Annotated in this window: 199 protein-coding genes, 1 tRNA gene and 4 pseudogenes (2 of these 204 running past the window's edge); 101 read left to right on the forward strand and 103 right to left on the reverse strand. The window is 68.9% G+C overall.

All coding sequences use genetic code 11. The annotated features are described in order from the left end of the window. Positions 1-335, reverse strand: the start of a protein-coding gene (locus tag ACPCHZ_RS02570; protein ID WP_423483302.1) for a SpoIIE family protein phosphatase. 2,218 nt of this gene lie to the left of the window's left edge; 335 of the gene's 2,553 nt are visible here — the first part of the coding sequence; the start codon lies at positions 333-335; its stop codon lies beyond the left edge, outside the window. Between the two features lie 268 nt (positions 336-603). Between ACPCHZ_RS02570 and ACPCHZ_RS02575 the strand changes: the two genes are divergently transcribed. Beyond that, positions 604-1,566: a ferritin-like domain-containing protein gene (locus tag ACPCHZ_RS02575; RefSeq protein WP_423483303.1), complete on the forward strand. Its 963-nt coding sequence runs from the start codon at positions 604-606 to the stop codon at positions 1,564-1,566. Positions 1,567-1,737: 171 nt separating this feature from the next. After that, complete coding sequence (locus ACPCHZ_RS02580; RefSeq protein WP_423483304.1) at positions 1,738-2,871, forward strand: diguanylate cyclase domain-containing protein; 1,134 nt, start codon at positions 1,738-1,740, stop codon at positions 2,869-2,871. 16 nt (positions 2,872-2,887) lie between these two features. Here the strand turns inward: ACPCHZ_RS02580 and ACPCHZ_RS02585 are convergent, their stop codons facing one another. The 4 genes from ACPCHZ_RS02585 to ACPCHZ_RS02600 form a co-directional block, all read right to left on the reverse strand. Then, the gene (locus ACPCHZ_RS02585; protein ID WP_423483305.1) at positions 2,888-3,574 is read right to left on the reverse strand and encodes a GAF and ANTAR domain-containing protein; all 687 of its coding nucleotides are present in this window, start codon (positions 3,572-3,574) and stop codon (positions 2,888-2,890) included. Positions 3,575-3,730: 156 nt separating this feature from the next. Beyond that, a complete protein-coding gene (locus tag ACPCHZ_RS02590) occupies positions 3,731-4,483 on the reverse strand; it encodes a GAF and ANTAR domain-containing protein (protein WP_423483306.1) in 753 nt (250 codons plus the stop codon). Positions 4,484-4,648: 165 nt separating this feature from the next. Next, the gene (locus tag ACPCHZ_RS02595) at positions 4,649-5,650 is read right to left on the reverse strand and encodes a helix-turn-helix domain-containing protein (RefSeq protein WP_423483307.1); all 1,002 of its coding nucleotides are present in this window, start codon (positions 5,648-5,650) and stop codon (positions 4,649-4,651) included. Then, positions 5,647-6,582 carry an SDR family NAD(P)-dependent oxidoreductase gene (locus ACPCHZ_RS02600; protein WP_423483308.1) on the reverse strand — a complete coding sequence of 312 codons (936 nt, stop codon included), beginning with the start codon at positions 6,580-6,582 and terminating at the stop codon, positions 5,647-5,649. Before ACPCHZ_RS02600 ends, ACPCHZ_RS02595 begins: the two co-directional genes overlap by 4 nt. 128 nt (positions 6,583-6,710) lie before the next feature. Here ACPCHZ_RS02600 and ACPCHZ_RS02605 point away from each other — a divergent pair, with 128 nt between their 5' ends. The 3 genes from ACPCHZ_RS02605 to ACPCHZ_RS02615 all read left to right on the forward strand — a co-directional run bounded on the left by ACPCHZ_RS02605 (position 6,711) and on the right by ACPCHZ_RS02615 (position 8,128). Further along, entirely contained in the window at positions 6,711-7,160 is a 450-nt protein-coding gene (locus ACPCHZ_RS02605) for a nuclear transport factor 2 family protein (RefSeq protein WP_423483309.1), read from the forward strand. A 48-nt stretch (positions 7,161-7,208) separates the two neighbouring features. After that, positions 7,209-7,703 (forward strand): ester cyclase, encoded by a 495-nt coding sequence (locus ACPCHZ_RS02610; protein WP_423483310.1) that lies wholly within the window; start codon positions 7,209-7,211, stop codon positions 7,701-7,703. 149 nt (positions 7,704-7,852) lie between these two features. Beyond that, the gene (locus ACPCHZ_RS02615) at positions 7,853-8,128 is read left to right on the forward strand and encodes a hypothetical protein (protein WP_423483311.1); all 276 of its coding nucleotides are present in this window, start codon (positions 7,853-7,855) and stop codon (positions 8,126-8,128) included. A gap of 27 nt (positions 8,129-8,155) precedes the next feature. Here ACPCHZ_RS02615 and ACPCHZ_RS02620 read toward each other — a convergent pair whose 3' ends face one another. Beyond that, the gene (locus ACPCHZ_RS02620; RefSeq protein ID WP_423483312.1) at positions 8,156-8,827 is read right to left on the reverse strand and encodes a TetR/AcrR family transcriptional regulator; all 672 of its coding nucleotides are present in this window, start codon (positions 8,825-8,827) and stop codon (positions 8,156-8,158) included. Between the two features lie 93 nt (positions 8,828-8,920). Here ACPCHZ_RS02620 and ACPCHZ_RS02625 point away from each other — a divergent pair, with 93 nt between their 5' ends. The 3 genes from ACPCHZ_RS02625 (at position 8,921) to lysE (ending at position 10,561) form a co-directional block, all read left to right on the forward strand. Next, positions 8,921-9,391 (forward strand): DUF3237 domain-containing protein, encoded by a 471-nt coding sequence (locus ACPCHZ_RS02625; protein WP_423483313.1) that lies wholly within the window; start codon positions 8,921-8,923, stop codon positions 9,389-9,391. Positions 9,392-9,482: 91 nt separating this feature from the next. Continuing rightward, a complete protein-coding gene (locus ACPCHZ_RS02630) occupies positions 9,483-9,836 on the forward strand; it encodes a VOC family protein (protein ID WP_423483314.1) in 354 nt (117 codons plus the stop codon). 125 nt (positions 9,837-9,961) lie between these two features. Then, positions 9,962-10,561, forward strand: coding sequence for an L-lysine exporter (gene lysE, locus ACPCHZ_RS02635; protein ID WP_423483315.1), 600 nt, complete (start codon positions 9,962-9,964; stop codon positions 10,559-10,561). Between the two features lie 7 nt (positions 10,562-10,568). On the opposite strand, the gene ACPCHZ_RS02640 is transcribed toward lysE, so the two are convergent. The 5 genes from ACPCHZ_RS02640 to ACPCHZ_RS02660 are packed head-to-tail and all read right to left on the reverse strand — an operon-like array spanning position 10,569 to position 16,869. Further along, positions 10,569-11,777 carry an acyl-CoA dehydrogenase gene (locus tag ACPCHZ_RS02640; RefSeq protein WP_423483316.1) on the reverse strand — a complete coding sequence of 403 codons (1,209 nt, stop codon included), beginning with the start codon at positions 11,775-11,777 and terminating at the stop codon, positions 10,569-10,571. Between the two features lie 5 nt (positions 11,778-11,782). Next, entirely contained in the window at positions 11,783-13,408 is a 1,626-nt protein-coding gene (locus tag ACPCHZ_RS02645) for an ABC transporter substrate-binding protein (RefSeq protein WP_423483317.1), read from the reverse strand. Between the two features lie 2 nt (positions 13,409-13,410). After that, complete coding sequence (locus ACPCHZ_RS02650) at positions 13,411-15,036, reverse strand: dipeptide ABC transporter ATP-binding protein (RefSeq protein WP_423483318.1); 1,626 nt, start codon at positions 15,034-15,036, stop codon at positions 13,411-13,413. Position 15,037: 1 nt separating this feature from the next. Continuing rightward, positions 15,038-15,886 (reverse strand): ABC transporter permease, encoded by an 849-nt coding sequence (locus tag ACPCHZ_RS02655; RefSeq protein WP_423483319.1) that lies wholly within the window; start codon positions 15,884-15,886, stop codon positions 15,038-15,040. Beyond that, on the reverse strand, positions 15,883-16,869 hold the full coding sequence (locus ACPCHZ_RS02660) for an ABC transporter permease (protein ID WP_423483320.1): 987 nt from the start codon (positions 16,867-16,869) through the stop codon (positions 15,883-15,885). Before ACPCHZ_RS02660 ends, ACPCHZ_RS02655 begins: the two co-directional genes overlap by 4 nt. A gap of 162 nt (positions 16,870-17,031) precedes the next feature. Here ACPCHZ_RS02660 and ACPCHZ_RS02665 point away from each other — a divergent pair, with 162 nt between their 5' ends. Next, positions 17,032-17,973: a luciferase gene (locus tag ACPCHZ_RS02665; protein ID WP_423483321.1), complete on the forward strand. Its 942-nt coding sequence runs from the start codon at positions 17,032-17,034 to the stop codon at positions 17,971-17,973. Continuing rightward, positions 17,970-19,289: an NtaA/DmoA family FMN-dependent monooxygenase gene (locus ACPCHZ_RS02670; RefSeq protein ID WP_423483322.1), complete on the forward strand. Its 1,320-nt coding sequence runs from the start codon at positions 17,970-17,972 to the stop codon at positions 19,287-19,289. The genes ACPCHZ_RS02665 and ACPCHZ_RS02670 overlap by 4 nt, the downstream gene beginning before the upstream one ends. 95 nt (positions 19,290-19,384) lie before the next feature. On the opposite strand, the gene ACPCHZ_RS02675 is transcribed toward ACPCHZ_RS02670, so the two are convergent. Together ACPCHZ_RS02675 and ACPCHZ_RS02680 are read right to left on the reverse strand one after the other, a co-directional pair. Continuing rightward, positions 19,385-20,404, reverse strand: a complete 1,020-nt coding sequence (locus tag ACPCHZ_RS02675; RefSeq protein WP_423483323.1) for an aldo/keto reductase — start codon at positions 20,402-20,404, stop codon at positions 19,385-19,387. A gap of 25 nt (positions 20,405-20,429) precedes the next feature. Continuing rightward, positions 20,430-21,359 (reverse strand): TauD/TfdA dioxygenase family protein, encoded by a 930-nt coding sequence (locus tag ACPCHZ_RS02680; protein WP_423483324.1) that lies wholly within the window; start codon positions 21,357-21,359, stop codon positions 20,430-20,432. 334 nt (positions 21,360-21,693) lie between these two features. Here ACPCHZ_RS02680 and ACPCHZ_RS02685 point away from each other — a divergent pair, with 334 nt between their 5' ends. Continuing rightward, positions 21,694-22,626: a LysR family transcriptional regulator gene (locus tag ACPCHZ_RS02685; RefSeq protein ID WP_423483325.1), complete on the forward strand. Its 933-nt coding sequence runs from the start codon at positions 21,694-21,696 to the stop codon at positions 22,624-22,626. Positions 22,627-22,814: 188 nt separating this feature from the next. Here ACPCHZ_RS02685 and ACPCHZ_RS02690 read toward each other — a convergent pair whose 3' ends face one another. Further along, positions 22,815-23,246 carry an STAS domain-containing protein gene (locus ACPCHZ_RS02690; RefSeq protein WP_423483786.1) on the reverse strand — a complete coding sequence of 144 codons (432 nt, stop codon included), beginning with the start codon at positions 23,244-23,246 and terminating at the stop codon, positions 22,815-22,817. Positions 23,247-23,715: 469 nt separating this feature from the next. On the opposite strand from ACPCHZ_RS02690, the gene ACPCHZ_RS02695 reads away from it, so the two are divergent. From ACPCHZ_RS02695 to ACPCHZ_RS02735, 9 genes are all read left to right on the forward strand, one after another. Then, a complete protein-coding gene (locus tag ACPCHZ_RS02695; protein WP_423483326.1) occupies positions 23,716-24,840 on the forward strand; it encodes a YeiH family protein in 1,125 nt (374 codons plus the stop codon). A 16-nt stretch (positions 24,841-24,856) separates the two neighbouring features. Continuing rightward, positions 24,857-25,807: an ABC transporter substrate-binding protein gene (locus tag ACPCHZ_RS02700; RefSeq protein WP_423483327.1), complete on the forward strand. Its 951-nt coding sequence runs from the start codon at positions 24,857-24,859 to the stop codon at positions 25,805-25,807. Between the two features lie 12 nt (positions 25,808-25,819). After that, a complete protein-coding gene (locus ACPCHZ_RS02705) occupies positions 25,820-26,500 on the forward strand; it encodes a queuosine precursor transporter (RefSeq protein WP_364977413.1) in 681 nt (226 codons plus the stop codon). Positions 26,501-26,574: 74 nt separating this feature from the next. Next, positions 26,575-27,246 carry a 5-oxoprolinase subunit B family protein gene (locus ACPCHZ_RS02710; protein WP_364977415.1) on the forward strand — a complete coding sequence of 224 codons (672 nt, stop codon included), beginning with the start codon at positions 26,575-26,577 and terminating at the stop codon, positions 27,244-27,246. 11 nt (positions 27,247-27,257) lie between these two features. After that, the gene (locus tag ACPCHZ_RS02715) at positions 27,258-28,145 is read left to right on the forward strand and encodes a 5-oxoprolinase/urea amidolyase family protein (protein WP_423483328.1); all 888 of its coding nucleotides are present in this window, start codon (positions 27,258-27,260) and stop codon (positions 28,143-28,145) included. A 50-nt stretch (positions 28,146-28,195) separates the two neighbouring features. Then, the gene (locus ACPCHZ_RS02720) at positions 28,196-28,741 is read left to right on the forward strand and encodes a GNAT family N-acetyltransferase (protein ID WP_423483329.1); all 546 of its coding nucleotides are present in this window, start codon (positions 28,196-28,198) and stop codon (positions 28,739-28,741) included. Positions 28,742-28,845: 104 nt separating this feature from the next. Then, positions 28,846-30,246, forward strand: a complete 1,401-nt coding sequence (locus ACPCHZ_RS02725) for a nitrate/nitrite transporter (protein WP_423483330.1) — start codon at positions 28,846-28,848, stop codon at positions 30,244-30,246. Positions 30,247-30,280: 34 nt separating this feature from the next. Continuing rightward, the gene (locus ACPCHZ_RS02730; protein ID WP_423483331.1) at positions 30,281-31,429 is read left to right on the forward strand and encodes a uroporphyrinogen-III synthase; all 1,149 of its coding nucleotides are present in this window, start codon (positions 30,281-30,283) and stop codon (positions 31,427-31,429) included. After that, positions 31,426-32,121 carry a sirohydrochlorin chelatase gene (locus ACPCHZ_RS02735; protein WP_423483332.1) on the forward strand — a complete coding sequence of 232 codons (696 nt, stop codon included), beginning with the start codon at positions 31,426-31,428 and terminating at the stop codon, positions 32,119-32,121. Before ACPCHZ_RS02730 ends, ACPCHZ_RS02735 begins: the two co-directional genes overlap by 4 nt. A 21-nt stretch (positions 32,122-32,142) precedes the next feature. Here ACPCHZ_RS02735 and ACPCHZ_RS02740 read toward each other — a convergent pair whose 3' ends face one another. The 4 genes from ACPCHZ_RS02740 to ACPCHZ_RS02755 all read right to left on the reverse strand — a co-directional run bounded on the left by ACPCHZ_RS02740 (position 32,143) and on the right by ACPCHZ_RS02755 (position 36,738). Further along, complete coding sequence (locus ACPCHZ_RS02740) at positions 32,143-32,871, reverse strand: ANTAR domain-containing protein (RefSeq protein ID WP_423483333.1); 729 nt, start codon at positions 32,869-32,871, stop codon at positions 32,143-32,145. Positions 32,872-32,928: 57 nt separating this feature from the next. Beyond that, a complete protein-coding gene (gene nirD / locus ACPCHZ_RS02745) occupies positions 32,929-33,303 on the reverse strand; it encodes a nitrite reductase small subunit NirD (protein WP_423483334.1) in 375 nt (124 codons plus the stop codon). Further along, a complete protein-coding gene (gene nirB / locus ACPCHZ_RS02750; protein ID WP_423483335.1) occupies positions 33,300-35,873 on the reverse strand; it encodes a nitrite reductase large subunit NirB in 2,574 nt (857 codons plus the stop codon). The genes nirD and nirB overlap by 4 nt, the downstream gene beginning before the upstream one ends. 106 nt (positions 35,874-35,979) lie before the next feature. Beyond that, complete coding sequence (locus ACPCHZ_RS02755; RefSeq protein ID WP_423483336.1) at positions 35,980-36,738, reverse strand: isocitrate lyase/PEP mutase family protein; 759 nt, start codon at positions 36,736-36,738, stop codon at positions 35,980-35,982. Between the two features lie 108 nt (positions 36,739-36,846). Between ACPCHZ_RS02755 and ACPCHZ_RS02760 the strand changes: the two genes are divergently transcribed. The 5 genes from ACPCHZ_RS02760 to ACPCHZ_RS02780 all read left to right on the forward strand — a co-directional run bounded on the left by ACPCHZ_RS02760 (position 36,847) and on the right by ACPCHZ_RS02780 (position 41,173). Further along, positions 36,847-37,143: a hypothetical protein gene (locus ACPCHZ_RS02760; RefSeq protein WP_264011464.1), complete on the forward strand. Its 297-nt coding sequence runs from the start codon at positions 36,847-36,849 to the stop codon at positions 37,141-37,143. A 97-nt stretch (positions 37,144-37,240) separates the two neighbouring features. Then, the gene (locus tag ACPCHZ_RS02765) at positions 37,241-38,062 is read left to right on the forward strand and encodes a hypothetical protein (RefSeq protein ID WP_423483337.1); all 822 of its coding nucleotides are present in this window, start codon (positions 37,241-37,243) and stop codon (positions 38,060-38,062) included. Between the two features lie 59 nt (positions 38,063-38,121). Then, complete coding sequence (locus ACPCHZ_RS02770; protein WP_423483338.1) at positions 38,122-40,107, forward strand: fumarate reductase/succinate dehydrogenase flavoprotein subunit; 1,986 nt, start codon at positions 38,122-38,124, stop codon at positions 40,105-40,107. 2 nt (positions 40,108-40,109) lie between these two features. Continuing rightward, positions 40,110-40,862: a succinate dehydrogenase/fumarate reductase iron-sulfur subunit gene (locus ACPCHZ_RS02775; protein ID WP_423483339.1), complete on the forward strand. Its 753-nt coding sequence runs from the start codon at positions 40,110-40,112 to the stop codon at positions 40,860-40,862. Between the two features lie 155 nt (positions 40,863-41,017). After that, positions 41,018-41,173 carry a hypothetical protein gene (locus ACPCHZ_RS02780; protein ID WP_364977438.1) on the forward strand — a complete coding sequence of 52 codons (156 nt, stop codon included), beginning with the start codon at positions 41,018-41,020 and terminating at the stop codon, positions 41,171-41,173. A gap of 21 nt (positions 41,174-41,194) precedes the next feature. Here ACPCHZ_RS02780 and ACPCHZ_RS02785 read toward each other — a convergent pair whose 3' ends face one another. After that, entirely contained in the window at positions 41,195-41,680 is a 486-nt protein-coding gene (locus ACPCHZ_RS02785; RefSeq protein WP_423483340.1) for a flavin reductase family protein, read from the reverse strand. A gap of 176 nt (positions 41,681-41,856) precedes the next feature. Here ACPCHZ_RS02785 and ACPCHZ_RS02790 point away from each other — a divergent pair, with 176 nt between their 5' ends. Beyond that, entirely contained in the window at positions 41,857-42,522 is a 666-nt protein-coding gene (locus tag ACPCHZ_RS02790; protein ID WP_423483341.1) for a GAP family protein, read from the forward strand. A gap of 4 nt (positions 42,523-42,526) precedes the next feature. Here ACPCHZ_RS02790 and pe read toward each other — a convergent pair whose 3' ends face one another. The 4 genes from pe to ACPCHZ_RS02810 all read right to left on the reverse strand — a co-directional run bounded on the left by pe (position 42,527) and on the right by ACPCHZ_RS02810 (position 50,080). Then, on the reverse strand, positions 42,527-43,696 hold the full coding sequence (gene pe / locus ACPCHZ_RS02795) for an acyltransferase PE (RefSeq protein WP_423483342.1): 1,170 nt from the start codon (positions 43,694-43,696) through the stop codon (positions 42,527-42,529). 52 nt (positions 43,697-43,748) lie between these two features. After that, positions 43,749-45,524 (reverse strand): AMP-binding protein, encoded by a 1,776-nt coding sequence (locus ACPCHZ_RS02800; RefSeq protein ID WP_423483343.1) that lies wholly within the window; start codon positions 45,522-45,524, stop codon positions 43,749-43,751. 71 nt (positions 45,525-45,595) lie between these two features. Next, entirely contained in the window at positions 45,596-48,592 is a 2,997-nt protein-coding gene (locus tag ACPCHZ_RS02805; protein WP_423483344.1) for an RND family transporter, read from the reverse strand. A gap of 66 nt (positions 48,593-48,658) precedes the next feature. Further along, positions 48,659-50,080, reverse strand: coding sequence for a condensation domain-containing protein (locus ACPCHZ_RS02810; RefSeq protein WP_423483345.1), 1,422 nt, complete (start codon positions 50,078-50,080; stop codon positions 48,659-48,661). Between the two features lie 262 nt (positions 50,081-50,342). Between ACPCHZ_RS02810 and ACPCHZ_RS02815 the strand changes: the two genes are divergently transcribed. Beyond that, on the forward strand, positions 50,343-61,403 hold the full coding sequence (locus ACPCHZ_RS02815; RefSeq protein WP_423483346.1) for an SDR family NAD(P)-dependent oxidoreductase: 11,061 nt from the start codon (positions 50,343-50,345) through the stop codon (positions 61,401-61,403). Positions 61,404-61,415: 12 nt separating this feature from the next. On the opposite strand, the gene ACPCHZ_RS02820 is transcribed toward ACPCHZ_RS02815, so the two are convergent. Further along, positions 61,416-62,495, reverse strand: a complete 1,080-nt coding sequence (locus ACPCHZ_RS02820; protein ID WP_423483347.1) for a dihydrodipicolinate reductase — start codon at positions 62,493-62,495, stop codon at positions 61,416-61,418. A 238-nt stretch (positions 62,496-62,733) separates the two neighbouring features. Between ACPCHZ_RS02820 and ACPCHZ_RS02825 the strand changes: the two genes are divergently transcribed. Beyond that, the gene (locus ACPCHZ_RS02825) at positions 62,734-64,569 is read left to right on the forward strand and encodes an acyl-CoA dehydrogenase (RefSeq protein ID WP_364978454.1); all 1,836 of its coding nucleotides are present in this window, start codon (positions 62,734-62,736) and stop codon (positions 64,567-64,569) included. A 411-nt stretch (positions 64,570-64,980) separates the two neighbouring features. Here ACPCHZ_RS02825 and ACPCHZ_RS02830 read toward each other — a convergent pair whose 3' ends face one another. Continuing rightward, the gene (locus ACPCHZ_RS02830) at positions 64,981-66,282 is read right to left on the reverse strand and encodes an acetyl-CoA C-acetyltransferase (protein WP_423483348.1); all 1,302 of its coding nucleotides are present in this window, start codon (positions 66,280-66,282) and stop codon (positions 64,981-64,983) included. 87 nt (positions 66,283-66,369) lie between these two features. On the opposite strand from ACPCHZ_RS02830, the gene ACPCHZ_RS02835 reads away from it, so the two are divergent. After that, positions 66,370-67,722 (forward strand): 3-oxoacyl-ACP reductase, encoded by a 1,353-nt coding sequence (locus tag ACPCHZ_RS02835; RefSeq protein ID WP_423483349.1) that lies wholly within the window; start codon positions 66,370-66,372, stop codon positions 67,720-67,722. Between the two features lie 3 nt (positions 67,723-67,725). Continuing rightward, complete coding sequence (locus ACPCHZ_RS02840; RefSeq protein ID WP_423483350.1) at positions 67,726-68,574, forward strand: MaoC/PaaZ C-terminal domain-containing protein; 849 nt, start codon at positions 67,726-67,728, stop codon at positions 68,572-68,574. A 72-nt stretch (positions 68,575-68,646) separates the two neighbouring features. Here ACPCHZ_RS02840 and ACPCHZ_RS02845 read toward each other — a convergent pair whose 3' ends face one another. Further along, a complete protein-coding gene (locus tag ACPCHZ_RS02845; protein ID WP_423483351.1) occupies positions 68,647-69,276 on the reverse strand; it encodes a TetR/AcrR family transcriptional regulator in 630 nt (209 codons plus the stop codon). A 67-nt stretch (positions 69,277-69,343) separates the two neighbouring features. On the opposite strand from ACPCHZ_RS02845, the gene ACPCHZ_RS02850 reads away from it, so the two are divergent. Beyond that, complete coding sequence (locus tag ACPCHZ_RS02850; protein ID WP_423483352.1) at positions 69,344-70,510, forward strand: amidohydrolase family protein; 1,167 nt, start codon at positions 69,344-69,346, stop codon at positions 70,508-70,510. A 1-nt stretch (position 70,511) separates the two neighbouring features. On the opposite strand, the gene ACPCHZ_RS02855 is transcribed toward ACPCHZ_RS02850, so the two are convergent. Next, positions 70,512-71,693, reverse strand: coding sequence for a glycoside hydrolase family 3 N-terminal domain-containing protein (locus tag ACPCHZ_RS02855; protein ID WP_423483353.1), 1,182 nt, complete (start codon positions 71,691-71,693; stop codon positions 70,512-70,514). A 131-nt stretch (positions 71,694-71,824) separates the two neighbouring features. Here ACPCHZ_RS02855 and ACPCHZ_RS02860 point away from each other — a divergent pair, with 131 nt between their 5' ends. Genes ACPCHZ_RS02860 through bla form a run of 5 tightly spaced genes read left to right on the forward strand, consistent with a single transcriptional unit; the run spans position 71,825 to position 79,657 of the window. Next, positions 71,825-71,998 carry a DUF2613 domain-containing protein gene (locus ACPCHZ_RS02860; RefSeq protein WP_264011484.1) on the forward strand — a complete coding sequence of 58 codons (174 nt, stop codon included), beginning with the start codon at positions 71,825-71,827 and terminating at the stop codon, positions 71,996-71,998. 7 nt (positions 71,999-72,005) lie between these two features. Further along, positions 72,006-76,265 (forward strand): DUF3367 domain-containing protein, encoded by a 4,260-nt coding sequence (locus ACPCHZ_RS02865; RefSeq protein WP_423483354.1) that lies wholly within the window; start codon positions 72,006-72,008, stop codon positions 76,263-76,265. Positions 76,266-76,276: 11 nt separating this feature from the next. Further along, positions 76,277-77,254 carry a phosphotriesterase-related protein gene (locus ACPCHZ_RS02870; RefSeq protein WP_423483355.1) on the forward strand — a complete coding sequence of 326 codons (978 nt, stop codon included), beginning with the start codon at positions 76,277-76,279 and terminating at the stop codon, positions 77,252-77,254. Then, a complete protein-coding gene (locus tag ACPCHZ_RS02875; protein WP_423483356.1) occupies positions 77,254-78,717 on the forward strand; it encodes an AMP-binding protein in 1,464 nt (487 codons plus the stop codon). The genes ACPCHZ_RS02870 and ACPCHZ_RS02875 overlap by 1 nt, the downstream gene beginning before the upstream one ends. 43 nt (positions 78,718-78,760) lie before the next feature. Next, positions 78,761-79,657: a class A beta-lactamase gene (bla, locus tag ACPCHZ_RS02880; RefSeq protein ID WP_423483357.1), complete on the forward strand. Its 897-nt coding sequence runs from the start codon at positions 78,761-78,763 to the stop codon at positions 79,655-79,657. 4 nt (positions 79,658-79,661) lie between these two features. On the opposite strand, the gene ACPCHZ_RS02885 is transcribed toward bla, so the two are convergent. Next, positions 79,662-80,774: an acyltransferase family protein gene (locus ACPCHZ_RS02885; RefSeq protein ID WP_423483787.1), complete on the reverse strand. Its 1,113-nt coding sequence runs from the start codon at positions 80,772-80,774 to the stop codon at positions 79,662-79,664. A 227-nt stretch (positions 80,775-81,001) separates the two neighbouring features. Between ACPCHZ_RS02885 and ACPCHZ_RS02890 the strand changes: the two genes are divergently transcribed. Then, on the forward strand, positions 81,002-82,198 hold the full coding sequence (locus ACPCHZ_RS02890) for a DUF3068 domain-containing protein (RefSeq protein WP_423483358.1): 1,197 nt from the start codon (positions 81,002-81,004) through the stop codon (positions 82,196-82,198). An 11-nt stretch (positions 82,199-82,209) separates the two neighbouring features. Then, positions 82,210-83,853 (forward strand): hypothetical protein, encoded by a 1,644-nt coding sequence (locus ACPCHZ_RS02895; protein WP_423483359.1) that lies wholly within the window; start codon positions 82,210-82,212, stop codon positions 83,851-83,853. Here the strand turns inward: ACPCHZ_RS02895 and ACPCHZ_RS02900 are convergent. Then, the gene (locus tag ACPCHZ_RS02900) at positions 83,850-84,269 is read right to left on the reverse strand and encodes a hypothetical protein (protein WP_423483360.1); all 420 of its coding nucleotides are present in this window, start codon (positions 84,267-84,269) and stop codon (positions 83,850-83,852) included. The genes ACPCHZ_RS02895 and ACPCHZ_RS02900 overlap by 4 nt on opposite strands. 93 nt (positions 84,270-84,362) lie before the next feature. Between ACPCHZ_RS02900 and ACPCHZ_RS02905 the strand changes: the two genes are divergently transcribed. Then, the gene (locus ACPCHZ_RS02905; RefSeq protein WP_423483361.1) at positions 84,363-85,301 is read left to right on the forward strand and encodes a D-2-hydroxyacid dehydrogenase family protein; all 939 of its coding nucleotides are present in this window, start codon (positions 84,363-84,365) and stop codon (positions 85,299-85,301) included. On the opposite strand, the gene ACPCHZ_RS02910 is transcribed toward ACPCHZ_RS02905, so the two are convergent. After that, entirely contained in the window at positions 85,298-86,455 is a 1,158-nt protein-coding gene (locus tag ACPCHZ_RS02910) for a glycosyltransferase family 4 protein (protein WP_423483362.1), read from the reverse strand. The two genes, ACPCHZ_RS02905 and ACPCHZ_RS02910, sit on opposite strands and share 4 nt — an antisense overlap. Before the next feature lie 11 nt (positions 86,456-86,466). Then, positions 86,467-87,276 (reverse strand): hypothetical protein, encoded by an 810-nt coding sequence (locus tag ACPCHZ_RS02915; protein ID WP_423483363.1) that lies wholly within the window; start codon positions 87,274-87,276, stop codon positions 86,467-86,469. A 128-nt stretch (positions 87,277-87,404) separates the two neighbouring features. Between ACPCHZ_RS02915 and ACPCHZ_RS02920 the strand changes: the two genes are divergently transcribed. Together ACPCHZ_RS02920 and ACPCHZ_RS02925 are read left to right on the forward strand one after the other, a co-directional pair. Further along, positions 87,405-88,166 (forward strand): class I SAM-dependent methyltransferase, encoded by a 762-nt coding sequence (locus tag ACPCHZ_RS02920; RefSeq protein ID WP_423483364.1) that lies wholly within the window; start codon positions 87,405-87,407, stop codon positions 88,164-88,166. 46 nt (positions 88,167-88,212) lie between these two features. Beyond that, positions 88,213-89,694: an aldehyde dehydrogenase gene (locus tag ACPCHZ_RS02925; protein WP_423483365.1), complete on the forward strand. Its 1,482-nt coding sequence runs from the start codon at positions 88,213-88,215 to the stop codon at positions 89,692-89,694. 81 nt (positions 89,695-89,775) lie between these two features. Here ACPCHZ_RS02925 and ACPCHZ_RS02930 read toward each other — a convergent pair whose 3' ends face one another. Together ACPCHZ_RS02930 and ACPCHZ_RS02935 are read right to left on the reverse strand one after the other, a co-directional pair. After that, on the reverse strand, positions 89,776-90,297 hold the full coding sequence (locus ACPCHZ_RS02930; RefSeq protein WP_423483788.1) for a dihydrofolate reductase family protein: 522 nt from the start codon (positions 90,295-90,297) through the stop codon (positions 89,776-89,778). Continuing rightward, positions 90,297-91,226 carry a helix-turn-helix domain-containing protein gene (locus tag ACPCHZ_RS02935; RefSeq protein WP_423483366.1) on the reverse strand — a complete coding sequence of 310 codons (930 nt, stop codon included), beginning with the start codon at positions 91,224-91,226 and terminating at the stop codon, positions 90,297-90,299. Before ACPCHZ_RS02935 ends, ACPCHZ_RS02930 begins: the two co-directional genes overlap by 1 nt. A 69-nt stretch (positions 91,227-91,295) precedes the next feature. On the opposite strand from ACPCHZ_RS02935, the gene ACPCHZ_RS02940 reads away from it, so the two are divergent. Both ACPCHZ_RS02940 and ACPCHZ_RS02945 read left to right on the forward strand, forming a co-directional pair. Next, positions 91,296-92,462: an acyl-CoA dehydrogenase family protein gene (locus tag ACPCHZ_RS02940; protein WP_423483367.1), complete on the forward strand. Its 1,167-nt coding sequence runs from the start codon at positions 91,296-91,298 to the stop codon at positions 92,460-92,462. After that, positions 92,459-93,466 carry an acyl-CoA dehydrogenase family protein gene (locus ACPCHZ_RS02945; RefSeq protein ID WP_423483368.1) on the forward strand — a complete coding sequence of 336 codons (1,008 nt, stop codon included), beginning with the start codon at positions 92,459-92,461 and terminating at the stop codon, positions 93,464-93,466. Before ACPCHZ_RS02940 ends, ACPCHZ_RS02945 begins: the two co-directional genes overlap by 4 nt. On the opposite strand, the gene ACPCHZ_RS02950 is transcribed toward ACPCHZ_RS02945, so the two are convergent. The 5 genes from ACPCHZ_RS02950 to ACPCHZ_RS02970 form a co-directional block, all read right to left on the reverse strand. After that, positions 93,467-94,333 (reverse strand): arylamine N-acetyltransferase family protein, encoded by an 867-nt coding sequence (locus ACPCHZ_RS02950; protein WP_423483369.1) that lies wholly within the window; start codon positions 94,331-94,333, stop codon positions 93,467-93,469. Positions 94,334-94,394: 61 nt separating this feature from the next. Beyond that, complete coding sequence (locus ACPCHZ_RS02955) at positions 94,395-94,727, reverse strand: hypothetical protein (protein ID WP_423483370.1); 333 nt, start codon at positions 94,725-94,727, stop codon at positions 94,395-94,397. Continuing rightward, the gene (locus tag ACPCHZ_RS02960) at positions 94,727-94,975 is read right to left on the reverse strand and encodes a hypothetical protein (protein ID WP_423483371.1); all 249 of its coding nucleotides are present in this window, start codon (positions 94,973-94,975) and stop codon (positions 94,727-94,729) included. Before ACPCHZ_RS02960 ends, ACPCHZ_RS02955 begins: the two co-directional genes overlap by 1 nt. Before the next feature lie 40 nt (positions 94,976-95,015). After that, a complete protein-coding gene (locus ACPCHZ_RS02965; protein WP_423483372.1) occupies positions 95,016-95,630 on the reverse strand; it encodes a hypothetical protein in 615 nt (204 codons plus the stop codon). Continuing rightward, positions 95,615-96,397, reverse strand: coding sequence for a crotonase/enoyl-CoA hydratase family protein (locus ACPCHZ_RS02970; protein WP_423483373.1), 783 nt, complete (start codon positions 96,395-96,397; stop codon positions 95,615-95,617). Before ACPCHZ_RS02970 ends, ACPCHZ_RS02965 begins: the two co-directional genes overlap by 16 nt. Positions 96,398-96,481: 84 nt before the next feature. Between ACPCHZ_RS02970 and ACPCHZ_RS02975 the strand changes: the two genes are divergently transcribed. Further along, on the forward strand, positions 96,482-97,291 hold the full coding sequence (locus ACPCHZ_RS02975; protein ID WP_423483374.1) for a 1-acyl-sn-glycerol-3-phosphate acyltransferase: 810 nt from the start codon (positions 96,482-96,484) through the stop codon (positions 97,289-97,291). A 79-nt stretch (positions 97,292-97,370) separates the two neighbouring features. Beyond that, positions 97,371-98,651: an alpha/beta hydrolase gene (locus ACPCHZ_RS02980; RefSeq protein ID WP_423483789.1), complete on the forward strand. Its 1,281-nt coding sequence runs from the start codon at positions 97,371-97,373 to the stop codon at positions 98,649-98,651. 14 nt (positions 98,652-98,665) lie between these two features. On the opposite strand, the gene ACPCHZ_RS02985 is transcribed toward ACPCHZ_RS02980, so the two are convergent. Together ACPCHZ_RS02985 and ACPCHZ_RS02990 are read right to left on the reverse strand one after the other, a co-directional pair. Then, positions 98,666-100,084, reverse strand: a complete 1,419-nt coding sequence (locus ACPCHZ_RS02985) for a WS/DGAT/MGAT family O-acyltransferase (protein ID WP_364977504.1) — start codon at positions 100,082-100,084, stop codon at positions 98,666-98,668. Positions 100,085-100,109: 25 nt separating this feature from the next. Further along, positions 100,110-101,333, reverse strand: coding sequence for an alpha/beta hydrolase (locus tag ACPCHZ_RS02990; protein ID WP_264013663.1), 1,224 nt, complete (start codon positions 101,331-101,333; stop codon positions 100,110-100,112). A gap of 182 nt (positions 101,334-101,515) precedes the next feature. Here ACPCHZ_RS02990 and ACPCHZ_RS02995 point away from each other — a divergent pair, with 182 nt between their 5' ends. Genes ACPCHZ_RS02995 through ACPCHZ_RS03005 form a run of 3 tightly spaced genes read left to right on the forward strand, consistent with a single transcriptional unit; the run spans position 101,516 to position 105,704 of the window. Continuing rightward, positions 101,516-103,684, forward strand: a complete 2,169-nt coding sequence (locus ACPCHZ_RS02995; RefSeq protein ID WP_423483375.1) for an acyl-CoA dehydrogenase — start codon at positions 101,516-101,518, stop codon at positions 103,682-103,684. A gap of 50 nt (positions 103,685-103,734) precedes the next feature. Beyond that, positions 103,735-104,652: an alpha/beta hydrolase gene (locus ACPCHZ_RS03000; protein ID WP_423483376.1), complete on the forward strand. Its 918-nt coding sequence runs from the start codon at positions 103,735-103,737 to the stop codon at positions 104,650-104,652. A gap of 50 nt (positions 104,653-104,702) precedes the next feature. Further along, positions 104,703-105,704 (forward strand): phosphotransferase enzyme family protein, encoded by a 1,002-nt coding sequence (locus tag ACPCHZ_RS03005; protein WP_423483377.1) that lies wholly within the window; start codon positions 104,703-104,705, stop codon positions 105,702-105,704. Here ACPCHZ_RS03005 and ACPCHZ_RS03010 read toward each other — a convergent pair. Genes ACPCHZ_RS03010 through ACPCHZ_RS03020 form a run of 3 tightly spaced genes read right to left on the reverse strand, consistent with a single transcriptional unit; the run spans position 105,671 to position 109,130 of the window. Then, the gene (locus ACPCHZ_RS03010) at positions 105,671-106,996 is read right to left on the reverse strand and encodes an amidohydrolase family protein (RefSeq protein WP_423483378.1); all 1,326 of its coding nucleotides are present in this window, start codon (positions 106,994-106,996) and stop codon (positions 105,671-105,673) included. The two genes, ACPCHZ_RS03005 and ACPCHZ_RS03010, sit on opposite strands and share 34 nt — an antisense overlap. Next, positions 106,990-108,105: a CoA transferase gene (locus tag ACPCHZ_RS03015; protein WP_423483379.1), complete on the reverse strand. Its 1,116-nt coding sequence runs from the start codon at positions 108,103-108,105 to the stop codon at positions 106,990-106,992. Before ACPCHZ_RS03015 ends, ACPCHZ_RS03010 begins: the two co-directional genes overlap by 7 nt. A 20-nt stretch (positions 108,106-108,125) precedes the next feature. After that, a complete protein-coding gene (locus ACPCHZ_RS03020) occupies positions 108,126-109,130 on the reverse strand; it encodes a MaoC family dehydratase (RefSeq protein WP_423483380.1) in 1,005 nt (334 codons plus the stop codon). Between the two features lie 51 nt (positions 109,131-109,181). Here ACPCHZ_RS03020 and ACPCHZ_RS03025 point away from each other — a divergent pair, with 51 nt between their 5' ends. Both ACPCHZ_RS03025 and ACPCHZ_RS03030 read left to right on the forward strand, forming a co-directional pair. Next, positions 109,182-110,327: an acyl-CoA dehydrogenase family protein gene (locus ACPCHZ_RS03025; protein WP_423483381.1), complete on the forward strand. Its 1,146-nt coding sequence runs from the start codon at positions 109,182-109,184 to the stop codon at positions 110,325-110,327. A gap of 4 nt (positions 110,328-110,331) precedes the next feature. Beyond that, entirely contained in the window at positions 110,332-111,060 is a 729-nt protein-coding gene (locus ACPCHZ_RS03030) for a GntR family transcriptional regulator (RefSeq protein WP_423483382.1), read from the forward strand. A gap of 2 nt (positions 111,061-111,062) precedes the next feature. On the opposite strand, the gene ACPCHZ_RS03035 is transcribed toward ACPCHZ_RS03030, so the two are convergent. Further along, positions 111,063-111,881, reverse strand: a complete 819-nt coding sequence (locus tag ACPCHZ_RS03035; RefSeq protein ID WP_423483383.1) for a helix-turn-helix domain-containing protein — start codon at positions 111,879-111,881, stop codon at positions 111,063-111,065. Positions 111,882-111,965: 84 nt separating this feature from the next. Here ACPCHZ_RS03035 and ACPCHZ_RS03040 point away from each other — a divergent pair, with 84 nt between their 5' ends. Both ACPCHZ_RS03040 and ACPCHZ_RS03045 read left to right on the forward strand, forming a co-directional pair. Then, positions 111,966-112,694 carry an SDR family oxidoreductase gene (locus ACPCHZ_RS03040; RefSeq protein WP_423483384.1) on the forward strand — a complete coding sequence of 243 codons (729 nt, stop codon included), beginning with the start codon at positions 111,966-111,968 and terminating at the stop codon, positions 112,692-112,694. 90 nt (positions 112,695-112,784) lie between these two features. Beyond that, the gene (locus ACPCHZ_RS03045) at positions 112,785-113,675 is read left to right on the forward strand and encodes a hypothetical protein (RefSeq protein WP_423483385.1); all 891 of its coding nucleotides are present in this window, start codon (positions 112,785-112,787) and stop codon (positions 113,673-113,675) included. A gap of 23 nt (positions 113,676-113,698) precedes the next feature. On the opposite strand, the gene ACPCHZ_RS03050 is transcribed toward ACPCHZ_RS03045, so the two are convergent. Genes ACPCHZ_RS03050 through ACPCHZ_RS03060 form a run of 3 tightly spaced genes read right to left on the reverse strand, consistent with a single transcriptional unit; the run spans position 113,699 to position 118,822 of the window. Next, positions 113,699-114,649 carry an enoyl-CoA hydratase/isomerase family protein gene (locus tag ACPCHZ_RS03050; protein ID WP_423483790.1) on the reverse strand — a complete coding sequence of 317 codons (951 nt, stop codon included), beginning with the start codon at positions 114,647-114,649 and terminating at the stop codon, positions 113,699-113,701. Further along, entirely contained in the window at positions 114,646-116,163 is a 1,518-nt protein-coding gene (gene fadD4 / locus ACPCHZ_RS03055) for a fatty-acid--CoA ligase FadD4 (RefSeq protein ID WP_423483386.1), read from the reverse strand. Before fadD4 ends, ACPCHZ_RS03050 begins: the two co-directional genes overlap by 4 nt. A gap of 34 nt (positions 116,164-116,197) precedes the next feature. Beyond that, entirely contained in the window at positions 116,198-118,822 is a 2,625-nt protein-coding gene (locus ACPCHZ_RS03060) for a LuxR C-terminal-related transcriptional regulator (RefSeq protein ID WP_423483387.1), read from the reverse strand. A 155-nt stretch (positions 118,823-118,977) separates the two neighbouring features. Between ACPCHZ_RS03060 and ACPCHZ_RS03065 the strand changes: the two genes are divergently transcribed. The 11 genes from ACPCHZ_RS03065 (at position 118,978) to ACPCHZ_RS03115 (ending at position 135,028) form a co-directional block, all read left to right on the forward strand. Beyond that, positions 118,978-120,297 carry a hypothetical protein gene (locus ACPCHZ_RS03065; RefSeq protein WP_423483388.1) on the forward strand — a complete coding sequence of 440 codons (1,320 nt, stop codon included), beginning with the start codon at positions 118,978-118,980 and terminating at the stop codon, positions 120,295-120,297. Next, complete coding sequence (locus tag ACPCHZ_RS03070; protein ID WP_423483389.1) at positions 120,294-121,262, forward strand: glutamate ABC transporter substrate-binding protein; 969 nt, start codon at positions 120,294-120,296, stop codon at positions 121,260-121,262. Before ACPCHZ_RS03065 ends, ACPCHZ_RS03070 begins: the two co-directional genes overlap by 4 nt. Further along, positions 121,259-122,272 carry a hypothetical protein gene (locus ACPCHZ_RS03075; RefSeq protein WP_423483390.1) on the forward strand — a complete coding sequence of 338 codons (1,014 nt, stop codon included), beginning with the start codon at positions 121,259-121,261 and terminating at the stop codon, positions 122,270-122,272. Before ACPCHZ_RS03070 ends, ACPCHZ_RS03075 begins: the two co-directional genes overlap by 4 nt. Then, a complete protein-coding gene (locus ACPCHZ_RS03080) occupies positions 122,269-124,473 on the forward strand; it encodes a tetratricopeptide repeat protein (protein WP_423483391.1) in 2,205 nt (734 codons plus the stop codon). Before ACPCHZ_RS03075 ends, ACPCHZ_RS03080 begins: the two co-directional genes overlap by 4 nt. A 98-nt stretch (positions 124,474-124,571) precedes the next feature. After that, the gene (locus tag ACPCHZ_RS03085) at positions 124,572-125,495 is read left to right on the forward strand and encodes a PP2C family protein-serine/threonine phosphatase (RefSeq protein WP_423483392.1); all 924 of its coding nucleotides are present in this window, start codon (positions 124,572-124,574) and stop codon (positions 125,493-125,495) included. Then, positions 125,482-126,771 carry a VWA domain-containing protein gene (locus ACPCHZ_RS03090; protein ID WP_423483393.1) on the forward strand — a complete coding sequence of 430 codons (1,290 nt, stop codon included), beginning with the start codon at positions 125,482-125,484 and terminating at the stop codon, positions 126,769-126,771. The genes ACPCHZ_RS03085 and ACPCHZ_RS03090 overlap by 14 nt, the downstream gene beginning before the upstream one ends. A gap of 233 nt (positions 126,772-127,004) precedes the next feature. Then, positions 127,005-127,421 (forward strand): FHA domain-containing protein, encoded by a 417-nt coding sequence (locus tag ACPCHZ_RS03095; protein ID WP_423483394.1) that lies wholly within the window; start codon positions 127,005-127,007, stop codon positions 127,419-127,421. Further along, positions 127,418-129,676 (forward strand): ATP-binding protein, encoded by a 2,259-nt coding sequence (locus ACPCHZ_RS03100; RefSeq protein WP_423483395.1) that lies wholly within the window; start codon positions 127,418-127,420, stop codon positions 129,674-129,676. The genes ACPCHZ_RS03095 and ACPCHZ_RS03100 overlap by 4 nt, the downstream gene beginning before the upstream one ends. Next, complete coding sequence (locus ACPCHZ_RS03105) at positions 129,673-130,791, forward strand: adenylate/guanylate cyclase domain-containing protein (protein WP_423483396.1); 1,119 nt, start codon at positions 129,673-129,675, stop codon at positions 130,789-130,791. Before ACPCHZ_RS03100 ends, ACPCHZ_RS03105 begins: the two co-directional genes overlap by 4 nt. Then, positions 130,788-132,380, forward strand: a complete 1,593-nt coding sequence (locus ACPCHZ_RS03110) for a peptide ligase PGM1-related protein (RefSeq protein WP_423483397.1) — start codon at positions 130,788-130,790, stop codon at positions 132,378-132,380. The genes ACPCHZ_RS03105 and ACPCHZ_RS03110 overlap by 4 nt, the downstream gene beginning before the upstream one ends. An 8-nt stretch (positions 132,381-132,388) precedes the next feature. Beyond that, positions 132,389-135,028 carry an ATP-binding protein gene (locus tag ACPCHZ_RS03115; RefSeq protein ID WP_423483398.1) on the forward strand — a complete coding sequence of 880 codons (2,640 nt, stop codon included), beginning with the start codon at positions 132,389-132,391 and terminating at the stop codon, positions 135,026-135,028. 14 nt (positions 135,029-135,042) lie between these two features. On the opposite strand, the gene ACPCHZ_RS03120 is transcribed toward ACPCHZ_RS03115, so the two are convergent. The 3 genes from ACPCHZ_RS03120 to ACPCHZ_RS03130 form a co-directional block, all read right to left on the reverse strand. Next, on the reverse strand, positions 135,043-136,872 hold the full coding sequence (locus tag ACPCHZ_RS03120; protein WP_423483399.1) for a phosphoenolpyruvate carboxykinase (GTP): 1,830 nt from the start codon (positions 136,870-136,872) through the stop codon (positions 135,043-135,045). A gap of 208 nt (positions 136,873-137,080) precedes the next feature. Then, complete coding sequence (locus tag ACPCHZ_RS03125) at positions 137,081-138,592, reverse strand: hypothetical protein (protein ID WP_423483400.1); 1,512 nt, start codon at positions 138,590-138,592, stop codon at positions 137,081-137,083. Beyond that, on the reverse strand, positions 138,589-139,605 hold the full coding sequence (locus ACPCHZ_RS03130; RefSeq protein ID WP_423483791.1) for a hypothetical protein: 1,017 nt from the start codon (positions 139,603-139,605) through the stop codon (positions 138,589-138,591). The genes ACPCHZ_RS03125 and ACPCHZ_RS03130 overlap by 4 nt, the downstream gene beginning before the upstream one ends. A gap of 134 nt (positions 139,606-139,739) precedes the next feature. Between ACPCHZ_RS03130 and trmB the strand changes: the two genes are divergently transcribed. The 5 genes and pseudogenes from trmB (at position 139,740) to ACPCHZ_RS03155 (ending at position 147,612) form a co-directional block, all read left to right on the forward strand. Then, positions 139,740-140,531 carry a tRNA (guanosine(46)-N7)-methyltransferase TrmB gene (gene trmB / locus ACPCHZ_RS03135; RefSeq protein WP_423483401.1) on the forward strand — a complete coding sequence of 264 codons (792 nt, stop codon included), beginning with the start codon at positions 139,740-139,742 and terminating at the stop codon, positions 140,529-140,531. Beyond that, complete coding sequence (locus tag ACPCHZ_RS03140; RefSeq protein WP_364977542.1) at positions 140,528-141,223, forward strand: NYN domain-containing protein; 696 nt, start codon at positions 140,528-140,530, stop codon at positions 141,221-141,223. Before trmB ends, ACPCHZ_RS03140 begins: the two co-directional genes overlap by 4 nt. Before the next feature lie 52 nt (positions 141,224-141,275). Further along, positions 141,276-143,948 (forward strand): MMPL family transporter, encoded by a 2,673-nt coding sequence (locus ACPCHZ_RS03145; RefSeq protein ID WP_423483402.1) that lies wholly within the window; start codon positions 141,276-141,278, stop codon positions 143,946-143,948. Positions 143,949-144,044: 96 nt separating this feature from the next. Further along, a pseudogene (locus ACPCHZ_RS03150) lies at positions 144,045-144,227 on the forward strand (NYN domain-containing protein); the annotation flags it as partial. Positions 144,228-144,285: 58 nt separating this feature from the next. Then, a complete protein-coding gene (locus ACPCHZ_RS03155; RefSeq protein ID WP_423483403.1) occupies positions 144,286-147,612 on the forward strand; it encodes an MMPL family transporter in 3,327 nt (1,108 codons plus the stop codon). A 55-nt stretch (positions 147,613-147,667) separates the two neighbouring features. On the opposite strand, the gene ACPCHZ_RS03160 is transcribed toward ACPCHZ_RS03155, so the two are convergent. Beyond that, on the reverse strand, positions 147,668-148,834 hold the full coding sequence (locus ACPCHZ_RS03160; RefSeq protein WP_423483404.1) for an AI-2E family transporter: 1,167 nt from the start codon (positions 148,832-148,834) through the stop codon (positions 147,668-147,670). Between the two features lie 114 nt (positions 148,835-148,948). Here ACPCHZ_RS03160 and ACPCHZ_RS03165 point away from each other — a divergent pair, with 114 nt between their 5' ends. From ACPCHZ_RS03165 to ACPCHZ_RS03175, 3 genes are read left to right on the forward strand one after another with little or no spacing between them, the layout of a single operon-like run. Beyond that, positions 148,949-150,040 carry a lysylphosphatidylglycerol synthase transmembrane domain-containing protein gene (locus ACPCHZ_RS03165; RefSeq protein WP_423483405.1) on the forward strand — a complete coding sequence of 364 codons (1,092 nt, stop codon included), beginning with the start codon at positions 148,949-148,951 and terminating at the stop codon, positions 150,038-150,040. Then, positions 150,037-151,314: a peptidoglycan DD-metalloendopeptidase family protein gene (locus ACPCHZ_RS03170; protein WP_423483406.1), complete on the forward strand. Its 1,278-nt coding sequence runs from the start codon at positions 150,037-150,039 to the stop codon at positions 151,312-151,314. Before ACPCHZ_RS03165 ends, ACPCHZ_RS03170 begins: the two co-directional genes overlap by 4 nt. After that, entirely contained in the window at positions 151,301-151,666 is a 366-nt protein-coding gene (locus ACPCHZ_RS03175) for a DUF3054 domain-containing protein (protein ID WP_423483407.1), read from the forward strand. The genes ACPCHZ_RS03170 and ACPCHZ_RS03175 overlap by 14 nt, the downstream gene beginning before the upstream one ends. Here ACPCHZ_RS03175 and ACPCHZ_RS03180 read toward each other — a convergent pair. From ACPCHZ_RS03180 to ACPCHZ_RS03195, 4 genes are all read right to left on the reverse strand, one after another. Beyond that, positions 151,663-153,009, reverse strand: a complete 1,347-nt coding sequence (locus ACPCHZ_RS03180; RefSeq protein ID WP_423483408.1) for a sensor histidine kinase — start codon at positions 153,007-153,009, stop codon at positions 151,663-151,665. The two genes, ACPCHZ_RS03175 and ACPCHZ_RS03180, sit on opposite strands and share 4 nt — an antisense overlap. Before the next feature lie 4 nt (positions 153,010-153,013). Further along, positions 153,014-153,682 carry a response regulator transcription factor gene (locus ACPCHZ_RS03185; protein ID WP_264015171.1) on the reverse strand — a complete coding sequence of 223 codons (669 nt, stop codon included), beginning with the start codon at positions 153,680-153,682 and terminating at the stop codon, positions 153,014-153,016. Positions 153,683-153,745: 63 nt separating this feature from the next. Beyond that, entirely contained in the window at positions 153,746-154,132 is a 387-nt protein-coding gene (locus ACPCHZ_RS03190) for a heme-binding protein (RefSeq protein WP_364977556.1), read from the reverse strand. A 164-nt stretch (positions 154,133-154,296) separates the two neighbouring features. Beyond that, the gene (locus tag ACPCHZ_RS03195; protein ID WP_423483409.1) at positions 154,297-154,815 is read right to left on the reverse strand and encodes a hemophore; all 519 of its coding nucleotides are present in this window, start codon (positions 154,813-154,815) and stop codon (positions 154,297-154,299) included. A gap of 323 nt (positions 154,816-155,138) precedes the next feature. Between ACPCHZ_RS03195 and ACPCHZ_RS03200 the strand changes: the two genes are divergently transcribed. Genes ACPCHZ_RS03200 through ACPCHZ_RS03215 form a run of 4 tightly spaced genes read left to right on the forward strand, consistent with a single transcriptional unit; the run spans position 155,139 to position 159,737 of the window. Continuing rightward, on the forward strand, positions 155,139-158,081 hold the full coding sequence (locus ACPCHZ_RS03200) for an MMPL family transporter (RefSeq protein WP_423483410.1): 2,943 nt from the start codon (positions 155,139-155,141) through the stop codon (positions 158,079-158,081). After that, entirely contained in the window at positions 158,078-158,599 is a 522-nt protein-coding gene (locus tag ACPCHZ_RS03205) for a helix-turn-helix domain-containing protein (RefSeq protein ID WP_423483411.1), read from the forward strand. The genes ACPCHZ_RS03200 and ACPCHZ_RS03205 overlap by 4 nt, the downstream gene beginning before the upstream one ends. Before the next feature lie 32 nt (positions 158,600-158,631). Continuing rightward, positions 158,632-159,306, forward strand: a complete 675-nt coding sequence (locus ACPCHZ_RS03210) for an alpha/beta fold hydrolase (RefSeq protein WP_423483412.1) — start codon at positions 158,632-158,634, stop codon at positions 159,304-159,306. Then, positions 159,303-159,737: a CoA-binding protein gene (locus ACPCHZ_RS03215; protein ID WP_423483413.1), complete on the forward strand. Its 435-nt coding sequence runs from the start codon at positions 159,303-159,305 to the stop codon at positions 159,735-159,737. Before ACPCHZ_RS03210 ends, ACPCHZ_RS03215 begins: the two co-directional genes overlap by 4 nt. On the opposite strand, the gene ACPCHZ_RS03220 is transcribed toward ACPCHZ_RS03215, so the two are convergent. Continuing rightward, positions 159,734-160,642, reverse strand: a complete 909-nt coding sequence (locus ACPCHZ_RS03220; protein WP_423483414.1) for an SDR family oxidoreductase — start codon at positions 160,640-160,642, stop codon at positions 159,734-159,736. The two genes, ACPCHZ_RS03215 and ACPCHZ_RS03220, sit on opposite strands and share 4 nt — an antisense overlap. An 87-nt stretch (positions 160,643-160,729) precedes the next feature. Between ACPCHZ_RS03220 and ACPCHZ_RS03225 the strand changes: the two genes are divergently transcribed. Further along, a complete protein-coding gene (locus ACPCHZ_RS03225) occupies positions 160,730-161,305 on the forward strand; it encodes a TetR/AcrR family transcriptional regulator (protein ID WP_423483415.1) in 576 nt (191 codons plus the stop codon). On the opposite strand, the gene ACPCHZ_RS03230 is transcribed toward ACPCHZ_RS03225, so the two are convergent. Together ACPCHZ_RS03230 and ACPCHZ_RS03235 are read right to left on the reverse strand one after the other, a co-directional pair. Continuing rightward, a complete protein-coding gene (locus ACPCHZ_RS03230) occupies positions 161,302-161,991 on the reverse strand; it encodes a hypothetical protein (protein ID WP_423483416.1) in 690 nt (229 codons plus the stop codon). The genes ACPCHZ_RS03225 and ACPCHZ_RS03230 overlap by 4 nt on opposite strands. Then, positions 161,988-162,608: a hypothetical protein gene (locus ACPCHZ_RS03235; protein ID WP_423483417.1), complete on the reverse strand. Its 621-nt coding sequence runs from the start codon at positions 162,606-162,608 to the stop codon at positions 161,988-161,990. The genes ACPCHZ_RS03230 and ACPCHZ_RS03235 overlap by 4 nt, the downstream gene beginning before the upstream one ends. Between ACPCHZ_RS03235 and ACPCHZ_RS03240 the strand changes: the two genes are divergently transcribed. Then, positions 162,607-164,640: a M13 family metallopeptidase gene (locus tag ACPCHZ_RS03240; RefSeq protein WP_423483418.1), complete on the forward strand. Its 2,034-nt coding sequence runs from the start codon at positions 162,607-162,609 to the stop codon at positions 164,638-164,640. The genes ACPCHZ_RS03235 and ACPCHZ_RS03240 overlap by 2 nt on opposite strands. A 16-nt stretch (positions 164,641-164,656) precedes the next feature. Beyond that, entirely contained in the window at positions 164,657-165,166 is a 510-nt protein-coding gene (locus ACPCHZ_RS03245; RefSeq protein WP_423483419.1) for a GNAT family N-acetyltransferase, read from the forward strand. Here ACPCHZ_RS03245 and ACPCHZ_RS03250 read toward each other — a convergent pair. The 7 genes from ACPCHZ_RS03250 to ACPCHZ_RS03280 form a co-directional block, all read right to left on the reverse strand. Continuing rightward, entirely contained in the window at positions 165,163-165,606 is a 444-nt protein-coding gene (locus ACPCHZ_RS03250; protein WP_423483420.1) for a hypothetical protein, read from the reverse strand. The two genes, ACPCHZ_RS03245 and ACPCHZ_RS03250, sit on opposite strands and share 4 nt — an antisense overlap. After that, a complete protein-coding gene (locus ACPCHZ_RS03255) occupies positions 165,603-166,850 on the reverse strand; it encodes a DUF58 domain-containing protein (protein ID WP_423483421.1) in 1,248 nt (415 codons plus the stop codon). Before ACPCHZ_RS03255 ends, ACPCHZ_RS03250 begins: the two co-directional genes overlap by 4 nt. Next, on the reverse strand, positions 166,847-167,806 hold the full coding sequence (locus ACPCHZ_RS03260; RefSeq protein WP_423483792.1) for an AAA family ATPase: 960 nt from the start codon (positions 167,804-167,806) through the stop codon (positions 166,847-166,849). The genes ACPCHZ_RS03255 and ACPCHZ_RS03260 overlap by 4 nt, the downstream gene beginning before the upstream one ends. 8 nt (positions 167,807-167,814) lie before the next feature. Next, positions 167,815-168,300: a hypothetical protein gene (locus ACPCHZ_RS03265; RefSeq protein WP_423483422.1), complete on the reverse strand. Its 486-nt coding sequence runs from the start codon at positions 168,298-168,300 to the stop codon at positions 167,815-167,817. Next, the gene (locus tag ACPCHZ_RS03270) at positions 168,297-169,256 is read right to left on the reverse strand and encodes a DUF4129 domain-containing protein (RefSeq protein WP_423483423.1); all 960 of its coding nucleotides are present in this window, start codon (positions 169,254-169,256) and stop codon (positions 168,297-168,299) included. Before ACPCHZ_RS03270 ends, ACPCHZ_RS03265 begins: the two co-directional genes overlap by 4 nt. A 115-nt stretch (positions 169,257-169,371) precedes the next feature. Next, the gene (locus tag ACPCHZ_RS03275; RefSeq protein ID WP_423483424.1) at positions 169,372-170,406 is read right to left on the reverse strand and encodes a L,D-transpeptidase; all 1,035 of its coding nucleotides are present in this window, start codon (positions 170,404-170,406) and stop codon (positions 169,372-169,374) included. A gap of 3 nt (positions 170,407-170,409) precedes the next feature. Further along, on the reverse strand, positions 170,410-171,768 hold the full coding sequence (locus ACPCHZ_RS03280) for an MFS transporter (RefSeq protein WP_423483425.1): 1,359 nt from the start codon (positions 171,766-171,768) through the stop codon (positions 170,410-170,412). Positions 171,769-171,861: 93 nt separating this feature from the next. Here ACPCHZ_RS03280 and ACPCHZ_RS03285 point away from each other — a divergent pair, with 93 nt between their 5' ends. Further along, on the forward strand, positions 171,862-172,275 hold the full coding sequence (locus ACPCHZ_RS03285) for a PPOX class F420-dependent oxidoreductase (protein WP_423483426.1): 414 nt from the start codon (positions 171,862-171,864) through the stop codon (positions 172,273-172,275). On the opposite strand, the gene ACPCHZ_RS03290 is transcribed toward ACPCHZ_RS03285, so the two are convergent. Next, positions 172,262-172,777 (reverse strand): GNAT family N-acetyltransferase, encoded by a 516-nt coding sequence (locus ACPCHZ_RS03290; RefSeq protein WP_423483427.1) that lies wholly within the window; start codon positions 172,775-172,777, stop codon positions 172,262-172,264. The genes ACPCHZ_RS03285 and ACPCHZ_RS03290 overlap by 14 nt on opposite strands. A 25-nt stretch (positions 172,778-172,802) precedes the next feature. Here ACPCHZ_RS03290 and ACPCHZ_RS03295 point away from each other — a divergent pair, with 25 nt between their 5' ends. Next, positions 172,803-173,102 (forward strand): thiamine-binding protein, encoded by a 300-nt coding sequence (locus tag ACPCHZ_RS03295; RefSeq protein WP_423483428.1) that lies wholly within the window; start codon positions 172,803-172,805, stop codon positions 173,100-173,102. Between the two features lie 7 nt (positions 173,103-173,109). Here the strand turns inward: ACPCHZ_RS03295 and ACPCHZ_RS03300 are convergent, their stop codons facing one another. Further along, entirely contained in the window at positions 173,110-173,439 is a 330-nt protein-coding gene (locus ACPCHZ_RS03300; RefSeq protein WP_423483429.1) for a metal-sensitive transcriptional regulator, read from the reverse strand. A gap of 5 nt (positions 173,440-173,444) precedes the next feature. Further along, a complete protein-coding gene (locus ACPCHZ_RS03305; protein WP_423483430.1) occupies positions 173,445-174,059 on the reverse strand; it encodes a DUF305 domain-containing protein in 615 nt (204 codons plus the stop codon). A gap of 161 nt (positions 174,060-174,220) precedes the next feature. Here ACPCHZ_RS03305 and ilvD point away from each other — a divergent pair. Further along, positions 174,221-175,777, forward strand: a pseudogene (ilvD, locus tag ACPCHZ_RS03310) (dihydroxy-acid dehydratase); the annotation flags it as partial. Here the strand turns inward: ilvD and ACPCHZ_RS03315 are convergent. The 3 genes from ACPCHZ_RS03315 to ACPCHZ_RS03325 all read right to left on the reverse strand — a co-directional run bounded on the left by ACPCHZ_RS03315 (position 175,740) and on the right by ACPCHZ_RS03325 (position 176,545). Beyond that, positions 175,740-175,801 (reverse strand) — tRNA-Thr (locus ACPCHZ_RS03315). The pseudogene ilvD and the gene ACPCHZ_RS03315 sit on opposite strands and share 38 nt — an antisense overlap. A gap of 60 nt (positions 175,802-175,861) precedes the next feature. Then, positions 175,862-176,377, reverse strand: coding sequence for a nitroreductase family protein (locus ACPCHZ_RS03320; RefSeq protein ID WP_423483431.1), 516 nt, complete (start codon positions 176,375-176,377; stop codon positions 175,862-175,864). A 9-nt stretch (positions 176,378-176,386) separates the two neighbouring features. Continuing rightward, positions 176,387-176,545 (reverse strand): nitroreductase family protein, encoded by a 159-nt coding sequence (locus tag ACPCHZ_RS03325; protein WP_423483432.1) that lies wholly within the window; start codon positions 176,543-176,545, stop codon positions 176,387-176,389. A 90-nt stretch (positions 176,546-176,635) separates the two neighbouring features. Here ACPCHZ_RS03325 and ACPCHZ_RS03330 point away from each other — a divergent pair, with 90 nt between their 5' ends. Continuing rightward, entirely contained in the window at positions 176,636-177,199 is a 564-nt protein-coding gene (locus ACPCHZ_RS03330; protein WP_423483433.1) for a TetR/AcrR family transcriptional regulator, read from the forward strand. A 52-nt stretch (positions 177,200-177,251) separates the two neighbouring features. On the opposite strand, the gene ACPCHZ_RS03335 is transcribed toward ACPCHZ_RS03330, so the two are convergent. The 10 genes from ACPCHZ_RS03335 to ACPCHZ_RS03380 all read right to left on the reverse strand — a co-directional run bounded on the left by ACPCHZ_RS03335 (position 177,252) and on the right by ACPCHZ_RS03380 (position 185,673). Then, positions 177,252-178,544 carry an HNH endonuclease signature motif containing protein gene (locus tag ACPCHZ_RS03335; protein ID WP_423483434.1) on the reverse strand — a complete coding sequence of 431 codons (1,293 nt, stop codon included), beginning with the start codon at positions 178,542-178,544 and terminating at the stop codon, positions 177,252-177,254. Positions 178,545-178,591: 47 nt separating this feature from the next. Beyond that, on the reverse strand, positions 178,592-179,107 hold the full coding sequence (locus ACPCHZ_RS03340) for a hypothetical protein (RefSeq protein WP_423483435.1): 516 nt from the start codon (positions 179,105-179,107) through the stop codon (positions 178,592-178,594). Between the two features lie 74 nt (positions 179,108-179,181). Further along, entirely contained in the window at positions 179,182-180,756 is a 1,575-nt protein-coding gene (locus tag ACPCHZ_RS03345; protein WP_423483436.1) for a S8 family peptidase, read from the reverse strand. Positions 180,757-180,845: 89 nt separating this feature from the next. Next, positions 180,846-181,244, reverse strand: coding sequence for an SRPBCC family protein (locus tag ACPCHZ_RS03350; RefSeq protein WP_423483437.1), 399 nt, complete (start codon positions 181,242-181,244; stop codon positions 180,846-180,848). Positions 181,245-181,355: 111 nt separating this feature from the next. Further along, positions 181,356-181,721 carry a hypothetical protein gene (locus ACPCHZ_RS03355; RefSeq protein ID WP_364977612.1) on the reverse strand — a complete coding sequence of 122 codons (366 nt, stop codon included), beginning with the start codon at positions 181,719-181,721 and terminating at the stop codon, positions 181,356-181,358. A 103-nt stretch (positions 181,722-181,824) separates the two neighbouring features. Continuing rightward, positions 181,825-182,454 carry an O-methyltransferase gene (locus tag ACPCHZ_RS03360; protein ID WP_423483793.1) on the reverse strand — a complete coding sequence of 210 codons (630 nt, stop codon included), beginning with the start codon at positions 182,452-182,454 and terminating at the stop codon, positions 181,825-181,827. 43 nt (positions 182,455-182,497) lie between these two features. Beyond that, positions 182,498-182,998, reverse strand: coding sequence for a TIGR04338 family metallohydrolase (locus tag ACPCHZ_RS03365; protein ID WP_423483438.1), 501 nt, complete (start codon positions 182,996-182,998; stop codon positions 182,498-182,500). Further along, positions 182,995-183,744 carry a DUF2786 domain-containing protein gene (locus tag ACPCHZ_RS03370; protein ID WP_423483439.1) on the reverse strand — a complete coding sequence of 250 codons (750 nt, stop codon included), beginning with the start codon at positions 183,742-183,744 and terminating at the stop codon, positions 182,995-182,997. The genes ACPCHZ_RS03365 and ACPCHZ_RS03370 overlap by 4 nt, the downstream gene beginning before the upstream one ends. A 94-nt stretch (positions 183,745-183,838) precedes the next feature. Beyond that, the gene (locus ACPCHZ_RS03375) at positions 183,839-184,837 is read right to left on the reverse strand and encodes a hypothetical protein (RefSeq protein WP_423483440.1); all 999 of its coding nucleotides are present in this window, start codon (positions 184,835-184,837) and stop codon (positions 183,839-183,841) included. After that, entirely contained in the window at positions 184,834-185,673 is an 840-nt protein-coding gene (locus ACPCHZ_RS03380) for a lysophospholipase (protein ID WP_423483441.1), read from the reverse strand. Before ACPCHZ_RS03380 ends, ACPCHZ_RS03375 begins: the two co-directional genes overlap by 4 nt. A gap of 19 nt (positions 185,674-185,692) precedes the next feature. Here ACPCHZ_RS03380 and ACPCHZ_RS03385 point away from each other — a divergent pair, with 19 nt between their 5' ends. The 4 genes from ACPCHZ_RS03385 (at position 185,693) to ACPCHZ_RS03400 (ending at position 189,202) form a co-directional block, all read left to right on the forward strand. Continuing rightward, positions 185,693-186,730: a sigma-70 family RNA polymerase sigma factor gene (locus ACPCHZ_RS03385; RefSeq protein WP_423483442.1), complete on the forward strand. Its 1,038-nt coding sequence runs from the start codon at positions 185,693-185,695 to the stop codon at positions 186,728-186,730. 144 nt (positions 186,731-186,874) lie between these two features. Next, positions 186,875-187,999 carry an NDMA-dependent alcohol dehydrogenase gene (locus ACPCHZ_RS03390; protein ID WP_423483443.1) on the forward strand — a complete coding sequence of 375 codons (1,125 nt, stop codon included), beginning with the start codon at positions 186,875-186,877 and terminating at the stop codon, positions 187,997-187,999. A 103-nt stretch (positions 188,000-188,102) separates the two neighbouring features. Continuing rightward, a complete protein-coding gene (locus tag ACPCHZ_RS03395; protein WP_423483444.1) occupies positions 188,103-188,411 on the forward strand; it encodes an STAS domain-containing protein in 309 nt (102 codons plus the stop codon). Next, entirely contained in the window at positions 188,408-189,202 is a 795-nt protein-coding gene (locus ACPCHZ_RS03400; RefSeq protein WP_423483445.1) for an ANTAR domain-containing protein, read from the forward strand. Before ACPCHZ_RS03395 ends, ACPCHZ_RS03400 begins: the two co-directional genes overlap by 4 nt. Here the strand turns inward: ACPCHZ_RS03400 and ACPCHZ_RS03405 are convergent. Beyond that, positions 189,199-189,642: a MarR family winged helix-turn-helix transcriptional regulator gene (locus ACPCHZ_RS03405; RefSeq protein ID WP_364977630.1), complete on the reverse strand. Its 444-nt coding sequence runs from the start codon at positions 189,640-189,642 to the stop codon at positions 189,199-189,201. The two genes, ACPCHZ_RS03400 and ACPCHZ_RS03405, sit on opposite strands and share 4 nt — an antisense overlap. A gap of 68 nt (positions 189,643-189,710) precedes the next feature. Here ACPCHZ_RS03405 and ACPCHZ_RS03410 point away from each other — a divergent pair, with 68 nt between their 5' ends. Both ACPCHZ_RS03410 and ACPCHZ_RS03415 read left to right on the forward strand, forming a co-directional pair. Further along, on the forward strand, positions 189,711-190,469 hold the full coding sequence (locus ACPCHZ_RS03410) for a pirin family protein (protein WP_423483446.1): 759 nt from the start codon (positions 189,711-189,713) through the stop codon (positions 190,467-190,469). Beyond that, positions 190,447-191,769 carry a PQQ-dependent sugar dehydrogenase gene (locus ACPCHZ_RS03415; RefSeq protein ID WP_423483447.1) on the forward strand — a complete coding sequence of 441 codons (1,323 nt, stop codon included), beginning with the start codon at positions 190,447-190,449 and terminating at the stop codon, positions 191,767-191,769. Before ACPCHZ_RS03410 ends, ACPCHZ_RS03415 begins: the two co-directional genes overlap by 23 nt. Here the strand turns inward: ACPCHZ_RS03415 and ACPCHZ_RS03420 are convergent, their stop codons facing one another. Further along, entirely contained in the window at positions 191,770-192,057 is a 288-nt protein-coding gene (locus ACPCHZ_RS03420) for a GlsB/YeaQ/YmgE family stress response membrane protein (protein ID WP_423483448.1), read from the reverse strand. A 224-nt stretch (positions 192,058-192,281) separates the two neighbouring features. On the opposite strand from ACPCHZ_RS03420, the gene ACPCHZ_RS03425 reads away from it, so the two are divergent. From ACPCHZ_RS03425 to ACPCHZ_RS03435, 3 genes are all read left to right on the forward strand, one after another. Beyond that, on the forward strand, positions 192,282-193,361 hold the full coding sequence (locus ACPCHZ_RS03425; protein ID WP_423483449.1) for a phosphodiester glycosidase family protein: 1,080 nt from the start codon (positions 192,282-192,284) through the stop codon (positions 193,359-193,361). Positions 193,362-193,368: 7 nt separating this feature from the next. Continuing rightward, the gene (locus ACPCHZ_RS03430) at positions 193,369-194,202 is read left to right on the forward strand and encodes an alpha/beta hydrolase-fold protein (protein WP_423483450.1); all 834 of its coding nucleotides are present in this window, start codon (positions 193,369-193,371) and stop codon (positions 194,200-194,202) included. Between the two features lie 83 nt (positions 194,203-194,285). Then, positions 194,286-196,421, forward strand: coding sequence for an acyltransferase family protein (locus ACPCHZ_RS03435; protein ID WP_423483451.1), 2,136 nt, complete (start codon positions 194,286-194,288; stop codon positions 196,419-196,421). 79 nt (positions 196,422-196,500) lie between these two features. On the opposite strand, the gene ACPCHZ_RS03440 is transcribed toward ACPCHZ_RS03435, so the two are convergent. Both ACPCHZ_RS03440 and ACPCHZ_RS03445 read right to left on the reverse strand, forming a co-directional pair. Further along, entirely contained in the window at positions 196,501-197,433 is a 933-nt protein-coding gene (locus ACPCHZ_RS03440) for a hypothetical protein (RefSeq protein ID WP_423483452.1), read from the reverse strand. A gap of 488 nt (positions 197,434-197,921) precedes the next feature. Next, positions 197,922-198,614, reverse strand: coding sequence for a TetR/AcrR family transcriptional regulator (locus tag ACPCHZ_RS03445; protein WP_423483453.1), 693 nt, complete (start codon positions 198,612-198,614; stop codon positions 197,922-197,924). Positions 198,615-198,714: 100 nt separating this feature from the next. On the opposite strand from ACPCHZ_RS03445, the gene ACPCHZ_RS03450 reads away from it, so the two are divergent. The 3 genes and pseudogenes from ACPCHZ_RS03450 to ACPCHZ_RS03460 all read left to right on the forward strand — a co-directional run bounded on the left by ACPCHZ_RS03450 (position 198,715) and on the right by ACPCHZ_RS03460 (position 200,415). Continuing rightward, complete coding sequence (locus tag ACPCHZ_RS03450) at positions 198,715-199,227, forward strand: PaaI family thioesterase (protein ID WP_423483794.1); 513 nt, start codon at positions 198,715-198,717, stop codon at positions 199,225-199,227. Continuing rightward, complete coding sequence (locus ACPCHZ_RS03455; RefSeq protein ID WP_423483795.1) at positions 199,227-199,898, forward strand: TetR family transcriptional regulator; 672 nt, start codon at positions 199,227-199,229, stop codon at positions 199,896-199,898. The genes ACPCHZ_RS03450 and ACPCHZ_RS03455 overlap by 1 nt, the downstream gene beginning before the upstream one ends. 77 nt (positions 199,899-199,975) lie before the next feature. Next, positions 199,976-200,415 (forward strand): annotated as a pseudogene (locus tag ACPCHZ_RS03460) (DUF6188 family protein). A gap of 75 nt (positions 200,416-200,490) precedes the next feature. On the opposite strand, the gene ACPCHZ_RS03465 reads toward ACPCHZ_RS03460, so the two are convergent. The 11 genes from ACPCHZ_RS03465 to ACPCHZ_RS03515 form a co-directional block, all read right to left on the reverse strand. Further along, positions 200,491-201,540 (reverse strand): LLM class flavin-dependent oxidoreductase, encoded by a 1,050-nt coding sequence (locus ACPCHZ_RS03465; RefSeq protein ID WP_423483454.1) that lies wholly within the window; start codon positions 201,538-201,540, stop codon positions 200,491-200,493. After that, a complete protein-coding gene (locus tag ACPCHZ_RS03470; RefSeq protein WP_423483796.1) occupies positions 201,537-202,133 on the reverse strand; it encodes a TetR/AcrR family transcriptional regulator in 597 nt (198 codons plus the stop codon). The genes ACPCHZ_RS03465 and ACPCHZ_RS03470 overlap by 4 nt, the downstream gene beginning before the upstream one ends. 238 nt (positions 202,134-202,371) lie before the next feature. Further along, positions 202,372-202,911 (reverse strand): PaaI family thioesterase, encoded by a 540-nt coding sequence (locus tag ACPCHZ_RS03475; protein ID WP_423483455.1) that lies wholly within the window; start codon positions 202,909-202,911, stop codon positions 202,372-202,374. Between the two features lie 181 nt (positions 202,912-203,092). Beyond that, entirely contained in the window at positions 203,093-203,755 is a 663-nt protein-coding gene (locus tag ACPCHZ_RS03480) for a transglutaminase-like domain-containing protein (protein ID WP_423483456.1), read from the reverse strand. Between the two features lie 10 nt (positions 203,756-203,765). After that, positions 203,766-204,851 carry a BtrH N-terminal domain-containing protein gene (locus ACPCHZ_RS03485; RefSeq protein ID WP_423483457.1) on the reverse strand — a complete coding sequence of 362 codons (1,086 nt, stop codon included), beginning with the start codon at positions 204,849-204,851 and terminating at the stop codon, positions 203,766-203,768. Between the two features lie 390 nt (positions 204,852-205,241). Further along, on the reverse strand, positions 205,242-206,348 hold the full coding sequence (locus tag ACPCHZ_RS03490) for an NDMA-dependent alcohol dehydrogenase (RefSeq protein WP_423483458.1): 1,107 nt from the start codon (positions 206,346-206,348) through the stop codon (positions 205,242-205,244). A 43-nt stretch (positions 206,349-206,391) separates the two neighbouring features. Next, positions 206,392-208,020 carry a fatty acid--CoA ligase gene (locus ACPCHZ_RS03495; protein WP_423483459.1) on the reverse strand — a complete coding sequence of 543 codons (1,629 nt, stop codon included), beginning with the start codon at positions 208,018-208,020 and terminating at the stop codon, positions 206,392-206,394. Positions 208,021-208,056: 36 nt separating this feature from the next. Continuing rightward, complete coding sequence (locus ACPCHZ_RS03500) at positions 208,057-208,467, reverse strand: SCP2 sterol-binding domain-containing protein (protein ID WP_423483460.1); 411 nt, start codon at positions 208,465-208,467, stop codon at positions 208,057-208,059. A gap of 263 nt (positions 208,468-208,730) precedes the next feature. Then, positions 208,731-209,933 (reverse strand): NAD(P)/FAD-dependent oxidoreductase, encoded by a 1,203-nt coding sequence (locus tag ACPCHZ_RS03505; RefSeq protein ID WP_423483461.1) that lies wholly within the window; start codon positions 209,931-209,933, stop codon positions 208,731-208,733. After that, positions 209,930-211,321 (reverse strand): cytochrome P450, encoded by a 1,392-nt coding sequence (locus ACPCHZ_RS03510; RefSeq protein ID WP_423483462.1) that lies wholly within the window; start codon positions 211,319-211,321, stop codon positions 209,930-209,932. Before ACPCHZ_RS03510 ends, ACPCHZ_RS03505 begins: the two co-directional genes overlap by 4 nt. Positions 211,322-211,341: 20 nt before the next feature. After that, positions 211,342-211,662, reverse strand: a complete 321-nt coding sequence (locus ACPCHZ_RS03515; RefSeq protein ID WP_423483463.1) for a 2Fe-2S iron-sulfur cluster-binding protein — start codon at positions 211,660-211,662, stop codon at positions 211,342-211,344. A 125-nt stretch (positions 211,663-211,787) separates the two neighbouring features. Here ACPCHZ_RS03515 and ACPCHZ_RS03520 point away from each other — a divergent pair, with 125 nt between their 5' ends. The 6 genes and pseudogenes from ACPCHZ_RS03520 (at position 211,788) to ACPCHZ_RS03545 (ending at position 219,150) form a co-directional block, all read left to right on the forward strand. Then, entirely contained in the window at positions 211,788-212,795 is a 1,008-nt protein-coding gene (locus ACPCHZ_RS03520; RefSeq protein ID WP_423483464.1) for a helix-turn-helix domain-containing protein, read from the forward strand. Between the two features lie 217 nt (positions 212,796-213,012). Next, a complete protein-coding gene (locus ACPCHZ_RS03525) occupies positions 213,013-214,521 on the forward strand; it encodes a carboxylesterase/lipase family protein (RefSeq protein WP_423483465.1) in 1,509 nt (502 codons plus the stop codon). 237 nt (positions 214,522-214,758) lie between these two features. Further along, positions 214,759-215,526, forward strand: coding sequence for an enoyl-CoA hydratase/isomerase family protein (locus ACPCHZ_RS03530; RefSeq protein ID WP_423483466.1), 768 nt, complete (start codon positions 214,759-214,761; stop codon positions 215,524-215,526). Positions 215,527-215,528: 2 nt separating this feature from the next. Then, a complete protein-coding gene (locus ACPCHZ_RS03535) occupies positions 215,529-216,341 on the forward strand; it encodes a TIGR03084 family metal-binding protein (RefSeq protein ID WP_423483467.1) in 813 nt (270 codons plus the stop codon). A gap of 65 nt (positions 216,342-216,406) precedes the next feature. Then, a pseudogene (locus tag ACPCHZ_RS03540) lies at positions 216,407-218,074 on the forward strand (acyclic terpene utilization AtuA family protein). A gap of 413 nt (positions 218,075-218,487) precedes the next feature. Beyond that, positions 218,488-219,150, forward strand: coding sequence for a TetR/AcrR family transcriptional regulator (locus ACPCHZ_RS03545; protein WP_423483468.1), 663 nt, complete (start codon positions 218,488-218,490; stop codon positions 219,148-219,150). A 147-nt stretch (positions 219,151-219,297) separates the two neighbouring features. Here ACPCHZ_RS03545 and ACPCHZ_RS03550 read toward each other — a convergent pair whose 3' ends face one another. Continuing rightward, the gene (locus ACPCHZ_RS03550; protein ID WP_423483469.1) at positions 219,298-220,443 is read right to left on the reverse strand and encodes an acyl-CoA dehydrogenase family protein; all 1,146 of its coding nucleotides are present in this window, start codon (positions 220,441-220,443) and stop codon (positions 219,298-219,300) included. A gap of 147 nt (positions 220,444-220,590) precedes the next feature. Between ACPCHZ_RS03550 and ACPCHZ_RS03555 the strand changes: the two genes are divergently transcribed. Continuing rightward, positions 220,591-221,298 carry a TetR/AcrR family transcriptional regulator gene (locus ACPCHZ_RS03555; protein WP_423483470.1) on the forward strand — a complete coding sequence of 236 codons (708 nt, stop codon included), beginning with the start codon at positions 220,591-220,593 and terminating at the stop codon, positions 221,296-221,298. 20 nt (positions 221,299-221,318) lie between these two features. On the opposite strand, the gene ACPCHZ_RS03560 is transcribed toward ACPCHZ_RS03555, so the two are convergent. The 6 genes from ACPCHZ_RS03560 to ACPCHZ_RS03585 all read right to left on the reverse strand — a co-directional run. Next, positions 221,319-222,125 (reverse strand): SDR family NAD(P)-dependent oxidoreductase, encoded by an 807-nt coding sequence (locus ACPCHZ_RS03560; protein ID WP_423483471.1) that lies wholly within the window; start codon positions 222,123-222,125, stop codon positions 221,319-221,321. A gap of 157 nt (positions 222,126-222,282) precedes the next feature. Next, on the reverse strand, positions 222,283-223,740 hold the full coding sequence (locus ACPCHZ_RS03565; protein ID WP_423483472.1) for a cytochrome P450: 1,458 nt from the start codon (positions 223,738-223,740) through the stop codon (positions 222,283-222,285). Positions 223,741-223,851: 111 nt separating this feature from the next. Then, positions 223,852-225,441 (reverse strand): flavin-containing monooxygenase, encoded by a 1,590-nt coding sequence (locus tag ACPCHZ_RS03570; protein WP_423483473.1) that lies wholly within the window; start codon positions 225,439-225,441, stop codon positions 223,852-223,854. A 62-nt stretch (positions 225,442-225,503) separates the two neighbouring features. Next, positions 225,504-226,466 (reverse strand): alpha/beta hydrolase, encoded by a 963-nt coding sequence (locus ACPCHZ_RS03575; RefSeq protein ID WP_423483474.1) that lies wholly within the window; start codon positions 226,464-226,466, stop codon positions 225,504-225,506. Continuing rightward, positions 226,463-227,977 (reverse strand): flavin-containing monooxygenase, encoded by a 1,515-nt coding sequence (locus ACPCHZ_RS03580; RefSeq protein WP_423483797.1) that lies wholly within the window; start codon positions 227,975-227,977, stop codon positions 226,463-226,465. Before ACPCHZ_RS03580 ends, ACPCHZ_RS03575 begins: the two co-directional genes overlap by 4 nt. Before the next feature lie 71 nt (positions 227,978-228,048). Then, on the reverse strand, positions 228,049-229,245 hold the 3' portion of the coding sequence (locus ACPCHZ_RS03585; protein WP_423483475.1) for a flavin-containing monooxygenase. It continues 474 nt past the right edge of the window; the window shows 1,197 of its 1,671 coding nt (coding positions 475-1,671); its start codon lies off the right edge, out of view; it ends in the stop codon at positions 228,049-228,051.

Genomic DNA, 229,245 nt, shown 5'->3' on the forward strand with positions numbered 1-229,245 from the left:
TCGTCGACGCGTAGGCCGTAGCCCACCGGAATGTCGCCGAGTCGGCGCGTCGCGGCATCGGGCATCCCGGCGTCGACGAAGGACATCCGCGAGCCGTCGACGGCGCGGATACCCAGAGCTGCGTACCTGGCGCCGGTCAGCGTCAGCGCCCCGTGGACGATCCGATCCAATGTCACCTTGAGGTCGAGGTCGGAGCTGATCTCCACGATGACCCGCACCAGTAATTCCATCTCATCGCGGACGGCGACCAATTCGTCGAGTTGCTCATGCATCCGCGTGACGAGCTCGCGGCGGCCCGGCCAGGTGAACGCCGATTCCCCCTCGCCACTGGTCATGGAACGAAGCTACCCGCTACGTCAGCAACCTCCTACCGCGTCGCCAAAGCGGATCGCGGATGAAAGCGCGGCGGCTGTGCGGTTCCGTTACGGGTCAGTCAGCCTCAGTTGCCACGCAACGCACAGAGCGCCACGGGGGCCACGCTGATCTTGGGTGATTCGTCACATTCCACATTTCCGCGATTAGCCCGTGACGTTGGCGGCAATTCCATGGACACGTGCGCGTCAGCGCCAGGACCATGTCATCCGACCCAGAGGGGCTCCAATCTTGTCCACCATCGACACCGCAAAATTGCTCACCCAGCTCAGAGCGATTCTCGACCTGACCAATACCGAGATCCAGATCGCCGAGACCCGCATCGCCCAAGCGCGCACCGAAGCCGTCCGCACCGAGTTGCAACAGAACGCCTCCAACGGCCGCTCCCGCGCCGAGGCCATCGAAACCGCCATTCGCGACCTCGGCGGCTACCCCGACGTCATCGGCCCGTTCATCGGCCGCGCCGCCGCCGCAGTCAAGGCGATGACCGAGCAGGCATCGCCGTTCGACGAAGCACTGCTGGGCGACCTGGCGCTCGAGGACCAGCTCCTGCAACGGTCGCGCTATCTCAAGGCGCTCGCCGTGGCGGCCAAGAACAGCGACGTGCAGTCTCTTGCCGACCGGCTGATCATCGCGCACACGGCGACAGTCGAATGGCTGGTCACCGTTCTCGCAGAGGATGCCCTGGGAGGACCGGCCGCGTTGCGCCGTACGCCGCTGCAGGCCGCCACCGGCGCCGCAGTGCGCGCCGTGAACCTGCCCATCACCTGGACCACCCGCGGCGTCGACCGCACTGTCGAAGCCTTGCGCAGTACCGGCCCGGCGTTCACCGAACTCGTCAACCGCGGCCAGCGTGTGACCGAAGTGGCCGGCAAGACGCTGAGCGCATCGCGCGACGCCGCGCTGGCTGCCGCCGAGCAGGTCACCCGCGAAGAAGGCGTCGACAAAGCCGCGGACGCGCTGCATTCCGCGCGCAGCGCCACCGGCGTGCTGGACCCGTCCGAGCTGCCGATTTCGAATTATGACGAGCTGACTGTCGCCGATGCAGTCGCCGCGGTGAAGGATCTCAGCGATCCCTCGGACATCCGCGTCATCGTGGCGTGGGAGGAAGCGCACAAGAACCGTGCGCGCGTCGTGTCCGCGGCGCAGACCCGCCTTGCTGCGATCGCACAGGAAGTGGTCGGCATCAGCTGACCGAGTACCTCCGATGCAACGCCCCCGCGACCATGGCGCGGGGGCGCTGCCAAACTCAGCGATGGCTGTTTGCTGGTGCTGTTAGCCTGCTCGAATGAACGTGACGGAAGCGAAGCGCGCTGGTAGCGAGGTGCCGGCGCAAATATCGTTTCCTCAGTTGGAGATTCGTTGATGACGATGCCCGAGAACCTGTGGCGACGTCTCGACCACTATTATTTTCTGACGGCGTTCCTGGCTTCGCGGGACGTCCAGGCTTTGTGTTGTCGTGTCGTCGCGGCGATGATCATCGGCCTCGGTGTCATCTCGGTGGCACTGATCGCGAGCCCCCTGGGACCGCACGGCCCCACGAATCGAGCGGTCGCCGTCGGGATCGCCGTCTGCTGCCTGGTGATGAGCGCGGTGTGGCTGCGCCGCCGCTGGCCGTCGGCGACGGAGTCCCGGATGACCGTGGTGATCGGGACGGCGTGCATCGCGGTGTCATGCCTGATCCAGTCCGAGCCGGTCGCCGGCCTGTTCGGGGCGGCCACCTTCGGATTGGTGTCCGCCTACACGGCCCTCTTCCACACCCCGCGACTGCTGGCACTGTGCTGGACCGCGGCTGCCGTCACGTTGGGCGTGCTGACCGTTCGGTGGGCGGGCCACGACGTCGCATTCGTGGTGTCCTCGGCACTTCTCGTCGCCCTGGTGGTCGTTTTCGTGACCTTCGCCGGACGAATGACCATCTGGCTGCTCGACGCCGACATCTTCCACCCGAACCTCGACGCCCTCACCGGTCTGCTCAACCACGACGGGTTCCACGAGAAGGCCGCCACCCTGTTGACCTCGAGCAGCCGCACCGACGACCGCTTCTTCGTCGTCGCAGTGGTCAACCTCGACAGTTACTCACTGCTGCGCAGCCTGGCCGGCACGATCGGAGTCGACCGGGCCCGGATCGAGGTCGCGCGCCGATTGCGTGAGACCGCCCGCAGCAACGCGGTGCTCGCCCATCCCAGTGACTCGGAATTCGTGATCGCCGACCTCTTCACCGAACCCGACACCTCACCATTGATCGAGCGGGTGCAAGGCACCATCAACGCGGCGTCAGCCCGACTCACTGCCAGCGTCGGGGTGGTCTGCACGCCGCTCGCGCCGGTGGCGAAGCTGCCCGCTCCCGACGTGATCGACGAGCTGTTGGCCGTCGCCACCAACGCCATGTACGACGCCCGCCGGGCGGGGGGAAACCGCGTGACCTACGTGCACGACCCGGCACTGACGGTGCTCGACGCGCCACCGGCCGATGAGTGGCCCGACGACGACACCCGTTGAGGCTCGGGGTGCACGGTCACTCGCGGGAGTCGATGACCTGCTGCGCGATGTCGACGAGCCGCACATTGCTCTCCTGGGAGAGCCTGCGCATCATCTCGAAGGCCGCCACGTCGTCGACCTTGTAGCGCTCCATGATGACGCCCTTCGCCTGACCGATCCGGTCCCGGCTCGACAACGCGGACTGCAGCTGTTCGCTCTGCCTGCTGGCGAGAACCGCGGCGGCCGCGTGGGCAGCAAGAACGATTCCGACGGTCTCCGCCTCGACGCTCCAGGCGTGCGGACGGAAGCTGAACAAGTTCAGCGCACCCGCGGTGCGGTCGGCGGTGTACAGCTTGAACGACAGACCGCTGTAGATGCCGATTTCCACGCATGCCGGCGCGTACTGCGGCCACCGCGTCTCGTCCCGGAAGTCGTCGGTACGCACGATCACGTCGTCGAGTGCGGCCTGCACGCAGGGACCCTCATCGAATGCCATCTGCAGCTCGTGGAGTTTGTGCGCGAGATCGCTGTCTCCCGGCAGCGTCTCGAAGGACCGCTCCTTGCCGATCAACAGGATCGCCGCGACGTCCGCACCGGGGATCAGCTCCAATGCGGCGGTGGCGACCCCCGAGAGCACGTCGTCGATCCTGCTCGGGCTGGCCAACGCGCGGGCCAGTTCGGCCATCCGTGCGGCCAGGTCCTGTTGCTCGGCGTGCATCGTCATCACAGTCAGTCTCTCTCAGGGCGCGGGATCTCGGGCCGCATTGGTTTTGCGGGGCCGTGTGTGGGGCAACTGTGTGCCAGGCGAATGTGGAGGTCGACTTCTACATGCGCTCAGGCCACGCCGGTTCAGACCACGAGCCGGCGAGGCCGCCCCGATCTATGACGGCGCCGTCTTGCGTGACAGGTCCTCGATCACCTGGTGAGCGACGTCCCGGAGTTTGACGTTGTCGCGTTGAGATCGCCGCACCAGCAGGTCGAACGCCTCCTCGGCGGTGCACGCCGTCGCTACGCGCAGCGCTCCCTTGGCCTGATCGATCTCGGAGCGGGAGCGCAATGCCTGTTCGAGTTGAGTGACGGTCTCCTGCGTACGCCGCCAGCGATGGGCGTCGGTGACCGCCCGGCTCGCCGCGTCGGTGTACAGGCACAGCAGCTTCTCGTCGAAGAGGTCGAACGCCGAGACCGTTCGGCTGTAGACGTTCACCGATCCGACAAGCTCGCTGTCGTCACCGGCGACAGCGCCGACGATGAGCGGGATGGACAAGGTGGCGCGGACGCCCTCAGCCTGCGCTGCAGCCAGAAAACGCGGCCATCGCCGCTCGGCGGAGTCGATCACCACACGCACCGGCTGCCGCGTCTGCGCGGCCACCAGGCATGGCCCGTCCCCCTCCGCGTACTGCGCCGCATCCAGCTCCAGGACCGAGTCGTCTGTGTGCGCGGCGGTGCGGGGCGTGCTGCCGATGACGGTGATCGAGACAGTGTCGGCTTCGGGAACAGCCGAGACCGCATTGCTCGCTATCCGCGACAGCGCCGCGTCCAGTGACTCTTCATCGGCGATGATGGCGTTGAGGTCTGCCAGGGCGGCCATCGTCGAATCCAACCGATTCAGCACATCGGGTCGATCGGCGTTCATGGACCCCTCCTCCTGATTCTTAGGATATTTCATTCAAGCGTTCGAAACCTGCGATGGTTTGGATCGCATGAATGAGGAAGATCACTTGTGAGGGTCGACGCGGGAAACCACGAACACACGGACCGAGCAGTAGGAAGCGCCGGACACACATGGTTCGCGGCGCCGTCATCCGGTCGCGGTGACTCTGACTCCGAGCGGGGTGCGCCCGGTCCTGCGGCTGAAGGCGCGGTGGAAGGAGTTCGGGTCGTCATAGCCGAGGAGGAACGCGATCTCGGTCAATGACAGCGCGGACTGGGTGAGGTAGTGGCGGGCCAGGTCTTCGCGGACGTCAGCAAGGATTTCCTGGAACGTGGCGCCTTCCTCGCCGAGGCGGCGCTGCAGCGTGCGGGTGCTGATGCCGAGGTGGCGGGCGACGCCGTGCGTGGTTCCGGCGCCGGCGGGCAGTAGTTCAACCAGAATGGCGCGGACCTTGGTGCCGAGCGTGGCGTCGGTCGCGAGACCGTCGAGGCGGCGGCGCAGCTCGGGTTCGAAGAACTCCCACATGCCGGCGTTGGCGGTCAGGAACGGCCGGCTCGCATCGAGGCGGGAGAACCGGATGAGGGTGGTGTCGCCCCGCTCCACCCGCGCGCGCAGCCAGTCCTCGACTGCCGCGAGGTTGCGTGGCGGCTGCGGCAGCACGACGCGCGCGGGTACGACGCGGGTGCGGGTGCCGATCCGGGCCAGGGCGGCCCAGAAGGCGACTTCGACGGCGGGCAACACCGCGGGTGGCGAAAACCCTGGCGGCCAGATGATTTCGATGCCCACTCCGTCGGCATCGGCATCGACACGAAGGCGAAGTGGGCCGAGTAGGCGCTTGTGCACGGCGATGCGTTCGGCCGCGACCTGCAGATTGGGACTGCACATGGCCGCAAAGATCGGCGGGTCGAAGACCTCGGGGCTCAGCGTGCCGGCGATCGTCGTCGCCAGCTCCCGATCACCGACGAGGTGGTCCAGAGCACTGAACAGGGCGTAGTACTGCGGCGGGGTCAGCGCCGCATCCTCGCGACCCAGCAGGTCCCCAGGTAACCCCGCCGCGTCGAGCAGATCCGCCGCCCGCACACCGAGATCGGCGAGGAGTACCCGCACGAACGGCAGCGACAGGCGGAACGGCGCGACCGGAGTGCTCATGCTCCGACGACGGCGCCCACGTCGATTCGGAGGCCGGTCTCACTCTCGGCCGCGCGCCACAGCGCCTCGATGGCGGCGTCGCTGCCGGGCCGTACCAGCGGCTTGCGAACCGGCGGGCCGTTCGTGCCCCAGAGTGGTCCGTAGAACCCGCCACCGGGGGCGCCCGGATCGACGGCTGCTCGCAGTTGGCTGAGCGCGCCGCGGTCGGTCGACATGCCGATCACCTTGACCAGTCTCTCGGAGACGGTGCCGAGTAGGCCCGCGCTGCCGTGGGCCTGCGTGGTTGTCTGCAGATCGGAGTTGGTCAGGCCCGGCTGGGCGGACAGCGCCTTCGCGTCGATACCCGCGTCGTCGAACTGCCTCTGGAGGCCGACCGCCAGGTGGCGCATCGCCAGCTTGGTCTGGCCGTACATGCGCCACTCGTCGAAGTTCTCGCGCATGTGCGGGTCGGCGGGATCGACGGCGCGACCGGTGTGTTGCGCAGTGCTCGACAGGGTCACCACTCGTGTGCCGGGCGTTGTGACGAGGACGGGCAGCAGGTGGGAGATCAAAGCCCAGTGGCCGAGGACGTTGATGCCCATCTGGGTGTCGAAGCCGTCCTCCGTCGTCCCCTGAGGCAGCGCCATGACGCCTGCGTTGCACATCAGGATGTCGATGCGGTCGTGCGCGGCGGTGATCGTCTTCGCCGCGGCCGCCACGGAGGCGAGCGACCCGAGATCCAGGTCGACGATCTCGAGTGACGCGTCCGGGTGCTCAGCGAGGATTTCTGCGTGTGCGTCGGCTGCCTTGGCCTTGTTGCGGACCGCCATCACCACGTGCGCGCCGGCACCGGCGAGAGCCTTGGCGGAGGCGAGTCCGAGCCCGCCGTTGGCTCCGGTGACGACGGCGACCTTGCCGTGCAGATCAGGGATGTTCTTCGTTGACCAGCTCATGGGCGTTCCTTGTGTCGTCGAGGCTCAGTGATTCCAAAGCTACGACAACGGAGTCGGCGCCATGCTCGCAAAGTGCGCCAACGCACTCGCACTTCGCGCCGGCAGGCAGGACTTGGCAGCAGATTGCAGTGACACCGAACCGGGTCACCCAGCAGCCTCGACAGCATGGACACCTGCCCGCCAGGACATGCCTTCGTCGCGAGGTTCGCCGACTTCTGGACCGCGCCGTCCCCAGCGCGACTGCCCGAACTGCTGCACCGGGATGTCGTATTGCGCCAACCACTGGCACAACCGACGGTCGGAATCACACAGGCCCAGCAGCAGTTGAGCGGTTCTGCCGCTGCCTGCCCGGTCTGCGCGCGAGCATCGATCACTGGGTCACGGACGGTGATCACGTGTTCATCGAATTCACCCTGCACGCCAACGTCGGCAGGAACACCCTCACCTGGCCGACGGTCAACCGCCTCGTCCTTCGGGATGGCAAAGCGATCGAGCGCGTGACCTACTTCGACCCGCTCGCCGTGCTGCCGACGCTGCTGCGACACCCCTCGGTGTGGTGGCAGTGGATCACCCGCTGAAGGCACCCCTCGCTCAGTGCCGCGTATTGCAACCGAACGGAGAAGTCCATGGACGAAGATCTTGTGTCAGCAGAGTCGGTTCACGACTTGGTGGGCCGCTACGCCGAAGCGAAAAGTCGCCAAGACACCCAGGCCGCATTGCGGCTGTGCACCGACGACTTTCTCCTCCACACCGAAGCGGTGCACAACACCACGGTGGGTAAACGAAACGTCCGCCGCCTCCTCGACGCCTTCTTCGGCATCTTCCCCGACTACCACGTCACCCTCGACGACAGCGTTCTCAATGGCTACGGCTACACATGCTGGGGAACGTTGCGCATGACCATGCGCGGGCGCCTCGGCCCCTGGCCCGCAACTCACCGCACCGCGACCCTTCCGTTCGTCTGCGTGTTCACGATCAGAGAAGGGTTGATCGCCAGCGAGCACTTCTTCTTCGACCGCTACGAGATGTGCGATGCACTCGGCCTGCCCTCCGCAAGGTTCGAGCGGCTGTCCAGGATCGTGGCCCGCATACCGCCGCGACTGCTGCGGTCCGCCCTCTGAGCGGAGAACGTGCGGGCACGACGCAGAGCATCAGGGGGGTTGGCAAGAGCAGCTCAACACCAGCCGCCTCGTCATCACCGATCAAATAGACAAGTACGACAATACATTCGGGGTCGAACGCTGCCAGCGGACGCGATAGTGTGAGTCGCATGGCAGGGCTCACGAGGGACGACATCGCCGTGCTCGAGTCGATGGCGCGCAACGTGGGAGACAAGCTGGGCTGGGAGCTTCACTTCCAAGCGGCTACCGATCCAGAGTTCGCCGGCTTGACCGCCGGAGCGCGACACGTTTTCATCACCGAGCCGGCGAGAATTGCCGACAGTAGTCGTCATTCGATTACGAAGGTCCTTGACGCCCTACGCCTGGGCCGATGCCGGATCACACTCAACGCGAACGGGACTCCCGGTATCCAATCGGGCTGCTGAGGGCTACAGCTAGCACGTCGTCGCCTTTCAGTTCGGCGATTGGCCGCGATCGCCGCTTTGCTCTGAGCGACTTGCCTTCACGCGTGTGGGCGTCTCGTCGATATCAAGGACGGTTGCCAGGGTGCGCGCCCACCATCGCCGTTGCGGCCCGTGCCGGCTTGCCTCCGGTTCGACAATGCCCGCGCTGCGGCGAAACGCCGCCCCATAGGCGGCTTCGGTGGCAAGCGCCTGGTGCAGCGCGGCGACGGTAAGACGGGTATCACCGCGCGGAGGACGGCGACCACGGGATGGTTTCCGGGCTGCATGCAGGGCGTCGACGACCGGGTCGAGAAGACCGAGGCCGTCGTCGCGCCAGCCGGCGGCATGAAGCGCGATCGCCAGCTCCCCGTAGCCGTCTGCGTATACATCGGCGATGCACTCCACGAGCTCGGACACCCGAGCTCCGCGAGTGACCCAGTCCTGGGTGGCGTGCTCGACGGCGGCGCGGATCCGGCCACCGCCATGACGCAGCAAGGCCACGAGCAGACCGTCGCGGCTCTTGAAGTGATGGGCGACACCAGCGTCGGTCATGCCGACGCGGTCGGCAACAGCGCGTACCTCGACCGCCTGCGGGCCGCCGTCGACCAGTAGTTCCTCAGCGGCTTTGAGGATCAATGACTGCGCCTCAGCGGGACGTCGGCGGGTTCGCGGCAGTGTCATGGACCCGAAGTTTACCTTGACGGTTCAATGTATGGCCACTACCTTGACACGGCAAGGTAATAACCGCCGATGGGAGACCCAGTGAAGCTTCGCGTGAAGGAAGAACTGCCAGGTATCGACAACGCCATCTCGTTGGTCCCGCTCTTCACGGGCGCGTGGCGGCTGGCTCCGTACGTGATCTTGCCCAACACGCCGGCCGGTACACGGGCTGTCGTCGAAATGCCGGACGGCAGGCTGGAGGGGCGCGGTATCCGCGCGCAAACGAAGGGCGGCGCGAACGCCGACTGGTTCGTCATCGGTCCGGATGGAACGGGCACGGTAGACGCCCGCGGCACTGTGGAAACCGAGGATGGGGCGGCGATCTATCTCTATAGTCACGGTCGTTGTGACATCTCGGCGGGTTTCGGAGGCGGAACGGTCCTGCGAGGATGTGCGCACTTCGAGACCGGCAGCGACGAGTACCGCTGGCTGAATACGGTGCACGCGGTGTTCCGCGGTGTCGTCGTGGGTGACGGCGCGGCGGGCGACGGCATCTACTACGACGAATACTTCGAAGTTCGCTGACCGTCGGTCCGGCGCCGGGTCCGCACCGATGAGCGCTCTCGGCTCAGCACATCTATTGGCACGCGGTGCAGAAGCGCGGTCCAATCTTCGGATGAGAACTCAGTGGAGCGGCCTGACGATTGATTGCGCCGCCCCGGAAACGTTGGCCGCGTTTTGGGGAGCGCTGCTCGGTCGAGATCACGAGCCTGGGCTCCCGGGATGGGTGCAACTGAAACCTCGACACGACCACGAGCCACGGATCAACTTTCAACCGGTTCCTGAAGCGAAACAGGGAAAGGTCCGCATACACCTTGATGTCACCGTCGACAGCCTGGCCCCGGTCATTCAACGTGTACTTGCTCTAGGCGGTGGGGAGACCGGTCAGCGCCACGAGTACCCGGAGGGCATTGTCGTCGTCCTCAAGGACCCGGAGGGCAACGAGTTCTGCCTCGTCGAGTACACCTGACCCTTCGGGTGCGCTTCGACGTATCCCCGCCGGCAGGGACCCGTCGACGCTTGCATTAGCGCTCCTAATGCAGGGTCAGAATCTTTAGCTGTACTGCGCAATCCCGAATCTCTACCGTCGACCGCATGGCCACCCCCGTCGTCGTCGGATTCCTCGCGTCGTTCACGCTGATCGCCGCCATCGGCGCGCAGAACGCGTTCGTGCTGCGCCAGGGCATCCGTCGCGAGCACGTCGCGGCCGTGGTGACGCTGTGCACGGTGTCCGACATCGTGCTGATCGCCGCGGGCATCGCCGGCTTCGGCGCACTGATCAACGCCCACCCCGCCGCGGTCAACGTCGCCCGCTACGGCGGCGCCCTGTTCCTCATCGGCTACGGAATGCTCGCCGCCTGGCGCGCCTGGCGCCCGTCAGGACTCACGCCCGCCGAGAAGGGACCCGCGCGACTCGTCGACGTGCTGATCACCTGCGCCGCCATGACATGGCTCAACCCGCACGTCTACCTCGACACGGTGGTCCTGCTGGGCGCCCTGGCCAACGAACACAGCGACGACCGCTGGCTGTTCGGCGTCGGGGCTGTCACCGCGAGCGCCGTGTGGTTCGTCGGCCTCGGCCTCGGAGCCCGCCGGCTGGCCGGACTTTTCGCCTCGGCCGCGACGTGGCGCATCCTCGACGGACTGATCGCCGTCATCATGATCGCGCTCGGCGTCACCGTCGCCATCGGCTGACCTGCCCTCAGAAGAAGCCCGAGTCCGGCAGCGCCGCGGCGTTGACCGCGACATCACCCAGCACCCGCGCCTTATACACAGTCGGGTTGTGGGAGAACAGCGTCCGCAGGTTCCGCCAGTGCCGGTCCAGGTGCGCCGAAGCTCGGATCGCCGACGCACCACCCGCGTCGAACACCCGCGACGCCGCCCGCAACGCCGGTTGTTCGATCGCCACCTTCACCCTTGCGGCGGCGATCGCGGCCCTGTTCTCCAGTTCGGGGTCGACACCGTTAGCCCGCGCGGCGTCCAGAGCCGGCGCCAGATCCGCCGCGGCGCTGCGCACCAGCGCCTGCGCCGCATACGCGATCGCGTCGATCTCCCCCACCGCCTCCAGCACCTGCGGATCGGCGGTCGGATCGCCCGACGCGAAGGTGTAGGTGCGCTTGCGGTTCCGCACCAGCGTGGCAGCCTCGTCGGCCAGCGTGCGGAGGATTCCAGCGGCGATCGCGTGCAGGTACAACTGCACGAACGCGCCGCGTGACCGGTCGACGCCGATCCTGGTGCCCAACCTGAGCACCTCGTCGCCGAACACCTCGACATCATGGAATATCGTTGTGCCGCTGCCTGTCTGGCGCTGCCCGATACCGTCCCAGTCATCGGCGTGTACGACGCCCTTGCGATCGGCCGGGATGACCACCGCGACCGGCCGGCCGTCGTCGTCCTGCGCCGTCACCCGCAGATAGTCGGAAAACTGCGCGCCGGTGCTGTAGAACTTCTGCCCGCTCAGCCGCAGTCCCGCGTCGCCCCGGATCAGCCGGGTGTCGTAGCTCTGCCCGCCGACCGCACGGGTGCTCTGCTCCGAACTGGCGCCGCCGATCAGTCCGCCCTCGGCGACCACCCGCACCCACCGCTCGTTCTCCGGCCGGTGCGGGGTGCGCTGCAGCTCCTCGACCACCGAATAATGCACCCGCAGAATGTGTGCCAGGTCGGGATCGGCGGCGGCCAGCGTGATCAGGTGGTCGAAGAACTCCGGCACGGTGTCACCCCGGCCGCCGCGCTCGACAGTCAGACGCACCGCTTGCAGCCGATGCTCGCGCACGAGTCGCAGACCCCGCAGCGGAGCCTCGACATCGCCGTCCGCGAGTCGGCGGCGGTAGTCGGCGGCAATCTCGTCGAACACCTCGGCGTCGGGCGCCTGCGGTGCGCCCCGCTCGGACAGCAGCGGTTCCAGGGTCATGGCGGTCAATCCCTTTCTGACTGTTCGTCGGTGATCCAGGCGTCGTAGAACCACGGCACCGAGTTCGCGGCGTTGGCGAAGCCGCGCACCCGCGGCGCGACGGCGAAGATCTGGGTGTCCTCCAACAGCGGGATCGCGTACGCGTTGTCGATCACGTAGTCGTTGTACTCCCGCAGCACCTCCACCCGCCGCTGCGGATCCGTCGCGGTGACCTGTTCATGCAGTAATCGGTCGATGGTGGGATCCGACCCGTCGAGGGCGTACAGGTCACCGAACTCGCTGCCGTAGTTCTGCCACAGCCGGACCGGATCCGCTGTGGGCCAGCCGTTCCGCCGCAGCCCGACCGAGTCCTCGATGCTGGCTGTCGGATAGTTGGCGAAGTCGGTCTGCCGGATCACCAGGCGGATGCCGATGCGGCCGAGCTGGCGCTGGATCAGCTCGTACATCGGCTTGGCCGTGTGGTCGTAGACATCGACGTAGATCTTGACCGCCAGTTCCTGACCGTCCTTCTCGCGGAAGCCCGCGTCGTTGACGTGGGTCCACCCTGCATCCTCCAGCCGGCGGACCGCCTCGGCCGGGTCGTACCGGACGGCGTCACTGCGGTCGGTGTAGCCGGGGAAGTTCCTGGTGACGATGTTCTGCGCCGGCTTCCAGTTGTCGGTGTAGAGCGTGCGCAGGATCTCTTGGCGGTCGATGCCGAACCCGATGGCCCTGCGGACGTTGACATCGCGCATGAACGGCGCGCTCTGGCGGATGTCGAGGGTGTTGGCCAGGCCCGGCGTGCGCAATCCCCGCACATCGAAACCCTCACGCGCCAAAAGTCGTTCGTCCGGCGGCTGGCTGTACCGGATGGCGTCGGCCTGACCGGCACGCAGGGCACCCACCCGGACGCTGTCCTCGGTGACCGGGATGACCGTCACGGTGTCGAGGAATGCCTCGCCCTGGTGCGGCGCCGTCGCCGGCGCCCAGTCGTATCCACGCCGCTTGGCCAACACGATCTTCTTGTCTGGGATCTCCGACTCTGCGACGAAGGGTCCCGAGCCGATCAGGTTGGTCACCACCGACTGCTCCTCCTTGGTCGCCTCGATGGTGGCGTCAGCGACCAGGCCCGAGGTGTTCAACGTCAGCACGGGGATGAACGGGGCGAACGGCTCGGGCAGCGTCACGCGGACCGTCCGGGTTTGGTTGTCCGCGGTGATGTCGGTGATCTCCGGGAAGTAGGTGTTGCGGACGATGCCCTTCGGCTTGTCCCCCTTGGCCTGCCACCACAGGTTGCGCCGTACCGCCTCGGCGTCGAGTGGCTGACCGTTGCTGAACGTCACACCGTCGCGAATCGTAAACGTGTACTGCGTCTTCGACGGATCGACCGTCCACTTCTCGGCGATCCACGGCACGAATTCGAAGGTCTTGGGATCCTGGTAAACCAGCCGATCGAGCATCTGATCCTTCAGCAGGCTGTTCTGCCAGTAGCTCACCTGGATCTGCAGCGAGGCGGGCGCCTCGGCGTCGAGGTACACCAGATGTCCGCCCCGTCCTGCTGCCGACGGGTTCGGATCCGCCGCCTTGGCGCTGCACGCGCCGGCGAGCAATGCCGTGGTGACGGCCACGGCGAAGACGGCCCTGTTCCGCATCGTCAGGCCGCCCGCGCCGGGGCGCCGGGCACCGCGTTGAGCAGGCGACGCGTGTAATCCGCGGCGGGGGCGGCGAACACCTCTGCCACCGGGCCTGACTCGACCAGGCGGCCGTGCTCGAGCACACTGACGTCGTCGGCGATCTGGCGGACCAGGCTGAGGTCGTGGGAGATGAACAGATACGTCAGTGCCAGTTCGCGCTGTAGGTCGACTAGCAGGTCCACCACCTGCGCCTGCACGGTGACGTCGAGCGCTGACGTCGGCTCGTCGAGAACGAGGATGGGCGGCTGCAACACCAGGGCCCTGGCGAGCACGACGCGCTGGCGCTGACCGCCGGAGATCTCCCGTGGTCTGCGGTCGACCAGGGCATCGGACAGCCCCACCCGGTCGAGCGCCTCGGCCACCCGGCGCCGCCGTTCCGCGCGCGTGCCCACACCGTTGATCCGCAGCGGCTCGGCGACGGAGTCACCGATGGTGAATCGCGGGTCGAGTGCGGCCGTCGGGTTCTGCTGCACCATCTGCAGCACCCGGGCCTGTGCGCGCTGCCGGAGGGCGCTGAAGTGCGTCCCGGGTGTCCGGACCAGCCCATCGACGCGCACCTCGCCCTCGTCGAACGCGCTCAGCCCGGCGAGGATTCGCGCGACGGTCGTCTTGCCCGAGCCCGACTCACCCACCAGGGCGTGGATCGATCCCTGTGCGACGTCCAGGGTCACCCCGTCGAGCGCGGCGATGCCGCCGTACCGCTTGATCAGTCCGTCGACGCGCAGCAGGGCTTCGCCGTCCGGCGCCGCGGTGCTGCGACGGCGGTACTTGTCGGGGGTCAGCGCCGGAGCGTCGGCGATGAGTTGGCGGGTGTAGTCGTCCTGCGGGTTGCCCAGCACGCCCGCGGTGGCACCGGTCTCCCGCACCTGGCCGTCGCGCAGGACGACCACGTGGTCGCTGTGGTGCTCGGCGAGGGCGAGGTCGTGGGTGATGAAGACGACGCCGAGACCACGCTCGCGGCGCAGTTCGTCGAGCAGGTCGAGGATGCGCTGCTGCACCGTCACATCGAGGGCCGATGTCGGCTCGTCGGCGATGAGCAGTCTTGGATCCCCCGCGATGGCGATCGCGATCAGGACCCGCTGGAGTTGGCCGCCGGATAGCTGATGCGGGTAATCGCCGGCTCGGCGCCGCGGGTCGGCGATGCCGACACGGTCCAGCAGGCCGACCGCCCTGGTGTGCGCTTCCCGGCGGTCCGCGACACCGTGCACGATGAGCACCTCCGCCACCTGGTGCCCGACCTTCTTCAGCGGGTCGAGCGATCCGAGCGGATCCTGGGGGACGAAACCCACGGTGGCGCCGCGAAGCTCGCGCCACTGCCGCTGGGTGAGGTCGGTGACGTCGCGGCCGGCGAGCGTGATGCGGCCGCCGGTGACCTTCCCGTTCTCCGGCAGCAGACCCTGCACAGCGCGGGCGATGGTCGACTTCCCCGAGCCCGACTGACCGACGACGGCGAGCACGGCGCCGGCCTCGACGTCGAAGGAGACATCACGCACCACCGGGCCCTCCTGGTTGAGCCGGTCCCGGCGCGACCGCGGGGTGTACGCGATCGTGAGACCGGCGACGGACAACAACGGAGTCGGACTCATGTCAACCGACCTTCTTTCGGACGATGTGGGCGAGGCGGGACAGGCTCATCACGGTCAGGACGATGGCCAGGGACGGGAACAGCACCAGATGCGGCGCGCTGTTGATGTAGTTGCGGCCCTCGGAGATCAGCAGGCCCCACTCGGGTTCTGGGGGTTGCGCCCCGTAGCCGAGGAAGCTCAGCGACGCAATGGCCAGGATCGCGGTGCCGAACTGCAGGGCGGCCAGCGACAGCACCGCCGAGTACGAGTTCGGCAGCACGTGGCGGAACAGCAGCGCGGTGTGTCCGGCGCCGAGGTGCTCGCTGGCTTCGACGAACGGCAGGTTGCGGGTGGCCAGCACCTCGGAGCGGGCCAGCCTCGCGAAGACCGCGATCGACGAGACACCCACGGCGATGGCGGCGTTGACGGTCCCGAAACCCAGCGCGACGATGATCGTGATCGACAGCAGCAGCGTCGGAATCGACAGCAGGACGTCGACGATGCGGCTGATGACGCTGTCGGTGGTGCGGCCGAAATACGCGGCGAACAGGCCGAGGGCCGTGCCGACCACCAGGCCGATGACCACCGCGATGAACGAGCCGGCGATGGTGGCCGCCGTGCCTTCGACCACGCGGCTGAGCAGGTCGCGGCCGATGTAGTCGGTGCCGAAGGGATGAGCGAGGCTGGGCGCCGCCAACGGGTCGCCGGGGTTCTCCCGCAGCGGGTCGTACGGGGTGATCAATCCTGGCGCGACGATCATCGCGGCGACGAGCAGCAGGAACAGTAGCGGCGGGACGTCGACGACGTCGACCGGCAGACGTCGACGGACGCGTGGCAGCGTCACGCGGGGCAGCGCCTCGACGACGGTCATGCGGGCACCTCCGCGCGCCGCAGTAGGCGGCTCCGGTGCACCGTCGCAGGCCCGGCGATCCGGCCGATGCGCGGGTCGATCAACGGGTAGAGCAGGTCCACCGCGAGGTTGATGACGACGAACGTGACCGACACGGTGATGACCACGGCCTGGATGATCGGCGTGTCTTGGTTGCGCACCGCGGATTCGGTGAGGTAGCCGATGCCGGTGCGGTTGAAGATGGTCTCGGTGATCACCGATCCGGCCAGCAGCTCCCCGACGGTGATGGCGACGATCGTGACCGTGGGGATGGATCCGTTCTTCACCAGGTGCCCGAAGACGAGTCGCTCGTTGCTGAGTCCCTTGGCCCGCAGCACCTCGACGTAGGGCTGCCCGGCTGCGTTGCTCAACCCCTGGATGAGCACCTGGGCAATCGGCGCCGCGACGGGCAGCGCCAGCGGCAGCGCCGCCATCACCGTGGATTTCAGCCCCTCGTCGTCGACGGCGGACACCCAGCCCAGGCTGAACGAGAACACCTGCAGCGCTACGAGCCCCGTGACGAACACCGGTACCGACAAGAAGGCGGGCGGCAACGAGCGGGCGGCCTCTCGCACACCCGCCCACGGGGCGAACACCGCGGCCAGCGCTATCACGAACCCGAGCGCGGCGGCGAGCACGAAGGCGACGCCGGCCAGCGCGAGGGTCGACGGCAGCGCATGGGCGAGCAGGCGCGACACCTCCTGGCCGCTGTTGAGCGAGTATCCGAGGTCACCGGCGAACAGTCGCTGGACCGACACCCCGAACTGCACGATGGCCGGGTCGCTGAGCCGGTAGTAGTCGCGCAGCGCTTGCGCGTCGTCGTCCGAGATCGGGTTCTCCGGATTGGAGATCTGCGTCTCGATCGGATCACCCGGCAACACGTTTAACACGAAAAACACTGCGGTGTACGCCAGTACGATCACAATGATCGACTGTCCGATGCGCCGCAGCACGAAGGTGGTCACCCGATGAAACGTAGGGCGGCCGCGGTGACGCGGACAGGGTTCTGTGCGTAAGAATTGTTAATCCGACCGTGAACCTGGGCTTAACCGTTGCTGTCGTGGCGCTTTCGGCTACGCGTGAGCGCAACCGTTGTACCGGTGGCCGATCACCGTAGCATCGACCGCATGCCTGTGCTTGCTTCCGGCGGTTTGTCGGTCGGTGTCGAGATCACCGGTGACGGTCACGACTCGGTAGCCGAAATATTCTCCCTGGCAACACGGCTCGAGAATGCCGGTGTGCACTACTGGGTGATCGGCGCGGACCGCGGCGAACCCAGCGGGGCCTCGCGCGCGAGTTCAGACCCGTCGATCGTCGCCACCGTGGCCGCGCGGCACAGCACCAGCCTGGGCCTGGTGGTCGCCGCTGCGGCGCACCGCGACCACCCGTACAACCTGGCACGCCGGCTGCTGTCGGTGGACCACGCCGCCCGCGGAAGGGTCGGGTGGCTGGCGCTGGACGCCGATCACCGGATCGGTCTGGACGCCGGGTACGACACCTGGACGAGCGCCGTCCTCGACCCGGCTCACACAGCCGAGGCAGTCGCGGCGGTGAGAACGCTGTGGCGCACCTGGCCGCGCGAATCCGTGCACGGGAACCGCGACACCGGCGTCTTCGCCGACACCTCGCAGATCCGGCGCGCCGATGTCGACGGCGTGTATTCGATTGCCGGACCGCTGAACCTGCCCGGATCGATCCAGGGCGACCTGCCGGTGTGGCAGCACGACGGCCCCACGGTGAGGGACGCCGACGTGGTGATCGTCGAGGAGGCCGAGCCCGTTCCCGGCCGGCCCACGGTGGTGCGCCTGCGAAGTCTCCATGAGCTCGGCGCGACGCTCCAGAGGCTGTCCCGCACGGCCGGTGCCGCAGGAGTGCTGCTGCGCGTCACCGCCGATGCACTCGAGCCTGCGCTCGACGAGGTGTCGGCTGCCCGCCAGCGCGGACTGCTCACCGCTCCGGACGGCGCGACCCTGCGGGAACGGCTGCACCTGCCGCCGCCCGAACTGCCCGACCTGATCACCCACCTACCGGCATTCGCCGGTGCACCGCAACCAGGAGGCCGGCTGTGACCCAGCGCGACCGGGGCGTCATCCTCAACGTCAACGTTCTCAATCTCGGCATCCACACTGCGTCCTGGCGGCGGTCTTCCGAGCCGCCCACGGCGTTCGCCGATCCCGGCTACTACGCGCGGATGGCGCGGATCGCCGAGCGCGGCACCCTCGACGCCCTCTTCCTGGCAGACGGGCCTGCGCTGCGCGATCACCCGGCGGTGCGGCCGTCGCAGGCTCTCGAGCCGAGCGTCATCCTGGCCGCCGTCGCCGCGGAGACCGAACACCTGGGCATCATCGGCACACTCTCGTCGACGTTCAACGATCCGGTCGAGCTCGCCCATCGGCTGCTCAGCCTCGACCAGCTGTCGGGTGGCCGCGTCGCATGGAACGTCGTCACCACCTACTCCCCCTCCGCGGGGGGCAATTTCGGCCTCGCCGACTACCCCGACCGGCCCACGCGGTACCGCCGTGCCGCGGAGTTCGTCGACTTGGTGCAGGCGCTGTGGCGCGACGCGGCGGCCTCAGGCGAGCCGCGGCGGGGCGTCGACCACCGCGGCGAGTTCTTCACCGTGCGCGGGTCGCTGCCGCAGGGTCCGTCGCCGCAGGGCTATCCACTGCTGGTGCAGGCCGGCGGATCGCCGCAGGGACGCGCATTGGCCGGCCGCGCCGCCGACGCCGTGTTCAGCGCCGAACTCGACCTCGGCGCAGCCATCGAGCACTACCGGCACGTGCAGGACGTCGCCGCCGCACACGGTCGTCCCCGCGGCGCGGTGCGGATCCTGCCCGGCCTGATCACCACGATCGGCAGCAGCCGTGCCGAGGCGGAGCGCCGTTACCAGGAGCAGAACGCGCTGCTGCCCGTCGGCCACGACCTCGATCGGCTGTCGCAGACGCTCGGCGAGGACCTGTCGGTACTCGACCCCGACGCCCCGGTGCCAGGACGGATCCTGGCGCCCGTGAGTGACCCCGCGAAATTCGGCGGCTCGCTGGGCTTCCGGGAGTCGGTGGTGCGGCTCATCGCATCCCAGAGGCTGACGTTGCGGCAGGCGATCCGCGAGTTCAGCGGCGCGGGACACCGGGTGATCGTGGGAACCCCGGTCGACGTCGCCGACACCATCGAGCGATGGTTCCTCGCCGGGGCCGCCGACGGGTTCAACCTGATGCCGGACGTCTTCCCGGACGGCCTCGAGGTGTTCGTCGACGAAGTGGTGCCGCTGCTGCGGGACCGCGGGCTGTTCCGCTCCGCGTACACCGAGTCGACACTGCGCGAACGGTTCACCGGAACGCCGGTGCCGGCTCCACTTGCCACCACGCCCGAGCGGGCGGTCGGCTGAGCCGCACCTTCGCCGGGGCGCGAGTGTGCACAAAATGCCGCCGCGGGCGGCGTGTCGGTGTGCAGACACGCACGCTCGGGGGAGACGGCGACGGCCTACTGCTGCCCGACAGCCTCCGCGACAGGCGCCTCCGTGCCGAGGTTCTCCGGCCGGATGGACCGGTGCCCCGCGACGCGCGACGCGATGGTGTCGAGCCGGCTCAGCTGCTCCTCGGCGAGCTCGACGCCGACCGCGCCGACGTTCTCGCGCAGGTACTCGACGTGACGGGTGCCGGGGATCGGCACCACGTCCTCACCGCGGGCGAGCAGCCACGCCAGCGCGACCTGCCCGGGCTGCACACCGATCTCCGCGGCGACCGCGGTGACGGTCCCGGCAAGCGTCAGGTTGTCGTCGAAGGCGTCCGCCACGAACCGGGGGTGCCGCAGCTGGACACCGCTGACGTCGTCGCGGCTGCGAACCCGGCCGGTCAGCCAGCCACGGCCCAGCGGAGAGTAGGGCACGACGCCGATGCCGAGTTCCCTTGCCAGTCCGACGATGCCGTCCTCGATGTCCCTGGTGAAGATCGACCACTCGTTCTGCAGCGCCGCGATCGGATGGACGGCGTGCGCCCGGCGCAACGTCTCGGGACCCGGTTCGGACAGCCCGATGTGGCGGACCTTGCCCGCCACCACCAGTTCCTTCAGCGCGCCGACGGTGTCCTCGATGGGCACGCCCGGGTCCACCCGGTGCAGGTAGTACAGGTCGACGTGGTCCACGCCCAGCCGTCGCAGCGAGGCGTCGATCGCGCTGCGCACATACTCGGGCCTGCCATCGATCGGGCGCGCGTTCGGATTGGTGTCCCGATCCAGGGCGTTGCCGAACTTCGTCGCGATGGTCAGCGCATCGCGCCTGCCGCGGATGGCGCGGCCGAGCAGGATCTCACTGAATTCCGGGCCGTACACGTCGGCGGTGTCGAACAGGGTGACGCCGAGGTCTATCGCGGCGTCGACCAGATCCCTGGCCTGCTTCTCGTCCTCGGGGCCTTCCGAGGTGCGAAAGCTCATGAAGCCGAGACCGATCGCCGAGACGTGTGGTCCGTCGGCGCCGAGGCGGCGGGTGGGGAGTGTCGCGGTCATATAATCATCCGTCCGTTAGGGGTGGTCAGGATCCGTAGAAGGGCGCGCCCGAAACCAGTTCGGATTCGCGGCCGTTGACGCCTCGCGGCACGTCACCCTCGAGCGTGACGCGGTAGAGCACCCGGTCGTAGTCGAGGTGTCCGGCATCGGCGATGGCCAGGTGCGCGGTCGCCCGGTTGTCCCAGAAGGCGATACTGCCAGGAGCCCAGCGGAATCGGACGGTGTACTCGGTGCGGGTCGCCTCCTGCCACAGCAGCGCGAGGATCGCCTCGCTCTGCGACGGGGAGAATCCGCGGATCTCCCGGGCGCCGCGCGTGAAGCCCGGGCTGACGAACAACGCACGCTCACCGGTGAGCGGATGCACCCGGACGGCGGGGTGGTAGGCGACGAGATTGGCCTCGCGGACCTTGCGGTCCCGCTGGCTGCCCGCCACGGCCCGCGGGCTGAACTGGTGCTTGATGTCGAGCCGGTCGACGAAGTCACGCAGGTCTGCGGGCAGGTTCTCATATGCTGCAACGAGATTGGTCCACGCGGTGTCACCGCCGTAGGGTGGCAGGATGTGCGCCCGCAGGATCGAGGCGGCAGGCGGGTTCACCAGTGCCGTGACATCGGTGTGCCAGCTGTTGTCATATGACGTGCGCTTGCGGCCGAGGTGCCGTTCGTAGCGGCGGCTGTCGATCGGCAGGATCTCGGGGAAGCCCTCGGGCGGCTCCTCCTCGTGCGGGTGCGCCGGCGTCACCTTGCCGAACAGCCGGGCGAACGCGATCTGCTCGCCGTGACCGATCTCCTGGTCGCGGAAGAAGATCACCTTGTAGCTGTGCAGGGCGCCCCGGATCTCGTCGACGACGGCCGGGTCGAGTTTGTCCCGCAGGTCGACGCCGCTGATCTCAGCGCCGATGTATCCGGCGACGGGGACGATGTCGAGGCCGATTCCGGTCTCCTTGAGTTCGGTCATCATCCGAGCGTGCGCACCTGCCCGTGCCGGAACAAGGCGGAACGGCTACGGATTACCTGCAGCACTTCTTAATCCGGCGGTCGCCGGTGCGGCCCCGCCGGGCGTGATCACACGGAAGTTTCGACCACACTGATTCTTGCGCCATTGCGCCGAAGTGCCAGCCCAGGGCGTCGGTCGGCACCCGCGGCGCGGAGCGCACCGGTAACCCGAGCGGTCGTCTGCCACCATGACATGCGTGACCTCGGTGAACGACCGCCGCAACGCGCCCGCCGCGGCGCAGTGTTGTCGTTGACCCCGCCCCGCCCAGCCGTCCCTTCGCCGCTACGAGGTCCCCATGCTCGACCTACGCCGGATGATGCTGTTGAACGACCTTGCCGATCTCGGCACGGTGGCCGCCGTCGCCGAACGTCGTCGCATCACCAGTTCCGCTGTGTCACAACAACTCCGCGTACTCGAAGAAGAGGCCGGCGCCACCCTGTTCCGGCGCGACGGCCGCACGCTGGGCCTGACCCGCAGCGGTCAGGTGCTGGCCGAACACGTCCGGCGGGTGGTGGCCGCGGTGGACGAGGCGATGAGCGCCGTCGCCGCGAGCCGTGACCGCGTGTCCGGCCACGTCGCTGTCGCCGCGTTCAACATGGGCGTCCCGACCCTGGCCGCACCGATGATGCAGCGGATCAGTGCGGAGGAACCCGAGTTGGCCGTTCAGGTGCAGCAGCAGGACAGTGACGCCGCGCTGCGCCTGCTGCGCCAGGGCGAGATCGACGTCGCCATCACCTGCCACTACGACTTCGTCGGACAGCAGATTCCCGGCGGGCTCGTCACCGAGGCACTGCTGTTCGAGCCACTGGTGCTGCTGGCACCGACCGAGGATCATGCCAGGATCCGCACCAGCGGGCTCGCGGCCCTCGCGGACGGCCCGTGGGTGAGCGGGCCGCGCGACTCCGGACTCGACGTCGCGTTGCGGCGCGCATGCGAGTCGGCCGGCTTCGCCCCACACGTCGAACACCGCCTCGTCGGCGCGCAGAACATCTGCGACCTGGCCGCGACCGAGACGACGTCGGCGCTGGTGCCCGCGCTGTCGGTACCCGTGTCGTTGCGGCCGCTCGTCGTCGCCGACCTGGATCTGGGCGGGCGCACCATCAGCGCGGTGGTGCGCAACGGAAGGCAATACGACCCGAACGTCTCGGCCGTCCTGCGCGCTCTGCGGTCGATCGCCGCCGCCGCCCTGCCCACCCCCGCCGCTGCCGGGCTGAGCGCCGCGTCGTGACCACCCGCCGGATGCGAAAACCCCTCGCTGACCCCAGGTCGGCGGCGTAGCCTCGGAGGTGACCTGGAGCCCTTCCGACCGGTACTCCCTAGCGCCGAGAAGACGGGCTCCAGGCCCTTGTCTGCCGCCGAGACCCAGGTGACCCGGCTGGTGAACAAGCGGCTGGCCGGCTCCTGAGGCGACGTGGGTCAGCAGCGAGTGCGGTCGCGTGCAACGACGGGCTGCCGGCGTGGTGGCGCCAGTCGTGAGTGCGCCGATTCAGCGGAGTCAACGATCGGCACTGACCGGCTCTGCGCACCCAGGTTCGTGTAGGGCCGCAGCGCCGGACCATCGACCATCAGGCACTGCAGCCCGGTCTCGCAGTACTCGTCAGCGACCGCGAACAGCGCCCGAAATGCCGAGACCCCCAGGAACTCGAGCCTGGTCAGATCGATTATCAGCGGCGTGCGCATGGAGGTGAACCGCCGCAGAGTCGCGATCACCTGATCAAGATTCGACGCGTCGACCCAGCCGGCCAGCCTCACGACGACCGCAGAACTCGACGCCTGAGTCTCGAGCCGCGCACCTCCGCAGTAGAGCACGTGTGCCCGCCGGTGCCGAAGTATCGGACCCGTTCTCATCACACTGTCGACACTCACCCTGACCTCCTGATCCACTCGTCGATGTCTCACACGGCACGACAGCGGGTCGCGAGGTGGGAACCAACCCTTGCAGACCGAGGGTTGCGTCTTCCCTAGCGTCAATTTAATTCATCAGGGCTGCGCCGGCAGACTGAGCCCTTGGATGCCGCTCCTCGCCCGATCCGCGAGTCGCTCTGCGAGGCAGAGGCATTGGGTACGCCGGGCTGCCCACTGCACCGGTCCGATCGTTCGCTCCATGACCTGCCCGACGACGATCCGCTTCGCGATCTGGCTATCACCGGGCGCCGTCGACCCCGCGGTGTTGGATTCGCACTGATCGCAACCGGTGTCGGCGGCCCGGCTCACCGGTAGGTTGCCAACCCATGAATGAGGACTGGCTCGCCGTCATCGTCGGCCTGGCACTGCTCGCGCTCGTGCTCGTCGGGGCGATCCCGGGCAGCGTGATCCCGTGACCGAGCAGGCCACCGAGGAGGGGCAGGCGGGCGAGGAACGCCGCGACAACCGGGGCATCGGCTACGCCGTCGCCGGTGTGCTCGTGGTGCTGGTGCTGGGCGCCCTGACCCGCTTCTTCGAGACACAGGTACCCCAGTGGGCGGACGGCACGCCGTTCGAGCGGGTCGCCAAGGCGATCGAATTCCCGGTCTACGCCATCGCATTCGGCCTGCTGGGCAACGCGGTGCTGAGCAGGCTGGCACTGCGCGACGCACTGTCCGCCGGTTTCCGCACCGAGTTCTTCATCAAGACCGGGCTGGTGCTGCTCGGCGCGTCGATCAACCTCAAGCTGCTCGTCACCGCCGCAGGCCCGGCGATCATTCAGGCACTGCTTCTGATCTCGATCGTCTTCGGCTTCACCTGGTGGCTCGGCGGCCGGCTCGGACTCGAGGACAAGCTGCGGGCGCTGCTCGCGTCGGCCGTCTCCATCTGTGGAGTCAGCGCGGCGATCGCGGCCGCGGGCGCGGTGCAGGCCAAGCGCGAGCAGCTCGCCTACGCCGCCTCGCTCGTCATCGCCTTCGCGCTGCCCTCGATCTTCCTGCTGCCCTGGCTGGCCGGCGAGTTCGGGCTGTCCGACGCCGTCGCAGGGGCGTGGATCGGCGGGAACATCGACACCACGGCCGCCGTGGCGGCCGCAGGCGCGATCGCCGGTGAGGACGCGCTGCAGATCGCCACCATCGTCAAGACCACGCAGAACGCGCTCATCGGCGTCGTCGCGATCGCACTGACGGCCTACTTCGCGCTCAAGGTCGAGCGGCGCAGCGCGGAGGACGCCCGGCCCACCCTCGGCCAGTTCTGGGAGCGGTTTCCCAAGTTCGTGCTCGGCTTCATCGCCGCGTCGGTAGTCGGGACGCTGTACCTGCAGTGGGGCGGCGACAAGGCCGCCATCACCACCGTCAACGACCTGCGCACCTGGTTCCTCATCTTCGCGTTCGTCGCGATCGGCCTGGAGTTCTCGCTGAAGGGCCTGCGGGAAGCCGGATGGCGGCCGGTCGTGCTGTTCGCCTCGGCGACCGTGGTGAACATCGTCGTGGCACTTGGTCTGGCGCTGGTCTTGTTCGGCAACTTCACGGTCGGTTAGCGGTTACGCTCGGCCGGTGCGCACGGCCTGGTCGAGGCGCGGCTTCCTGGCCTCAGCCGGGGTCGCGACACTGGTGGCCGCGTGCGGATCCGACAAACCAGGCACCGTCGCCAAGGACGGGTCCGTCACCGTCACCCACGCCTTCGGCGAAACGCGCATCCCGGCCCCGCCCACCCGCGTCGTCAGCGCGGGCCTCACGGAACAGGACGACCTGCTCGCGCTCGGAGTGGTGCCCGTCGCGGTGACCGAGTGGTTCGGCGCGGAACCCTTCGCCGTCTGGCCGTGGGCCCGGCCCCGGCTCGGCGCCACCCAGCCCGTGGTGCTCAGCCTCGCCGACGGCCTGCAGATCGAGGCGATCGCGGCACTGAAGCCCGACCTGATCGTGGCCACCAACGCCGGGCTCGACGCCGACACCTACACCCGGCTGTCGGAGATCGCGCCGACCGTCGCGCAATCCGGGCCTGCCTTCTTCGAGCCGTGGAAGCAGCAGGCGACCGTCATCGGTCAGGCGGTGTTCAAGGCCGACGACATGGCCGGCCAGATCGGTGCCGTCGACGAGAAGTTCACGGCCGCAGGGCAGAACAATCCCGAGTTCGGCGGCAAGAAGGCCGTCCTGCTGCGCGGCACGCTGTACCGCGACAGCGCGCAGGCCACCGTGCCCGGCTGGCGCACCGAATTCCTCACCGCGCTCGGATTCACCGTTCCGGAGGTGCCCGCGCTGATCGCCCGTGATCAGATGGCCGCCGTTCTCGACGCCGCGGACGTGCTGATCTGGACGACCGAGAGCGACGAGGAGCAGGCCGCGTTGCTGGCCGACCCCACGATTGCGCAATTGACGGCAACCACCCGAAACCGGCACGTCTTCACCGGCCGGGAACTCGCAGGCGCCATCGCCTTCGCCTCGCCGCTGTCCTACCCGCTGGTCGCCGACCAGCTCCCACCGCGGCTGGCGGCCGCACTGTCCTGAGACACTGTCCGGGTGACCAGCACCGACCTCGACCACCGCGGATCCGCCAGCATCGGCTCGGCCTACTACCCGACACTGCTGGCGGTCTTCACCGGACTGGTGCTGATCTCGAACGTCGCCGCCACCAAGGGTGTGGCGTTCGGGCCCCTGCTCACCGACGGGGGCTTCCTCGTCTTCCCGCTCACCTACGTGATCGGCGACGTCCTCAGTGAGGTGTACGGCTTCCGCGCGGCACGTCGCGCCGTGTTCGTCGGCTTCGCGATGCAGGCCCTCGCGGTGTTGGTGCTGTGGCTCACCGTGCGGCTGCCCGGCGCGCCCGACTACGCCAACCAGGAGGCGCTGGCCAGCACCGTCGCGTCCATCACGGGGCTGGCGATCGCGGGTCTCGGCGGCTTCCTGGCCGGGCAGATGGTCAACGCCTACCTCGTCGTCTGGATCAAGCAGCGCACCAAGGAGAGCCACCTGTGGGCCCGGCTGCTCGGCTCGACCGTCGTCGGCCAGTTCTGCGACACCCTGGTGTTCTGCGCGATCGCGGCGCCCATCATCGGGTTCGGGAACATGAGTTCGTTCGCCGTGTACGCGGCGCTGGGCTGGCTGTACAAGACCGCGGTGGAGGCGGCGCTGCTGCCCGTCACCTACCGTGTCATCGCCGCCATCAAGCACCGCGAGCCGACCTACCAGCCAGCCGTCTGAGCGAGCGTTAAGGCTCTTCTGGCAACTTCTACAAAGTTCGCCCACGTGACGCTACTCGGCGGTAGCTTGTGCAGATGACAGTGGCAGCAGAGTCACCTCAGCAGATGACCCTCGGCACCGTGCACGACTACGGGGATCAGGCGATTTTACTTGACTTCGACGATATCGCCGAGGTTTTGGCGTGGGCCGCGGCAATTCGCCAGGCCGATCTACCCGGCGTCCTCGACGTGGTTCCCGGCGCGCGCACCGTGCTGGTCACGCTTGCTGGGCCGCGGTACCAGGCACCCACCCGGCAACGCCTCTCGACCATCCGGCCGGACCAGTCGGACGCCGCGGATTCCAGTGCGGACCGGCAGGCCGACGTCGTCATCGAGGTCGTCTACGACGGCGCCGATCTCGAGGAGGTCGCGCGCCTGACCGGGCTGGACCCGGCGCAGGTGGTGGCGGCTCACACCGGCACGCTGTGGCGCGTCGGGTTCAGCGGCTTCGCGCCCGGCTTCGCCTACCTCGTCGGCGGGGACGACCGGCTCCATGTGCCGCGCCGCGACGAGCCGCGGACCAAGGTGCCCGCCGGATCCGTGGGCCTGGCCGGCGAGTTCAGTGGCGTCTACCCGCGCCAGTCCCCCGGCGGCTGGCAGTTGATCGGCCGCACCGCCGACGGTCAGGCGGCGCTCTGGGACATCACCCGCGACGAACCCGCCCTGCTGACACCAGGCAAGTGGGTCCAGTTCCGGTCCGTCGACTAGGGGAGGAACCCATGACCACATCGCTGGAGATCCTGCGGACCGGGCCGCTGGCGCTCGTCGAGGATCTGGGCCGGCCCGGCGTGTCGCATCTCGGCGTGTCCCGCTCCGGCGCGGCCGACCGCCGCTCCCACACGCTGGCCAACCGCCTGGTGGCCAACCCGAACGACCGGGCCACCGTCGAGGTCACCCTCGGCGGTCTCACCGCCCGGGTGCGCGGCGGCGACGTCGCCATCGCGGTGACGGGCGCCGACGCCGACCCGTCGGTGAATGGAAAGCCGTTCGGCACCAACAGTATCCGCTACGCACACGACGGCGACGTGATCTCACTGGGAGTTCCCCACTCCGGCCTGCGGAGTTATCTCGCCGTCCGCGGCGGCATCGACGTGGCGCCTGTGCTCGGGTCACGCAGCTACGACGTGATGTCGGCGATCGGGCCGACACCGCTGCAACCCGGCGACGTGCTGCCGGTCGGCGAGCACACCGCGGACTTCCCCGAACTCGACCAGGCGCCGGTGGCCGCGATCGACGACGACGTGGTCGAACTGATGGTGGTCCCCGGGCCGCGTGACGATTGGTTCACCAACCCCGACGTGCTGGTGCGCACCAACTGGAAGGTCACCAACCACAGCGACCGGGTGGGCATCCGGCTCGTCGGCATGCCGCTCGACTACCGCAACACCGACCGCCAGCTGCCCAGCGAGGGCGCCACCCGCGGGTCGATCCAGGTGCCGCCGAACGGATTCCCGGTCATCCTCGGGCCCGACCACCCCGTGACCGGCGGCTATCCCGTCATCGGTGTGGTGTGCGGCGACGACATCGACAGGCTGGCGCAGATCCGGCCGGGTCAGACCGTGCGTCTGCACTGGACGCGGCCACGCCTGCCGTTCGGCGCCGGCTGACGACAACCGGCCCGGGTGTGCGCCGGCGCACATCCTGGTAGAACGTCTGTGTGCACACCGTGGTCCACACCGCACGCCTGGTCCACACCGCCGACCTCGACGCCGACACGCGCGAGCGCGCGCGCCGCATGGTGGTCGACGCCTTCGACGGTGACTTCGACGACGACGACTGGGAGCACGCGCTGGGCGGCATGCACGCCCTCATCTGGCACCACGGCGCAATCGTGGCGCACGGCGCAGTGGTGCAGCGCCGGCTGATCCACCGGGACACCGCGCTGCGCTGCGGCTACGTCGAAGGGGTCGCGGTACACGAGGACTGGCGGGGTCGCGGGCTGGGCAGTGCCGTGATGGACGCCGTCGAGCAGGTGATCAGGGGCGCCTACCAGGTCGGGGCGCTCGGCGCCTCGGAGATGGCCCGCGATATGTACGTCGCGCGCGGCTGGCTGCCGTGGCAGGGCCAGACGTCCGCGCTCACACCGACCGGCACCGTCCGCACACCCGACGACGACGACGGCGTGTTCGTACTCCCGGTGTCCGTCGAACTGGACCGCTCCGCCGACCTGGTCTGCGACTGGCGCGCCGGCGACGTCTGGTGAGTGGGCGGTCCTCACAGGACCAGGTTGCGGCGGGTGAGTGGAATTTCACGCACGAGTCATCGCGGAGCGCTTTGGGGTAACGCAGCATTCCTAGCGTGTGCGTCATGTCGCATCGCATCACCGACTGGGATCCCGAGGACGTCGTCGCCTGGGAAGCCGGCAACAAGCACATCGCCCGCCGCAACCTGATCTGGTCCGTTGCCGCCGAGCACATCGGCTTCTCCATCTGGTCGATCTGGTCGGTGATGGTGCTGTTCATGCCGGAGAGCGTGTACGGCTTCTCGGCGGGCGACAAGTTCCTGCTCGGCGCGACCGCCACACTGGTCGGGGCCTGCCTGCGCATCCCCTACACGCTGGCCACCTCGACGTTCGGCGGCCGCAACTGGACGGTGTTCTCCGCCTTCGTGTTGCTCATTCCCACGGTCGGCACGATGCTGCTGCTGGCCAATCCAGGCCTCCCGCTGTGGCCCTACCTGCTGTGCGCGGCGCTGGCAGGCTTCGGTGGCGGCAACTTCGCCTCCTCGATGACCAACATCAACGCGTTCTACCCCCAGCGGCTCAAGGGCTGGGCGCTCGGCCTGAACGCCGGCGGCGGCAACATCGGCGTGCCGGTGATCCAGCTGGTGGGTCTGCTCGTCATCGCCGCCGCGGGAAACCGCCAGCCGTACTGGGTGTGCGCGGTGTACCTGGTGGCGCTGGCCGTCGCCGGTATCGGCGCCGCGAAGTACATGGACAACCTCGAGCAACACAAGATCGACTTCACTGCGATGAAAGACATTCTGCGCGAACGGGATACGTGGGTGATCTCGCTGCTCTACATCGGCACCTTCGGCTCGTTCATCGGATTCGCCTTCGCGTTCGGCCAGGTGCTCCAGATCAACTTCACCGCGGGCGGGCAGTCGCCTGCCGAGGCCTCGCTGCACGCCGCACAGATCGCGTTCGTCGGGCCGCTGCTCGGCTCGCTGTCGCGGGTGTACGGCGGCAAGCTCGCCGACCGCATCGGCGGCGGACGGGTCACCCTCGCGGTGTTCGCCGGCATGATCCTGGCCGCCGGCCTGCTGGTCGCGATCAGCACGTTCGACGACCACAGCGTCGGCGCCGCCACCGCGACCACCATGGCGGGCTACGTCGTCGGCTTCATCGCACTGTTCCTGCTGTCCGGCTTCGGCAACGGGTCGGTCTACAAGATGATCCCGTCGATCTTCGACGCCAGGAGCAGGTCGCTCGATCTGAGCGAGGCCGAACGGGTGAACTGGTCACGGGCGATGTCGGGCGCACTGATCGGCTTTGCCGGCGCGGTCGGCGCACTGGGCGGGGTGGGCATCAACCTCGCGCTGCGGCAGTCCTACCTCAGCAGCGGGTCTGCGACCTCGGCGTTCTGGATCTTCGCGGTGTTCTACGTGGTGGCCTCCGTCGTCACCTGGGCGCGCTACGTGCGGCGTCCCGGCATGGCTGAGATCACCCCGGACCGCGACGAGCGACATACCTCGGCAATGGCCGGGTAACCGTCCCGAAACACGAGCTGAATAGACAGAGAGCATGAGTGAGCCTGACTGGGCGCCGCTCACCGGCTTCCGGGTAGCGGTGACGTCCGCCCGCCGAGCCGACGAACTGGCCACGCTGCTGCGGCGCCGAGGCGCCACGGTGACCAGCGCCGCCGCCATCACCATGGTGCCGCTGCCCGACGACGACGAGCTGCGCTCGCACACCGAGGCGCTGATCGACCTGCCGCCCGACATCGTCATCGCCACCACGGGCATCGGCTTCCGGGGCTGGGTCGCCGCCGCCGATGGCTGGGGGCTGGCCGGCGAACTCATCACCGCGCTCGGTAAGGCACGCATCGTGTCCCGCGGGCCCAAGGCCACCGGGGCCCTGCGCGCCGCCGGGCTGCCCGAGGAATGGTCGCCCGAGTCGGAGTCCTCCCGCGAACTGGTGCACTACCTGGTCGAGGGTGGCATCGCCGGTATGCGCATCGCCGTGCAGCTGCACGGCGCCACGAACGACTGGGACCCGTTCCCCGAATTCCTCGACGAACTGCGTGCCGCAGGCGCCGAGGTGGTGCCGATCATGGTGTACCGCTGGCACCCTGCCCCACGCGACGGTGAGTTCGACCAGCTGGTGACGGGCATCGCCGACCTGAAGTTCGACGCGGTCAGCTTCACCTCGGCGCCCGCGGTGGCGTCGGTGCTGATGCGGGCCACGGAACTGGGCATCGCCGACCGGGTGCTGTCGGCGCTGCGCACCGACGTGCACGCGATGTGCGTCGGGCCCGTCACCGCGCGGCCCCTGGTGCGCCTCGGCGTGCCCACTTCCGCGCCGGAACGGATGCGCCTCGGTGCGCTGGCCCGCCACATCACCGACGAGTTGCCGCTGCTGCAGTCGCGCACCGTGAAGGTCGCCGGGCATGTCCTGGAGATCCGAGGTACCTGCGTGATGGTCGACGGGGTGGTCAAGTCGCTCTCGCCAGCCGCCATGGCGACCATCCGCGCGCTGGCACACCGGCCGGGAGATGTGGTGTCGCGCACCGATCTGCTCGATGCCCTGCCCGGCGGCGGCACCGACACCCATGCCGTGGAGACCGCCGTGCTGCGGCTGCGAACAGCGTTGGGCGACAAGCACATCGTCTCGACCGTGGTCAAGCGTGGGTACCGGCTGGCGGTCGACGACGGACTGGCGGCGGCCCGGTGAACCCCGCAGCCAACCTGGTGCTCGTGGCGCACGGCACCCGCAAGCAGCGCGGTGTCGCACTGGTCGGTGACATCGCGGCACAGACGGCCGCGACGCTGGGGCGTCAGGTGCACGTCGCGTTCGTCGACGTGCTCGGGCCCACGCCGGCCGAGGTCCTCCGGGGGTTGCCCGATGCGCCTGCCCTGGTGGTGCCCGCCTTCCTGTCGCGGGGATACCACGTGGGCGTCGACATCCCCGCACACGTCGACGCCAGCGGTCACCCTGACGTGACGGTCACCGAAGCGCTGGGACCCGATCCGCAACTGATCCGGGTGCTGGCCGACCGGCTCGTCGAATCAGGCTGGCAGCAGGGCGATTCGGTAGTGCTGGCCGCGGCGGGCACCTCGGACCCGGTGGCGCAACGCGATCTGCACACCACCGCGACGTGGCTCTCGGCGCTGACCGGATCACGCGTCGAGCTGGCCTTCGCCGCCACGGGCGAGCCGCGGGTGGCCGACGCGGTCGCCGATCTGCGTCGGCGTGGCCGACGGCGGGTGGTGGTGGCCTCCTACCTGCTGTCCGAGGGACTCTTCCAGGATCGACTGCGCGACAGCGGCGCCGACGTCGTGACCGCACCGCTGGGCACGCATCCGGGGCTGGTGCGCCTGATCGCCAGCCGATTCCGGCGGGCGCGGGTGACGGTGCCGGCGTAGCACTGAGCGGGGAACGGGTCGTCAGTTGACGTTGTCGGCGTCCTGCGGGCCACCTGCGACGAGAAGCCGGGCCACCGACTCGATCGAGTCGTGCTGCTCCTTGGCCATCGCGACGAGCAGCGAGTACGCCTGCGCGACGTCGGCGCCGAACTTCTCCATCAACAGCAGCTTCGCCTGGTTGATGACGTCCCTGCGGGCCGACCCGCGACGCGACTGCCCTGTCATCAGCAGCCCGATGTGCCGCGCGAGCAGTTCGGCGGTTCCCTCGACGCCGTCCTCGAGTGCGCCTGCGTTGTCCGCGTAGAGGTTCAGCGCCGCCCGGACCTCAGCTCCGAGGCACACCGGAACCGCCACCACCGCGCGTACCGGCGTGCTCACCAGCGCCTGCCGGGCGAACGCCGGCCACCGGCGGTCGTCGGTCAGGTCGGCGGCGCGGTACGGCCGGCCGTCGTAGGCCGCACTGAGACTCGGCCCCTCGCAGACGCGGCGGGTGATGTTGTCCAGTACGAGCGGATGGCCGTCGGTGGCGGCCATCGACCGAATGAGAACGCCTTCGCCGACACAGGTGATGCCCGCGTGGTCGACACCCGGCAGCAGCCGCACCGCCAGCATGGTGATGTCACCCAGTCGCTCGGTGCTGGGGCGGCGTTGACCGGTGTTCGCCATGAGCGCGATCGCGTCATCGATACGCCTACCGATGTCGCGGCGCTCCAGCGAAGGTTCGTCGACGCATTCACCACCCGGCGACATGCGGCGGGCGTACCCGCGCAGCGGTCAGGCAAACATGTGTTTTCGGATTTGGGGCCGTCAGGCCGGCGCGACCTCCACGAATCCGTCCGCGGTGACCCTGGCGCGGTACACCGGCACCGAGACCGCCGGGTCGTCCAGGCAGCTGCCGTCGTCGAACGCGAATGCCTGCTTCTTGATCGGCGACTGCACGATGGCGCGGCCGGCCCGGTCCCCGACGATGCCGCGCGACATCACCGCGGCGCCGGAGAACGGGTCGATGTTGCCGACGGCGGCCAGCGAACCGTCGTCCAGCCGGAAGAGGGCGACCTGGGAGCCGTCGGCGAGCAACACGCCCACGCCGCGGTTCGGGATCAGGTAGTCGTACCGGCAGGCGGGCGTCCAGCCCGAATCCTGCTGCGGATCACGTTCTCTGCGATCGTCGACGAGCGTCATGTGGTCTCCTGCATGGGCTTGATCGTGGGCATTCCGATCGACACCGGCACCTTGCGACCGCCGTTCTCGGTGAACTCGACAGTCGGGTCGGGCACGTCCGGCGCGTTGACGAACGACACGAACCGCGACAGCTTGTCCGGGTCCTCGAGGACGCCCTTCCATTCGCAGGCATAGCCGTCGACGTGACGCGTGACGGCGTCCTCGAACTCGGCAGCCAGGCCGAGCGAGTCCTCGCAGACCACCTCACGCAGGTGGTCCATCCCGCCGTCGAGCGCGTCGACCCAGGGTGCGGTGCGCTGCAGCCGGTCGGCCGTGCGGATGTAGAACATCAGGAACCGGTCGATGTAGCGAACCAGGGTCTCGTCGTCGAGGTCGCCGGCCAGCAGCTGCGCGTGCTTGGGCGTCATCCCGCCGTTGCCGCCGACATACAGGTTCCACCCTGTCTCGGTGGCGATGACGCCGACGTCCTTACCGCGCGCCTCCGCGCACTCCCGGGCACAGCCCGACACGCCCATCTTGATCTTGTGCGGGGACCGCAAACCGCGGTAGCGGAGTTCGAGGTTGATGGCCATCTGCACCGAGTCCTGCTGGCCGTAGCGGCACCAGTCGCTGCCCACGCAGCTCTTCACCGTGCGCAACGACTTGCCGTAGGCCTGGCCGGACTCCATCCCACCCTCGACGAGCCGGCGCCAGATCTCCGGCAGCTGATCGACCCTGGCGCCGAACATGTCGATGCGCTGACCGCCGGTGATCTTCGTGTACAGGCCGAAGTCGCGGGCGATCTCACCGATCAGGATCAGGTGCTCGGGCGTGATGTCGCCGCCCGGCACCCGCGGCACCACCGAGTAGCTGCCGTTCTTCTGGATGTTGGCCAGGAAGTGGTCGTTGGAGTCCTGCAGCGACGCCTGCTCGCCGTCGAGGATGTGGTCCGAACTCGTCGACGCGAGAATGGAGGCAACCGTGGGTTTGCAGATGTCGCAACCCCTTCCGGTGCCGAAGCGTTCGATCAACCCGGTGAAGGTGCGGATCGAGGTCGCGGAGACGATCTCGAACAGCTCGCTGCGCGACTGGCTGAAGTGCTCGCACAGCGCCTTGGACTGCTCGACGCCCTCGGCCTCCAGCAGTTGCTTGAGCAGCGGCACACACGACCCGCACGACGTGCCCGCCTTGGTGCACGCCTTCAGGCCGGCGACGTCGCAGCAGCCGCCGCTGATCGCGTCGGTGAGATCGCCCTTCGCGACGTTGTTGCACGAGCAGATCTGGGCGGCAGGAGGCAGTGCGCCGACGCCGAGTTGCCCTGCGCCGCCCTCGGTTCCGGCGGGCGCGATCAGCGCCATCGGGTCACCCGGCAGTTCTTCGCCGACCATCGGCCGCAGCACCCCGTAGGCCGACGCGTCGCCGACCAGGATGCCGCCGAGCAGCGTCTTGGCGTCGTCGGAGAGCACCAGCTTCGCGTAGGTCTGGTTCACCGCGTCGTTGACGACCACCTCGAGGGACTTCGGGGTGCGCCCCATCGCGTCGCCGAAGCTCGCCACATCGACGCCGAGCAGCTTGAGCTTGGTGGACAGGTCGGCCTCGGGGAACTCGGCCGCACCGCCGAGCAGCCGGTCGGCGACCACCTCGGCGCTGGTGTAGCCGGGGCCGACGAGCCCGTAGCAGCGGCCCTCGATCGCGGCCACCTCGCCGATCGCGAAGATCGCGGGATCGCGTGTGGCGCAGGACAGGTCGGTCAGCACGCCACCACGCTCGGCGAGTTCCAGCCCGGCGTCGCGGGCCAGTTCGTCGCGCGGGCGGACACCCGCGGCGAAGATGACCACTGCGGCGTCGATGAACGACCCGTCGCTCAACGCCACCCGCATCGAGTCGTCCTCCGCGGACCGCTTCAGCGGCCGGTTGCGTTGCGCCGGCCTGATCGACTCGGTGCCGACATCGGTGTGCACCGTGATCCCGAGCTCGCTGATCATCCTGCCCAGCAGTGCGCCGCCCGCCTCGTCGAGCTGCTGCGCCATCAGCCGCGGGGACCGCTCGACGACATGGGCGTCCAGTCCGAAGCCGCGCAGCGCGTTGGCGGCCTCCAGGCCCAGCAGGCCGCCGCCGATCACCACACCCACCGGGGTGCGGCCGGTCTCGCGGGCCCGCACGGCGTCGGCGCGGATGGCGTCGAGATCGTCGAGGGTGCGGTAGACGTGGCAGGCAGGCAGGTCGCGGCCGGGCACCGGCGGCACGAATGCGTAGGAACCCGTCGCGAGCACCAGCGCGTCGTAGCCGATCGTGGTGCCGTCGGCGGTGGTGACCGTCCGGGTGTCCCGGTCGATGGCGGTGACCGGGCTGCCCAGCTTCAGCGTGACGCGGTCGTCGCCGGCGTAGTCGTTGCCGGGCAACGCCAGCAGCGCGCGGTCCCAGTGTTCGGTGTAGGCGGTCAGCCCGACCCGGTCGTAGGCGGCGTCGGCCTCCTCTGCCACCACGGTGACCTGCCAGGTGCCTGCCTCGTCGCGCGACCTCAGGGCCTCGACGAACCGGTGTCCGACCATGCCGTGGCCGACGACCACGACGTTCTTCGTTGACGGCATGGCCCGAGGCTAAGGAGCCGATATTGCCGCAATGTCGCCCTGTGTGACGCTGCCATCACGGTGTGCTCACGGGCGGCGGAGCGGGGATGTGAGCCGGCTCGACCGGCTACTTCCAGCGGTCGAGCAACTCCGTGGCCCGCTTGGCCAGCGCGAACTGCAGGAACGGGCCGAAGCTGATCCGGGCGACGCCCAGCGGACCGAACGACGCCGGGTCGTCCTCGTCGGGCAGCCCGATCGCGTTGATCGGCAGCGGCAGTTCTGCGGTCAGCCGGCGCAGCGTGTCCGCGTCGTGGCGACCCACCGGGTAGAGCACGTCGGCGCCCGCCTGCGCGGCCTCGGTCAACCGGGCGACGGCCCGATCGACGCGGTCGGCGTCGTCGCCGTCCTTGCGCAGGAAGAGGTCGGTCCGGGCGTTGACCACCACGTGCACCCCCGCGTCGTCGGCGGCCCGGCGCAGCGCGCCGACGAGTTCGGCGTGATCGGCCGACGACCGCAGGCGGCCACCCTCGGCGTGCACGGTGTCCTCGATGTTGAGTCCGACCGCGCCCACCCCGAGCAGGCCCTCGATCAGCCGCGTCGGCGCCTCGCCGTAACCGGACTCGATGTCCACCGACACCGGCACGTCGACGGCGTCGGTGATCTGCGCGACGCGGGTCAGCAGTTCGTCGAACGTCATGCCCTCGTTGTCGGCCCTGCCGATCGAGTCGGCCACCGGATGGCTGCCCACGGTCAGCGCCGCGAACCCGGCGTCGACCGCCAACTTGGCTGACCACGCGTCCCAGACCGTCGGCAAGACGACCGGGTCACCGGGGCGGTGCAGCGCCAGCAACTCGTCCGCCCGGGTCTTCAGAATTTGCTTGTCCATTACGAAATCACTCCATCTGACGTGATCTGTCTCACGCCGCAGTCGGTGATGTGGCTAGCATCAATTGCGTAATGTGATTCACGACACCCTTCAGCCCAAGGAGGTCACTTGTCCAGCACAACCGAGTTCAGCGAGCTGCACGAACTCATCGGCGGCCTGCGCCGATGCGTCGCTTCGCTGGCGTCGAAATACGGCGACTCGCCCGCGATGCGTCGCATCGTCAATGATGCCGAACGCATCCTCAACGACGTCGACCGCCTCGACATCGACGCCGAGGAGCTCGAGCTCGGTCGCGGGATGAGCCGCCACCACCACATCGGAGAGAAGATCGCCATCCCCGACACCCAGTACGACACCGAATTCTGGCGCGGCGTCGACGACGAGGGCCTCGGCGGCACCCGATGAGTCAGCGCTGGTGACGTCTGCCCGCGCACCGCTTGAAACCCACCGCCGCGGGTAACCGCCCGGTTGGTCGACCTCGACAGATCTGCGAAAGGCAACAGTGAGCGCACCCACCGCCGACCGTGACGGCACCGGCGTCTTCTCATCGACACGCGCCGAGATCAAACAGCGCACGCTGCGCACCGATCGCTGGTGGCAGTCACCGCTCGTCGTCGACCTGGGTTTCGCCGCATTCGTGATCTACGCGACGGTGCGGGCATTCCTGCAGCGGGACTACTTCGTCCCCGAGTACCACTACCTGACGCCGTTCTACTCACCGTGCATCAGCACCGGCTGCCTGCCCGAGGCGAGCGGTTTCTGGCCGCAGTTCGTGCCGGACTGGCCGATCTTCCCGTACGCGCTGCTGTCGCTGCCGTTCCTGCTGCTGTTCCGGCTGACCTGCTACTACTACCGCGGCGCCTACTACCGGTCGGTGTGGCAGGCGCCCACCGCCTGCGCCGTCGCCGAACCGCACGCCAAGTACACCGGCGAGACCCGCTTCCCGCTGATCATCCAGAACACCCACCGCTACTTCTTCTACATCGCGGCCCTGATCTCGGTGATCAACACCTACGACGCGATCATCGCCTTCCACTCGCCCAGCGGCTTCGGATTCGGCCTGGGCAACATCATTCTCGTGGTCAACGTGGTGATGCTCTGGGTCTACACGATCTCCTGCCACTCCTGCCGCCACATCGTGGGCGGACGTCTCAAGCACTTCTCGAAACACCCTGTGCGCTACTGGCTCTGGACGAAGGTCAGCGTGCTCAACACCCGGCACAAGCTGTACGCCTGGATCACCCTCGGCACGCTGATGCTCACCGACTTCTACGTCATGCTGGTGGCCAGCGGCACGATCTCGGACCTGAGGTTCATCGGCTGAGATCACCCGACCGACAGCGCAATTCGAGACAACAGGACATGGAAGACGAGTGAGGACACATGGCTGAGGCCGAGCTGGAACGGCACGAGTACGACGTCGTCGTGATCGGTGCCGGTGGCGCAGGACTGCGAGCGGTGATCGAGGCCCGCGAACGGGGTCTGCGCGTCGCCGTGGTGACCAAGTCGCTGTTCGGCAAGGCACACACCGTGATGGCCGAAGGCGGCTGCGCGGCGGCGATGAAGAACGCCAACCCGAAGGACACCTGGCAGATCCACTTCGCCGACACCATGCGGGGCGGCAAGTTCCTGAACAACTGGCGGATGGCAGAGCTGCACGCCCAGGAGGCGCCCGACCGGGTGTGGGAGCTGGAGACCTACGGCGCGCTGTTCGACCGCACCAAGGACGGCCGGATCAGCCAGCGCAACTTCGGCGGCCACACCTACCCGCGGCTCGCGCACGTCGGCGACCGCACCGGCCTGGAGATCATCCGGACCCTGCAGCAGAAGATCGTGTCGCTGCAGCAGGAGGACAAGCGCGAACTCGGTGACTACGAGGCCCGCATCCGGGTCTTCCACGAGTGCTCCATCACCGACCTCGTCCTGGACAAGGGGCCGAGCGACAACCCCAGCGCCGAACACGAGGCGACCGGGGCGCAGGGCGACAACCAGGGCAGGATCGCCGGCGCCTTCGGCTACTACCGCGAGACCGGCAACTTCGTGCTGTTCGAGGCGCCCGCCGTGGTCCTGGCGACCGGTGGCATCGGCAAGTCGTTCAAGGTGTCGTCGAACTCCTGGGAGTACACCGGCGACGGCCACGCGCTGGCACTGCGGGCGGGTTCGAGCCTGATCAACATGGAGTTCATCCAGTTCCATCCCACCGGCATGGTCTGGCCGCTGTCCGTCAAGGGCATCCTGGTCACCGAGGGTGTGCGCGGCGACGGCGGAGTGCTGAAGAACTCCGAGGGCAAGCGCTTCATGTTCGACTACATCCCGGACGTGTTCAAGGGCCAGTACGCCGAGTCCGAGGAAGAGGCCGACCAGTGGCTCAAGGACAACGACTCGGCCCGCCGCACCCCCGACCTGCTGCCCCGTGACGAGGTGGCACGCGCCATCAACTCCGAGGTGAAGGCGGGTCGCGGGACGCCGCACGGCGGCGTCTACCTCGACATCGCCTCGCGCATGCCGACGGAGGAGATCAAGCGGCGCCTGCCGTCGATGTACCACCAGTTCATCGAGCTGGCCGAGGTCGACATCACCAAGGACGAGATGGAGGTCGGGCCGACCTGCCACTACGTGATGGGCGGCATCGAGGTCGACCCCGACACCGGCGGCGCCGCCACCGCGGGGCTGTTCGCCGCGGGCGAGTGCTCCGGCGGCATGCACGGCTCCAACCGCCTGGGCGGCAACTCGCTGTCGGACCTGCTGGTGTTCGGCCGCCGTGCCGGACTCGGCGCCGCGGACTACGTGCGGGCACTGTCCGACGACCGGCCGAAGGTGTCGCAGGAGGCGGTCGACGAGGCCGTCAAGATGGCACTGGCCCCGTACGACACGCACGAGAATCCGGAGAACCCCTACACCCTGCACGCCGAACTGCAGGAGTCGATGAACGACCTCGTCGGCATCATCCGCAAGGAGGACGAGATCCAGTCCGCCCTCGACAAGCTGGACGAGCTGCGGGCCCGCGTGCAGAACGTCACGGTCGAAGGCGGCCGGGCGTTCAACCCCGGGTGGCACCTGGCCATCGACATGCGCAACATGCTGCTGGTCAGCGAATGCGTGGCCAAGGCCGCGCTGCAGCGCACGGAGAGCCGCGGCGGGCACACCCGTGACGACTACCCGGAGATGGACTCCAAGTGGCGCAACACGCTGCTGGTGTGTCGCACCGACGACGTCGCGACCGTGGACAAGATGGTGCCGGGCGTGACGGTGGAGTCCGAGGAGCAGGTGCCGATGCGGGAGGACCTGCTGGGCTGCTTCGAACTGTCCGAGCTGGAGAAGTACTACACCGACGGTGAACTCACCGCGCATCCCGAACGGAAGGGCTGAAGATGGCTGCCTACACCGCGAACCTGCGTGTCTGGCGCGGCGACGTCAGCGGCGGTGAGCTGCGCGACTTCCAGGTCGAGGTGAACGAGGGCGAGGTGGTGCTCGACATCATCCACCGCCTGCAGGCCACCCAGACCCCCGACCTCGCCGTGCGGTGGAACTGCAAGGCGGGCAAGTGCGGGTCGTGCTCGGCGGAGATCAACGGCAGGCCGCGGCTGTTGTGCATGACCCGGATGTCCACGTTCGGGGAGGACGAGACCGTCACGGTGACGCCGCTTCGGACGTTCCCGGTGATGCGCGACCTCGTCACCGACGTGAACTTCAACTACGAGAAGGCCCGCGAGATCCCGGCGTTCACGCCGCCGAAGGACCTGCAGCCCGGTGAGTACCGGATGCAGCAGGAGGACGTGAACCGCAGCCAGGAGTTCCGCAAGTGCATCGAGTGCTTCCTGTGCCAGAACGTGTGTCACGTGGTGCGCGACCACGAGGAGAACAAGGAGGCGTTCGCCGGGCCGCGATTCCTGATGCGCATCGCCGAGCTCGACATGCATCCCCTCGACGTCGCCGACCGCCAGAACATGGCGCAGGAGGAGCACGGCCTCGGCTTCTGCAACATCACCAAGTGCTGCACCGAGGTGTGCCCCGAGCACATCAAGATCACCGACAACGCGCTGATCCCGATGAAGGAGCGCGTCGCGGACCGCAAGTACGACCCGGTGGTGTGGCTGGGCAACAAGCTGTTCCGGCGGAGTTGATGCCAAGCGCCTAGCGCCAACGTCGTCGCCAGTGTGAAACGTGGGCGGAGATCCTCAGGGTCTCCGCCCCGTTTCACTTTCGTGGCCCTCCGTCGGGGGCTCATCGGCGTACCCTCGGCAACAGCGGCCAATCAACGACGAAAGGCAGCCCGTCCATGTCTCAGATCGTCAGCGTCAACGACATCCGCACCGCCATCCGCGAGCTTTCCACCCGCGCCGCACTTGCACGTAAAGAGGGTAGGCCCGGCGACGCGGACGAGATCGAGCAGCGGATCCAGCACTACCGCGAGGAGCTCGCCGCCCGTCCCTGACGGGGACACGTCGACCCGGTGTCAGTCACCCAGCCGCCGGAAGGCGCTGCGGTGGAAGACGATCGGTGCCACGTCGTCGTGCACCCGGATGTCGTTGACGCGGAGCACCACGATCGTGTGATCGCCGGCGGCCACCAACTGGTCGATGGCGCTCTCCAGCCACACGCTGGTGCCCTCGATGAAGACCGCCCCGGAATCCGTCGAGACGGTGTGCAGCCCCGCGAAGCGGTCACCGGTCTTGGCCGCCAGGCTGCGCGCGGCGGCGTCGTGGGCCTCCCCCAGCACACTGATGCCCAGCGACGGCAGATCCTTCAGCTTCGGCCAGGTGGTCGAGCTGTTCTGAACGCAGAAGGACACCAGCGGCGGATCCAGCGACACCGGCACGAACGTGCTCGCCGCCAGTCCGATCCGGATGCCGTCCACCTCGGCGGCGATCGCGATCACACCGGTGGGAAAGTGCCCGAACGCTTCGCGCAGCGTGGCCGGACTCAGGTCTGTGGCGCTCATGTCCTTCCCATCTTCACACAGCAGGTCACCTGTCCATGATGGCCGTCATCGGCGCCGCCGGCCACGGTCGCGATCGTCGTGAACGCAAGCCAGGCGCCGTACCGCCGACTGAGCGGCGCGAGGCGATCGGAGGACCCGGGAGAAGTTCTCGCGCGGCCGGTAACGTGACGCCGACCATGTGGATACCGCTACTGATGATGGCCGTAGCGGTCAGCCTCGAACCGTTCCGGATCGGCATGACGGTCCTGATGGTCAACCGGCCCCGACCGGCTCTTCAACTGGTCACCTTCCTCATCGGCGGTTTCGCGATGGGCACCGCGGTGGGCGTGATCGTGCTGTTCGTGCTGCGGCCGGCGATGGGGTCCGCGCATGTCACGCTGCCCCGGGTGCAGATCGTGGTCGGCGCCCTGCTGCTGGCCAACGCGGCGCTGGTGGCGGCGGGACTGTGGGGCGGCAGGCGCGGCGACGGAGCACCGGGCCGACTCCAGGGGCCGCTGGCCACCCGGGCGCGCCAACTGCTCACCGGCGGGTCACTGTGGACGGCGGGCGTCGCGGGCCTCGGCATCGCGCTGCCGTCGGTCGACTACGTCGCGGCGCTGGCGCTCATCGTCGCCTCCGGCGCCACCGCCTCCGTCCAGGTCAGCGCCCTGGTGCTGTTCAATGTCGTGGCGTTCGCACTGGTGGAGATCCCGCTGCTGGCCTACGTCGTGGCTCCGGACCGGACCCGCGCCATGCTGGCTGCGCTGTACGAATGGCTGCGCTCTCACGGCCGCCTCGGCGTCGCCGCACTGCTGACGCTGGTCGGCTGCGTGCTGGTGGGCGCCGGGCTCTCGGGACTGTAGGCCACTACGGCTTCGGCGGATTGTTCAGCACGAACTGCGCACCGGACAGCAACTGCGAGATCGGGTCGGTGCCGCCGCCGCCGAACGATGCGTCGGTGGACGGCGCGGTGACCTCCGCCGGGTCGTAGCCGTGGACCGGATCGACCGTGATCGGCGCGGTCGCCGGATCGTTGTTGCGCGAGTAGCCGGCGTCGACCATGGGCAGCAGGACACCGTCCAGCCTGTTCAGCGTCGGCTCGTCGACGCCGAGGTACTTGAACGCCATCACCAGCGGGAGATGCTGCTCGGGCACCATGTACGACGTGGTCTTCGCACCCTTGGAGTTCACCGTGGTCCGGATGTTGCGCTCCGGCACATTGATGTTGCTCGGATCGGTGAACGCCACCGCGGTGTGACCGGTCGCAAGGCCCGCGATCGCGTTGACCACACTCATCCAGTTGTTGTCCGGCTGATCCGGCCAGTCGGCGATGCTGTCGTAGGGCGAGATGAACTGGTATGTGTCGTACTGGCTTTCGACCGGAGCGGGGATGCGGTAGTCCAGCGACGGAACCACGGCACCGACCGGGAACATCTGCGTCAGGAAGCCTTCACCGAAGGCGTGCCTGCCCACCGGGTCGCCGAACATCGCGAAGCTGAGCTGATCCCGTGGCGGTGCGTTCGGGTCGTTCGCGAGCTGTGCCTGCACCTCGTTGAGCACCATCGCACCCTCGGACAGGCCCATCACGGTGCCCGGGCCGCCGGCCTTGATCGCCTGAATGGTCTGCGGCGCCCCCACGGTGACCGACTCCCCGACGCTGGGGCCGTCGAGACCAAGACCCGGCAGGATGTCCTCGCCGGCTGCGCCGATTCCCGGGAAGAACCGCTCGAGCGTGTGTCCCTGCACCTGCCCCGCCGGGTAGCGGACGATCTGCTTCTGGTCCTGGTTGGCGGGGAACCACTTCTTGCCGGTGTCCATGATGTATTGGTCGTACGGGATGCCCAGCACGTGCGCACCGCCGAGCGCGTAGCCCTTGCCGGGCGTCCCGATCCCCGGCTGAGGTGAGGTGTCGGGTGCGCCGCGATCTGCCGTCCAGCCGGGCTGCGGTTCCTCGGCCGCCGCGGTACCGGCGCCGCCGAAAATCCCAGTGGCACTGACGGTCATCACCGCTGTGACCGAGACGAGAAGCCTCCGCATTACCACTCCCGCCTGTGCACTGAACCGAATCTACCGTGTCTCACCATCAGCTTCAGGCGTCCAACCGGACGAACTCGTCCTGCCGGTACTGCTCGACACACGCCGCGCGCCGGATCTTGCCGCTCGTCGTCGTGGGGATCGAACCCGGAGGCACCAGGACGAGATCGCCGACGTTCAGGCCGTGGGCGTTGGAGATCGCCGAGGTGACATCGCTCTTGACCCCGCTGAGCCAGTGCCCCGCCTCGACCGTCGACTCGCCGCGCTTTTTCACCTCGATGACGGTGACGAGCTTCTCGGTGCTGTTCACCGGGACCGCGATCGCCGCGACCCTGCCGCCGGTGATCTGCTGCACCGTCGCCTCGATGTCCTCGGGATAGTGGTTGCGCCCCCGGATGATCAGCAGGTCCTTGATGCGGCCGACGATGAACAGCTCACCCTCGGAGACGAATCCGAGGTCGCCGGTGCGCAGCCATGGCCCTTCGGCCGTACCTGGCGACGGGTCGACGATCGTCGCCCCGAAGCAGCGCTGCTCCTCGGGCGGCCTGCTCCAGTAGCCCGCCGCGACGTTGTCGCCGTGCACCCAGATCTCGCCGACCACATCCTGGGGGCATTCCCGGCAGGTGTCGACGTCGACGATCCGCACCACGGGTGATTGCGGCAGAACATATTTCGCCAGCGCGGAGCCGGCCTTCGGCGCACACCGCTTCGCGCGGCCCGCTGACAGTTCGTCGACGTCGAAATGGGCGGGCTCGGCCGATTCGCTCCAGGTCCCGGTGGCCACGAAGACCGTCGCCTCGGCCAGCCCGTAGGACGGGCGCAGCATGTGATCACGGAAGTCGAAGTGCGCGAACCGGTCCGCGAAGCGTTCCAGAGTGGCCGGCTCGACACGTTCGGCGCCGTTGATGATGCCCACCACGCCGCCGAAGTCCAGGCCGTCGAGGTCGCTGTCCTTGGTCTTGCGGGCGGCCAGGTCGAAGGCGAAGTTGGGCGCCGCGGAGAACGCGCGTGGGTTCTCCGCCAGCGCCCGCAGCCATCGGGACGGCTTCTCCAGGAAGGCGACCGGGCTCATCAGCACACCGGGATAGCCGCTGAGGATCGGAGCGCAGACGCCGAGCACCAGACCCATGTCGTGGTAGAAGGGCAACCACGACACGAACGTGCCACCGGTCGCGGACGCCCGCGCATCGGCGAAGAAAGTGCGCATCAACTGCTCGAAGTTCACCTGCAGGTTGCGGTGGGAGATGATCACCCCGGTCGGCAGCCGGGTCGAACCCGAGCTGTACTGCAGGTACGCCGTGCTGGGATATCCAGCCGCCTCGAGGCCCGGTCCGTCGGCGGCGACGTCGAGGTTCAGCGCGTCGACCGCGACGATCTTCGGTGCGGTGTCCATCTGGGACTGATCGACGTAGTCGCCGACGTCCTCGGCGGCCGCGAACGTCGTGAGCACGACCGCAGGCCTGGTGTCGAGGAAGACCGAACTCACGCGCTCGTGGCTCGAGCCGCGATGCGGCAGCGGAAGCGGCACCGCGACGAGACCGGCCTGCATGGAGCCCAGGAAGGCCAGGATGTACTCCATGCCCTGCGGGGCGAGGATCACCGCCCGGTCACCCACCGCGGCGTGCAGCCGAATCTCGCGTGCCACGTTCATGGTTCGGCGCGAGAGCTGCGACCAGGTGACGGTCTCGGTGATCCCGGACGGGTCCTGGGCGTACTCGGTGAAGGTGAATGCGACGTCGTCGGGCCGCATGCTGGCGCGCCCGTGCAGCATCGACAGGATCGTCGACGCGGGAACATCCGTACCGCTGAAATCCGTGGGGAGCTTCGTCATCCGTACTCCTGATCGCTCCGCTTCGTTCCGAAGCCTTGCATACATCGTGTGTGTGCGCTCGCCGCCCATGGCTAGGCACTCGGTTCCGGTGTCCGCGACACCGTCGGTTGCGCCGCCACCCGCGACGGCCAGAAGTTCGCCCGGCCGAGCAGTGCGGCGATGGCGGGCACCGTGATGGTGCGCACCACGAATGTGTCCAGCAGGATCCCCACCCCGATCACGAAACCGCCCTGGATCACGATGCCGATGCTGGAGAACAACAGGCCTGCCATCGAGGCCGCGAAGATCAGACCCGCGGCGGTGATCACACCGCCTGTCGAACCGAGGGTCCGGATGATGCCGTACCGCATGCTGTGTGGTGACTCGTCACGCATTCGCGAGACGAGCAGCATGTTGTAGTCGGCGCCCACCGCGACCAGCACCACGAACGCCAAAGGTGGCACGCTCCAGTGCAGTTGCTGGTCGAGGAAGAACTGGAAGGTCAGGACGCCGACGCCGATCGCCGCGAAGTACGACAGCACCACCGACCCGACCAGGTAGAGCGGCGCGACGACGGCGCGCAGCAGCACCATCAGCGTCAGCAGCACCACGATGATGGTTGCGGCGATGATGAACCGGATGTCCTGCTGGTAGTAATCGCGCGTGTCCCGCAGGGCGACGGGATATCCGCCCATCGAGATCGTGGCGTCGGCCAGCGTGGTGTTCGGCTGGGCGTCCCTGGCGATGTCGGCGATCTGGTTGACCTGATCCATTGCCTCCGCGCTGAACGGGTTGAGCTCGGTCTGGACGAGATACCTCACCGAGCGGCCGTCGGGCGAGATGTAGGCCTTGGCGGCCTTCTGGAAGTCCGCCAGACCCAGCACCTCGGCAGGGATGTTGAAGCCCGCCTGTGCGGGATCCGCGGCGTTGTTCCGCATCGTCAGCAGGAATGTCGACGCCTCGTTCAGTCCTGAGGCGATCACCTTGACCTGCTTGACCAATTCGTCCACGCCGCCTGCCACCTCGCGGCTTCCGCCGGCCAGCTGATTGGCGCCCCGTTGCAGTTCCTTCAGACCCGCCTGGGGACCGCCGGGCCCGTTGAGCCCCATCGCGTTGACCGCCTTGGTGACGTTGGCGAGCGCCTTGTTGAGCTTGCTCACCGTCGCGTTGAGGGTCTGCTTGTTGTCGACGTCCTGCAGCTCGTGCGCGAGCTCGTTGATCTGGTCGAGGCTGCCGTCGTTGTCCGCGTCGACGAGTTTCTGGAACTGGATCCGGGTGGCGCTGCAGGAGGGGTTGGCATCGCAGATCTGGTTGCCCTGCAACGCCGTGAGCACCGGCCCGATCCAGGCGAACATGTCCTTGACCGCGCGGAAGTTGACGCCCATCGAGTTCGCGAGCGCGTTGACGCTCTGCACGAGTTTGGCCGCCACCTCCACGTCGCGCACCAGCTTGTCGCCGCCGTACTCGGTGCGCACCGAGGAGAACGTGTCGACCAGGCTCTGGATGCTGGGCGCGATCTGGTTGATCTGGCCGCGCACGTCGGCGAGGCTGTCGGCCAGCGTGTCCGCCCCGGCCGTCAGTCGGCTGAGATCACCTGTGCGCTGGCCGATCTGGGCCGATCCGTCGGCAAGCCGGTCACCGACCAGGCCCGCCTGGTACGTGGCCCTGAACTCCGGCGGCACGTCGCCGAGGGGCCGGGTGACACCGCTGATAAGCCCGATGTCCGGCAGCTGCGCGACGCGCGACGCCAGCTGCTCCAGATCCGCGAGGGCCCGCGGGTTGCGCAGGTCGTGCGGTGACTGGATGAGGATGTACTCGGGGATCGACTGGCTGATGGGGAAGTGCCGTTCCAGCGCGGTGTAGCCGATCGAGCTGGCGGCCGAGGCGGGCACCACCTTGCGATCGTCGTAGTTGTAGCGCGCGAAGACGGCGATGCCTGCCAGCAGGCCCAGCACGAGCACGCTCACCACGAGGTGCGGCACGGGCCTGCGCACGATGCGGATCCCGGAGCGCCGCCAGAAGCCGGCGGTCAGTTCGCGCCGTGGTTTGACCCAGCCGCGCGGTCCGGCGAGCACGAGGATCGCCGGCAGCAGGGTCACGCCGGCGAGGAACGCGACGGCGATGCCGATCGCCGCCGACACCCCGACCGTCCGGAACACCCCCATCTGCGTGAAGCTCAACAGCAGGAAGGTCAGGCCGACCGTGGTGGCGGACGCGGTGATCACCTTGCCGATCGAGATCATCGCCGCCTTGACCGCCTGGTCGTAGTCCTTACCCGCCCGCAGGTAGTCGTGGTATCGGCTGATCAGGAACACCGCGTAGTCGGTTCCGGCGCCGGCCATGATCGCGCTGAGGAAGACGATGGACTGGTTGGAGACACCCCAGCCGGTCAGCTCGGAGAACGCCGCCACCACTGACTGCGCGATCAGCAGGGACGATCCGATGGTCACCAGCGGCAACAGCATGGTGACCGCGCTGCGGTAGACCAGCAGCAGCACGCCGAGCACCAGGACGGCGATGGCGATCTCGATGGGCAGCCGATCGTTCTCCCCCGCGACGGTCAGGTCGGCGACCGTGGCGGCGGGGCCGGTGAGGTGCACGTCGACCGTGCTGCCCGCGACGGCGGTCTTGATGACGTCGGCCACCCGGTTGAACGACTCGAACGCCCGCGGCGTGCCCAGCTCGCCCGCGAGGCCCACCGGCAGGACCCAGGTCGTCTTGTCCTCGCTGGTGAGGAACTGCCGCAGTTGGGGAGTGCCGACGAAGTCCTGCACCGACACGACGTCGGTCACGTCGTCACGCAGGGCGTCCACCAGCTTGCGGTAGGTCGCCTCGTCGGCGGGTTCCAGGCCGTTCTCGTTGATCAACGCCACCAGCAGGAGGTTGTCGTTGCCCGGTTCCTGGAAGGCCTCGGTCATCTTCGCGGCCGTGATGCTCGACGGCGCGTCGCTGGGCAGGATCGCCAGCGGATGCTTCTGGGCCATATCCCCGAGGGACGGCGACGACAGCGGCAGTGCGATGAGCAGGGCGATCCACACCCCGATCACCGCCCAGGGCCAGCGCACCACGAGGTCGGCTAGCCGTCGCATTTCGCACTCACATTCACGCCGAAGTCGCGCATCGCGGAGATCCCATGGCCATTCCTTTGCCCGCCGCTAAGCGACGCGCCCCCAGTGCCCGGTGTCAGCAACCCGGCTCGTCACCGAACTCATCGCCTCCATGTACCGGGTGACCGACTTCTCGGCGACGCCGTTGTCCGGATGCATGATCGCCATGACCGTGCCCTCGCCGTACCGGAAGATGTAGATCGTCAGCTGGTAGGAGAACCGGTTGTCGGGATACATCCCGATGTTGTTCGCCAAGCCCATCTCGCCCGCCGCCAGAATGGCATTCAACGGTGCCGCGCCGCCGTGCAGGAAGTTCGTCACCGGAAAGTTCGCCTGGGGCCAGTTCAGCCACGGCGCCAACTCCAGGACGCGGTAGTACGGCACCCGCGCCATGTCCAGGCCGGAATCGAACGCCGTCTGTGCTGCGCCCGCGGCATCGCTGAACGACGTCGCCGCGATCGGCACGGTGATCGGTATCAGGCCGGTGAACCAGCCCTGCGTCATGAAGTTGTCGCCACCGGTGCGGGAGTCCCTCGGAGTGAGCCCGTAGTACGTCAGGGCACCGGTGAACTCGTGCTCCACCAGACCCAGGCAGGCGAACAGGCCGCCGACGAAGCGGGCGCCCGCGGCGCTGCAGGCAGATTCGAACCGGTCCGTCTGCGCCGTGTCCATCAGGACCTGAGACGACCAGGCGCTGCTCATGGCGTCGTTCGGGTTGCCCAGCGGCAGCGGGAATTCCGGGAAACCGTCACTGTTGTTCTCGGCGAATTCGATCCACGCGCGCACGCCCGGCGAGTCCAGGGTCAGCGTCGAGGTGTGCTCACGCTCGCGGACACAGAACTCGTCGAAGCTCCCGGCGTCGGGAAGCGCTAGTGCCTGACCGGTGCCGCTCATGGCCGAATACATGCCGTTGGCTTCCATCATCGTCGTGCCGATCAAGGTCGCATCTCCGTGCACGTGATCCATGGCGGCGAAGAACGTGAAGTGGTCTTCGTGCTGGACGATCCCGAAGGTGAAGCAGGCCCACTCCAGCGGACTCGGGATAGCCACGACGTGGTCTCGGATCTCGTCGACCGTCATCTGCCCCTGGTCGACGGGGACGAATTCGATGGCGTCCGGATTTTCGATAGCGTGCCTCACGAATTTGCCAGGATCGATCTGCTCGAACCAGCTGCGGAAGGTGTCGTGGCGGCGGATGTAGGAGTTGACGGCGTGGTCCATCGCGGCTATGTCACAGACACCGGCCACCTCGCAGCTGGCGATGATCTGTCGCGAGAAGTTGAGGCCCGCGGCCTCGCGTTCGGAGAAGTTGCGAAGGTGCTGGCTCTGCATGTAGCTAACCGGGACAGAACTCACCGGAGCGCGGCTCGCTGTTTCCTGAGCGGCGGCCGTCGGATGCCAGGAAGTGACCGATCCCGGACTCAGTGACCATTCACCAAGTGCGCCAACAGTTATCTTCCCGATGCGCAAAACCCGGTCCCTTCGCTCACTTCTCGTCGGCCCGATTTCCGGACCCGGCAAATCGTGCCGCGGCATCAACGTACCCGAGGTTCGGCCGCACCCGCCGTGCACGACCGGAGCCGGGACACAGAAGCGCGCATACGTCGGGTAGGCGTGCCATAGTGTGCGTCGGACTTCACTCGATCTTGGTTCACGCGGACGTTACTACTGTCGAGTAGGTTAGCCTGACTGCTGCGTAAATTACCGCATGGCCCCGCTAGGAGACAACCGTATGGGATCTGCTCAACACCCGACCGAGCCGGCCCAGCGGTTTGCCATCGTTGGCTATGCGGCGCGTTTTCCCGGCGCGGCGGATGCCGACGGCTTCTGGGACGTGTTGCGTGACGGCCGTGACGCGGTGTCAGAGATCCCCGCCGATCGCTGGGACGTCGAGGCGTTCTTCGATCCCGAGCCCGGGGCCGCAGGCAAGGTGGTGACCCGTCGTGCGGGTTTCGTCGACGACGTGACGGGCTTCGACGCGCCGTTCTTCGGCATGTCGACACGCGAGGTCAGGATGATGGATCCGCAGCATCGGATCCTGCTGGAGACGGCGTGGCGCGCGGTGGAGCACTCGGGCACCGCACCCACCGCGCTCGCCGAGTCCAACACCGGTGTGTTCGTGGGTCTGGCCACCCACGACTACCTGGGAATGGCATCCGACCAACTGACCTATCCCGAGATCGAGGCCTACCTGGCCATCGGCACGTCGAACGCCGCGGCGGCAGGCCGGATCAGCTACCGGCTGGGGCTGCAGGGTCCCGCGGTGGCCGTCGACACCGCGTGCAGTTCGTCGCTCGTCGCGATCCACCAGGCGTGCCAGGCGCTGCGCCTGGGAGAGTGCGACCTCGCACTGGCGGGCGGCGCGAACGTGCTGCTCACTCCGGCAACGATGATCACGTTCTCCAATGCCCAGATGCTCGCGCCCGACGGCAAGTGCAAGACCTTCGATGCCGCCGCCGACGGCTATGTGCGTGGCGAGGGCTGCGGCGTCATCGTCATCAAGCGCCTCGAGGACGCCGTCCGTGACGGTGACCGCATCCGTGCGGTGATCCGCGGCAGCGCGATCAACCAGGACGGTGCATCGGGCGGGTTGACGGTTCCGAACGGCGTTGCGCAGCAACGGGTCATCGCCGATGCGCTGAAGCGCGCCGACCTCGAACCCAGCGACGTCGGATACCTGGAGGCGCACGGCACCGGGACGTCGCTGGGCGACCCGATCGAAGCGCAGGCCGCAGGCGCGGTGCTCGGCGCCGGACGTGATCCCGGCCGGCCGCTGCTGATCGGTTCGGCGAAGACGAACATCGGCCACCTGGAGGCCGCCGCCGGCATCGCCGGTGTCATCAAGGTGATCCTGTCGCTCGAGAACGAAACCCTGCCGAAGCACCTGCATTTCGAGAATCCGTCACCGCACATCCCCTGGGACCGGCTCCCGGTCCAGGTGGTCACGGAAACCATGCCCTGGAAGAGCAACGGCAGGTCGCGCATCGCGGGCGTCAGCTCATTCGGGTTCGCCGGCACGAACGCCCACGTGATCCTCGAGGAGGCGCCCGCCGAGGCCGCAGAGATCGCCGCGAGTGCGGCCCCGGTGCTCGACGGCGCCGCCGAGGCGGCCCGATTCAGCATCCTGCCGCTCTCAGCGCACACCCCCGCCGCATTGGCCGCGCTCGCCGACCGGTACCGCGTCTGGATGAGCGGGCACCCCGAGGCCACCCTGGCCGACGTGTGCTTCACCGCAGGGGCCGGGCGGGCACACCTGAAGCACCGCGCCGCGCTGGTGGTCGACTCGAGGGAATCCGCGGTCGAACTGCTCCGCGCGGTGGCCGACGACCGCCCGGCGCCCGGTCTGGTGCGCGGGGACACCCAGGACGTCCCCAAGTCGGCATGGTTGTTCACCGGGCAGGGCAGCCAGTACCCCGGCATGGCCCGGGAGTTGTACGACACCGAGCCGGTTTTCGCCGAGACGCTGAACCGGTGCGCGGCCGCAGTCGGCGACGCGCTCGACAGGCCGCTGCTCGACGTGATCTTCGACCTCGACGGCCCGGAGACGACACTCCGGCAGACCTCCTACGCGCAGCCCGCTCTGTTCGCGGTCGAGATGGGTCTGGCCCGGCTGTGGCAGTCGTGGGGCTTCGACCCGGACGTGGTGCTCGGGCACAGCGTCGGCCAGTACTCCGCGGCGTGCGTGGCCGGGGTGTTCGGCCTCGAGGACGGCGCGCTGCTGATGGCCGAACGCGGCCGGCTGTTCGGCAGCCTGCCCGCGGGCGGCCGGATGGTCGCGGTGTTCGCCGCCGCCGAGCGCGTCGAGGGGCTCACCGACGAACACCCGACACTGTCCGTCGCCGCCTACAACGGCGCCAACACGGTGCTCTCCGGACCCGCACAGGATCTGGAGAAGGCGGTCGCCGGGCTCGCGGCCGACAATGTGCGATGCGACTGGCTGGACACCAGTCACGCGTTCCACTCGGCGCTGCTCGACCCGATCCTCGACGAATTCGAGTCGTACGCGGAGCGATTCACATTCGCAGCACCGCAACGGATCCTGATCGACAACCGGACCGGCGCCGCGCTCGGCAGGAGCGTCAAGCTCGACGGCGCATACTGGCGCCGCCACGCACGCCAGCCGGTCGAGTTCGCGAAGAGCGTGCGCACGCTGGCCGACCTGAACTGCAAGCTGCTGGTGGAGATCGGCCCACGGCCGGTGCTCACCGCCGCAGCACTGAGCACCTGGCCCGACCCGGCCACCGCGCCGCGGGTGATCACCTCGCTGCGCCGCAACACCGCCGACCACCGGCAGATCACCGAGGCCGTCGCCGACTCCTACGTGCTGGGCCACCTGCCCGACTTCGCCGCCATGAGGCAGCCGCACGCACGAAAGCTCGACCTGCCCACGTACCCATTCGAGCGCCGCCAGTACTGGTTCTCCGACGATCGTCCCGACAACAGCGCCGACGACCGGGACGGCGCAGGCACGCACCTGCCACCCGCCGCACGCACGCAGGCCGTCCGGCTTCTCGAGGACGGCCGGATCGGTGAACTGGCAGCCCTGCTCGACGGCCCGGACGGCGACGAGCAGACCCTGCAGGTCCTCACCAGACTTGCCGCACAACACAATCAGCAACGGTCGACGCAGTCCGTCACCGACAGCCGCTACGAGTTCCGCTGGGCAGAATCGCCCGGTTCGGTCTCCGTCGCCGGCGGCGACCACACCTGGATCCTCGTCGGCGACTCGGCCGATGCCGTCGCGCCGCTGGCGGCCGTGCTCGACGCCCGCGGCCAGCGACACCGGCTCGTCGGGCTGCCGGTCTCCGACGCCGACTCCGAACAGCTCGTCGAGACGTTACGCACAGCGGCAGAGGATGATTCGACGCTGCGCATCCTGAACGTCGCGGCGCTGGACGCGGACCCCGACGCCAACTCCGGGCCGTCGATGCGGTCACTGCTGCGGATGCAGCATCGCATCCTGGTGGGGACGCGGCGCCTCTTCCGCGCCGCGGCCGCCGCCGAACTGCGCAGCCCCGTCTGGTTGGTGACCCGTGGTGCGCAGCGCATCACCGACACCGACACCGTGTCGCCCGACCAGACGTGCCTGTGGGGCTTCGGCCGTGCCGCGGCGCTGGAACTCCCGCACCTCTGGGGTGGACTCGCTGACCTGTCGGACGGCAGCGGGGACAAGACCGAGGAATGGTCCCGGTTGATCGACCGGATCACCTCGACGCACGACGCGGCGGTCCGGGAAGACCAACTGGCGCTGCGCGATCGAACGCTGCACGTCCCGCGCCTGGTCCGCCGGACCGAGCCCGCCGGCGGCGCACCCCTGCCGCTGCGCGGTGACGCCAGCTATCTGGTGACCGGTGGACTGGGGTCGATCGGCCTCGAGATCGCCGCACACCTCGCCGCCAACGGCGCCCGGCACCTGGTGCTGACGAGTCGACGGACGCCCAGCGACGCCGCGCGGCAACGGATCGACGCGCTGGGCGCCCAACACGGCTGCGAGGTGCGGGTCGTCAGCGCCGACGTCGCCGACGCACACGACGTCGCCCGCCTGCTGGCGGGCGTGCAGGCCGGGTTGCCGCCGCTGGCCGGCATCGTCCATGCCGCCGGCGAGATCGGCACCACTCCGCTGAGCGACCTGGACGACGCCGAGGTGGATCGCGTCTTCGCCGGGAAAGTCTGGGGCGCATGGCATCTGAGTGAAGCCGCCGCCGACCTCAAGCTCGACTTCTTCATCAGCACCTCGTCGATCGCCTCGGTGTGGGGTGGCTTCGGCCAGACCGCCTACGGCGCAGCCAACGCCTTCCTCGACGCAATGGCCTGGCGGATGCGCGAGCAGGGCGTCGCGGGAGCGAGCGTCAACTTCGGTCCGTGGACGGCGGGGATGGCCGACGCCGAGTCACGTGCGCGGCTCGAGCAGCGCGGCGTCGCGACGTTGTCACCCGCCGATGCGCTGGCGGGTCTGGCCGACGTCGTGGCGGCCTCGTCGGCCGGCGGGTCCGCCCACGGAGTGGTGGCCCGCATCGACTGGGCCCGATTCCTGCCCCTCTACCAGCAGGCGGGGCGGCGGGCGTTCCTCGCGGAACTGGAGCGTGAGGTACCCGCACAGCCGGCCGCCGCGGCGTCGGCCGTGACCTCATCGGGGAAGACCGCACTGGTCGAGCGGCTCACCGCCGCACCCCTGCAGCAGCGCAAGAGGCTGATGACCGACTACCTGCGCGACGCAGTGGCAGAGGTGACCCGCGTCGACGCCGCCGAGATCCGTGAGGACGCCGGCTTCTTCGACCTCGGCATGGACTCGCTGATGGCCGTCGAGCTCCGGCGCCGCATCGAACAGGGCGTGGGCAAGGACATCCCCGTCACCCTGGTGATGGATCATCCCCGGCTCTCCGACGCGGCCGACTGGCTGCTCGGCGACGTGCTCGGCCTCAGCGAGCAGCCGGCGGCCCCGGCGGAACGTCGGCCCGTGACCACGGCGCCCGCCGACGATCCGATCGCGATCGTCGCCGTTTCGTGCCGCTTCCCCGGCGCGCCGAACCCGGAAGCCTTCTGGGAGGTGCTGTCCGGCGGTGTCGACGCGATCCGCGAGGTCCCCGAAGACCGGTTCGACATCGACGAGTTCTACGACCCGGACCCGGACGCTCCGGGCAAGACCTACACGCGCTTCGGCGGATTCCTGGACGGCATCGACGGATTCGACCCCGAGTTCTTCGGCATCTCCCCGCGCGAGGCCGTGTGGATCGAGCCTCAGCAGCGGCTGATGCTCGAAACCGTCTGGGAGGGCCTGGAACGCGCCGGGTACTCACCGGCTGCGCTTCGCGGTAGCAAGACCGGTGTCTTCGTCGGCGTTGCCGCCAACGAGTACGCGCATCTGCTGTCGTCGGAGTCCATCGACAAGATCGAACCCCACTTCATCACCGGCAATGCGCTCAACGCGATCTCCGGACGGGTCGCGTTCGCAATGGGACTCGAGGGACCCGCGGTGGCGGTCGACACCGCGTGCAGCTCGTCGCTGGTGGCCGTCCACCAGGCCGTCCAGGCGTTGCACTCCGGCGACTGCGACCTGGCGCTGGCCGGCGGGGTGAACGTCCTCATCAGTCCGGTGACGGTGGTCGCCGCGTCGCGCGCCAGGATGCTGTCGCCCGTCGGGCGGTGCAAGACCTTCGACGCCTCCGCGGACGGCTATGTGCGCAGTGAGGGCTGCGGCGTTCTCGTGCTCAAGCGGCTGAGCGACGCCGTGCGCGACGGCGATCGGGTCTGCGCCGTCATCCCCGCGACCGCGGTGAACCAGGACGGCGCCTCCAGCGGTCTGACGGTGCCCAACGGTGGCGCACAGCAGCGGCTCATCGGCACGGCGCTCTCCCGCGCCGGACTGACCGGCGGCGACGTCGACTACCTCGAGGCGCACGGCACCGGCACCCCGCTCGGCGACCCCATCGAGGTCCAGGCCGCCGCCGCGGCCTACGGCGGCTCGCGGGACGCCGACCGGCCACTGCTGATGGGATCGGTCAAGACCAACATCGGTCACCTCGAATCTGCCTCTGGCGCAGCGGGTCTGATCAAGGTCGTGTTGTCGCTGCAACACGAAGTGCTGCCACAGAGCCTGCACTTCGACAATCCGTCGCCGCACATCCCGTGGGCCTCACTGCCGGTGCGGGTGGTGGACAAGGCGATCCCGTGGCACGCCAACGGCAGGCCGCGACGCGCCGGGGTGAGCTCCTTCGGGTTCACCGGCACCAACGCCCACGTGCTGATCGAGGAGGCGCCGCCGCAGGTCGCCGGCACCGACGAGAAACCGGCCCCGCACGAGACACCCGTCGACGTGCTGACGCTGTCCGCACGGTCACCGGAAGCGCTTGCCGCGCTGGCGCAGCGGTTCGAGGACTGGTTGAGCGTCCACCCTGAGGCCGACCTCACCGACATCTGCGTCACCGCGGGCACCGGGCGCTCACATTTCGAACACCGTGCCGCCCTGGTGGTCGACTCGGTCGCCGGTGCGCGCGACGGCCTCGCCGAACTGGTGCAGAACCGCCTGCGACCCGGCGTCATCCGCGGTGAGCACACGCACAACCCGACGACGGCGTGGTTGTTCACCGGGCAGGGCAGCCAGTATCCCGGGATGGCGCGGGAGTTGTTCGACACCGAGCCCGTCTTCGCCGAGACCGTGACGCGCTGCGCGGACGCGGTCGCCGACCTGCTGCCCCACCCCTTGCTCGATGTGCTGTTCGCCACCGATCGGGAGGTCTCGGAGAGGTTGCGGCACACGTCCTTTGCGCAGCCGGCACTGTTCGCCGTCGAGATGGGCCTGGCCAGGCTGTGGCAGTCGTGGGGGATCAAGCCCGACGTGGTGCTCGGACACAGCGTCGGCCAGTATGCCGCGGCGTGTGTGGCCGGTGTCTTCAGCCTCGAGGACGGCGCACGGCTGATGGCCCAGCGCGGCCGGATGTTCGGCAGCCTGCCCGAAGGCGGCCGGATGGTGGCGGTGTTCGCCGACGCCAAGCGCGTCGAGCATGTCGCCGCGGAGTACCCGCGCGTCTCGGTGGGCGCGTACAACGGACCGAACACCGTTCTCTCCGGACCGGGCGAGGACCTCGAGAAGATCGTCGCCACCTTCACCGACGACGCCATCCGCTGCACCTGGCTGCAGACCAGCCACGCGTTCCACTCGGAGCTGCTGGACCCGGTGCTGGACGAATTCGAGTCGTATGCCTCGCAATTGGAGTTCGCCGCGCCGACCCTGCCGCTGGTCTGCAACCGCACTGGCGCGGTGCTGACAGCTCAGACCCCGCTCGACGCGCAGTACTGGCGGCGGCATTCCCGCCAGCCGGTCCAGTTCGCCGAGAGTGTGCGCACCGTGGCCGCCCTCGGCTGCTCGGTGCTGATGGAGATCGGCCCCCAACCGGTGCTGACCGGAGCCGCGGTGCAGGTCTGGCCGGAGCACCTACCCGCCCCGCGGGCGATCGTCTCGCTCCGCAAGGGCGTCGGCGACCGGCGCCAGATCGCCGACGCGGTGGCCGCCGCCTACGTCGGCGGGCACCAGCCCGATTTCGCCGCATTCCGCCCCGGCCCACGCCGCCGACTGGAACTGCCGACGTATCCGTTCCAGCACCGCCGCTTCTGGCCCAAGACGTCCGCGATCACCGGCTCCGACAGCAACGGCGCAGGCGTCTCCGGGATCCTCGGCGGCGCGAAGGACCTCGCCTCCGGTGACGTCGTGTACACCAGCAGGTTGTCGGTCAGATCGCAGCCGTGGCTGTCCGACCACGTCATCTACGGCACGGTCGTCGTCCCGGGGGCGACGTACGCGGCGATGGCGCTGGCCGCCGTCGGCCCGCCGGCGCGGGTCAAAGAGGTGTTCTTCTACGAGCCGATCATCCTGCCGGAGAAGGCTTCCCGTGAAGTGCAGCTGACACTGCACCCCGCCGGTGACGGCGGCGAGTCGAAGTTCCAGGTGCACAGCCGCCCCTACGGTGAGCGCGACGTCGAGTGGTCGCTGAACGCCGAAGGCCTCGTGGTCACCGGTGTCTCCGGCGCAGGAGACGACCCCGATCCCGAGCAGGATCCGGTCGACGAGGCCATCGAGCGGTGCACCCGCATGCGTCCGCAGGAGCTGTTCGAGACCTTCGCCGACCTGGAACTGGCCTGGGGCCCGACCTGGTCGGGATCCCTGAAGTCGCTGTGGCTGGGCGACGGCGAGGCGATCGGCGACATCCTCGTCGGACAGGAACTCGCCGAGCACCTCGGGACCGAGCCGATGCACCCGGTGCTGATGGACCTGTGCACCGGCGTCGCCTTCCCGGCGTTCCCGGCGCTGCTGGCGGCCGAGCAGGGCGTCAACGACCTCTTCCTGCCGCTGCGGTACGGGCAGGTGACGCTGAAGGAGAAGATGCCGCGGCGGTTCTACTGCCGGGCGAGGTGGCACAACAGCGGCCTCGACAGCGAGACGCAGGTCTTCGATCTCGACTTCCTCGACCGGGACGGCAGCCCGCTCGGCGGGATCCGCGAGTTCACGGTCAAACGCGCACCGCGTGAGGCGCTGTTGCGCGGCCTCGGCGGCGACGCCACCCGACTGCTCTACACCCTCGGCTGGCACGAGGTGCCGACACCGCCTGCCGGCGACGACGCCGTCACGCCCAGTGGCACCTGGCTGGTCGCCGGGTTCGACGAACTCGCTGCGAAGGTGCCGGGCTGCATCCCGTTCGACCGGAACACCGATCCGGAGCCGCTGGGACAACTGCTGGCGGCGGCCGCCGAGCGCGGCCTGCCGTTCTCCGGCGTCGTCTGGCGCAGCGCAGCACCGGGCGTGCGGGAGTCGGGCGCAGCCGCGACCGCGCGGCTCGAGGACGAGATCGGCCACCTGCTCAGCGCCGTGCACACGGTGCAGAACGCCGGCGTGAAACTGCCCGGCGGACTGTGGATCGTCACCGAGCGGGCCGTGGCCACCGAGTCCGGCGAACCGGTCGACCCGGTTCAGGCCGCGCTGTGGGGCTTCGGTCGCACCACGATCAACGAGGAACCCGCGCTGCGCGCCAGGCTCGTCGACTGCGACGGATCACCGGAGGCGGTGCAGGTGCTCGCCGGCCTGCTGGCCACGCCGGTCGAGGAGCCGGAAATCGCACTGCGCCAAGGCAAGCTGCTGGCGTCCCGATTGGTGCCGTGGGCGCGCAGCGGCAATCTCACCGTGCCGCGCGGGACCGACTACGTGCTGGCGCCGACCGAGCGCGGTGCGATCGACAACCTGCGGATCACCGAGAAAGAGGTGCCGCCGCCGGACGAGGGCTACGTCCAGGTCAGGGTGGAGGCCGCGGGCCTCAACTTCCGCGACGTGCTCAACGTCCTCGGCCTCTACCCGGGTGATCCCGGACCGATCGGCGGCGACTTCGCCGGCGTCGTCACCCAGTTGGGCGAGGGTGTCAGTGGCGTCGAGGTGGGACAGCGCGTCTACGGCTCCATGCAGGGTGCGTTCTCCAGCCGGTTCAACGTGCCGTCGCAGTTCCTGGCGCCGATCCCGGACGGGGTGAGCGCGGTGGAGGCCGCGACGATTCCCGCTGCGGCGCTGACGGTTCGACTGTCCTTCGACTGGGCGCAGCTCAAACCGGGTGACAAGGTGCTGATCCACGCGGCCAGCGGCGGCGTGGGTCTGGCGGCGGTCCAGATGGCGCAGCGGTGCGGTGCCACGGTCTTCGCCACGGCCAGCACCTTCAAGCGCGCCACGCTGCGCAAGCTCGGTGTGGAGTACGTGTACGACTCGCGCACAACCGATTTCGCCGATCAGATCCTGGCGGACACCGACGGCGCCGGCGTCGACGTGGTGCTCAACAGCCTGACCAGCGAAGGGTTCATCGAGGCGACGCTGAAGGCCACCGCCCGTAACGGGCGCTTCGCCGAGATCGCCAAGCGCGACATCTGGCCGCATGAGCAGATGGCCGAGGCCCGCCCCGACATCGCCTACGAGATCGTCGCACTGGACACCGTGATGCTCACCGAACCCGATCGCATCCGCGACCTGCTCACCGAGGTGTCGGATGGACTCGCCGGTGGGGAGTGGACGCCCCTGCCCGCCGAGATCTACCCGCTGAACGAGTCGAGGGCGGCGTTCCGGCGCATGCAGCAGGCGCGCCACATCGGCAAGATCGTCGTGCAGATCCCCGATCCACTCACACCACGGCCCGATCGGAGCTACCTGATCACCGGTGGCCTCGGTGCGATCGGTCTGCACACCGCCTCGCATCTGGCCCAGCTCGGCGCCGGTGACATCGTGCTGACCAGCCGGCGCGCGCCGGATCCGGCCGCGCAGAAGGCGATCGAGGAGATCACCGAGCGCTACAAGTCCCGCGTCCACGTCTTCACCGCCGATGTCGGTGAGGAGTCCGAGGTCGCGACGCTGCTCGACCGGATCCGCGCGGAGTTGCCGCCGCTGGCCGGCGTGGCGCATCTGGCGGGTGTCCTGGACGATGCGCTGCTGTCGCAGCAGAGCCTCGACCGGTTCCGAACCACGCTCGCGCCCAAGGCATACGGCGCGTGGCACCTGGACCGTCTGACAGCGGACGACGACCTGGACTTCTTCATCGTGTCCTCGTCGGTGTCGAGCCTGTTCGGCTCGCCCGGGCAGTCGAACTACGCCACCGCCAACGCGTGGCTGGACGGCCTGGTCGCCCAGCGGCGGTCCCGAGGACTGCCCGCCACGGGCATCAACTTCGGCCCGTGGGCCCAGGGCGGCATGGCGTCCTCGGAGGCCGCGACCGCCAACATCAGTGCCCAGGGCCTCGTGCCGCTCGATCCGGCGGCCGCGCTGAGCGCGCTCGGCGAGGTCGTCGCGAACGGGACCGGCCAGGCGACCGTCATCAGGGCGAACTGGCAGCGGGCGGCCAAGGTGCTGGGCAGTTCGCGGCCACCGATCCTCGACCTGGTGCTGCCGAGCGCCGCGGGCGAGGCGACCGGTGACAGTGAGCTGCTCAAGCAGCTGCAGGAGATCCCGGTGCCGCAGCGTGCGGGCTTCGTGACCGAGTTCCTGCAGAAGGAGGTGCAGAACTTCCTGCGGCTGGCGTCGCCGCCCGCCGCGACCAGCCGGTTCCTGGACCTCGGCACGGACTCACTGATGGCGATCGAATTGCGCAACAGGCTGCACAGTCAGTTCGGCGGCGCGTTCACCATCAATGCGACGGCGGTGTTCGACTACCCGACCATCGGGGGGCTCGCCGAGTACCTGGTGGCTCAGCTGCCCGACGCGGAGGCGCCGCCGGAGCCGGCGGCGGAGGAGGCACCGGTCCCTGCAACCGTCGCGGCGTCCGCTCCGGAGTGACCCGCCGGGCGACTAGGCCCAGCGGACGGCTTCGGCGTCGGCAGGCAGCGCCGAGCGCAGCGGCACCTGCAGACCGTCGTAGATGCCGGGCTTCTGCTCGACCAGCCAGTTGAGGGCACCGAGCAGCCGGTTCGCGGCGGTGGTGTTGCCGCCGTCGGCGCGGGTGCCACCCGGCACGTCCGCGCGGGTGACGATCGTCAGCTGCGGGTCGCCGTCGATGATCACGCGGTGATCGCCGACGCCCTGATCGGGCTGCGGCCAGTGTGGCGCGCAGGACGGGTGGATGCGGGTGATGTGCTCGATGACGATCCGCCGCCTACCCCCGGACCACCCGACGACCTTGAGGAAGAACGCGCCCTGCGTGCCCTCCTCGAAGCGACCCATCACGGTGTCCACCGACTGTTCGAGCGGTAGCCGCTCGACCTCCTCGGTGATCTCGTCGATCTCGATGCCGAGTCCGCGGCCGATGAGCCGGACGTTGCCGCCCCACACCATCGTCGGGATGGTGGGCAGCAGCATCATCGGGGTCTCGTCCATCGACCCGCCGAATCCGCAGGACACCTTCACCGCGAACGGCTGGTTGTAGGTGGAGTAGTCGAAGATCTCCTGGCAGGTGATCGTGTCGATGCGGGTGCACAGGCTCGCGGCCGTCACCGCGAGGGCATCGTTGCCCCAGCCCGGGTCGACGCCGCTGACGAGCAGGGTCGATCCGCCCTCCTCGGCGGCGGCGGTCAGGCGCTGCACCCACTCAGGCGGGGCGGACGCCGGGTCGTAGAGCGAGTACAGCGACGGCGTCACCACGTGCAGGCCGGCGCGCAGGCACCGTTCGATGTCGGCGATCGCCTCGTCGGGGCGGATGTCGCCGGAGGCCATGTACGCGACGGCGTCGCACTCCGTCAGGGCACCGTCGACGTCGTCGGTGGCCGCAACCCCGGTTGGCGCATCGAGCCCGGCGAAGTCGGCGGCGTCGCGGCCCACCTTCTCGGCGGTCGAGGTGATGACGGCGGCGAGCCGGAGGCCGGGAAAAGCCGTGGCCGACCGGATCGCGGTCGAGCCCATGTTGCCGGTTCCCCACACTGCGACGCGAAGCATTGAATCACCCTAGCGGGCTGAACGTGACCATCGTCACACCGGGTCATCTGCGCAGGTCAACGGTGCGAAATCGAGGATTGGCAGCGTTCGGCCAACCGCCTGGTTGATTAGCCGGTGGAAATTGCTCGCGCGCGCTTTGCGTTGAAGTTACCGGGCGGTATAGTGACCATTAGTTACTGGTGGGTAACTTAACCGAAGTACCCAACCGCAGGTGGCAATTCTCGTCGAGGAGGACATAGTGAGCCACTACAAGAGCAACGTCCGGGACCAGGTATTCAACCTGTTCGAGGTGCTCGAAGTCGACAAGGCCCTCGGTGAGGGGGTGTACAGCGACCTCGACGCCGACACGGTCAAGGAGATGCTGGGCGAGATCGCCCGCCTGGCCGAAGGTCCGATCGCCGCATCGTTCGAGGACGGCGACCGCAATCCGCCGGTCTTCGACCCCAAGACGCACACCGTGACGTTGCCGGAGTCCTTCAAGAAGTCGGCGCGTGCCGTCATCGACAACGACTGGGACAAGGTCGGTGTCGAAGAGGAACTCGGCGGCATGCCGATGCCCCGCGCGCTGGTGTGGGCGTTGCACGAGCACCTGCTCGGCGCGAACCCGGCGGTGTGGATGTACGGCGGCGGCGCCGGCTTCGCCAGCATCTTCTACAAGCAGGCCACCGACGAGCAGAAGAAGTGGGCGCAGCTCGCCGCAGAGCGCGGCTGGGGCGCCACCATGGTGCTGACCGAGCCCGACGCCGGTTCCGACGTGGGCGCAGGCCGCACCAAGGCCGTCAAGCAGGACGATGGTTCGTGGCACATCGACGGCGTGAAGCGGTTCATCACCTCCGCCGACTCCGACGACCTGTTCGAGAACATCTTCCACCTGGTGCTCGCCCGCCCCGAGGGCGCGGGCCCGGGCACCAAGGGTCTGTCGCTGTTCTTCGTGCCCAAGTTCCTCTTCGATTTCGAGACCGGCGAGCTGGGCGAGCGCAACGGCGCCTTCGTCACCAACGTCGAGCACAAGATGGGCCTGAAGGTCTCGGCCACCTGTGAGCTGACCTTCGGCCAGCACGGCGTGCCCGCCAAGGGCTGGCTGGTCGGCGAGGTGCACAACGGCATCGCGCAGATGTTCGACGTCATCGAGCAGGCCCGCATGATGGTCGGCACCAAGGCCATCGCGACCCTGTCGACCGGCTACCTGAACGCGCTCGAGTACGCCAAGGAGCGGATCCAGGGCGCCGACATGACGCAGATGACCGACAAGACTGCACCGCGCGTCTCGATCACCCATCACCCGGACGTGCGCCGTTCGCTGATGACCCAGAAGGCCTACGCCGAGGGTCTGCGGGCGCTGTACCTGTACACCGCCACCTACCAGGACGCGGCGGTGGCCCAGGCCGTGCACGGCGTCGACGGCGAGCTGGCGCTGAGGGTCAACGACCTGATGCTGCCGATCGTCAAGGGTGTCGGATCCGAGCAGGCCTACGCCAAGCTGACCGAGTCGCTGCAGACGTTCGGTGGGTCGGGCTTCCTGCAGGACTACCCGATCGAGCAGTACATCCGCGACGCCAAGATCGACTCGCTCTACGAGGGCACCACCGCCATCCAGGCGCAGGACTTCTTCTTCCGGAAGATCGTCCGCGACAAGGGTGTGGCGCTGGCGCACGTGGCCGGGCAGATGGAGGAGTTCGTCAAGAACGAGTCGGGTAACGGCCGGCTGAAGGCCGAGCGCGCATTGCTGGCCACCGCTCTGACGGACGTCCAGGCGATGGCGGCCTCACTGACCGGCTACCTGATGTCGGCGCAGGAGGATCCCAAGGAGCTGTACAAGGTCGGTCTGGGTTCGGTGCGCTTCCTGATGAGCGTCGGCGACCTGGTGATCGGCTGGCTGCTGCAGAAGCAGGCGGCGGTGGCCATCGAGGCGCTCGACGCCGGCGCGACCGGCGACGACAAGGCGTTCTACGAGGGCAAGATCGCGGTGGCGTCGTTCTTCGCGAAGAACTTCCTGCCGCTGCTGACGAGCACGCGTCAGGTGGTCGAGAACCTCGACAACGACATCATGGAGCTCGACGAGGCTGCGTTCTGATCTGATTCGACCAAGAGGCCCCCGGATTCGTCCGGGGGCCTTTTGCGTGGGGCGAGCGCGAATACGAGGGGCTACCGAGATATGAGTGCGCCGCAACGATTCAGGCGGCAGAAGACATGAGGGCGGGTTCGGGAGGACACATGGGGGCGTCTCTCACGAGATACACGCCGCCGGCTGTTCACCCCTCGCCGGCTGTTCGGATCAGTCGCTCCCGAACCCGTCGTACGGCCGACTGTACGCCTCTGACACCCCTCGTACCAGAGGAAATACGTCGCACCGAAGTAAGTGGCCCCGTGTTGCCGTCGGGTCGGGGGGTCAGACGGCAACACGGAGCTATCCCCTGTATCGAACGGTTCGCCGGGGGCGTTACAGCCGTGCCGAAGAAATTTTCACGAGTCGATATTTCGGGGCTCAGGCCTCGAGAATCGCCGCGACGCCCTGCCCGCCGGCGGCGCAGATGGAGATCAGCCCGCGCACCGGCTGGCCGGTCTGCTTCTTCTTCTCCGCCAGCTGCTTGGCCAGCTGGGCGATGATCCGCCCGCCGGTGGCCGCGAAGGGATGCCCGGCGGCCAGTGACGACCCGTTGACGTTGAGCTTGGAGCGGTCGATCGAGCCCAGCGCACTGTCCAGGCCGAGGCGCTCCTTGCAGTACTCCTCGGACTCCCACGCCTGCAGGTGCGCCAGCACCACCGACGCGAACGCCTCGTGGATCTCGTAGAAGTCGAAGTCCTGCAAGCTCAGGCCATTGCGCGCCAGCAGCCGCGGCACCGCGTAGGTGGGCGCCATCAGGAGACCGTCGGTGCCGTTGACGTAGTCCACCGCCGCGGTCTCCCCGTCGACGTAGTACGCCAGCGGCTCGATCGAGTGCTGCTGCGCCCACTCCTCGCTGGCCAGCAGCGCCACCGAGGCGCCGTCGGTCAGCGGCGTGGAGTTGCCCGCCGTCATCGTCGCGTCGCCGAACTTGACGCCGAACACCGGCTTGAGCTTGGCCAGCTTCTCCGCCGACGAGTCCGCCCGCACGTTGTTGTCGCGGTACAGGCCGAGGAACGGGCTGACCAGATCGTCGAAGAAGCCGCGGTCGTAGGCGGCGGCCATGTTCTGGTGGCTGGCGGCGGCCAATTCGTCCTGGTCGACGCGCTTGATGCCCATCTCCTTGGCGGTGATGGCGGCGTGCTCGCCCATGGACATCCCGGTGCGGGGCTCGCTGTTGACCGGGATCTCGATGCCCACCGACGCGGGCAGCTTGCCGACCAGCTTGAGCCGGTCGACGTTGGACTTCGCGCGGCGCAGGCCGAGCAGGTTCTTGCGCAGGTTGTCGCCGAACGCGATCGGGGCGTCGGAGGTGGTGTCCACCCCACCCGCTGCGGCGGCCTCGTAGCGGCCCAGCGCGATGCCGTCCGCTGCGGCCAGCGCCGCCTGCAGCCCGGTGCCGCAGGCCTGCTGGATGTCGAAGGCCGGGGTGTACGACGACAGCGCGCTGCCGAGCACGCACTCGCGCATCAGGTTGAAGTCGCGGCTGTGCTTGAGCACCGCGCCGCCGATGACGGCGCCGAGCCGCTCGCCGTCGAGGTCGAAGCGCTCGATCAGCCCACCCAGGGCGGCGGTGAACATGTCCTGGTTCGAGGCGTTGGCGTACGCGCCGTCCGAGCGTGCGAACGGGATGCGGTTTCCGCCGAGGACGGCGACCCGCCGGCGGGAATTGGTGTCAGCCACGTTTGTCTGCCTCCGTTGTCGGTTATCCAGGGCTATCGATGAGGGTCATAGTACCCACGCTTCTTACTCTGGAGTAAGTTCGTACCCATGCCTTCGGATCTGTATTCCCAAATCGTCCACTCGGCACCCGGCTCGTTCCTCGCCAAGCAGCTCGGCATCCCGCAGCCCGAGACACTGCGCCGGTACAAGGCCGGCGAACCGCCGCTGCCCGGCGCCCTGCTGATCGGCGGCGAGGGCCGAGTCGTCGAGCCGCTGCGCACCGCACTGGCCGACGACTACGACGTGGTGTCCAACAACATCGGCGGCCGCTGGGCCGACAAGTTCGGCGGCCTGGTGTACGACGCCACCGGCATCACCGAACCCGAAGGCCTCAAGGGGCTCTACGAGTTCTTCACGCCGGTGCTGCGCAACCTGACGCCGAGCGCCCGCCTCGTCGTCGTCGGCACCGACCCCGACGCGACCTCGAGCCCGCACGAGCAGATCGTGCAGCGCGCGCTCGAGGGCTTCACCCGCTCGCTGGGCAAGGAGCTGCGCGGCGGCGCGACGGCGTCGCTGGTGTACCTCTCCCCCGACGCCAAGCCCGCGGCCACCGGCCTCGAGTCGACGATGCGGTTCATCCTCTCCGGCAAGTCCGCCTACGTCGACGGCCAGGTCTACCGGGTCGGCGCCGAGGATGCCGTGCCGCCGTCGGACTGGGACAAGCCGCTCGCAGGCAAGGTCGCGCTCGTCACCGGTGCGGCGAGAGGCATCGGCGCGACCATCGCCGAGGTGTTCGCCCGTGACGGCGCCACGGTCGTGGTCGTCGACATCGAGGGCGCCGCCGAGGACCTGGCGAAGGTCCGGGACAAGGTCGACGGCACCGCCCTGACGCTGGACGTGACGGCGGCCGACGCCGTGGACAAGATCGCCGAGCACCTCCGCGAGAACCACGGCGGCACCCTCGACATCCTCGTCAACAACGCGGGCATCACCCGCGACAAGCTGCTGGCCAACATGGACGAAGGCCGCTGGGACTCGGTGGTGGCCGTCAATCTGCTTGCGCCGCTCCACCTCACCGAAGGACTCGCCGAGAACGGCGTACTCGCCGAGGGCGGCCGGGTGATCGGCCTGTCCTCGATGGCAGGCATCGCGGGCAACCGCGGGCAGACCAACTACGCGACCACCAAGGCCGGCATGATCGGTCTGACCGACGCGCTGGCGGAGAAGCTGGCGGACAAGGGCATCACGATCAACGCGGTGGCGCCCGGCTTCATCGAGACGAAGATGACCGAGGCGATTCCCGTGGCCACCCGTGAGGTGGGTCGCCGGCTCAACTCGCTCTACCAGGGCGGCCAGCCCGTCGACGTGGCCGAGACGATCGCGTACTTCGCCAGTCCCGCGTCGAATGCCGTGACGGGCAACACGATCCGGGTCTGCGGCCAGGCGATGCTGGGGGCCTGAGACGTGACACAACCCTCCGGGCTGCGCAATCTGGCGCGTGCCGCCGCGGGCGCCCTGCCGTTCGTGCCGCGTGGCGACACCCTGCCCGACCGCACGCTGACCGTCGACGAGCTGAGCATCGACGCCGCCAACGTCGCCGCCTACGCGGCGGTCACCGGGCTGCGGTTCGGCGACCGGGTGCCGCTGACCTACCCGTTCGCGCTGACCTTCCCCACCGTGATGGAACTCGTCACCGGTTTCGACTTCCCCTTCGCCGCAATGGGTTCGGTGCACATCGAGAATCGCATCACCCAGCACCGGCCGATCCTGGTGAGCGATACCGTCGGGGTGTCGGTGCATGCGGAGAACCTGCGGGAGCACCGGCGCGGACTGCTGGCGGACATCCTCACCGACGTCAAGGTGGGCAACGACCTCGCCTGGCACCAGGTCACCACGTTCCTGCACCAGCAGCGCACCAGCCTGTCCGACGAGCCCAAACCCCCACCGCAGAAGAAGCCCAAGCTGGGCCCGCCGAACGCCGTCCTGCGCATCACCCCCGCGCAGATCCGCAAATACGCCTCGGTCGGCGGCGACCACAACCCGATCCACACCAACGCGGTGGCCGCCAAGCTGTTCGGCTTCCCGAGCGTCATCGCGCACGGGATGTTCACCGCCGCGGCCGTGCTGGCCAACATCGAGGGACAGCTGCCCGACGCAGTCGAGTACACGGTGCGGTTCGCCAAGCCCGTGGTCCTGCCCGCCAGCGCGGGCCTCTACGTCAGCCGCGGGAACGACGGCGGCTGGCAGTTGGCGTTGCATCACCTGAGCAAGGGCGACCCGCATCTGACGGCGACGGCCACAGCGCTGAAGTAGGCTCGCCGCGCGTTGACTTTGCGCTCAGATCGCGATTTCGCGCCTGGACGCGATCTGAGTGCAATCTCAACGTCAGGTATGCGCGTCGGCGACCGACGGGGCGTCCTCGTGGGCCGGTGTGCCCTTCAGGCCGCGCCAGAACAGGTTGATCATCAGCTCGGCGGCCTCGTCCACGTCGGCGTCGCCGGTGCTGACCCGGGTCGCCACCGCCTCACCGGCGCCCACCAGCGCGACGGCCATCATGTCGAAGTCGGTGTCCGGTTCGGGGTGCCGGGTGCCCGACCGCAGCAGCCTGCCGACCAGGTCGACGATCCGGTCGCGGCCCTCGCGCACGGTGTGGGCGAACGCCTGTGAGCTGGTGGCCTGCGTGTAGAGCACCATCCACGACGCCCGGTTGGTGTCGATGTAGGTCAGGAACGACAGCACCGCGTTGCGCAGCAGGTCCTTCGGGCTCTGCGAGAAGTCGATCTTGCTGCGCACCTCGTCGACGAACCGGGTGAGCTCGCGGGCCAGGCAGGCACCGAAGAGCTCCTCCTTCGAGCCGTAGTACAGGTAGAGCATCGGCTTGGAGATCTGCGCCTCGGCCGCGATCGCGTCCATGGACGTCTCGTGATAGCCGTTCACCGAGAACATCTGCACGGCGGCGTCGAGCATCTGCTGCTCCCGGACCGCCCGGGGCAACCGCTTGGTTCCGCCTGCCATGACCTCAGGGTAAGCAATGGGTGACCGGACGGCGTCCGCGGCGCGGTGGTTGAGCGAGAATCACACCATGCCGCTGCCCGACGTGTTCCGCGGCGTCGAGGCCGACGTGCCCCAGGCGCTGGCCGACCGGCTGCGCGAGATCGAACTCGTCGACCACCACGTGCACGGCACCTACGCCGTGCCGGTCGACCGGCCGGAGTTCGAGGCGTCGCTGAACGAGGGCTCCCCCGACCCGGTGCCAGAGTTCATGACGCAGTTCGACTCGCCGCCGGGCCTCGCGGTGCGGCGATGGTGCGCGCCGCTGCTCGGCCTGGCGCCGCTGGCGGGTGCCGACGAGTACTGGCAGCGCAGAAGCGCGTTCACCGCCGAGGAACTGGCCACGACGATGCTGCCCGCCGCGAGGGTGGCGCGGTGGATCGTCGACCCCGGCTTCAAGGGCGACCGGATCACCACGCCGGACGGACTCGCCGCGCTCAGCGGCAGCCCGGCGTCGCAGGTGGTGCGGTTGGAGACGCTCGCCGAGGACCTGCTGAGCGGCGGCGTCGCGCCCGAGCAGTTCCCCGAGGCGCTGCGGGCTGCGCTGGCGACGGCCGCCGGGACCGACGGCGTCGTCGGCGCCAAGACGATCGCGGCCTACCGCACCGGATTCGACATCGACTGGACCCGGCCGACGGACGCCGACGTCGCCGCCGCCGCCCGTGGGCTGGCCGCCCGTCCGGCACCGCTGCGGCTCGACAGCCCGGTGATGACGGCGTTCGGCGCGCACGAGGCGGCCGCACACGGTCTGCCGCTGCAGGTGCACGTGGGTTTCGGTGACCGGGATCTGGACCTGCACCGCACCGACCCGCTGCTGATGCTGCCGCTGCTGCGCACGATGGCGCCGGTCCCGGTGCTGCTGTTGCACTGCTACCCGTTTCACCGCCAGGCCGGCTACCTCGCCCAGGCCTTCGACCACGTGCACTTCGATGTCGGGCTGGGCATCAACTTCCTCGGCGTGCGGTCGACGGCGCTGGTGGCCGAGTCGCTGGAGACGGCGCCATTCGCCAAGCAGCTGTACAGCTCGGACGCGTTCGGCCCGCCCGAACTGCACGTGCTGGGCTCGGTGCTGTGGCGCCGCGCGATGGGGCGGGTGCTCGGCGAATGGGTGCGCTCGGGCGACTGCGGCGTGGACGACGCGGTGCGGATCGTCGACATGATCGGCGTCGACAACGCCACCCGCGTCTACGGGTTGTAGCTCAGCAGCGCGGGTTGGGGCCCTTGGCCGCGGCCATCCGCAGCACCGACGCGTCGACCGCGGCCGGGGTCAGCTCGCCGGCGGCCAGCGCCTTCTCCAGCCGGTCGAGCACCGCGGGAACCTCGCCGGTGCTCACCCACAGTGCGGTGTCGGCACCGGCCTGCAGGCTGCGCAGCACCGCCTCGGCGACACCGAACCGGTCGGTGATCGCCTGCATCGACGACAGGTCGTCGGTGAACACCGGGCCACCGAACGGCGGGCCGCCGTACTGGCCCGAACGCAGCAGCGCGTAGGCCGCCGGGCTGAGGCTGGCGGGGTCGCTCCCGGTCAGCCCGGGCACCTGCATGTGGCCGACCATCACGGCCACCGGCGCCTGGGTGGTCAGCGTCCGGTACGGCACCAGGTCGTTTGCCTGCAGATCGGCCAGCGACGGCGTGGTCACGCTGCCGGTGTGCGAGTCGCCTGAAGCGTGCCCGTGGCCCGGGAAGTGCTTGAGCACCGGGAGCACGCCGGCGTCGCGCAGCCCGCGGGCGTAGGCGCCGGCGTAGTCGGTGACCGTGACCGGGTCCGCCCCGAACGAGCGGTCGCCGATCACGGTGTCGTCGGCGTCCTCGGTGACGTCGACGACCGGTGCGAAGTCGATGGTGATGCCCAGGGCGCGCATCTTGCGGCCGCGGTCGAGCGCGATGCCGTACACCTGCTCGGGCGACTGGCCGGCCGCCAGCTCGCGCGGCGACGGCTGGCTGCCGATCAGCCCGGCCAGCCGCGACACCCGTCCGCCCTCCTCGTCGACGCTGACCGCCAGCGGCAGCGGACCCGCCGCGCCGGAGATGTCGCGTAGCTGGTCGCCCATGATCGACAGGTCGGTCCAGCTGCCGATCATGATCCCGCCGACGTGGTGGGTGTCGACGACCGCGCGGGCGTCGGCGGCACCGGTCACCCCGACCATGAGCAGCTGAGCCAGCTTGTCGCGGGCCGACATGCCCGCCAGCACGTCGCCACAGGCCGGTGCCGGGGGTGCCGCGGGCAGCGGGCCCTTCAGCGGCACATTGGGCGCCGCCTGCGGCACGACGCTGTTGACGGGGCTCGGCTGCGGTGTCGAGGTGGACTGCTCACCGGCCGGCGCACAGGCCACCAGCAGCCCGGCCATCGCTGCCAGCGCGCTCACGCGGGAAAAGACCATAGGGCCCGACACTAGCGGCACGTGAACGCGGAATCGATCCCGTGGTCGTCGCGGCACGTGCTGCGGCACGGTCACCGGCCGGTGCTCGTCGTGCCGCCGGGGCGCTGACCTGCCCGTGCTACGTTGACGGCATGGACAGGTTCATCGTGCCTTCCGCGGCCAGTATCGTCGTCGGCCTGCTGTTGGGTGCGGCGGCCGTGTTCGGCGTGACACTGATGGTGCAGCAGGACAACAGGCCTCCGCTGCAGGCGGGCGATCCGGCGTCATCGGTGCTCAACCGGGTCGAGTACGGCGACAGAAGCTAGCCCCCGGGTGGCCCGGGAGGATGGGCCGCCCACACCCCCCGAGCGGTTCGAGCCGTTGTCGCGGCGCTGGTTGTGGGTGGCCGCCGCGGCGGCGCTGATCCTGACGTTCGCCCAGTCGCCCGGCCAGGTCTCGCCCGACACCAAACTCGACCTCACCGCGAACCCGCTGCGCTTCCTGGCCCGCGCGGCCAACCTGTGGAACAGCGAGCTGCCGTTCGGCCAGGCGCAGAACCAGGCCTACGGCTACCTCTTCCCGCACGGCGCGTTCTTCCTCGCCGGCGACCTCGTCGGCCTGCCCGGCTGGGTGACCCAGCGGCTGTGGTGGGCGCTACTGCTCGTCGTCGGGTTCTGGGGTGTGTTGCGCGTCGCCGAGGCGCTGGGCATCGGCACGCCGACATCGCGCGTCGTCGGCGCCGTCGCGTTCGTGCTGTCGCCGCGCGCGCTGACCACGCTCGGCGCGCTGTCGTCGGAGACGCTGCCGATGATGCTCGCCCCGTGGGTGCTGCTGCCCGTGATCCTGGCGCTGCGGGGCGCCGGACCGGTGCGGCTGCTCGCCGCCCGCTCGGCGGTGGCGGTCGCGCTGATGGGCGCGGTCAATGCGGTCGCGACGCTGACCGGGTGTCTGGTCGCGGTGATCTGGTGGGCGTGTCACCGGCCGAACCGGCGCTGGTGGCGGTTCACCGCGTGGTGGTTCGGCTGTGCGGCGCTCGCGGTCGCCTGGTGGGTGGTGCCGTTGCTGCTGCTGGGCCGCATCAGCCCGCCGTTTCTGGACTTCATCGAGTCGTCGGGCGTCACCACCCAGTGGATGTCGCTGACCGAGATGCTGCGCGGCACCGGCAGCTGGACGCCGTTCGTCGCGCCCGGCGCCACCGCGGGCAGCTCGCTGGTGACCGGTTCGGTCGCGGTGCTCGCGACGACGCTGGTGGCCGCCGCGGGTCTGGCCGGCCTGGCGATGCGGTCGATGCCCGCGCGCGGCCGGCTGATCACCGTGCTGCTCACCGGGGTGGTGCTGCTGGCCGCGGGCTACTCCGGGGGGCTGGGTTCCCCCGTCGCACACGCGGTGCAGGCGTTTCTCGACGCCGACGGCACACCGCTGCGCAACCTGCAGAAGCTCGACCCGCTGCTGCGGGTGCCGTTGGCGCTCGGGCTGATCCACCTCCTGGGCCGCATCCCGCTGCCGGGCAGCGCGCCACGGCCGGTGGTGCGCGAGGCGTTCAGCCATCCCGAACGCGACAAGCGGGTCGCGGTGGGCATCGTCGTGCTGGTGGCGCTGGCGGCGGGGACGTCGCTGGCGTGGACGGGCCGCCTCGCACCGCCGGGCGCGTTCGACGAGATCCCGCCGTACTGGCAGCAGACCGCCGACTGGCTCGACGAGCACAACACCGGCACCCCCACCGCCGGGCGGGTGCTGGTGGCCCCCGGCGCGCCGTTCGCCACCCAGGTGTGGGGCAGCAGCCATGACGAGCCGTTGCAGGTGCTCGGGCGCAGCCCGTGGGGCGTGCGGGACTCGATACCGCTGACGCCGCCGGAGACGATCCGCGCGCTGGACTCCGTGCAACGCCTCTTCGCTGCCGGACGGCCGTCCGCCGGACTGGCCGACACCCTTGCCCGACAAGGGATCTCTCACGTCGTGGTGCGCAACGACCTGGACCCGGAATCGTCGCGGTCGGCCCGGCCGGTGCTGGTGCACCGCGCCGTCGATGGCTCCCCCGGGCTGACGAAGGTGGCGGAATTCGGTGATCCCGTCGGGCCGGGCACGCTCGACGGCTTCGTCACCGACAGCGGGCTTCGCCCGCCCTACCCGGCGGTCGAGATCTACCGGGTGGACGCAGGCACAGGCGCGACGAATCCGGCGGCGCCCTACCTCGTCGACACCGACACGATGGCCCGGGTGGACGGTGCGCCCGAAGCCCTGTTGCGGCTCGACGAACGGCGCCGCCTGACCGGCCGGCCGCCGCTGGGGCCGATGCTGCTGACCGCCGACGCCGAGCGGGCGGGTCTCCCGGCTCCCCTGGTGACGGTCACCGACACGCCGCTCGCACGCGAGATCGACTACGGCCGGGTCGACGACCACGCCTCGGCGATCCGGACGCCCGACGACACCCGGCACACGTTCAACCGCGTCCCGGACTACCCCGTCGACGGCGCCGATCCGGTGTACGGCCGGTGGACCGGCGGGCGGGTGAGCGTGTCGAGCTCGGCGTCGGACTCGACCGCGCTGCCCAACGTCGCACCCGCCGCTGGGCCCGCGTCGGCCGTCGACTCCGACACCTCGACCAGCTGGGTGTCCAACGCGTTGCAGGCCGCCGTCGGGCAGTGGCTGCAGATCGACTTCGACCGCCCGGTCACCAACGCCACGCTGACCATCACCCCGAGCGCCACCGCCGTCGGCGCCCAGGTACGCCGGCTGGAGGTGTCGACGGTCAACGGGACCAGCTCGGTGCGGTTCGAGGAGGCCGGCGAGCCGCTGACGGTCGCGCTGCCCTACGGGGAGACGCCGTGGGTCCGGATCACCGCCGCGGCCACCGACGACGGGTCGGGGGGTGTGCAGTTCGGCATCACCGACCTCTCGGTCACCCAGTACGACGCAGGGGGCTTCGCGACTCCGGTCACGGTGCGCCACACCGTCGAGGTGCCCGGCCCGCCGGCCGGATCGACGGTCGGACAGTGGGATCTGGGCTCCGAACTGCTGGGCAGGCCGGGTTGCGTCGACTCCCCCGACGGGGTCCGGTGTGCGGCGACGATGGCGTTGGCGCCCGAGGAACCGGTGAACCTCAGCCGCACGCTGACCGTTCCGCAGGCCGTCGCGGTGACGCCGACCGTGTGGTTGCGCGCCCGGCAGGGCCCGAAGCTGGCGGACCTGATCGGTCAGCCGGGCACCACGAGGGCCACCGGGGACGCCGACCTGATCGACGTGCAGGGATCGGCGTTCGCCGTGACCGACGGAGATCCTCGGACGACATGGATCGCGCCGCAACGGGTGGTGCAGCAACGCACCCCACCCACCCTCAGCGTTCGCCTGCCGGCTGCGACCGACGTTGCGGCGCTGCGCATCACGCCGAGTGCGGTGGAACCGCCCGCCCGGCCCACGATGGTCGCGGTCAATCTGGGTGACGGCCCGCAGGTGCGCCGGCTGTCCGGGAAGGACGAGTCGCAGACCATCGATCTGCACCCGCACCGCACCGACACGGTGACCGTGTCACTGCTGGACTGGAACGACGTGATCGACCGCACCGCACTGGGATTCGATCAGCTCAAACCGCCCGGCCTCGCCGGGATCGAGGTGCTCGACGGAAAGGGCAGGCCGATCGCGGCCGCCGACGCCGCAGGCAACCGGTCGCGTCCGGTGGTCCTGCCCTGTGGGCGCGGCCCCGTCATCGGTGTGGCCGGGCAGTTCGTGCCGACGTCCGTCCGCACCACCGTGGGAGCGTTGCTCGACGGCGAGCCGATCGCCGCGCAGACGTGCCGCCCCGATCCCATCCCGCTGCCCGCGGGCCAGCAGGAACTCGTGATCAGCCCCGGGCCGACGTTCGTGGTGGACGGCGCGCAGTTGGCCGGCCCGCAGGCCAGCGAGATACAGCCTGCGACAACGACTCCCGTCGACACCGGGCAGTGGGGCGCCGACCGGCGGGAAATCGAGGTCCCCGGGGCGCAGGCATCCCGGGTGCTGGTGGTGCCGGAGAGCGTGAACCCGGGCTGGCACGCCCGTACCGAAGCCGGCGACGAGCTCACTCCGGTGGTCGTCAACGGCTGGCAGCAGGGCTGGGTGGTGCCTGCCGGCACGTCGGGCACGATCACGCTGGGCTTCGCATCCAGCGCGCTGTACCGCGCCGGCCTGGTCGGCGGGCTGTGCCTGCTACCGCTGCTGGCGCTGCTGGCCTGGTTGCCTGCGCGACGCCGCCCACGCCCCGACCACCCGGCCCGGCCGTGGCGGCCCGGTCCGTGGCCGGCGGGCGCAGCCGCGGTGGGAGTCGGCGCCGTCGTCGCCGGTGCGGTCGGGGCGCTGGTCGTCGGCGCCGCACTGGGCGTGCGGTACGTGCTGCGCAGCCGGGTACGACTGCGCGACAGGATCACGGTCGGCGCCGTAGCCATCGGCCTGATCGCGGCGGGCGCCGTGCTGAGCCAGACGCCCTGGCGCTCGGTCGACGGGTACGCCGGGCACTCGGTGGGGGTGCAGTTGCTGGCATTGATCTCGGTGGCGGCGCTGGCCGCGTCGGCGGTGCCGGATCACCGCGAACCGAACCCGCCGCAACCCGCACAGCCCTAGCATCGACGGTGATGCCGCAGCTCAACACCGCCCGCGGAGCGATCGATACCGCCGACCTGGGTGTCACGCTGATGCACGAGCACGTGTTCATCATGACCACCGAGATCGCGGTGAACTACCCGGAGGCCTGGGGCGACGAGCGCACCCGCATCGCCCGCGCGATCGACCGCCTCGACGAGCTCAAGTCGCGCGGGGTGGACACCATCGTCGACCTCACTGTGGTCGGCCTCGGCCGCTACGTGCCCCGCATCGCCACCATCGCCGCGGCCACCGAGCTCAACATCGTGGTGGCCACCGGCCTGTACACCTACAACGACGTGCCGTTCCGGTTCCACTTCCAGGGCCCGGGCACCGCGCTGGGTGGGCCCGAGGTGATGACGGAGATGTTCGTCCGCGACATCACCCGGGGCATCGCCGACACCGGCATCAAGGCCGCGATCCTCAAGTGCGCGACCGACGAACCCGGGCTCACCCCCGGCGTGGAGCGGGTGCTGCGCGCCGTCGCGCAGGCACACCGGCAGACCGGTGTGCCCATCTCCACCCACACCCACGCCGCCACCCGCCGCGGACTCGACCAGCAGCGCGTCTTCGCCGAAGAGGGGGTGGACCTGTCGCGGGTCGTGATCGGCCACTGCGGCGACACCACCGACCTGGCCTACCTCGAGGAACTCATGGCGGCGGGGTCGTATCTCGGGATGGACCGCTTCGGCGTCGACGCCTACCTGTCGTTCGAGGACCGCGTCGCCACCGTCGCCACGCTGTGCGCGCACGGCCACGCCGGGCAACTGGTGCTGTCGCACGACGCCTCGTGCTATTTCGACGCGCTGCCCGAGGCGACGCTGCCGATAGCGATGCCCAACTGGCACTATCTCCACATCCACAACGACGTGCTGCCCGCGCTGCGCCGGCAGGGTGTGACCGAGGAGCAGATCACCACGATGCTGGTCGACAATCCGCGCCGGATCTTCGAGCGCCGGGGCGGGTACTGATGCCACCGGTCGACCCGATCGGCACGCAGGTGTCGCAGCTGGCGGCGCAGGATCCCGGCGCACCCGCGCTCACCTGCGCCGGGCGTACCCTCACCCGCGCGGAGCTCGACGCGTCGACCAACCGGCTCGCCCGCGCCTACGCCGAACTCGGTGTGCGACAGGGTGATTACGTGACGATCGTGCTGCCCAACTCGATCGGTTGGGTGCAGGCCGTGCTGGCCGCATGGAAGCTCGGCGCGGTGCCGCAGCCGCTGTCGGCGCGGCTGCCCGATGCCGAACTGGCCGCGCTGCTCGCGCTGCGAACGCCTGCGCTTCTGGTCGGCAGGGCCGATCCCAACGGGGTGGCGCGCAGCGTCGCGGCCGACTTCGAGCCCGACTCGACGGTGTCGGCGGACGCACTGCCGGAAGCGGTTTCACCGGTGTGGAAGTCGATGGCCTCGGGCGGCAGCACCGGCAGGCCCAAGCTCATCGAAGCAGGCAACGACAGCCGGGTGCCCGCGCTCATCGGAGTGCCGCTTGGCGCCGAACACGGCGACGTCAACCTGATCTCGGTGCCGATGAGCCACAACACCGGGTTCACCACATTCGCGATCGGCCTGCTGATGGGCCACCACATGGTGGTGATGCCGCGGTTCGACCCGCACGAGTTCCTGCGCCTGGTCACCGAGCACCGGGTCACGTTCCTGACCACGGTGCCGACCATCATGCAGCGGCTGCTGCCGGTGTACCGGGCCGACCCGGCCGCATACGACCTGTCGTCGATCCGGCGGTTCTGGCATCTCGCCTCGCCGTGCCCACCGACCGTCAAGCGGGCGTGGATCGACCTGCTTGGCCCCGAGGTGGTGTGGGAGTTGTACGGCGGCACCGAATTACAGGCGTTGACCTTCATCTCCGGCGAGCAGTGGCTCAGCCATCCAGGATCGGTGGGCACCGTCGTCGCCGGCGAGATGACGGTGCTCGACGACGACGGGAACACCTGCGCGCCGGGCGTCGTCGGCGAGATCTACATGCGGCGTTCGCCGGGCAGCGCCCCCACCTACCGCTACATCGGCAGCACCGCGAAGAGCCGCGACGGCTGGGAATCACTGGGCGACCTCGGCTATTTCGACTCCGACGGATTCCTCTACCTCAACGACCGGCGAGTCGACATGTTCACCGTCGGCGGCCGCAACGTCTATCCCGCCGAGATCGAGTCGGCGCTGTCGGCGCATCCGGATGTGTTGTCCTGCCTCGTGGTCGGCATCCCCGACGACGACCTGGGTCAGGTGCCCCACGCGCTGGTGCAGCCCGCACCGGAGTCGACGCTGGACGAGGCGGGGGTGCGGGATTTCGTCGCGCAGCACCTCGCCGGATACAAGGTGCCGCGCGCCGTCGAGTTCACCGATGAGCCGCTGCGCGACGATGCGGGCAAGGCCCGGCGGTCGGCGGTGCGCGACGCCGTCATCGCGAGGTCGGCGCGCTGACCCGGTGACCCGCCCGCCGCGCCGGCATGGTTCGGTACACACCATGAGCCCAGAACTGAGCCGGCGCCACGCCATCGGCCTGGCCCTCGCACTCGCGGCCGGAGCCGCCGCCTGTCCGGGCGTCGCCGCGGCCGCGCCCCCGGTCGCCGACGCCGACATCGCGGGACTCGAGGACCGCTTCAACGCCGAGATCGGCCTGTACGCGGTGGATCTGGCGTCGTCGGCCACCCTGATGCACCGGCCGGATCAGCGCTTCGCGATGTGCTCGACGTTCAAAACCTATGCCGCAGGCCGGTTGCTGCAGCAAGCCGACCAGGGCGCGATGCGGCTCGAGATCACCCCGGTGCCGGTCACCGCGGGCGACATCGTCGCGAACTCACCGGTCACCGAGAAGCGCGTCGGCAGCACGATGACGCTGGCCGAACTGTGCGCCGCCGCGCTGATGAACAGCGACAACACCGCCGGCAACCTGCTGCTGCGCGCGATCGGCGGTCCGCCTGCGATCACGGCCTTCGCCCGCTCGATCGGTGACGACCAGACCCGGCTCGACCGCTGGGAGGTCGACCTCAACGACGCCGAGCCCGGCGACCCCCGTGACACCACCACCCCCCGCGCTCTGAACGGCGGCTACCGCGAACTGCTCACCGGCGGTGTGCTGCTGCCGCCGTCGCGGCAGCAGCTGCTGGACTGGATGCTGGCCAACGTCACCTCCGGCACCCGATTCCGGGCCGCCCTGCCCGCGGGGTGGACCAGTGCCGACAAGACCGGCGCCGGCGACTACGGCAGCACCAACGACTCCGGGCTGCTCATCGGCCCGGCCGGCCAGCGCCTGATGGTGACGGTGCTGACCCGCTCACGCGACGGCCGCGAGAAGGTGCCGCCGCTGAACGACGCCGTCGCCGAGACCGTGCGCGTCACACTGCGCAGGCTCGGGCACTAGGGCGTCAGTGCGAGATGGGTTCCGCCGCCCCGGTGACGGCACTGTCGAGCGGCGGCACCGGCCGTTGCCTGCGGTACTCCCAGCGCCGCAGCGCCATTCGGCACGGTGACTCGACCAGTGCGTAGCTGACGGCCGCGATCGCGAACCCGAAGAGCAGTGTCAGCGCGAGCACCACCGGCATGTGCCCGGTGAAGGCGAATTCGCCGATCACCGGGAACACCATCGCCAGTGCGGCGAGGTGCCACACGAACAGCCCGTAGGACCACCGGCCCAGCGTCACCATCGCCGCGTTGCCGAGGAGGCGGTGCGGGGTGTCCGGGCGGTCGAGCACCAGCGGGGCCAGCAGCGCCGCGGCCAGCACCGCGCCCATCGCCGTCTTCACCATGAACTGGTCGGTGGTGCCGGGCGTCAGCCCTTCGGGACCCGCCACGGGCGACGCCGCGACGAGGTAGGCCGCCACGGCGAGGACGGCCATCACGATCCGCCTGCGTGCCAGGCGGTGTGGCCAGGACACCGGGGACACCGTCAGCTCGGCGAGCAGCATTCCGGCGGCGAACCACGAGAAGAACGCCGGCGGCCAGTTCAGGGCGTTGACGCCGACGGGGGTGCTGATCGGGATCAGCGCCCAGCCGAGGCTGGCGAGCGCCGCCATCACGATCGCCGGGATGCGCGCCCGCACCGGCACCCGCCGCGCCAGCAGCGCGAGCAGCGGCAGCACCAGGTAGAAGCTCACCTCCACCGACAGGCTCCACATCTGGGTCAGCCCGGCGGTCAGCGTCAGCGGGACGTAGATCTGGGTCAGCGTCAGGTTGGCCAGCCACACCGTGAGGTCGGCCCTGGCGTCGGGCAGCAGGGTGAGGATGACGACGACCGCGACCAGGTAGCCCGGCATGATGCGGACGATCCGCGACCGCAGGTAGTGCCCGGTCGGCGGGACGGGCCGCAGACCTCTGGCGGCCGCGGCGTGACCGCGCCACAGCAGGAATCCCGACAGCGCGAAGAACACGGCCACCGCGAGGTCGAAGCGGCCGAGCAGGCGGCCGTCGACACCGCCCGTGTGCCCGGTCTGGAACGCCACGTGGGTGACGACGACGCCGACCGCCGCGCAGGCGCGCATGCCTTCGACGGCGGGCAGGAAGTCGCGCTGCCCTCCAGATGGGGTCGCATCGGTCACGGCGACCAGTGTGCCGGGCGGTCGAACGGGTAGTACCTCCACACCCCTCGAGCGGCCCCGGGCCGCGACCTCGTAGTAAGTACCCGCCTTATTGTCTGCTGTTAGGGTCAGACGGGTTTTGCCGCGACCTCAGGCCATCCGGCCGGAGTCCAAGCCGAAGGAGGCACGGTTTGAACCGCGCAGTCGCGCTGCGTATTGCGGCATGCGGACTCATGGGGCTCGGAGCTGCCCTTCTGATCGCCGCGCTGTTGCTGTCGACCTACACCAAGAGCAAGGTGGCCAAGGTCCCGCTCGACATCGACGCCACTCTGGTCAGCGAGGGGTCGGGCACGGCCTTCGATCCGGCATCGCTGCTCGGTGAGCGGTTCGTCGTCGACCGCGACGTGCCGCTGAGCATGCAGCAGGAGGTGAGCGTCGAGGCCCCGTCGAACGCCGACGTGGTGACGCTGCAGGTCGGCTCGACGCTTCGGCGCACCGACAAGCAGCAGGACAACGGACTGATGCTGGCCATGGTGGACACCGTGACGCTCGACCGGTCCACGGCGATGGCGGTCTCCAGCGAGAGCAATCCGGGCGGCGCGGTGCAGAAGCCCCGCGGCATCGACGACGACCAGCCGCCGACCAGCATCGCGCTGCCGCACGAGGGGCTGACCTACCGCTTCCCGTTCGACACCGAGAAGAAGACCTACCCGCTGTTCGACCCGATCGCGCAGAAGGCCTACGACGCCAACTACGACGGCGAAGAGGACGTCAACGGGCTCACCACCTACAAGTTCACCCAGAACGTCGGCTACGACGAAGAGGGCAAGCTCGTCGAGCCGGTGAAGTACTCGTCGCTCTACGAGGACGACGCCGACAGCCAGGTCACCGCGCGGGCCGCTCTGTGGGGTGTTCCCGGCGACCCCGAGGAACCGATCACGATGAGCCGCTACTACGCGGCGCAGCGCACGCTGTGGGTGGATCCGGTGTCGGGCTCCATCGTCAAGAACGAGGAGCACAGCTACCACTACTATGCGCGCCAGGCCCTCGAGCCCGAGGTCACCTTCGTCGACTACAAGGTGACGTCCACCGAGGAGACCGTCGAGACGCAGGTCGCCGCGGCGCGCAGTGAGCGCGACCGGGTGTCGCTGTGGGGCCGCATCCTGCCGATCACGTTCACCGCGGTGGGACTCCTCGCCCTGGTCGGCGGCGCGCTGCTCGGCTCGTTCAGCATCCGCGCCGAGTCGGCGCTGATCGACCCCGGACTCGACGAGGCCGACCACGGCTTCTTCGACACGATGGGCATCCAGGTGCCGGGCGCCGAGGCCAAGACCGAGAAACTCCCGGCGCAACGGCCGACCGACCTGCCGCCCGACAGACCGGTCTGATCGGGCCGCTCGTGCTGCCGGCGTACGCGCTGGCACTGGCGCTGGTGGTGACCGGGCCGCTGCTGGCGCCGGGTCACCTACTGCTGCGCGACGCGGTCTCCACCCCGCGCTCGCACCTCACCGACGCCGCGCTCGGACTGTCCGACGCCGCACCGCGGGCGCTGCCCCAGGACTTCGCGGTGGCGCTCGGCTCTCATGTCGTCGACGGCGGCGTCGTGGTCAAGGCGCTGCTGGTGGCCGGGCTGTGGCTGGCGGGCTGGGGTGCGGCGCGGCTGACGGCGGTGGTGCTGCCCGACGCCGGCCGCGCCGGGCAGGCCGTCGCGACCACGCTGGCGATCTGGAATCCATACGTCGCCGAACGCCTCCTGCAGGGGCACTGGAGCCTGCTGGTCGGTTACGGCTGCCTGCCGTGGGTCGCGGCGGCGGTGCTGCGCAGCCGGGAAGGGGCCTGCTGGTGGTGGCCGCTGGCGTTCTGGTTGGCGCTGGCCGGCCTGACACCGACCGGTCTGATGCTGGCGGCGACGGTCGCGCTGGCGGCGGCGTGCGCGCCTGGCGTGCGGTCCTGGCGGGTGCCCGCCGTGACGCTCGGCCTGGCGCTGCTGGTCGCCTCGCCGTGGCTGGTGGCCTCGGCGGTGGCGGACTCGCTGCCGGGGTCGCAGGCCGCAGGGGTGCCCGCGTTCGCCGCGCGTGCCGAACCCGGGCTCGCCACGCTGGGCAGCCTCGCCGGTCTCGGCGGCATCTGGAACGCCGACGCGGTACCCGGCACGCGGACAACGGTGTTCGCGCTCGTCGCCACGCTGGTGCTGCTGACCGTGGTGGCCGTCGGCCTGCCGGTGGTGGTGCGCCGCCCAGCGGCCGTCCCGCTGCTCGCGCTGGCGGCCGTCGCCGTCGTGGTGCCCGCCGCGATGGCAACCGGGCCCGGGCTTGCCGCGGTGGAGGCGGTGGTGCAGGCGCTGCCCGGTCTCGGTGTGGTGCGCGACGGCCAGAAATGGGTGGCGCTGGCGGTTCCCGGCTACGCGCTGGCCGGCGCCGGTGCGGTGATCCTGCTGCGGCGCTGGCTGCCGGGTGCGGCGGTCGCGGCGGTGTGCTGCGCGGCCCTGATCGCGACGCTGCCGGACCTCGCGTGGGGCGTCGGCGGCCGGATGACCGCGGTGACCTACCCGGACGGCTGGCGCTCGGCGGCCGCACTGATCGACGCCGATCCCGGCCCGGTGGCGGTGCTGCCGCCCGACAGCATGCGCCGCTTCGGGTGGGCAGGGCCTGCGCCGGTGCTCGATCCGCTGCCGCGATGGGTGCGCGCGGAAGTGCTGAGCACGGGAGACCTCGTCATCGGCGGCCGGACGGTGCCCGGCGAGGGCGCCAGAGCTCGCGAGGTGCAGGACATGGTGCTGCGCGGCGCGACCCGCGAGGAGCTCGCCGCCGCGGGGGTGGGTTGGGTGGTCGTCGAGTCGGGCTCCGGCGACCTCGGGCTGCCCTTGGCGTTCCGGGACGCCGATCTCACGGTCTACCGGGTGGGCGGCTCCGCCTCCGCGTCGCCGCACCGCGCGCTGATGATCGGTGTGCACCTGGCGTGGCTCGCGGTGCTGCTGGGCGGAGCGACCGGGACCGCGGTCACCGCGCTGCGGCGGCGACGTGTTGCGGGTGCAGGTTCCTAGCGCGGCTTCTTCGGTGCGCCACGGCCGCGTGACGGCGGTGGGGTCTTGGGTGTGGCGGCCGCGCCGCCGCGTCCGGTGAACCGCCCGAGGGTCGACACCCCGGGCATCGTGGAGACGGCGTTGAAGACGTCGTTGCCGGTGTTCACCAGCGATTCGAGCTGGGGCAGCACCGCGTCCATCGTCCTGATCATCGGGTCGGCCAGCGCGAGATAGCGTTCGGCGCGGTCGATCGCCTGGTTCAGTCGCTCCGTCGCCGCGGCGAGGTTCTCGATCAGGTCCGGCAGCTGACCGACGAGCTCCAGCGACGCGCGTGAGCCGCGGAACGCGTCGTTCATCGCTCCCTGCGCCGTCTCGGCCGCGAACTGCGCAGCGGCCTTCACGTCTTTGGGGCCCGGGACCTTCGGCGGCGGAGTCATGTGTCAACTGTGCGCGACGACGCCGTCGATCAAGGTGCTTTTCGTGGCATTCGGGACGGTCGACGCGCTCCGAGTGTGGCTACTGTGTGAGCCGTGAAGGTCGCGATCCTCGACGACTACCAGGGCGTCGCGCTGGAGCTGGCCGACTGGTCGCCCGTCGCGACGCGGGCCGAGATCACGGTGTTCACCGATCACGTCGGTGACCCCGACGACGTGGTGGCGCGGCTGGCGCCGTTCGATGTGGTGTGCGTGATGCGAGAACGAACACCGTTGCCGCGCAGCGTCCTCGAACGCCTGCCCCGGCTGAGGATGATCGCGTCGACCGGGTCGCGGAACGCGTCGATCGACACCGCCGCCGCGCAGGAGCGCGGAATACATGTCAGCGGGACCGGTGGCTCCGCGGCCGCGACAGTGGAGCTCACCTGGGCGTTGATCCTGGCGAGCGTCCGCGACGTCGTCGGCCAGGCCACCTCGGTTCGTGGCGGCGGCTGGCAGACCTCGATCGGCCGCGAGCTGAGCGGCCGGACACTCGGCGTCCTCGGTCTCGGCCGCATCGGCACCGCGGTGGCACGCATCGGCACCGCGTTCGACATGCGCGTCATCGCCTGGAGCCCGAACCTCACGCCCGAACGCGCGGCGGCCGCAGGCGCCTCGTGGGTGAGCAGGGACGAGCTGTTCGGCCTCGCGGACGTGCTGACCATCCATCTCGTGCTCGGCGACCGGACGCGTGGCCTCGTCGGCGCCGACGACTTCGCGGCGATGAAACCGACTGCCCGCCTGGTCAACACGTCGCGCGGACCGATCGTCGAGGAGGCGGCCCTCGTCGAGGCGCTGCGGAATGACACGATCGCCGGCGCGGCGCTCGACGTGTTCGACACCGAACCACTGCCCGCCGACCATCCGCTGCGGGTGCTGCCGAACGTGCTCGCCACACCGCACGTCGGTTACGTCGCCGAGAACCAGTACCGCACGTTCTACGGGGACGCGGCAGCGGCGATCGCACAGTGGCTGGACGGCGCGGCCTTGCCTTAGACCAGGCCGCTGACCATCCGGCCGTCGCGGACCGCGTGCAGCACCTCGTGCATGGCCTCGGCGCTCTGCCGCCAGGAGAACTCACCGCTGCGGGTCTGCGCCTTGGTGCCGAGCTGGTCGCGCAGCACCGGGTCGGTCAGCAGCCGGTCGAGCCCGTCGACGAGCCCGGTGAGGTCGTCGACCAGCAGACCGGTGACGCCGTCGACCACCGAGTCGATCAGCCCGCCGGAGTCGCGGTAGCCGATGGTGGGCACGCCGTGCTGCGCGGCCTCGATCACGGCGAGTCCCCAGCCCTCTTTGCGCGACGGCAGCACGTGCACCCAGGCGCGTTGCAGCGCGGCATGTTTCGTGTCGTCGTCGACGTGGCCGTGGAACGTCACCGCGTCGGCGATGCCCAGCTGTGCGGCGTGCTCGACGAGGCGCCGCCGCCACCAGCCGTCGCCGAGGATGTCCAGGTGCAGGTGCGGGATCCGCGGCCGCAGTGCGGCGACGGCGTCGAGTGCGTCCTCGATCTGTTTGTGCGGCACCAGCCGGGACAGCACCACGACGCGCGGCCGCTCGGCGCGCGGGGCGCTCAGGGTGTGCGCCGGTGCGGCGTCGACGCCGTTGCGCACCACGGCGACCCGGGCCGGGTCGACGCCGAGGTCGGTGAGGTCGCGGGCCGAGGGCAGCGAGACCGTGACGTACTGGTTGCGGCGGTGTGCCCGCGGCGACACCGTCGACTCGACGAACCAGCCGAGACGCGACATCAGCGGGCCTGCCACCGGCCACTGTTCGCGGTGGCAGTGGTGCACGAGCACGGCGACCCGCCTGCCGTAGGCCAGCCGGGCCAGGAACGGCACTCCGTTCTGGGTGTCGACGACGACGTCGGGCCGGACGTGCCGCAGCGGGCCGAGGCCGATCCGGGCGAGCACCATCGCCAGTCCCGCCCACACGTACACCGAGTAGCGGCCACCGGCGCGGCTGAGGTGCACGCCGTCGACGGTCTCGCGCCGGGGCGCGCCACGGTAGCGGGCGGTCCGCAGGGTCACCTCCACCCCGTCGGCGGCCAGGAGGGCGCCGATCCGCTGCAGGTAGGTCTCGCTGCCGCCGCCCTGCGGGTGCCCGGTGTCGCGCCAGCACAGCAGCAGGACGGAGCGGACCGGGGCAGACATCGGGCGCCAGCTTATCCGGCGGCGAACTCGGCGAGTTCGGCGTCCACGGCGGCGGGGTCGGGCGAACCGTAGATCCTCGGATCGTCGCTCTCGACGGTCGCCATGAAGGGGCAGTCGGTGGCGGGTCCGTTGACCGTGCCGAGGTTCTCGACGGCCCTGCCGGACTTGGCCTCGTGCACCGTGATCTCGTACTCGACCGCATAGTGGTCGGCCACCTCGCCGTCGTCGAACTCGCAGGTTCCGGACTTCACCTCGCTGCCGGCGACCCGGGACACACAGGCCACCGCGTTGATCTCCGACCACTTGGCGTCGTCCGCGGCGTACGAGCCCTCCAGCGTGACACCGGTCCAGATCACGTCTCTTCCGATCAAGCCCGTCGTCTGGCGGAACGCGGCGATCGTGTACGGCTTCCGGTAGGCGGCGGCGTTGCTCACCGAGCCGTCCTCGCACACGACGTTGAAGTCCGACGCGTCCGTCGCGGTGGTGGCGTTCGCCAACCGCTGCTCGTCGCTGACTTCGTCACTCCCGGAGCGCACGACCAGCAGACCCAGCACGACGACCACCACGACCACCACCGCCGCGGCCACCAGCCCGACGATCAGTCCGGTGTTCTTCGACGGCGGACGCGGTGCGGTCGGGGGAGCCCACGGCTGTCCCTGCGGAGGAGGCCAGTGCGGCGGCGACGCCCCCCACTGCGGTTGTCCCTGCGCCGGCCCCCATGGCGGCGGGCCTCCGGGCGGCGGGCCCTGCGGCGGCCCCCACTGCGGCGGCCCCTGCGGGGGCGGCCATCCCGGCGGCGGTCCTTGGGGCGGCACACTCACAGCGAGTCCTCCTCGGGGATCCGGCGGGGATACGCCGTCGATGGCAAAGTCGTGCGAACTCGCATCCTATTTGCCGTCGGACCCGCCGTGGCGCACGAGATTTCCGCCCGGCTGCATAGGGTGGCCCGATGGCCGTCACCGACCTGTTCGCGAAGCGGGCGACGCTGGGCCGGTCGGTGCGGCTGCTCTCGGAGTTCCGCTTCGAGCAGTCCGACCCGGCGCGCTTCTACGGGGCACTGGCCGACGACACCGCCGCGATGGTCGCCGACCTGTGGCGGGCCGGCATCGGCGGCTCACCGGCCGGCCGGACGGTGCTGGACGTCGGCGGCGGGCCCGGATACTTCGCGGCGGCGTTCGCCGGGGCGGAGATGGACTACCTCGGTGTCGAGCCCGACCCCCGCGAGATGCATGCCGGCCCGGCGACCGGCGCGGCGAGCGGGCGCTACGTGCGGGCATCCGGGATGGCGTTGCCGTTCGCCGACGGCGCCGTCGACGTCTGCCTGTCGTCCAACGTCGCCGAACACGTGCCGCGGCCGTGGCAGCTGGGCAACGAGATGCTGCGGGTCACCCGTCCCGGCGGGCTGGTCGTGCTGTCCTACACGGTGTGGCTGGGGCCGTTCGGCGGACACGAGATGGGGCTGACGCACTACCTCGGTGGGGCGCGGGCGGCCGACCGGTACACCCGCAGACACGGACATCGACCGAAGAACGACTACGGGTCGTCACTGTTCGCGGTGTCGGCGGCCGACGGCCTGCAGTGGGCCCGCAGCACCGGCGCGCTGATCGGCGCTTTCCCCCGCTACCACCCACGATGGGCATGGTCGTGCACCGAGGTGCCACTGCTGCGGGAGTTCCTGGTGAGCAACCTAGTGCTCGTCCTGAGGCCGTGACTGGAACAGGTTCTCGTTTGGCACGTCCTTCGGTAGTGTGACGCTCATGACACAGACGGCGCAGGCGGCTGCCTTCAAGACCGAGTACGACAAGCTGTTCATCGGCGGCGCCTGGGTGACGCCGTCGACCTCCGACGTCATCGAGGTGCACTCCCCCGCGACCGGCGAGAAGGTCGGCCAGGTGCCGCTGGCCGCCGCGGCCGACGTCGACGCGGCCTGCGCCGCGGCGCGCAAGGCGTTCGACGAGGGCCCGTGGCCGACGATGACCCCGCAGCAGCGGGCGGAGATCCTCGGCGCCGCGGTCAACCTGATGAGCGAACGGGCCGACGAGCTGAAATTCCTGCTCACCGCCGAGACTGGGCAGCCCGCCACGATCGTCGACATGATGCAGTACGGCGCGGCGATGTCGGCCTTCGGCTACTTCGCCGGCGCCGCCGACAAGTTCGAGTGGTCCGAGATCCGCGACGGCATCTACGGGCAGACGCTGGTCACCCGCGAGCCGATCGGCGTGGTCGGGGCGATCACGGCGTGGAACGTGCCGTTCTTCCTGGCCGCCAACAAGCTCGGCCCTGCGCTGCTGGCCGGCTGCACGGTGGTGCTCAAGCCGGCCGCCGAGACGCCGCTGTCGGTGTTCGCGATGGCCCAGATGTTCGCCGAGGCCGGCCTGCCCGAGGGCGTGCTGTCGGTGGTGCCGGGCGGCGCCGAGACCGGCCGCGCGCTGACCGCGAATCCCGAGCTGGACAAGTTCACCTTCACCGGCAGTTCGGCGGTGGGCAAGGAGATCGGCAAGCTGGCCGCCGAGCGGCTCAAGCCCTGCACGCTGGAGCTCGGCGGCAAGTCGGCGGCCATCGTGCTCGAGGACGCCGACCTCGAATCGTCGCTGCCGATGCTGGCGTTCTCCGGGGTGATGAATTCCGGGCAGGCGTGCGTCGCCCAGACCCGGATCCTGGCGCCCCGCTCGCGGTACGACGAGGTGGTCGAGAAGCTCGCCAACTTCGTCGCGGCGATGCCGGTCGGCCTGCCGGACGACCCGAACGCCGCGATCGGCCCGCTGATCAGTGAGCGGCAGCGCGAGCGCGTCGAGGAATACATCAAGAAGGGCGTCGACGAGGGCGCCCGGGTGGTCACCGGCGGCGGCAGGCCCGAAGGCCTCGACAGCGGCTGGTTCGTGCAGCCGACGGTGTTCGCCGACGTCGACAACTCGATGACGATCGCCCAGGAGGAGATCTTCGGCCCGGTGCTGGCGGTCATTCCCTACGACACCGAGGCCGACGCGGTGCGCATCGCCAACGACTCGGTGTACGGACTCGCAGGCAGCGTGTGGACCACCGACAACCGCAAGGCGCTGGAGATCGCCGCCAAGATCCGCACCGGCACCTACGCGGTGAACATGTACGCGTTCGACCCGGGCGCGCCGTTCGGCGGCTACAAGAACTCCGGCATCGGACGTGAGAACGGGCCCGAGGGCATCGAGCAGTACTGCCAGGCCAAGAGCACCCTGCTGCCGTTCGGGTACACCCCGGAGTGACGAGGGGTCACGCTCGTGACGTGGTGGCGGCTCCGGAGCCGGATCACCGCCGCCACGTCACGAGCGCGCGCCGACTGGCTGTCAGGCCTTTCGCCAGCGCGCGCACACGAAGTCGGCGTTGACCGCCGACTCGACCAGCGCCCACTCCGAGCGGACCGGTAGCACGCGGGAACCGGCGCCGAGCGAACACGGCGCGTACGACACGATCATCTCGTCGATCAGTCCGGCCTCGACGAACTGCGCCGCGACCAGTCCGCCGCCCACCACCCAGACGTCCCTGCCCGCGGCCGCCGCCACCAGTTCGGGATGCAGTTCGGTGACCGCGCCGGAGAAGACCCGCACCGGATGGTCGCCCGCCACGATGTCCGGCCGGCTGGTCAGCACCCACGACGGCTGGGAGTACATCCATTCGCCGGGATGGTTCTTCGCGATCCACTCGTAGGTCGCCGACCCCATCACCACCGCACCGATCGTGGCGATGAAGGCGTCGTAGTGGAACGGTCCGTCGGCGTCGATCGCCCGCGAGGTGAGCCAGTCCAGGCTGTCGGCCTCGTCGACGATGTAGCCGTCGAGACTCGACGCGGTGTAGTAGACCGTCGCCATCAGTGTCCTCTCATCCATTCCAGCGGGTCACCGCGATGGGTGGCGACGCCGAGGCGGGTCAGCATCGCGCGGGCCAGGCCGCGGCGCAGCGCGGCGTACTCCAGCACGTGGGCGACGATGCCGTACAGCTGGAACGACTCGGGCGGTTCGCAGAGCGCGTCGATCACGGTGTCACCCATCCGGCCCTCGGCGCTGTACTCTGAAACCATTGCTGCCCAACGGATTCCGATGTCGGCGTGATGGGCCGCCAGGCCGGCCGGCGGCACCGACGCCGGATCGGTGGCGTCGCGCCTGGGGATGTCACGGCCCTCGATGGTGGCCAGCCACACCTCCTTGGCCCACACGATCGCGCCGAGCACCGCGCCGACGCTGGGCTCGGGACCGTCCCAGTCGAGCACCACCTGCCCCGGTGTCAACGCGGCGGTCCACTGCTCGGCCGACAGCCCGGCCGCCCGGTCGATGAGGTAGGCGGTGTCGGCGATGTCGTGCGCCACCATCAGCTGGGACATGTCGGGCTCCTTCGTCGCCCCGTCGCCGTCGAGCCACAGCGACTGCGGCGGATGGAAATGCAGACCGTTGGGCGCAGGTACCCGGAAGGCGACGTCGGCGGCGCGCGACGGCGGCACCCCGAACGCCCTCCGGAACGCCCGGGAGAACACCTCGGCCGACGACCATCCCTCGTCCGCGGCGACGGCGGCCACCCCTTCACCGCCGCGCAGCCGCCAGGCCGCCCGTTCCAGCATGATGCGGCGCCGCAGCGCGGCGGGCGACTCACCGGTCAGCCGCCGCACCTCACGCGAGAAGTGGAACTCCGAGGCGTGGCTGCTGCGGGCCATCTCGCCCACCCCGGTGTTGTCCGCGTCCACCACCGCGTCGAGCAGTTCGCGCAGACGGTCCCTGCCTGCGGGCGTCGGAGGTTGCTCGCTCACCCGACCGAGTATGGACGCCACCCGCCGCCGGGGACATGACGATTCCTGCTCACTAGACTCACCTGCTCAGTGGGTGAATTCGAGGCGCTGTGCGCCAACGACGGGGACCTGGCCCCGCTGCGCGCCGAGGTGCGCGGCTTCCTGGCCGACGACCGCGCCGAGCACGGCTGGACGCCGGCGGTGGACTGCTGGCTGACGGGGTGGGATCCGGACTTCAGTGCGCGACTGGCCGCGGCCGGCTTCGTCGGCCTGACGATCCCGGCCGAATACGGCGGCCACGCACCGCCCACCGAATCCGGCCACCTGCACCGCTACGTCGTCACCGAGGAACTGCTGGCGCACGGCGCGCCGGTGGCCGCGCACTGGATCGCCGACCGGCAGGTGGCGCCCGCACTGCTGGCCTACGGCACCGACGAGCAGCGGCGGCGTCTGCTGCCCCGGATCGCGGCCGGGCGGCTGTACTCGGCGATTGGGATGAGCGAGCACGCCGCCGGGTCCGACCTGGCCGCGGCGCAGATGCGTGCCACCCGCACCGACGCCGGCTGGACGCTGTCGGGCACCAAGGTGTGGACCAGCGGCGCGCACGTCGCCCACCAGATCGTGGTGCTGGCCCGTACCAGCCCGGTCGACCCGGACCGCAGGCACACCGGCTTCAGCCAGTTCATCGTGCCCACCGACGCCCCCGGCATCACCGTCAGTCCGATCGTGCTGATGAACGGCGAGCACCACTTCAACGAGGTGCTCTTCGACGACGTCACCGTCCCCGACACCGCAGTGCTCGGCAAGGTCGGCGACGGATGGCATCAGGTGACCGCCGAGCTGGGCTTCGAACGCAGTGGGCCCGAACGGTTCCTGTCCACCGCGACGCTGATCTTCGCGGCGGTCCGCGCGCTGGGCCCCGGCGCCGACGACAGCGCAGCCGCCGCCGTCGGCGAGCTGATCGCCCGTGTCGCGGCGCTGCGTCAGCTGTCCATCTCGGTCGCCCGCGCGCTCACCGCAGGCGAGGACGCCAACTCCCGCGCCGCGCTGGTCAAGGACCTCGGCACCCGGTTCGAGCAGGAGTCCGTCGACCTGGTGGCCGACCTGCTGACCCGCCTCGATCCCGAGGGTGCTGACGCCGCCCGGCTGCGCGCCATGCTGGCCACGGCGCGACTGCAGGCCCCGCTGTTCACGCTGCGCGGCGGGACGAACGAGGTGATGCGCGGCGTCGTCGCCAAAGGCCTGGGAGTGCGATGAGCGACGAACTGCGCCGGCTGGTCGACGAACTCGGACAGCGGTCACACGACGCGCGCGCAGGCAGGCGTCGCCGCCCCGACGGGTTCGATGACACGCTGTGGCGCCACCTCGAGGAGACCGGGCTGAGCCGGCTGACCAGCGCGGAGGACGCCGGACCCGCCGATGCGGCGATCGTGCTCGACGGGCTGGCCCGGCATGCGGCCGCCGTCCCCGTCGCCGAGACCGACCTGCTGGCCGCCTGGCTGGCCGCCAGGGCCGGTGTGCCGGTGCCCGCGTCGGGCCCGATGACCGTGGCGCTCGCCGACGTGCGGGTGTCCGGCGGGCGTATCACCGGCGTCGCGCGTGACGTGCCCTGGCCCGATGACGCGGCGATGGTGCTGGCCGGCCGCACCGCGGACGCGCTGTACGTGACTCACCTGACGGACACATCGGTGACCGCCGGCCAGAACCTCGCAGGCGAACCCCGCGGCGCGGTCGCTGTGGACGTCGCGGTAGCCGATTGCCTGCGGATGCCGTCCGAGGTCGGCGAGGAGTTGGTACGGCGCGGCGCATGGGCGCGGTGCGTGCAGATCGTCGGGGCCCTCGACGCCGCCGCTGCCCTGACCGTCGAGCACACCCGCGGTCGCGTCCAGTTCGGCAGGCCGCTGAGCGCGTTCCAGGCGGTGCAGCACGCGCTGGCCGGGATGGCCGGTGAGATCGAGCGGGCGCGCGCCACCGTGACATTGGCCGTCACCGCTGCACAGGAGCATGGCTTCGACAGTGCCGCAACGAAATACGCGGTGGCAGTGGCCAAGGTCGCCATCGGCCGCGCGGTCGGGCCGGTGACCACCGCCGCGCACCAGCTGCACGGGGCGATCGGGGTGACGATCGAGCACCCGCTGTGGTCGGTCACGATGCGGGCACGCAGCTGGGCCGACGAATTCGGCGACACCGCCTCGTACGCAAGGCAACTGGGCCGCGCCGCGCTCACCGGCGACCCGTGGGACGTCGTCGTCGGTCCCTGATCAGCGGTCGAGGACCTTGTGCACACGGGCCTCGACGTCGACGCGGTTGCCGAGATCGGCGAGGTCGATGCCGAAGCGGTCGGTCAGCGCCTCGAGCACCTGCGCCGCCGTGTCGAACCGGATCCGCTCGGTGCCGTCGGCCCGGTGCACGGCGAGGTTGCGGCCACGCATGTTCCAGCGCGCGTCGTCGGCGATCAGGGCGGCGGTCAGCCCCACCACGAAGCCTGACCTCGGATGCGTCGACACGAACCAGCTCCCGACCTCGAGATCGATGAGTGGCCGCGGCCGCAGCGAGAAGATGTACAGCGGGCGCCACGTCTCTCGGATCAGCGCCTCGAGCAGGAGGCCGTCGCCGTGCTCACGCAGCCGGTAGGGCTCGTGGCGGGTCTGCTGCACCGGCCCGGCCACCAACCGGATCGGTGCGGTCAGTGTCTGCCCGCCGAACCCGACGTCGACCAGGAAGCGGCCGTCCTCACCGGGCACGGTCACCGCCAGCAGCTGGTGGGTCTGTGCGGGCAGTGCGGCGGCGAAGCCGTCGTCGCCGGGATCCCAGTCGTCGTTCATCCACACCACCCGGCCGGCCAGCCGGTCCACCCCGAACCCGATCGCCTCCAGTACGTAGCCCATCAGGCCGTTGTGCTCGTAGCAGTAGCCGCCGCGGCGCCGTTGCACGAGCTTGTCGGTGAGCGCCGCCGCCCCGAGGTCGGCGACGGGGATGCCCAGCACGGGGTCGAGGTTCTCGAACGGGATCGTCCGGTTGTGCGCGGCCACGACGGCGTGCAGCGTCGGCAGGTCCGGCCGCACCGCTGCGAGATGACCGATGCGGTCGAGGTATCCGGTGACGTCGACTGTGGTGGCGATGGTCATCGCCTCATCCTGCGACCTCAATGGTGGTTGAGGTCAACACCAAATGTGTTCGGTAGCGTCCTCAGGGCTTGCCGCGGGCGGGGGTCTGCGCCGCCACCCCGTGCCGCAGCGGGGTGTTCGCCTCCGCGGCGGTGGCCGTACTGACCGGGGACTCTCCCGCGGTGCCCGACACCCGCGGTGCGTTGGCCGGGTCGCCGCCCGACGGCTCTGCGCCGCCGTGCAGCTCCTTGAGGCGGGCGTGCAGCAGTTCGAGCACCGGGATGCGGTTGCCGTGCGCCGTCTCGTGGTCGAACAGCACGCGCAGTGCCGGCTCCTCGAGCGAGCGGATGCGGTGCCGCAGTTCGGTCAGCGGCAGCTGGTCGTAGTCGGGCAGCGGCAGTTCGTCGTGTGCCATCAGACGTCTCCTCGGGATCCTGTGTGCGTCAGCTGGCCGTTGGTCGCGGGGTTGACGGTGTCGCGCGACGCAGCGCTCGCCTGGGGCGTCTCGGTGCGGCGGTGCGTCAGCCACCACGCGCCGCCGACGACGGCGGACAGGCCGGTGAGGACCAGCGTCACCCACAGCGAGGCCTGCAACAGCCATACCCGCCGCTGGGCCTTGAGGATTCGGCGCTGCACGTCGCGCAGCCGGGACAGCGTGTTCATCTCCGACGTGTGCCCCCGAGCGCCGGGACCGAAACGCGGGCTACGCGGTCTCGATGATCGTCGTGGTCACCGAGACGATCTGCGGTTCGGCCGGGGCGGAGGCGAACCCGAAGCGCACCGGCGGTCGCAGCGGGGCCAGTGCGCCGAGGTCCTCACCCTCGAGCCGGCCGGACACCCCGACGATGCGGCGGGACCGCCGGACGCCGTAGTACTCGCGCCTGCCGTTGCCCGCGGTGCCCGCGGTGTGCACGCCGGACACCATGCGCGACGCCACCGGGTCGATCGCCCGTAGCCACCACGGCGCGACGGCCAGCCGCGCAGGCACCAGCCGCAGCAGCCGGTCCAGCGGCGCCGCGGCACCGATGTCGATCCGCAGGTCGAGGTTCGGGGCCGCCACCGTGAGCCGGTCCCCGGTGAGCTCGGCGCGCACCGGCCCGACGAGCACCCGGTCGAACGCATACGTGGTCGACACGAAGTCGGCCACCTCGCGGGTGGGCGCCAGCAGCACCCGCTCGTCGTCGGCTCGCTGCACCATCACATCGGTGAACTCGCCGAACGGCGACGTCTGCCAGCTTCCGACGACGAGGCGGTGACCGGACTCGGATCCGACCCCCGCGATGTGGCCGGAGAAGACGCGCTTCAGCTGCCGGTCCACTGGGGTGGGCGCTTCTCGGCGAACGCGATCGCACCCTCCTGGGCGTCCTTGCTGCCGAACACCGGCATGATGATCGCGTTCTGCTTCGACCAGAACTCCTCGGGCGACCAGCCGCGGGACTCGACGATGACCCGCTTCGTGGCGGCCACGGCGAGCGGGCCGTTGGCGGTGATCCGCTCGGCCAGCGCGATCGCCTCGTCGAGGGCGTGACCCGGTTCGGCCAGCGCGTTGACCAGTCCCAGCGCGTGGGCACGTTCGGCGGGCAGCGCCTCGCCGGTCAGGGCGAGCTCCATGGCGATGGCCGACGGGATCCGCTGCGGCAGCCGGAGCAGCCCACCGCCGCCGGCGACCAGGCCGCGCTTGACCTCGGGGATGCCGAACGCCGAATCGCGCGCGGCCACGATGAGGTCGGTGGCGAGCGCGAGCTCGGTGCCGCCTGCCAGCGCGTAGCCCTCGACGGCGGCGATCAGCGGCTTGGCGGGCGGCCGCTCGGTGAAGCCCATCCCGCGGCCCTCCACCATCGGCAGCTCACCGCTGGCGAAGGCCTTGAGGTCCATGCCCGCACAGAATGTCCCGCCGGCGCCGGTGAGCACGCCGACGGACAGCCCGGGATCGTCGTCGAGGCGGTCCACGGCGGCCGCGAGGCCCTCCGCGACGGCCTTGTTGACGGCGTTCTTGGCCTTGGGCCGGTTGATGGTGATGACCAGGATGCGGTCACGCTGTTCGACGAGTACGGGGTCCTGGGCGCTGTCGGCGTCGTTGCTCACGACGTGATGCTAGCGAGCGGCGCCGCAATGCCGGTACCATCGGAAAACTAGAACACGTTTCAATTCTACCGGAGGGACCACCTCATGAGCTCGACCGACAGCATCCCGTCGGAGATCTCCAAGTGGGATCCCGGGTTCACCGCGCAGGTCATGGCGGTGCTGAGACCGATCCTCAAGGCCTATCACCGGGTCGAGGTGCGCGGGCTGGACGACTTCCCGCCCGGCGGCGCGCTGGTGGTGTCGAACCACAGCGGCGGCCTGTTCGCGATGGACGTCCCGGTCTTCGCCAGCGGCTTCTACGAGAAGTTCGGCTACGACCGGCCGGTGTACACGCTCAGCCACGACATGCTGATGACCGGCCCGACCGCGGAGTTCTTCATCAAGATCGGCTTCATCCGGGCCAACCACGACAACGCCGACGACGCGCTGCGCTCGGGCGGGGTGGTGGTGGTGTTCCCCGGTGGTGACTACGACGTGTACCGCCCGACGCTGACCCAGAACAAGATCGACTTCGCGGGCCGCACCGGCTACATCAAGGCCGCACTCAACGCCGGTGTCCCGATCGTGCCGACGGTCTCGATCGGCGGCCAGGAGGCCCAGCTGTTCCTCACCCGCGGGACCTGGCTGGCCAAGCGGCTCGGCCCGATCGCGCGGCTGGCCCGCACCAAGATCGTGCCCGTGTCGTTCGGCTTCCCGTTCGGCCTGTCCGCGGTGGTGCCGCTGAACATGCCGCTGCCCACCAAGATCGTCACGCAGGTGCTCACGCAGATCGACATCGTCGCCGAGTTCGGCGAGAACCCCGACATCGACGAGGTCGACGCCCACGTCCGCCGCGTCATGCAGCGGGCGCTCGACGAGTTGGCCGCCGACCGTCGGCTGCCCGTGCTGGGCTGACCGGGTTTCAGTGCGGGCCGCACAGGCTATCCGTCGGCCAATCACCAACGCTCCGGGGGAGATGTCTGTGCTCAGGAAGATCGTCAAGCCGCGCCCTGTGCTGCGCGCGGTGGGTGAACTGGCCAACGCCGCCAACGGTGTGCAACCACTGGCACGCAAGGGTTATGTCACCATCCCGGTCTTCTTCCTCGGCTGGCCCACCAGCGAGCTGGCGCCGCTGTTCCTGACGGCGTCGGTGCTCGACACCGCGCGGCGGTACTGGCGCGGTCACTTCACCGGCAAGCGGGGTGCTGTCGCGCTGGCGCTCAACGCCGTCACGTGGGCGGTGCTGGTGTTCCTCCAGCGTCGCAACGTGCGATCCGAGCCGGTCTTCGAGGCCGGCCTGCGCGAAACCCTCGGTGCCGACTACGAATCCGTGACCGCCAAGTCCCCGACGCCCCGTCGCCGGTCAGGGGTGTTCCGCACCGGATGGTCCCGGCGGCGCTACACCGAGAAGGCGGTGCGGTACGGCCCCCACCGCTCCAACACCGCTGACATCTGGCGCCGCGCAGACCTCCCCCGTGACGGCAAGGCGCCCGTGGTGCTGCAGGTCCCCGGTGGCGCGTGGGCGATCGGAATGCGCCGCCCGCAGGCCTATCCGCTGCTCAGCCATCTCGCCGAACGCGGCTGGGTGTGCGTGTCGATCGGCTACCGGGTCAGCCCGCGGCACACCTGGCCGGCCCACATCGTCGACGTCAAGCGCGCGCTGGCGTGGATCCAGGAACACATCGCGGAGTACGGCGGCGATCCCGACTTCGTGACCATCACCGGCGGTTCGGCGGGCGGACACCTCACCGCGCTCGCCGCGCTCACCCCGAACGATCCGCAGTTCCAGCCGGGTTTCGAGGACGCGGACACCTCGGTGAAGGCGGCCGTGCCGGTGTACGGCCGCTACGACTGGTTCGGCAAGGAGGGCACCGGCCGGCCGGAGTTCATCGCCTTCCTGCAGCGGTACGTCGTCAAGAAGAGCTTCGCCCGCAACCGGCAGCTGTACGTCGACGCGTCACCCGTCGCACGGTTGCGTCCCGACGCCCCACCGTTCTTCGTCCTGCACGGCCAGGACGACTCCATCATCCCGGTGCCCGAGGGCCGCGAATTCGTCGACGCGCTGCGCAAGGTGTCGACGTCGCCGGTGGCCTACGTCGAGGTGCCGCACGCCCAGCACGCGTTCGACTTCTTCGGCTCACCCCGCGGGCACTACACCGGCCAGGCGATCGAGCGGTTCCTGTCCTGGGTCTACGCCACCCGCACGTCCTCGTCGACGGCCGCCGACACGACGGATGTCGACACCTCACCGGCCGATATCGCGCAACAACCGTAGTCTCGGCGCAGCCCTCAGGGTGCCATCGCGGTCTCGACGACCGTCAGCTCCTCGGGAAGCCCTGCGGCCTTGCGGATCTCGACGAACGCCGCGAGCATCGCATCGGTCACCTCGTGCGGGTCGTCGAGTGTGGAGCCGTCCGACAGCACGGTGATGTTGAGCTGATCGACGTAACTCCACACGGTGATGTTGAGCCCGCTGCCCGCGGTGAGCGGACCGACCGAGTAGAGCTCGGTCACCAGCGCGCCACCGACCCGCCCGCGTTCGCGCGGGCCGGGCACGTTCGAGATCGTCAGGTTCTGGATCTTGTTCTGGCCGTCCTTCTTCGACAACCACCGGAACAGCGACTCCGCCGGCGCCGGCGGCATGTACGCCGACCAGCGACTGACCAGTTCGGGCCCGATCAGTTCGTGGCTCTCCTTCGCCGAGATGGCCGCCTCCCTCGCCTTGCGCACCCGGTCCAGCGGATCCTCACAGTCGGTGGGCAGCGCGACCAGGATGCCGGTGAAGAAATTGCCGGAGATCCGGTCCGGTGAGAAGTCGAAGCTGATCGGCACCGATGCCAGCAGCGGGTGGTCGGCGTGACCGTCATAGCGCAGCAACAGCTTTCGCAGCGCCCCGGCGGAGATCGCCAGAACCAGGTCGTTGATCGTCACGCCGAGGTGCTTGCTGGTCTGCTTGACGTCGGCGAGCGCCAGCGTCGCGGTGGCGACGGTGCGGGTCGCGTCGATCATGTGGTTCATGAAGGTCGGCGGGGGCGTGAACGGCCGGGTCAGCTCGGGCGAGAGCTTGCGCGAGCTACGCCGCACCCGGCCGAGCCCCTGGCCGGTGTAGCGCATCACGCCCGGGATGCGGCCCAGCTGGCGGATGTGGTCGCCGAAAGCGGTGCGCACCAACTCCGCTCGGCTCGGCGCCGGGTCGGTGGCATAGGAGTCCCGATCGGCCTGCGGCCCCGTCTGCAGATCCATCCCGCGGGCCAGCAGATTCGCCGAGGCGACGCCGTCGGCCAGTGCGTGGTGGATCTTGCCGAGCACCGCGATGCGGCCGCCCGCCAGCCCCTCGATCAAGTACATCTCCCACAGCGGGCGGCTGCGGTCCAGTGGCGTGCTGGCGATCCGGCCGACCGCCTCGTCGAGCTGACGCCGGCCGCCCGGGCTGTCCACCCGATAGGACCGCACGTGGTAGTCGAGGTCGACCTCGCAGTTCTCCCGCCACATGGGGTGGTGGAACTTCCACGGGATGTCCACCAGCTGGTAGCGGAACGGGTCGAGCTTGTAGAGCCGCCCGTGCAGGACCTTGCGGAAATCCTCGACGCCGAAGGTGCGCCCGCCGAGGTCGTCGAGCTCGATGACCGCCAGCTTGAGGGTGTGCATGTGCACGTTCGGCGTCTCGCTGTACAGCAGCACAGCGTCCCACCCGCGAAGCCGTTTCACCCGGATACCTCCCTGTCGGAGGCGTCTATATAACCTCTTTGGCCGCGGCGCTCATCCGGTTTCGATGGATCTGGTTGAGGAACAGGCGGACCGCGGTGGCCATCGATCCGGTGCGGGCCCCGTCGATCATGTCGAAGCCGTGCCCGGCACCCGGTAGTTCCACGTAACTGACCACCGACCGCGACACCGCGCGGAGCCTGTCGACGAAGCTGCGCGCCTGCGCGACCGGGATCACGCTGTCGCCGCTGCCGTGGATGACCAGGAACGGCGGCGCCTCGGGGTGCACCCGGGCGATCGGCGAGGCCTTACGGAAGATCTCCGGGTGCCGCGACAGTCGGTGCTTGACCACCACCCGCTCGAGGAAGTCGACGAAGCGGACGCGTTCGACGGTGGAGCGATCCTCCCAGTCGTAACGGCCGTAGATGCCGATCACCGCGTCGACCGAGGTGTCGGATCCCTCCGGCAGCTCGCACTGCAGTTCGGCGTCGTTGATGGTCAGTCCGGCCAGCGCCGCGAGGTGGCCGCCCGCCGAGGTGCCCGCGATCGCGACGAAGTTGCGGTCACCGCCGAATCGGTCGACGTTGGCCCGCGCCCAGGCGATCGCCGTCTTGACGTCGGTGATGTGCGCCGGCCACGGGTTGTGCGGCGACACCCGGTAGTCGATCGACAGGCAGACCCAGCCCATCTCGGCCAGGTGCGACATCAATGCGTAGCCCTGCAGCAGCCGGCTGCCGTGCACCCACGCACCGCCCGGGATGAACAGCAGCACCGGGGCCGGTTCGGTGGGCAGGTTCTTGGGTCGCCAGACGTCGAGGAGCTGAGAGGGCAACGGGCCGTAGCGAACCGAGGACTTGTAGACGTTGCGGCGGTGCTCGAAGGCCTTCCACAGCGGCGGCGCCTTCTCCGGGGCCGGCCAGTCGATGGCGAGGTCGGCGGCGGGGACGACGCCGCGAAGGGCGGCGTCGGTGACGGAGTGCGTCATGTCGCGCTCCTTCTGCCGCACCTCGTCGTTGCCCGGCTCGAACCAGGACTTCGCCGATGCGGACAGGAGTTCCGGCATCTGCCGGTATCCCCACACCCCCATGGCGGCGAGGGCGCCAAGCGGCTCAAGGTGTTTCCCGATCACGGGCAGGGAGGCGGAGGCGACACTCATGGCGAGCAGGTGATCGGCAGGCTTGGCGTTGAGGAGCCAACGTGCGCGCGTCCACATTGTCGGTCCGGGGTACCGGGTGTCCGGTCGCACGGTCATGATCGCGACTGTACCCCGCAGGTCAGTTCCTAAACGACGACATCTGGAAGTTGTCAACCAGCGGCACTTTCGTAACGCGATGTGACCGGAGTCACACCTTTCTGACCGGCGGTTTTGCCGCTAGCGTGCACTTGACGACCGTCAAGTTACGACTCGATGACGAAGCGAAGAGGACGTCCGCCGTGAACAGATCAGCCCTGGCCATCACTGACGAACACCGCGATCTCGCGGAATCCGCCACCGGCCTGCTGGACCGACTGCAGGCGCTCGCAGCGGCGCGGGCCACCCTCGACGAGGGCTCGGCGCACCCGACCGGGCTCTGGACCGCCCACGCCGACCTCGGACTCACCGGCCTGGCGCTCTCCGAGGAGCACGGCGGCTCGGGATTCGGCCTGGCCGAAATTGCCGTCGTGCTGGAGGCCCAGGGCCGGCGGGTGTGCCCCGGTCCGTTCCTGCCCACGGTGGCCGCCGCAGTGGTGATCGACCGCTGCGCTCCGGAATCCGTTCGTACGCAACTGCTTCCGCGGCTCGCCGACGGCACGGCGGTGTCAGCGCTCGGGCTGTCCGGCACGGTGGCGGCCGACTCGGACGCCGTGGCCGACGGGGAGAGCCCGGCGGTGCTCGGCGCACCCGACGCCAATGTGCTGGTGCTGGCCGCAGGCGACGACCTCGTGGTCGTCGACGCGGACGCCGACGGCGTCACCGTCACCCGGCTGACCGGCCTCGACACCACCCGCAGCATCGGTTCGGTCGTGCTGCGCGGGGTGCGACTGCCGCAGGACCGCGTCATCCGCGGCGCGGCCCGCCACGCGCGCACCGTGTTCCGCATCCTGGCCTCGGCCGAGGCGGTGGGGATCAGCTGGGCATGCCTGGAGATGGCGGTGGAGTACGCCAAGGTGCGCGAACAGTTCGGCCGGACCATCGGCACGTTCCAGGCGGTCAAGCACCACGCGGCCAACATGCTGGTGGATGCCGAGCAGACCACCGCGGCCACTTGGGACGCCGCCCGCTCGGACGACCTCGACAGCGCCTGGTTCCCGGCGGCGGTCGCCGCGTCGCACGCCGTGCGCGCGCAAATCGCCAACGCGCAGAACAACATTCAGCTGCACGGCGGGATCGGATACACGTGGGAGCACGACGCACACCTGTATCTGCGGCGCGCCCGCACCCTCGCGGCGCTGCTGAGCGACGGCGCGGACCCGCTGGCCGACATCGTCGAGGCGCAGCGCAGCGGGCAGGCCCGCGGCGCCACCTTCACGCTGCCCGCGGAGGCCGACGAGTACCGGCAGGCCGCCCGCAGCGCGGTCGCCGAACTGCGCGCGCTGCCCGAGGACCGCCGTCGCGACTTCCTGGTCGACTCCGGCTATCTGGTGCCGCACTGGCCGAAGCCGTGGGGCCGCGAGGCGGGCACGCTGGAGCAGCTCGTGATCGAGGAGGAGTTCCGCGACGTGAAGGTCCCGGACATGGGCATCACCGGATGGGTCACGCTGACCATCAGCCAGGCCGGCACCGATGACCAGCGGGAACGCTGGGTGGAACCGGTGCTGCGCGGAGAGACCATGTGGTGCCAGCTGTTCTCCGAACCCGGCGCCGGGTCCGATGCCGCGGCGGTGCGCACGGCGGCCAAGCGGGTGGACGGGGGCTGGCGGGTCACCGGTCAGAAGGTGTGGACCAGCCTCGCGCACCTGTGCCAGTGGGGATTGGCCACCGTCCGCACCGATCCCGACGCACCCAAGCACGCCGGGGTGACGATGATGGCGATCGACATGAAGGCCGACGGAGTGACGGTGAATCCGCTGCGCGGCATCACCGGCGACAGCCACTTCAACGAGGTGTTCTTCGACGACGTCTTCGTCCCCGACGCCGACGTGGTCGGCGACGTCAACCGCGGCTGGCTGGTGGCTCGCGCCACCCTCGGCAACGAGCGGATCTCGATCGGCGGCGGGTCGGGCGCGCCCACCGGATTCAGCGCCGACGACCTGATCGCGCTGCTGGGCAGCGCACCCGCGGACGTCGCCGCCGCCCGGACGCGGCGGGCGGGTGAGGTGATCGCGGCCGGCCACACCCTGCGGCTGCTCAACCTACGCCGGGCCAGCCGAGCCATCGCCGGGGCGGAGCCGGGCCCGGAGGGCAACGTCACCAAACTGCTGGTGGCCGAGCACTCACAGTGGCTGACCGAGCTGGGCGTGGAACTCGCGGGCACCGCGGCCGTCACCGGCGCGACGCCTGCACTGACCACCGGCTATCTCGGCAACCGGGCGATGACCATCGCCGGCGGCACGTCGGAGATCACCCGCAACACCATCGCCGAGCGGATCCTCGGCCTGCCGCGCGATCCGCTGATCAAGTAGCGGGTGCTCGGGTCGGATTACGGCGCGGCGACGCTGGTAATACTGAGCGGATGCGCAAGCCGTCCGCCGAGTCCCTCGTGCACTTCCACCCGGACCTGCGCAAGGCGGCCAAGTACGTCCCGAAGCAGATCGTCACGCCGGTGACCCTGCCGCTGCTGCGCGCCGTCACCCGCCTGCAGCCCAAGCGCACCCCGAAGGGTGTCGAGGAGTTGACCCTGCACTCCGGTATCCGGCTGCGGCTCTACCGGCCGGCCGGCGTCACGGGCAGCACGCCGGCGCTGCTGTGGATGCACGGCGGCGGCTACGTCCTCGGCACCCCGGCGCAGGACGACGACCTGTGCCGGCGCTACGCCGCCGAACTCGGCATCACGGTCGCGTCGGTGGACTACCGGCTCGCCCCCGAACACCCCTATCCCGCCGCGCTCGACGACTGCTACGCGGCGCTGCAGTGGCTGGCCGGGCTGCCCGCCGTCGACCGAGACCGGGTGGCGATCGCCGGCGGCAGCGCCGGCGGTGGACTGGCCGCGGCGCTGGCGCTGCTCGCCCGTGACCGCGGGGAGATCCCGCTGGTGGCGCAGCTGCTGATCTACCCGATGGTCGACGACCGCACCGTCGAGCGCGACGACCTCGACAACCCCGGACACCGGCTGTGGAACCAGTGGAGCAACCGGTTCGGCTGGGACGCCTACCTCGCCGACGCCGACCGAGACGTCGCGGTGCCCGCGCGCCGCGACGACCTCGAGGGCCTGCCACCGGCCTGGCTGGGGGTCGGCACGCTGGACCTGTTCCACGACGAGGGTCTCGCCTACGCCGAACGACTGCGCGCCGCCGGAGTGCCGTGCGACGTCGAGGTGGTTAAGGGTGCGTTTCACGGGTTCGATGCCATCGTCCCCAAAGCCGATGTCGCCGTTGAGTTCTTCGAGAGCCAGTGCGAGGCGCTGCGGAAGGCGTTCGACATCGCGGCCTGACCCACCGGACCGGCTTTGACGGGCGTGCGGTGTGCCCATAGCGTGACCGGATGCACGACGACGGGATCATCACCGACGACATCCACGTCGCGCGGCAGGCCATCCCGCACTTCGAGCTCGCACCGGAGTCGACGCTGCGACTGCTCAACCTGTCGGAGAACGCCACCTACCTGGTCGACGACGCGGGCACCGGCGTCACCTCCGTGCTGCGGGTGCATCGCCGGAACTATCACCGGCCGTACGAGATCGAGTCCGAGCTGGACTGGCTCGCTGCGCTGCGCCGTGATGACGCCGATGTCGCGGTGCCCACGGTGCTGCCCGCCCGCGACGGGCGCCGAATGGTCACCCTCGACGTCGACGGGACACCGCGGCATGTCGTGCACTTCGCCCTCGTCCCCGGCGCGGAGCCCGACGAGGCCACGGTCACCGCGGACGACTTCCGCACGCTGGGCCGCATCACCGCGGCGCTGCACGACCATTCCCGATCCTGGCGGCGCCCGGCGGGTTTCGGCCGCTTCACCTGGGACTGGGAGAGTTCGCTCGGGGCGGCCGCCCGCTGGGGGCACTGGCAGCAGGCCGCCGGTGTCGGGCCTGTTGAGCACGCAGTGCTGGACCGGGCGCAGGACGTCCTGCACCACCGCCTCACGGAGTACGGCGCCGGGCCCGACAGATTCGGCCTGATCCACGCCGACCTGCGGCTGGCCAACCTCATCGTCGACGGGTCCGACACCACCGTCATCGATTTCGACGACTCCGGGTTCAGTTGGTACTTCTATGATTTCGGCGCCGCGGTGTCGTTCATCGAGGACGATCCGGCGCTTCCCGACTGGCAGGACGCCTGGGTCGCCGGCTACCGGAGCCGACGACCGATGACCGCTGCCGACGAGGAGATGCTGCCGTCGTTCGTCATGCTGCGACGCCTGAAGCTGCTGGCATGGATGAGCACCCACACCCACTCGAAAGAGACACGCACCAAGGCCATCACCTACGCGCGGGGCAGCTGCGTCCTGGCGGAGCGCTATCTGTCGTCGAACGGACTGCGGCTGCACTGACTCGTGTACACCACCTCGCCGCCGACGACCGTCGCGGCGACCAGGTCGGCGTCCAGTGCATCGAGCACCTCGCGCGGGGACGCGGCGAGCACGCAGAGATCGCCGGGCTGACCGGGCGCCACCCGGCGCGGCACGGACGGCTGCTCGGCCGATCCGTGGAACATGCTCAACGCCGTTGCCGCGGAAATGCATTCTGCCGGGTTCAGGACGGCGCCCGCCAGGGTCTGGCGGCGCACGGCCGCTCGCATGGCCGCCCAGGGGTCACCACTGCCGAATGGCGAGTCGGTGGACAGCGCCGCCCTGACCCGCGACTCCAGCAACGAACGCAGCCGCCACAGCTGCGGGAGTTCGGCGGCCGGGACGTCGACGAGGTACTGATCGCCCCGTTCGGCGACGAAGTTGGGTTGTGTCACGACGGTGAGCCCGAGTTCGGCGAGGTCGGCCAGGCAGTCGTCGGGCACCACGGCCGCGTGCTCGATGCGGTCGCCCGCGCGCGTTCCGGCGGCGCGCAGTGCCGCGATGGTGACGACGAGCTGGGCGGCGGTCACACAGTGCATGGCGACTGGGGTGCCGCCGTCGTGGCGGGCGACGATCCAGCGGGTCAACTCGTCGAGGTCGAGGCCGTCGTCGTGCAGGATGCGTTTTCCGGGCGCCAGCACGTGCACCCTGACCGCGAGTTCGCCGCGACGACGGGCGTCGAGCAGTTCGGCGACGTCGCTCTCGGCGAGATCCGGTGTCGCGTCGGTGATCCCGGTGACACCCCAGGACGTGAGCCGGCGCGACACCCCGGCCAGCGTGGCGCCGCGGCGCTCCGGCGCCCAGCTCGTGTCGGCGCTGCGCAGCACGCCGTCGGGATGGTCGGCCATGCCGACGCGTCGCAGACCTGCGGTGTTCAGCGTCCACAGCACCCCGCTGCGGTGCTGCACCCGCACCGGCACCGGCGGCGCCACCGCATCCAGCACATCCCTGTCGAGCGGGCCCGCGACGGCCTCGTGGTAGCCGACCGCTCGGATCCAGCCGTCGGCGTCGGGGACGGCACCCGACAGGGCATCCGCGAGGCCGTCGCGGCCGTGCACGTCGGCCGGACCGACCCGCAGCGAATCCGCCGCCGCCGCCGTCGCATGCAGGTGCACGTGGTGGTCGTGCAGGCCGGGGATCACCGTGCCGCCCGCGGCGTCGAGCACCGTCTCGCCCGGTCGGGCCGTGAGTCCGGCTGCCATGTCGAGGATCTGATCGCCGACCCGGATGTCGGTGGGCGTGCCGTCGAGCAGCACGGCCCGGGTGATCAGCACGGCGCAGGCCGCCGTCGGGCAACCATGCGGGCGACGGTCGCGTTGTCGGCGCCCAACGCGGCGGCCCGGCCCGGCGACGGCGGCGCCGTGGCCTGCACCTGCGCAGCGGGGCCGGACGCGGTGGCGTAGCAGGCGGCCACCGCAGCCATCGACATCTCGACGAGTTCGCCGCCGCCGCGCCCCAGCGACTCGGCCACCGCGAGGGCGGCATGCAGGCCCGTGAGCGGATCGGCGATGGCGTCGCCGCAGAACTCCGGACCGTCGGCGCCCGCGACCACCAGCCCGCCGGAGACGGCGGCGTCGTCGCCGAATGCCACCCGGTCGGCGCACTCACCGGCGGTCCCGTGGCCGGTGATCCGCAGCCACACCCGGCCGTCGCGCCCGTCGACATCCTGCGGCCCGAGGGCGCGGCGGCGCAGTGCCGCCGGGCGCGATCCCTCGATCACCACGTCGGCGGCACGGAGCAATCCCTCGAGCTCCGAGGGCTCGTCGAAATCGACCGCATACGACCGTTTTCCGTGATTCATCCAGTCGAAGAACGCCGGCGCTCCTGCGCGGGTGCCGTCCGGGCGGCGCGGACTCTCCACCTTGACCGCGGTGGCGCCGGCCTGCGCGAGCAGCCGCCCGCACAGCGGGCCCGCCCACATCGACGACAGGTCGACGACCAGCAGGCCGGGGATCGTCCGTGGCGATGCCCTCCGCCCGAGTGCGCGCACCACGGGTGACGCCGCCGGAGTCTCGCCGAGGACGGCGGCGGGCAGGCCGAGCAGGCGGGCGCGTGCCACCGCGTCGGCGGCGGTACGGCGTGAGACCCATGCGGTGATCGCCGGCCACGGATCCGGCTCCAGCGCATCGGTTTCCAGTAGGGCCGGTACGGCGTCGAGGTCATCGCGACGGGACAGGGTGAGGGCGCACCAGCCGTCGCCGGTGGCCAGTAGCCGAGTCGCACCGCCGGCGGATAACCGGCCGCCTGCGGTCAGGCCGAGCAGCGCCGCCCGGCCGGTGAGGAGTTCGTCGGCGTCGACGGCGACACCGAGCAGGGTCGCGACCGCGACCGCCGTCTCGCGGGCACGGGTGAGCACCGCTGCCGGGATCGCGAGCGCAGTCACGCCGTTATTGTCCCGCGGGCCTAGAACTGCAGGGCGGTGAAGCGCCAATCGAGCACCTGGCGATCCGCGCCGCCGTCCGGTTCGACCGCGTACACCAGCGACCGCAGCCGGTAGACCCCGCCGCGACCCTCCGGCGCGGGGATCGCGCCCTCGACGTGCAGTTCGCTGTAGAGCGTGTCACCCTCCTGCACCGGCCCGGTGTGGTCGCAGGACTCCCAGCCGAGCACCGTCACCAGGTCGGGCAGCGCCCGCGTCGCCTGTGCCAGCGCGAGACCGATGGTGTGCCCGCCGTACACCAGTCGGCGCCCGCTCACCCGCGAGTCGTGATGCGTCGCAGCGATGTTCAGTGACAGCCGGGCGAGTTCGGGCGCACTGCTGACGACATCCGCGGTGCCGTGCAGCACCTGTCCGGCCAGCCCGGCGTCGAACCGGGCACCGGGCACCCGGGCGCGGAATGCGTCGGCGTCCCAGACAGCGGTCGGGTCCGGCGCGGGCGCCATGTCGGCGCCGACGGCCGACAGATCGTCGGCGTGGCCGGTTTCGCCCGCACCCTCGGACAGCGGCAGCATCGCGCACCGGTGGAAGTCCAGCACCAGACGGCCGAGCTGGTCGACGGTCGTCATCCGCAGCGCCGCCAGACCGGTCGGCGCCCTGCCCGGCCTCGCCGAGTTCTGCCGCAGACCCACCACCTCGGTGCGGGTGAACAGGGTGTCGCCGATGACGGGATACCGGTGGAACACCAGGCCGCGGTAGAACAGGTTGGCCTTCACCCGGTGGGTGGCCAGCGTGGACTGTCCGATCGCCACGTCGCACACCAGCGCCGGGTGGGCGATCGGCGCGGCGGCGCCGGTGACGGCGGTGGCCAGTTCGGCGTCGAGTGTCAGCCGCAGCCGGTCGCCGATGATCGAGTGGTGCACGGCGGCGGTGCCGGGGGTCAGCGTCATCGACGGCGCCGAGTCGAACACCTCGCCGACGTGCAGATCGTCGAAGTAGGGGCCGCCCTCGATTTGGCCGTACAAAGTCACAAGGCGTCATGCTGGCAGTGCGGCACTGGGTGTGTCAATATGGCCGTACATATGACCGAAGAAGAGAAACTCCTCGTCGAGACGGTGCGCGCCTTCGTCGACCGGGAGGTCAAGCCGACCGTCCGTGAGACCGAGCACGCCAACGACTACCCCACGGCGTGGATCGACCAGATGAAGCGGATCGGCATCTACGGACTGGCCATCGCCGAGGAGTACGGCGGCTCCCCCGTGTCCATGCCCTGCTACGTCGAGGTCACCCAGGAGCTGTCTCGCGGATGGATGAGCCTCGCGGGCGCGATGGGCGGGCACACCGTGGTCGCCAAGCTGCTCGCGCTGTACGGCACCGAGGAGCAGAAGCGCACCTATCTGCCGCCGATGGCGAGCGGCGAGATGCGCGCGACGATGGCGCTGACCGAGCCCGGTGGCGGTTCCGACCTGCAGAACATCTCCACCGGCGCCGTCCGCGACGGCGACGACCTCGTGATCAACGGCACCAAGACCTGGATCAGCAACGCCCGCCGCTCCGGCCTGATCGCACTGCTGTGCAAGACCGATCCGAACGCCGAGCCGCGCCACCGCGGCATCTCGGTGGTGCTCGTCGAGCGCGACACCCCCGGCCTGACGGTGTCGCGCGATCTCCCCAAGCTGGGATACAAGGGCGTCGAGTCGTGCGAGTTGTCGTTCGCCGACTGCCGGGTGCCCGCGTCGGCCGTGCTGGGCGGCACCCCCGGCCACGGCTTCGCGCAGATGATGAAGGGCCTCGAGACCGGCCGCATCCAGGTGGCGTCCCGGGCACTGGGTGTGGCGACCGCGGCACTCGAGGACTCGCTGCGCTACGCCCAGGAGCGCGAGAGTTTCGGCAAGCCGATCTGGAAGCACCAGTCCATCGGCAACTACCTGGCCGACATGGCGACGAAACTGACCGCCGCCCGCCAGCTCACCCGGTATGCGGCCGAACGCTACGACAGCGGCGAACGCTGCGACATGGAGGCGGGGATGGCCAAGCTGTTCGCCTCCGAGGTGGCGATGGAGATCGCGCTCAACGCGGTCCGGATCCACGGCGGCTACGGCTATTCCACCGAGTTCGACGTCGAGCGCTACTTCCGCGACGCGCCACTGATGATCGTCGGCGAGGGCACCAACGAGATCCAGCGCAACGTCATCGCCGGCCAGCTCGTCGCGCGGGGCGGGATCTGACGAGTTGACCGCGCCGGCATACCAACTGCTGCGCGACCAGCTGCGCGACGAGATCGCCGCGGGTCGGTACCGCAACGGTGTCCGGCTGCCCACGGAGTCCGAACTCGTTGCGCGCGAGAAGTTGTCGCGCCAGACGGTGCGGCGGGCATTTCAGGACCTGGTCGCCGAGGGAATCGTGTACCGGGTGCCCGGGCGCGGCACCTACGCCAGCGACTCCGCGCGGCGCTACCTGCGACAGCTGGGGTCCATCGAAGACCTGATGAACCTGTCGCAGGACACCACCATGGAGGTGCTGAGCGGGTTGGCGCGCAGGGTGGACGTGGCGGCCGCGAGCCGGCTGCGCCTCGACCACGACGCGGTGCACACCGTCACGTTCCGCCGCCTGCATGACGGGGTTCCGTTCGTCGCCACCACGGTGCACCTGCCCGAATCGGTGGCCGCCTCCGTCGCCGGCGTCGACGCGCTGACGACCGGATCCGCGGGCACGCACACCGTCATCGGACTGCTCGAGCCGCACCTGCGCGAGCCGATCGTCGAAGCGGCGCAGTCGATCACCGTCGCCGAGGCCGATGCGGCGGTGGCCGCCGCGGTGAACTGTGCACCCGGCCATCCGATGCTGCGGGTCGACCGGCTCTACTCCGACAGTTCCGGGCGCCCGGTCGAACTGGCGATCAGCCACTTCCTGCCCGAGCAGTACACCTACCGCGTGACGCTGCGCCGCTCCGGATTGTGATTTCAGACGGCGCGGGTTGCGGCGACGCTGCCGAGCAGGACCAGGGCGTCGGCGCTCGGGCTGCCCGGCTCCGCGTCGTAGACCACGAGCTCCTGCCCCGGGGCGGACCGCACGTCGAACGTCTGCATGCTCAGCGTCAGCAGGCCGACCTCCGGGTGACGGAACCGCTTGACCGCCAGACACTTCCGCCGGGCGTCCTGCCTGCCCCACAGCGTCCGGAACTCCTCGCTGGCGTCGAGCAGCTCGGTCAGCACCGCCCGCGCGTGCGGATCGTCCGGGGCGGCGCCGTAGCCCATCCGGAACCCGGCCACCGAGTCGGCCGCGACGGCACGCCAGTCGGCGTAGAAGTCCCGGGCCCGCGGATCGGTGAACACCAGCCGCATCAGGTTCCCCACCGCGCCGAACTCGCCGAACAGCACCGCGGCGAGCGCGTTCACCGCCAACACCTCGTAGGCCCGGTTGTAGACCAGCGCAGGGTTGTTCGGCCAGGCGTCCATCAGCCGCAGCAGCCCGGGGTCGACGCGGTCGGTCACCCGCGCGTGCTGCTCCCGCGGGGCGAGGCCGGCCAGCCGGAACAGATGCCTGCGGCCGTCGTCGTCGAGCCTCAGCGCCGCCCCGAGCGCCTCCAGCACCTGCACCGACGGCGAGCGCTCCCGGCCCTGTTCGAGGCGGCTGTAGTAGTCGACGCTGACACCCGCCAGCATCGCCACCTCCTCGCGGCGCAGCCCGGGAACCCGCCGGACGCCGCTGCTGGCCAGACCCGCGTCGGCGGGGCTGATCGCGGCCCGACGCCCCTTGAGGTAGTCACCCAACTCGGCCATCGTCCCAGCCTAGATCCGCCGCGGGCGTCAGGCAGGGTGCAGTGCACCCTGGCTGATCGGCATGGCTGGGCCGATGCTGGACGCATGACAGATTCGAAGATCATTCTCGTCACCGGCGCCAGCAGCGGCATCGGTGAAGCCGTCGCCGCACGCCTGGCCGCCGAGGGCCATCACGTCGTGGCGGGCGCCCGGCGGGAGGACCGCCTCGCCGACCTCGCGCGCCGTATCGAGCAGGACGGCGGCAGCATCGAGGTCCGCCGCCTGGACGTGACCGACCGTGCCGACGTGGCGGCGTTCGTCGACGCCGCGGTGGCCGCCCACGGCCGGGTGGACGTCGTCGTCAACAACGCGGGCGTGATGCCGCTGTCGCGGCTGGACGCATTGCTCGTCGACGAGTGGGACCGGATGATCGACGTGAACATCCGCGGTCTGCTGCACGGCATCGCCGCCACGCTCCCGCATTTCCAGCGGCAAGGCAGCGGCCACTTCATCACGGTCGCGTCCGTCGGCGCGCACGAAGTGGTGCCGACCGGCGCGGTGTACTGCGCCTCGAAGTTCGCGGCCTGGGCCATCACCGAGGGTCTGCGGCTGGAGGTCGACCCGTCGATCCGGGTGACGACGGTGTCGCCGGGCGTGGTCGAATCCGAGCTCGCGGACTCGATCACCGACCCGACGGCCGCGGGCGCGATGCAGGAGTACCGGGCCGACTCGATCCCGCCCGACGCGATCGCCCGCGCGATCTCCTATGCCATCGGCGAGCCCGCCGACGTGGATGTCAACGAGCTGATCATCAGGCCCGCACGGCAGCGCTGACGCGCAATCCGGTGACGGTGCGGCGGCGTCATCCGTCATAGGCTTGTCGGGGCGGCGCACGGTGCGCGCCAGACGGGTGCGGAGGAAAGCGTGACGTCCAACATCTCGGTGCTCGCCGCCGCCACCGACGTCGGCGAGATGGTCGGCTATGCCGTGATCCCCATCATCGGCCTGGTCCTGCTGATCGTCGGGCTCGTCAAGCGAAGCAAATCGGGCTCACCGCAACCCAACTCACCGTACGGCTGGGCGCCGGGCCAGGCGCCCTACGGCAGTCAGCCGCCACCGCCCGGCGGCTACCCCGGCTACCCGCAGCAGCCCGGCTATCCGCCGCCCCACCCGCAGCAGCAACAGCCCTACTTCGCACCGGGCATGCCACCGCCGTACCCGCCGCCCGGCTACCCGCCGTTCGCGCCGAAGCCGAAGAAACAGGGCACCGGCCTGATCATCGCCGGCGCGATCATCCTGGCCCTCGGACTGCTCGGAAACCTCGGCCGGCTGGCGACGTCGTCGTCGCCCACATCGTCGTCGTCCGAGCGTTCCTCGTCGTCGGCCTCGTCGACGACGGCGCGCAGCGACGACGACGGGCTCGACGTCGGCGACTGCGTCATCGACATCCCCGCGACCGGCCCTTTCGAGGTCGTCGACTGCTCGAACCCCGCCGCCCAGCTCGAACTGGGCGCCATCGAGGGGCCCGACCAGTGCCCCGACGGACCCGCCAGCCTGGGCTCCTACCTCTACCAGCCCACGCCCACCGGCAGGACCAGGTGCTTCCTCCCCAACTTCGAGGAGGGCAACTGCTTCCGGGTGGACTCGGTGCAGACGATGTTCAACAAGGTCGACTGCACGGACCCCAACGCCGCGGGCAAGGTCGAGACGCGCCTCGACAGCAACGACCCCGGCGCATGCACACCGCCGGCGAGGGCGCTGGCCTTCCCGGAACCCGCCCGCACCTACTGCCTGACGCAGCACAGCCACACCTGACGCGCCGCTGATCCGGTGCCGTCCTACCGGTCGGCGGCGATCTCGTCGACGAGGCCCCAGTGCAGGGCGGTGGCGGGGTCGACGGTGTAGCCGGTGAGGAACAGGTAGGCGGTGCGCCACCGTCCGATGCGGCGGGTGATGCTGACGGTGCCGCCGGCCCCCGGGATGAGGCCCAGTTGCAGCTCCGGCAGCCCGATCACCGACTGTGGATGTGCGGTCACCCGCCCGCAGTACGCGGCCATCTCCAGTCCGCTGCCGAGCACCTGACCGTGCACCTCGGCCCGCAGCGCAGGCCCGAGGCGGTGACGCAACTCGTCGAGCACCAGCGCGGGGCTGTGCCGGGTGCGGGCCAGGTGCGCGTCGGCCGGATCGGTGAACGAGCCGAACTCGGCCAGATCGCCGCCGCTGCAGAACGAGGGGCCGTTGCCGGACAGCACGACCTCGGTGACGGACGGGTCGAGCCGGGCGATCTCGAGCGCTTCGAGCAGCGCGGCCCGCGCGTCGGTGGAGAAGGCGTTGTGCCGACCGGGCCGGTTGAAGCGCACCCGCAGCGTGTCACCCTCGCGCTCCGCCTGTACCGGATCCGGCAGCGCCGGTGGAGTTCCGGGTCCGCGCGCGGCGAGCCAGGCCTGGAATTCGGCACTGCCCTGCAGCGTCGAGTACGCGAGCGACTCCGCGATCAGGCCGGCGTAGGCGGGCGCCGCGACGTCCACGGCCCGCAGCACGTCGTCCCCGACCTCGGCCGCATGCGGCCAGGTGCGGCAGCGCTGGTCCAGATCGGCGAGGGTGCGCTGCACCGACGGCACCGCCACCGCACGGTGGTCCTCACAGGGCCGCTCGGTGAGGGTGAATGTTGCTCGCTGCAACCAGTATTCGGCGCCCGGCGCGGTCAGGTCGCCGGTGGCGACGACGACACCCGCCGGTTCCGCGGACTCCAGGTCCGGCGGGTCCGACAGGTCGACGACGCGCATCAGCCGGAGTATTTCGCGATCAGCTCCTGTTTGTACAGCTTGCCGGTGTCGGTGCGGGGCAGCTGGGCCTCGAACGAGATGGACCGCGGACACTTGTAGTGCGCCAGGCGGTCCCGCAGCCAGCCGAGCAGCTCCTCGGCGAACGCCTCGGTCGCGTCGGCCGGATCGACGGTCTGCACCACCCCTTTGACGCGCTGGCCCATCTCGTCGTCGGGCACACCGAACACCGCGGCGTCCATCACCTTCGGGTGGGTGACCAGCATGTTCTCCGCCTCCTGGGGGTAGATGTTCACCCCGCCGGAGATGATCATGTGGTGCCGCCGGTCGGTGAGGTACAGGTAGCCCTCCTCGTCGAGGTACCCGATGTCTCCGACTGTCGCCCAGCCTTTCTCGTGCCGCGACGCCGACGTCTTGTCCGGGTCGTTGAGGTATTCGAAGGAGTTGCCGCCCTCGAAGTAGATCTCACCGGCCTGCCCCGGCGGCAGCTCGTTGCCGTCCTCGTCGAGAATGTGGATGGCGCCGCCCATCGGCTTGCCGACGGAGCCGGGGTGGGCCAGCCACTCCTCGGCGCTGATGAGCGTCGACCCGTGCGCTTCCGAGGAGGCGTAGTACTCGTCGACGATCGGGCCCCACCAGTCGATCATCTGCTTCTTGATCTCCACGGGGCAGGGCGCCGCGGCGTGCATCACCCGCTTGAGGCTGGAGACGTCGTAGCTGTTGCGCACGGACTCCGGCAGCTTCAGCATCCTGGTGAACATCGCGGGCACGAACTGCCCGTGGGTGACGCGGTGGCGCGCGATGGCGTCGAGACAGCCCTCGGCGTCGAACTTCTCCAGCACGACGGTGGTGATGCCGCCGGCCTGGATCTGCATCGACCACACCGACGGCGCCGTGTGGTACAGCGGTGCGGGGCTGAGGTAGACGGCCTCTGGGTCGAGCCAGAAGGAGACCAGCGCGGCCATCATGCCGGGCACCTCGGACGGCGGCAGATGCGGGAGTTGGCGTTTGATGCCCTTGGGCCTGCCGGTGGTGCCGGAGGAGTACTGCAGCAGGTCGCCTTCGATCTCGTCGGCGATCGGTGTGTCGGGTTGCCCGGCAACGCCTTCGGGATAGCGGGTCCAGCCGTCGAGGTCGGCGTCGGCGATGAGCAGCACGGCGGGCAGGCCGCGCGGCAGGTGCTCGCCGAGTTCCGCGCAGGTCTCGCGCAGCGCCGCCGATCCGATGACGGCCTTGGCGGCGCTGTTGTCGATGATGTAGGCCGCCTCGGCCGCGGTGAGGTGGGTGTTGATCGGCACGTAGTACAGGCCGCTGCGGCGTGCCGCCCACATGACGGCGTGCATGTGCTCGTTGTTCTCCATCAGGATGGCGACGGCGTCACCCTCCTGCAGGCCGTTGGCCCGGAAGTGGTGCGCCAGCCGGTTGGCCCGTGCCTCGAGGTCGTCGAAGGTGACGACGGTCCCCGATGGGTGGAGAACGATCGCCGGCTTACCGGTGCCGACATGCTCGCGAATCTGCATGGGCCGACTCTACGACGCCCGTATTTGACGGGTGTCAAGTGGGCGGCCTGCGGCGAGCCAACAGCGCGGCGAGCTCCTCGCGGCTCGTGGTTCCCGTCTTGCTCATCGCCTTGTAGATGTGCCCTTCGATGGTGCGCACCGACAGCGTCAGGCGCTCGGCGACCGCACGATTGGACAGTCCGTGGCCGAGCAGCGTCACGATCTCCCGCTCCCGAAGGGTGAGCGGTATGGGTTCGCGGGCCTGCCGCAGCGCCGGGGTCTCGACGATGCCGCACACCTCGGCCAACGCCTCCGCGCGCGCGAGGCAGGTCAGGAAGGACCCGCGCAACTCGCGGTCGCGGTAGGCCACCCCGCCGTGCGCAGCGGCGTCCACGGCCGCCACCAGGTCTCCCATCCGCTCGAACTCGTCGGAGACGGCGACCAGTTCCGCGGGATCGTGGTCACGAAGGGATGCCGCGAGTCGCGCCGCGACGCGGGCACGCGGACCCTCGACGATCGTGTCGAGCTCGTCCAAGCGCGCAGCGCCCGATGTGTCGCCGAACTGTGCCGCGGTCTGCAGGCACATCACCTCCGCCGCGAATCTTCCGTTGGCGGCCGCTGTTCGGGCGGCGTTCGCGGCGATCGCCGTCCCCTCGCTGACCGCGCCCTGGCCGGCTGACACCCACGCCCGGGCGAGGGCCCGCTCGTCGTCGAGGGACCGGAAGGGACGCCGCCGGGCGTCGAGGTCCGCGCCGAGAGCCGCGGCCTCCGAAGTCAACCCCCGCATCGCCAGCGCCGTCATGTGCAGGACGCCGTAGCGGTAACCCCAGCCGATGGCGTAACCCGAAGCGGTCAACGCCCGTGCCGCCGGCGCGAGGAACTCGCAGGCCGTCTCCAGGTGGCCGCTGCCCGAAGCGGCCCGGCCGGCGATCGCGTCGCCCAGCCAACGTGGGTCGCCGGGAAGGTCGTCGGCCTGCCGGCGCACCCGCTCGGCGAGCTCCTGCGCCGCCGCGACGTGGCCGGCGAAGAGCAGCGCCCCGACGTGCGCGTCGGCGATGTTGAACTGCATGTGCGGGGCATCCGACGACCGGGTCGCCACGGCATATCCCGCCTCGGCGACGCTCACGGCCCGGCTGAGCGCACCTGCATCCGCGTCGATGGCGGTGAGCGCCCACGCCGTTTCGGCCCCGACGATCGCGGGCAGGTCGTCGAGCTCGAGGTGCTGCGCGGCCCGCACCGCGTCGGCCGGCCGGTCGACGGCGAACCAGTACACCGTCCGCAGCGCATCCATCGACCGACCGGCAGGCCCGGCGGTGAGGTGCGAGGCGGCGTCGATGATCGCCTTGGCCGCCGGCGGATCGGCCAGCGCCCAGAGCAGATTGCTCGCACGCAGATAGGTCAGCCGTGCCTGGTCCTCCTCGCCCATCCGGTCGACGGACATCTCGGCGAGCAGCGCCTCCGCCTCGCGTCCGCGTCCGCTCCACGACAGCGCGTGTGCCCGGACGAACACCGCTTGGGGTCCGATCCCCGCGTGCACGGCCGCGGCGGCGAGCCGATCGGCGAGCGGCAGATCCGCCAGCGCAACAGCTGTGCGGGCCGCCCGGAACAGCAGGTCACCGTCCGGAGCGAGATCCGAGTCCATGCTCAGCGCCGCGCGACGGACCAGGACCCGCGCATCGTCGCGGTTGTCCGCGGCGCCGAGCTCCGCGGCGACCAGTCCCCGCAACCGGCGCAGCCGGGTGGGCGCTGCGCGGTTCCTGCGGACCTCCCCGTACAGCGGGTGGGCCATCCACACCTGAGTGCCCGCGTCGACGTGCTCGATGCTGATCAACCCGCGGCCATCGGCCTGCTCGACGGCGTCGGACCCCACGATCCGCTCGAGGGCCGCGAGGTCGATCGGCTCGCCCACGGCCAGCGTGTCCACGACCGCCGCCACATCAGGCGCCAGCGCCCCGGTGCGCGATTCGATCAATTCGACCAGGCTGTGCGGGACGACGATGGGATCGTCGAGCCAGTACCAGGTGCCCGACTCCCCGCCGAGCCGGCCTTCGGCGACCTGCTGCTCGACGATGTGTCGCAGGTAGAGCGCGTTGCCGCGGGTCAGCTCCCACAACCGACGTGCGGCGTGCGCGTCGACCGGACCGGCCAGCGTCGCGGACAGGAGTGCCGTGGTCTCCGAAAGCGACAGCGGCTGGAGGTCGAGCCTGTCGAACTGCCCGATCCTGTAGAGCTCGTGCACGCCGAGCGGGATCTCTTCGCCGTCGCGGATGCTCAGGATCAACTTCGCCGTACCGCGCTGCGCGATCTGCTGCAGAACGAACAACGACAGCTCGTCGAGCAGGTGGACGTCGTCGACCCCGATCACCACCGCGCTGTCGGCCGGGGCCGTGGTGAGCGACCGGATCACCGCGCACACCAGTTGGAGGTCGTCGCTGCCGGCCGTTCCGGCCCACGCCGCGAACGCACCGAGCGGGAGGCCGCGCGCGCATGACGTGCCGACGACCCAGCGGACCGTGTGTCCGAGCGTCGCGGCCTGATCCAGCGCTTCGCGCGCCACCCGGCTCTTACCCACGCCTGCCGCGCCGCCGATGACGATTCCGCACACGGCCGGGTCGGACAGCGCGGCCGCGATCAGTCGCATCTCCTCGGTGCGACCGGTCAACGGCCAGGTCAACCGCATGGGCCCAGCCTAGGAACCGTGGGGAGCCGCAAGTAGTGGATTTCACCGGACTGCCCAAAAGAGCAGTAGTGCAGTACTCGCGTATTCAGCGCCGAGGCCCGTGATGATGGAAAGCGTCCTGATCTGCAGCGGTGGGTCACGAAGTGGGGTCCGACATGGGCGAAGGGGCGGCAGTCCTGCGGGTGGCGCGGCACGACGCCGCCACAGTGGACGTCGAGGCGCCGGCCGGGGCGACGCACGCATACCGGCGTGCATGGATGCGGCGTTTCGCGGCCACAACGCCCGGGATGATCGTGCTGATCGCGGCCGCGGTCGTGGCGACCTGCACGGTGGCCGCCGTGGTCTGCGCCAGCGCACTCGACCGGCGGATAGACGCTCACGACGTCGTGCTCGAGCGGTCGGAACCGTTCGCCTACGCGGCACAGAATCTGTACGCCGCGCTGTCGGCGGCCGATGCAGCCGCCGCGTCGGCGTTCCTGTCCGGCGGAACACTGTCGGCACCGGCGAGGAACCGTTACCAGGAGGCGCTGGCGGCGGCGTCGTCGGCACTCGTGGACGTCACGGCCGGCGCCACCGACGCGGACACGCGTGCCGAAGCAGCGGAGATCTCGACACAGCTGGCGACCTACACGGGCCTGGTCGAACTCGCGCGGGCCAACAACCTGCAGGAGTTCCCGGTCGGTTCGGCGTATCTGCGCGAGGCCTCCGCGTTGATGCAGACCGAACTGCTCCCCGGCGCCGAGCGGATCTTCGCGCGCGACCTGGCCGTGGTCCACGCCGGTCAGCGCGCGGTCGGCGCGACCCCCGTCGCCGGCCTGCTGCTGCTGGTGGTGCTGCTCTCGGTGCTCCTCGCCGGTTCGCTGGTGCTTCGCGCGCGGACGAACCGGCAGTTCAACGTCGGTCTGGTCGTCGCGGCGACGTTGGTGGTGCTGGCCATGACCTGGATCGTCACCGCCACCTGGGTGGCCGCAGCGAGAGTCGAGAGCGGCCAGAGCGAGGGCACAGCACGATTCGGCCAACTCGCGAAGGCACGGATCCTGGCACAGCAGGCGCGGACCGACGAGATGCTGCAGCTCATCGCGCGGGGCGACATCAGCAGGGGAGAGGAATCCTTCCGCGGTCGACTCGACGAGCTCAACGGGGTTCTGGGAGCGGCACCCGCGGCCGTCGTCGACGACGTGCAGACCTGGTCGGCCGCACACGACAGGCAGGTGAGGGCCTACGCCGGCGGCGAGTACAACGCCGCGGTGACCCAAGCCGTCGGAGCCGACCCGAACGGCTCGGCCGTGCAGTTCGCCTGGGTGGAGTCCACTCTGCGCGATCACATCGAGCAGACCCGTGCGGTACTGCGCGATCGCACCGCCGCGGCCGGTGACGCATTGGCGTGGACGCCCGTGGGCACCACGTTGTTGTTGGCGCTCGCCGCGGTGGCCGCCGTTGCCGGACTGTGGCCGCGGCTCGAGGAGTTCCTGTGAGGGCGCGGTGGGTGTTGGTGGCGCTGGCGGTCGCCGCCGCCGCCGGTTGCGGCTCACCGCCGGCGCCGCCCACGCCGGTCGACGCCACACCCGCACAGGTCAGACCCGCAGGCGCGACCGAGATCACCGCCGCGCCGGCGACGCAGACGTCGGACTGTGATCGCGAAGCGAGCCTGCGCCCCGGACCGATGCCGAAGCCGGGGAGCATGCCGGCGGACTCGACGATGGCGGCCATCGTGGAACGCGGACGGCTGGTGGTCGGCGTCGACCAGAACACCTTCCTGTTCGGGTACCGAAACCCCACGACGGGACGCCTCGAGGGATTCGACATCGATCTCGCCCGCGAGATCGCCCGACGCATCTTCGGCGACGCCGACCGCATCGACCTGCGGGTGGTCGATGCCGCCCAGCGGGAGACCGCACTGACGTCGGGTCAGGTGGACCTCGTGGTGCGCACCTTCTCGGTCACCTGTCAGCGCCGCGAGAAGCTCGCCTTCTCGACGGTGTACTTCTACGCCAACCAGCGCATCCTCGCCGTCGAGGGATCGGACATCGATTCCGCCGCGGCGCTGGCCGGCAAGCGGGTCTGCGCGGTGTCCGGCACCACGTCGGTGTCGACGCTGTTCGCACTCGACCCACGGCCCGCCGTCGTCGGTGTGACCAGCTGGACCGACTGCCTGGTGATGCTGCAGCAGGGCCAGATCGATGCGATCAGCACCGACGACGTCGTGCTGGCCGGGCTCGCCAAGCAGGACCCCAATGTGGGCATCGTCGGGCCGAGCATGGGTGTCGAGCCCTACGCCATCGGAATGCGGAAGGACCGCGAGGATCTGGTCCGGTTCGTCAACGGCGCGCTCGACGAGATCCGGTCCGGCGGAACGTGGCAACGGCTCTACACGACGTGGCTGCGCAGTCTCGGGCCGTCGCCCGGTCCCCCCGCACCGCGCTACGAGGCGGCGCCATGACGGCGAACGCGTTCGACGAGATCGACCGCGAACTCGCGGCCCGCACGGACGACGTCGCATCGATGTCGGCCACCCTGGTCGAGCTCGACGCACACCCCGGCCTGGCCCACCTGCGCCGCTACTCCCCCAGCGGGCTGACCGCACAGCGGTGGGCGCACGCCGAGGAGACGCTGAGGCAGTCCTGGGACATTCTCGCTCAAGCCATGTCGATCCTGGATGCGGCCAGCTCCGCGCGCAGGCGCTCCGACCCCGACGACGTCGAGTTCGCCGAGCTGAGGCACAAGTTGCGCGAACTGCCGAAGACGCTCGTCGACATCCGCGTGGTGACCCGTCTCCTCGACGCCGTCGACGAGATCGATTCGCTGGTGGCACACGGCCTCGCCCCGATCATGACGCGCCTCGACGAGGCGGGCGTCGGCTATCCGCCCGAGATCGTCGAGCTGCTGGACATCGCGGCCACCGACCCGCTGTCGTTGACGGCTTCCGATGTCACCGAGCGCCTCACCGTGATCGCCGAATGGGTCGCCCTGCGGGAGAACTGGGCGGAGGCGCTCACCGACACCGCCGCCGCCATCGACCAGGTGGGGGCCGCGTTCGCCGAGGCGACAGGCACCCGGTTCCGGGTCGAGCAGCGCGTACTCACCGCACCGCTGCCCACGCGCCCGAACCCCGAGCCCGATCTCCGCCGGCAGCTGGAGTCCCTCGTCGAGACGAATCCTGCTGCGCTGCAGGAGGTCCAGCGACGTATCGACGCGGCGCTGCAGCAGATCCGCGCGGACGAGGCGGTCGCACAGGGGCTGCTCGACCGCCGCGACGAGCTGACCGGACGGCTGCGGGGGTACCAGGCGAAAGCCGCACGCCTCGGGCTGGTGGAGGATGCCGACCTGGTGTCGTCGATGCGGATCGCCGCCGGCCTGCTGTCCCGGCGCCCGTGCGATCTGTCCGCGGTGACCCGCGCCGTGGCCGACTACCAGCAGGCGATCACCGAAAAGCGCGGGAGGGTCGGATGATCTGCGCCGAATCCGGTTGCACCGGAACCGTTGTCGACGGCTACTGCGACGTGTGCGGGACGGCCCCCACCCCGCAGGTGCAGACGGCCCCCGGTGCCCCGTCCTCGACCGCGGCCATGCCGTCCACCGCGCGCTCGGCCCGCTCGCGGCGCACCACGTCGACCTCCACCGTCAGCGCACGTGGCGGCCTCGGCGCCGGGATCATCGACATCCCCCGGATACCGAAGGGCGATCCCGCTGCCGCCATCCTGCCCGACCCACAGGTGCCGGAAGCACACAGGTTCTGCGGCAACTCCGACTGCGGAAGGCCGGTCGGACGCGGCACCGACGGCACCCCCGGCCGAACGTCGGGCTTCTGCACCCATTGCGGCACGCGTTACTCGTTCGTCCCGCGACTCTGCCGTGGCGATCTGATCGGCGGGCAGTACGAGGTGCAGGGCTGTATCGCCCACGGCGGTCTCGGCTGGATCTACCTCGCGACCGACAACAACGTGCACGGCCGCCACGTCGTCCTCAAGGGCCTCGTCCACTCGGGTGACGTCGACGCGATGGCCGCGGCCGCGGCCGAGGCACACGCGCTGGCGGAGGTCGAACACCCGAACATCGTGCGGATCCACAATTTCGTCGAGCACGTCGACGACACCGGCTCACCGGTCGGCTACATCGTCATGGAGTACGTCGGCGGGACGTCGCTCAAACAGATCCGCAGAGCCCACGGCGGCCCCCTGCCCCCGGAACAGGCGGTCGCCTACATCGTCGAGATCGCCCCGGCCATCGGTCATCTGCACGCCCAAGGCCTCGCGTACTGCGACTTCAAACCCGACAACGTGATGCAGACCGACGAGCAGGTCAAGCTCATCGATCTCGGCGCCGTCGTCGACATGGATGACGACGACTGCGCGATCTACGGCACGGCCGGCTATCAGGCGCCGGAGATCGCCTGGACCGGACCGACCGTCGCCAGCGACATCTATACGGTGGGACGCGCACTCGCCGTGCTGGTGATGGACGTGCCGCAGGAGTCCGGCCGGCCGGCACCCCGGTTGCCCGGCCCCGACGACGTGCCCGTGCTGGCCGAGCACCCGTCCCTGCACCGCTGCATCCTCAGGGCCACCGATCCCGACCCTGCCCGGCGCTTCGCGTCGATGGAGGAGCTGGCCGACCAGCTGACCGGCGTGCTGTACGAGATCGCCGCAGCGGGCGGCACGGTGGTGCAGCCGCGGAAGTCGAGCCACTTCAGCCACCAGCGCGGGATCTTCGGCGCGGCCCACGACGCGGCGATCGTCCCGGCCGAGGTGGTGGCGGCGCTCGCCGTGCCCGTGGTCGACCCCCGCGATTCCGGGGCCGCGGTGCTGGCCACGACCAGTGGCACACCACCCGCCCAGCTCGAGAACGCGCTGTGGCTGGCGCAGGGCGGGGCGCACGGCGGCGGCAGTTCCTCTGTCGAGATCCCCCTGCGGTTGGTGCGCGCGGCTCTGGAGATCGGCAACCCCGGCGATGCCAGGAAGCGGCTCGCGGAGCTGAGGTCCGTGCTGCAGGACGACTGGCGATTGTCCTGGTACCTCGGCCAGTGCGCCCTCCTCGAGCGCGAATACGACGAGGCCGGTGCGCGTTTCGACGAGGTGCTGGCCGTGTTGCCGGGCGAGCTGGCACCGAAACTCGCCGCCGCCGCAGCAGCGGAACTGCGTGGCGCGTACGACGTCGCGGTGCGCCACTACGAGACGGTGTGGCGCACCGACGACAGCTACGTCAGCGCCGCCTTCGGGTGCGCTCGCCTGCACGCGCTTTCCGGGGACAAGGCCGGCGCGGTCGCGGCATTGGACCGGGTGCCCGAGGCGTCGGCCCACTGCGCGCCTGCGGGTGCGACGGCCATCGGCATCCTGCTCGACGGGCTCGAACCCGACGAGCTGGACGAGACGACGCTCCACGATGCGGCCAAACGGACCTGCGCGCTGAATCTCGAGTCGGCGGCCCGCCGCGCGTCGATTCGGCTGAAAGTGCTCGACGCGGCGTTGCGCTGGCTGGACGCCGGAAACAAGCCCACCGCGTTCCGGCTGCTGAACGTCGACTTCGACGAACAGGGTGTGCGCGCCGGGATCGAGACCTGCTACCGCGTACTGGCGCGCGACGCCGTCGACGTGTGGGAGCGCATCGCGCTGGTGGAGCGGGCCAACGCGATACGACCGAGGACCAGGACATGACGGCGTGCGGTGGACGCTGCCCTCGGTGCTCCGCCCCTGTGCAGCCCGCGCACCGGTTCTGCGGGACGTGCGGCGCCGCGTTGTTCGACGTGGCGCCGGTGGCTGTACCGCGGAAGGGATCTGAGCCGCACGGACCCTGTGAGTGCGGCAACGCGGATTTCACCGACGGGTACTGCACCGTCTGCGGGCAGCGTCGCCCCGAACCTGACCGGGACGAGGTCGACGTGGGCGGCATCGTGCTGATCACCGACCGCGGATTGCACCACACCCGCAACGAGGACGCCGCCGCAGCAGGGGTCGTGCCCAGCGGCGACGGCCGTTTCGCGTTCGCCGCCGCCGTCTGTGACGGTGTGTCCACCTCCGTGGACGCGCAGACCGCCGCCACCGCCGCCGCGCAGGCCGGCGTCGCGGCGATGCTCGACGCACTCGCGGCCTGCCACAGCGGCCGCTCCGCCGCCGCGACGGGTCTCGCGGACGCGGCGCGAGCGGCCGTGCGGACCGGCGCAGGAAGCAGCGACCCGGCATCGGCCCCGGCGTGCACCTACACCGCGGCGGCCGTGGTCCCCGCGGCCCAGGACACGGTGCACATCACTGTCGCCAACGTCGGTGACAGCAGGGTGTACTGGGTGCCCGACCCGCCCGGAGCCGCGGTGCAACTCACGGTCGACGACTCCGTGGCCCAAGAACTCATCGGCGCCGGGCTGTCGGCCCAGTCCACGGCTGTGCGAGCCGGAGCGCACACGCTGACCCGATGGCTCGGCGCCGACGCCGACGCCGACGCCGAGCCGTGGACGGATACCAGTGTGCGCACCATCGCCGCCACGGGCGCAGGCCTTCTGGTCATCTGCACCGACGGTCTGTGGAACTACCTTCCGGAACCCGGCGACATCGCCCGGGTGTGCGTGGGCGGCGACGCGTGCACGGTTGCGCGCAGGCTGGTCGACCACGCGCTGCAGGCAGGCGGACAGGACAACGTCACCGTCGCCGTGATACCCATCGGAGGTCGTCATGAGTTCTCATGAAAGACAGATTGTTTCGGTACACGTCGACCACAATCCCTACCTCGCCGCGGGCGCCGGGAGGGTCGACGCGATCGTCAGCGTGGCGACCGAGGCCGACGCCGCGCCGACGCCGGCGCCCACCGACCGGGTCGAGGTGATCGTCATCGACTGCTCGTCATCGATGTTGTCACCGGCCGCCAAGTTCGACGCCGCCGTACGTGCCACCTCGGCGGCCGTGGACGAAATCGTCGACGGCACATACTTCGCCATCGTCGCCGGCACCGGAACAGCCTCACCGGTCTACCCCGCCGACGGGCACCCGGTCCGGGCCGACCCGGCGGCCAGGGCCGGCGCGGTGCGTGCGCTCGCAGCCCTGCGGCCCGACGGCGGCACCGCGATGGGCGCCTGGTTGGCGCACGTCCGCGGCGTCGTTGGGCAGCACCCCGGAGCGCTCACCCACGCGATCCTGCTCACCGATGGGAAGAACGAGCACGAGACACCGGACCAGTTGGCAGCCCAGATCGCCCTCAGCGAGGGAATGTTCACCTGCGACTGCCGCGGGTTGGGCACCGACTGGCGGGTCGATGAACTGCGGGCCATCTCCTCTGCGCTCCTCGGCACCGTGGACATCGTCGCCGATGGCGCCGACCTCGCCGACGACTTCGCGACGATCATGCGGACCTCGATGGGCAAGTCGATTCCCGAACTGACGCTGCGGTTGTGGACGCCCGCACGCGCACGCGTCGAATTCGTGAAGCAGGTCGCCCCAACGGTCGAGGACCTCACACACCGCCGCGTCGATGCCGGAGACCAGTGCGGCGAGTACCCGCTGGGTTCCTGGGGCGCCGAGGAACGCGACTACCACCTCCAGGTCGTCATCGAACCGTCCGCGGTCGGCCGCGAAAAGCTCGCCGCGCGGGTGAGCCTGGTGTCGGACAGCACGGTGCGCGGCGAAGGCCTGGTGAAGGCGATCTGGACCGCGGACACGGAGTTGTCGGCGCGGATGAGTCAGCGCGTCGCGCACTACACCGGGCAGGCGGAGCTGGCTCAGGCCGTCCAAGACGGCCTGAGTGCCCGCAGGAACGGCGACATCGCGACCGCGACGGCGAAGTTGCAGCGCGCCGTCGAACTGGCCGAGCGATCGAACAACGACGGCACCGCCAGACTGCTCCGGGGCGTCCTCGACGTCGACGAACGCACCGGCACCGCGCGGCTGCGACCCGAGGTCACCGCGGCCGACGAGATGGCGCTCGACGCGCGCTCGACCAGGACCGCACGCATGCGGAGGGACGCCTGATGCCGACCTGCGACGAGGGGCACGTCTCGACGGCCGAGGACTACTGCGAAGTGTGCGGCAGTTCCATGAGATCGTCTGCCGCCGAACGTGCTCCGAACATTCCGCCGGTGCTATGCCCCGCGTGTCGCGCACCCGTCACCGGTCGCTTCTGCGAGGTATGCGGGAACGACACCGCACTCCAGCCCGTCGGCGGCACGCCGACCCGGGAGGGTGACGGCGCCGACCGTCCGACCGTGTGGACCGTCGTCATCGGCGCCGATCCGGAGTTCTACGGGCGGGTCGTCGCCCGTGGCGGCCCGGACACCGTCGAGTTCCCCGAGGTGTTCCCCGAGCGTCGGATCACGTTGCGGCACAGCACCACCCTGATCGGCCGCCGGCACCGGGAGCAGGGGGTGCAGCCCGGCATCGATCTCGGCATCCATCCCGTCGACCGCGGCGTCTCCACTCAGCACGCGGTGCTCCGACTGAGCCCCACCGGCCTGACCGTCACCGACCTCGGTTCGACCAACGGGACCAGCCTGAACGGAAGCGACGAGTTCCTCGGCAACGGCGAGGAGACGCCGCTGACAGACGGTGACCGCATCCACGTCGGCGCATGGACGACGATCACGATCGTCCGAGAGCCCGGTGAGGCGAGGAGAACCGGATGAGACAGCATGCATCGGAGCGTGAGTTGCGGGACGCCCTGGAGCAGTCCGCGGCCAGTCGCGAGATCCTCGCAGCGCTCGCACGTGACGTCGCCGACCCGGGCGCGGTATTCGACACCGTGCTCGAATACGCCGCGCGACTGTGTGGGGCGCGGGCCGCTCAGCTGTTCCTCCTCGACGGCGATGTGTTTCGGCTGTCCCGCATCTCCGGTGAGACCCCCGACGAATACCGCCGCTACCTCCTGGCGCACCCCATTTCCAGGAATCGTTCCTCCACGGTCGGCCGGGCCGCCGAGGACAGGTGCACACACCAGATCGCCGACGTACTGGGTGACGTCGACTACGGGCGGCACGATCTACAGCGCCTCACCGGCTTTCGCACCCTGCTCTCCACACCGATGCTCCTGCAGGACGAGGTGGTCGGCGTGGTGTCCATGTGGCGCACGGACGTCGCGCCCTTCGACGAGCGGGAACGCGCACTTTTGGAGGAGTTCGCCCAACAGGCGGCGATCGCGCTGCGACAAGTCGACCTGATGCGGGCCCTTGAGGCGCGGGGCACGGAGCTCGCCACCAAAGTTCAACAGCTGGAATCACTTCGACAGGTCGACGAGGCGGTCGGCTCGAGCCTCGACCTGGACGAGGTGCTCAAACGCATCATCAGCAATGCCGTGCGGCTGACCAACCTCGGCTTCGGCGACATCACCCTGAGGACCGACGGCGGATCGATCCTCGAGTACGACGACACGACGGATGCCTTCCACGTGCGCGCGTTCGGCAGCACTCGACGCCTGTTGGAGCAGTTGCGCGAGATCACCATCGACCGCGAATCCACGATCGTCGGTCGAACCGCGGACGCCCACACCCCCCTCGAGATCCCCGACCTCGAGCAGGCCGAACTCGACCCCTTCCTGGACATCCTGTTCCGGGACGGCTGGCGCTCGCTACTCGCCGTGCCGATGCGCGCCGGTGACCGGATGGTCGGCGTCCTGGTGATCCGCCGGCGAGGCACCGGCAGGTTCCCGCCCGATCTCATGGAGCTGCTCCAGACCTTCGCCAACCAGTCGGCGCTGGCCATCGTCAACGCTCGGCTGTTCCGGGAACTGGAGACCAAGACCAGGGAGCTGGAGATCGCCAGCAACCACAAGTCCGAGTTCCTGGCGAGCATGTCCCATGAACTCCGCACACCGCTCAACGCGGTGATCGGCTTCTCGGAAGTGCTGCTGGAACGCATGTTCGGCGAGCTCAACGAGCGCCAGGACGAGTACCTGCGCGACATCTGGAACTCCGGTCGGCACCTGCTCGAACTCCTCAACGAGATCTTGGACCTGTCCAAGGTGGAGGCCGGCCAGATGGTGCTCGAACCGAGAACCTTCAGTGTGCACGGCGCACTGGACTACACGCTCAGGATGGTTCGTGAGCGTGCCGCACTGCACGCGATCACGGTGTCGGTGCACGTGGCCGACGACGTCGAGACCATCGACGCCGACGAGTTGCGGTTCAGGCAGGTGGTGCTCAATCTGCTGTCGAACGCCGTCAAGTTCACACCGGACGGGGGTGACGTGTCCGTCCGGGCAGTCCTGGACGGCACGGACCTGGTGGTCACCGTGACCGACACCGGGATCGGGGTGCCCCCCGACGATCAGGAGCGCATCTTCGAGTCGTTCCAGCAGGGCCGCCGAGGAGTCTCCAAGGAGGAGGGCACCGGACTGGGCCTGACTCTGTCGCGGCGCATCGTCGGACTGTTCGGCGGTCGAATGTGGTTGGAGAGCACCGTCGGCGTGGGAAGCACGTTCGGCTTCACCGTCCCGGTACACCCCGTTCGCGACGACCCCGGGGCACCCGCCCCGACCGGCGAGCTCCCCGTCGTCGTGCTGGTCGACGACGACCGGGCCTCACTGGACCTGATCACCGCCTACCTCGAGGGGTCGCCGGTACGGGTACTCCGGGCTTCCGACGGTGCGCAGGCCCTCGACCTGGTGCGCAGGGTGCTGCCGGCCGCGGTGGTACTCGACCTCAGGCTGCCGGGGATCGACGGATGGCAGGTGCTCGCCGAACTCAAGGCAGGCGGCGACACCGCTGACATCCCGGTGGTGATCGCCTCTGTCGTCGACGACCGGATCCGCGGCATGGCACTCGGTGCGGACGCGTACCTGCGAAAGCCGGTCAGTCGAGACGAGGTGGTGAACGCGCTTCGCAGCGTCGGCATCCCGGCCGTCGCAGGAACAGGTGACGCGCATCTGGCGACGGGGGCATCATGACCGACGAACCGGTGACTGTCCTGGCCGTGGACGACCAACCGCAGAACCTGCGGCTGCTCGACGCAGTCCTCACTCCCCGCGGATATCAGGTGCTGACCGCCCGATCCGGCGGTGAAGCGTTGACGCTGCTCGCACAAAGCGACGTGGACCTCGTCCTGCTCGACGTCGTGATGCCCGAATTGGACGGATACGAAGTCTGCCGCCGCATCCGATCCGACCCGGCGACGGAGTTCCTTCCCGTGGTGATGATCACCGCCAGCGGAAGCGAACAGCGCCTGGCCGCGCTCACCGCCGGCGCCGACGACTTCATCACCAAGCCGTTCGACCAGAGTGAGCTGCTGGCCCGCGTCGCGTCGCTGGCACGCATCAAGCGCTACCACGACACCGTCAGGCGCCAGGCCGCCGAATTGGCCCGGTGGAACGCCGAACTCGAGGCCAGGGTCGCCGAACAGGTCGGCGAACTCGAGCGCACCAACCGCCTGCGGCGCTTCCTCTCGCCCCAGCTGACAGACCTGGTGATCAGCGACGAGCACCTGCTGGAGAGCCATCGTCGCGAGATCGTGGTGCTCTTCGCCGATCTGCGGAATTTCACCCCGTTCGCCGAGACGAGTGAACCCGAGGAGGTGATGGCCGTGCTGGCCGAGTACCACCGCGCGATGGGCGCCTCGATCCATGCGTACGAAGGCACGCTCGAGCGGTTCACCGGCGACGGCATCATGGTGTTCTTCAACGACCCGGTGCCCTGCGACGACGCCGCGTGGCGCGCGGTCCGCACAGCCATCGAGATCCGGGACGCCGTACAGGGACTCGCGGCGCGGTGGCGTCGTCACGGTCACGACCTCGCGCTGGGCATCGGGATAGCTCAGGGATTCGCCACGCTGGGCCGGATCGGGTTCGAAGGACGCTTCGACTACGCGGCGATCGGCAGCGTCACCAACCTCGCCGCGCGGCTGTGCTCCGACGCCGGCCCGTGGCAGGTTCTGGTCACCGACCGGGTGCTCGCCGCCGTCGAGCACACGTCGCAGTCGGAGTTCGTGGGCGACGTCCAGCCCAAGGGATTCAGCCGATCGGTGCGAGTCCACAACATCAGTGCGATACAGGAGATGAGCCCATGACCGGATCGATGACCGACAGCAGGTCGCTCTCGCAGCTCGACGAGGACGAGCGCTACCGCACCTTCGACGCCCTCCAGCTGTCGATGCCCTCGGTGTGGGAGTCGATGCGCGCCGGCTTCGCGGACGAATCGGTGGTGGTCGTCCCCTCGATCAGCATGGACGGGCCGACCGCCAGGAGCGGCACCGTCATGCAGGCCATGGAGGAACGGGCACTGTTCCTGCTGCTGTTGCTGCGGCAACCGCGGCTGCGCATGATCTACGTGACGTCGCAGCCGGTGTCGGAGTCGATCGTGGAGTACTACCTCGGCCTGCTGCCGGGAGTGATCCCCCGCCACGCCCGCGCGCGCCTGACGGTGGTCCCGGTCGGCGACGCCTCACCCGAACCGCTCAGCTCGAAGCTGCTGGCCCGGCCGCGGTTGCTGCGCGAGATCCGCGCGCTGATCCCGAATCCCGAACGCTGCCACCTGATTCCGTACAACACCACACCACTCGAGCGGGATGTCGCGCTGAGCCTCGGCATCCCGATGTACGGCGCGGATCCCCGGCTCGCCGACCTCGGCACGAAATCCGGCTGCCGCAGGATGTTCGAGGAACTCGGGGTCACGTGTCCGGTCGGAGCCGAAGACCTGCACACCGTCGAGGACATCGTGGGCGGAGTGCAGCGCATGCGTGCCCACCGGCCCTCGCTCACCCAGGCCATCGTCAAACTCAACGACGGTGTCTCCGGTTCGGGCAACGCCCTCGTCGATCTGCACGGGCTTCCGCCGCAGGGGTCACCCCAGGAGGCGACGGCGATCACCGAACGCCTGCTCGGCATGCAGTTGGAAGCACCCAACCTCGCCCTCGACGTCTACCTGAAGGCTTTCGAGCAGTACGGCGGCATCGTCGAGGAGCGGATCACCGGCGTCGCACTGACCAGTCCGAGCGTCCAGATGCGGGCGCTGCCGGACGGCACCGTGGAATTGCTGTCCACCCACGACCAGCTGCTCGGCGGCGCCAGCGGTCAGAAGTACCTCGGCTGCGTCTTCCCCGCCGACCCCGGCTATGCCGCGCTCATCGCCCGACCCGCGATGGTGATCGGCAGGCACCTGGCCGGGCTGGGAGTCCTCGGACGGTTCGCCGTGGATTTCGTCGTCGTGCAGGACGTCGACGGTGCCTGGACGCCGTACGCGATCGAGCTGAACCTCCGCAAGGGCGGCACCACCCATCCCTTCCTGACGCTGCAGTTCCTCACCGACGGCCGCTACGACGGTGAGCGCGGTGTCTATCTGACCCCGAGCGGCAGCACCAAATATCTCGTGGCCACCGACCACTTCGAAGACGACATGCTCAGGGCGCTGACGGTCGACGACCTCTTCGACATCGTCGTGAACCACGGTCTGCACTTCGACCAGTCCCGCCGCACCGGTGTGGTGTTCCACATGATCAGCTGCCTGACCGAGTGCGGCCGTGTGGGATTGACCGCCGTCGGGGACAACCCGCAGGACGCGCAACGCATCTACGAGGAGGCGCAGGCGGTGCTCCGCCGGGAGGCAGCGGCGGCACTCGAGGAGTGGCCGGTGGGCGCCGGCCTGGGCACCGGCTCCTGACAGTGCCCATGACGACGTCTTCGCCCTCGACTGTGCTCTCCTTCCTCTTCACCGACATCGAGGGCTCGACGCGCCGGTGGGAGGCAGACGCAGAGGTGATGCGGGCCGCGCTCGCCGAGCACGACGCCGTGTTACGGGACGCCGTGACCGCCCGCGGCGGTGAGGTGTTCAAGCACACCGGCGACGGCGTGTGCGCTGTCTTCGGCTCACCGCGGGCCGCTGTCGAGGCCGCCGTCGCCGCACAGCGGGCGCTCGACCTGCCGGTGCGGATGGGCATCGCGACCGGCGAGGCCCAGCACCGCGACGGCGACTACTTCGGCCCGGTGCTCAACCGGGCGGCCCGGCTGATGTCCGCGGGGCACGGCGGGCAGATCCTCCTGGACGGCGCCGCGTCGGGTCTCGTCGGCGACGACGACCTGATCGCTCTCGGCAAGAAGCGGTTACGGGACATCGCCGCACCGGTCGAGGTGTTCCAGGTGCGCGCGGACGGACTGGCGACCGACTTCCCGCCACTGAAGACGCTGGACACTACGACGGGCAATCTACGGCGACCGCCGAATCGCCTTCTCGGCCGCGACGACGATCTGGCCGGTCTGGTCGCCTCGGTCCGAGACCACCGCCTGGTCACGCTCACGGGGGTCGGCGGCGTCGGCAAGACGCGGCTCGCGGTGGAGGTCGCCGCACGCAGCGCACCACACTTCCCGGACGGAGTGTGGCTGGTCGAGTTCGCCGCCGTCGCCGATCCGACGGCGGTGCCCGAGGCGGTGGCAGCAGTGCTCGGCATCGTCCAGCAGCCGGGCATGACGCTCACCGACAGTGTGGCCGCCGCCCTGGAGGGCCGCTCCCGGTTACTCGTCTTCGACAACTGCGAGCACGTCCTCGATGCGGCGGCCGGCCTCACGGAGTCGATCCTCGGCCGCTCGGCGTCGGTGCGGATCCTCGCCACCAGCCGGGAGGGACTCGGGGTGTCCGACGAGAGGATCTGGCCGGTGACACCGCTGGGATGCGACGGCGTCACATCCACCGCCTTCGACCTGTTCGTCGAGCGTGCGCATGCCGTTGCACCAGGGATACCGTTGCAGGACAACAGCGACGTCGTCGTCGACATCTGCCGGCGCCTCGACGGCATCCCGCTGGCACTCGAGCTCGCCGCCTCACGCATGCAGTCGATGACTGTCACCGAGCTCCGCGACCGGCTGGACGACCGGTTCCGGCTGCTCGTCGGGCCGGGCCGGGGCAGCACCCGCCACCACACACTGCGGCACGCGGTCCGATGGTCGTTCGACCTGTTGGAGGATGATGAAAGGTGTACCCTCGCAGCGTGTTCCGTGTTCGCCGGCGGGTTCGACCTTACTGCCGCCGACGCCGTGACCGAGACCGGTGACGAGGTGGTCACCCTGCACCTGCTCGACGCCCTGGTGCGCAAGTCACTCGTGACCGCCGACCGGTCGTCCAGCCGCACCCGGTACTCGATGCTGGAGACGATCCGTCGATACGGCGAGGAACACCTCGAAGCCTCCGGAGCGGCGGCCGGCGCCCGCGACGCCCACGCCCGTCACTTCGCCGGCCTCGAGAACGAGGTGCTGGCCCTGTGGGACGGGCCCCACCAGCGTGAGGCGTTCGCCTGGTACGCCGACGAGCTGGCGAATCTGCGCGTGGCGGTCGGATGGGCAGCCGCGCGACACGACCTCGACACCGCGGCCACGATCGCCGTGTACACCGCATTCCTCGGTGGATGGATCGAACAACATGAGCCGGCCCGTTGGGCCGAATCACTGATCGACACCGCCAAGGCGATCGACCACCCGCGCCTGGGCCAGCTCTACGTCGCGGCTGCGGAGTGCTACCGGACGGGACGGCTGACGCCCGCAGTCGACTACGCCGACGCCGGCGCCGCGCTGATCATAGACGAGCGATACCTGCGCTCCCCGTTCGACATCGAGCCGACCGCGCTCGGCGGCACGTACATCACGGTGGGCGCGCCGGACCGTTGGCTGGAGTTGTTCGACCACACCGACGCGTCGCAGCTGAGCACGTTCAACCAGGCGTCGCTGGTGATGGCGCTGCTCACCTCGGGGCGGCTGGACGACGCGGAAGTCGCGTGTCTGCGGTTGCTTTCGTCCATCGAGGCCACCGACAACCCCGGCGCCCGCGCGTACGGGTTGCTCGCCTACGGCTACGTGCGACGCATCGACGACGCCGCCGTCGCGTACGAAGCGCTGCGGCGCGGCCTGTCGATCGCGATCGACAGCGGCAATCGGATGACCGAGGCCTACCTGTTGGTGAATCTCTCCTCGATGGTCGGCATTCATGGCGACGCGCAGGACGCGCTCGACTTCCTGGCGTCGGCGATCGAGAACTTCTCCGATGCAGGCACCTACTCCCACATGGTCAGTCCGCTGGGCGTTCTCGCCTCTGCCCTCGACCGCATCGGTGTTCACGACGGCGCGGCCGTGATCGTCGGGTTCGCGGCGACGGTGTTCGCCCGCGCCACCTTCCCCGAGGTCGCCGCCACCGAAGCGCACCTGCGTCAGATGCTGGGCGACGACGAGTACGCCCGGCTCACCGGGCTGGGCGCGAACATGGCGAATTCCGCGATCGCGCAGTACGCCCTCGAGCAGATCGACCGAGCGCGCACGCTCACCTAGCGACGAGCGTGCAGCTAGTCCGCTTCGGCGAGGCGGGTCTTCAGCGCGTCGAACTCGTCCTTGATGCCGGTCGGCAGCTTCTCGCCGACGAACTCGAACCACTCCTCGATCAGCGGCAATTCCTTGCGCCACTCCTCGGGGTTGACGGCCAGCGCCTCGTCGACGTCGGCGGCGTCCACGTCGAGGCCCTCGAGGTCGAGGTCCTCGGCGGTGGGCACGATGCCGATCGGCGTGGTCTTGCCATCGGCCTTGTGCTCGATGCGCTCGACGGCCCACTTCAGCACGCGGCTGTTCTCACCGAAGCCCGGCCACAGGAAGCGGCCGTTGTCGCCACGGCGGAACCAGTTGACGAAGAACACCGCCGGCAGCTTGGACTCGTCGGCGTTCTTGCCGATGTCGATCCAGTGCTGGAAGTAATCACCGACGTTGTAGCCGAGGAACGGCAGCATCGCCATCGGGTCGCGGCGGACGGTGCCGACCTTGCCCTCGGCGGCGGCGGTCTGCTCGGAACCCAGTGTGGCGCCGATGAAGACGCCGTGCTGCCAGTCGCGGGCCTGGGTGATCAGCGGGACGGTGGTCTTGCGGCGGCCACCGAACAGGATCGCCGAGATCGGCACGCCCTGCGGGTCGTCCCACTCGGGGGCCAGCGTCGGGCACTGCGAGATCGGGGTGCAGTAGCGCGAGTTCGGGTGCGCCGCCTTGGTTTCCGTCTCACGCAGGACCCAGTCGTTGCCCTTCCAGTCGATCAGGTGGTCGGGCTCGCCCTCGAGGCCCTCCCACCACACGTCGCCGTCGTCGGTCTTGGCGACGTTGGTGAAGACGGTGTTGCCCTTCGCGATGGTCTTCATCGCGTTGGGGTTGGAGTCCCAGTTGGTGCCGGGCGCGACGCCGAAGAAGCCGAACTCGGGGTTGGTGGCGTAGAGCCGGCCGTCTTTGCCGAACCGCATCCACGCGATGTCGTCACCGACGGTCTCGGCGCGCCAGCCCGGGATGGTGGGCTGCAGCATCGCGAGGTTGGTCTTGCCGCACGCCGACGGGAAGGCGGCGGCGATGTAGTAGGCCTTGTCCTCGGGCGAGATCAGCTTGAGGATCAGCATGTGCTCGGCGAGCCAGCCCTCGTCGCGCGCCATCGCCGACGCGATCCGCAGCGAGTAGCACTTCTTGCCCAGCAGCGCGTTGCCGCCGTACCCGGAGCCGAAGCTCCAGATCTCGCGGGTCTCGGGGAAGTGGGTGATGTACTTCGTGTCGTTGCACGGCCACGGCACGTCCTGCTGGCCCGGCTCCAGCGGCGCGCCGATCGAGTGCAGCGCCTTGACGAAGAACCCGTCCTCGCCGATCTTGTCCAGGGCCGCGGCGCCCATCCGGGTCATCGTGCGCATCGACACCACGACGTACTCGGAGTCGGTGATCTCCACACCGAGCTTGGGGTCCTCGGAGTCCAGCGGGCCCATGCAGAAGGGCACCACCCACATGGTGCGGCCGCGCATGGAGCCGCGGTACAGGTCGGTCATGATGCCGCGCATCTCGGCCGGATCCATCCAGTTGTTCGTGGGGCCTGCGTCGATCTCCCGCTCCGAACAGATGTAGGTGCGCGACTCGACGCGGGCGACGTCGGAGGGATCCGACAGCGCCAGGTAGGAGTTGGGCTGCTTCTTGTCGTTCAGCTTCTGGAACGTGCCCGCCTCGACGAGCTGGGCCGCGAGGCGCTCGTACTCCTCATGGGAACCGTCGGCGAACGCCACCCGGTCGGGCTGTGTCAGCTCGGCGATCTCCCGAACCCAGGCGAGCAGGCCCTGATGCTTGGTCGGTGCGGTGTCCAGACCCGGAATAGTCGCTGAGGTCATCTCTCGTCTCCTGCATCTTCTGCTGACGGGCGCTGCCGGACGCAGACCCCGACGCCGCCGAAACTACGAAATCAGTGGTGCCGCGGTCGTCCCTTGTAGTGAGGTTAACGTGGGTGACATACCCGGGGAAATTCTGGATCATGTCCGATCACTCACAGGAACGATTCAGAAAGAACGATTCAGCCGAGCTGAACCGCGGTTGACCGATTCAGTTCTCGGCCGGATCCTCCGCGGCCACCGATTCGGCACCGGATGGCGGCGGACCGGACCCGTTCGGCTCAGCAGCGGGAGCCGGTCCGTAGAGCTCGGTGCGCACGGCGTCGAGCGCCCGCTGCAGCGGCGGTGACCGGCGATCACGCAGCGCCGCCGCCCTGGCCGTGGCCACCGCGTGTTCGCGCAGTTCGGCGTCGATCGTCGCGATCTGCTGCCCGGCGGTGGCCGCCTCGGCCTCGTCCCGGGCGGTCGACTGGGTGGTCAGTGCCGCCTCCGCGGCGAGCACCCTGGTGGCGACGAGCTCCTCGACCGCCGACCGCAGCGTGGTGGTGACCTCGCCGACCCAGCGGTCGAGCACCGCCCGGTCGTGCAGCAGCGCGCGGATGCCGACCACCCACACCGTCAGCAGCAGGCCCACCGCACCGCCCGCGACCACGCCGGCGATGGTCAGCCCCGGCGCGACGCCGGCGAACAGTCGGCTGACGGCCAGCGCCACCCCGAGGCCGAAGCCTGCGCCGAGCAGCATCATCAGCACCGTCTCCAGGCGGCGGTTCTTCAGCGGTGGCCCGGGGAAGTCCGGGATCGGCGGGCGTGCGGCCGGCGCGGGCGGGGCCGACATCTCGACCTCGGCCGCCACACCGGCGAGATGCTCGGTGATGCCCTCGTCGACCTCGGTGACGACGTCGGCGGCGCGGGCCCGTGCCTCGTCCTCGAAGCCGGCCAGGCGGCGCCGGCTCAGAGCGGCGGCGTCCTCCTGCAGTTCGGCCCGCACCGACGTGCAGCGGTTGCGGGCGAAGTAGGCGAGCTGCACCTTGGCCTGCTGGATCTGGCTGCGCAGCGCGATGCCGCGCTCCGACTTGGCCAGCCTGCTGTCCCGGCGGATCTCCTCGCGCCTGCTGCGAAGCGCCGTCACCCGGGCCTCGCGGTCGGCGCCGACGCCGTCGGAGTGGTAGCGCCGGATCACCGCCTCCAGTCGACTCTCCCACGCCCGCAACCGGTTTCGCCGCTGCAGGTCGGGATCGGCGAGCCGCCGGCGGAGCAGCCCGACCAGTTCGTCGAGCCGCGATTCGCCGAGATCCGGCGCTGCCGCCACCCCCACCCACGGCATCTGCCGGTACCGGGGCGAGCGCTCGGCGAGCAGCGTCCGGTCGGCGGACAGCACGTCGTGCCAGTTGCGGTGCGCGTCGATCTTGGTCACCGCGCCCACCACCAGATCGGTGTAGTTCGACGCGAGTTCGACCAGCGCGCAATCGGATTCGGTGAGCGGCGCGCCCGCGGACACGACGAACACCACGGCCGCGGCCGCCTTGCCGGGCGGCAAATCGTCGGACTCGACGAAGGTGTGCTCGGGCAGCTCGCGGCGCAGCTCCGCGATCAGGCTGCTGGTGCCGGCCAGCCACGGTCCCGTCACCAGCACCACGTCGCTGCTCTCCACCCCGGGCGAGCTCAGTCCAGGGTCGATGGCCGCGACCACGGCGTCCGCCGCGGCGATCGGGTCGGCCGTCACCGGGCGTGCCGTCCGATGTCGAGCAGCCGCATCGACCCGTGACAGATGTCGGCGGCGCATTCGCGGTGCAGGGCGCTCACCGGCCCACGGCCGTACCGCCGCCACCGCACCGCACGGCGCAGGTGGGCGGCCTCGTCATCGGCCGGGTCGACGTCGAGCCCGGCCGCCGCGACGACGTCGACCGCGGCTGCCATCACGGCCAGCACCGTATCGTCTGCCGCCAGGAAATCGGACAGCGCGTCGTCGCCGGACCGCACGGCCAGCGCCTGGAGTTGGGCCACCGCGGAGCGCACCCGCCGATAGCGCACCGGCGCCGCCAGCCGGTCGATCGCCGCGAGCACGTCGTCGATGCCGCTGAGCCGCCGCAGCATGCCGGGCAGCGCTTGCGGGTCGGCGCCCCGACCCAGTGCGAGCACCGCATGCGCGATCCCGAACCGGTCCAGCGCAGCCGACATCCGCTGGCGGACCGCACGGTCGAGGTCGTGTCCGCTATCCAGGAACGCGTCCGTCGACCTCAGGTCGGCCGGGTGGTGGACGAGCACGTCGAGCGCCGCGACCAGTTCGGCGTCGAGAGCAGTGCAGGCGAGCAACCCGATGAGCGGTACCGCGGGCACGCCGGTGCGGGCGCGGAACTCGGCGGCACGCAGCTGCGCCCGCGCAACCGGCCCGCCGCCCGCGGCGCCGGCCAGGTCGGCCTTGTTCAACACGATCAGCACCGGCACGCGCGCGGCGGCCAGCATCGCCGTGTCCTCCGGTTTGAGCGTCTCCGAGATCACCAGCACCGCGAGGTCGGCCGCGCGGCCGTCCACGACGGAGACGCCGGCGGTCCGCAGCGCCGCGGCCACCGTGCGACGTCCCACTCCGCGGCGGCCCAGCACCTCGACCGACAACTGCGCGGTGAGCCCGGCGACGACAGGGGCCAGGGCCGACCGGCGGTCACCCGACCGAGCGGCGAAATCCGTCAGCGCGTCGGCGAAGATGGCGCGTCCCTTCCGGTGGTTCGGGCGAGTGATGCTCACGCCGATCGTGGCAGCTGCCGCGCCGCTTGGCGAACGCTTCGTCCCCAGGGCCCGGCCTGCGCCGACGTACCAGCCGAAGGCAACTGTTGGGTATCAATATGCACCACGAAGCGGGTACCCGACACGTGATGAGCGACCATGGACGGATGCAAGCGCGCAGGTCCGACGTCGCGGGCACCCCGGCTCCGCACGAGGCCACCGGCGCCCCGGCCGGCCACCCGTATCCGCGGGTGACGAGCTTCCGCTCCCGGCGCTCCGCGTTGTCCGGCGGTCAACAGGCGGCCTGGGACCGGCTCTGGCCCGAACTGGGCGCCCAGGCCCGCGACGACGAAGGCCGGCCGGCCCCGCTGATCGACCTTCCGGCATGGTTCGGCCGGTCCGCACCGGTGGTGCTGGAGATCGGCTGCGGCACCGGCACGTCGACACTGGCCATGGCCCAGGCCGAGCCGCATCTCGACGTCGTGGCGGTGGAGGTGTACCGCCGCGGGCTGGCCCAGCTGCTCAGCGCCGTCGACCGGGCCGACCCCCCGGTCACCAACCTCCGGCTCGTCCGCGGCGACGGTGTCGACGTGCTCGAGCACATGGTCGCCGGCGAGTCGCTCACCGGGGTGCGGGTGTTCTTCCCCGACCCGTGGCCCAAGGCCCGCCACCACAAGCGCCGCCTGTTGCAACCCGCGACGGTGGCGCTGATCGCCGACCGGCTGCGGCCCGGCGGGGTGCTGCACGCCGCCACCGACCACGACGGCTATGCCGAGCACATCGCCGCGGTCGGGGACGCCGAACCGCTGCTGCGCCGGGTGAGCGTCGCGCGCCACGCCGAGCTGCCGATCTCGGTGCAGCGCCCGGTGACCAAGTACGAGCGCAAGGCGCTGGCCGGCCCCGACGTCACCGAACTGCTCTGGGAGAAGGCTTCGCGATGAGTCTCACCGAGGACGTCCCCGTCACGACCCCGCCACCGCCCGCGGGCCCGCCGGCGGGCAGTCAGCGGGTGCTGCTGGTGTGGGACGCACCGAACCTCGACATGGGCCTCGGCTCCATCCTCGGCGGACGGCCCACCGCCGCGCACCGGCCGCGGTTCGACGCGCTGGGCCGCTGGCTGCTCGGGCGCACCGCCGAGCTGTCGGCGCAGCTGGCCGACGGCGGCTCCGACGTCACGCTCGAACCCGAGGCCACCGTCTTCACCAACATCGCGCCGGGCAGCGCGGACGTCGTCCGGCCGTGGGTGGAGGCGCTGCGCAACGTCGGGTTCGCGGTATTCGCCAAACCGAAGATCGACGACGACAGCGACGTCGACTCCGACATGCTCGCGCACATCGCGCTGCGCCGCGGCGAGGGGTTGGCCTCGGTGATCGTCGCCTCGGCCGACGGGCAGGCGTTCCGGCAGCCGCTCGAGGACATCGCCCGCGACGAGATCCCGGTGCAGGTGCTCGGCTTCCGCGAACACGCCAGCTGGGCACTGGCGTCCGACGCACTGCACTTCCTCGATCTGGAGGACATCCCGGGGGTGTTCAGGGAGCCGCTCCCGAGGATCGGCCTGGATTCGCTCCCCGAGCAGGGCGCGTGGCTGCAGCCGTTCCGGCCGCTTTCGGCGCTGCTGACCTCTCGTGCATAGCGGCATCCCGGTGCCGCATCCCCCCGGACAGTCCCGACGTTAGGAGCTCGAGGTGTTCGCCTGGTGGGGTCGAATCGTCTTCCGGTTCCGGTACATCGTCATCGCCGTCATGGTCGCGCTGTGCGCGCTGGGCGGGGTGCTCAGCCTCGACCTCGGCAAGCACGTCACCCAGAGCGGGTTCTTCGACGACGGCAGTGAATCTGTGCGGGCCTCGGTGCTCGCCGACGAGGTGTACGGCCGCGACCGGACCAGCCACGTGGTGGGCATCATCTCCGCGCCGGACGGCCGCAAGGTCGACGATCCGCGGTGGTCCAAGGAGATCACCGACCAGCTGAACGCGGTCAAGGCCGAGCACCCCGACCAGTTCCTCGAGTGGTACGGCTACCTGCGCGGATTCCCGGCGGCCCTCGCCACGCCGGACAAGGACCGAGCCTTCGTCTACATCACCCTCAAGGGCGACAACGACGACACCGTCCTCAACAACTACAAGGAGATCGAGCCCGACCTTCAGGGGGTCGACGACGGCAACATCAAGCTGGCCGGCCTGAACCCACTGGCCAACGAGTTGACGGGCACCATCGCCAAGGACCAGAAGCGCATGGAGATCATCGCGCTCCCGCTGGTGGCCGTCGTGCTGTTCTTCGTCTTCGGCGGCGTCGTCGCGGCCAGCCTGCCGGTGATCATCGGCGGCCTGTCGATCATCGGCTCGCTCGGCATCCTGCGGATGGTGATCTGGCTGACCGGCGAACCCATGCACTACTTCGCCCAGCCGGTGGTCACCCTGATCGGCCTCGGCATCGCGATCGACTACGGCCTCTTCGTGGTGAGCCGGTTCCGCGAGGAGATCGCCGAGGGCTACGACACCGAGACCGCCGTCCGGCGCACCGTGCAGACCGCCGGGCGGACCGTGACGTTCTCCGCCGTGCTGATCGTCGCCTCACTGGCAGGCCTGCTGCTGTTCCCGCAGGGCTTCCTCAAGTCGCTGACCTACGCCGGCATCGCGTCGGTGTCACTGTCGGCGCTGCTGTCGATCACGGTGCTGCCCGCGGCGCTGGCGATCCTCGGCCGCAACGTCGACGCGCTGGGCGTGCGCACGCTCTACCGCATCCCGTTCCTGCGCGACAACCAGTTCACCAGCCGCATCATCGACTGGTTCGCCGAGCGGACCCAGAAGACCATGACGCGCGCCGAAGTGGAGAACGGCTTCTGGGGCAGGCTCGTCAACCGGGTGATGAAGCGGCCGGTGCTCTACTCCGTGCCGATCCTCGTCATCATGGTGCTGCTGATCGTCCCGCTGGGGCAGCTGGCGCTCGGCGGAATCAGCGAGAAGTACCTGCCGCCGGACAATCCCGTGCGGATGGCGCAGGAGGACTTCGACCGGACCTTCCCCGGCTACCGCACCGAGAAGCTGACCCTCGTCATCGAGAACGCGTCGCCCACCCAGGTCGACCAGATCAAGAGCGAGGCGGCGCAGATCAGCGGCTTCACCGAGCCGCAATGGAGTGAGCGTCCGGTGGCGCCGGACGAGAGCGGCAACACCCCGCAGAAGGCCGACCCCGACGTGACCGTGCTGCAGAACGGGCTCGAGGTCCGCAACGATGCCGCCAAGAGACTCGCCGAACTGCGCGCGATCGAACCGCCGCGGGGGGTGACGATCTCGGTGGGCGGCACACCCGCGCTGGAACAGGATTCGATCCACAGCCTCTACGACAAGCTGCCGATGATGCTGCTGATCCTGGTGTCCACCACGACGCTGCTGATGTTCCTGGCGTTCGGGTCGCTGGTGCTGCCGATCAAGGCCGCGGTGATGAGCGCGCTGACGCTCGGCTCCACGCTGGGCATCCTGACGTGGATCTTCGTCGAGGGGCACGGCGCCGGGGTGCTGAACTTCACCGCGACACCGCTGACCGCGCCGGTCGTCGGGCTGATCATCGCGGTGATCTACGGCCTGTCCACCGACTACGAGGTGTTCCTGGTGTCCCGCATGGTGGAGGCACGGGCCCGCGGCCTGTCGACGTCGGAGGCGATCCGCGTCGGCACCGCCACCACCGGCAGGATCATCACCGCCGCGGCGCTGATCCTGGTGGTCGTCGGCGGCGCGTTCGTGTTCAGCGACCTGGTGATGCTGAAGTACCTCGCGGTCGGGCTGATCGCCGCGCTGCTGCTCGACGCCACCGTGATCCGGATGTTCCTGGTGCCGGCGATCATGAAGATGCTCGGCGACGACTGCTGGTGGGCCCCGCGCTGGATGAAACGCATCCAGGAGCGACTCGGCCTCGGCGAGATCGAGCTGCCCGACGAACGCAAGCACCCGGGCGCAGAGAACGAGGGCGACCTGCCCGTCGGCGCCGAGGTGTCCGGACCGGCCCGCCCGCTGCGGCCGCACGACCCGACCCAGCCGACACCCCCACGGGCCACCCCGAGACGCATTCCCCCGCGGGCGCCCGGCTCGCCGGCACCGGCACCGGTGCGGACGCCGCCACCCGGCGGGGAACGGGGACTCGAGTCGTGGCTCGGTGAGCTGCGCGGCGGCCCGGCGCAGCCGCCCGCGGCGCACGACGACGACGCCGAGCCGGCAGGCGACGAGCCCACCACCGCGATCCCTGCGCTTCGCGAGCAGGAGGCCGTGCCGACGGAGCCGCAGGCACCGCCGGCGGACGAGGACCGCAGGCGTGGTCGCGGGATCAGCGCGCAGGACGTCCTCCGCCGCGAAGGTCGCCTCTGACCGATGACCGGCGCCCGACGTGATGCGATTGTGACCACCGGTCTGCGGAGGCGATCGTCGCAGGACACCGCCCAGAAAGGAGCCCATTTCCGGCCGCCGGGATTTCGCGAACATGCGAGGCGGGCGCTAGCGTCGGATACCTTGGAGTCCATCGACTTGGAGGGCACCCCTGTGTCCCCCGGGTGCCGCTACCGCGGACCGGACTCGATCGGCGACCCGTCCAGGATGTGGCTGCAGCCGTCGGGGCCGCTGTCCGCGCTGCTGACCTCGCGTGTCTGACAACTCAATCGACCGCGGCGGGGTCGCCCCAGAGAAGATGTCAATGTAAGGAGCTCACGTGTTCGCCTGGTGGGGTCGAACGGTCTACCGATTCCGGTACATCGTCATCGGTGTCATGGTGGCCCTGTGTCTGGGTGGCGGGATCTACGGCATCAGCCTGGGCCAGCATGTCACGCAGAGTGGGTTCTACGACGAGGGCAGCCAGTCGGTGCAGGCGTCGCTGCTCGGCGACGAGGTGTACGGCCGCGACCGCGCCAGCCACGTCGTCGCGATCCTGACACCACCGGACGGCAAGAAGGTCACCGACCCGCAGTGGCAGCGTGACGTCGTCGGCCAGCTCGACACCTTCGTCACCGACCACCCCGACCAGGTGGTGAGCTGGGTCGGCTGGCTCAAGGCGCCCGACGCCGCCAGCGAGACCGTCCAGCAGATGAAGACCGAGGACCTGTCGAAGACCTTCGTCAGCATCCCGCTCAAGGGCGAGGACGACGACGCGATCCTGAAGAACTACCAGGCCGTCGAACCCGACCTGCAGCAGATCAACGGCGGCGACATCCAGCTGGCCGGCCTGCAGCCGCTGGCCAGCGAGCTCACCGGCACCATCGGCGAGGACCAGAAGCGCGCCGAGGTGGCAGCCATCCCGCTGGTCTGCGTGGTGCTGTTCTTCGTCTTCGGCGGCGTGATCGCCGCGGCCCTGCCCGGCCTGATCGGCGGGCTCACCATCGCCGGTGCGCTCGGCGTCATGCGCCTGGCCGCCGAGTTCATCCCCGTGCACTTCTTCGCCCAGCCGGTGGTGACGCTCATGGGCCTGGGCATCGCCGTCGACTACGGCCTGTTCATGGTGAGCCGATTCCGGGAGGAACTCGCCGAGGGCTACGACACCGAGGCGGCCGTGCGCCGCACCGTGATGACGTCCGGCCGCACCATCATGTTCTCCGCCGTCATCCTGGTGGCGTCGTCGGTGCCGCTACTGCTGTTCCCGCAGGGCTTCCTCAAGTCGATCACCTACGCGATCATCGCCTCGGTCATGCTGGCGGCGATCCTGTCGATCACCGTGCTGGCCGCCGGACTGGCCATCCTCGGCCCGCGGGTCGACGCGCTGGGCGTCAAGACGCTGATCAAGTTCGCCCTGCCGGACCCCATCGAGGGCGATCCCGCGAACCGCAAGACCAACACCTTCGCCATCGCGTCGATCCCGCTGGGGCTGCTGGTGCCGCCCGCGGGCATCGCGCTCGGCCACATCGCCCGCAAGCGCATCAAGGAGACCGGTGAGCAGGGCGCCAACCTGGCGCTGATCGGCCAGGTCCTCGGCTACACCGCGCTGTACGGCGCGATGGCCTACGGCGTGATGGCGCTCAAGGACAACGACGTCATCGGCAGCGCCGTCTACTGGATGCTGCTCGGCATCATCATCTTCCTCGTCGTCGTCACCTTCGGCCTCGCGCTGGCGCGCTACGTGCCGCTGGCGCGCACGCCGATCGTCTGGTGGCTGCACTGGCTGGCCGACAAGACGCAGAAGACGAAGACCCGCGCCGAGGTGGAGCAGGGCTTCTGGGGCAAGCTCGTCAACCGCGTGATGAAGCGCCCCGCCGCCTTCGCGGTGCCGATCATCATCGTGATGGTGTTGCTGATCATCCCGCTGGGACAGCTGGCCCTCGGCGGCATCAGCGAGAAGTACCTCCCGCCGGACAACTCCGTGCGCTCGGCGCAGGAGAACTTCGACCGCAGCTTCCCCGGCTTCCGGACCGAACCGCTGACGATGGTGCTCAAGAGCGACAACGGCGAGCCGATCACCGATCAGCAGCTGGCCGACATGCGCGCCAAGGCGATGACGATCAACGGCTTCATCGACGCCGACAACGACCCGTCGAAGATGTGGCAGGAACGCGCCGCTCAGGACACCGGGTCGAAGGATCCCTCGGTGCGGGTGATCCAGAACGGCCTGGAGAGCCGCAACGACGCCGCCAAGAAGATCGAGGAGCTGCGGGCACTGTCGCCACCGCGGGGAGTGACCGTATATATCGGCGGCACACCGGCATTGGAGCAGGACAGTATCCACAGCCTGTTCGACAAGCTGCCGCTGATGGTCGCCATCCTGATCATCACCACGACGATCCTGATGTTCCTGGCGTTCGGTTCGGTGGTGTTGCCGATCAAGGCCGCGGTGATGAGCGCGCTGACGCTCGGATCGACGATGGGCGTGCTGACCTGGATGTTCGTCGAGGGCCACGGCTCCGGACTGATGAACTACACCCCGCAGCCGTTGATGGCGCCGATGATCGGCCTGATCATCGCCGTGATCTGGGGCCTGTCCACCGACTACGAGGTGTTCCTGGTGTCCCGCATGGTGGAGGCGCGCGAACGCGGCCTGTCCACCGCCGAGGCCATCCGCATCGGTACGGCCACCACCGGGCGACTGATCACCGGCGCCGCCCTGGTGCTTGCGGTCGTCGCGGGTGCGTTCGTCTTCTCCGACCTGGTGATGATGAAGTACCTGGCGTTCGGCCTGCTGATCGCGCTGCTGCTGGACGCGACCATCGTCCGGATGTTCCTGGTGCCCGCGATCATGAAGATGCTCGGCGACGACTGCTGGTGGGCGCCACGCTGGATGAAGCGCATCCAGGAGCGATTGGGCCTGGGCGAGACCGAACTACCCGACGAGCGCAAGCGCCCCAACGTCCGGGAACCGGGAGACGATCCCGAGGCCCTGGTCGGCGCAGGCGCCCCGGTGTCCGCACCGCCGCGCCCGCCGCACGACCCGACTCATCCGGAAGGCCCCGTCCGGGCCGGACCGGTGCGGATACCGCCGAGGGCCAGTGGACCGTCGGCCGCGGGCACCACCCGCATCCCGACGCGGGGCGCCGCACCCGCCGCGACGCCCGAGGAACCGCCGACCACCCGGTTCTCGGCGGCGAAGAACGCCGTCCGCGGTGCGGTCGGCAACGCACCCACACAGCGGGTGCCGCGTCCCACGCCGCCGGCACAGCAGCGCGAGGACCGCGAGATCGAGTCGTGGCTGGGCGAATTGCGCGGCAAGCCGGCCGGCGGCGGCGCCGAGCCCGGCCAGCCGCCGCGCCCGCCGCAGCCCTCGGCCGATCCCACCCGGGCGATGCGCCCGGGCGGGCCACGCATCGCCAACGGCACGCCGCGCACGGCGGACGAAGGCACCGAGCCGACGACGGCCATCCCCACCCCGCGTCCGCGGCAGCCGCAGCCGCAGCCGCAGCCAGAGTCGGATGCCACCACCGCGATCCCGACGCCACGGACGCAGGACTCGGCGAGCACCGAGAAGATCGACACCCGTGAGGCCGACGAGGAGCAGCAGCGTCGCCGGGGCGGCGGGATGAGCGCAGCGGACCTGCTCCGGCGCGAGGGCCGGCTCTAGCGACTGGCGACTTCGGCGCGCAAACGATCGCGCACCGAACGTCTCCGCGCCGAAATCACTCGTCGTCGTCGGGGGGCCGCGGTCCCACGTCGTCGGGTTCGGCGTCGATCCGCGGCCCGTCGTCGTCCTCCATCGCCTCGGCTGCCGCCTCGGGGTCGGACGCCAGCATGACGCGGACCGCACTGTTGACGAACGCCATGGTGGGCACCGCGAGCAGCGCGCCGACGATGCCGGCCAGCACGCCGCCGCCCGCGATCGCCAGCACCACCGCCAGCGGGTGGATCGACACCGCGCGGCCCATCACCAGCGGCTGCAGCACGTGTGCCTCCAACTGCTGCACGGCGATGATCAGGCCGAGGGTGATCAGCGCGTAGACGAAGCCCTTGGCCAACAGCGCCACGATCACCGCGAGGAATCCGGTGATGACCGCGCCGATCAGTGGGATGAATGCGCCGAGGAACACCAGCGAGGCCAGGGGCAGCGCCAGCGGGATGCCCATGATCGCCAGGCCGGCGCCGATGCCCACCGCGTCGACCAGCGCGACCAGGAACGTGGCCCGGATGTAGCCGATCAGCGAGTGGAAACCCGCCCGGCCCGCGTCGCGGACACGCCCCCGGACGTCCTCGGGGAAGATCTGGGTGACGAAGCCGAAGATGTTGCGGCCGCCGTGCAGCAGGAAGATCAGCGTGAAGAGCACCAGCAGCGCGCCGGTGAGGATTTCCGTGATGGTGCCCGCCGTCGACAGGGCACCGGTGGTGAGCCGCTCCTGGTTGTCGCGCAGCGCCTCGATCGCCGCATTGCCCGAGTTGTCGATCTGGTCGCGGCTGAGGTGCAGCGGCCCGTCCACCAGCCACCCGCGCACACCGTCGATGCTCCGGGTCACCTCGGCCACCAGTGCGGGGGCGCCCTCGATGAACTGGCTGACGACGAACGTCAGCAGGCCGCCCACCACCGCGATCCCGGTGAGCATCACCAGCGCGACCCCGCCTCCGCGCGGGGCTCCGCGACGGTCGAGGAAGTCGACGGCGGGCATCAGCAGCGCGGCGATGATGGTGGCCAGCGCGACCGGCACGAAGATCACCTCGAGCTGTTTGACCAGCCACAGGAACGCCAGGAGCGCGGCGAACAGGATGAGCAGTCGCCACGCCCAGGCGGCGGCTTTGCGGACGAACGGCGTGACCGCGCTGTCGGCGAGCGGATCGGCACCCAGACCTGCTGACATGCCGCGAGCGTAGCCGCACCGCGACGATCCGCCGGGCACCCGCGCGCGAACCCGGCGAAACGCGCCCGGCGCAGCGGCGTCGTCCGCGGTACCTGCGCCGTTACCCTGTAAGTCGTGTCCGACGACGCCCCGGCCGCCGGCGCACAGCCGGAACGTGCCAGCCGGGTGGCTTCCGGCCGCAGCAGGTACTGGTGGCTGCGGTGGGTGCTGATCGGCGTCGCGGCGACGGTGCTGACCGTCGAGCTGGTGCTGGTGTGGGACCAGCTGGCCAAGGCCTGGAAGAGCCTGATCTCGGCGAACTGGTGGTGGGTGCTTGCCGCGGTCGTCGCGGCGATGGCGTCGATGCACAGCTTCGCCCAGATCCAGCGGACCCTGCTGGAGTCGGCCGGCGTGCCGGTGCGGCAGTGGCGGTCGGAGGCGGCGTTCTACGCGGGCAACGCGCTGTCGACCACGATGCCCGGCGGCCCGGTGCTGTCCGCGACGTTCGTGTACCGCCAGCAGCGGATGTGGGGCGCGTCGCCGGTGGTGGCGTCCTGGCAGCTGGTGATGTCGGGCGTGCTTCAGGTGGTCGGCCTGGCACTGCTCGGGCTGGGCGGGGCGTTCCTGCTCGGCGCCAGCAAGAACCCGCTGTCGCTGATCTTCTCGCTCGGCGGATTCCTGGCCATCGTGCTGCTGGCCCAGGCGGTGGCCACCCGGCCGGAGCTGATCGACGGGATCGCGGTGCGGGTGCTGGGCTGGGCCAATCAGGTGCGCGGCAGGCCCGTCGACACCGGCCTCGGCACGTGGCGGGCGACGCTGGACCAGCTCGAATCCGTGCAGCTGGGTCGCCGCGACCTCAGCGTCGCCTTCGGCTGGTCGCTGTTCAACTGGATCGCCGACGTGGCCTGCCTGGCGTTCGCCTGCTACGCCGCCGGCGGGCACCCGGGCCTGGCGGGTGTGACGGTCGCGTACGCCGCGGCCCGCGCCGTCGGCTCGATCCCGCTGATGCCCGGCGGGCTACTGGTGGTGGAGGCCGTGCTGGTGCCCGGCCTGGTCTCCAGCGGTATGACGCTGGCCTCGGCCATCTCGGCCATGCTGATCTACCGGCTGGTCAGCTGGATCTTCATCGCCGCGATCGGCTGGGTGGTGTTCTTCTTCATGTTCCGCACCGAGAAGGACATCGACCCGGACGCGCCGCGTCAACCCCGCGAAGAGGAGCACCGATGATCGTCGGAAAGCGATGCGCCACAGCCGTTCTCGGTGTGTTGATACTCCTGGCCACGTCGTGCTCCGGGTCGCAGGACGAGCCCGCGGACACCGGCACGCCACCACCGGCGGCCGGCCCGTCGACCGGCGCAACGCCCGGCCCGTCGGCGCAGGCACCCGCGCAGGTGACACCCGTGCTCGCCTACGCGGTCGCCGATCCGATACCGGTGCCCGGCACCGACGGCAGAGACCACCTGGCCTACGAACTCGTGCTCACCAACCAGCTGCCGAGCGAGGTGACCATGGACTCGCTGGAGGTCCGGTCCGGCGACACCACGCTGCTCGAACTCGCAGGCGACCGGCTCGGTTACTGGACGAGGCCGGTGGGCACGCCCGCGCCCGCGCCGACCACCAAGCTCGCGCCCGGGCAGACCGCGAGGGTCTGGCTCGACGTGGCCATCGACCGACAGGCCGACGGCGCACCCGCCGCCATCCCCACCGAGCTGACCCACCGGCTGAAACTCACTCTGGCGCAACCCATGCCGCCGCTGTTACCCGCGACGCTCACCGAGGACATCGCACCGGTGACCGTCCAGAACCGCAAGCCGGTGGTGATCGAACCGCCGCTGCGCGGCCCGAACTGGCTCGACGGCAACGGCTGCTGCGACATGACGCCGCACCGGATGGCACTCAACGGACTGAACGGAAAGTACTGGGCTGCCGAGCGATTCGCGATCGACTACGTTCAGATGCAGCCGGACGGCCTGTTGTTCACCGGTGACAAGGCCAAGCTGGAGAGCTACGCCTACTTCGGCGCCGACATCCACGCGGTGGGTGACGGGCCGGTGGTCGCGGTCGTCGACGACCTCCCCGAACAGGTGGCCGGGGCCAGCCCGACCGGGCTGCCGCTCGACCAGTACGGCGGCAACCACGTCGTGCAGGACCTCGGCGACGGCAACTACGCTTTCTACGCGCACCTGAAGACCGGCAGCGTCAAGGTGAAGCCCGGCGACCGGCTCACCACCGGCCAGGTGATCGCCTCGCTGGGCAACACCGGCAACACCGACGCGCCGCACCTGCACTTCCACGTGATGAGCACGCCCGACCCGCTGCTCTCCGACGGCCTGCCGTTCGTGTTCTCCTCCTACCGCCTCGACTCCCGGCTCGCGTCCCCCGCAGCGATCGACGGGCTCTTCGACAACAAGCCGGCACCCAGCCAGCCCGGCTTCGCCGGAGCCGACGAGACTGACGTCATGCCGCTGTTCCTCGACGTGATGACCTATGCGGACCGGTAGTCGCCCGGCGGCCCTCGCGCTGCTCGCCGACGCCGCCTGCGTGACGGTGTTCTGCACACTCGGCCGGCGCAGCCACGAGGAGGGCCTCACCGCGACGGGCATCGCGCACACCGCCTGGCCGTTCCTGGCAGGCACAGCCGTCGGCTGGCTGGTGGCCCGCGGGTGGCGGCGTCCGCTGTCTCTCGCCCCGACGGGGCTGATCGTGTGGGTGTGCACCGTGGTGGTGGGCATGGTGCTGCGCAAAATAACCGGCCAGGGCACCGCGACGAGCTTCATCGTGGTCGCATCGGTGACGACCGCCGTGCTGCTGCTCGGCTGGCGCGCCGCCGCGCTGCTGGCGTCGAGGCGCTAGCCCGCTTGCGCCGGTGCCGTCGACACCGTGAGCGTGGCGCGCAGCCCACCCAGCGGGCTGTCGGACAGCCGGATCGACCCGCCGTGCAGCGCGGCCTGCTGCGCCACCAGCGCCAGCCCGAGGCCGGAGCCACCCGGGGCGGCGGTGCTGCCGCGACGGAACCGGCCGAGCACCGTCTCCTGCTCGTCGGCGGGCAGTCCGCGGCCGTCGTCGTCGACCACGATGGTCAGCTCCCCCTCCGCTCCTGCCCTCCGGTGCGCCGCCAGCACCACCCTCGTCGCCCCGCCGTGCGTCACGGCGTTGCGGACCAGGTTGTCCACGGCCAGCCGCAGCCCGCCCGGCCATCCCCACACCACGCCGAGCGCGTCGTCGGCCTCGACGACGATCTCCACCCCGGCGCCCGCCCGCCGGTTCTCCCGCGCCACGCGGTCGAGCAGATCGGTCACGTCGATCAGCTCCCGGTCCTCGTCCTGGGCGAGCTGACCCGACGCCAGCTGCCCCAGCGCGGTGATGATGGCCTCCACCCGCCGCTGCGCCCGGGCCAGGTCGGCCACCACCTCGGCACGCTCGTTCTCGGGCAGGTCGTGGATGCGCAGGGTGTCGAGGTCGGCCCGCATCGCCGTCAACGGCGTGCGCAGCTCGTGCGCCGCGTTGGCGGCGAAGTCCTGCGCGGCCTGCAGCGAATTGGTGGTGGCCTGCTGCGCGGCGGCCAGACGCGCCAGCATCCCCGCCATCGCCTCGGACAGCTCCTCGGCCTCCCGCACGCCGTGCACCGCGGGCATCTCGTCGCTGCCCTTGCCCAGCCTCGACGTGTGCTCGGTCAGCTTGCGCAGCGGCCGGATGGCCGGCCCGGCCAGCAACCAGCCCAACCCGGCGGCGATCAGCACGGTGCCCAGCCCGACGAGGACGTACTCGGGGATCCGCGCGCTGCTCAGCAGGATGCTGTCGGCGCGCAGCCCGATCGACACCAGCACCCCGCCCTCCTGGTCGACGGGCAGGGTGCGGACGCGGTACTCGAGGCCGTTGACCTCGACGGTCTCGGTTCCGGGCGGCAGCGAAGGCAGCTGGAAGCCGCGCTGGAACACCACCTGCCCGGTCGACCGGGACCTGCCGGTGGTGAGGACGCCGCGGCGCGGATCCTGCAGCTGCTCGGGATACATGCTGGCGTCGACGATCGAGTCGAGCCTGCGGTCCAGTTGCGCGGCGTCGTTGTTGGCCAGCACCAGCGACGTCAGGATCGTGAACGCGGCGACGACGGCCGAGGCGGCGGCCGCCGACGCGATGGCGACCCTCGTCCGCAGTGACGCCGAGCTGATACGCCGGAAGGCCCGCGAGAACCACACCTCGCTACGGCTCGTCCCGCAGCACGTATCCGATCCCGCGCACCGTGTGGATCACCCGCGGCAGGCCGTCGCGTTCCAGCTTGCGCCGCAGATACGAGATGAACACGTCGGCGACGTTGGTGTCGACGTCGAAGTCGTAACCCCAGACCAGCTCGAGCAGCCGCTGCCGGGACAGCACCACACCGGCGTTCTCGGCGAGCACGGTCAGCAGATCGAACTCCCGCTTGGTCAGCTCCACCCGCTCGCCGTCGACGAAGACCAGCCTGCGCGCCGTGTCGATGGTCAGCGGCCCCACCACCAGGGTGTCCGACGGCTGATCGGAGTGGCTGGCCCTTCGCAGCAGGGCATGCAGCCGCGCGACCAGCTCACCGAGGTCGAAGGGCTTGGTGAGGTAGTCGTCGGCGCCGGCTTCCAGTCCCGCGATGCGGTCGTTGACCGTGTCGCGCGCCGACAGCACGCAGATCGGGATCTCGTTGCCCAGTGCGCGCAGCGCCGTCACCACCGCGACGCCATCGAGCTCGGGCATCTGCACGTCGAGCACCAGTGCGTCGTGGGTCTCGTTGGAGAGGAGGCGCAGCGCCTCCTTGCCGGTCGCAGCGACCCGGACATCGAACCCCGACAGCCGCAGTCCGCGGGCGACGGAGGTTCGCACGTCCGGGTCGTCGTCGACCATCAGCACTGTGCGGCCCGCACCCTCCTGCTGCGCGGGCGGCCCAGTAGCCACGCGAACGCTGGCCTAGCTGTCGGCGAGGCCGTCGCCGTTGGTGTCGCCGCAGCGATTCTTCAGGTCGACCAACGGCTGCCGGATGGAGGTGAGCTCGCCCTTCACCACCGGATTGGCGTCGAGGTACTTCTGCACCTCGGTGCGGATCTCCTCGCGCGGCCTGCCCTCGAGGCCGGTGAAGAAGTTGTTCACGTCCGGGTGGGTGAACAGGTACGCCGACGTCGAGGCCGACACACCTGCAGCCACACCGGCCAGATCGGCGGCAGTGCAGTTCGGCGGCGGCGGTGCCGGCTGGGCCGAGGCCGCGGGCAGCGCACCGAACAACATCGCACCGGCAACCGAGCCAGCGCCGACCGCGCCGGCTACCGCACGCCGCGCGGTACGGGCAGAGAGCAACATGGACGAACTCCTTCATCTTGGAGTGGCCGTAACCATGGGCGGTTATCGGTAACGCAAAGCTAATCAGAATCAGCGGGGACTTTCCTGCCTTGCGGCCATCCAATCCTAAAAACGCGGAATCCGCTGGTCTACCGCGCCGCCAGAGGGCGCGCCGCCCCGCAGGTTCAGCGGTACGGACCGGGCAGCGGACCGCTGCCCTGGGTGGCGGCGGACACCGGTGAGGACTGCGCCGGCGACACCGGCACGCGCGGGGTCTGCGCGCCGGGCAGCGCGGCCGGCGACGTCGCGGTCTGCGACTGCGCCGCCTGCATCAGACCCATCACCTGCGGCAGTGTCACCGGCAACTTGCACCGCCCGGACAGGTTCGTCAGCGGGCGCTGCAACTCCTGCATGTCCGCGGCGACCTCGGGGTTGGCGTCGAAGTAGGTCTTGAGCGCTGCCAGCGACTGCGGACCGCCCTGTGACTGCGACGCGGTGGTCAGCGCGGCGTTGGTCTGCGGGTTCGCATCGAGGTACTCGCCGGTGTTGCTTGCGACGGTGCCGATGGTCTTGGCCACCTCGCTGGCCGCACACGGATCGGGGGCGGCGGTGGCCGACGGCCCGGTCAGTGCGGCGGCGGCTGCTGCGGTGGCAACGACGGCGGCGAGCAGGCCGCGGCGCAGCCCGATGGCGGTGGACTTCATGGACGCTCCTTACGATTCGCGGACGCTCTCGGGCGTCTGGCGACGCTGTCGAGGGTCCGGCAAACCTCGCGATCGGACGGCGTGGTGTCCCCGACCCGACGTACAACCGGGCGCCATCTTGCCATCAAGAGCGACGCGGTGCCCAATCCTGACAGCAGACCCGCAGGTGACGGTGCATGAGCCGGTAGGCGGGGGATGTAACGAACCGCAGGCCACCGGGCGATTCCAAGAGCGGGCGAGCCTACCTGATGACGGGGTACGCTCACGCTGAAACACAGGGGCAACGCCGGGCACGACATGGGGAGTCCGCCATCCAGCAGTTCATGATGCGCCTCAGCGGCACGCTGCGCAGATTGCGCTGGGCCGTGTTCGCGGTATGGCTGCTGCTCCTGGTGCCTGCCGTCTACCTCGCCCTGAACCACTCGTCGAACCTGACCGGTGGTGGGTTCGAGGTGGAGGGCTCGCAGTCGCTGCACGTGCAGTACGAGCTCGAGGACCACTTCCCCGATCAGGGCTCGTCGCCGTTGGCCCTGGTCGCCGCACCCCGCGCGGATGCGTCCTTCGACGACATGAACGCCGCGGTCGCCCACCTCGAGCAGATCGCCGCACAGGTCCCGAGCGTCACGATCATGCCCAACCCGCAGCAACCGGCGCCGCAGCCGGACCGGCCCTACGTCGTCACCCTGCAACTCGGCTTCGACAACACCGGCGCCACCGACATCGCCAAGCAGCTGCGCAAAAAGGTCGGCATCGACGGCGAGGAGCCCGGCCAGATCGAGGACGGCCGGGTCAAGCTGTACGTCATCGGCCAGGGCGCACTGGGCGCCGCCGCGTCCGAGGCGATCAAGACCGACATCGGACAGGCGGAGAAGTGGAACCTGCCGATCGTGCTGATCGTGCTGCTGGCGGTGTTCGGCTCGCTGGCCGCCGCGGCGGTCCCGCTGGTCTTCGGCCTGTGCACCGTCGTGGTCACGATGGGCGTGGTCTACGCCCTGTCGACGGTCACCACGATGTCGGTGTTCGTCGCCTCCACGGTGTCGATGTTCGGCATCGCGCTGGCCATCGACTACTCCCTGTTCATCCTCATGCGCTTCCGGGAGGAACTGCGTGCCGGCCGCGACCCTGAGCAGGCGGCCGACGCGGCGATGGCGACGTCCGGGCTTGCGGTGGTGCTGTCCGGGCTGACGGTCATCGCCTCGGTCACCGGCATCTATCTCATCGACACCCCGGTGCTGGTGTCGATGGCCACCGGCGCGATCCTCGCGGTGGCGGTCGCGGTGCTGGCCTCGACCACGCTGACGCCCGCGGTGCTGGCGACGTTCGGGCGGTCGGCGGCCAAGCGGTCGTCGTACCTGCACTGGTCCCGCAGGCCGGACGCCACCCAGTCCCGGTTCTGGACCCGCTGGACCGGCTGGGTGATGCGGCGGCCGTGGATCGCCGCGCTGGGCGCCGCCGCGCTGCTGCTGGTGCTCGCGGCGCCGGCCTTCTCGATGCAACTCGGCAACAGCATGCAGCGGCAGTTCGAACCCACCCACGAGATCAGGGGCGGAGTCAACGCGGCGGCCGAGGCACTGGGTGCGGGCGCGCTCGGCCCGGTCCGGGTGCTGGTCAGCTTCCCCGGTGGCGACGCCGCGGGCACGGACAACGCGAACAAGCTCGACACCGTGCGCCAGGAGATGGCCAAGGCGCCGAACATCATGTCGGTCTCGCCGCCGGTGTTCTCCTCCGACGACAGGAGTGCGCTGCTGTCGGCCGTGCTGTCGGTCGACCCGGAGGACAGCGGCGCTCGCCAGACCGTGGACTGGATGCGCGAGAAGCTGCCCGGCGTGGCGGGCGACGGCGTCAACATCGACGTCGGCGGGCCGACCGCGCTGATCAAGGACTTCGACGACCAGGTCTCGGCGAAACAGCCGCTGGTGTTCGCGTTCGTGTCCCTCATCGCGTTCCTGATGCTGCTGATCTCGATCCGGTCGGTGGTGCTGGCCCTCAAGGGCGTGCTGATGACCGTGCTGTCGGTGGCCGCCGCCTACGGCAGCCTCGTCGTGGTCTTCCAGTGGGGCTGGTTCGAGGCCCTGGGGTTCGAGAAGATCCCGTCGCTGGACAGCACGATCCCGCCGCTGGTGCTGGCGATGACGTTCGGCCTGTCGATGGACTACGAGATCTTCCTGCTGACCCGCATCCGGGAGCGGTTCCTGCAGACCGGCAACACCCGCGACGCCGTCGCCTACGGCGTCAGCACCAGTGCCCGCACCATCACCAGCGCGGCGCTGATCATGATCGCGGTGTTCATCGGCTTCGCCTTCGCCGGTATGCCGCTCGTCGCGCAGCTCGGTGTCGCGTGCGCGGTGGCGATCGCCGTCGACGCCACGGTGGTGCGGCTGGTGCTGGTGCCGGCGTTGATGGCCATGTTCGACAAGTGGAACTGGTGGCTGCCGCACTGGCTGGACCGGGTGCTGCCGTCTGTCGACTTCGAGAAGCCACTGCCCAAGGTCGAGATCGACGACCTGGTGATCATCCCCGACGACATCTCGGCGCTCGGCCCGAGCGGCGCGGACCTGCGGATGATGGTCCGATCAGCGGCTCGTTTGAAAAACCTTGCGCCACAGACGATCACCGTGGCCGATCCGTTGGCGTTCAGCGGTTGCCAGCCGATCAAGCAGGCGGTGCGCCGGGTCCGTGGCGCGGACACGTCCCGGGTCAGGACGGCCGTCAAGGTAGGCGCCGGCAGCCGCAACGGCGGTCGCAACGGCTCCGACGGCAACGGCAGGACGGTGCGCACCACGCTGCCCGTGCATCCGGTGACGATGTGGCGGGGCCGGCTGTCGGTGGCGCTCGACGCGCTGGAGACCGAGGCCGACACCGACCGGCCGCCGGTGGAGCGGCGCAGCCCGGTGGAGACCACCAACGTCCAGCTGCCGACGGGTGACCGGCTGCAGATCCCGACCGGCGCGGAGACGTTGCGCCTGGCGAGCTACCTGATCATGTGCAGGAACAGCAGCCACGACTACGCAGAGTTTGCCGATCTGGTCGACTCCATGGAAACTCAAACCGCCGCTGTGGTGCTGGCCGGGATGGACCGGTACTACTGTGGGCAGCACGCGAGAAAGCAGTGGGTGGCCACCCAGCTGGTGCGCCGCCTGGCCGACCCGCAGCCGTCCGACGAGCACGATTCGGTGATGTCGGACCCGGATGCGGAGGCCGACTGGGCCACGGTCAGGCAGCGCTGCCTGTCGGTGGCCGTGGCCATGCTGGAGGAGGCGAGGTGACGGTGACACCGGACGTGCGGGAATTCCGCCGCGATCCCGGTCCTCCGCGTGGCCGTCCGACGCCGCCCCGACGGCCCCCGGTCGACGAGCGCCCCGTCGAGTTCTGGTCCACCGCGGCCATCCGCGCCGCGCTGGAGACCGACGACCTGACCGTCTGGCAGCGCATCGTCACCGCCATCAAGCGGGACCCCTACGGCCGCACGGCCCGGCAGGTCGAAGAGGTGCTGGACAAGGCGCGGCCCTACGGCGTGTCCAAGGCGCTCGCCGAGGTGCTGGTGCGCACCCGCGAACAGCTCGAGGCCGACGAACGCACCGAGGTGGCGCGCCACGTCCGGTTGCTGCTGAAGCGCTCCGGCCTGGCCCCCCAGGAGTTCGCGTCGCGAATCGGCGTGCATCCCACGGACTTCGGCGCGTACCTCGAAGGGCGCACCAGCCCATCGGCATCGCTGATGATCCGCATGCGCCGGCTGTCCGACCGGTTCGCCAAGATGGCACGCCCGCAGCAGCAGGGCGGCTAGGACTGACCCTCGGCGACGCCGCCGCGTCCTACGTGCTCGTACCGGGCGGGGGCGGTAGTTCTTGGGACTGGCATCTGGTGGTGCCGCTTCTCGAGTCCGCAGGTATGCACGCCGTCGCGGTCGACCTGCCCGCCGGCGACGCCACCGCCGACCTTCTCACCTACGCCGACGTGGTCCGCCGCGCAGCGCGGGACTGCCCGCGGCCGCTGATCCTCGTCGCGCACTCGATGGGCGCCTACACCGCGCCCATCGCGGCGACCGGCCTCGACCCGGAACTGTTGGTGCTGCTCAACCCGATGGTGCCCGCGCCCGGTGAGTCGGCCCGGCAGTGGTGGGAGGCCACCGGCCAGCCCGCCGCCATGGCCGCGCACTTCGAACGGCTCGGGTTCGGCGCCAGGGCGTTCGATCCCGACGAGGACTTCTTCCACGACGTGCCCGAGGCGGTACGGGCCGAGGCGGCGAGCGCGCCGGAGCCCGAGCAGTCCGACACGCCGTTCGAGCAGCCATGGCCTCTCGACCGCTGGCCGGACGTGCCGACCATTGTGCTGACCGGTCGTGACGACCGGCTGTTCCCGCTGGAGTTCCAGCGACGCCTGGCCCGGGAGCGGCTCGGACTCGACATCGAGGAGATGCCCGGCGGGCACATGGTGGCCTTGAGCCGACCGGAGGAGTTGGCCGGCCGGTTGTTGGGAATGCTGCCCTCATGACGAACTCCGTCGAATGGACCGAACCCGACGCCGACGACCTGCGGCGCATCCTCGCCGAGACGCGCACCGTCGCGATCGTCGGCGCCTCCGCGAATCCGATGCGACCCAGCTACGGCGTGTGGGAGTCGCTGCGGGCGTCGAGCCACTACGAGCTGTACCTGGTCAACCCGACGATCAGCGACGTCGACGGCGTACCGGCCTACCCGTCGCTGGCCGACCTGCCGGTGGTGCCCGACATGGTCGACGTGTTTCGCCGCAGCGAGGAACTGCCTGCGGTGCTGCGCGACGTGCTGGCGCTCGACCCGCGGCCGAAGACGCTGTGGCTGCAGCAGGGCCTGTGGGACGAGCAGGTGGCGCACGAGGGTGCCGCGGCCGGACTGCAGGTCGTGATGGACCGGTGCCTCAAGGTCGACTACGCCCGCTTGCGCTAGACCCGTCTGAGCGCCGGCAGGTACGCGCCGCCGTCGATGTCCTCGATCAGGGTGGGGCCGGTCGGCGTCCATCCCAGGAGTCGTTGCGTTGCAGCACTACTCGCGGCCATGTCGGCACTGAAGAACCTACCGATCCAGCCGTAGTGCTCGTCGACGCGATCGGCTGGGATGGCCGCGACGGGCAGGTCGAACGCGCGACCGATTGCCTCGGCGATCACCCGGGTCGGGATCCCCTCTTCGGCGACGGCGTGCAGGCGGGTGCCTGCGGGCGCCTTCTCGAGGCCGAGCACGACCATGCGCGCGGCGTCCGCGACGTGCACTGCAGCCCAGCGGTTCTGCCCCTCGCCGGGGTAGCCGGACACCCCTCGATCGCGGGCCACCTGGCACAGGGTGGCGATGAAGCCGTGGTCGCCCGTGCCGTGCGTCGTCGGCGAGAAGCGCAGTGCCACCGAGCCGACGCCACGGTCGACGAAGTCCAGCAGCAGGTTCTCGCTGCCCCCGCGCGGCGACTCGGGACCGTGGAACGGCGAGGCGTCGTCCTCGGTCGCCACCCGACCCTCGGTCAGGCCGGCGAGTCCCGACGCCAGCAGGAACGGCTTGCCGGTGTCGGCGAGTGCGTCCCCGATCGTCTGGGCCACGGCGCGTTCGGCCGCGTTGGTGCCCGCCATGTCCGCCCAGTCGTGCTTGTTGGCGAGGTGGATGACGGCGTCGGCGTCTCGGGCCCCGGATCGAATGACGTCCAGGTCGTCGAGGCCACCGCGGCGAACGTCGACCCCCTTCGCCTCGAGCGCGGCGGTCGACGCGTCGGAGCGGGCGAGGCCGGTGACGGTGTGGCCGGAGGCCAGGAGTTCGTCGACGACGGCGCTGCCGATCCAACCGGAGCCTCCGGTGATGAAGACGTGCATGGTGAATCCTTCCGAGGTGATGTCAGTTGCTGACATCTCCGACGCTACACGTGAGGTCAGTTACTGTCATCACTTAGACTGCTCCCCATGGCCAGGTGGGTGCCGGGAACTCGGGAGCGGCTGCAGGACTCCGCACTCGAATTGTTCGCCGCCCGTGGCTACGAGCAGACCACCGCCACCGAGATCGCCCAGGCCGTCGGCCTCACCGAGCGCACCTTCTTCCGACACTTCAGCGACAAGCGCGAAGTGCTCTTCCACGGCCAGCAGGCGTTGACCGACGCCTTCCTGGCGGGACTCAACGACGCACCCCCCGACGCCGCACCCGTCGAGTTGGCGGTCAGCGCGCTGCGGGCCTCGTCGAGCTTCTTCGACGACGACCGCCGGCCGCACTCCCGCGTGCGCCAGTCCGTCATCGACGACAACCCCGCCCTACGAGAACGCGAGGCGCTCAAGCTCGTCGGCCTCGGGCAGGCGCTCGGCGGTGCGCTCCGCGATCGGGGCGTCGACGGCATGGCGGCGGACGTGGCGGCCCAGATCGCCGTCATGGCGTTCGGCATCGCGTTCGCACACTGGATCGCCGAGGGCGAAGAGCGGTCGTTCGAAGAGATCGCCATGGACGTCGTCCGCGAAGTGGGCGCCGTGGCAGGCAGGCTCGACCGCTAGCGGGAGTGGATCGGGACGACGTCCTCGACCTGCCACCGGGTGTCGGTCTTGCTCAGCGTGACGCGCAGCGCCAGCACCGCGGTGTCGACCGGCTTGCCCGGCACACTCTGGGTGCCGCGCAGCACCACGGCCACGCTGGCCAGCGCCGGGCCCATCGCCTCGACGCCCGCCGACACCGTGGTGGCCTGCGCGGAGACGTTGCGGCTCGTCAGCTGCTTGGCCACCCCGGCGAACTCGGTCTTGAACGCCTCGGCACGCTCGGGTGACATCATCTCGGCGGCGCGGTCGATCGACGCCGTGGGGCTCTGCGGGGTGAACGTGGCGGTCGCCTCCGACACGCTGCTGGCGATGCCCACCACCTCGTCGGAATCGGCGTCGAAGTCACGGTCGGGCGTGGTCCATCGCAGGTAGCCGACCAGCACGGCGGCGCACAGCGCGGCGGTGGCCACGCCGACGACCGCCAGCCGGAGACCCGGCCCGTCGTCGTCGGTGCCGACGGTCACCCCGTCGCGGCGGGCCAGCACGAAGTCGACGACCACGCCCTGCACGATCAGCAGGCACAGCACCGAGCACACCGACACCCACCACGACGGCCAGGCCAGCGCGACACCGATGTAGATCAGCGCGGCGATCGCGGCGGCCGGCGCCAGTACGTCGACGGCCAGTACCCGCAGGAGGTTCCTCATCGGATCGGCTCCAGCCGCGAGATCATCAGCTTGCCGTCCACGTCGGAGACGTCCAGCCGCAGCGTCCAGCGCACCGTGCGGGGCTCCTCGCCGGCGGCGTTCTCGCTGATCGACGTGGCGACCACCAGCACCGTGTCGGTGCGGGAGGCGAACGCCGACAGCTGCGGGTTGGGTGGCGGCGGCGGAGCCGGGGCGCCGTCGGGCCCGGTGGCGTGGTGCAGCGTCTCGATGGACACCGAGTCGACCTGGCCGGTGGTGCGTGACTGCAGCGTCTGCACCAATTGCCGGTACGGCTGCACCGCCGAGTCGAAGTCGGCGTTGAGTTCGCCGATGGTGTTCTCGTGCAGCCGCGCCATGTTGCCCGCGACGTTGTCCTTGTTCATGTTGACCAGCACGCTCGCCCACTCGGCGGCGGCCTGCAGCACCTGCGTCTGGTAGCGGCGCTCGTCGACGTCGTCGCGGTGGCCCGACCAGATCATCGCGGCCAGCAGCACCGCCGCGACGGCCACCGCCCCCAGCGCCATCGACGCCACCCCGAACGCGGTGAACGTCCCGCCGGACTGTTCGACCTCGTCGGCGGGCGTGTCGGCGGGCTCGTCGGAGGGGTCGTCGGGCATGGCCGTGAGGGTACCGGGCGGGTTCTGGAAGAATGTCGGGGTGACGGTAGAAGCAATCCGGTCAGGCATCGACCTGACCCACGTCGACCCCTCAGCCCGCCCCCAGGATGACCTCTTCGGTCACGTCAACGGGCGCTGGCTGACCGAGTACGAGATCCCCGCCGACCGCGCCACCGACGGTGCGTTCCGCCTGCTGCACGACCGCGCGGAGGAGCAGATCCGCGACCTGATCACCGAGGCGGCGGAGTCCGACGCGCAGGACGGAACCGACGAGCAGCGCATCGGCGACCTGTACGCGAGCTTCCTCGACGGGGAGACCGTCGAGCGGGTGGGCGTCGCCCCGCTGCTCGAGGAGCTGGCCGCCATCGACGCCGCCGACAGCCCCGACGCGCTGGCCGCGGTGCTGGGCGCGCTGCAGCGCACCGGGGTCGGCGGCGGCACCGGCGGTTACGTCGACACCGACTCCAAGAACTCGACCCGCTACCTGCTGCACCTGAGCCAGTCCGGCCTCGGGCTGCCCGACGAGTCGTACTACCGCGACGAGCAGCACGCCGAGATCCTGGCCGGCTATCCGCGGCACATCGCGGCGATGCTCGCCCTCGTGCACGGCGGCACCGCCGACGACCACGCGGCGACGGCGGAGCGCATCGTGGCGCTGGAGACGAAACTGGCGGCGGCACACTGGGACGTCGTCAAGCGCCGCGACGCCGACCTGACCTACAACCTGCGCCGGTTCGCCGACCTGCCCGAGGAGGCGCCCGGCTTCGACTGGGCCGGCTGGCTGGTCGCGCTGGGCGGTTCGGTCGAGAAGTCCGCCGAGGTCGTGGTGCGCCAGCCCGACTACCTGACCGCGTTCGCGGCCGCATGGTCGAGCGAGTCGCTGGAGGACTGGAAGGCGTGGGCGCGCTGGCGGGTCATCCACGCCAGGGCGTTCCTGCTGACCGACGCGCTGGTCGCCGAGAACTTCGCCTTCTACGGGCGAACGCTGTCGGGCACCGAGGCGATCCGTGACCGCTGGAAGCGGGCGGTGTCGGTGGTGGAGAGCCTGATGGGCGACGCGCTGGGCAAGCTCTACGTCGAGCGGTATTTCCCGCCGGAGGCCAAGGCCCGGATGGACGAGCTGGTGGCCAACCTGCGGGAGGCCTACCGCGTCAGCATCGACGAGCTGGACTGGATGACGCCGGAGACCCGGCGCAAGGCGCTGGTCAAGCTCGACAAGTTCACGCCGAAGATCGGATACCCGAAGAACTGGCGGGACTACTCGGCGCTGGTCATCCGGCGCGACGACCTGTACGGCAACTACCGGCGCGGCTACGAGGTGGGCTACGACCGCGAGCTGGCCAAGCTCGGCGGCCCGGTGGACCGCGACGAGTGGTTCATGACGCCGCAGACGGTCAACGCCTACTACAACCCCGGGATGAACGAGATCGTCTTCCCCGCAGCCATTCTGCAGCCACCGTTCTTCGACGCCGACGCCGATGCCGACGACGCGGCGAACTACGGCGGCATCGGCGCGGTCATCGGTCACGAGATCGGGCACGGCTTCGACGATCAGGGCGCCAAGTACGACGGTGACGGCAACCTCGTCGACTGGTGGACCGACGCCGACCGCACGGAGTTCGGCGCCCGCACCAAGGCGCTGATCGAGCAGTACGAGGAGTTCGTGCCCCGCGAACTGTCCAACGGACACCATGTCAACGGTGCGTTCACCGTGGGAGAGAACATCGGCGACCTCGGCGGTCTGTCGATCGCCCTGCTGGCGTACCGGCTGTCCCGCAACGGCGAGCAGGCGCCGGTGATCGACGGGTTGACCGGCGAGCAGCGGGTGTTCTTCGGCTGGGCGCAGGTGTGGCGCACGAAATCGCGCTCGGCCGAGGCGATCCGGCGGCTGGCCGTCGACCCGCATTCACCGCCGGAGTTCCGGTGCAACGGCGTGATCCGCAACATGGACGCCTTCTACGAGGCGTTCGACGTGTCGGAGAACGACGCCCTGTACCTGGAACCCGAACGGCGCGTGCGGATCTGGAACTAGAACCGCCGCACGGGCGATGACCGACGCCTGGCAGGTGCGGTCCGGGTCGGCCGACGATCTGGAGTCGTTGGCGCCGTTGTGGCTCGCTGTGCACCACCGGCACGTCGAGTCGATGCCGGAGCTCGCTCCCTACGTGGACGACGACGCGTCGTGGAGTGAGCGCCGGGGCGTGTATGCCGGGCTGCTGGCCAAACCCGACACGGTGTTGCTGCTGGCGTCGGTCGACGGCGAGTTGGTCGGATACGGGCTGGCGCATGTGATGGCGGTGGGCGACACGTGGGTCGCCGACACGTGGCGCACCGGTGAGCGCATCGGCGAGATCGAGTCGCTCAGTGTGCTGCCGGCCTACCGGGGCACAGGCCTCGGATCGCAACTGCTCGACGCGCTGGAGCGCCGCCTGCACGAGCAGGGCGTCAAAGACATCGTCCTCGGTGTGCTTTCGGGCAATGAGGACGCGATCCGGCTCTATCAGCGACGCGGCTACCGCCCGACGTGGCTGTACCTGTCGAAGTTCGAGGGCCGCTAACGCACTCCGCCGACGTACGGCCTGACCGCCAGCAGGTAGCCGGCGAGCAGCACCAGCGGAGCGGCCAGCGGCAGCCACGACAGCTGCACGGGTAGCAGCACGGCGACCGCTGCGGCCACCCCGAACCCGACGGCGCCGATCACCGTCGCCGCGGCGGCCCGGCCCTCGCCGTGCCGCAACACCAGGTACGCGGCCGCGGCAAGACCCGCGAGCGCGGTGTACATCGGCGACGGCGCGGCCAGCAGCAGGGTGCCCACCGTGAGCAGCACCGCCACGGTCGCGGCTGGGCGCCACCACGCCGCGATCGCCACCGCGGACAATGCGGCAGCCGCCGAGACGAGTGCGCCCCCGTCGGCACGGTACGCCGCGGCGGCCACCATCAGCACCCCGAATGCGCTGGGCAGCAACAGCTTCACCGCTCGCTGCGCCGGATCCGTCATTTCCGCATCCCGGTCCTGCGGTCGGGGATGAGCATCATCGCCTGGTCGAGGGTGCCGGTGCTGGGCCAGGCCACGACGTCGACGCCGATGGTGCCCATGTCGCGGTACATGAACGAGCGCTGCAACGCCCACATCCGGTCGACCAGCGGATCCTGGGCGCCCTCGATCGGAGATCCCTCGAGCACGTCGACGGCGACCACGGGGTGGCCGCGCTTGCGCAGATCGATGAGCGCCAGCGCGAACTCCGTCTCGAGTAGCGTCGAGAACGCGATCACGATCGCCCCCGCAGGCACCGCCGGTCTGGGTGCCAGCGTCCCCCCGGCCCGCTCGAAACCGCCGACGGCGCCGAGCATCGTGTCCAGGATCCGGTAGAACTGCCGCTGACCGATGTCGGCGCCGAGCCAACGGGTGTCGCGATTGCCCAGCGCCACCAGACCGGCCCGGTCGCCGTAGCGCAGCGCGCTCTGCACTACCTGCGCAGCGCCACGCGCCATCCGCTCGGTGGCCGCGGTCGCCGGTCCCGGCGGCTGGGCATACGTGTCGATCAGCACCACCACGTCGGCCGCCCGATCGGTGAGCCGCTCGGTGACGTGCAGCGCCCCGCGCCGCGCGCTGACCGGCCAGTTCACCGTCCGCAGTTGATCGCCGGGGACGTAGGGCCGGATGTCGGCGTACTCGACGCCCGGGCCGGTGTGCCGGGTCAGGTGGGTGCCCAGCCGGTCCAGCAGGTCGGTGCGCGGGATCGGGGTGGTCTGCGGCGGCGCCACCGGGAACACGCAGACCTCGACGGCGTCGACGGTGCCGGTGCCCTCCAGCAGGCCGCCGCGGGCGGTCACCCGCACCTCGGCCCGCACCGGGTAGCGACCCCACCGCGCGGCCTCGGCCGTGACGGTCAACGGCGGACCGGTGTCCACGACCTCGAGATCCATGCCGGGCACTGCGGCGCAGGCGATGTCGACCGCGCTGCCGTCGTCGGCGGCCGCCCACAGCGCAACGGTCACCGACTCGGACTCGAAGCAGCGCTGCATCCCCGGCCTGCCCGACACCTCGACGGCTGGGGGCGGCCGCTGCCACGACAGCGAGCACACCACCCCGAGCAGCGGCGCCGCGAACGCGACCAGATCCCACCGCCCGACGAGCAGCGCCCCGACGATCGCCGCCGCGGCGCACGTCGCTGCGGCGCGGGTCAGCGGCGATGCGCGCCAACGCAACTCGACGGTCGCACGGTGATCCGGCGTCGTCACCGGGCGGCCCGCGGCACCGGCAGCCGTCGCAGCAGTTCCTCGACGACGTCGGAGCCCTGCACCCGCCGCACCCACATCTCGGGCCGCAGGCTGATCCGGTGCGCCATCGCGGGCACGGCCAGCGCCTTGACGTCCTCGGGCACGACGTAGTCCCGGCCGAGCAGCAGCGCCCGGGCCCGTGCCAGCTGCACCAGGTCGAGTTCGGCGCGCGGGCTGGCGCCGACGGCGACCTGCGGGTGCTGGCGGCTGGCGGTGGCCAGCGACACCACGTACTGCAGCACGTCGTCGTGCACGGTCACCTGCTCGACCGACTCCTGCATGGCCAACAGGTCGTGGGCGTCGACCACCTGACCAACGATCGGGGGCTCGGATCCGCGGTCGAGGCGGCGGCGCAACATCGTGGCCTCCTCCTGTTCGGACAGGTATTTCAGTTCCAGGCGGATGGCGAACCGGTCGAGTTGGGCCTCCGGCAGCGGATAGGTGCCCTCGTACTCGATCGGATTGTCGGTGGCCAGCACCAGGAACGGCGCGGGCAGCGGATGGGTGACGCCGTCGATGCTGACCTGCCGCTCGGCCATCGCCTCCAGCAGCGCGGCCTGCGTCTTGGGCGGCGTGCGGTTGATCTCGTCGCCGAGCAGCAGGTTGGTGAACACCGGTCCGCGGCGGAACTCGAAGCGGCCCGACTGCATGTCGTAGATCGTCGAGCCCAGCAGGTCGGCGGGCAGCAGGTCGGGGGTGAACTGCACCCGGGTGAACTCGAGCCCGAGCGCGGCGGCGAAAGACCTTGCGATGAGCGTCTTTCCGAGCCCCGGCAGATCCTCGACGAGGACGTGGCCGCGGGCGAGCACGGTGGTGAGGATGAGGGTGAGCGCCCTGCGCTTGCCCACCACCGCCTTGCCGATCTGGTCGAGCACCGCGTCGCAGTGGGCGCTGGTGGTCGCCACCGGCATCCCCATCTCGGCCGTCATATCTGCTCCAGACGTTGCAGGATGTCGTTGAGGGTGTCGCGGCCGGGGCCCGGTTCGCTGCTGCCGGTCCGCGAGATGTTCTCCGGATCCACCCATGGCCACAGCTCCGCGCCGAAGAGCATTTCACCGGTGGCGCGGAAGGCGTTCGGGCTCTTCAGTCTTCGTTGCCCGCTGGCCAGCTCGAACTGCCGCGCCAGCATCGGGCGCAGCCGCCGGTCCCAGTCGGTGCGGGTGGTCTCCGACCACGAGATCATCGTCTCGGTACGGGCGTGCCACCGCCGCAGCGACGCCCCGGTGTCGTCGTGGGCGGGTTCGTCGGCCACGCCGGCGGCGCCGCGCGTGAGGTGCCAGCGGACGGCCAGCAGCACGGCGGCGACCGCGACGCCGGACACCACAAGCACGTCGGTGCGGTCGAGCCTGGCGATCGCGAACAGTTCGACCACGACCACCAGCGTCACACCGACGGAGACCAGCCTCGTCATCGCGCCGCCTCGAGTTCGTCGCGCACCAGTCGCAGCGCGCGCACCGCGGCGGTCCGGTGCCCCTCCCCCATCTCGTGCGGGCTGAACCGCGCCTCCTCGAACAGGTCGACCAGTTCGGTTGCGCTCTCGGCGCGCAGGGCGTGGCTGCGGACGGCGCGGGCGAGCACCTCCGACGGGGTGTCCGACGCCTGCGGGACCGTGCCCGGCGACTTCTCGAGTTCGCGTTCCATCGCCACGTAGCAGGCGATGATCGCCTCGCGCGGGTCGCGAGTGTGGTCGCCGATCTCGGCCAGCCCGAGTTCGGCGGCCCGTGCGAGGTCCGGGCCGGCCGGCGCCGGTTCCGGCGGCGCGACGGCACCGGCCGGGGACGGCGCGACGGCGCTCACCTTCCTGCGTCCGACGATCGTCGCGGCGAACGACAGCACGAACAGGGCGATGGTCGCGGCCATCAGATACCCGAAGACGTTGCCGCCGGGCGTGCCCTCGCCGTCGGGTGGTTCCGGCGGCTCGGCAGGTGGAACGACGTCGGGCGCCGCAGCGGGTTCGGTGTCCGACGGAACCGGCACGTCGTCGACCGCCAGCTGATTGCCCCAGCGCATCAACAACAGCACCACCAGCAGCCACACCAGCAGACCCGCCGCGGCGATCGCCAGCAACCGCCACGGCGGCCTGCCGCCCTCTCCGCGGGCATCGCGCAGAGCGCCGACGGGAAGTGCCGCGGCAGCGGGGCGACGGGTCTGGTTGACGATCGCGATCGCGATGACGGCCATCGACAGCGCGAGCATCGCGATGACGGCGACCAGCGTGCCCGCCCCGCCGGTTGCGGTCTCGGCTTCGACGGCTTCAGCCTCGGCGCGTTGCGCACCGGGCAGGTGTCCGCGCAGCGCGACGGTAGCGAGCATGACGAGCACGATCACCGTGACCGTGCGTGCCACCGCCTTGTCGTCACCGGGCATGGCCCACCCTCGGCTGTGTACCGACGTCCGGGGCGGCCATCGGCCTGGTCCCATCGTGGCACGGCTGGCGTACCGCCCGCCGGTGAAGTGGGTGGGCTACCCGCTGGGCAGCGGATCAGAACATCTGCCAGTCCGACGCACCGTCGGGCTGGGTGTAGGACCCTGTCGAGCCCTTGATGACGACCGGGTCGCCGCTGCCGAAGTTGTCGTAGAACCACTGAGCGTTGGCGGGGCTGAGGTTGATGCAGCCGTGGCTGACGTTCTCCTTGCCCTGCGATCCGACCGACCAGGGGGCGCTGTGCACGAAGATGCCGCTGTTGTCGATCCGGACGGCGTCCTGCACCTTCAGCTTGTAGCCCTCGTCGTCGGTGACCGGCACGCCGTAAGTGGACGAGTCCATCACGATGTCGGCGAACTTCTCCAGCACGTAGTACGTGCCGTTCTTGGTCTCGTAGCCGCGCTTGCCCATGGAGATCGGGAACTCCTTCTCCACCTCGCCGTTGCGCACGATGGTCATGGTCTTGCTGGCGTTGTCGACCGTCGCGACCAGCTGCTCGGGCACGGTGAAGGACGACTTCGTGCCTGCGGCGTCGATGTTCACGGTGGTGCCCGCCGGCCAGAAGTCCTGCGGACGCCAGCGCAGCTGGGTGTCACTGGTCCAGTAGAACCGGCCGGGAACCGGCGGGTTCGACGAGATGTGCACCGCGTCCTGAGCCATCTGGCGGTTCGCGATCGGCCGCTGGAAGTTGATGTAGATCGGCTTGGCGGCGCCTGCGATCGACCCGTTGGTCGGGTTGAACGACGGCGGCAGGAACGGCGCCTGCCCTCTGAAGGGCGTGGGATTCTGGCCCGCCGGGGTGCCCTCGGGAATCGGCAGCGGCGGCCCGGCCAGCGGATCGGCCGCAGGCGGCGCGAACGGATTGGCCGCCGGTGGCGGCGGGGCGAACGGGTTGGGCGCCGGAGCCGGAGGCGGGGGCGCCCCGAACGGCGCCGCCGGTGGCGGCGGTGCGAAGGGCACCACGGGGGCGGGCGGCGGCGGTGGCGGTGGGGCGGGTTGCGCCGTCGCCGAGGGCGCTGCCAGCGCCATTGATCCCACGAGGGTTCCCGCGAAGATCGCGGTCACCAATTTCCGCACGGTTCGCTGCCGCATGCGTCACCTCCAATTGCACAAAGCTCGGAACCAGTCTCGCACAGCGCAGGGACCAGCTACCGCCTCGCGGGGCGGCTCGTCCGCGGCGTCGGCCGGCGGCCGACTCGCTGAACTGCGATGTTGATCGCTGAGAACGTTCCCAGCGTTACCCCCGGCAGTGGCCGAGGGAACGCCGAACAGGTCGCGAACAGCGAGAACGCCCACCAGCGCGGCCCCGATCAGCACCGCCGACGCGGTCAGCAGACCGGCAGGCCCGGCCCACTCGTAGAGCACTCCGGCGGCCAGTGCGCCGGCCATGATGCCCACCTGGAACGCCGCGACGTAACGGCCGGACGCGGCGTCGGGGTTCTCAGGCGCGCTGCGGATGACCGCCGCCTGCAGCATCGGGGGCAGCGCTGTCGACGTGGCGCCCCACACCAGGACGGCGACGACGCCGACCAGCGCCGCGCGGCCGTCGGCCGCCGTCCAGGCCAGCACCCCGAACGCCGCGGCCAGCAGGGTCAGACCGCACAGCACCGCGGCACGGGGATTGCGGTCGCCCGCGCGCGCCGTCGCCGCCATCGCCAGCAGGCCGGCGACGCCGAAGGCGGCCAGCAGCCACGCCAGCTGCGGACCTCGCAGTCCGATCACGTCACGCAGGATCACGACGATGAAGGTGTAGGAGATGAAATGCCCGGTGACGCCGACCAGCGTCAGCGCCGACAGCGCACCGGACCGGCCGCCGGCATCACGTCGGCTGGACCGGCCGGCGGGGGCCGCGACGGACGGCATCGCGGGCAGGATGGCGCGCGCGCCGAGCAGGACCGCCAGCGCAGCGGCGGCGACCGCAAGGACCGCCACCCGCCAGCCCCACAGCTCGCTCATCGCCGCGGTCAGCGGGTTGCCCACCACCAGCGCGAGGCCGGTGCCGGTGTACACCGCCGCGGTCGCCCGCCCGGCGTGATCGGCGGGCACCAGCCTGGCGCCGATGGGGGCGATCACCGACCACATCAGCCCGTGGGTGAGCGCGCAGAGCATCCGCCCGCCCGCGAGCACCGCGAAATTCGGCGCCATCGCCGAGACGACCTGCGACGCCACCAGACACACCAGTGTGACCAGCAGCGTCCGTCGCCGGGGCCAGTGCGCCGTCCATCGCACCAGCGGCACCGTGGCCACGGCGGCGACCAACGCATACCCGGCGAGCAGGGTGCCGACGAGCGCGGCGCTGACGTCGAGATCAGCCGCGATCGCAGGCAGCGCGGCGATAGGCACGATCTCGGCGGTGACGTAGACGAAGGCAGCCGCGGCCAGCACCGCCAGCGCAGCGGCGGTGCGGGGCGTCCACGTGAGGGTGGGCCGTGGGTGGCGGATGTCGACGGTCATGGCAGCGTGGGTCACGGTAGTGAGCGGGAATACCGCAACCGCGGCGCGAATTGCCGAGGTGACGGATCGCCGCCCAATCGAGAGAGGATCGTGATGGTCAGTTTCGACGCGACACCGAAGGTCGAAGTTCCCGACGGTTACGAGCACCTGCTCGATCTACCGCTGTACGGCCACCTCGCGACGGTGCGTCCGGACGGGACGCCGCAGGTCAATCCAATGTGGTTCGCCTGGGACGGGGAACTGCTGCGGTTCACCCACACCACGAAACGGCAGAAGTACCGCAACATCGCCGCGCAGCCCGTGGTGGCGATGTCGATCAGCGATCCGAACAACCCCTATCGCTATCTCGAGGTGCGCGGCGTGGTCGAGGAGATCGTGCCGGACCCGACCGGGGCGTTCTACCTGCACCTCAACGACCGGTACAGCGGCCCGTTGACCGAGCCACCCGCCGATGCGCAGGACCGGGTGATCCTGGTGGTGCGGCCGACCGGCTTCACAAAGCAGTAGCGGGATCTACCGGCAGCTCCCACCGCCAGACGGTGCCCTCCTCGGGGTCGTCGATCTCACCGGCATGGGTGAAGCCCAGCCGGCGTAGCACGCTGGTCGAGGCGTTGTGGTCGGGCAGCGTATGGGCGACGATCGTGGAGAGCCGGTTGCTGCTGGCCTTCGCCTTGCCGATCATCGCCCGGGCGGCCGCCGTCGCCAGGCCCCGTCCGCGAAATTCGGGGGCGATCTCGTAGCCGATCTCGACCACACCGTTCTGCGGCGGCCCGACGAAACCACCGGAGCCGACGAGGAGCGCGCCGTTGTCGGCGAGGAAGAAGTGCATCCACCAGTCCGCCTGGTGCGGGTGCTCGGTCAGCTTGTCGATGGTGAACTCGACCGACTCCGGGAACTCGGGCCAGCCTTCGGGGACGTCAGCGCCCAGCAGCTCGCCGAAGGCGTTGCGGTCGGCACGCAGGGCGGTGAGGTGCTCCACCGTGGCGGGCATCAGCACGACGTCGATCACGTCAGCAGTGTGTCAGGCTGAGCCGATGATCGTGGCGTTCAGTGTGAGTCCGTCCGGCGGTGACGAGTCCGGGGGCGTGCGGGAGGCGGTGGCCGAGGCGATCCGGGTGGTGCGGGCGTCGGGGCTGCCGAACGAGACGAACGCCATGTTCACCAACATCGAAGGCGAGTGGGACGAGGTGATGGCGGTCGTCAAGCGGGCGGTCGAGGCCGTCGCCGCGGTGGCGCCCAGGGTGAGCCTGGTGCTCAAGGCGGACATCCGGCCCGGCTTCAGCGGCCAGCTGACCGCGAAGGTCGAGCGCCTGGAACGCGAGCTCGGATCCTGACGGGCCGCTAGGAGCGGACCAGCCGGGCGATGGCCGCTGAGGCCTCGGCGAGTTTCGCGTCGGCCTCCTCGCCACCCTCGGCCACCGCCTGGGTGACGCAGTGGCCGAGGTGCTCGTCGAGCAGGCCGAGCGCCACCGACTGCAGGGCGCTGTTGACGGCGCTGATCTGGGTGAGGACGTCGATGCAGTACTTGTCCTCGTCGATCATCTTCGCGATGCCCCTGACCTGACCCTCGATCCGTCGCAGCCGCTTCGCATAGTTGTCCTTCTGACCCGAATAGCCGTGCGCGCCCGTGGTTTCGACGCTGTCAGTGCCAACAGTGACGTCCTTGTCCATCGTGTCTAGCCGCCTCCCAGCATCTGCTTCATCTGGTCGATCTCTGCCTGCTGCGTGTCCACGATGTGCTGCGCCATCTCCTTTGCGCCTGCGTCCTGACCGTTGGCCAGCTCGGCCTTGGCCATCTCGACCGCGCCCTGGTGGTGGCCGATCATCGACTCCAGCCACAGTGTGTCGAATTCCTCGCCGCTGAGCGAGCGCAACCGCGACAGCGCGGCGTCGTCGACCATGCCGGGCATCGAGGAGTGGGCGCCGTGACCCATGTCGGCATCGGGGTTCTCGCCCCAGCCGCGCAGCATGTCCGCCAGCTGTCCCATCTCCGGGCCCTGGACGGCGGCGATCCCGGCGGCCAGTTCGAGCAGCGCGGGGTCCGTGGACCGGTCGCGCGCCAGGTCGGTGAGCTCTAGTGCCTGCTTGTGGTGCGGCATCATCTGCGTCGCGAAAGCCACGTCATCAGGGTTGTGCGCCGCCTGTCGGGCGCTGTCCTGGGTCTCGCTCTGCTGGTGGTCTGTGCCGCCCTCGGCGGCGTTGCCGGACTCTTGGCTGGTACACGAGGTCAGGAACAGGGCCGTGGCGAGGGCGGCCAGGATGGCGGCGCCGCGAGCGGAGAAGTTCGTCATGACACCACCGTACAGGTACCCCATGGGGGTATCGATAACGGTTTGGCCGGGTGAAACGCCAGGCGCATAATCGACGGATGCCCTCAGAGTCAGATGCCATCGACATCAAGCCGCGCAGCCGCGACGTCACCGACGGCCTCGAGAAGACCGCCGCCCGCGGGATGCTGCGCGCCGTAGGCATGGGCGACGACGACTGGGCCAAACCGCAGATCGGCGTCGGCTCGTCATGGAACGAGATCACCCCGTGCAACATGTCGCTGCAGCGGCTGGCACAGGCGGTCAAGGGTGGCGTGCACGCCGGGGGCGGTTATCCGCTGGAGTTCGGCACCATCTCGGTGTCCGACGGCATCTCGATGGGCCACGAGGGCATGCACTTCTCGCTGGTCTCCCGCGAGGTGATCGCCGACAGCGTCGAGACCGTGGTGCAGGCCGAGCGGCTCGACGGCACGGTGCTGCTGGCCGGCTGCGACAAGTCGATCCCCGGCATGCTGATGGCCGCCGCGCGGCTCGACCTGGCGAACGTGTTCCTCTACAACGGCTCGATCATGCCCGGCGTCGCCAGGATGACCGACGGCACCGAGAAGGAAGTCACGATCATCGACGCCTTCGAGGCGGTCGGGGCGTGCGCCCGCGGGCTGATGTCGCGCGAGGACGTCGACATCATCGAGCGCGCCATCTGTCCGGGTGAGGGCGCATGCGGCGGCATGTACACCGCCAACACCATGGCGTCGGCCGCCGAGGCGCTGGGCCTGTCGTTGCCGGGCAGCGCGTCGCCGGTGGCGATCGACAAGCGGCGCGACGAGTACGCGCGCAAGTCGGGCGAGGCGGTGGTCGAGATGCTGCGGCGCGGGATCACGGCCCGCGACATCCTCACCAAGGAGGCGTTCGAGAACGCGATCGCCGTGGTGATGGCCTTCGGCGGCTCCACCAACGCCGTGCTGCACCTGCTGGCCATCGCGTGGGAGGCCAACGTGAAGCTCTCGCTGGAGGACTTCACCCGCGTCGGGCAGCGGGTGCCGCACCTCGCCGACGTGAAGCCGTTCGGCCGGCACGTGATGAAGCACGTCGACGAGATCGGCGGCGTGCCCGTCGTGATGAAGGCGCTGCTGGACGCCGGCCTGCTGCACGGCGACTGCCTCACGGTGACGGGCCGGACCATGGCCGAGAACCTCGCGCACATCGAGCCGCCCGACCCCGACGGCAAGGTGCTGCGGGCGATGAACAACCCGATCCACCCGACCGGCGGAATCACGATCCTGCACGGGTCGTTGGCGCCCGAGGGCGCGGTGGTGAAGTCAGCGGGCTTCGATTCTGACGTGTTCGAGGGCACCGCAAGGGTTTTCGAGCGTGAGCGGGCCGCACTCGACGCGCTGGAAGACGGCACCATCACCCACGGCGACGTGGTCGTCATCCGTTACGAAGGTCCCAAGGGCGGGCCGGGGATGCGCGAGATGCTGGCCATCACCGGCGCGATCAAGGGCGCGGGTTTGGGCAAGGACGTGCTGCTGATGACCGACGGCCGGTTCTCCGGCGGCACGACGGGCCTGTGTGTCGGGCACATCGCACCCGAGGCCGTCGACGCAGGGCCGATCGCCTTCGTCAGGGACGGCGACCGGATCCGCCTCGACGTCGCGAAGGGCACGCTCGACCTGCTGGTCGACAAAGACGAGTTCGAGTCGCGCAAGGCGGGATTCGAACCGCTGCCCCCGGTGTACAAGACCGGCGTGCTGGCCAAGTACACCAAGCTGGTCGGCTCGGCGGCCACGGGCGCCGTCTGCAGCTAGTTCGCCGTCGACCGCCTCTCAGCGGTGGAAGCGGGTCGTCTCCACCAGCGCGGCCCGGGGCACCCGGACGGTGTTGACCGGCGCCGAGTCGTCGGCGTACCCGAATGAGACGCCCAGCAGGAGCTTCCGGTCGGTCACTCCCAGCTGGGCCCGGACGGTGTCGGCGTAGAAGGTGAGCAACGCCTGCGGGCAGGAGGCGATGCCATGAGCGGCCATCGCCAGCAGCAGCGTCTGGGCGTAGATGCCCATATCGGCGGCGATGCGGGCCTCGGTCTGGGCCGGGGCGAACAACATGGCGACGTGCGGTGCGCCATAGAAGCGCAGGCTCTTGGTGTTGTACCCGTCGAGCAGATCGGTGTCGTCGCGGGCGATGCCCAGCGCTGCGTAGAGCTGCGCGCCGAACTGCGCGCGGCGGGTCGCCAGGTCCCCGTCGAATAGGCCGTCCCGGTACGGGAAGTCGACGGATTGCTCTCCGGCAGCGTGGGCCGCGACGAGTGCGTCCGCGAGGCGATCCCGCGCAGGTCCGCTGACCACCTCCACTCGCTACGGTTGGGTGTTCGAGTTCGACGGGGCGTGGCCGGCCAGCTCGAACACGGCCCGCATCGTGTCGCGGGACACTTCGTCCGACCGGAATGCGCGGGTGGCTCGCCGGCTGCGGATCACGCGATCGACGGATTCGGTCAGCACAGTCGTCGACGACATCGAACTCCTCCAGGTACACGGCATCGTTTACTTCGGCGCTGAGCGTACCGGCCATCTGCCTTGATGTAAACGCATGCGTATACTTCGGCCATGGACAGTGCCCGCGGCCGCGGCGGCAGAGAGCGCATCCTGGCCGCCGCCACCACACTGTTCGAGGCGCGGGGAATCACCGGGACGACCATGGAACAGATCGCGGCCGAGGCACCGGTGTCCAAACGCACCCTCTACGCCCACTTCCCGGCCAAGGAGGATCTCGTAGTCGCCTATCTGCGACACCTGTCCGACGCCGGGCTGACGATGGAGAGCATGCTCGACCGCGACAACCTGCCGGCGCATGAGCGGATCATGGCGTTGTTCCGCGTCTACCGGGGCGACGGACCGGTGCGCGGTTGCCCGTTCACCGCGGCCGCGACCGAGTTTCCCGACCCGCAGAGCCTGCCGCACGCCTACACGCGGGAACGCAAGCAGCAGTTCACCTCTCGGATCGCCGAGCTGTTGGTGGAACTGGGTGCCAACGCTCCCGACCAGCTGGCCGAGCAATTGGCGATCCTCGCCGACGGCGTCGCGGGACGGGCCATGGTCTTCGACGATCCCGGACGCGCTGACTATGGACGCTTGGCGGCCGAGACATTGCTCGACGCCGCCCTGCGCTGAGTCGCCGCCGGAGACGGCACAGCGGCTGGCCATCCTCGCGAGCGGATTGCCGCTAGTTGATCGACGGTGGTGGCTGTGGTTCGAATGGTGAGTACCACCACCAGTCGGCGCGTTCGCCGGTGGGCCCGGGACATGGTGGTACATCGGGTGGGGGTTTCGTCGGGGGTCGGGCCAGCGATGCCGAACTCAATTGCCTTCCGTCCCTGTCGGTGACGATCAGGCGGTCGGCGGGTCCGGTGATGGTGATGCCGCCCCGGTGATGCATCCGGTGGTGATACGGGCACACCAGGACGAGGTTGTCCAGTTCGGTGAGCCCGCCGTCCTCCCAGTGCCGGATGTGATGGGCGTGCAATCCGCGAGTGGCTCCGCATCCGGGGACCACGCAGCAGCGGTCACGATGTTCCAGGGCCCGGCGTAGCCGGCGGCTGATCTGGCGGGTCTCCCGTCCGGAGCCGATGGGCTGCCCGTGGCGTTCCAGCCACACCTCGAAGGTGGCGTCGCACAACAGGAAGCGGCGCTCGGCGTCGGTCAACACCGGACCCAGATGCAAAGAAGCCACCTGTTCCTTGACGTCCACGTGGGCGATCACGGTGGTGCGGTGTCCGTGCGGGCGCCGCGCCACCTCGCTGTCCCAGCCGGCGTCCACGAGACTCAGGAACGCATCGACCGTCGTGGGCATCGGTGGCGTGTGCTCGGATGCGGCATCGGTGTCGGTGTGGTCGTCGCCGTCGGCCTCGCCGTCGGCGTGGTCGCGTTTCCAGTCGGCGACCATCCCGTCCAGATGCGACGCCACCGCGGCGTCGAGCTTCGCCGCCTCCAGGTGCGGCAGCCAGATCCGGTAGCAGGTGCCCTTGTCGTCGGTGGACTTGCTGAACGACGGTACGGGTTCAGGCTTGGGGTCGGCTTTCGGCTCCGGTTGGGGTGGGGGTTCGAGCTTGATCGCGGTGCGCAACTGGTTCACCGTCGCTGCGGTGACCAACTGGGCGTAGTGCGCATCAGAGCCCGGCCCGGCCTTCTCGGCGATCACCCCGACCTGATCGAGTGACACCCGACCCTCACGCAGGAGTTGGGTGCAGCGCGGCAATTCCTCCCACCGCTGCGCGACGGCGGTGACGATGTCAGCGTTCCTCGGTGACGAGCCGGTCTTCCACGCCACCATCGCCGCCACCGACCGCGCGCCCGTCATGCCCCACAACCCGTCGCGGTCGATCTCGGCGACGATCTCCACCAACCGCCCGTCGATCGCGTTGCGCTGACCGCACAACTCCGCGATCTCATCGAACAGCTCCGCCAACCGGTCCTTCGGCCTCACCGAAGGAGCGAAAGACGTTGCGCTCGAGGACATGACCCCATCATCGCAGAAGGGTCCGACAAGTAAGCGCCTCGTGCGTCCTACCCAGGCGGCGGGTCGATGGGGGTCATGGTGATCGGCACACGGTGCGTGCCCGCCCCCTCACCCGGGCAACCGACTCCCCCGACGGCGAGTGTGCGTTCGCCGTGGAAACTGCCGTCTGACCCGGGAATCCAGAAGTCCGAGCGCTGCGACGACACCACGCTGTTCGGGTTGTTGCGATCGCAAAGGTAGGCATACGGGCCACTGGTCTCCCACCGATCGTTGGTCCAGCGATATTCGAATTGGGCTGGGGCGCCGGGATTACGGGCCCGATCACCGCTGTTGTCCATGCGCATGACGCACCCGTTCACGTCGCAGTGGGTGGTGAACTCGACCGAGAACGTCTTCGACTCCATCGGTGTCGGCACGCCGTTGAACGTCTGCTTGGAGAAGTCGATGAAAACGTCGTAGAACCCGTACGCCGGAACCGGTTCGACGCGGTCCGCACGGGCCACCGGCGAAGCCAGTAGCGCCGCGCAGGCAACGATGGCGGCGACCGATGCGGTTCTCGACATAGTCGTCGATAACACATGGCAGCGGCCGTTCGTCGCTGAATGCGCGCTTTTCGCCTCAGACCGGATGTCGCGGCTCAGCCAGGGACGGTGTGGCGGTCGATGCCGAGCCAGCGGGACAGCTCCGGATCAGGCACGGCCGCAGCCAGTTCCGCCGACACCCGGACCGGCGGCGGCGACTCCAGCCCGTCCTCGGCCGCGAGAGCACGGCTCAGGATGGCCGTGGCGATCTCCGGCCCGAACCGGTGCAGGTCGACAGAATCGGCGGCCCCCGCGCCCACCGTCTCGGCGATCAGCGACGCAACGCTGCCCGCGGCAGGAGCGGGCGCCACGCCCTGGGCGAGCGTGACGGTCTCGAGTCCGGCGCCGAGGCCGAGGTCAGCGCCCAGAAGCGCCGCGGCGTCCACGATGCCCGCGCCCATCTCTCCGGAGTTCCACCCCTGCGGCCGCCGGGCCGTCGCCTTGGCCAGCCGCATGAACATTCCCTGCAACGTCTCGCCGCGGGCCTGCGCCTCGGCGATCAGCGCATCCCGGCCGTGGTGGGCGAGCCACATCGCGGCCACACCGGCGGTCATCGCGACCGCGAAGCTGGTGCCCTGACCCTGTTCGGCGCCACCCGAACGGGCCGCCCGCCACACGTTCTGCGCCGGCGCGGAGATGTCGACCGCCGAACCGCGGCACGATCCCGGCCACTGTCCGTCGCGGGCGTTGACGCCGGCCACCGCGATGCACTCGCCGTAGCGCGCGGGCCACACCACCTGCCGGACGCAGTTGCCCGCCGCAGCGAGCACGATCACGTTGTCGGCCACCGCCCGCCGCAGCGCGGCGTGCAAGGAGAACGACGGTATGCCACCGAGACTCATGGTGATGACGTGAGCGTCGTTGCGGACCGCCCAGTCGATGGCCTTCGCTACCGACACCTGGGTCACCCGGATCACGCTCTCGATGGCCCGGATCGGCATGTGCCGCGCGGCGGGTGCGGAGCCGATCACCGTGAGCGACTTCGGTGAGACGACGACACTCGCCGTCCCGGTGCCGTGCCCGGGATTGAAGCCGTCGAGCGGGTCGGTGGGATCGCTGTCGTCGTCGAGTGTGTCGAATCCGCCCGCGCGGTCCACACCCTCGAGCTCGGGATGCGGGAAGACCCCGGTGTCGGGCTGGGCGATGACGATGCCCGCGCCTGCCGCCGGACGACCGAGTGATTCCGAGAGCGCCCACGCCTCCCTCGCCCGGATGGTGTCCAGCGCCCAGTCCGCCGCCAGTTCCGGCTCCGTGGCCACGTTGCACCCGGGCACCCCACCGAGGCTCTCCTGCACCGGTTCGGCGGGATCGACCTCGGGGAAGAACGCCGTCGGCAGGTCGGGTTCGGCGGCGGGCGCGCCGACGGCGTCGGCGAGGACGTAGGCCGCCGAGAACGCCGCCGCGGGTGACACTCCGTCGAAGGTGCGGCCCGGCATCTCGACCACGAGCACCGGTGCGTCCAGCACCGACACGGTCACCGCCAGTTCCGCGCAGGTGTCCCGCACCGTGGCGGACACATCGTCCGCGTGCTGGTCGTCGCGCAGCTCGACGGCGAATCGTGCAGGCGCGCCGCTACTCCCGGGCGGCCTCGGTGTCGTGGCCGCTTCGAGTGCGTCGGTGACTACGCTCATGTTCCACCCCCGCGTCGGTCACGCCAGCATGACACCGGAATTCGCCGGGAGAGCCGATGTGCGCAAAGTGTGCGCGAACGGGCAATTCGTCAGTGCGCGGCCACCATCCGGTCGATGCGGCGCAGCGCGATCGCCAGCACCGGCAGGTAGGCGCCCGCCCACACCGGCGCCGCCATGCTGGCCCGCGCGCCACGGTCGTGCGGCACGACGGTGTGCCGGGTCGCCGGGATGCCGGCCACCTGCCACGACCAACTGCGCCCCGGTTCGAATTCGGTGATGGTGAACGGCAGCGGGACACCGACCGGGGTCCATACCTTGCCGCGCTCGCCGAGGCCGAGTTCGTCGGCGTCGAGCAGCTCCGCACCCGAGACGGTGGGGCCCCATTCCGGCCAGCGGTTCAGGTCGGTCAGCACCGACCAGACCGCGGCCGGTGACGCGCGGATCACCCGGTCCACCGAAAGCATGCCGCTGCGCAGCGCGAGGTTCATGCCGTGGCGATGCCCTGGAGGCGGTCGCGCTAAACGATCGCGGACCGGATTCGATTTGCGCCGAGCTGGGTACTGATCTCGCAGTCCAAGGATCCCCGACAGAAATCGAGTTCAGATGCCCGCCCAGCGCACCATCCGCCGTTTTCCCGTCACCGTCGGCGCCGCGGCCATCGCCGCGAGCGCACTGCTCGCCGCCTGTGGCGGCGGCGACGGCGAGTCCTCGGAGAGCAGCACCACGAGCTCCACCACCTCCACGACGACCACCACCTCGGTGGCGCCGCCCGCCATGACGCCGAGCAGCGCGCCTGCGCCTGCGCCGGGGGCTCCGGGGGCTCCGGGGGCTCCGGGTGCGGGAGCCGGGCCGGGCGGTGCGACCGCGCAGGTGCCGGGCGCCGACACGGGTGCGGGCGCGGGACCGGGTGGCGCGACCGCGCAGGTCCCTGGCGCCGATGCGGGTGCCGGACCGGGTGGCGCCACGGTGCAGCTCCCAGGCGCCGAGGCCGGTGCCGGACCGGGCGGCGCAGGCGCGTGCGTCGGACCTCTCTGCACTCCCTGACGTGACGCGCGGCGACGCCGCCGGCTAGACGACCACCGCGACGGCGAAGCCGTCCCAGTTCTTGGTGCCGACCGTCTGGATCGCGGCGGCGTCCAGCCGCGGGTGGTTGCCGATCATCTCCAGCACGTCGCGCACCGCGCGGGCCTGCCGGTCGTCGGGCGCCGGATCCAGCACGCGGCCCATCCGGGTGACGTTGTCGACCACGATGACCGAACCCGGATGGCCGAGCCGGATCGCCCACTCGACGTAGGCGACGTTGTTCTCCTTGTCGGCGTCGATGAACACCAGGTCGAACGGCTCATCACGGTCGGCGAGGGTGGGCAGGGTGTCCAGGGCGGCGCCGACGATCACCTCGACCCGGTCGGCGACGCCGGCGCGGGCGAGATTGGTCCGCGCCACGTCGGCGTGCGCCGCTTCGAATTCGAGGGTGACGACGCGGCCACCAGCTCCGACACCCCGCGCGAGGTTGATGGTGCTGTAGCCGGCGAGGGTGCCGATCTCGAGGACGCGGCGCGCCCTGGCAATCGACGTGAGCAGCCGCAGCAGCGCACCGTGCTGCGCCGACACCTCGATCGCCGGCATGTTCGCCGCGGCCGCCGAGTCCCTGGCCGCGATCAGCGCGTCGTCCTCGGTGTGCAGCAGCGCGGTGAACATCTCGTCGACCGCGCGTGGATCCGGCTCGCTCACCGGCCACACGTTAGCCGAACCGCACCCCCTCGTTGGCGTACACGACGCGCAGCACATGGCCGACCTCCGGACCCATCACGGCCTCGGTGAGCGCGCAGTAGGTGGCGACGAATTCCGGCCCGTGCGGCGGCTCCGCGTCGCAGAGGTGGTGGGCGATCTCGTGCAGCACCACGAGTTCCCGCAGCGCCCAGGTGCTCTGCCGCTCGGGCACCGCGATGACGGCGCTCGTGCCGGTGCGCTCGTAGTGGGCGGCGGTGGCGCCGCGGCGGGCCCGCACCGACAGCGCGCCCGCAGCCGGCCAGCGTTCCCGTACGGCAGGCAGCGCAAGCACGTCGTCGACGTAGCGCCGCACCGACGGGACCGACGCGAAGCGGCCCTCGGGAGGCAGCGTCAGGTGGGCGCCGAAGAACTCGACGACGGGGTTGTTCCGCTCGGCTGCACGGTCGAACAGCGTCCGCACGAACTGTTCGGCCGCGTACACCTTCGCGCGCTGGGTGTCGCGGGGCGTCACTTCTCCAGGGCGGTGCGTGCGCCCGCGAATTCCGTGCCCGGTCCGAGCCGCGCCCGTCGTCCCGCCCGGTCACCGGCGCGCCTCGCTGCAGACGAGTACCCGGCCGTCGCGCTGGTGGCCCGCCAGGTGCCCCGCGCCTGGGACGCCTCCCGGTAGAAGCTCTTGAGCTCGATGTCCTTGTCGCGCAGCGCGATCGCGGTGCCGGGGCGGCTGTCGCGCGAGCTGGTGGCCTCGGCCCGTGCCTCGTCGCGGGCCTCGGCCAGTCGCTGGCCGATCCGCGCGCCGAACGCCAGTTGGAAGTTCAGCCGCGCGGTGATGGTCGGCGTCGGACGGTGTGCGCCCGAGTTGATGTAGTTGTTCGACGCCTGCACCATCTGCATCACCAGACTCGCGTACAGCGCGTGAGTGGTGTCGATGTCCTCGGCGAAGCCGTAGGCGTAGACGAACGTCGAGTTGGACGCGACGTCGCACTTCACGTCGTTGGCGGCGGCGATCACCACGAACAGCTGCACGTAGGTGCGCAGCCCGCGCGCGCCCGCGTTGCCGATGGTGATGGTGCGCTGCACCGGCATCTGCGCCTTGGTCTTGGTGTCCGCATGGCTGCGCGCCACCGCCAGGTCGATGGACGTCGCGGTGGCCAGCCGCTGAGCGGCGGCCATGAACGCCTCGGCCTCGTGCGGGTTGTCGGTGCCCTCGGCCTGGCGGAGCAGTGCGGCGATGCGCGCCAGCATCTTGTCGTCTGTCATGGCGGTCAGGTTAGGGACCCGGTGCGACGATTCCGGGGGCGCTGGAACCCGTTGTGCACAGAGCGGTTTTCATCCACAGGCATCACCGGCGAGTCTACTTACCGACGAAGCCGTCCAGCGCGGTGACGAGCTGCGGAGCCAGTGGAGCACCGTTGGCGTAGTTGGCGACGTTGTCGGTCGGGTCGTCGCGCAGCACGTGGTTGACGCCCTTGAGTTCCACCACGGTCAGCGCCGTGTGGGCCAGCGCGTCGATCAGCGGACGCTCGGCGTCGCACTGCGCCTGACCGTCGGCATCCGAGCAGCTCAACAACACCGGCGTGCCCGCGGGAACGCGCTTGGCGAGCGCTACCGGGTCGATGGCGTCGGCCTCGACGACGGCCTTGACGTTGTTCGGGTTGAGCAGTGCGCTGAGCCCCTCCGGCAGATTCGGCGGCGCGACGCGCTTGGTGCGCGCCTCCTCGACGGCGGCCAGCCAGGTCGTCAGCACCGCGGGATTTCCGTTCGCGCGGACGCGGCCGGTGATGATGTCGAGGTAGCGGCCGGGCAGCGGCTGGAACAAGGCCAGCGAGTGCACCTTCGGCGCGGCCGCGCCCGCCAGCGCCATCGCGTGGATGGCGCCCTCGCCGAGTGCCCAGACCGACAGCCGGGCGTCGTCGGTGCCGGGCTGGTCGGCCAGGTAGCGCAGGGCGGCTCCGGCGCCGCGGCTGTAGACGGCGCTGCCGACCTCCTTGGGCGCCACGGCGTAGGGGCCGAGACCGGTCTTGCCGGTGCCGACCTTGTCGTAGCGCAGACTCGCGACGCCCTTGCCGGACAGGTATTCGGCCAGCTGGCGCATGTTGCCGACCGGCCCGGCGACGGCGTTGTCGCCGTTGCGGTCGGTCTGCCCGCTCTCGGAGATCAGCAGCGCGGCGGGCGCGGTCCGGTCCTGCTCGTGGCGGTAGGTGCCGTGGATGGTCAGCCCGTCGGCGGTGAAGGTGACGTCGTCGTCGACCCAGCCCGTGGGTTCGGCTTCCGTGCCGGCGTCCGTCCCCTCGTCGCCGGAGCAGCCGGCCAGCAGCAGCACCGCGGCCAGGCAGGCCAGCACGCGCCTCACAGCCGGGTCTCGATCCACGCGGTGACGTCGTCGAGGACCAGCCCCTGCTCGGGCTCGTTGAAGACCTCGTGGAACAGCTCCGGGTAGACCTTCAGGTGCACGTCTTCGGAGGCGACGCACTCGACGAGCCGATGACTGCCCTCGACGGGGATCAGCCTGTCTTTTTCACCGTGCACCACCAGCAGCGGCTTGGTCAGTGCGCCGGCCCGACGCGGCATGCTCTCCCCGACGCGGAACAGCCCGCGGGCGATGCCTGCGGGCAGCTTGCCGTGATAGACCAACGGGTCGGCCTTGTAGGCGGCCACCACCTCCGGGTCCCGGGACACCGCGTCGGCGTCGAGCTGTTCGACCGGCAGGCCCGGTGCGATGCGGCCCAGCGCCTTGGCGACGAAGACCATGACCGGCGAGACGGTGCGCTGGGCGTCGACCGCAGGGCCGGACAGCACCATCGCCGAGTAGTCGGCGGGGTGTTCGACGCCGTACGCGAAGACGATGCCGCCGCCCATGCTGTGGCCGAGCACGATGCGTTCGAGGTCCGGGTACTCGGCCGTGGCGATGCCGACGAGGCTGTGGAAGTCGTCGACGTACTCGGAGATGTCCTTCAGGTAGACGCGCTTCCCACCGGAGCGGCCGTGTCCGCGGTGGTCGAGGGCGTAGACGACGAGGCCGGCCTCGCCGAGGCGCTGCGCCACGTGGTCGTAGCGGCGGGCGTGCTCGGCATAGCCGTGGGACACCAGCACCACGCCCCGCGGCGCCGTGTCCGGCGTCCACACGTCGTAGACGATCCGGACGCCGCCGACGCCGTCGAAGCTCCGTTCGGTGCGGGTGCTGGTCACCACCGGAGGGTAACGGGAGATGGGACGAAGACGCGTGCCGGTTGTCGGCGTCCTCAGTAAGCTCGGCGACGTGACCGTTCTCGCGCACAGTCTCGACCGGCCCGGCTCAGAAGACGACTTCCTGGCCGACGCCCAGCAGTACCGCCGGGAGTTGACGGCGCACTGCTACCGGATGACCGGATCGCTGCACGACGCCGAAGACCTGGTGCAGGAGACCTACCTGCGGGCGTGGAAGTCCTACAAGGGTTTCGAGGGCAAGTCGTCGGTGCGCACCTGGCTGTACCGCATCGCCACCAACACCTCCCTGACCGCACTGGAGAGCCGTAAGCGCCGGCCGCTGCCGACGGGTCTGGGAGCCCCCAGCTCGGATCCGTCGAGCGAGATCGTCGCGCGTGACGAGGTGCCCTGGCTGGAGCCGATTCCCGACGACTCGACGGACCCGTCGAACATCGTCGGATCGCGTGAGTCGGTGCGGTTGGCCTTCGTCGCGGCGCTGCAGCATCTGCCGCCACGGCAACGGGCGGTGCTGGTGTTGCGCGAGGTGCTGCAGTGGAAGGCCGCCGAGGTGGCCGATGCCATCGGGTCGTCGACGGCCGCGGTGAACAGCCTGCTGCAGCGGGCCCGCGCGCAACTCGACGAGATCGGGCCCAGCGAGGACGACACGATCGAGCCGCCGGAGTCGCCCGAGGCGCAGGACCTGCTCGACCGCTACATCGCGGCCTTCGAGGCCTACGACATGGACAAACTGGTCGAGTTGTTCACCGCGGACGCGATCTGGGAGATGCCGCCGTTCGACGGCTGGTATCAGGGCCCGCAGGAGATCGTCTTGCTGTCGAAGACGCACTGTCCGGCGGAGAACCCTGGCGACATGCGACTACTACCGACGATCGCCAACGGTCAGCCGGCCGGGGCGATGTACATGCTCAACCCGGAGTCCGGCCGCCACGAGCCCTTCCAGCTACACGTGCTCGACGTCAGGGCCGGTGCCGGGATCTCGCATGTGGTGGCGTTCCACGCGTCGACGTTCGGTGATTTCGGTCTACCGGAATACCTCTAGCGTCAGGCGAGTGGCCAGTTAGGCCCACGCGATCGTCCAGTACGCGTGCGACAACTGGCCCCCTCGACGGGTCGGAGTGCGCAAACTCCCAGTTCAGCGGGCACGTGGCCCGCGGTTCTGCAACGTGTTCTATTATCGCGGATCATGAAGACCAAGGGCGCCCTGCTGTGGGAGCTGAACTCCCCGTTCCGCATCGACGAGATCGAGATCGGCGACCCCGTCGACGACGAGGTGCAGATCCGCATGCACGCGGCGGGCATGTGCCACTCCGACTACCACCTGACCACCGGCGCCACCCCGATCGCCCTGCCCGCGCTCGGCGGCCACGAGGGCGCGGGCGTCATCACCAAGGTCGGCCGCAACGTCACCGGCCTGCAGGAGGGCGACCACGTCATCCTCGCGTTCATCCCCGCCTGCGGTGACTGTCAGCCCTGCCTCAAGGGTTTCCGGTCGCTGTGTGACCGGGGCGCCCTGCTGCTCGGCGGCAAGGCCATCGCCGACGGGACCAGCCGCGTGCATGCCGGCGGCACCGAGGTGTCGCCGATGAACCTGCTGGGCACCTTCGCCCCGTACATGACCGTGCACAAGGACTCCGTGGTCAAGATCGACGCGGACGTGCCGTTCGAGACCGCGGCCATCCTGGGCTGCGCGGTGCCGACGGGCTTCGGGTCGGCGACCAACATCGCCGAGGTCCAGCCCGGCGAGACCGTGGTGATCGTCGGTGTCGGCGGCATCGGACTCTCGGCGCTGCAGGGCGCCGTCATCTCCGGCGCCCGCAACGTCGTCGCGATCGACCCCGTCGAATTCAAGCGCGACCAGGCGGTCAAGTTCGGCGCCACCCACGTGTTCACGTCGATGGCCGAGGCGATCGGCCCCGTGCTCGAGCTCACCCACGGCTTCATGGCGGAGAAGACGATCATCGCCGTGGGCGAGATGCGCGGCGAGTACGTCGAGGAGGCCATGACCCTGACCGCCAAGACCGGGACCTGCGTGGTGACCGGGATGGGCTCGATGATGGACGTCGACGTCAAGCTCAACCTCTTCCTGTTCACGATGTTGCAGAAGACGTTGAAGGGCAACATCTTCGGCGGCGGGAGCAGCCACGTCGAGACACCGCGCCTGATCGGCCTGTACAAGTCCGGGCTGCTGAAGGTCGACGAGATGGTGACCAACACCTACCGGCTCGAGGACATCAACCAGGGCTACCAGGACATGCTCGACGGTAAGAACATCCGCGGCGTCATCACGTTCGACGAGTCGGACTGGTGACCGTGTCAGATTTCTGACATTTCTCGACCGCCACCACATCCCGCCGCGCACCAGTAAGTTCATCGGCGGACAAACGTGTGACGTGGTGGAGAAGTGCACAGGGATGATTTCGCCTCAGTTCTTCAGAGAAGACCGGGACGGCCGGGTGATCGTGATCGCGACCGGCGACATAGACCTCGGCAATGTCGAGCGATTCAGCGACGTGTTGCGGCAGGCCGCCGGTGACGGACAGCCGGTCGTCGTCGACATGGTGGACGTGACGTACTGCGACAGCGCAGGCATTCGGGCGCTGTTCAAGGCCGGCGCCGGCGCCGGCCTGACGCTGCGGATCGATCGTGCGGGACCGCTGAAGAAGCTGCTCGACATCTCCGGTCTGGACCGGGTGACCGTCGTGGAGCTGACCGACCGATGACGCCCGCCCTGCGTGCGCTGCGGGATCAGCCGCAGCTGGCCACCCTCCTGCAGCGGGTACTCGAGCGCATCCGCGACGACCTGCCGGGTGTGCTCGGCGTGGCGATAGCCGTCCATGACAGCACGATGGACGCAGGCGCTCCGGTGGTGCTGTGTCAGCTCGGGGTCGAGGGCGAACTGATCGCGGCGCAGACCAGCGGACTCGGCGGGCCGGTGGCCGACTCGCTGATCCATCAGCTGCCGATCGTCAGCCTTCGGCTCTGGTCGGACGACCGGTGGCCGGAGCTGACGCTGGCCGCGATGACCGAACGGCTTCCCGACCACGCCCGCACCTGGGAGCAGGTCGGCGGCGCCGCCGCGGTGCCCGGCGTGTGGGGCGATGGAGCGGTGGTGCTGTCGTGCACGCTCGACGGCCCGACCACGGCGGGCACGGTGGCGACGCTGATCGGTTACGAGCAACTGGTGTCTGCCGCATTGGTCACGGTGGCCGCCGACAGCAGCACCGACATGGCCGACGTGCTCGCGGTGCTGCAGTCGCGCAGCGCCATCGAGCAGGCCAAGGGTGCGCTGATGGGTCGGCAGGGATGCGCCGCCGACACCGCCTGGGTGATGCTGCGCGACGCCAGTCAGCGTGCCAACGTCAAGCTGCGGGCCCTCGCAGTGGCCGTGGTCGAGCACGTCGGCGGCGCGCCTGCCGAACAGCAGAGCTCCGCGGCAACGATCGAGGTGGACGACCGGGCCCGGTTCGCGGCCAAGGAACTGTGGGAGAGCCTCACGGCCGACGAGCGCTAACGAAGCCGCCCCAGCGCACTCTCGATGACGACGCCGAATGCGCGACGGTCGGCGGCCGCGACACCGTCGAAGAGCACCTCGCGCACCAGCCGGGCATGCCCCGGCGCGGCCAGCTCCAGTGCCGAGCGGCCCGCCTCGAGAAGGTCGACGGTCGCGCCGCGACGATCGGAGTCCGCGCCGTGCCGGTCGATCAGCCCACGGTCGCGCATCCGCCGAAGCTGATGGGACAGCCGGCTCTGCTCCCAGCCGAGCGCCTCGGCGAGCTGATACATCCGCTGCGGACCCCGCTCGGAGAGCGCGACCAGCACCTCGTAGTCGCTCAGCGACAGGCCGCAGTCCCGCTGCAGTTGGCGGTTCATCGCGGCCTGCAGGTGTGACACCAGCGCCAGGTACCCGCGCCAGATGCGTTGTTCTTCGTCCGACAGCCACATGAAATACATGACACATCATTTATGTTGTCGCGTCCAGAGGCCACACCTAGGCTGGCCGGAACCGAGGAGACTTCACCATGTCCGAGACCGTCGACATCCGGCGCGCAGCCGACCGCGCGAAGACCAGGATCAGCTGGCTGGATTCCAAGCACTCGTTCTCGTTCGGGCAGCACTACGAACCCGGCAACACCCACCACGGCCTGCTGCTGGTGAACAACGACGACATCGTCACCCCCGGTTCGGGGTTCGACACCCACCCGCACCGCGACATGGAGATCGTCACCTGGGTGCTGCGCGGGTCGCTGGTGCACCAGGACTCGACCGGCCACTCGGGCGTCATCTACCCCGGGCTGGCGCAGCGGATGTCCGCGGGCCGCGGCATCCTGCACTCCGAGAAGAACGACTCGTGGACCCTGACCGGCGAACAGTCCCACAGCGAACCCGTGCACTTCGTCCAGATGTGGGTGGTGCCGGACGAGTCCGGCATCACACCGGGCTACCAACAGCTCGAGATCGAGGACGAACTGCTCAGCGGCGGGCTGGTGCCGATCGCCTCCGGAATGCCCGAGCACGACGGTGAGTCGGCGATCACCATCCGCAACAAGTACGCCGCACTGCACGGCGCCCGCCTACAGCCCGGTGACAGCGTCGAACTGCCCTCGGCGCCATACCTCCACCTGTTCGTCGCGCGCGGCGACGTCACCCTGGAAGGCGCAGGCCCGCTGCACGAGGGCGACGCCGTGCGTTTCACCGCCTCCGGTGGCCAGCGCGTCACCGCCACCGAGCCGTCGGAGATCCTCGTCTGGGAGATGCATGCGAATCTGGCTGCAGCGTAAGCACATCGGTATCGCGCTGATCGGCGCGACGCTGTCGGCCGGGTGCTCCACATCCCCGCCCGACAACCCGAAGGGCGACGCGCCGGCGACGAACACGTCGCCGGCCGCGCCCGTCGGCAGTACCGAACTGGCGGCCACGACGGTGGAGGTACCCGAGGACCTCGGCGCCGCACCGTTCGACGAACCCCGTCAGGCGCTGGTGCCGCCGGGATGGACGATGTCGGTGTGGGCGCGCATCCCGCAGGCTCGCCTGATGGCCTGGGCCCCCGACGGCGCGCTGCTCGTCTCGGTCCCCAGCACCGGCCAGATCATCAGGCTCGAACCGTCGGGCGCCGGGCCGCGGGACACGCTGCTGCTGGAGGGCCTCAACCAACCGCACGGGATGGCGTTCGCCGGTTCGACGCTCTACGTCGCCGAGAGCGACAGCGTCGACGCCTACGACTACACCGGCGGGCAGGCCGTCAACCGCCGCACCGTCGCCGGCGGGCTGCCCGACGCCAAGAGTCCCGACCTCAAGGGCGCCTACGCCCACGCGTTGAAGAGCGTGGCGGTGGGACCCGATGGTGCGGTGTACTTCTCGATCGGATCCACCGGCAACGTCTCCGCCGAGGACCGGACCGCGACGCCGCCGCGGGCCACCGTCATGCGGGTGCCGCCCGGCGGCGGGCCCGCAGAACCGTTCGCAACCGGCGTGCGCAACGGCACCGGCCTGGCCTTCGCGCCTGACGGCACGCTGTGGACGGCGAACAACGGACGCGACAACGTCGCATTCCCCGACCCCGGGCCGGACTACGGCAAGGTGCTGCCCGATTACGTGTCCGAGCATCCGCGCGAACAGCTGGCGAGACTCACCCCGGGTCGCGAGCTCGGGTGGCCCTACTGCAATCCGGACGGCGGGCCGGCGAATCTGCCGTTCATCCGCGACGTGCAGACCAATCCCGACGGCGCGAACATGAACTGCGCGGCCCTGCCTGCGGTCGAGCAGAGCTTCGGCGCGCACTCGGCGCCGCTCGGCCTCAGCTTCACCGAACGGGCGCTGCCGGACCCGTATTCGGCCGGGGCGCTGGTCGGCATACACGGGTCGTGGAACGCCGAACCGCCGCGCGCGCCAGGGGTGTCGTTCTACCCCTGGCGCGACGGCGGATTGGGTGACCAGCAGACGCTGGTCGGTGGGTTCCAGTCCGAGGACGGGTCACGGTGGGGCCGCCCGGTCTCCGCAGTCGCGGGACCGGACGGCGCCGTTTACATCAGTGATGACTATGCCGACGCGGTCTACCGGTTGGCTCCGCCCGGCCGTTGATCAGCGAACCGTGGTGCCTCGGGTCTTGCGCCCGGTGACCGCCAGGTAAATCGCGATCAGGACGGCAGCCACGATGATGCCGACGATGAACGGGATGACGGCCCAGCCGCCGCCTTCGTTCTGGTAGCCGAACAGGTTGTAGCAGGCCCACGACCCGATGAACGACCCCAGGACGCCGAGCACGATCGTCATGATCACGCCGATGTTCTGCTTGCCGGGCATGACCAGGCGCGCCAGTGCGCCGATGATCAGGCCTCCGATGATCGCGGAGATGATTGTCCAGAACATTTCGCACTCCTTTGTCAGCGACACCGGGTGGCGCCGTCACGGAAGCGGTGTTTCCCGGATGCCTGCCCTCTAATCGCACACCTTCGCGCACGTTTGGCAAAAGACCTGCCGTCGAAGCGACATTCGTGCGTTAGCGCATCGTGATGTAGCTGTTACGCAAGTTGACAGTGTGGTTGCTGTGGTTAGTGTTGTCTGCTGGGTGACCCGCGACGAAAGGGCCGGTGATGACTGCCCCAGCAGCACTGATGCGGCGATGGACGGCGGGTGTCGCCGTGCTCGCGCTCTGTGCTGCGCTGGCGACGGTGGGCGGCCCGATCGCCCGCGCCGAGGACGCCCGCGGAATGCTGCTCGGCGCGATCGCCAACACCAAGGGCGCCTATCTCGTGTACAACTTCGGCGGCCAGTTCGCCGCGCCGTTCCGCAGCGCCGACGGCCGCGAGTACACGATGAACAACGGCGGGCACCTGATGACCATCAAGAACGCCGCAGGTCGCCTCACCCCCCGCCTGCTGGTCGATTCGCACTCCGGATACCAGGCCCGCTGCGAGCGCGATCCCCGTGCGCGTACCGGCGAGGGACTGTGGCAGGCCTCGGAGACCTATCCGCCACTGCAGGCGTGGCAGGCACTGGGCCGGCCGACCATCGCGATCAACGCCAACTTCTTCGACGTGCGCGGCCAGAAGGGCGGGTCGTGGCGGGACACCAACTGCAGTTCCCCGCTCGGCGCCTACGTCGACAACACCCGCGGGCAGGGCCGCGCGAACGCCGCCGTCACCGGCACGCTGGCATACGCGGGCAAGCAGGGACTGTCGGGCGGCAACGAGCACTGGTCGGCGCTCGCGACGATGATCCTGCCCGTCGGCGGCGCCCCCTACGTCGTGATGCCCAAGGGCGACAACGACTACGACGCCGCCACCCCGGAGGTCGCCAAACTCGTCGACGCGGGCACCCGGTTCGTCGCGGTCGCAGGCATCGGCCTGCTCGGGCCCGGCGAGACCGGCCAGCTCAACGACGGCGGACCGAGCGCGGCCCGCACGGCCATCGCCTACAACCGCCAGAGCGATCAGCTGTACGTGTTCCAAGGGGGCAGCTACACACCGGACAACATGCAGGATCTCTTCCGGGGACTCGGCGCCGAGAGTGCCGTGCTACTCGACGGTGGCGGCTCGTCGGCGATCGTCCTGCGCCGCGACACCGGTGGAATGTGGACCGGCGCAGGGGTTCCCCGCGGGAGCTGCGACACCTACGCCGTGCTGTGCGACTCGAAGGAGCGCGCCCTGCCCAGTTGGCTCGCCTTCAACTGACGCCGCCATGTCGTCTGACTCGTTCCTGTCACGCCGCGCCGCACTGCGGCTGGGCGCCGGCGCCGCCTTCGCCTTGGCGCCGCTGCTCGGCGCCGCACCCATGAGAGCCGATCCGGGTACGCCGTCGACGGCTCCCACCGCCACACTGTCGGGGTCGTTCCGCTCCGACGCGCGCGGCGGGATCGAGACGCGGTGGATCATCGCCAGGACCCCGGGGGCGACGGGGCCGGCGCGCACGGTGATCGCATTGCACGGCAAGGACTCCGACGCCGCCGGGGTGATGGCGCTCGGCGTGGAGTCCGCACTCACCGAGGTGGCGCGTGCCGGTGGCCGTCCGCTGGCGGTGGTCAGCGTCGACGGCGGCAACGGATACTGGCACGCACGGGAATCCGGCGGAGACGCCGGAAAGATGGTGCTCGACGAACTACTGCCGATGCTGGCGGAGAAGGGACTCGACACCAGCAGGGTGGCGTTCATCGGATGGTCGATGGGCGGGTACGGAGCGCTGCTGCTCGGCGGGTTGCTGGGTCCGCCACGCACGTCGGCCATCTGCGCGGTCAGCCCGGCGCTCTACACCGGGTGGATCCCGGCGATGATGAACGGGGCGGTCGACGGCCCCGACGATTACGCCAGGTACTCGGTGTTCGGCGCCGAGGCGCTCTCCGCGATACCGGTGCGGGTGGACTGCGGGACCAGCGACCAGTTCTACACGGCCACCAAGAAGTTCACCGCCTCGCTGCGCCGACCGCCGTCGGGCATCGGTTACCCCGGCGGTCACGACGCCGAGGGGTGGCGGCGCCAACTGCCCGCCGAGTTGGCCTGGATCGCCGCACAGCCCTGACGCCCTGACACGCGCGCCGCCGGAGCGGGCAATCCCGGGCGACACGCCGCCGACGTGCGACGATCGGGGCCGAAGTGACTGAAGTGGCGGCGACTACCGGATCCACCACCCGACGCGGCCCCGCCGCGAGCGGTCGGAACACGCTGACACGGAATGACTTCCGGCCCGACATCGAGGGACTGCGGGCGATCGCCGTGCTGGCGGTGGTGCTCTACCACGCCGGGGTTCCGGGTATCGGCGGCGGTTTCATCGGCGTCGACGTGTTCTTCGTCGTGTCGGGATTCCTGATCACCGGCCTACTGTGGCGCGAGGTGGCCGGCACCGGATCGGTGCGGCTTGGCGCCTTCTACGCGGCGCGGGCCCGCCGGCTCCTCCCGGCGGCGGCGTTGGTGCTGACGGCCACCGCGGTGACCGCCGCCGCCATGCTGCCCGCCCTGCAGGCGCGCGCCGTGCTGGGCGACGCGATCGCGAGCGCGCTGTACGTCGGCAACTACCGGTTCGCGATCGAGGGCACCGACTACCTCGCGGCCGACGTGGCGCCGTCACCGCTGCAGCACTACTGGTCACTGGGCGTCGAGGAGCAGTTCTACCTGCTCTGGCCGGCACTGATGATCGCGACGGCGTGGCTGGTCGCCCGCGCGGGATGGGCAGCGGCGCGTTCCGTGCGCCCCTATGTCACCACGCTGACGGCAGTGGCGGCGGCATCGTTCGCGGTGTCGCTGTCCTGGACGCACGAGTGGCCGTCGTGGGCGTTCTTCTCGCTGCCGACCCGGGCGTGGGAGTTGGCCCTCGGCGGGTTGGTGGCGCTGAGCGTCGGCTTCTGGCGGTCGCTGCCTCCGGTGGCCGCGGCCGTCGCCGGGTGGGGCGGCCTGGCGATGATCGTGGTCACCTGCACACAGGTGGGCTCGTCGACGGCGTTCCCCGGCACCGCGGCGCTGCTCCCGGTGCTGGGCACCGTGCTGGTGATCGGCGCCGGCTGCGCGACACCCGATCTGGGAGTGGGCAGGTTCCTCGGCAGGCCGGTGCTACGCGGGATCGGCCGGGTGTCGTACTCGTGGTATCTGTGGCACTGGCCGGTGCTGGTGCTGGCGCCGCCGATGTTCGGGGAGATGCCCGGCCTGGCGGGTCGGCTGGCGCTGGTCGTGATCTCGCTCGGCCTGGCGATTCTCACCCTGCACCTGGTCGAGAACCCCGCCCGCTTCGCGGTGCGGCTGCGGACGTCGGCGTCGCGCAGTCTGCTGGTCGGCGCCGTCGCGACCGGAATGGTGGTGTGTGCGGCACTGGTGCTGCTCTCGGTGCGGCCGGTGCCCAAGGGAACGGGTGCGCCTGCGCGCCAGGTGGTGGTCGAGATGCCCACGTCGTCCACGGCACCGCGGCAACTGTCACCGCGCGAGCAGGTGCAGGCCGCGGTGGTGGCGTCGGCCGATCAGCGTGTGGTGCCGGCCAATCTGTCTCCCCCGCTGGGTGCCATCGCGAAGCCGGAGGCGTTCGTCAACGGCTGCGTGCTCTCGTGGGCGGATGTGCGCCAGCCCCAGTGCGTGTCGGGTGATCCCACCTCGCCGCTGACGGTCGCGCTCGTCGGCGACTCACATGCGGCGATGTGGCATCCCGGTGTCGAAGACATTGCCAGAGAGAGGCATTGGCGCCTCTCGACGATGAGTAAGGTGACGTGCCCGTTGATGGAGTTGCCGATCAGCAGCCCGTATCTGGGCCGCGACTTCACCGAGTGCGTGCAGTGGCGCCGGGAGGCCCTGAATCGGCTGGACCGGGAGAAGCCACGGGTGGTCGTGGTCGACATGTCGCGCCGTTACGGCGCGGACTTCGGCTTCGTCGCCTACGACCCGGTGTGGCTCGACGCGCTGACGCGGTTGGTGACGCGATTGCGGGGCACGGGTGCGCAGGTGCTCGTGCTCGGTCCGGTGCCCGACCCGAACGGGACGGTGCCGACGTGTGTGTCCGGGCACATGAACGACGTCGTGGCCTGCTCCCCCGACCGGCCGAAGGCGTTGAACGACGCGGGGATCGGGGCCGAGGCGGCGGCCGTCGCGGCCGGCGGCGGGTCGTATGCGGCGCTGTCGGACCTGTTCTGCACCGCCGAACGCTGCCCGGTGATCATCGGTGACACGCTGGTGTACCGCGACGACAACCACATCACGTCGGAGTACGCGAAGGTGCTGGGACCGTTGGTCGCCGGGATGGTGGAGCACCTCGCGGGCTGACCGCCCAGCCGGCCGGCCGCGAAATGGTCGAAGCCCCGGAGCCATTTCGGCCCCGGGGCTTCTCGTCTGTGAGGTGCGGTCAGCTCGCCGCCTTGCTGTCCTTGCTGTCGTTGTCGTCTTTGTCGTCGTTCTTGTTCGCATCCTGGTCGGACGTGCCTGCCGTCTGCTTTGCCTTCTTGTCGGCGCCGAGTGCCTTCTTCACACCGGCCTCAACCTTCTTGGCGGTCCTGTCCACGGCGTTGGCCGTGTCCTTGACGGCCTTGCCCGCCGCATTCGCGACGTCACGAAGCGGACGGGGTCGAGTGGTCTTGGGCGATTCCTCGTCGCCGTCGGCATCGGTCACTTCCTCGCGCGCGTTCCCGGTGACCGTCACGCCCTTCTCTTCTTCGACGGCCACCAGCTTCAGGTTCTCGCCAGGCGCAGGCTCGGTGCCCTCCTCCTGCTCCACCGCGATGCCGAACGTCTTCGGCTGCTCGAGGTTCGGGACCTTCGACACGAGGGTGAGGTCACTCTCGTCGGCCTGGGTGCTCTGCGCCGTGGGCAGCTTGTCGAGCGCATCCTGGATCTGCGAGGTGAGGGTGCCTGCGTCGAGGCCGGTGACCCCACTCGTCAGATCGCTCAACCCGAGTAGGCCGAGTACGGCGGCAAGCGCATTCGATGCCGGTGCGTCGGTCTTCACGAGGCCGTCGTCGATAGCCTTCTGAACGCCGTAGACGAAGGACGTCACGACGTCCTCGGGCACCTTGGCCCAGTCCACGTCGGCGGGCAACGTGCCGAACGCGGTGGGGATGTCCGCCTCGTCGAAGCTGCGTTCGTACTCCCAGTACCCGTCCGGGTTCCAGACCCGCTCGACGTCGGTGTAGCCGAGATTGACGAGATTGGTCAGCACCGGATTCAGTGCGGTTCCGACCGGGTTGTTCAAATTCGCACCGGTGAGCAGGTTGATGACGTCGACCGCCAGGTACGTCGGCTCGAGCAGCGGCAGGCTCTGGGCGTCCAGCGTGTAGTACACGTTGAGTTGTAGATTGCCAAACTCCGTGTCATATTTCGATGGGTCTAACTGCGAGTTTCTCGCTTTGCCACTGAGATGTCGTACGGACGTTTGCCATCCAAATGGCGAATCCTTGAACCATACGGTTGGCCAAGAATCGCACGACATCAACCGCTGACATCCGCGTCGAGAGACGTGAGATGCACCGCAACTTCGAGAGTGCTCGTCCAAAATCTCGATCGTCATCTAATGTGGCTTCCGCTGCGCAGGTGACACACAACGCGACATAAGACGCCTAAGTTGTGAGCTGGCCGGTTGCGGTCTTCCGCTTCTTCCTACGTCGCTAACGGGCAGGTGGGGGATTGGCATCTCGCGTGTCACACGGTGTCGAGGCGGTCGCCATTGTTCTGCACAGCCTCGTTCACAAATCCGTTCACAATGTTCGTGCCGTCCGACCTCGACAGAAAGCTCGAAAGACCAGCCGGCTGGACGCTGCGATTTCGTTGTGCCTACCGAGCTAGACGCGCGGGGCGGCCCGTCTGCTTGGTGGCGATCTTCGACTCATTGGCGTCGCTATCGGTATTGCGGTGGGCGGCGAGAAAGTCATCGACGACGTTCGCGCAGTCATTGTGAGTGATGGTGCGAATCCCAGTCATTCGGGCGAAGGCGAGTGGTCCGACGATTTGGCAGAGCGCCAGTTCCCGGTCGAAGTCGTCAAGTTCGGCTTGTGCTCTCGGGCTAGTGAGTATGGCGTCAAATGGTCGACGGTACTGGTCAACGACTCCGGCCCGTAGCGCCCCCGATGTGTGGCGGTCATCAGCTTCGTTATTGGAGCCGGTGGGCCCCAATGAGAGCCACGCGAGTGTCGTGACATGCAGCGGTGCGTCGTTGTAATGGGCGGCTTGGCGGCTGAGCAGTTCGATCAGCTGCTCACGGAGGGGTCCGCTGGTCGGTGCCGGAGTGGTCACTTGTGGAAGTAGGCGTTCGAACGTGGCTGCGAGCAGATGCGACGAACTGTGGAAGTGCCGGTACAGCGTGGTTCGGGCCACTTTGGATGCTTTGGTGACCGCATCAATGGTGACTGCTTCCACCCCACCGGTGCTCAGAAGCGTTGCAGCAGCATCCAGCAGTCGGGTGCGTGACCGGATGCGCCGAGGGTCCACGTCGTCGTCAGGGACTGGCACTGACTGACTGTCGCTCACCCATTCACCTCGGCGGTCGATCTTTCACGCGATGCTGTCACGGCAGTCTAGCAGTGTGGTACTAACGGTAGCGCAGCGAAACCGACCGTATTGGAGCGTGATGGTGCCCGAAGGCGTGTTGCCGCCCGAGCGGCTGCCCTCGCACACCACGACGTGCATGGGTTGCGGCCCGGACAACCCCCACGGACTGCGGTTGGTGGTGCATCGCAGCGGCGACGCGGTGTACACCGATGCGACGTTCGACGAGCGCCATGTCGGAGCACCGGGCCTGGCTCACGGCGGGGCAGTCGCTGCCGCGTGTGATGACGTCCTGGGCTTCACGTTGTGGATCGCCGGCACCCCGGCGGTGACCCGCACCCTCACTGTGGAGTATCTACGGCCGGTGCCGCTGCATCGGCCTCACCGGATTACTGCCCACATCGTCTCTCGTGAAGGACGGGGGTTGCATGTCACGGCGACAGGCACGGGTGAGGGAGGGATCGCCCACTTCACCGCCAATGCAGTGTTCGTCGCAGTCAGCCCTGAGTACTTCGCCGCACACGGCGATGTCAGCGCTTTCGCTCAACTTCTAGAGCACTTCTCGCGCCGGGGCGGCCTCGGCGACGGGCCATGATGACCCTCCCCCAGACACGCAGCCACAGCGCAGCCCGGCCGTCGGGAGACGATCCAGTCGCTGGCGATAAGCGGAGCGCCGTAGCGCCGCGTTCCGGCGCCTCCGCACGGCGCCGGAAAGCGATCCTGGATGCCGCACTATCCGTTGCCGCGTCGGGTGGTTACGAGGCAGTCCACATGCGGGCGGTTGCCGCGCGGGTCGGCATCGCGGTCGGCACGCTCTACCGCTACTACCCGGCGAAAACCCACTTGCTGGTCGCAGGGCTGACACGTGAGTTTCGTCGACTGGACTCAGCCTTCGACTGGGCGAGCGTTGACGGCACACCGCTGGAACGGCTCGAACGCCTAACCGGACATCTCCACGACCGCTGGCAGCGCAATCCCTTGCTGACAGCAGCCATGACACGGGCCTTCGCCATCGCAGACACCAGCGCCGCCGCGGAACTCGACCGTGCCGCCGCCGAGATCCAGGTCCTGCTGGCGCGCACGCTCAAGGGCGGCGAGCCCACCCCCACCAACCTGCACGTCGCGGGGGTCATCTCCGACATCTGGTTGGCCAACCTCGTGACCTTCAGCGGCCACCGCGCGTCAGCTGCCGATACCCGCGATCGTATCGACCGAGCCACCAGGCGTGTCGTAACCAGCGTCTTTAAGATCAGCGCGGAACATTAACGATACTTTTAGTATCGCAGCGCTACTTGCAGTACTCTTTTGAGATACGGCTCAGCGATGCGTCGAAAGAGATTGCCATGTACACCCAGTGGATCGAGAACCTCGCCGTGCAGCGCCTCTCGGTGCGAGACGGCCTGGTTTTGGACTTCGATGACTGCAACGAGATCGTCATCTCCTGCCCCCTGTTGTTGACCCTGCCTGCCGTCGGCACCTACCCCGTCGAGGCGGTGCGGATCGACCCCCTCAGGGTCGCCACTTACGAACGTCCACTGCTAGATCTCGCTGGCGCGGTGTGCAAGCAGGCCTGGTGCAGCGACGATGGAGGGGGCTACACCTGAGCTTCTCGCGCGGGCACCGTATTGATGTGGATCCCCACGCGGAACAGACAGCGTGGGAGCTCTATGGCATGCGTCACGGCTACATGGCGTGCCTGCCTCGGGGCCGGTTACGCGTGGTCCGCCATGACCTTCCTGACAACGATGACGCGAGAATCGTCAACAGCGGCGCGCAACCATAGGCACGGTCGACGGGCCAGACGCTGAAGGCGGATGCGGACGTGGGGACGGGTCGGGCTTCGGCGGCAATGCGTGGATCAGGTTGGACGTGGAAGGGACTGCCCTTGCGACATCGAGGCGGGCGAGCATTCCCGGATGATGCTGTCGAGGTTTTGCTGGACGCGTTCCGCAGCGATGCCAACCGATGGTGAATACAGCATGATGTGGTCGAGGACGCCGTCGTAGCGTCTCAGTTGTTCTCGGACGTGGTGTGCCGTCCCGGCGACGCCCATGGTGTCGATCATCTCCTCCGACACCGCGGCGAACATCGCCGGGAAATCGCGCTGGGCGAATGCTTCCCGGATGGTTCGGCCCTCGCTGGCGAAGCCGTTCACCTCGAGTACCGTCTCGTACGATTTGACCGAGGAGTAAAACGCGATCTGTTGGCCCAGTTCACGTCTGGCGACCTCGGCGTCGTCGTGGATGGAGCACATGACCATGGAGATGACTTCGACGTCATTGGGGTCACGGCCGGTGTGCGCCGCGCCCCTGGCGATGGCGGGACGGACGATCTCCTCGACGTAGGTGGTGGTGAACAGCGGATGTCCGGCCAGCCCGTCGGCCACCCGCCCGGCCGCCTCGCACATTCGGGGGCGGACACCGGCGGTGATGATCGGGATCGGTCGGCTGAGGGGTTGCACGTCGCCGGTCGGAATGAGCTTCATCGTGTAGAAGCGACCCTCGTGATGGACCGGGCCTTCATGCAGGTTCCAGATCCGGCGCAGCAGCGTCACGAGTTCTTCCGTCCGCAACGCGGGGGCGGAGGTGTCGGCCACGCCGTGCCAGTCGCTCATCATCCGTTTGGTGCCGTTGCCGATGCCCAGCACCAGTCGCCCGTTGGAGAGTTCATCGAGGTCGCGCGCCTCGGTGGCCAGCACCAAGGGGCTTCGGCCGACGCCGTAGAGAATCGAGGAACCGATCCGGCAGTTTTGTGTGCTGTTGGCCATCGCGGCCATGGAGATCGATCCGGACCGGGAGTAGAACTCCGAGGCCCATGCCGCGTCGAACCCGGCCGCATCGGCGGCTTGGGCGGTCTGGGCCAGTGACTTCAAATCCGCGCCGAGAACCGACAGGCCATAGGTGCTCATGACTGGTCTCCTGTGCGCGGGCGCAGGCCGTCGAACATTACGGCGCTGAGGGTGCTGGCGACCACCGTCTCGTCGAGGTGGTTCCCCGTCACCAGGTACATGAGTGCGGTGATGGTGACCGCGCCGAACAGCGCAATGGACGTCGATCGTGCATCGGGCTGGGCGACGAGGGATCCGTCGCGGGCTCCTTCGACGAGCAGAGTTTCGACGGGTTGTCGGTAGGCGGTATTGATCATCTCGGCGATGGCCGGCATGCGGGCCGCTCGTCCCAGTTCGCCGATGAGTGCACGGCAAACGGCTGGCCGCTGTGCCATTGCCCGCAGTTGTGCACGGATGACGAGTTCGAGGCGTTCGGCACCGGTGCCGTCGGTGTGCACGATCGTGATCACGGCATCGGAGATGTCCTTGAGGAGGTCTTCGAGCAGGAAGGCAAGGATGTCTTGTTTGCCGGCGAAGTAGTAGTACAGCGTCGCCTCCGGGACGCCGGTCACCGCGGCGACGTCTTCGAATTTCGAGTCGTTGGGCCCCTTTTCGGCGGACAAGTCCGCCGAGGCGGGATGACGGTCAGATATTTGAGATAGAGTATCGTGCATCGGCCTATCCAGTTCACTGAGTTCAGACTCGCAGTCTAAATGCTCGTTTCTCGTCACGGTAGGAGGTCATCATGGTCACACGAATCTCTCACTGACCCGCCAAAGTCCGGGGGAACAAAGCCGTTCAGACATTCCTCATCTGGCGTGCGATACCAACCGTGAGAAATGATGCCTATCTCGGCTCGGCTAGGCGGGCAGTGCTAAGTGCGCTGTTCCTTCTTCGAAAAGACCACCGCCATCAAGGATGACGGTTTCCCATCGCCTCGCGCGAGTCGTCGTTTTCCCCATTGCGTGCCGGAGAGGCCTTGCCCGCGGCATCGGTGAAGTGCGCAAGCGTAACGACCACGAATAACCCGTCCGCGGAGGCCACTAGCTTCTGGGTGGTTTCCTCCTTCAGTTCTGCCCTGACTTCGAGTCTTCGGCCGGTCCGAGACACGAGGTCCGCGCCGACCAAATACGGCTTATGAAGCAGCACCGGCGCAAAGAAATCGGTGTTCAGTTTGCGGGTGACGGCCATCTCACCGACGACGTAGAGCAGCATCCCCACCATGTCGTCGAGAACTGTAATGACCGCGCCGCCATGCGCGATCCCGGGTGCGCCGCGATGTCGGCCATCGAAGACATGCCTGGCAATCACCCCGTTGCCACGCCGACGCGCTCGCAGGCCATGACCGTGTGGATTGTCTTCGCCGCAGCCTAGGCACCACGGGTGGTGCTGCTGGAGATCGTCGCCATCCTCGACAACTGCACGACTCTTGAAATCGTGCCACCACGCCACTGCCGAATCTTCATTCGCTTGCTCGTCGATATGGAACTCCTAACCACCAGAACAATTTACAGTCGTCACCATTGACTCACATTGGTGGCGGCGCCGGCCATGCGCGTAGATGCGAGAGCGCCTATCGTCGACCAAATCGCACTGACCGTGTTTCGGTGTATCGCGATTTCGTCATAGACCCTCACTGCGAAAAGGCGTCGCGCTCGGGGGCGGACTTTTGCATGAGCGGCCCGTACCAGTTATGCAACTCGGTGACGATGTCAGTAAAGGGGAGGTCGTGGTACCAGCCGCGGTCGTTGAGATACTCCATGTGTTTGCTTCCCTCGCCGTCGTGGGCATGAAGAAGCGCATCGCTGTGGCCGTCGAAGTCGATCGGAGGTACACCGAATCGCGCGCAGAGTTCGGCGTTGAACGCCGGCGTCGCCTTCACCCAACGGTCGTTGAGTCGTAGTTCGCTGTATCCGTGGTAAACGAATAAGTCGGTGCCCCCCATCCGGGCACGCAACGTGGGGGTCTGCAGATGATTCCGCACATCTGCGAATCCCAGCCGGGCGGGAATGCCTGCCGCGCGAGCTGCCGCGGTCAGCAGCACCGCCTTCGGTACGCAATACGCTTTCGACGCCGTCGCTACATAGCTCGCCCGATAATGCTCGGGGTCGTCGTCTGTGCTGTAGGGGTCGTACCAAATCCTGTCTCGCACCGCGGCGAAGATCAACCTTGCCTTCTCCGCAGGGGCACGGGCGTCACCCACCGCTTCGTCGGTGAAACGCTGAACATCGTCGTGCTGCCAATCCAGGAATTCCGATGTCTCTAAGAACGTGGAATCACTCGGAATTTCGCTCATACAGTGCCTTTCAGTTGGATTCGATGTCGATCTCAACGGCGCTGACCGATCGACTGGCTTTTTCGAGGGCTTCGACGAGACGCACCTCTGCCTCCGGGATCATGGCGGCGACATCGGCCGTGGCTAGGCTCCTGCTTCGCAGCGGGGCATCGACGTTCGTGGCAGCTGCCGCGAGCGCAGACCACGCCTCGGAAGCGTGTCTAGCCGCCGCAGCAGCGTCGGCAGCGGCCGCGTCATGAAGTTGATCGGCGATGCTCTGGCAACCCTGCGCCTGCAACGTACGAAAGAGTCCACCACCGGTGCCGGCTTTCTCGATGAACGCTCCGAGGCCGAACAGTGCTGCGGCGAGTGCATCGTCGTCGAACAGCGTTGGCCAACGACGCAAGTCAGCGGCGAAGTCATGCACGCCGTTCAACCCCGATGATTCAACGTCAGCCGCCTCGACGCGCAGTAGCGGCGCGCCCGCGGCGTCACCTCGCATGAACGCTGCGCTCGCAGCGAGCGCGGCGCCCGCAATCGGACGAAGGTCGGGCACTTGGTCCGGCCAGTCGACGTGATAGGTGGTGTGTCGGGTTGGCGTAGGGAACCCGACTGACGAACGTGCTCGCCGTAGAGCGTCATAGGGAACCAGTTGGGTCGTGTCGCGGTCATTGTCGACTACGTAGGCCACGCGTTGTTCGTCGTCATATCCGACGATGACGATGTCGTGGCGGCTCATCTGCAGTCGGACGCGCAGATAGGGAAGTTCGCCGATGTCCGCCCACACCATGACCGGCCGGCCCTCGTCGATTTCGTCGGTCACAAATGCCCATCCCTCGTGTGGGTCATCGGTGGATTGCACGACGAAGTTGGCGCCGACGCGGGTGAGGTAATCGCGCTCCAGGTCGCTTCCTCGTCCGACCAGGTACACCTGGGGAAACAATTGTGCAGATCGGACGTACGAGAAGTCTAGGGCTCCGCCGAGGGCGAAGACCAGTCCTTCACTCAATGCCTCGGTGCCCCAACCGAGTTCGGCCCATTCACTGAGGTCACGAAGCGCACCGGAGCCGCAATGCCCTCCCATTCTATGCCGATAGGGAATCTGGACTTTCGCCATAGCCGCCTCCTTGCGCATCTCATTGGCACTTTGAACCTCTGCAGGAGTTCGGATCACCAGGCGGTTGCCCGAGTACCGCAGGCGTGAAACTGGGGTAGCAGGCGCGGAACACTCCAACGCTTTGACGGCGTGCCACCGGTCCGCCGACCAGATCGAGTGTTCACGGTCCTCGACATCACGTGTGGATCGACAGTCGCGGCGCGAAGATCAGTAACCGCGAGAATCCTCGGCCGAACACACTGACCGCGTACGGCTGTGGATACACGATGTTCACCCCGTTAGCTCCGCACTGAGGCGGCACCGCGAGAAAGCCACTCGACGACACCTGTCCGACCGTTGCACCGAGCGTGCAAACTGCAGCTCCTTCCGCCCCCGGATTGTTCTCCTGTATCAGAATCGGATGAGTCCTCTGATGTTGCGGCCTGATCGCATGTCGTCGTAGCCCTCATTGATCTCATCGAGGGTGTACTCACGGGTGATCAGCTCGTCGAGTTTGAGTTGTCCGGAGTTGTAGAGTTCGACGAGCCGCGGGATGTCGTGGGCGGCGTTGGACGAGCCATAGAGGGCACCGCGAATCTGCTTTTCATACAGCGTCAATTCCAGCAGCGAGCCCGACATCGATGTGTCTTCGGGGTGTCCGATCGCGGTAATGACCACACGGCCGCGTTTACCGACCAGTGATAGCGCCTCAGCGGTGTAGGCCCCTTCGGCGACGTCGGTGGTCAAGACGCAGACGTCGGCGAGTTTGCCACGGGTGATGTCGCTGATCAGTGACCAGGCCTCATCGATGGTGGCAACGGCATGCGTCGCGCCGAAACCGCCAGCTTGTTCGCGCTTGAACTCCACTGGGTCGACAGCCACGATGGTCAACGCGCCAGCGATGCGGGCGCCTTGGATCGCATTCATGCCGATGCCGCCGGCGCCGATCACGACCACGGTGTCCCCGGCGCGCACGTCACCGGTGCGTACCGCCGAGCCGTAACCGGTCGTGACACCGCAACCGATCAAGGCCGCCTTGTCCAACGGTGTCCCGTGGTCAACCTTGACCAAGGAGGCCTTCGGCACCACGGTGTATTCCGAGAACGTGCCCAGCAAGCACATCTGGCCGACATCCTCGCCGCGGGCATGGAAGCGGTAGGTGCCGTCGATCTGGGGTCCCATCATGATCGCCGCACCCATGTCGCACAGGTTTCCCATCCCGCGCGCGCAGTAAGAGCAGTGCCCGCAAGACGGCAGGAACGTCAGGATGACCGAATCGCCCTCGTCCAGGTCCTCGACACCTGCACCCACCTCGACCACGGTGCCGGCGCCTTCATGACCACCGACGACGGGCAGCGGAAACGGCAGATCACCGGTCACGAGGTGTTCGTCTGAATGGCACAACCCGCTGGCGGTCAACTGCACCAGCACTTCATCCGCACCGGGCGGATCCAGCTCGATCTCATCAACCTCCCACTTCTCTCCCAAGCCCCAGAGCACGGCAGCGCGTGTTTTCATGTGTGTCCTCCTCAACGTCGGTGCTTCCGTAGCAGTGGATGGTTCACGCCAGCGTCTCGACGGCGAGCTCACCGTCGGCATGCTGGCGGCGCAGCTCCTTCTTGTCGAACTTGCCAGTTGACGTCAACGGAACGTCGGCTACGAACGCCCACCGTTCCGGTAGCCACCACTTGGCCACCCGTGCACGCAGGAACTCGGTCAACTCCGCAGCGGTGGCGGTGCAGTCAGCGGCCAGGACCACCACTGCCAGCGGCCGTTCCTGCCACTTGTCGTCGGGCACTCCAATCACCGTGGCGGTGCGTACTGCAGGGTGAGCGGCCAACTCGTTCTCCAATTCCACCGAGGAGATCCACTCCCCTCCAGACTTGATCACGTCTTTGGCGCGGTCGGTGAGAGTGATGAACGCATCGGCGCTGATTGTCCCGACATCCCCGGTGCACAACCAACCGTCCGGCGACACCGCCGGGCTGTCATGCTCGTAATAGGACTGAGTGATCCACGGGCCGCGGATCTGAATCTCCCCCACCGACAGTCCGTCCCAAGGTTGTTCTGCACCGCTGTCATCAACGATGCGGGCCTGCACACCGGCCACTACCCTGCCTTGGGTTCCCCGCAGGTAAAGGGACCTCTCCGGGGTGTCGGTGTTCCGCGGCAGAGCGACCGCAGCCAGCGGGGAGGTCTCAGTCATCCCCCAGGCCTGCACGATTCGGATGCCCAGTTCGTCATAGGCAGTCATCAACGACCTCGGAACCGCCGAACCACCGCACGCCACCATCTCCAGCGAACTCACGTCGTGGCCGGGATTATCGCGCAGGTAGTGCAAGACATCGGTCCAGATCGTCGGCACAGCACCTGCCATCGTGGGCCGGGCCGCCTCGATCATCTCCACCAAAGGCGCCGCCTGCAGAAAACGGTCAGGCAGCAGAAGCTGCGCCCCCGCCATCATCGCCGCATACGGCAACCCCCAGGCATTAGCGTGGAACATCGGAACGATCGCCAACACCGTGTCGTCATGACCGATGCCCAAGGCGTTCGAGGTGCACGCCGATTGAGAGTGCAGCCACGTCGAACGATGGCTATAGACAACGCCTTTCGGGTGCCCGGTAGTACCGCTCGTGTAGCACATCGCTGCGGCCGACTGCTCGTCGACGTCGGGCCAGTCGAACGTGCTCGGCTGGGCGGCCACCACATCATCGTAGCGAAGGACGTCCTTTCCGCAGCCCTGCACTGCGGTAAGATCACCCGTGCCGGTCACCAGCACCGTGCGCACCGAGGTCATCGACGGCAACGCCGCCGCCAACAGGTTCAGCACCGTACCGTCGACGATGATCACCTGATCTTCGGCATGATTGGCGATCCACGTCAGCTGTTCAGGTGGCAGCCGCAGATTCAACGTATGTAGCACCGCACCCATCGACGGCACCGCTGCGTAACAGTCCAGGTGCTCCTGGTTGCTCCACTGCAGCGTCGCGACACGCTCGTCTCCACAAATGCCTATCTCGCGCAACGCATTCGCCAACCGCGCCGCACGCTGCCCCAGCTCGTGATACGACACCCCAGAGATCTGATGGGGTCCGCGTGCGGTCAACACCTCGCGATCGCCATGGACTGCCGCAGCATGGGCCACGATCGCGGGCACCGTCAACGCAACGTCCTGCATCGTGCTCCTCATCGCGAGCCCGCCCGACAACCCTTGATGAGGCGACGGTCACGCATCGATGAGGTCCTGCCGATTCTGACTCTGCAACATCGAACGGTACTCGGGGAACAAGTTCTTCGCCTGCGGGATCAACTTGATCAACTTCGGCACCGGGCCCTTCGCACGCACCGTTCCCTTGGCCATCGCCATCGTCAGGTTCACCTTCCCCAGCCAGAATTTGTTCCCGGTGTCCGCCGACATGAACAGTTCGACATTGGGCACCGCGGTACTGGCCGCTCCGGTCTCCACCACCTTGTTCGGCATGTCCACCGTCACCACCGCGTCCGGATCGGTGTAGTGCACCCGCAACACCACACCCGAACTTGCGAGCTTGTCCGCCAGTCCCTCCTTCTCCAAGCCCCGTTGAAAGATCCCACCCAAAAAGGCATAGACCTCGTCCTCGTCCTTAAACACCGCCACCGTCAACCTCCACCAACCTCGTTTTCAGAAAACAACATTCGCGAGCATCGACTCCAGACGATGCTGCCTCCGAAGAGAACCGTCAGGCTTGTTGGCGACCCCCGCCAGCTCCTGATGCGCTGCGGTAGTACCGCCAAGGTGGCCAACTGTGTCCGCTAGCCGTCGCCTTTGCCAGCGGAGTTGGATGGCGGTTGGCCTCGACGTCACCGAGACAAGAATCGCATCGCCGTCGCCGTCCCATCGCACCACCGCAACCATGAACATCAGGCCGGGCCGGAGAGCATCAGTTCGGCCCGTTCGATCGGGACTTGCTGCGTGATGACCCGCTTGCTGAAGACGAAGTCGCGGGGTCGGTTGATGCAGTCGGCGGCAATGAGTTCGCCCGCCCGCAGGTAGAAGCAGGTGAAGTCGCGGTCTCGGGTCGGGTCGCCGCTGAGGACGACCTCGTCGTATCCGGTGTTGAGACCGGCGATCTGGAGCTTCACGTCGTATTGATCTGACCAGAACCATGGCAGCGCTGCGACTTTCTTCGACTTACCGCAGATGGTCGCGGCGGCGACTTTGGCCTGCTCGCCTGCGCCTGGCACGGACTCCAGGCGGATGCGACGGCCGTAACGGGCCATGTGGTGGCTGGCGCAGTCCCCGGCAGCCACGATGTCGGGGTCGGTGGTCCGGGCCTGGTCGTCGATCACGACGCCGTTGTCGATGGCCAGGCCCGCGGCGGCAGCGAGATCGGTGTTCGGCTCGACGCCGATGCCGACGATGACGAGGTCGGCGGGGATTGATTCGCCACTGGCCAGGATTACTTCGCGGACCCTGCCGTCTCCGGACATGGCATCGACCAGCGCGTCCGTCTGGATGTCAACGCCCTCCTCGCGGTGGATCCGGTCGAAGAACGCTGATACCTCGGGGGCGGTGACCCGTTCGAGGACCCGCTCGGTGGCCTCGAGAACGGTGACCTCCAGCCCCAGTGCGCGCAATGAGGCGGCTGCCTCCAGTCCGATGTAACCACCACCGACGATCACGGCCCGACGCCCGGGGCTGGTGCACTCTCTGATCATCGCGACGTCCGCCGTAGTGCGTAGGTAACACACCCCGGGCAGGTCGGCTCCCGGGATGGAGAGCCGGCGAGGCCGGGCACCTGTGCACAGCGCGAGCTTGTCGTAGGGCAATGCGTCGCCGGTGGTCAGCGAGAGGTGACCCGCTGAGCGGTCGAGCACCTCCACCGTCGCATCCAGGAGCTGGATTCGCTGCTTGGTGTAAAACTCGGCGTTGCGGATCGCCAACTCGTCGACTGTGCACTTCCCGGCCAGATATGCCTTCGACAGCGGGGGCCGATGGTAGGGCAACGCCGACTCATTGCCGACGAGGACGATCTCGCCGTCCCATCCTTCTTGACGAAGGCTGGCCGCCAGTTGGGCGCCCGCGTGGCTGGCGCCCACGATAACCGCTCGATGCAAAGTCATGCGCCGGCTTTCGGGGTGAGGCGGACCATCAGCTTGCTGATTCCCCTGACGAAGTTGGACTGCACGTACTCGGGCTCACCGACGACTTCGATGTCTTCGAAACGCGGAAGGAGTTCCTCCCAGAGGATTCGCAACTGCATCTCGGCCAGTCGGTTGCCCATACAGCGATGGACGCCGAAACCGAAGGAGATGTGGTTACGGGCGTTGGCTCGGTCGATGATTAGCTCGTCGGGGCGATCGAATACGCGCTCGTCGCGGTTGCCGGAGGCGTACCACATGACTATCTTGTCGCCCTTGCGGATGAACTGGCCGTTCAACAGGGTATCTGCCTTGGCGATCCGGCGCATATAGGCGAGTGGGGTTTGCCACCGGATGATCTCCGAGACCATGTTGGGGATCAGGTTGGGGTTCGCCTTCAGCTTCTGAAACTGGTCAGGGAACTCGTTAAGCGCGAGAACACCACCACTCATGGAATTGCGGGTCGTATCGTTGCCACCCACGATCAGCAACACCAAGTTGCCCAGGAATTCCATCGGGCGGTCGATCAGGTCCTTGGTGCTCTCGTCGCTCTGCAACATGGTGATCAGATCGAAGCCGGGCTGCTCCCCGGCAGCGGTCCGAGCTGCCTTATTCTGCCAATGAGCGCTAAGACCTCGCGCCGTATCGACCATGCCACGAAACACCTCATCGTTGTCCGAGGGGCCACCGTTGGCTTGCTCCATTGAGGTGGCTAGATCGGACCATTCGACGAGCTTGTGCCGCTGCTCGAACGGGAAGTCCAGCAGCGTTGCGAGCATGCGCGCGGTTAGTTCGATCGAGACGTGCTGCACCCAGTTGAACGGTTCGCCGAGCGGGAGATCGTCGAGCACGTCCCTGACGCGCTCCCGGATGAGGCTTTCCATCTCACGAAGGTTTTTCGGAGCCACCACCCCTTGGACAGCGGCCCGCTGCCTGTCGTGCTCTGGCGGATCCATGGCGATGAACATCGCGATATCGAGAAAACGAGGCGGGGTTCCGATGACGATGAACGGCTCGGCGGAGAACACCTCGTGGTTCTTGTCGACGGATACGATGTCGGCATGCCGGGTGACGGACCAGAACGGGCCGAACGCGCTGCGGGGCTGATAGTGCACAGGGGCCTCGTTGCGTAGGCGCTCGTAATACGACTTCCAGCGACCCTGTCGGTAGAGAAAAGGATTGCTGAGGTCGATGTCGGTCAGTTCGACCTCGGCAACCGGCGGGATCGGTCGCTCGGTGAAGATTCTCTCGCCGGTGGTGCCGGTAACCAAGCGGCGGGTCTTGTCGTAAAGGTGGGCGCCCTGAATCACTCGGTCCAACGGAATGGTGGCCCGAGCCTTGGCGGTAACTGCCTCGCGAATACTGGTCACGTCTGCGTGTCCTCTCGTCGTTACATCTGGAACTCTGGCGTGTGGACGATCAAACCGTCCCACGCCTCGGAGACCGGCATCTGGCAGGACAACCGAGAGGTCGGCTGACGCTCGGGGTTCATCGCCAGCATCTCCTCTTCACCGGCGCCGGAGGAGCCGACCTGATCGGACCACTGCGGATCGACCACGACGTGGCAGGTACCGCACGCGGCTTCGCCTCCGCAGTCGCCGTCGATGCCGGGCACTGCATTGTTGGTCGCGACCTGCATCAGCGACTTACCCTCCTCGAGAGGCACCTCGTTCTTGTCGCCGTCGTGGGAGACAAACGTGACAACGGCCATAACCATCTCTCCTCATACGTTGTCCTTGGTGTGAATACTTGTTAACAAGCCTTGTCGAAGATGGCCGCTTCGGCTATGTTCGCCGGGACCAAGAACTTGTGAATTCGGCTCAGAGGGGGCGGTCAATGAACCTCGATGACGCGGGTGTGCCCCCACTAGCGTTCGTTCAAATGCTCGACAGCCAAGCACTCGATCCAGAAGCCGTCGCGCAGCTTCGCAACATCATGGCTCGCGAAGGAACCGACGAGGCGACGCTGATCCGGCGTGACATCCAGGCCCCGCTACGGTGGTTTCGCGAGGTCTATCCCGATCTCGAGATCGGCCGGGCAACCCTGCTGGGCTTCGCGTTCGCTCGACAAGCCCAGGTAACGTCCTTCGGCCCGTTGAGTGTTCCGCTGGTCAGCGCAGGCTCGGTAGCCGAGATCGTGGAGCTGCTCACCTATCTCCCGCTGATCACCACGGCTATCAATGCACAATTCCGTCCAAGTGACCAAGGCCTCACCGTCGAGCTCTTGGGACACACGAGCGATCCGGCCATGGACTGCCTCGCCGTCACATACACCGGGTTGGCGTTGTTGCGACTGCTGAACATGCTCGTCGGTGACGCGCCCACCGTCACACTCCACCTGGGTTGGCCAGTACCCGTTGCCCTGAACGATCTCGACGAGGACGTGGTGCCACCCGGGCGCCTCTTCTTTGACGCCCCGATGTCCTACCTTCACGTTCCCGTCGACACACTTGATGACGTGTGCCGGTTCTCCGATCCCCTCGCGTATCGACTCGTCATCGCCCAATTGAAGCGGGCTCTCGAAGAGCGGCGCGGAGCCACATCCTTCTCGGAGAAGGTGAGACGACTGTTGGAGAAGGATCCCGGACGGCGAAGTAGCCAGTGGGTCGCAGACGAACTCGCGGTGTCCACGAGCACACTCAAACGGCGCCTCTCCGAAGAGGGCACCACCTTTCGCGAATTGCGCGAGTCATGTTTGCGCGAGAGGGCGACGATGCTGTTACTGACACGTTCGGCGAGCCAGGTCGCCACGGAACTCGGGTATGGCGACCTCACCAACTTCTCACATGCCTTCAAGCGATGGACCGGCCGCTCTCCGAGCGCGTACCGGCTCTCAAAACGCTGAGGGTGTCCCAGTGGCCCGGAGATTCCCGGCCATGGGAAGCGTCCCCTCCTGGAATGACGCACCCGGTCCTCAAGAATCAGCCAATATGTCACCGACGGCCGCGGGCTGCTGACCCAACCCGAGTGAGTCAGCAGTGGGAGGCACAACCGCGCCCGACACGGCGACTCATGGGCAGAACCGGGCGCTGGTGTGAATGCTCATTCGCTATTGTCGATTGATGCCAGTGAAGCCTGTCCGCACGGACATCGCGCCCGGCGCCATGGAAGGATTCGCGCGAGACGGCGTGAATCGATGGCGTTCCATTCCCTACGCCAAGCCACCGGTCGGCGCCTTGCGATTCAGGGCGCCCCAGCCGGTCGAGCCGTGGGTGGGCGTTCGACGATGTCACCAATTCCGCTACTGCGCTCCGCAGCCCCGCCGGTACACAATCGTCGGTCCGGGCAAGTTCCAGCCTATGAGCGAGGACTGCCTCACCCTCAATGTCGTTGCCCCCGAGGGCGCGTCGGACCGACCTCTGCCCGTGATGTTCTTCATTCACGGCGGGGCGTACTTCCTGGGCAGTTCCGCAACACCGATCTATGATGGTGCGTCGCTAGCCCGCAGCGGTTGCGTGTACGTATCGGCGAACTACCGCCTCGGCGCGCTAGGGGCTGTCGACCTGTCGTCGCTGTCCACCGCACACATCCGTATTGACGACAACCTCTACTTGCGCGACCTCGTGGCGGCGCTCAGGTGGGTACGCGAGAACATCGCCGTATTCGGCGGCGATCCCGATGACGTGACGATATTCGGAGAGAGCGCGGGCGCGCATGCCGTTACCACATTGCTGGCCGTGCCAGCGGCTGAGGGCCTTTTCGCGCGGGCGATCTCCCAAAGTCCGGCCGGCGCGCTATCCCGCTCCAAGGAGTTGGCCGCGGAGTTCGCCGTCAAGTTCGCATCCATTCTCGGCGCCGAGGAGCGGGAGCCCGCCCGCCTCCTGCTGGCGGCGCGTCCGGCTCAACTGGTGAAGGCATTCGATCGCTTGCTCACCACGAGTGCATCGGACCTTCCCGGCGGTTACCCGGTGGGATGCACCTTCGGAACCGACTATTTACCGCTCGAGCCGATTCGAGCGATGCGCGAAGGCAAGGCGTACCCTGTGCCGCTGATCGTCGGGACGAACGCCGACGAGGGCAGGTTGTTCACTCGCTTCCTCAAACTCCTTCCGATGAACGAAGCGAAGATCGAAGCGTTACTAGCGGGGGCGGAACCCACCTATCGCGAGCGTATTACCGCTGCCTACCCCGAGTATCCAGCCCCCGATGCCTGCATCCGACTGGGGGCCGACTTCACATTCGGATCGACACTGTGGCAGATCGCGGACTCCCACAGTCGGCACGCCCCCACATATCTGTACCGCTATGACTTCGCCCCGCGAACTCTGCAATGGGCGGGGCTCGGTGCCACCCATGCGACGGAGCTTCTTGCGGTGTTCGACGCCTACCGCACGCCCCTCGGTCGGCTACTCAGCGCCGGGCGCGACCGCCGCTCGGCCATGCGGGTGAGCGACGACATGCAAGGACGCTGGCTTGCTTTCGCGCGCACGGGAGTTCCAGGAGACGGCTGGCCGCGCTACACCAGCGACACCCGTCCGGTGCTGGTCTTCGATCGCGCTTCGCGGGTCGATCACGACCCCCATGCCGACCAGCGGCAAGCATGGGAAGGCTTTCGAGTCCTCGGACGCTGACGAGCGGTTCCCCGCGGCGACTCATGCGTTCACAGCACTTGGGACCGATTGCTCTGAGAGCCGGGTCGAAACGGTGACTAGGAGCGCCTCGGGCGCGCCATTGCGCAGAACGGCGAAGAGGACTCATTCTTGCTGAGGATTTTGACGTACGAATGGGGCGTGACATTCCGCCCGGTAACGTACTACGTGAACGAGCCCTCACATCGGGAGGGCGGGTGCCGATCAGGACGGGGATTGATGAGCGAGGAAGCGATCACCTACGAGGTCGTCGACGAGGTGGCCTGGTTGACGATCAATCGCCCCGAGGCGCGGAACGCGCTCAACGGGGCGGTCCGGCAGGGACTGTTCGACACCGTTCACCGCTTCAACGCCGACGACTCCGCCAAGGTTCTGGTGCTGACCGGGGCCGGCGACAAGGCGTTCTGCGCCGGCGGGGACCTCAAAGAGATGGCGGAGACGGCGCTCACGGTTCCGCCACCAGACTTCGCGCCGCAGTTCGGGCGCAACATCGAGGTCGTCAAGCCGACTATTGCGGCGGTCAACGGCATCGCCTACGCCGGCGGATTCCTGCTGGCCCAGCAGTGCGACGTCGTGGTCGCGGCTGAACATGCCAGGTTCGCGGTCAGCGAGGTCAAGGTAGGTCGCGGCTCGCCGTGGGCTGTACCGCTGTCGTGGCTGCTGCCGCCGCGGATTGCGCTGCAGATTCTGATGACCGGCGACCCGATCACTGCCGAGCGGGCCCGCGAGGTCGGGATGGTGAACGAGGTCGTGCCCGCAGCGGAGCTGCGGGCACGAACGAAGGAGATCGCCCTGCGGATCGCTTCCAATGCACCGCTTTCGGTACTTGCGGCGAAGAAGACGGTATACCTCTCCGCAGAGCACCACCTGACGGAGGCCTACGACCTCGCCGACCAGATATGGGAGCCGGTGTACCTCAGCGCCGACGCGCAAGAGGGTCCCGCCGCCTTCCGCGAGAAGCGCACACCGGTCTGGAAGGGACGTTAGCCGTGGCCGTGACGATGGGCTCTTTGATCACCGAGATCGAGGCGGAGACGGCCGACCTGAGGTCGCTTATCGCCGAGCTGCCCGACGACCCGGCCGGGTGGGACGCTCCGACCCCCGCAGCAGGCTGGTCGGTCCGCGATCAGGTCAGCCATCTCGCGTTCTTCGATGACGTCGCGGTGCGGTCAGCCACCGACCCCGACGGGTTCACGGCCGAGATGCTGCCCATGTTGGCCGACGGCCAGATTTCCCCGGACACCATCGCCGAGCGCTACCGGTCGATGGGGGGAACCGAGCTGCTGTCCTGGTTCGACGGCGCGCGTCGTGCCCTCGTCGCTGCCTTCGCCACGATCGAACCCTCAGTGCGGGTGCCTTGGTTCGGCCTCCCCATGAGCGCGGCTTCCTCGTTGACCGCGCGGATCATGGAGACCTGGGCGCATGGTCAGGACATCGCCGACGCGCTGGGAGTGACCCGTGTGCCCTCTGGCCGGTTGCGGCACGTCGCGCACATCGGCGTGGGAGCGCGGGCATTCAGCTACATGGCCAATGGCTTGGAGGTGCCCAAGGAGCCCGTCCGCGACGAGCTCACCGCACCGGAGGGCACGCTGTGGACCTGGGGCCCCGACGGCGTGCCCAACCGAATCACTGGCACTGCGCACGACTTCTGCCTGCTCGTCACCCAGCGCAGGCATCGCGACGACACCGCACTGGAAGTCACCGGTCCGCTCGCCGACCAGTGGCTGTCCATCGCGCAGGCCTTCGCCGGACCTCCCGGTGGCGGTCGCACCGCAGGACAGTTCGACGGAGGTGTGTCGTGAGGAACCCGGTACGCATCGGCAATTGCTCGGGCTTCTACGGCGACCGGGTCGCCGCGGCACGGGAGATGGTCGAGGGGCGGGACCGGCGAGGAACGCATCGACGTGCTCTGCGGCGACTACCTCGCTGAACTGACGATGCTCATCCTGGCGAAGGCCCAGGCGAAGGATCCCGCGGGCGGCTACGCTCGCACGTTCCTGACCCAGGTGGAGCAGGTATTGGGCACCTGTTCCGATCGCCGTATCAAGATCGTGGCAAACGCCGGTGGGCTCAACCCGGCCGGGCTGGCCGTCAGATTGCGCGAGCTGGCGGACCGGCTCGGTATCACCGTCGGGATCGCCCACGTCGAAGGTGACGACCTGCGCGGCAACCTCTCCGCGATCACCCCTGCGGTCGGTGAGGTGAAGCCGGTCTCGGCCAACGCCTACCTCGGGGGATGGGGTATCGCCGAAGCACTGGTGCGGGCGCCGACGTCGTCGTCACCGGACGGGTGACAGACGCCTCGCTGGTCGTCGGCCCGGCCGCCTGGTGGCGCGGGTGGGAGCGCACCGACTGGGACCGGCTGGCCGGTGCCGTCGTGGCCGGCCACGTCATCGAATGCGGACCACAGGCCACGGGTGGCAACTACGCCTTCCTCGACGAGATCACCGACCGTCGCTACCCTGGCTTCCCGATCGCGGAGGTGGCGGCCGACGGCTCGTCGGTGACCACCAAGCACGCCGACACCGGGGGACTGGTGTCGGTCGGTATGGTCACCGCCCAGCTGCTCTACGAGATCGCCGAGCCGGCCTATCTGGGGCCCGACGTGGTCACTCACTTCGACACAATCTCGCTGGCCCAGCAGGCCGCGCACCGGGTGGCCATCACGGGTGCCACCGGCAGCCCGCCACCGGAGACGCTCAAGGTGGCGCTGAACGAGGTCGGGGGCTACCGGAACACCATGACGATGGTGCTCACCGGCTTGGACATAGAGGCGAAGGCCGCGTTCGCGCAGCAGCAGCTGTTCGACATCCTCGGCGGCCGGGACTCCTTCGCCGAGACGGACGTCCGGTTATTGCGGTTCGACACACCGGACGCCCCCACCAACGACCAGGCGTGCGCGCACCTGCGGGTCACGGTCAAGGACACCGACCCGCGCAAGGTCGGCCGGACGTTCTCGAGCGCAATCATGGAGATCGCTCTGGCCGGGTATGCCGGCTTCCACACCACCACGCCACCCACGTCGGAGTCGGCGTTCGGCGTGTACCGCCCAGCGGCCGTGCCCCGGTCGAGCGTGACGCAGGTTGTGGTGCTGCCCAACGGTGAGCGCCGGAGGATCGCCGATCCACCGACCGGTAGCGTGCCGGCCGCGAAGGTCGGGGGCAGCGCGGCAGCCGCGCCGCCGACCGAGCCGACATGCCGCGCGCCGCTGGGCGCGGTTCTGGGCGCGCGGTCCGGCGACAAGGGAGGCAACGCCAATATTGGTCTCTGGGCCCGCGACGACGCCGGCTACGCATGGGCCCACGAGCAACTAACCGTCGAGCGGCTGCGTGGGCTCCTCGGCCCGGAGGCTACGCAGCTGCGCATAGAGCGATTCGAGCTGCCCAACCTGCGTGCGCTCAACGTTGTGGTCCACGGACTGCTGGGGGAAGGCGTAGCATCCTCGACCCGGCCCGATCCCCAGGCGAAGGGCTTGTGCGAGTACCTGCGCTCCCGCATCGTGGACATACCGCAATCCCTTGTCGGCGCGACCTGACAATCCCGAATTTGGAGTAGCCGGGCCACTCTGTCGACGTATCGCCAATCAAGTCGCCGTCCTCTGCCTGCTGATTGACGTAGCCCCTTCGTCAAAGCCGTGTTGCCGAACGATGTGACGACGATCGGATGACGCCAACAGCGTCCGGCAGACGGAGAGAAGGCTTTGTCCAGCTCCTTGCCGAACTGAACATCCAAAGAGGGCGCAGCGATCTGCCCACGCGGTTGCCGATTTTGGCCAATGAGCGGGCACATACACGAATGGGGATCACACGCGCAGGCGCCAAGCCACCTGCCATTGGGCGTCTACATTTCAACTCAACCTGGGATTGTGAGCAGGTGTTAACGTTCGTAGTGTAGCTCCCGGCGCTGCAGTGCTGCGCGAGCCCTGGTTGCGAGCGAAGGAAGGTAGTAGTGAACAATGCGGTCGTTGCCGGACGTACCCGGGTCGGCGGCGAGCGTCGGGAACGGATTCTCGCCTCTGCCACCGAGTTGATTGCCGAGCGGGGCTACCACGCTGTCTCCATGGCCGACATCGGCGTTGCATCAGGGGTTGTCGGGCCGGCCATCTATCGCCATTTCAACAGTAAGAGCGATCTACTGGCGGCCCTCTTCGAGCGTGTGGTGGACAAACTCCTTAAGCGTGCGACGGCGATCGTCGAGCAGTCCCGCGACGAGGCGGAGGCGCTGACCCTGCTGGTGTCAGACCAAGTCGCCTTGGTAATGGATCAACGCGAGCTGGCAATGGTGTATTACCGCGAAGTGCACAATCTGTCGGATCAGCACCAGAGCCGGTTGCGCCGAAAGCAGCGACTGTATCTAGAAGAGTGGGTACACCTCGTCGGAGAATTGCGGCCCGCGGTCGACGAGATTGAACTTCGGGCGATGGTTCATGGAGCGATCGGAGCCATTCAATCGATCTTGCACTACCGCGGCACTGGCCTGGCTCCCGAACACACCTCTGCACTTCTCCTGGCGATGGGGCATGCCGTGCTTGGCGTCCCCGCGTCGAGTCACCAGACGGGCGCCGTGACCGCTGAACCATCGTGTCCCCGTCCCGGCAAGCCACAGCACTAGGGGCAATCTCGGACACACGAAGACGACTCGACTGCAAGCGAACTCGCCGGCTATCCATTTGATCGGCCGTACCGACACCATCTTCATCCGCCAACGCCGGCCTGCTACGGCGGACTCTCGAGACCGATCCCGGATGTGCAATTCGAACTAAAGCGACCGAGCAATGATCTCCTTCATAATTTCGTTTGTCCCACCGTAGATCTTCTGAACGCGAGCATCGGCCCACATCCTGCCGATGGGATACTCGGTCATATAGCCGTAGCCGCCGTGGAGCTGCAAGCAATCATCAAGGGCGACCATCGCACGCTCAGTAGTCCACCACTTCGCCATCGCGACAGTGGGGATGTCGAGTTCACCGCGCAGATGGCGGGCGACGCAGTGGTCGATGAAAACGCGGCTGATATGGGCATCGGTGGCGACCTCGGCAAGTTTGAACTTGGTGTTTTGGAAGGCGAAGACGGGCTTGCCGAAGGCATGCCGATCCTTGGTGTATTCCACAGTGAACTCGAGCGCTGTTTCTAGTACTGTCACTGCACCAAGCGCAAGGATCAATCGCTCCTGGGGAAGTTGCTGCATCAACTGAATGAATCCCAGTCCTTCAGTCGTACCCAGGAGGTTCTCTACGGGAATGTGCACGTCTTCGAAATAGAGCTCGGACGTGTCCTGGCCGCGCTGACCGACCTTGTCCAACACCCGACCCCGCCGGAAGCCCGGCCGATCGCCTTCGACCAACACCAACGAGATTCCGTTAGCTCCGGCAGTCGGGTCGGTCTTGGCGACGACGATGATCAAGTCGGCCTGAGCGCCATTGGTGATGAATGTCTTGGAACCGTTGACAACGTATTCGTCTCCAACGCGCAGTGCTTTGGTCGTAACAGATTGAAGATCGGAGCCCGTGCCTGGCTCCGTCATCGCAATCGCGCCAACCATCTCACCAGTTGCCAGTCGGGGCAGAAAACGTTCCTTCTGCTCGTCGGTGCCATACTCGAGCAGGTAGTGGGCGACGATTCCGCTATGCAGCGCCGCACCCCATGCTGAATCACCGATGCGGGCCTGTTCCTCGATCAAGACCGCCTCATGGGCGAATGTTCCACCACCTCCGCCGTACTGTTCGGGGATTGACATGCACAGCAACCCCAGATCACCCGCCCGGGTCCACAGGTCTCGATCCACGTGGTGCTGCTCGATGAAGCGGGCACTGTGCGGCGCGATCTCCTTCTCACAGAACGTGCGCGCCAAATCTCGTAGTGCATCGAGGTCGTCGTCCATCCAGCTAGAGCGATTGGCTGCCATTAGAGAGTCCTCACTGTTATTACTTGCGCACCGATCCCGCAATGGGTCTCGCTACACGCCTATGGGTACATGGTGTACCACGAATCGCGCAACGGGTACAACAGGTACCCAGAACTTTCCGGAGCCCGGGGCGTTACGGTTGACATCGTGGAGCGAAAGCAATGGGTGGATACCACAGCGGGACGCCGCGCTACGAGTAGGTTGCCAGGCCGCGAACTACGTCGTGAACAGATCATCGAAGCGGCGCTCAGCGCAATCGAAGAGAACGGACCCCACGCACTCACCGGCCAGATCGCAGACAAGGCCGGTTTAGTCCGCACGCACTTCTACCGCCACTTCGCAAGTAAAGAAGAACTCGATCTGGCGGTGGCACGTCACGTCCACCGCGAACTCACTGCAAAGATTCGCGTAACCCTGGATGTGCAGGGATCACCGCTAGACGTGATTCGCGCGCCGGTCACACAGCACGTCATGTGGGCTGACGAACACCCCAACCTCTATCGGTTCTTGGTGAGCCGACACTATCGGCGCAGCACCGAGAAAACCGCGCCCGGCACCAGTGCATTCGCCTCCGAACTCGCCGTCGCGGGCGCCCGTTACTTTCCCCGCTACGGCGAGGACCCAGAAGCCGCGGACCGCAATGTCGCCGCGATTATGGGCCTGATGGACGCTTCAGTCCTATGGTGGCTGGACCATCGCGACTCCACTCGTGACGAACTCGTCATTCGATTGACACGGCAAACCTGGTTGATAATCAATGACAGGCTGCAGGAACTGGGATTCCAGCTTGATCCCGACCTACCACTCTGCGAACCGAAAACCTCATCAGGCACAACCCGAACCTCCCCGCGCTAAACCCGTCTTCGACACCGCCATCAACGATGATTGCGTTGGCGCCGCTCACCGACACCGCGCATCACCGCGAAAGCTTTCAACCCGAGCGACGGTGCGGCGTCGCCGGTACGCGCAACTACGCCACGCCACCGAGGAACTACGCGGAATATCTGGCGACTCTCCAGCAGCGCGAGTCCTGCGCGAGCCACGTCCGCAGCATCCATCGGACTGGGTCCAGCGAACAGAAGCGCCGCCCCAGGGTCGGCGACTCGGTCGGCGACCATTTTCGTACTCACCACGTCGGGGCATAGCGCACGGGCACGGATTCGCAATCCCGCATGGTCAAGGTCGCCCTGCAGCGATGTGGTGAACGACAATACGGCGGCTTTAGTGGCTGCGTACATCGCGAGTCCAGGGATGGGCGCCAGAGCCGAGAGCGACGCGATGTTGAGGATCGCACCCCCACCTGCGCCCATGGCGGCAACTGCCGCGTGTGACCCGGCAACGACACCTCGTACATTTACATCGAGGATCGACGCAATCTCGGCATCGCTGTGACTCCAGCTGTTACCCGCGATTAGGATCCCAGCGTTGTTTACCCACACCGCCAGAGGGCCAGCGGCTAAAGCCTGAGCAGCGACTTCCCGATGACCCGACGGATCTCGTACGTCGTGCGTGGCGCTCCAAGCGCCACCGCCGACCTCGGTGGCAGCGCGCTCCGCTGCGTCGCCATCGACATCCGTGAGCAAAACCTTGTGACCGGCAGCGGCGAGTTGTCTCGCGATCTCCAGACCAATCCCTCGGCCTGCTCCTGTGACGACGGCTGTCGATGGTTCTAGCATGACCATCCTTTGCGGCAGTTTGCGTAGGTTTGCCGACTACGGTTCGCCGGGGTTTGTTGAGGATTTCCGAGGCCGCTTGGAGGACTGCGTCGATTCTGCCGGCGCCCCGTGAGGGCGATGTGCTCGGCTAACCACTCAAAAGTCTCGTGGAATGACCTAGATATCATCGGCGACACAACATAATAGGTAGGCCGTCGACAGGGACAGGCAGGGACGTATTGTCCCACCGAACGCGGTAGCCGTCATCCAGACTCCAGGTGAATTCCCGCAGCATCTCGTGCAGTATTGCCTTCACCTCCAAGGTGCCGAAGTGCATCCCAATGCACTTGTGCGCGCCTCCTCCGAACGGAAGCCAGGCGAAGCGGTGGGCCTGATCCTCGCGCCGTGGCGGTTCGAATCGCGTTGGATCGAACCGGTCCGGCTCGGTCCACACCGTGGGCGCAAAGTGGTTGACCGCAGGCGTGATGGCGACAAGCACTCCGGAGGGGATGTAGTAGCCATCAATTACGGTGTCGGTCACCGTTTTACGCATAACCAACGGTACCGGTGCAACTAATCTGAGCGACTCCTTGATGATCAAGTCCATCGCCGTGAGCCCCTCGAGGTCGTCAATGTCCGGTAGATCGTCACCGAAACGGTCAGACTCAGCACGCAGTCGATCCTGCCATTCGGGATTCTTCGCCAAGAAGTACGCCACCGCGGCAGTGGTGATCGTTGACGTATCATGCGCAGCCATCATCAAAAAAATCATGTGATTGATGATGTCGGCATCAGTGAAGCGTTCGCCGTCCTCGGCGCGCGCCTCACACAACGCGGCGAATAGATCATCATTGTGCCCCGAGCGGGCCGCCGGTAAGTGCCGGGCGAAGTACTCCTCCAACACCCGGCGACCGCGCACTCCGGCGCGGTACCGCGTCCCGGGCAGAGGAGCACGCACGATCGCACTGGCGGCACGGACGGTTGCTACGAAGGCTCGATTTACTGAACCGCTGTCCTCTTTCCCGCGGCCGCCCATGAACACATCGGTCGCGACGTCGAGCGTCAAATCCTTCAGCAGGGGATACAAGCGGATGCCCGAACCGGTCGGCCACTTCGGTACGCTAGAACGAACCGATGGCCCGACCTGCTTGACATAGCCCGTCAGTCGCGGACGCGTGAACGCCTCCTGCATGATTCGCCGATGCATCAGATGCTCATCGAAGCTCATCAACATCAGCCCACGATGGAAGAACGCATCGATAAGAAAACCCCAGCCGTCCTGCGAAAAAGCCTTCGCATTGGTGGTGAGGGCTTCTTGGGTGGCCTGCGGTCCCGCAATGACCACCATTTTGGTGCCGAACGCCCCCATCCACGAGACCGAGCCGAATCTCTCGAAACGCTCTCTGCTGAGGTCAGAGCCGAAGCGAATGTAGTCCAGAGTGTGGCCAACGAGAGGCAATCCCTGATCGCCGATAACTGGCTTCAATCCGCTCCCTGTCGGCGGCGCGGCAAGTTCGCGAACCGGCCATCGTCGACTAACCTCCCGGAGCCCGCGCTCGACGCGCTGCGGGAGGGGAGCCAACAGTACCGACGACAGCCGCTCACGGGGCTTACCTGCCGACACGGACGGCGATCTGGTCATCGAGTGCCTCCTTGATCTTGTTGGCCGCGGTCACGGAGGAGCACCCATCATTTGCACCGGTGACCACACTGTCAACCGCGAACTGATACCCGTCGCCGAACCGGACCGCCACTAGTCGACGCATTCGGCCCCGCTGGGGGCGTAGGGCATGTCGGCCAAATGTGTGTTGGCCGGCTCGGGTGTCCCCCTGCGCGACGAGTTCGCGGGCGCGGGACGCGACAGGACGTAAGCGCGCCGCTTCGGCCTGCGCGCACGAAGGCGATACAGGAAGGTCGGGCTGGGCCAGTTGGTGGATATCGAGCCGAGCGCCGAGCGATACCAGCTCGCGCACATTGTCCACACGGATCTGTCCAGGCGGCGACTCAACCGGTCGTTGAACCGCTTCTCCACATCGGCACGGACCTCGATAACACTTCCTGGATGGGCACGGAGAACCTTCATCAACCTTACGATGTGTCGGGCCTGCGATTCGAGCATGTAGACGATGGACCCGGATCCCACGTTGGTGTTGGGCCCGTACATCATGAGGAAATTCGGAAACTCTGGCACCGATAGGCCGTAGTAGGCGTGCGCGCCATCCGCCCACACGTCCGACAATTTTCGGTCCGAGCGGCCGTAGACCTCCATCGGGGATAGAAACTCGGTGGCACTGAAGCCGGTGCCGTAGATGATCACGTCGGCGGCATGGAAGTCGCCAGCCACGGTGCGGATTCCGCCAGGCTCTACTGCCTGGATATCGTCGGTGACCAGTGCGACGTTGGGACGTGCGAGCGCGGGGTAATAGTCGCTCGAGAACAGAATCCTCTTGCACCCGGGCGCATAGTCCGGTGTCAGTTGGGAACGCAGCCGCGCGTCGTGTACCTGGCGACCTAGGTGCCTGAGGGCGACGCCGCCAAGGACTCGCGATACCGGCTTCGCATCGACGAGTGCCAACGCCAAGAACTCGAATATCGTCCAGATCATCAGACGTTCGCTGAGCCGCAGAATGGGTAACTTGCGCAACAGTTGGTGATGCCGCCCACCGTACTGACGGTCGAATTTGGGCAGCACCCATGGGGCTGACCGTTGAAAAACGTCCAAGTGCTCAGCGCCTGCGGCGACCACCGGGACGAATTGCACCGCACTTGCGCCGGTGCCGACGACCGCAATGCGCTTGCCGCTGAGATTCAGATCGTGGTCCCAATTGGCGGAATGAAACGACGGGCCCGCGAACCCCGAGATTCCAGGAATATCAGGAACTGAGGGTCGGGACAGCTGGCCCACGGCCGAAATGACGACATCACACTCCAATTCCTGACTGGTAGTCGTGGTCAGACGCCATGTGTTCGTGCGCTCATCGAAGGCTGCCTTGGCGATTTCGGTCTTCGCCCGAAGGAGGGGCAGCAATCCACTTTCGTCGACGACGCGGCGAAGGTAGGCGAGGATATCGCCTTGTTCTGCGTAACGCCGGCCCCACGTGGGATTCGGCGCAGCGGAGATCGAGTACAACTGCGACGGGACATCACAGGCAGCCCCCGGGTAGGTGTTCTCCCGCCAGACTCCCCCGACACCATCGCCCTTTTCGACGATGAGGACCCTGTCGAACCCTGCGCGTTTGAGGCGAAGTGCAAGGGTAATTCCGGCGAAGCCAGCGCCGATGATGACGATCGAGGGGTTACCAGGGGGATTGTCCTGGGTTTGTTCACGTTTCACGGGTTTCATCGTTAGCTCATACAACCTTCGTGCTGGGGCGCCTCGTGGTCAAGGCGTGCGCAGGGACGCTGTCAACGGACGGTGGCCGAAGTAGCCAAGAACTCGCCACCGAGCCTGAGGGCCTCACGCGCTTCTGGCAGTAGGCGAAACATCGCCTGGAAGACATGGATCTGGCCGCGGAAAACTTGCAACTGCGAGGAGACCCCTGCAGTTTGCAGACGTTTGGCAAAGACTCTGGAGTCGTCGAGCAACATCTCTCGTCCGCCGACCTGAATCAGAGTTGGTGGCATGTCGGTGAGATCAGCGTCGAGCACGCTTATCCTCGGGTCGGCTGGATCGGCGCCCGCCACGTACAGACCCATTGTTCTCGACGCAGAGATGGCGGACGCAAAGGGGTCCCGTCTGCGCAGATCACGGTCCATCGCAAGTTGACATGTCAAATCCAGCACCGGCGACATCAGCAGCATGGCATCCGGCGTCGGCAGTCGATGTTCCCGAGCGCCAAGCGCCGTCGCCGCAGCAAGTTGGCCGCCTGCGGAATCTCCGGCGAGCGCCACCGTGCCAGAAGACGCGGTGATCGCGCTTCCCTCTGTCAACCATCGATAGGCGATCAGTGCATCATCTGCGGCCGCCGGGAAGGGATATTTCGGGACCAATCGATAGCGTACGGCAAATACCGGCCTGCGGGCGGCCGCGGACAGTTCGCTGATGAGGCCACGGTGGGTCTCGGGAGAGCACATAGAAAATGCGCCGCCGTGTATATAAAGAATCGGCGGAGCATCCGAGGCCACGTTGGCCGCCTTGACCCAGTCGCCTCGCACACGTTCACCGGCGAAGGGCGTGTCTACCTTCTCGACACTGATTGCGCGCCTTGGCCGCGACACCACGAGTGTTCCCCGTAGCACGCGGTCCATGACCGCGAAGCCATGGTCGTTGGCCGGAATCACCTGCGTGAGAGGTCGAAGAACGCGTCGCGCCGTTGCCGCGACCAGGTGGCTCGCCATGCTCGGATTCGGCCTGGCAGGTGAACTCATCCGGCGGTGTCCACCTTCTGTGGGGCAGTGTCCGCCTTTTTCGCCGGTCGCCGTTCGAAACGGTAGTCGGCCAAGTCGAATCGTCGACTGCGCCAGATCGACTCGACCGTCGTCGTGGGACGCAGAGGCACGTCCCCATGCTTGTCGAAGTAATAGCTGTTCGCGCCCGCGCAGCTGTCCTGCCAGAAGACCTGCGTATGCCGCCGTGCCAGCATCTCCGCGAAGAAGCGTTGATTCGCCTCCTCGCGTACCTCGACGTAGTTCGAGTCGGCCGTCCTGGCATGCCGGAGGCAACGGAGAATGTGACCCGCCTGTGCCTCGATGAGTGCGAAGTAGGACGACCCGTTGTATCCGTACGGGCCAAACACTGAGAAATGGTTCGGGAATCCTGGCACGCTGACGCCCTCATATGCCTGGAGTCGGTTCTCGTCCCACCACTGTGCCTGGTCTCGGCCGGCGACACCTCTGAGCGAGTAGGTGGGCATGCTGTCCGATTCCATGACCTTGAATCCCGTTGCCAGGACGAGCACGTCGATCTCGTGTCTGACGCCATCGGCCGTAATCACCGCGGTCTCATCGACCCGGGTGATGGGGTTGGTTTCAAGAAGGACGTTCTCGCGGTTGAACGTCTTCAAATATTCGTTGTGAAAGCTTGGTCGCTTGCAGCCCAGCGCGTAACGCGGCGTCAGCTTCTCGCGAACGACCGCGTCGGTGACCTGCCGACGCATATAGCTGATCGCTGCACGCTCGATCGCCGACGCCAGCGGTATGGCGGTATGGAAGTGCGCTGCGACGGGAAAGGTGAGTTCGACAAAGGCCTGGCTGGCTCCCCGCGCGGCGATCTGCGCTCCGGGTGCGAGCCGGAGAAGAGCACTCAGCGGGCGGGGCACCGCGAAGTCGAATTTCGGCAGACACCATATCGGGGTGCGCTGAAAGACGGTGAGTGTGTCCACGTCCTTGGCTATCGAGGGGATCAGTTGCACCGCCGAGGCGCCCGTCCCGATGACGGCGACCCTCTTTCCGGTGAGGGTCTGCTGGTGGTCCCAGCGCGACGTGTGCATCGTGACCCCGCCGAAGTCCCCGACCCCCGGTATGTCCGGCGCTTTTGGTCGCGTGAGAACCCCGGAGGCATTGATGACGAACCTGGCTGTCAGTTCCTCGTCCGTCGAGGTAAACAAACGCCACAATGTCGATTCTTCGTCGAACTCAGCCCTCACAACCGTGACTCCGAAGCGGATGCGCGACGCGAGGCCATATTTTTCCACGCAATGCTTCGCGTAGTTCTTCAGTTCGATCCCCGGCGCATAGGTACGTGACCACGACGGGCGTTTCTCAAAGGAGAATTGGTAACTATATGACGGAATGTCTACTGCAATCCCCGGGTAGGTATTCCAGTACCAGGTTCCACCCACCCCTTGGGCCTCATCAACGATGAGGAAGTCTGAGAAACCTTTTTTCAGCAGCTTGATGCCCACCCCGATCCCGGAGAATCCAGCTCCGATGACCAATATCTCGTGGGTGGGGACCTCGTACGTAGGGGCTCCGGAGGTGGGGGCATTCTCGTCGCCTGCGACATGGACACTCAAGCGTCTTTCCTCACTCTCGAGGCTGCGCGCTTAGGCGGTACTTTCCCGACGCCCACGTCCAGGACGTCGGCTTTGACGTCAGACCGCGTTGGCAGGGCGCCTGCGCTTTTTCGGCCCTGGGCTACCTTGGCCTTGCGGCCCTGGGCAACCTTGGCCACATTCGAGCCGTTTTGGGCGTGTTCGGTTGGGTGGTGCTCAGTTCGTGCGGTTGTCGGGGTCGTTACATAATCACCCATGTCGACCTTGGACAGTGCGCGCTTGAACTGGGTGGCGAAACCGGGGTACATGGTGCCGTTGTATCCGTCATTCGTGAGGTACCAGCTCTTGCAACCCGAATTCCATGTCGTGCTTACCAACCGTTGCTGTACCTCGCGGTGGTAATTATTTTGCTTATCTTCGCGGACCTCGAGCGTACTGAGATCATTGTCGATGATCGCGCCGATGGCTTTGACGATATAGTTGATCTCGGCCTCCATGTACACGAGGGCCGAGTTATGGCCGGGCCCTGAATTTGGTCCGAAGGTGAAGAAAAGATTGGGATAGCCTGCGACGGTGACGCTCCGGTACGCATAGGCGCCCTGGGACCACTCGTCGGAGAGCTCACGACCATGCGCGCCTCGGATGGGAAAAGGTGTGCCAGCCTTGCATACATCGAAGCCGGTGGCGAAGACGATGCAGTCCACTTCGTGTTCGATGCCATCTGCGGTCCGTATGCCATTCGGCGACAGGGTCGCGATCGGCCACGAGACGAGCTTGCAGTTGTCGTGCTGAAGAGCGGGGTAGTAATCGCTGCTCATCAGCATCCGTTTGCAGCCAGCACGGAAGTTCGGCGTCAGCTGGCGCCTGAGCCAAGTATCCGATACCTGCCTCCGCAAATTCGCCTTCGCCAGTAGCTGGATGCCAGTGGTGACCGGGGTATCCCAGACCATGCCGACGGCCATGAGCTCGTGGCCCCAAAACCACGCCTGCCGTCCGACGTTGTGAACGCGGGGCAAGCGACGAAACGCCGTCCGCACCCATTGCGGATGGGAGAAGTCGGGCCGAGGGAGGACCCAGCCGGGGGTGCGTTGGAAGACCTTGACCGACCGCGCAGTCTTCACCAGTTCGGGAATGATCTGAACAGCGCTGGCTCCGGTGCCGATCACGGCGACACGTTTGTCGCTCATGTCGTAGTCGTGATCCCAACGCGCACT

This window comes from Mycobacterium sp. NPDC050041 (assembly GCF_049541695.1).
In the GTDB taxonomy this organism is placed as follows: domain Bacteria; phylum Actinomycetota; class Actinomycetes; order Mycobacteriales; family Mycobacteriaceae; genus Mycobacterium.

Excerpts from the sequence above, each read along its gene's own strand:
- ACPCHZ_RS03295 (WP_423483428.1), top strand. The coding sequence starts at position 172,803 with ATGATCGTGGCGTTCAGTGTGAGTCCGTCCGGCGGTGACGAGTCCGGG.
- ACPCHZ_RS02610 (WP_423483310.1), top strand. The coding sequence starts at position 7,209 with ATGGACGAAGATCTTGTGTCAGCAGAGTCGGTTCACGACTTGGTGGGC.
- ACPCHZ_RS03105 (WP_423483396.1), top strand. The coding sequence starts at position 129,673 with ATGACCGACGAACCGGTGACTGTCCTGGCCGTGGACGACCAACCGCAG.
- ACPCHZ_RS03160 (WP_423483404.1), bottom strand. The coding sequence starts at position 148,834 with ATGTCAGCAGGTCTGGGTGCCGATCCGCTCGCCGACAGCGCGGTCACG.
- ACPCHZ_RS03400 (WP_423483445.1), top strand. The coding sequence starts at position 188,408 with ATGACGCCCGCCCTGCGTGCGCTGCGGGATCAGCCGCAGCTGGCCACC.
- ACPCHZ_RS03490 (WP_423483458.1), bottom strand. The coding sequence starts at position 206,348 with ATGAAAACACGCGCTGCCGTGCTCTGGGGCTTGGGAGAGAAGTGGGAG.
- ACPCHZ_RS02860 (WP_264011484.1), top strand. The coding sequence starts at position 71,825 with ATGGACAGGTTCATCGTGCCTTCCGCGGCCAGTATCGTCGTCGGCCTG.
- ACPCHZ_RS03330 (WP_423483433.1), top strand. The coding sequence starts at position 176,636 with ATGGACAGTGCCCGCGGCCGCGGCGGCAGAGAGCGCATCCTGGCCGCC.
- ACPCHZ_RS02655 (WP_423483319.1), bottom strand. The coding sequence starts at position 15,886 with ATGACCGTCGTCGAGGCGCTGCCCCGCGTGACGCTGCCACGCGTCCGT.
- ACPCHZ_RS03260 (WP_423483792.1), bottom strand. The coding sequence starts at position 167,806 with ATGGGGATGCCGGTGGCGACCACCAGCGCCCACTGCGACGCGGTGCTC.
- ACPCHZ_RS03385 (WP_423483442.1), top strand. The coding sequence starts at position 185,693 with ATGGGACGAAGACGCGTGCCGGTTGTCGGCGTCCTCAGTAAGCTCGGC.
- ACPCHZ_RS03405 (WP_364977630.1), bottom strand. The coding sequence starts at position 189,642 with ATGTATTTCATGTGGCTGTCGGACGAAGAACAACGCATCTGGCGCGGG.
- ACPCHZ_RS02950 (WP_423483369.1), bottom strand. The coding sequence starts at position 94,333 with ATGACCATCGCCACCACAGTCGACGTCACCGGATACCTCGACCGCATC.
- ACPCHZ_RS02945 (WP_423483368.1), top strand. The coding sequence starts at position 92,459 with ATGAGCGACGAACTGCGCCGGCTGGTCGACGAACTCGGACAGCGGTCA.
- ACPCHZ_RS03090 (WP_423483393.1), top strand. The coding sequence starts at position 125,482 with ATGAGTTCTCATGAAAGACAGATTGTTTCGGTACACGTCGACCACAAT.
- ACPCHZ_RS03115 (WP_423483398.1), top strand. The coding sequence starts at position 132,389 with ATGACGACGTCTTCGCCCTCGACTGTGCTCTCCTTCCTCTTCACCGAC.
- ACPCHZ_RS03000 (WP_423483376.1), top strand. The coding sequence starts at position 103,735 with ATGCGCAAGCCGTCCGCCGAGTCCCTCGTGCACTTCCACCCGGACCTG.
- ACPCHZ_RS02690 (WP_423483786.1), bottom strand. The coding sequence starts at position 23,246 with ATGAGAACGGGTCCGATACTTCGGCACCGGCGGGCACACGTGCTCTAC.
- ACPCHZ_RS03360 (WP_423483793.1), bottom strand. The coding sequence starts at position 182,454 with ATGTTCACCGCGCTGCTGCACACCGAGGACGACGCGCTGATCGCGGCC.
- ACPCHZ_RS03025 (WP_423483381.1), top strand. The coding sequence starts at position 109,182 with ATGACCGAAGAAGAGAAACTCCTCGTCGAGACGGTGCGCGCCTTCGTC.
- ACPCHZ_RS03075 (WP_423483390.1), top strand. The coding sequence starts at position 121,259 with ATGACGGCGAACGCGTTCGACGAGATCGACCGCGAACTCGCGGCCCGC.
- ACPCHZ_RS02630 (WP_423483314.1), top strand. The coding sequence starts at position 9,483 with ATGAGAACTCAGTGGAGCGGCCTGACGATTGATTGCGCCGCCCCGGAA.
- ACPCHZ_RS03250 (WP_423483420.1), bottom strand. The coding sequence starts at position 165,606 with ATGACGGATCCGGCGCAGCGAGCGGTGAAGCTGTTGCTGCCCAGCGCA.
- ACPCHZ_RS02960 (WP_423483371.1), bottom strand. The coding sequence starts at position 94,975 with ATGAACACGCTGTCCCGGCTGCGCGACGTGCAGCGCCGAATCCTCAAG.
- ACPCHZ_RS03515 (WP_423483463.1), bottom strand. The coding sequence starts at position 211,662 with ATGGCCGTTGTCACGTTTGTCTCCCACGACGGCGACAAGAACGAGGTG.
- ACPCHZ_RS03505 (WP_423483461.1), bottom strand. The coding sequence starts at position 209,933 with ATGACTTTGCATCGAGCGGTTATCGTGGGCGCCAGCCACGCGGGCGCC.
- lysE (WP_423483315.1), top strand. The coding sequence starts at position 9,962 with ATGGCCACCCCCGTCGTCGTCGGATTCCTCGCGTCGTTCACGCTGATC.
- ACPCHZ_RS02820 (WP_423483347.1), bottom strand. The coding sequence starts at position 62,495 with ATGCTTCGCGTCGCAGTGTGGGGAACCGGCAACATGGGCTCGACCGCG.
- ACPCHZ_RS02845 (WP_423483351.1), bottom strand. The coding sequence starts at position 69,276 with ATGGCAGGCGGAACCAAGCGGTTGCCCCGGGCGGTCCGGGAGCAGCAG.
- trmB (WP_423483401.1), top strand. The coding sequence starts at position 139,740 with ATGAGCGACCATGGACGGATGCAAGCGCGCAGGTCCGACGTCGCGGGC.
- ACPCHZ_RS03575 (WP_423483474.1), bottom strand. The coding sequence starts at position 226,466 with ATGAGTTCACCTGCCAGGCCGAATCCGAGCATGGCGAGCCACCTGGTC.
- ACPCHZ_RS03430 (WP_423483450.1), top strand. The coding sequence starts at position 193,369 with ATGTCGTCTGACTCGTTCCTGTCACGCCGCGCCGCACTGCGGCTGGGC.
- ACPCHZ_RS03195 (WP_423483409.1), bottom strand. The coding sequence starts at position 154,815 with ATGAAGTCCACCGCCATCGGGCTGCGCCGCGGCCTGCTCGCCGCCGTC.
- ACPCHZ_RS03495 (WP_423483459.1), bottom strand. The coding sequence starts at position 208,020 with ATGAGGAGCACGATGCAGGACGTTGCGTTGACGGTGCCCGCGATCGTG.
- ACPCHZ_RS02835 (WP_423483349.1), top strand. The coding sequence starts at position 66,370 with ATGCCTTCGGATCTGTATTCCCAAATCGTCCACTCGGCACCCGGCTCG.
- ACPCHZ_RS03370 (WP_423483439.1), bottom strand. The coding sequence starts at position 183,744 with ATGACAGACGACAAGATGCTGGCGCGCATCGCCGCACTGCTCCGCCAG.
- ACPCHZ_RS02920 (WP_423483364.1), top strand. The coding sequence starts at position 87,405 with ATGGCCGTCACCGACCTGTTCGCGAAGCGGGCGACGCTGGGCCGGTCG.
- ACPCHZ_RS02955 (WP_423483370.1), bottom strand. The coding sequence starts at position 94,727 with ATGGCACACGACGAACTGCCGCTGCCCGACTACGACCAGCTGCCGCTG.
- ACPCHZ_RS02725 (WP_423483330.1), top strand. The coding sequence starts at position 28,846 with ATGTCGCATCGCATCACCGACTGGGATCCCGAGGACGTCGTCGCCTGG.
- ACPCHZ_RS03530 (WP_423483466.1), top strand. The coding sequence starts at position 214,759 with ATGAGCGAGGAAGCGATCACCTACGAGGTCGTCGACGAGGTGGCCTGG.
- ACPCHZ_RS03065 (WP_423483388.1), top strand. The coding sequence starts at position 118,978 with ATGGGCGAAGGGGCGGCAGTCCTGCGGGTGGCGCGGCACGACGCCGCC.
- ACPCHZ_RS02870 (WP_423483355.1), top strand. The coding sequence starts at position 76,277 with ATGCCGCAGCTCAACACCGCCCGCGGAGCGATCGATACCGCCGACCTG.
- ACPCHZ_RS03110 (WP_423483397.1), top strand. The coding sequence starts at position 130,788 with ATGACCGGATCGATGACCGACAGCAGGTCGCTCTCGCAGCTCGACGAG.
- ACPCHZ_RS03235 (WP_423483417.1), bottom strand. The coding sequence starts at position 162,608 with ATGCCCGACGACCCCTCCGACGAGCCCGCCGACACGCCCGCCGACGAG.
- ACPCHZ_RS03550 (WP_423483469.1), bottom strand. The coding sequence starts at position 220,443 with ATGGCAGCCAATCGCTCTAGCTGGATGGACGACGACCTCGATGCACTA.
- ACPCHZ_RS03140 (WP_364977542.1), top strand. The coding sequence starts at position 140,528 with ATGAGTCTCACCGAGGACGTCCCCGTCACGACCCCGCCACCGCCCGCG.
- ACPCHZ_RS03455 (WP_423483795.1), top strand. The coding sequence starts at position 199,227 with ATGACCCTCCCCCAGACACGCAGCCACAGCGCAGCCCGGCCGTCGGGA.
- ACPCHZ_RS03390 (WP_423483443.1), top strand. The coding sequence starts at position 186,875 with ATGAAGACCAAGGGCGCCCTGCTGTGGGAGCTGAACTCCCCGTTCCGC.
- ACPCHZ_RS03035 (WP_423483383.1), bottom strand. The coding sequence starts at position 111,881 with ATGGCCGAGTTGGGTGACTACCTCAAGGGGCGTCGGGCCGCGATCAGC.
- ACPCHZ_RS03345 (WP_423483436.1), bottom strand. The coding sequence starts at position 180,756 with ATGAGCGTAGTCACCGACGCACTCGAAGCGGCCACGACACCGAGGCCG.
- ACPCHZ_RS03525 (WP_423483465.1), top strand. The coding sequence starts at position 213,013 with ATGCCAGTGAAGCCTGTCCGCACGGACATCGCGCCCGGCGCCATGGAA.
- ACPCHZ_RS03450 (WP_423483794.1), top strand. The coding sequence starts at position 198,715 with ATGGTGCCCGAAGGCGTGTTGCCGCCCGAGCGGCTGCCCTCGCACACC.
- ACPCHZ_RS02730 (WP_423483331.1), top strand. The coding sequence starts at position 30,281 with ATGAGTGAGCCTGACTGGGCGCCGCTCACCGGCTTCCGGGTAGCGGTG.
- ACPCHZ_RS02675 (WP_423483323.1), bottom strand. The coding sequence starts at position 20,404 with ATGACCGCGACACTCCCCACCCGCCGCCTCGGCGCCGACGGACCACAC.
- ACPCHZ_RS02850 (WP_423483352.1), top strand. The coding sequence starts at position 69,344 with ATGCCGCTGCCCGACGTGTTCCGCGGCGTCGAGGCCGACGTGCCCCAG.
- ACPCHZ_RS03470 (WP_423483796.1), bottom strand. The coding sequence starts at position 202,133 with ATGCACGATACTCTATCTCAAATATCTGACCGTCATCCCGCCTCGGCG.
- ACPCHZ_RS02615 (WP_423483311.1), top strand. The coding sequence starts at position 7,853 with ATGGCAGGGCTCACGAGGGACGACATCGCCGTGCTCGAGTCGATGGCG.
- ACPCHZ_RS02580 (WP_423483304.1), top strand. The coding sequence starts at position 1,738 with ATGACGATGCCCGAGAACCTGTGGCGACGTCTCGACCACTATTATTTT.
- ACPCHZ_RS03185 (WP_264015171.1), bottom strand. The coding sequence starts at position 153,682 with ATGGTCGACGACGACCCGGACGTGCGAACCTCCGTCGCCCGCGGACTG.
- ACPCHZ_RS02620 (WP_423483312.1), bottom strand. The coding sequence starts at position 8,827 with ATGACACTGCCGCGAACCCGCCGACGTCCCGCTGAGGCGCAGTCATTG.
- ACPCHZ_RS03395 (WP_423483444.1), top strand. The coding sequence starts at position 188,103 with ATGATTTCGCCTCAGTTCTTCAGAGAAGACCGGGACGGCCGGGTGATC.
- ACPCHZ_RS02775 (WP_423483339.1), top strand. The coding sequence starts at position 40,110 with ATGGCTGCCTACACCGCGAACCTGCGTGTCTGGCGCGGCGACGTCAGC.
- ACPCHZ_RS03335 (WP_423483434.1), bottom strand. The coding sequence starts at position 178,544 with ATGTCCTCGAGCGCAACGTCTTTCGCTCCTTCGGTGAGGCCGAAGGAC.
- ACPCHZ_RS03485 (WP_423483457.1), bottom strand. The coding sequence starts at position 204,851 with ATGGCGAAAGTCCAGATTCCCTATCGGCATAGAATGGGAGGGCATTGC.
- ACPCHZ_RS03040 (WP_423483384.1), top strand. The coding sequence starts at position 111,966 with ATGACAGATTCGAAGATCATTCTCGTCACCGGCGCCAGCAGCGGCATC.
- ACPCHZ_RS02875 (WP_423483356.1), top strand. The coding sequence starts at position 77,254 with ATGCCACCGGTCGACCCGATCGGCACGCAGGTGTCGCAGCTGGCGGCG.
- ACPCHZ_RS03410 (WP_423483446.1), top strand. The coding sequence starts at position 189,711 with ATGTCCGAGACCGTCGACATCCGGCGCGCAGCCGACCGCGCGAAGACC.
- fadD4 (WP_423483386.1), bottom strand. The coding sequence starts at position 116,163 with ATGCAGATTCGCGAGCATGTCGGCACCGGTAAGCCGGCGATCGTTCTC.
- ACPCHZ_RS03240 (WP_423483418.1), top strand. The coding sequence starts at position 162,607 with ATGGCCGTGAGGGTACCGGGCGGGTTCTGGAAGAATGTCGGGGTGACG.
- ACPCHZ_RS02770 (WP_423483338.1), top strand. The coding sequence starts at position 38,122 with ATGGCTGAGGCCGAGCTGGAACGGCACGAGTACGACGTCGTCGTGATC.
- ACPCHZ_RS02640 (WP_423483316.1), bottom strand. The coding sequence starts at position 11,777 with ATGACCCTGGAACCGCTGCTGTCCGAGCGGGGCGCACCGCAGGCGCCC.
- pe (WP_423483342.1), bottom strand. The coding sequence starts at position 43,696 with ATGCGGAGGCTTCTCGTCTCGGTCACAGCGGTGATGACCGTCAGTGCC.
- nirD (WP_423483334.1), bottom strand. The coding sequence starts at position 33,303 with ATGACGCTCGTCGACGATCGCAGAGAACGTGATCCGCAGCAGGATTCG.
- ACPCHZ_RS03190 (WP_364977556.1), bottom strand. The coding sequence starts at position 154,132 with ATGTTGCTCTCTGCCCGTACCGCGCGGCGTGCGGTAGCCGGCGCGGTC.
- ACPCHZ_RS02645 (WP_423483317.1), bottom strand. The coding sequence starts at position 13,408 with ATGCGGAACAGGGCCGTCTTCGCCGTGGCCGTCACCACGGCATTGCTC.
- ACPCHZ_RS02855 (WP_423483353.1), bottom strand. The coding sequence starts at position 71,693 with ATGGTCTTTTCCCGCGTGAGCGCGCTGGCAGCGATGGCCGGGCTGCTG.
- ACPCHZ_RS03520 (WP_423483464.1), top strand. The coding sequence starts at position 211,788 with ATGAACCTCGATGACGCGGGTGTGCCCCCACTAGCGTTCGTTCAAATG.
- ACPCHZ_RS02930 (WP_423483788.1), bottom strand. The coding sequence starts at position 90,297 with ATGGCGACGGTCTACTACACCGCGTCGAGTCTCGACGGCTACATCGTC.
- ACPCHZ_RS03100 (WP_423483395.1), top strand. The coding sequence starts at position 127,418 with ATGAGACAGCATGCATCGGAGCGTGAGTTGCGGGACGCCCTGGAGCAG.
- ACPCHZ_RS02780 (WP_364977438.1), top strand. The coding sequence starts at position 41,018 with ATGTCTCAGATCGTCAGCGTCAACGACATCCGCACCGCCATCCGCGAG.
- ACPCHZ_RS02710 (WP_364977415.1), top strand. The coding sequence starts at position 26,575 with ATGACAGTGGCAGCAGAGTCACCTCAGCAGATGACCCTCGGCACCGTG.
- ACPCHZ_RS03275 (WP_423483424.1), bottom strand. The coding sequence starts at position 170,406 with ATGCGGCAGCGAACCGTGCGGAAATTGGTGACCGCGATCTTCGCGGGA.
- ACPCHZ_RS02665 (WP_423483321.1), top strand. The coding sequence starts at position 17,032 with ATGCCTGTGCTTGCTTCCGGCGGTTTGTCGGTCGGTGTCGAGATCACC.
- ACPCHZ_RS02815 (WP_423483346.1), top strand. The coding sequence starts at position 50,343 with ATGGGATCTGCTCAACACCCGACCGAGCCGGCCCAGCGGTTTGCCATC.
- ACPCHZ_RS03170 (WP_423483406.1), top strand. The coding sequence starts at position 150,037 with ATGATCGTCGGAAAGCGATGCGCCACAGCCGTTCTCGGTGTGTTGATA.
- ACPCHZ_RS03465 (WP_423483454.1), bottom strand. The coding sequence starts at position 201,540 with ATGAGCACCTATGGCCTGTCGGTTCTCGGCGCGGATTTGAAGTCACTG.
- ACPCHZ_RS03060 (WP_423483387.1), bottom strand. The coding sequence starts at position 118,822 with ATGCGGTTGACCTGGCCGTTGACCGGTCGCACCGAGGAGATGCGACTG.
- ACPCHZ_RS03220 (WP_423483414.1), bottom strand. The coding sequence starts at position 160,642 with ATGCACGTCTTCATCACCGGAGGCTCCGGTTGGATCGGCAGCGCCGTC.
- ACPCHZ_RS02990 (WP_264013663.1), bottom strand. The coding sequence starts at position 101,333 with ATGACCGTGCGACCGGACACCCGGTACCCCGGACCGACAATGTGGACG.
- ACPCHZ_RS02785 (WP_423483340.1), bottom strand. The coding sequence starts at position 41,680 with ATGAGCGCCACAGACCTGAGTCCGGCCACGCTGCGCGAAGCGTTCGGG.
- ACPCHZ_RS02680 (WP_423483324.1), bottom strand. The coding sequence starts at position 21,359 with ATGACCGAACTCAAGGAGACCGGAATCGGCCTCGACATCGTCCCCGTC.
- ACPCHZ_RS03350 (WP_423483437.1), bottom strand. The coding sequence starts at position 181,244 with ATGAACCTCGCGCTGCGCAGCGGCATGCTTTCGGTGGACCGGGTGATC.
- ACPCHZ_RS03285 (WP_423483426.1), top strand. The coding sequence starts at position 171,862 with ATGGTCAGTTTCGACGCGACACCGAAGGTCGAAGTTCCCGACGGTTAC.
- ACPCHZ_RS03230 (WP_423483416.1), bottom strand. The coding sequence starts at position 161,991 with ATGAGGAACCTCCTGCGGGTACTGGCCGTCGACGTACTGGCGCCGGCC.
- ACPCHZ_RS03480 (WP_423483456.1), bottom strand. The coding sequence starts at position 203,755 with ATGAGCGAAATTCCGAGTGATTCCACGTTCTTAGAGACATCGGAATTC.
- ACPCHZ_RS02805 (WP_423483344.1), bottom strand. The coding sequence starts at position 48,592 with ATGCGACGGCTAGCCGACCTCGTGGTGCGCTGGCCCTGGGCGGTGATC.
- ACPCHZ_RS03080 (WP_423483391.1), top strand. The coding sequence starts at position 122,269 with ATGATCTGCGCCGAATCCGGTTGCACCGGAACCGTTGTCGACGGCTAC.
- ACPCHZ_RS02975 (WP_423483374.1), top strand. The coding sequence starts at position 96,482 with ATGAGCTCGACCGACAGCATCCCGTCGGAGATCTCCAAGTGGGATCCC.
- ACPCHZ_RS03265 (WP_423483422.1), bottom strand. The coding sequence starts at position 168,300 with ATGACGAGGCTGGTCTCCGTCGGTGTGACGCTGGTGGTCGTGGTCGAA.
- ACPCHZ_RS02585 (WP_423483305.1), bottom strand. The coding sequence starts at position 3,574 with ATGACGATGCACGCCGAGCAACAGGACCTGGCCGCACGGATGGCCGAA.
- ACPCHZ_RS02715 (WP_423483328.1), top strand. The coding sequence starts at position 27,258 with ATGACCACATCGCTGGAGATCCTGCGGACCGGGCCGCTGGCGCTCGTC.
- ACPCHZ_RS02685 (WP_423483325.1), top strand. The coding sequence starts at position 21,694 with ATGCTCGACCTACGCCGGATGATGCTGTTGAACGACCTTGCCGATCTC.
- ACPCHZ_RS03300 (WP_423483429.1), bottom strand. The coding sequence starts at position 173,439 with ATGGACAAGGACGTCACTGTTGGCACTGACAGCGTCGAAACCACGGGC.
- ACPCHZ_RS02790 (WP_423483341.1), top strand. The coding sequence starts at position 41,857 with ATGTGGATACCGCTACTGATGATGGCCGTAGCGGTCAGCCTCGAACCG.
- ACPCHZ_RS03245 (WP_423483419.1), top strand. The coding sequence starts at position 164,657 with ATGACCGACGCCTGGCAGGTGCGGTCCGGGTCGGCCGACGATCTGGAG.
- ACPCHZ_RS03565 (WP_423483472.1), bottom strand. The coding sequence starts at position 223,740 with ATGACCAGATCGCCGTCCGTGTCGGCAGGTAAGCCCCGTGAGCGGCTG.
- ACPCHZ_RS02900 (WP_423483360.1), bottom strand. The coding sequence starts at position 84,269 with ATGACTCCGCCGCCGAAGGTCCCGGGCCCCAAAGACGTGAAGGCCGCT.
- ACPCHZ_RS03175 (WP_423483407.1), top strand. The coding sequence starts at position 151,301 with ATGCGGACCGGTAGTCGCCCGGCGGCCCTCGCGCTGCTCGCCGACGCC.
- nirB (WP_423483335.1), bottom strand. The coding sequence starts at position 35,873 with ATGCCGTCAACGAAGAACGTCGTGGTCGTCGGCCACGGCATGGTCGGA.
- ACPCHZ_RS03570 (WP_423483473.1), bottom strand. The coding sequence starts at position 225,441 with ATGAAACCCGTGAAACGTGAACAAACCCAGGACAATCCCCCTGGTAAC.
- ACPCHZ_RS03270 (WP_423483423.1), bottom strand. The coding sequence starts at position 169,256 with ATGCCCGGTGACGACAAGGCGGTGGCACGCACGGTCACGGTGATCGTG.
- ACPCHZ_RS03225 (WP_423483415.1), top strand. The coding sequence starts at position 160,730 with ATGGCCAGGTGGGTGCCGGGAACTCGGGAGCGGCTGCAGGACTCCGCA.
- ACPCHZ_RS03200 (WP_423483410.1), top strand. The coding sequence starts at position 155,139 with ATGATGCGCCTCAGCGGCACGCTGCGCAGATTGCGCTGGGCCGTGTTC.
- ACPCHZ_RS02650 (WP_423483318.1), bottom strand. The coding sequence starts at position 15,036 with ATGAGTCCGACTCCGTTGTTGTCCGTCGCCGGTCTCACGATCGCGTAC.
- ACPCHZ_RS03415 (WP_423483447.1), top strand. The coding sequence starts at position 190,447 with ATGCGAATCTGGCTGCAGCGTAAGCACATCGGTATCGCGCTGATCGGC.
- ACPCHZ_RS03005 (WP_423483377.1), top strand. The coding sequence starts at position 104,703 with ATGCACGACGACGGGATCATCACCGACGACATCCACGTCGCGCGGCAG.
- ACPCHZ_RS03120 (WP_423483399.1), bottom strand. The coding sequence starts at position 136,872 with ATGACCTCAGCGACTATTCCGGGTCTGGACACCGCACCGACCAAGCAT.
- ACPCHZ_RS02925 (WP_423483365.1), top strand. The coding sequence starts at position 88,213 with ATGACACAGACGGCGCAGGCGGCTGCCTTCAAGACCGAGTACGACAAG.
- ACPCHZ_RS02800 (WP_423483343.1), bottom strand. The coding sequence starts at position 45,524 with ATGACGAAGCTCCCCACGGATTTCAGCGGTACGGATGTTCCCGCGTCG.
- ACPCHZ_RS03305 (WP_423483430.1), bottom strand. The coding sequence starts at position 174,059 with ATGACGAACTTCTCCGCTCGCGGCGCCGCCATCCTGGCCGCCCTCGCC.
- ACPCHZ_RS02600 (WP_423483308.1), bottom strand. The coding sequence starts at position 6,582 with ATGAGCTGGTCAACGAAGAACATCCCTGATCTGCACGGCAAGGTCGCC.
- ACPCHZ_RS03215 (WP_423483413.1), top strand. The coding sequence starts at position 159,303 with ATGACGAACTCCGTCGAATGGACCGAACCCGACGCCGACGACCTGCGG.
- ACPCHZ_RS03340 (WP_423483435.1), bottom strand. The coding sequence starts at position 179,107 with ATGTCGAGAACCGCATCGGTCGCCGCCATCGTTGCCTGCGCGGCGCTA.
- ACPCHZ_RS03420 (WP_423483448.1), bottom strand. The coding sequence starts at position 192,057 with ATGTTCTGGACAATCATCTCCGCGATCATCGGAGGCCTGATCATCGGC.
- ACPCHZ_RS02590 (WP_423483306.1), bottom strand. The coding sequence starts at position 4,483 with ATGAACGCCGATCGACCCGATGTGCTGAATCGGTTGGATTCGACGATG.
- ACPCHZ_RS02595 (WP_423483307.1), bottom strand. The coding sequence starts at position 5,650 with ATGAGCACTCCGGTCGCGCCGTTCCGCCTGTCGCTGCCGTTCGTGCGG.
- ACPCHZ_RS02755 (WP_423483336.1), bottom strand. The coding sequence starts at position 36,738 with ATGGACAAGCAAATTCTGAAGACCCGGGCGGACGAGTTGCTGGCGCTG.
- ACPCHZ_RS03280 (WP_423483425.1), bottom strand. The coding sequence starts at position 171,768 with ATGACCGTCGACATCCGCCACCCACGGCCCACCCTCACGTGGACGCCC.
- ACPCHZ_RS02740 (WP_423483333.1), bottom strand. The coding sequence starts at position 32,871 with ATGTCGCCGGGTGGTGAATGCGTCGACGAACCTTCGCTGGAGCGCCGC.
- ACPCHZ_RS03560 (WP_423483471.1), bottom strand. The coding sequence starts at position 222,125 with ATGGTCATGCTAGAACCATCGACAGCCGTCGTCACAGGAGCAGGCCGA.
- ACPCHZ_RS03325 (WP_423483432.1), bottom strand. The coding sequence starts at position 176,545 with ATGTCGTCGACGACTGTGCTGACCGAATCCGTCGATCGCGTGATCCGC.
- ACPCHZ_RS02910 (WP_423483362.1), bottom strand. The coding sequence starts at position 86,455 with ATGTCTGCCCCGGTCCGCTCCGTCCTGCTGCTGTGCTGGCGCGACACC.
- ACPCHZ_RS03425 (WP_423483449.1), top strand. The coding sequence starts at position 192,282 with ATGACTGCCCCAGCAGCACTGATGCGGCGATGGACGGCGGGTGTCGCC.
- ACPCHZ_RS02885 (WP_423483787.1), bottom strand. The coding sequence starts at position 80,774 with ATGCGCGCCTGCGCGGCGGTCGGCGTCGTCGTCACCCACGTGGCGTTC.
- bla (WP_423483357.1), top strand. The coding sequence starts at position 78,761 with ATGAGCCCAGAACTGAGCCGGCGCCACGCCATCGGCCTGGCCCTCGCA.